The organism is Micromonospora sp. NPDC049645 (assembly GCF_040675155.1).
GTDB lineage: Bacteria > Actinomycetota > Actinomycetes > Mycobacteriales > Micromonosporaceae > Micromonospora.
This window is the reverse complement of the sequence record NZ_JBFAOI010000010.1, coordinates 1-229,099: the sequence shown is the minus strand read 5'-3', so window position 1 is coordinate 229,099 and position 229,099 is coordinate 1. Positions and strand designations below refer to the sequence as shown.

Here is a 229,099-nt window from a genome sequence, read left to right as displayed (position 1 = left end):
GCCGTGCCGGCGCCAGTGGTGTGCCACCGCTGTGGCAAACGCTGGCCGGCGGCACTGCCCGCCGGGCGGCGACCACAACCGACACGCCGGCGGACCTGACCACCAGGCTGGCCGCTATGGGAGTCGAGGAACGCCAGCGAACAGTCCTGGAACTGGTACGCGCGCAGGTCGCCGTCGTACTCGGCCACGCCGACCCAACGACGATCGACCAGGACAGCGCGTTCCGCGAACTGGGCTTCGACTCGTTGACCGCAGTGGAACTACGTAACCGTCTGGCCACCACGTTCGGGCTGTCATTGCCGGCCACGCTGGTCTTTGACCATCCCAACATCGGAGCCTTGGCCGATCATCTGGTAAACAAGCTGCCCACCTCCGTGATTGCCGGCAGTGACCGCAGCACCGGAGCAGAATCGGCCGGCTCGGAAGCCGTTCGAGTGTCGAACCTCGCGGAGATGTACATGCAGGCCGAGATCGACGGCAGACACGACGAGTTCTTCGACGTGCTCGGGCGATTGGCGAAGCTCCGCCAGACGTTCGGTGTGGACACGGCCGACGAGGCGGTCCGGCCTCCCACACGGATCGCCACCGGCGACGGCAAGCCCAAGTTGTACCTCTTCAACCCATACGTAGCCCCGGCCAAATTCCCATATGCGCGGCTGGCGTTGGCCTTCCAAGGCACCCGTGACGTGTCGGTGTTGCACTCGCCCGGCTTCCATGCTGGTGAGAAGCTGCCGGAGAACATCGAGGCGATGACTCTCGCGTACGTCGAGACAATTATCCGAGACAACGCGAACGGCGAAGAATTCGCACTGGGCGGCACCTCCAGTGGTGGGCTGATCGCCCACCGGGTTGCTGCCGAGCTGGCGCGGATGGGCATGGCTCCGGCCGGCGTCATTCTGCTCGACGCACCCTCGCAGAAGGACCTTCAAACCGTATCGGAGGACGGGCCGCTGTGGCAGAAGCAGATTTTTGAGGGACTCAGGCGGACTGGCGATGAAGGCGATGACAGTTGGGTCTTCGCGATGGTCCATTACCTCTCCTTCCAGTGGTGGCCTGCGGAGCAAATCGAGATACCGACGCTTCAGGTCCGTGCATCCGAACGGATCAGCGGACCGGCAGACAATGACGACTGGATGTTCACCTGGAGCTACGCCAACGCAGTCACGTTGGCGGATGTGCCAGGAGATCATCTACAAATAACCGACCAATACGCCTCGGTGAGCGCGTTGGCGGTCAATGACTGGCTCTCCCGCTCGCCCGAGGAGCGCCCAGCGTTCGTAGACTACCGAGGCCCGAAGGGTGGAGAATCCGCAGGTCGCAGAGATGATGTCGGTGAGCACCTCTCGCCGGGGTCCGATCCAGCAGGTGACTGACCTCGGGGTCCTTGCCACGATTTGTCGGCCTCCGCCGTTGGAGGTGCTTGCGCACCTACTGGACATGACGTGGTGATCCAACAGGAGCCTGGCCAGCTACTTCGACCTGAGAAGGTAGATCGATAGCAATCGGTGTGTTGGGCTGGTTGGCGTCCGTGTGTGCTCGAGAATGGTAGGAACCTTTGCCGGGAAGGGATCCAGGCATGCTTCGAACGAGGAACGTCGCGCTAGACCCTTAACTGTCAAAAGCTTGAAATTTCACCAAAGCCGCCGGCGGCCAAAGATCATCGTCCACGTGACACCAGGTGGACCTGATCGACGGAACCCACTCCTATTTGCCGGTACTCCCCGAGCCACCCCGTCGCGCGATGGTCGCCCCGCCAGGTGAACACGACGACGCCCAGGTCTCCGTCCCCGGGCGGGAAGGTAGTGCCCGCCGTGCCCCGGCGGATCGGCTCCGTGCGGTGGGTGCGGCCGGCCCAGACCGTCACCACCGCGCCGGAAGGACCGGTCGCGACGACGTCCCGGCCGGAGACGGCGATCGTGCATCTAGTGGCCCGCTCGTACAGCAGCTGCCGGTAGGCGCTCTCCGGCAACCGGCAGGCGCGAGGCGGCCTGCCGGGCGGCCAGTCCGGCGCGGTGTGGCCGTTGCCGACGGCCGCGTGCCAAAGCTCAGGCACCGCGTCGGCCAGATGCAAGGGCGTGGCCATCAGCTCGCAGATCCACAGAAGCCTGCCCGCTCCGCGTGGCGGCCGGCAGCGCCGCCACCTGACCCGACGGCCCAGGTCTCCGGCGACCACCGCGACCCACGGGTGGACCGTGCCGAGCAGGCCCTGGCTCGCGAGCCAGTGCAGGTACCGGGGAGCATCCTCGAGGATGGGATAGATCGCGGCGTACGGCATGCCCGCGATAGTGGTGACGCTCTCGCCGAACAGCTCCGGCGCGTTCGCTACCGCGAGCAGGGCAGCCTGGGCCAGGTCGCCGCGCTGAGGCTCGGGCAGGTTGGTCGCTGCCGCTGCGGGCTCCGCCGGCGGGCCGGTCGGCACGACCCCGGAGTTGATGATGCCGGCGACCGCGTTCCTGGCCTCCTCGGGCGCGGCGACCTGCGCGAGTTTGGGTACCAGCGTCGCGACAGTACGGATGAGCGCGCGCTCGGCCTCGGCGGCGCTGGCAGGTACCGGTAGGTCGTTCAACGTCCGGCGCAGGTGGTCGCATACCGTGGCCGGGACCATGAGCCGTGCGGTGAGCTGGCCGAGGTCGGTCGGGGCCAGGCGCGTTTCCTTGAGGTCACTCCCGGCGTCTGCCGGTGTGTCGGCGACCATGCCCGCGTCGGCGAGGAACTGGATGGCCTGGCGCAGCGGATCGAGGCTGCGGCGGCCCTGTTGGTGGGCCAGCGTCCGGACCCACCAGCGGTCAGCCGCTGTCCGCGAGGTCACCTCCTCCCGTACGACCTCACCGAGGACATGGTCGGGCAGGCTGGACTGGATCTGTGACCGCACCACGTATCCCTCGGTCAGCCGTGCCTGCCAGGCCGGCCGTTCGCCGTCGTCGACGATGAGGAACGCCCAACCTTGGTCCTCACCCGCGCCGACCCGTCCGGCGCGGCCGAACATCTGCTGGACGGTGGCCACGTCCAAGCCGTCCAGCCCGACCTGGGTGTCGCGGACGACGACAGCGCGCGCGGGCAGGTTGACCCCGGCGGCCACGGTCGGCGTGGCGACGAGGACGTCGATCTGCCGGGCGCGGAAGGCCGCCTCGGCGTCCCGCCGGTACGGCCAATCCTTGTAGTGCAGGCCCACGCCGGCCTGGCCGCACACCATCTGCACCTGCGCGGCATCGTCCGGCCTGACCCCGGTGGTGTCCACGCCCCGGCTGGCCGCGAGCAGCAGCGCGGTCCGGCGTACGTTGCGTTTGCTGCCACAGAACACCAGTACGCTGCCGCCGTCGGCGGTCACGAGGCGGCTGATCGCGGTCGCCAGCCGGCTTCGGGTGGCTTCCGTCACGTTCCAGTCGGCGTGCGCCGCGACCGCGGGCAACTGCCAGGTCAGCCGGCTGGACCGCCACGTCAGGTGCAGCAGCCGGGCCCGCAGCCAGACCGCGATCTCCTCCGCGTTGCCGACCGTGGCCGACAACCCGACCACTCGGATCGGCGGCTGGGCGTCCCGCATTCGGGCCAGCATTGCCTCCAGCGTGGGACCACGACCGGGATCGCCGAGCAGATGGATTTCGTCGACGATCAAGCAGTCGACCTCCGCCAGCGCCTCCCGCAGGGCCGAGCTGCGCGAGACGGCCTCGAACTTCTCAGTGGTCGCCAGCCACAGATCGGCCTCCCGCATCCGGTCCGCGTCGACGGCGTACTCGCCGGAGAGGCGCTCGACCCGCACCCCCTTCGCCTTCCATGCCTCCAGGTCGTGGTTGAGCTCATCGGTGAGCGAGCGTTGGGGTACCAGCCAGACCGCCTTCCGGCGCCGCAGGAGCACGCTCTTGAGCGCGGCGGCCATGCCCATCACCGTTTTGCCCGCTCCCGTGGGTGCGACAACGAGCAGGTTCTCGTCGCCGTCGAAGATGGCGGGAAGCACCTGTGCCTGGGCCGGGTTGAATGTCGGGTACCGGAAGAAAGGGGACAGGGTGGGCGGCAGCAGGCCGTTGGTGGCGACTTGGCCGGCATCCGGTGAGGGTGCGTCGTCGTATGCCTGCCACATCAGCGCGAAGGCGTCCCGCGCGGCTACCGCGGCGGCGCCGCTCGCCCGGCTCGGCCGTCGGGTGGGGCCACGCAGCAGCGCACACGGGTAGGTGACCGACTGGAGCGACCGCTCAGACGGATCGTCCGGGAAGCGGCGGATGGTCTCGTCCTCGACGAGGTGCGGGACTCTCCGCACCTCGGCGCCCTCGGCGGCGAGCTTGTCCGCCAGGACGGTGAACTGCGGATCAGCGGGGAGTAGGACGCGGACGTCGGTGTGGTCCGTGATGGGCGGCAGGGGCAGATCCGGGTCGGTGATCTTCATCCACAGCAACCCTCGGTCGCGAGGACCGGCCCGACTCGTCCCGTCCAACGTTGTTCGCCACGCCCTCACCGCCGTCGACTCCGGACCGTCGAACACCTTACCGATGGGCCCGCGGGCGGCCGGCCGGCGGGTGCTCGGCCGCCACTCTCGCCATGGCCGGTGCCCTGGGAACATCTCCTCCGATGACGGCCACCCCCGCACCTGGCAGCGCCCAACGGTCGTCGAGGCTTGCTCAAGCAGGTCGCCTACGTCAACGAGGAGACCGGCTACACGATCCGCGACGAGCCATACCGGCTGGCCGCCGATGTGTGAGGGATCCCTGCGAGCGGTGCACGGTTATGGCGTACGCATGCTGGAGTTCGTCCAGCTCGTCGAAGTCGTAGTCGAGGTCCTCGCGCCCGGTACGGCGCCAGGGCCTGCTGGAGCAGTTCTTCAGGTGGCTGCTGGTCGACGAGCAGGCCATCGACGGGGACGCGAGGGATGCTCGTCGGACGAGCAGCCACACGTCCACAACGGGCAGCAAAGCACGGATCGCCAACACCGGCCACTCCTTCATCGCCGAACAGTCGGCGGCTGTCGTCCAGCAGCTGACGGCATTCCTGGCTGATCTGCGAGAACAGCGGCCCCGCGTCCGCGCGGCTCCCGTTCGGCGATGGTCAGATCGAGCAATACAGAAGAAGATGGGGGTACGGGCCCGTATTATCTTCTCCCCAGTGAGCATTGATCAGCATAAAACGATGCCTTGTCGCGGCCCGCGTGCCGTGGCGAGCCCGGGGTGTCGGCGTACTGGGCCAGGAAGGCGAACCTGAACGCCTCGGCCAGTCGCTGGTGATCGCGCTTGCGTCGTACGGGATCGCGGTCTCCGCCGTGGCGCCCAGGTTCACGACGACGCCGAAGGCCAAGGAGTACCTCGATGCGCCGAGCGGTGACGCGATCCGGGCACAGCGCCCGTTCGGCCGGGTCGTCGATCCGGGCGAGATCACTGCGGTCGTACTCCACTGTCAGTCCGTCAGCTGGTCCAGCGGTGCGGTGCTCGACCGGCATGGCGCCTTCTATCTGCGCAGCCGATCAGCCGCCACCTTTTGAGTAACCCCGCAGGGGAGGAGAAGACCGGATGAGTGGTCCGCAGATCGTGTCCCGTGAGGACTGGCTGCGCGCGCGAATGGAGTTGCTCGCCAAGGAGAAGGAGCTTACCGACGCACGGGATGAAGTTTCGGCAGCTCGGCGGGCCCTGCCGATGACACCGGTCGAGAAGGACTATCGGTTTCGGTGCGCGTCGGGTGAGAAGAGCCTGCTCGACCTGTTCGAAGGGCGCCGGCAGCTCATCACGTACCACTTCATGTTCGACCCGAGCTGGGACGAGGGCTGCACGAGCTGTTCGTTTCTCGTCGACAACGTGGCGCACCTCGGGCATCTGAATTCCCGCGACACGTCGTTCGCGGCCGTCTCCCGGGCGCCGGTGGAGAAGATCGAGAAGTTCAAGGCGCGAATGGGCTGGACGATCCCGTGGGTGTCCTCCTTCGGAACCGACTTCAACTACGACTTCAAGGTCACCGTGGACGAGTCCATCGCTCCGATCGAGTACAACTACAAAGACAAGGCGACGCTGGAGCGCGAGGGCCTGACCCACCACATGAGCGGTGAGCAGCACGGGCTGAGCGTCTTCTTCCAGGACGACTCGAAGGTCTTCCACACCTATTCCACGTACGGGCGGGGGCCGGACATCGTGCTCGGCACGTACAACTACCTCGACTTCACCCCGCTGGGCCGACAGGAGGTCGGAACCGGAATCATGCTGTTCAAGCACCATGACACGTACGAGTCAGCGGCGGACGGGCCCAGCTGTCACTGACCGGCTCAGTCCCGAACGGTTCGCACGTGTGACAGCCCTGCTCCTTCGGATGTAAACCTAAACCAGCCGGATGGCGAGCAGCCTTCTGTCAGCTGCACAGCCCTCGGCCTTGTGAACAACAAGACGACGGTGCGGGCCGCCCCCAGGCGGCCCGCACCGTTACCGAACGCCGGGCGCGTTACGCCCTGCCGCAATGCTGGTGGGTGGGAGTTCCCGGCCTACAGGTCGGCCGTCGTCACGCGGGAGGATTCGTACGTCGTGGCGGCCTGGGGGAGGCCCGGCACGGTGGAGACGCCCTTGACCAGCATGCCGGTCTTGGCGTCGATGGTCAGCACCTCACTGCCCTCACCGCCGAACACCTCGGGGCCGGCGCTGATCGTCAGCGTGGCCTTGCCGTGGGTGGTCGAGTCCCTGACGCTGACCGCGGAGATCGTGGACAGCAGACGCAGCACGCCGGCGCGGACCTGCGTGTTGCCGTCGCCAGCGGACAGCGCTTGGGTGCTGTACGCCCACAGGGCGTTGTCGAAGTGCCGCTGCACGGCCTGAGGGCTGTACGGCTTCGGCTTGGCGTCGCCGCCCTTCTGCTTGATGATCACCTGGGCGGCCGCCTGCTGCTTGTCCCACACCACCTTCTGCGCCGCGGGGTCGAGACCCACCAGCGGATCCTTGGCTGCCTTGAGCATCTGGGTCCGGCCGTCGGCCGGGCTGCTGTCCGCCGCGGCGACGGCTGCCCTGAGGAGCGGAGCGTAGCCGCCGTCCGTCATCTGGTCCTGGTGACGGGCGATCGCACGCTTGATGTCCTTCACGCTGTTGCCCGTATAGATCGCGTGACCGTCGGTGTACAGCGTGTAGACGACCTGCATGGTCTTGGTGCCGTGGACCTGCGTCGCCTTCACCAGCCACGCGTCGCCCGCCGACGGGGTGACCGTCTTGATGGACCCGGCCAGGGTCATCAGCGGCGCGCGCTCGGCGGACCCGTCGACGGTGGTCGAGCCCGAGGTGGCGGGCGACGAATCCTTGCCGGCCTCCGTGCCCCCGGTCGCCGACGAGGTGAGCACCACGGCGACGACCGCCGCCACGGCGGCAACCCCCACCCCGGCGCCGATGCCCAATCGGCCCGCGATACCGATCCGGCGGCGGCGCTGAGTCGCCGGGCTGGATTCGTGGTCCCGCGTGGTTGTCGTCGTCTCCATGGTTGAAGTCGCCTCCATAGTCGTGTCCTCCGCTGATATCGCGCCCAGCAGCCGCACGGTTCCGGGGTCGGCCATAGCCGCCCGCAGCACCGCCCGCGCCCGCTGGTACGCCTCCGGGCGTAGTGGTTCTGCGCTGCCCAACGCACCGACCAGATCGAGCTCGTCGGTCATCGGTGTCTCTCCTTCGCGCTGTTGCGGTCCTTCAGAAGCGCGGACACCCCCGGCGCGTCGCGCAGTGCCGTCCTGGCCTGGCTCAGCAGCCGCCGCGCGGTGCCGGCCGGTATGCCGAGTGCCCGCGCGGCGTCGGCTGCGGTCAGGTCCTCCCAGGCGACGAGCCTCAGGACCTCCCGCTCGTCGGGTTTGAGCCGCATCAGGGCCGACCGGAGCACCGCCCGGGCGTCCACGCCGAGGTCCACCGCCGACCACGGATCCCATCCAGTAGCCACGTCCGGCACGTCCGCGACCAGGTCCTCCGCCGGCCGGGACCGCCAGTAGCGCCGCAAGCGATTCGATGCCACCCCGTACAGCCACGGCCGTGCATCGTTGTACGACCGGTCGTACGATCGCCGCGACTCGAACGCGGCAACCCAAACCTCGCCCAGGAGGTCCTCGGCCGCATCCCGCCCCGCCCGACGAACGAGGTACGAACCGACGGCGGCCTCATGACGCTCGACCACCTCCACGAAGGCGTCGACATCGCCATCGAGCGACCGGCCTATCAAATCCGCATCCGAAGCCATGGCCCTCCTCGGCAAAGTCCGCGCTTCAACCTGCCATTGCCGATCAGGCGGGGAAGTGTTCAGGTGCCGAGTCCGAGGGCGAGCGGTGTAGTCGCCGCACCTGCTCCACGGGATCGGGCGGAACTGCGCCGGCGTGGCATCCCGGCCACGATCCCATCAGGTCTGGACGGTGGGTCGCGGCTGTCGGCCCGGTCCCTGCCGTACTCGGACCGGCCATGTTGGAATCATCGTTGTGGAGATGGCATGCAGTTCCGGGTGCTAGGTCCGCCGGATATCATCCGGGACGGGCGGGTGGTGCCCGTCGGAGGGCCGAAGCAGCAGGCGCTGCTGGCCCTGTTCCTGCTACGACCCAACCGGTTCGTCGCCGCCGACTGGCTGGTCGAGGCACTGTGGGACGGGCGGCCGCCAGTCAGCGCCCACACGACGCTGCGCACGTACGTCGCCGGGTTGCGTCGGGTCGTGGAGCCCGAGCGGTCCCATCGCGAGCCGGCACGAATCCTGCGCAGCCGTCCGAGAGGGTACGAGCTGCGGGTGAACGCCGAGGCCATCGACGCGGTCCGGTTCGCCAGCCTCGTGGACCAGGCCGCGGATGCGCTCGCGGCCGGGGAGCCGGCGGCCGCCGAGGGGTGCTACGCCGAGGCGTTGGCGTTGTGGCGGGGCGAGCCGCTGGCGGGCGTCGCCGAGCTGGCCGCGCTGCGCCCGGAGGTGACCCGGCTGGCTGAGCTGCGGTTGAGCGCCGAGGAGGGGCGTTTGACCGCCGCCGTCGTGGCGGGCCGGCACGCGACGCACCTGGCGGAGCTGCGCCGGTTCGTGTCAGCGAACCCGCTGCGCGAGGGGGCTCGGGCACAGTTGATGTTGGCGCTGTACCGGTCTGGCCGGCAGACCGAGGCGCTGGCGGCCTTCGACGAGGGGCGCCGGATCCTGGCCAGCGAGTACGGGCTCGACCCCGGGGAGCAGATCCGGGCGGTGCACCGGCTGATCTTGGAGCATGCCGCACCGGCGGAGTCCGGCGGTCCGGCGCCGGTCGGTCCAGAGGGCGCGGCCAGACCGTCCGGGCGGGGTCCGGTTGTGGTCGGCGTGGCGCCGGACGCGGGCGCGGACCCGTTGGTGGGTCGTGGCGCGGAGCTGGAGCGGCTACGGGAATCGCTTGACGCGGCCACCCGGCACGGCGGGCGGGTGCTGGCGCTGGTGGGGGAGGCCGGCATCGGCAAGACCAGCCTGGCTGCGGCACTCGGCGCGCAGGCCGCCGCGAACGGCGTCCCCGTGGTCTGGGGCCGCTGTCCCGATGTCGGGCAGGCGCCACCGTTCTGGCTGTGGAGCCAGGTGGTACGGGCGCTCCTGGCGATGCCGGAGGCCAGCGCCACGGGCTCGGCGAGCCGGCTGGGCGGGTTCGCCGCGGGGTCGCTGCCGGGCCCGGCAGACGGTGGCGGGTCCGACCCGACGGCGCGGTTCCAGGTGTACGAGGCGGTGTCGGAAGTGGTGCACGTGGTGGCCCGGCGGCGCGGTCTTCTGGTCGTGGTGGACGATTTGCACGCCGCCGACCCGGACTCGCTGCTGTTGCTGCGGTTCCTCTCCGCCGATCTGTCGACGGCCCGGGCACTGGTGGTGGCCACCCTTCGGCCGTACGACCACGACCCGGCCCTGGTGGCGACGGTCGCCGAGCTGGCTCGCGGTCGGGGGTTCGGCCAGCTCCGCCTCGCCGGTCTGGACGCGTCCTCGGTCGCCGACCTCGTCCGGGATCGGACCGGGGTCGTACCGCCGGAGCCCGTCGTGGCTCGACTCGTCACCCGTACTGGCGGGAATCCGTTCTTCATCACCGAGCTGCTCCGGTCCCGAACGGACCCGGCGGCCGCCGCGGAGCTGCCGCCGAGCATTCGGGACACCGTACGGTTGCGGCTCGGCGGGTTGCCCGATCCCACCCGACGCTGCCTCGACCTGCTCAGCGTGGCCGGCCACGACCTGGACCTTCAGGTGATGGCGGCGGTGCTGGACACCACGGCCCCGGCGGTGGCCGAGGGACTCGCCCCGGCCTACACGGCCGCGCTGGTGACCGAGGCCGGACCGGGAGCTGTCACCTTCCGCCATCCGCTCATCGCCGAGGTCACCTACGCCGATCTGGTCCCGCCGCGCCGGGCCGCACTGCATGCCCGGCTGGCCGTGGTCTACGAGCGGGCCGCAGACGTCGCACCGGCCGAGTTGGCCCACCACTACGGTCAGGCGATCGGGCTCGGCCACGGTGCGGACCTCCTGCGGTGGTCGCTGCTCGCCGCCGACGACGCGACCCGGCGGGTCGCCTACGAGGACGCGCTCGGTCACCTCGAACGCGCCGCGCACCGGCTGGCCCCGACCGCGCAGGGCTCACCCGACGTGGCGGCGACCGAACTGGCCGTCCAGTTGCGCCGAGCATCGCTGTTGCAGATGACGGTCGGTGTCGGCAGCGACGCGGTCGACGAGATCTGCGCCCGAGCCCGGGAGCTGTTGACACTGGTGGGGTCGGACGCCGATATCCGGCACGCGCTCTGGGCACTGGGCGAGCTGGCCGCCAACCGGGCCGACTTCGCGGTCTGTGCCGACCTCGCGGAGAGGCTGGTGCGGGCCGAGGATGACGGCAGCCGGTTGATCGCCGTGGCCGGCGAGTACCTGCTCGGCGCGGTCGGCTACTTCACCGGCCGGCTGGCCGACGGCGAGCGCCGGCTCACCGTCGCGATCGACCGGTTGCGAACGGTGGATCGAGGGCTGCTGCGCCGGGAGGTCGGCCGGCGGCCGGTCCTGGGCTGCCACAACTTCCGGGCCCTGGTCCGCTCGGTACGCGGCAACCCCTCCGGCGCCTGGGCCGACATCGCCGATGCCGAGGCTCTTGCCGAGGAACTGGACGACCCGTACGGCCGGGCGAACGCGGCGCTCTACGCCGCCTGGCTGGCGATGCAGGAACACGACGTCGCCGCGGCCGACGTCGCGGGGCGGCGGTGCCTGGACATCGGCCGGGCCACCGGCCTGCCGCACCTGATGGCGACAGGCGCGTTCGTCGCCGAGTGGGCTTCCGCGCGCGGCGGGGAGCACGGCCGGCTCGACGCGATGCGCGCCGCCGGTGACGCGATCTACCGTCCCGGGCTGCGGTCCACCCGGACCATCACGCTCTGCGCGATGGCCGAGGCGTACCTGGCCGCCGGGCGCCCGGACACTGCGGCGACGCTGGCCGAGGAGGGGCTGGCCGTGGCCGACCGGGTGGGCGAGCAGGTGTTCGCCGCTGAACTGCACCGCATCCGCGGCGTCGCGCGCCGCGACCGCACGGAGTGGGAGGTTGGGGCCCGGATCGCCGCGGAACAGGGCGCCGGGCTGTTGTTGCCCCGGTTCGCCGCCGACGGCGCTTTCTGACCGGGTAGAGCCGGTCTCCACGTCCTCTCCACACCTTTCCTACGCCGAGCTGGTGCCCTGGTCAGCGTCGGGGAGGACGGCCGGAGCCGTCCCCACAGGAACGTGTTCCGAGAGGGCACCGCCATGCGTCCAGTTCAGCCGTCGGCTCACCACCCGGTCCAGGAGGTCGACGTGGCCGTCATCGGCTGCGGGCCGGTCGGTGCGCTCACCGCCAACCTGCTCGCCGCTCGCGGCGTCACCACACTGGTCGTGGAGCGGAGTCCGGCCCCGCACGGCCAGCCGCGGGCCTTCTCCTGCGACGACGAGGCGCTACGCATCTACCAGCAGGCCGACCTGCTCGACGAGGTACGGGATGAGACGATCGCCCCGCCGCTCGTCGAGTACGTCAACCGCGCGGGTCGGGTCTTCGCCCGGATGGCGTTGTCCGAGACGGATTTCGGGTACGGGCACGCCCCGCTGCGCTTCTTCGACCAGCCACGGCTGGAACGGACGCTGCGGGCCGGGCTGGACCGCTTCCCGCACGTCCAGCTCTCGCTCGGCACCGAACTGGTCGGCCTCCAGCAGGACCAGGACGGGGTGACCTTGCTCCTGTCCGACGTGGTCACCGGTCAACGGCGGGCAGTTCGCGCCCGGTACGTGCTCGGCTGCGACGGCGCCCGCAGCGCCACCCGATCCGCCGTCCGGATCCCGTTGGGCGGGGCGAGCTACGCCGAGCCGTGGCTGGCGGTCTCCGGCGACGTGCCGTCCGACGCGGTGCGGGTCAGGGACACCCGGTTCGTCTGCGACTGGCAACGCCCGGCGTTCGTGTCTCCCGGCGCGGCCGGCAGCTACCGCCTGGAGTTCATGCTGCGCCCGGGGGAGACCGAGGCCGAGATGCAGCGGCCGGAGACCATCGCGGCGCTCGTCTCGCCGTACGTCGACCCGACGCGGTTCACCGTCACCCGGGCGGTGGTCTACAGCTTCCACCACCTCATCGCCCAACGGTGGCGAGAAGGACGGGTGTTCCTGCTGGGCGACGCGGCCCACCAGATGCCGCCGTTTCTGGGTCAGGGTCTGTGCAGCGGTTTACGCGACGCGGCGAACCTGTCGTGGAAGCTGGCCCTGGTGCTGTCCGGCGCCGCCGACGCCGCCGTGCTGGACACGTACGAGACCGAGCGGCGTCCGCACACCCTGGAGATGGCGCAGACGAGCGTCCGGCTCGGGCGCGTCTTCCTGGCCCGCAACCGGTCCACCGCCTGGATGCGGGACACCGTGCTCCGGGCGGTCCAGACGATCCCCCGGGTACGGCGGTTCGTGGAGCGGTTCGAGTTCAAGCCGGTGCCGGCGTACCGGCGGGGCCTGATGGCCGGCGGTCGGCGCGACGGCGTGGTCGGGACGATGTTTCCCCAGCCGCGGATCCTCGTCCCGGGATCGTCCGGTGCGCGTCTGCTCGACGAGGCGCTCGGCGACGGCTTCGCCGTGCTCGGCTTCGCCGCGGCGGGCAATTCGCTCGGACCACAGTGGCGAGGGCTGCCGGTGCGGTTCGTCGCGGTCCACCCGCCCGGCACTCCGGTGGCTGGCTTGCCGGACCTGTCCGGGGACGGCCAACCGGACCGGGTCGATGTCGTTGACGTCGACGGTGTGCTCGGCGGTTGGCTCCGGCACCGCCGCGCCGACCTGGTGGTGCTGCGGCCGGACCGGTTCGTGTTCGCGCTGTCGGCGGCCGCCGGGATCGGCCGGGTCGGGCAAGATCTGTCGGCCGCCCTCGGCGTGCCGTCGGACCGACCGGGTCGATCCCTGCGCCCGGCCAGCGGGCAGGTCCCATGACCGGGCGCGACCACCTGCCCCCGAGGAGGCGCAGGTCAGGACCGGACCGTCACACCCATCTTGGGCCAGGTGCGCGGGCCGAACGCGCCGTCGGTCGTGAGGCCCTACATCTTCTGGTACCAGCGGACGCCGGTTTCGGCCCGGGTGCCGCTCGGAATCGCCAACTCCCTGATCGGCATCGAGGGGTTCGCCGTGGTCGCCACCATCGGCGTCGTCCTGCTGGCCGGTGGGCGATTGCCACCGCGTCCGGCTCGCCGCACGGCACCTACGGCGGTGATCGAAGAGTAACCTCCCGCGTCCGCAGGTTCCGCTCAGCGGGTGTCGGTGGTGCGGCACCCGTCGTCGCACCCGCTGGCGTCCTCGCCTGCGGCGGGGGAGCGTAGGGCAGCGCTGGGGACGCAGCAGCTGTCGCCGCGCCAGGCGTCGCGGCCTTCCTTCACCGCGACTGCGGCGATGATCAACGCGGCGGCGGGGTCGGCCCACCACCAGCCGAACAGCGAGTTCACCGCGAGCCCGACCAGCAGCACCGCCGAGAGGTACGTGCACAGCAGGGTCTGCTTGGAGTCCGCGACGGCCGAGGCTGACCCGAGTTCGCGCCCCGCGCGGCGTTGCGCGGCCGACAGGACCGGCATCACCGCCAGGGACACGACGGCCAGGACCAGACCGGTCGTGGAGTGCTCCGCGCGGTCCGCGCCGACGAGCGCGCGAACCGACTCGACGGATACGTACGCGGCCAGAGCGAAGAACGACAGCGCGATGACACGCAGCGCGGCGCGTTCCCGGCGTTCGTGGTCGGGGCCGGAGAACTGCCAGGCGACGGCGGCGGCGGAGGCCACCTCGATGACGGAGTCGAGCCCGAACCCGATCAGCGCGGTCGAGGAGGCCATCCTGCCGGCGGTGATCGCTACGGTCGCCTCGACGATGTTGTAGGTGATTGTCGCGGCGACGAACAGGCGTACCCGCCGGATCAGGATCGAGCGGCGGGCCGGTGACGGGCCGACTGACACCAGCGGAAGTGGCGCGTTCATCAGCAGCACCCTTCGGAAGCGGCGGCCGGGCAGGCGGCCGGATCGACGGCCAGGACCAGGCCGAGGAGGTCTCCGAGGGCGTGCGCGAGGCGCGCGTCGGCGAGTTCGTAGCGGCTGCGGCGACCCTCTGGCACGGCGATGACGAGGCCGCAGCCGCGCAGGCACGCCAGGTGGTTGGAGAGGTTCTGCCGGCTTGTGCCCAGCAGGTCGGCGAGGTCCGCCGGGTAGCCGGGCCCCTCGCGCAGAGTGAGAAGGAGCCGGGCGCGGACCGGGTCGGACAGGGCGTGACCGAAGCGGGCCAGGACCTGTCCATGCGTCAGGGTCTCCACTACGCAACAGTACATCACCTGGTGAATAAACAGAATGCTGAACTATTTGATCACGAGTCTTGGCGCGGCTCGAAGGAATCGTCGTGGTGTGCGCATATAGGCATGACTTCCGGTCTGATCGGCTAGCGCGACGGTGCCGGCGCGGCGAGGGAGAACCACTGATGGGCCACGACCATGGCCACAGCCACCACGTGACGGCGGCCGGGCAGCACCGCCGAGTGCGATGGCGACACTTCGACCGCGCCGCTCTTGAGACGCAACGGATCGCCGCCCTCGCCATCCCCGGCCGCCCGAAGCGCGGCATCGTCTCCTGGGCGCGACCGTGCCCGGACTGGCCCTGCGCATCACCAACGAAGCCGGCCGGGAAATTCGCGAAGGTCAAGTCGGTGCCATCCACGTAGCGGCACTCCGTCACGGTCGGCTACCTCGCACCTGACGGCCGAGTCGTGGGTATGCAGGTGATGTTCTCCTTGGCCGCTGAATAACCCACCGCCGTGCACCTCCACGCTGGCACCGGTCCCCGCGATCACGGCGGCGCTGTCGTCTCCTGCCGCGACGGCGCTACACATACCTCGACCTGTTCTCGGTGCGGTGGTGCGTACGCGACGGCTGCTGACCGGGCTCGGGGCGGGTCGCCTGACGGGGGGCGCCTCGACGTGTGGCCGGAGAACCGGTCGCCGTGCTCGGACCCGCGACCGAGTGACCGCAACGCAGCTCCTGCGGGTATTGGGATGGGCCGAAAGCCGGGTTGCGCAAGGGAGACAATCATCACATTCATCGAAACCTGTTTTACTCATTGACTTCGGCGGATGTGGATGCTTAACGAAGATCTTGTATCGGGCGGTTCGGACTTCCTATTGTCATTTGCCGTCGGGGCACGCGATGATTTTCTCCGGATCGGGTCGGACAGCCCCGGGCCGGCCGGAAGGGATGCGTTCGTGAAGCGAGAGAACGAGGCGCCCGCGCTGCCTGGCGAGGGTGACACCGACTATGCGCGTTACATGCGTACGGAGGCGTTGCTCGATCTGCAGAGGCGGCCTGGGGAGATGATTCACCGTGATGAACTGCTCTTTCAGGTGACGCACCAGTCCAGTGAACTGTGGCTCAAACTGGCAGCGGCCGAACTGAATGAGGCGATTGCCCGAATCGACGCGGGTGAGGCCGCGTCCGCCGAACTTCTGCTCGCTAGGGCAACGCTCGCCGTACGGCTCATCACCGATCAACTCGACATGTTGGGCCACCTGCGGCCGACGGATTTCCAGGCGATGCAGCCGGCACTCGGCAATGGGTCGGGCGCGGAATCGCCGGGCTGGCGGCGGACCCAGGCCGCGGGCCGCAAACTCGGCCGGGCCTTCGCCGCCTTCCTCGCCGACCGGGGGGTCGACCTGGTGACGCTCTACTCCCGGGAACCGTCCGACCCTGTCTACCGGTTCGCCGAGGCCATGGTGGAGTTCGACGATCGGATCTCGTCATGGCGGGTGCGGCACTACAAGCTCGCGATCCGGGTTGGCAGCCACGGTGTCATCGGGACCGCAGGGAGCCCATCGGGCATGCTCGCCAAACTGATTGACTACCGTTTCTTTCCCGACCTGTGGCGGGTACGCGCGAACCTTGCCCTGGGCAGCTCGGCGGGCGAGAGCTGCCTTGCGTGAGCTGACGAACTGGGTGTCGGCCGGCGCCGACGCCGGCGCCTTTCCTTACGCGACGGTCGTGGCTGAGTTCCACCGGACAGGCAAGCACTTCGTCGCCGACGACGTCCTCGATCTCCTCAACCGGGTTCGAGCGCTCACGCCGCAAACCGGGGAAACAAGACTCCTGCGGAACTTTCTCGACATCACGCTCGACAAACGCGACGGTCGATACGACTACCAAAGCTACCTGGCGTTGCACCTGCTGCGAATGCCGCGCGAAGAGTCCACCAACGAGCGGCGGGACGACCTGCGACGGCAACACGACCGCCTCTTCGTGCACCTCATCGCCGACGCCCTTGCGTTCGAGTTGGCAGCCCAAGCCGGTACGACGGACCTGCTTCCCCTGCAACGACCGGGACCGGAACGGGTGGCCAAGCGCTATCGGCTCGGGCTCCGGGTGATGTCGGCGGCGTTGGCCCGGCAGGGTCAGTCGACCACGGTCCATCCGACCGAGCCTGCCGACGCGGTGGCCGTGTTGCACGCTGCGGTGGTCGAGGACCAGAGCCCCGCAGAGCGGCGCGAACTGCTGACCGCAATGCTGCCGGTCTACGTGGTGCACGACGAGTACCTGTTCATCCGGGTACTTCAGGCATACGAGGCCACGTTCGCGATGCTCGCCGCCGAGATACGGGCGACGGTCGAGGCTCTGACGGACGGGCATGCCGGTGCGGCGGCCGACCGACTCGCATACGGCCGGCAACTACTCAATGCTGCCGCGCCACTGTTCTCGCTGATTGCCACCATTCAGCCGGAATCGTTCCGCGCCTTCCGCGTCTACACCGAGGGTGCCAGCGCCATCCAGTCCCGGTCCTACAAACTCGTCGAGTCGCTGTGCCACCCGCCGGAGGAGAAGCGCCTGTCCTCCACCGCCTACCTGTCCGTGCCTGAGGTGCGCGATCAGGTGCTGGCCGGCCAGCCCTCGGTCGCGCACGCCTACCACGAGGCGAGTCGACTCGGCCGCCTGCGCGAACCTGACCGACTCCTACTCGACAGGCGGATGGGCGAGTTCGCGGACGCACTGGCCCAGTGGCGGCAGACCCACTACCGAATTGCCACCCGGATGCTCGGCACTCGTACGGGCACCGGATACACCCAGGGCACTTCATACCTGGCGGCGGTCCGATCCGTACCAGTCTTCACCGCGGCAGACAACGCGAGGCGATCCTAGATGAACGCACTTCCTGAACCTTCCGCCCATACACAGGCGACGCTGCGCGAGCAGTTTCCGCTGCTAAGCACCTGTGTCTACCTCAACAACAACTCGACCGGTGCCGTACCGCAGGGCGCTGAACGCGTCCTGACGGACTACTGGGAAACACTACGTACCTGGCGCGACGGAGTCTGGGAAGACTGGCACGGCGGCCTCCAGAAATACACCGACGGATTGGCGGCGTTCATCAACGCCCAGCCGGGCAGCGTGGCCATCGACGCCAACCTGAGCACCTTACTGGCGCGGGTCGCCTCCTGTTTCGACTACCGGGCACCCCGCAACCGGGTGGTGACGACCGACCTGGAGTTCCCGACCATCCCATTCATCTGGAACGCGTTCCGGCGATACGGTGCCGAGTTGGACGTGGTCGGCTCGGGCGGGCCACACCTCGACGAGGATGAACTGCTGCGGCGGATCAATGAGCGGACGCTGCTCGTGTGCGTGCCACACGCCAGCTACTCGTCCGGGGCCACCATCGACCTGGACCGCCTGGTGAAACACGCGCACACCGTCGGTGCCCTGGTGATCGTCGACGCGTTCCAAAGCGTCGGCATCATGCCGCTCGACGTCACGGCACTCGACGTCGACTTTGTCCTCGGCGGTGCGCACAAGTGGATGTGTGGCGTCGGCAACGCCTTCCTGTACGTGCGCCCCGATTTGTTGCCCGGCCTCGAACCCGCAGCAACCGGCTGGCAGGCAGGCGACCGAGCGCTGACGTTCCAGCCGTCCACGGGCTGGGCGCCCGACGCCCGACGGTTCACCGCTGGGACACCGTTCCCGCTCACGTCGCTCATCTCCCAAGTCGGCCTGGATCTGCTCAGCGGTATCGGCATCGAGGCGATCCGAGCACATTCACTGATCTGCACAGACCGGATCATCAGGCGGGCCGAAGCCGCCAGCATCCCGGTGGTCAGCCCCGTGGAGCCGCAGCGCCGCGGCGGCGTCGTGTGCCTGGACATCCCGGACGGCGAGGCGATCAAGCACCGACTGGCCCAACGCGACATGATCTGCAGCTGGCGCGGTTACCTACGGATCGGCCCCCACATCTACAACACGTTGGACGAGATCGACGAGTTCATGGACGCGCTCGAGGACGTGGCACAAGGGGGTGGGCGATGACCACCACGTTCTCGCCGCGTGCGCTCATGAGCCTGCTCTTCAACGGTCCCAAAGCCGTCGACGTGGTGACGACCGCGCTCAGCGTCGGGTTGCTCGACGCGCTCGAAGCCGGGCCGGTGAGCCTTCGCGAGCTCGCGGAACGCTTCCAGATGCAACCCTTGCGGCTCTACAAGTTCCTGGATTGCCTGGAAAGTCTCGGGTTCGTCAGCCGAAACGAACCGAGCGACGACATCACCGAGACGACGTATCACGGCGTCACCGGGCTCCGCGAGGCTGCGGCGGCTGCCGTCGGACCCGGCGCAATCGAACACGACCGCGACACGTACCCATGGCAGCGGTTGCACGGCCGATTGGAGGAGAGCCTCCGCGGTGACGTGAGCATGACCGACGACGACTTCTCCTGGCCTCCCAAAACCGACGAACAGACGGAGGCGTTCGAGCGGAGCATGTCCCTGGGGCTCGGACCGGTCATCAAGACCTTCGACCAGCACGCGCACCGCTTGTGGCCAGGGCGACGGCGCTTCCTCGACGTCGGCGGTGGTGCCGGCACGCTTGCCGCTCACGTCCTCGACAACGCCCCGGACTTGCTGGCCGATGTCTACAATCTGCCGGCCGTCGCCCCGCTGGTCGAGGAGACCCGCAAGCGGTGCGCCCACCCGGAACGACTCGGGTTCGTCGCCGGTGACTTCTTCACCGAGCCCTTACCGGCCGGCTATGACGCGCTCGCGTTCGTCCGGGTACTGCACGACTGGCCCACCCCGGACTCCCGCCGACTCGTCAAGAAGGCATACGAGGCCCTGTCGCCGGGTGGGCTGCTGCTGATCTGCGAGGAGTTCCGCACTCCGGACCGGCTCGCAATGCAATTCTTCTGGTCCTACTTTCTCATCGGCGTCGACAGCGCCGTCAGCCGGCTTCGCGAGGTCAGCTTCTACACCAAGCTGCTCGGGGAGGTCGGATTCACCGACATCCAGGTCCTGCCCGGAAGCTGGGAACTCGTCGTGGCACACAAGCCGGGCTGACCGGACGAGCAGCGTAGAGCCTTGAGCCATGCGGGGCCTGTCGGTGCGAGCAACAAGACGCCATGCGGAACTGCGCCCGCGGCTGCCAGCCCGGCGAGCCGAGGCGGTCAACCGTCGAGAAGCGCGGCGACAGCGTCGGCGCCGCCGCCGTCCAGCCAGCCGGGGAAGTCCAGCAGGTCGGGGTGACGGCGGCGTAGGGCTGGGATGTCTGCGCGCCACAGTCCACGTTGGGCGGTGAAAGCTCGCAGGGTGTCCTCGGTCAGGTTCATCCCGTCGCCCGCCACCTGCTGATACGTGACTTGGCGCCCGAGGTGCCGGCTGATCAGGCGCACGGTGGCCTCGGGTGTGAGCTCGTCGCCTGCCAGCTCGATGGCCTGGCCGAGGTATGTGGCGGGGTCGGCGAAAGCGAGAGCGGCGAAAGCGCCGATGTCGGTCACTGCGATGAGCTGTACGGGGACGTCGGGGGCGAAGAGGTGGCGCAGGACGCCGTCGGTGGAGATGCCGCCCAGCCACGACCCGGGAATGGCGTGGTTCTCCATGAATCGCACCGGTCGCAGAACGGTGGCCGGCAGCCCGAGTGCGGCGATGTGCTGCTCGATGGCCCATTTGCTCTCCCAGTAGGAGATTCCGGTGCCCCGCTCGGCACCGCCGACGGAGGTGAAGACCAGGTGGGCGACACCGGCCGCTGCTGCGGCGTCTGCCAGGTGCTGGCCGCGCCGGATCTCGCGTTCGCTGTTCAGGTCGTCGGGGGTGACAGCGAAGACGCCATGGGCGCCGGCCATGGCCGCACTGAGGCTGCCAGGATCGTCCAGGTCACCCTGGAGTGGCTCGGCGCCCGCAGCGGCTAGCTCGCGGACGGCCGCGACGGCGGGGTCCCGGACCAGCACGCGGACCGGCCAGCCGTCGGCCAGCAGGCGGACGGCGGTGGCTGCGCCCTGTCGGCCGGTGGCGCCGATGACGAGGATGGGTTTGTCTGCCCTGCTCGAGGCAGTTGCGAATGAGAAGGAACGCGTCAGGGGCGTGGTCATGTGGTGGGATCTCCGAACGTTAAAGTGAGGCTGCCCCGAGAAGTATATTGAGACAGTCTCGACTTTTCCAGCGAGGTTCTGCCAATGGACATCGGCACACCGGTACCCCGGCGCCGCATGCGTGCGGATGCACGCCGTAACTACGAACGACTGTTGGCCGAGGCGGCGGCCGCGTTCGCCGAACACGGCGCGGACTTCTCACTGGAGGAGATCGCGCGCCGGTCCGGGGTGGCCAACGGCACGCTCTACGGCCATTTCCCCACCCGGCGCGCGCTGCTGGAGGCGCTCATGGGAGACCGGATGCGGGCCTTGGCCGCAATCGGCCAGGAATTACTCGCCCACCCCTCGCCTTTCGAGGGCCTAACCACCTGGGCGCACGCGGCGTTGAGCCACACCGCGACCTACCGAGGGCTGGGCACCGCGTTGATGCAGGCCGTCGAGGACGAAACCTCTGAGCTGCACATGGCATGCAAGACGGTGCTCGCCGCCGGGGAGGGCCTCGTGGCGCGGGGCCGGGCGACCGGTGAGGTGCGGCCGGACGCCACCGCCGCAGACCTGTACGCCCTCATCAACGCCGCGGCGTGGGCGGGCGAGCAGAGCTCCAAAAACCAGGGTGAACGGTTGCTGACCTTCGGACTGGACGGTTATCGGGCGTCGAACTTTCGGCACGGGTGATCGCGTGCCGAGCCTGCGCCAACGTTCAATCGACAGCAGGAATATCGCCGCAGAGACCCGCCGGACGATGGATCCACAGAGCAGGCGTGCGATCCGACCGCCGAGGGCAGGTGTTCGAGGTCCGGCCACCGGGGACCGCACCGTAGGGCGGGTGGGCTGCGCTGCCCGGAGTGGCAGTGCGGCCGACCGTCGGCAGAGGTCGAAGCGGGCGCTTCCATCTGTCTGTCGCGGCGAGAACGACCGGCACTGCGGCAGTGATAAGCACGCACGCTTGTGGCAATCGTGGAGGGTGCGGGTACGTGTCACCTGCCCTCCGTTCATCGTCTGATCGGCAACCGGAACCGGCGGGTGACGTCACCCGCCGCCGCGACGCTACGACCGGCGATCAGCCGGGGAAGGGCGCACAGTGCGCCCGCGCCGTGACAGCGGCACATCCGGATACTCGCGACTACGTGAAAGCCGGAGAGGTGCGGGTGGTGCCGTGCGGGGTGGGCGGCTCAGGACAGAAAGCGGTGCAGGGCTGCGGTCAGGTCGTCGGGGTTCTCCTCGGCGACGTGGTGGCCGGACTCGATCGAGTGGCCGCGTAGATCGGTGGCCCACGGGCGCCAGACGGCTAGCGGATCGCCGTACAGGTCTTCCATGTCGTCGCGGGTCGACCAGAGCAGGAGAGTTGGGCAGCGGACAGTGCGACCGTCACGCCGGTCGGCCTCCTCGTGCGCTCGGTCAACGCCGAGCCCGGCCCGGTAGTCCTCGAGCATGGCCCGTACGGTGGCCGCATCGTGGATGGCCTGCCGGAACTCCTGGTAGTTCTCGGCTCCCATGCTTTCGGGCCTGGCCTTACCGGCGTACCAGGCATCAGGGTCGGCGGCGATGGCTCGCTCCGGCTTGTCCGGCTGGGCGAAGAAGAACCAGTGGTACCAGTCATGGGCGAACTTCGCATCGCACCGGGCAAGGGCCTCGCTGATGGGCACACCGTCGATGGCCACCAGACGATTGACCGCGTCGGGATGGTCCAGCGCGAGGCGTAACGCCACGTACGACCCACGGTCGTGCCCGACCGTCGCGAACGTCGGGTGGCCCAGTTCAGCCATCAGCCGGACCATGTCCGTGGCGACCGCACGCTTGGACTGCTGGGAGTGATCAGCGAGGATCTGTGCCTTGCCGGATTGTCCGTAGCCGCGCATGTCGGGGCAGACGACGGTGAACCCGCGATCAACCAGCTGCGGCGCGACCCGATGCCACGTCGCTCCCGTCCGCGGATGGCCGTGAATGAGGAGAACCGCAGGCCCGTGCCCCGCATACCGGACTCGGAGTTCCACCTCCCCGACGTCGACCCGCTCGTCGTCGAAACCGTCGAACATGCGCGACAGGTATCCGGTCTCCCGCCGAACAAAACATCCACTCGTCGCCGTGACCGCACCGGGCCTAGGCTCGTACCAGGCCACCGTCACGATTGCCGCGCTACTCCAATGGTTGTGAACCTTTGCAGAGCACAGCTAGGCGGTCACCGGCGCGGCCTCCGGTTGCCCGTTGGATGGTGCCTGGTCGTATGCGTGGCGGCGGACGCCGCGCGTCAGTAGGTAGCCGATCATCCAGAACTCACCGATCGTCGCGGGAGCGACCAGAACGTCGGCGATGGCCTGTGCGTCAGGGGCGAGGTATCCGATGAATGCGCTGAGCAGGTATCCGATGCCGCCGCCGACGAGGATCCAGCCGAGCGGGCGGGGCATCCAGTTCGAGCGGAGCACGCAGCGTCCCATGGGGATGAGCCAGAGGCCGAAGAACAGCGCTCCGACGCCCCACAGGTTGCCGCTGGTGAGGTAGAGAAGTTGGACGGTGGCCGCCACGTCGCCGACCGGGTCGAGCGCGAGGTCGACAGCCGTGGCGAGCAGTGCCGCGCTGACGAGGACCACGACCGCGTTGATGAGGCCGAAGGCGGCGATGGCGCCGGCGGCGAGTCGGTCCGCGGTGCGGAACAGTCGATAGAACCATGCGGCGGCGAGGGCCTGGCTGATGACGATGAGCAGCTCGAAGGCGACTCCGACGCGCGCGAGTGATTCATGCTGGACCACGTTGGCGAGCGTCGCGTTGGGGTCCTCGGCACTGAAGAGTCGCGGTCGGATGAGCAGAAAGCCGAGTGCGCCGGCGAAGGCGAGGGCGAGGTAGAGCAGCCCGGTCACGCGGGCCGTACGGATCAGCGCGGGCATGGTGGCTCCTTTGGGGCCGTACCGGCGTGGTGGTGGTCGCGCTCCGAGCACCAACCTTACGATGTAAGGTAACCATACGATGTAAGGTGCTGGCAAGAGATGGGGGACAGGTGGCAGCGAAGGCAGCTCGGCAACCGCTCAGCCGCGAGCGCGTACTGGCAGCGGCGGTTGCCCTTGCGGACGCTGAGGGGGTCAAGGCGCTGACGATGCGGCGCCTCGCTGCCGATCTCGGTGTCGAGGCCATGTCGCTCTACCACCATCTGCCCGCCAAGGAGGCACTCCTCGACGGCGTCGTGGAGACCGTGGTCGCCGAGATCGGTGCGGCGGCTGGTGGCAAGGCCACGAACGGCGGGGATGAAGACTGGCGGACGCGGCTGCGCCGGCAGTTCCTCGCGGCGCGTCAGATCATGCTGCGTCACCCGTGGGTGCCCGGGCTGTTGGGCTCGCGCCGCACCATCCCCGTCGGTCTGTACGCGTACTACGACGGGATCGTGGGCACCCTGCTCGGTGCGGGGTTCTCGCACCGCCTCGCGCATCGGGCGATGCACGCGTTCGGCAGTCTGCCGCTCGGATTCGCGCAGGAGACCTTCAGCCCGTCGTCGGCTGGCGGGAGCATGGAGGACGACGTCGCGGAGGCGGACCTGGCCGCGATGGCCGAGGCGCTACCGCACCTGACGGCCATGGTGGCCACCGAGATCCACGACGTCACCGACCCCACCCTCGGTTGGTGCGACGGCCAGACCGAGTTCGAGTTCACCCTCGACCTGCTCCTGGACGGGCTGGAACGCCTCCGCGCCTGAGGGCGCACCACCGGCGGCCACGGCCCGCCCGCCCGCGTGGAAGGCGAACCCGCCGCTACGACCCGGCTGCTCGCGTATGCCGTTCCAGTACGCCGTGCCTGCCAGCGGGCGCCGTTACCGACATGGCGGCGATTCGGATAGCGATCTCGAGCACGTCCTGTGTACAGCCGCAGGGGGCCGGCGGACCGATGCGGCGGATCGGCGCGGCGTCAACCGGCACCGAGGCAGACGAACGCCGCCGCCGTGGCCCCGGCGGTGCCGTCGCCGGGGTTGGCGAAGGCCTGCTGGGCGTCGGCGAGGGCCTGGGCGGGGCGGACGCCGGCCCGCATCCGTCGGTGCAGGTCCAGCATGAGCGCGGTGGTGGGGTCGGACGGCACCGGCAGCACGGTGGCGATCAGGCACCGTGCGCCCAGGGCGAGCAGCACGGCGGTGAAGCCCATGACCTCGTCGCCGGGACGCACCCCGGTCAGCCCCGAGTCGCAGGCGGAGAGCACCACGCAGCCGGGCGGCCGGGAGACCCCTTCCCACTCGTACGCGAACAGCGGCCCGTCGGCCAGCTCCAGGGTGGAGAACTGGGGGTTGTCGGCGCGGAACGAGCCGTGGGCGGCGATGTGGACCAGGCCGGCCCCGTCCAGCGCCGCGGTCAACGCGTCGGCGGTGGCGTCCGCACCGGTGAGCAGGGTGGCCCCGGGCAGCACCTGCGCGAGTCGGCGTACCTCGGCCCGGCCGGCCGGCAGGCGCGGCCCGCAGGCCAGGACCGAGGGCCCGGCCGATGGTTGCCGGCCGTCCGCACTGAGCCAGGCGGTGGCCGACGGGGCAACCGTCACGGGACGTCCGGCGCAGGTCGGCAACCCCGACCACGGCACGGCGTGTAGAGCCCCGACCGGCACGATCACCAGGGGGCGGTCGCCGAGGTGCCGCCGCAACGGATCGAAGAGCTGGCGGTCCAGGGTGGCGGCGGCGTGCCTGGCCCCGGCCCGCGCGGTGGGCGTGTCGCCGGTGGTGACCAGTCGGCGCAGGGCGAACCGGTGCCACCGGACCAGGGGCACCGCCTCGGCGAGCGGGCCGAGGTCGTGCAGGCTGGCCCGGCCGTCGCGGACCAGCACCGCCCGGAGCCGGTCGCCGTGGGCGACCAGTTCGACCAGCACGCGGGCGCCGAGCCGCCCGGCGAGCACGCCCACGCCGGGCGGGGTCACCACGCCGCTCCCGCCGGGCACCCGGCGGGCCAGGTCCTGGATGCGCCGCTCCAGCCGGGCCTGCCGGCTGCGCAGGGCGTGGGCCGGCCGGCCAGCCAGGACGGTGTCCTCCAGCAGGCTACTGACGAGCCGGAGTTCGGTGAGCGCCGCGAACAGGTCCGGGTCGTCGGGGGGCAGGGCCGGCCGCATCCGCAGGGTGTTGGCCCGCCAGCGTTCGGCCCAGGCCAGGGTCCGGGCGGGCGAGCCGGCGCGGACCGCGATGTCGAGGCCCTCGGCGGCCAGCTCCTGCCCGTACGTCCCGCTGTGCGCCCGCAGCTCCGTGGCACCGAGCGACGTGCGGTGCCGGTCGAGGACGGCCAGCCCCCGGCGCAGGGCCCGGGCCGCACCGGAGTCGTCTCCGGTGAGCCGGCGCGACCGGGCCAAGGCGTACCACCCCTGGGCGCGGCGGGGGGCGGTGCCGCGACGGCGGGCCTGGGCTGCCACGTCGAGCAGGGCCACGGCCCGGTCGACGCGACCGGAGGCGGCGGCCAGCAGGCCGGCTTCGATGCGGGTGGTCAGCGCCGGTCCTGGCCACCCGGTGGCGTCGAGCTGGCCGGCGGTCCGCACCATCGCGGCGAGCAGGGCCGCCGTCCGGGTGCCGCGGCGGAACTCCGCGCGCAGTTCGACGTGCCGGGCGAAGGCGGCCCAGGTGCGGCGGCCCTGACGCCGGAACCTGACCCGGGCCTGGGCGGCAGCCGCGCTCGCGGTGTCCAGGTCGTCGGCGAGGAGCGCGGCCCGGGCCTGGGCGAGCAGCGCCTCGGCGAGGTCCGAGGCCATTCCTCGGCGGTGCAGTTCCCGTACGGCGGCGGCGGCGACCTCGACCGCCTCGTAGAGCAGCGGCACCGACAGCAGCAGCTCGAACCGGTCCAGCAGCAGCGCCGGACGGGGGACCGCGAGCCGCCGGTACTCCTCGTCGACGTCGGCGAAGCAGCGTAGCGCCACGGCGATCTCGCCCCGTTGCCCGGCGGCGATGCCACTGTTCCAGCGGGCGTCTGCCGCCGCGAGGTCGAGTCCGAGCCGGCGGAAGACCGCCGCCGCCCGGGAGAGGTCGTCGTCGGTGCCGCCGGGGGAGCCCCGGTGCGCGTTGAGTAGTCCACGATTGTTGCGGGCGCGGGCCTCCAGGAGTGGGTCGCCTTCGCGTTGGGCGATGTCGATGGCGATGCCGTAGTCGCGCACCGCCTCGGCATAGCGGCCGCGGTAGTGCAGCACCACCCCCCGCTGCATCCGGGCTCGGCCGGCGTCGGCACCGGTGAGCTGGGGCAGCGCGGCGGTCACGGCCCGCAGCGCCGCAGCGGTACGACCCGCGTTGGCCAGCACGTACCCGAGGCTCATCCGGGCCAGCGCCTGGGTACGGGGTGTGCCGGCGGCCCGTACCGCCCGGCGTAGGTGGCGCAGCGCGCCGGTCAGGTCGTTGAGCTCACGCAGGGCCAAGCCGATGGCCCGCTCGGCGGTGGAGCGCTCGTCGTCGTCGGCGCTCTGGCCGGCGAGCACCTGGTGGGCGATCATGATCGCCTCGGGTGGGTATCGCTGGACGGCGTCGAGTGCCGCCTGGGCCGCCGAGGCACCGGAACCGGTGCTGTCGGGCATGCCCTAGAGAGTCCACGACGGACAGCCGCGAGTCAACGTCGAGAATCCGTCACGGGAATGTCGTCAATGGATGTTCTACTTGATTGTTCAATTGACAACAAGCGATGGTCAGGAATAATTGGCGGTCGGGGAATTTGCCGCGCCCACCATCAGTGAGCGCGCTTCTCGCACGAGCATGGAGGTTCCGTGCCGCCGTCCGACCACCACAGGATGCCGGGTCCGGCCGGCCGGCTGTCCCGACGGCGGGTCCTGGCGCTGTCCGCGCTGGCCGTGGCGGCACCGTTCGGTCTCGTACCACGCCCCGCCCCGGCGGTCGCTGGCGATGCGGACGCCGATGCCTACCAAAAGGCGTTCGAAGCGGCGCTGGCAGCCGACCAGAACGTGCGCCGGTACACCGCGCCGGGGCGGGAGATCCTCTACCGGCCCCGGCAACTGCTCGCCGCCGACGTCGACGTCAAACGGGTGAGCACCTGGTTGCGCACCCACGATTATCCGGTGACTGTCGGAGCCGGCTTCGCCGGTGTCACCCGGCTGCTGTTCGATCGGGAGACCGACATCCCCGGCGTGGTGGGGAAACTGCGCGACCCCCGGCAGTGGCCCGGCCAACCGGTGCCGGCGGTGCAGCCGCACCATGTGCTGCTCGGCTTGGGCAACATCATGGGAAACCCGGGCACGCCACCCCGCCCGGCCGCGGCGCTGCCGCCGCCCGACCCGACCCGGCTCGGCGAGGGCGCAGACGTCACCGTCGGCATCTGCGACACCGGGATCTGGCAGCAGGCCGGCACCTGCCATCCACAGTGGCTCGGCGGCGCCTATCTGCCGCAGCTCGACGACGAGGACCCGCTCTACGTGCACACCGACGTGCTCGCCCCGCAGGGCGGGCACGGCACCTTCGTCGCGGGGGTGGTCCGGCAGGCCGCGCCGGGGGTACGCGTCGACCCGGAGCAGGCCCTGGACCCGACCGGGGTGGGGGACGAGGCCACGGTGGTGGCCGCCCTGAGCCGGCTCGCACCACAGGTTTCCGTGTTCAACCTCTCGCTGGGCGGATACACCCTGGACGATCAGCCGTCACTGCCACTGGCCAACGCGCTGGCGGCGCTGCCGAGGACGAGCGCCGTGGTCGCTGCGGCCGGCAACGCCGGCACCAGCCGTCCGCTCTGGCCCGCCGCCCTGGACCGGGTGCTGGCGGTCGCGGCGGTCAGCCAGACGGCCGGCGGTCCGGTGCCGGCGGTCGACAGCGGCTACGGGCGCTGGGTGGACGCCTGCGCGCTGGGCGAGCGACACAGCACCTACGTGGAGGGGCAGCTGCCGCTACCCGGGCGGCCGGTACGGCAGTTCCACGGGTTCGCCATCTGGGCGGGGACCTCGTTCGCCACCGCACACGTCTCCGGGCGGCTCGCCGCCCTGATGACCGCTGCGGGCCTCAGCGCGGACGCCGCGCGCACGACCCTGCTCGCCGCCCCCCGCTGGCATCCGGACTACGGGGTGCTCGTCGGATGAGCCGCGTCGACGGCCGGGCGGTGACCCGGTGACCGGTGCCAGCGCGACCAGCCTGCTGTCCGCCGCCGCCGGCGGCGACGAGTCGGCCTGGGCCGAGCTGGTACGCCGGTACACCCCGATCGTGTACTCGGTCATCCGGGCGTACGACCTCAGTCGGGCGGATGCGGCCGATGTCAACCAGACCGTCTGGCTTCGCCTGGTGGAGCAACTGGGCCGGGTACGCGAACCCGAGGCGTTGCCGGGCTGGCTGGCCACCACAGCCCGGCGCGAGTGCTACCGGTTGTCCCGTCTCAGCCGCCGCGCCCAACCCGTCGACCCGTACGACCAGTCGCTGGAGACCTACCAAGGGTTCTCCCGGGAGCTGGCCGCGATGGCTCCCGGCCCGGACGACGAGTTGCTGCGCGCGGAGCGGCGGCAGGCGTTGCGCGAGGGTTTCGTCCAGCTTCCGTCGCGCTGCCAGGCGTTGTTGGCGCTGCTGACGGCCGACCCGCCGGTGAGCTACCGGGAGGTCGCCGAGCGGTTGGGCGTTCCGGTGGGCAGCATCGGACCCACCCAGGCCCGTTGCCTGCGCAGGCTGCGGGCATGTCCGGCGATCGTCGAGTTTCTCGGCGCGTCCGCCATCGGTACGAACGGGGGTGAGCCGGATGGAGCCGTGGCCGCCGGTCGGTGACGATGCGCTGACGGCGGAGCTGGGTGCGGCGTTGTGGGACGCCGGGCCGGTCTCGGAGGCCTACCTGAGCGCGGCGTTGGCAGCGTTCACCTGGCGTACCGCAGACGCGGAACTGGCCGTCGCCGAGCTGACGTTCGACTCGGCGGTCGACGCCGAACTGGTGGGAATGACCCGCTCTGCCGCGTCCGCGCGAACGCTGTCGTTCCGCAGCGGGTCGGTGGTGGTGGAGATCGAGGTGAGCGACGCCGGCATCGTCGGACAGTGCTCCCCGTCCGGTGGCGGACGGGTGAGTGCCCGTACGGCCTCCGGCACCTACGACGAGGCGTCAGTGGACGCGGTGGGCTTCTTCTCGTTGGGCGTCCCACCGCCGGGCCCGGTCCAGTTGTGCGCGCGCACCCCCGGGTACGCGGTGTCCACCGCCTGGGTCTGTCTGCGCTGACCGCTGCTCGGCTCCCGGTGCGGCCGGCGATGCCCACCCGGTGTCCGGCCCCCGGCTCGACCGACGACGGTGGGGCGCGGGCCGGACGGCCCGCGCCCCACCCGGAGGTGGCGACGACCCGCGCTAGCCCCGCTGCTCACCTGCCAGCAGGTACTGCACCCCACCGAGGTCAGCGCGCTCAGTGCCGTCGGCGTCCGGCCCGAACTGGGTCACGTTGAGCGCGGTCTCCTTGGCGAGGGCGGTGTCGGCCGAGAAGGCCAGGGAGAATTCGAGGCGCTCACCGGGCTTCAACACCAGCCCGCTTATGCTGGCCTTCGTCGGTTCCACGATCTCCAACTCGGTCTTGCCGACCTGGCGGATGCCCGTACCGACCTTGCCGGTGGACTGCCAGCGCTCGAACAGGGTCGGGCCGAGGTCGACGAAGACCCGGGCACCCCGGGCCTGCTCCGCCGGCTGGGTGAAGACCAGGTCGTTCCTGGTCTCCGCGGCGGTCACGTTGCCGATGGCGAAGGGTCGGATGACCCGCGGCCCGCCCGGCGTGAGCCGGACCGAGTCGACATTGCGCCAGGCGACGTTGTTGTTGTACTGGGTGTTGACGCTGGTGCTCGGGCCCTCGAACGTCATCGGGTCGGTGGGGGACACCCAGCGCGCCAACAGGCAGAAGTGGCCCGGTCCGGGCACCCCGGTCCACGGGATCGTCACCGTGGTGACACCCGGGTAGACGGGCACGCTGACCGCGCCGATCTGGGTCCAGTGCGTCGGCCAGGTGGCCCCGCCGCCCGGGGTCGTCCGGTAGACCCGAAGCACCCCGTTGTCGATGCCCGAGCCGTACGGGCCGGCATTGCGCAACTTCAGGAAAAGGTAGTTGGTGACGCCGACGATCGGGTTCTGACTGACGGCACACTCCACGGCGGTCGGGCAGACCTTGATGTCGGGGCTGGCCCACAACGGGCTGTACGAGTGTGGTTGGACACCGGTGTCGGCGGCGACGTCCTTGAGGTAGACGTCGGTACGGGCCGCCGCGGCGGCCTTGCTCTGCGGTGCCTCGCCGGGTGCCTCGCCGGGTGCCGCGGCGGCGGCGGTGACCGCCAGCAGAGCGGCCAGCGCCGCGCCTGTGAGTACGGCCAGCGTCGAGCGGCGGACGCGCTTTCCTACCTTGCCCATGACAGGTTTTCTCCCATCGACGGGGGACGCCGAACCCGGCGTGTTTCGATGCCGTGTCGGCGCGATGACGTAGTTGAAGAGCCGTCATTGCGCCGGGAAATACCGTTGCGGGTCCTGCCGGCAGATGACGCCAGGACCGGCAAAAGCGACGGATGTCGATGCGGGTAGGTGTCGGAGCGGTCGGCACGCCGGTCCGATCCGTTTCAAGGAACCAAGGTGGTTGATTGATGTTGCTTAGGGTAGTGAGACGTCCTCGTGTCGGCCGCGCCGACGAGGTCGGTCAGGCCGATTTCGGCCAGAACGCTGAATGTCTCACTACCAGGTACCAGGTTGAAGTCACCGCAGACCACCACCAGGTCCCCGCGCAGGCGGTAGGACGGCGCTCAGTCACGCGACATCCACTGCCGTTTCCACCACGGCCACGCTCCCGACAGATGCGGAGCCGAGGACGTCCGTCAGGTCAACGGCTCGCTGGGCGGACGGGCGACCATACTGCTTCCAAGCCGTGATCGGTGGCGTAGTGCACGTACGGGCGCAACTCGGGAGCGTGCTCGAGTTCGCGACGCAGCGCGGGCAGACGAGCTGACCTCGCCGCCAGGAACGGTTGGGCGGAGAGCAGTTCCCTCAGGTTCCCGAACCGCCAACCCGCACCCAGCAGTTTCCTGACCCGTACCAGCAGCTGGACGGCATCGACTGGCATGTTGTCTACATAGACGTCGGCGGTTGTCGGCAGCTCCGGTTCCGGGTCGGGTGGCAGGGCGAAGCGGGAATGCAGCCACACCTCGAACACGGATGCAGCAACATCGAGGTCGGCTTCGCCGAGACCACCCAGGTCGGCGCGGAAGACTGGGCCGGCGCTACCGTCGCACCTGAGGAACAATCCCCGATCGCCCTCTTGGCCGATCATGAGATAGCCCGTGAGCCACTCGCCGATCCCGTAGGTCGTGTGGCGCTCCTGCAGGGAGTCCAGGCAGAACACGACTACCTCGTCGGCGACGACGTCATTGAAGATCGACGCCAACCACCTCTGATAGACGGCATCCGTCCGGGAAAGAAGCTGCTCGACCATCTCCACCGCCGGCTCCTACCCGTCGTCACTCGGCGAGGGAACGCCTGCTCCGGCTGGCCCCCCGGAAACGAACACTGTAGCCCGGCCCCCGCTGCACCCTGTCGTCGTGATCTTCGCTGTGCCAGCTCTGTTCCCGCGGGCTGCGCCACGGTTCTTCCCAGCAGTCGAGGACGCTCCAACCGCCACCCGAGAGCGAGGGGTCCGGGGCTACGTCCCGGACCCCTCGCGCCTGCTCCGTCGGTGTGGCACGGAGGAGGAGTCTCTCGGGTTACCCGCAGCGTTGACCGTTGAGGTTGAAGGCGGTCGGCGACGGATTGGTGCCGCTCCACGTGCCGTTGAAGCCAGTGCTGGTGGATGTGCCGGGGGCGAGTTTGGCGTTCCAACCCATGCTGTCTGCGGTGACGCTCGTTCCGTTCTGTTTCCAGGTGGCCGACCAGCCCTGGCCGACCTTCTGGCCGGCGGTGGGGAAGTCGAAGGCGAGTTTCCAGCCGTCGATCGCGGTGGCGCCGGTGTTCTTGATCGTCACGGTCGCGGTGAAACCGCCCGGCCAACTGTTCGCCGTGTAGCCGACCGTGCAGCCGACGGTCGGGGCGGTGGGCGCGGTCCGCACGGTCAGGCCGGGCGAGGCCGCCGAGACGTTGCCCGCCGCGTCACGGGCGGTCACCACGAAGGTGTACGACGTGTCCGGCGTCAACCCCGTCACCGTGTACGTGGTGCCGGTGGCGCTGCCCACCTTCACGGTGCCGGGGGTGTCGACCCGGTGCACGTCGTAGCCGGTGACGGCGGTGTCGTCGGTGGACGGGGTCCAGGACAGCGCGACGCTGTCGCCGGTGATCGTGCCGGCGGTCGGCTTGCTCGGGGCGGTCGGCGCCTGGGTGTCGCCGGGCGTGCTGCCGCGCGGCAGCACCAGGTGGGTGATCGAGTTGGCCGGGAAGGTGGCCGTGAGGCCGCCGGCGGTCACCGGCTGGTCGGCCTCCCGGACGACGCCGGCGAGGTCCGAGCCGCTGTAACGGTAGACCTGGGCGGTGCTGGCGGAGACGCCGGTGAGGGCGATCGGGCTGGTCAGGTCGTCGCCGGTCTTGTTGACCACGACCACTGTGAGCGCCTTGTCGGCGCTCCGTTCGGCGGCGTACACGGCCAGTCTGCCCTGGTCGGCGCTGGTCGCCCGGACGGAGGTCTCGCCGAACGCGCCGCCCTTGCCGTCGTAGTTGCGGTAGACGCGGAAGGCGTTGGCCACCGGCTGGTCGGCCGTCGGCGCGGTCCAGAGGGTGGCCAGGTCGAGCCCTTCGCGGCCGAAGATGCCGAGAACGTCAGCCTGGGCGAGCGCGCCGTTGAGCGACCCGAAGCCGCCCCAGTTGTATTCCGTCATCGCGATCTTCGTGCCCGGGTAGTGCTGGTCCACCAGCTCGCGCAGCCGCGGAATGTACCGGACCGGCTGGTTGATCCAGCTCTCGTCCACGTAGGTCGGGTCCCAGAGTTGGCGGGTGGAACGCAGTCGCAGCGCCTGGGTGGTGGCGTCGCCGGCCGCCTCGCCGAGCACGCCGGCCTGCTGCGGGTAGAGGTGGACGTCGAAGTAGTCGAGGATGCGTGTGCCGTGCTGCTGCTCGTACTCGCGCATCCGGTCCAGGTACCACGGGCCGAGGTCCTGGCCGCCGTGCGCGGCCTTGTCCGGCGGGTTCGACCAGCAGCCGGTGCGTGAGCAGGTGTCCTGGTCGAGGCCCGAATAGAAGATCGAGTTCAGGCCCCAGCCGACAGGACCGAGCGTCTGTGCGCCGGGGTCGGCAGCTTTGATCGCGGCGGCGTACCCGTAGGTGCGGTCGCGTAGCTCGTCGTAGCCCAGCCCGGTCGGGCGGACGTCGCGGTGGGTGGAGTGCCACAGGTCCGGCTCGTTGTCCAGGTTGTAGAACTGGACCCCGCCGTCGGCGGCGGCGCCGAACTGCCCCTTGAGGTGGTTGACGAAGTCGGTGGCGTACTCCGGACCGACGGCGACGCTGGTGTCCTTCGGGTCGTTGCCGGTGACCGGTGACCCGTCCGGCTTGATGCCGTTGCCGCAGTCCGGTGCCCACTGGTCGGTGGACTGCTGCGGGCCGTACTTGGCCACGCTGAAGCCACACGCCCGCGACCGGTCCTTGGCGATCCAGCCGAGCATCGGCATCGTCATGACCGTGGCGGCGCCGGTGGCCTTGTTCTGCCGCACGAACCGGTCGCTCTCCGAGCCCTCCGGAAGGTCTTCCGGACTGGGGTTGTCGTTGGGGATGTTCTCGAAGTACCAGTCCGATGCACGGTTGGTGGTGTCGGCACGGAAGTTGTAGCGGGTGGTGGCGTTGCCGCCGTAGCGGTGCACCGGCAGTCGCAGGTCGCGGGCGAGTGCCTCGTCGGCGAAGTTCATGCCGTAGATGTACGGGCTGATCTGGTGCCGGGCGGCCGTGGTGTCCACGGCCAGCGCCGGCCCGGCCGCGGCCAGGGCGGGTTCCGGCAGGGCCAGACCGCCGAGGGCCGTGGCGAGCACGACGGGGAGTAGAGCTGTGGTGGGTCGCACGAGCATTCCTCTCGAATAGGAGCTCGACGATGGGAGCGCTTCCACAGCGTTGCGCTTCCCTGGCTCCGAGTCAACGCCGGAAAACCTGTTGTGGTGCATATCGAATCGATCTAACTCGACCCGTGTCCGGCCGGGCGGAGCCGCTCGATCGGTGACCTTTCCGGCGCTCGCCGAAGAGTGGGCCACAGCGGGTGAAGGGGCGCGCCTCGTCGTGCTCGGCTACGCCGAGCGGTGGTCAGGGGCGGCGGAGGCACGGTCGGATTCGTGAGTCGCAGGCCGGCGTCAGGCCCGCGCATGGGTGCTTCGGTTCCTAAGCTCTCAGTCATGAGCGCCGAGGAAATCGGTGATGAGGGTAGCGAGCTCCGGCGGCCGTTCGGCGACCATCGCATGGCTGGCGCCGGCGAGATGCCGCACCCGCAGAGACGGGTTGTCCACAGCGGCAAGCCGTTCGGCGGTGGCCTTGCGGTACGCCTCGTACAGGTTGTGGAACGGCTGTTGTTCGGGCAGGTCCTCGGTGGCGAGAACGAGCAGCAGCGGGCAGCGGACGTCGCGGTAGGCGGGCATCAGGTCGAGGGAGTCCATGGCGTTCCGGAGTTGCCGGGTGAGGTCCGGGGCGGGCCGCAGACGGCCACGTCCGTCGTCGCCGGCCACGAGGTTGCGTTCGAAGGCCGCCACCCAATCGTCGGGTGCGGCGCCGTAGCGCTGGGCCATGGCCCGCTGCCCCGCCAGCATGGCGGCCACCTGTTCGGCGGCTAGCGGTTCGGCCAGCATCGCGGCCATCCCGTCGAAGACGGCCCGCAGCTTGGCCAGCTCGGTCTCGGCCTGCTCCGAATCCAGCCCGGCGAGCTGGTCCGGACGGTTCAACGGCGGATTGCCGTCGAGGCTGACGGCGCCGGGGCACTCCGGGTGACGCTGCGCCCAGAGGGTGGCGAGCATGCCGCCGAGGGAGACGCCGACCACCGCTGGGGAGGTGAGGCCGAGGTGGTCGGTGACGGCAGTCAGGTCGGCCAGTACGTCGTCCCAACGCCAGGGGCCGTCTCCGGACCGGCCGTGACCGCGCAGGTCGACGGTGACCACCTGGTGGGTCGGGCGCAGCTGCTCGGCGAGGGTGGTCATCTGGGCGAGGTTGCCGCCAGCGCCGTGGAGGAGCAGCAGCGGTTGTCCGGGTCCGCCGAAGTCGCGGATCGCGATAGGCACCGTTCCGGAGTCGACAATGGTCTCAGACACGTCGGGTTCCTTGTTTGAGCAGTCGGTCGCGTACGGAGGCGGAGCGCACGCCGCCTTCGGGGTGGCGGGCGAGCTTGTCGCGGGAGACCAGGTCGTGGACGCCCTGGCGGGTGATGCCGAGCATGGCGCCGGCCACCGCGTACGACACGGATTCGGCGGTCGGGTGGCCGACCCGTCGCGCGACGGCCCGGCCGAAAGGGCTGCGCCACCAGTCGATGGGTGGGTCGAACGGTCCGTCCCCCGGGTAGAGGGTGGCGATCGCGCGCATGACCACGCTGACGGCGGCCCGGTCGTCGCCGCTGATGATCGTGCTGGCCCAGGATTGGGCCCGCTCGCGAATGAGGGCGCGCAGCGGGTCGATGAGGTCGTGGCCGTCGACCAGGATTTCGAGGGGGTCGAGCAGGCGGATGTCGATCAACCGGATGAGATGCTCGGTCAGTTCCTCGTGGGTTGGCGACATGCTGCCTCCTCCGTTACTTGACACCCATCGTCAAGTACTTGACGATGGGTGTCAAGTGCGATGACGCGGTGGGCGGTACGGACGACCGGTGGCCGGGCAACAACGGCGTTACCGCTACGCGGAACCGCCGGAGAACGCGGCGCTGCGCGGCGGCGACTTTGCCGGAGCCCTGGGTGCCGTCCAGGAGGGGAGGGGCTACGGCTTCTCGGAGACGTAGACGCCGGACACACGGTGTCGAAGCGGGTCGGGCGGTATGGGTTCGGGTCCCGCGGCGATAGGTTGGTGGGTGATCTGATCGACCAGGGTGCGCGTACTGGTTGGCCCAGCCGGCACCACCAACCTCGGAGCCATCACCGGCAGCTGACCCTCGCCAATGGACGTAGGAGGAGGCAATGCAGGCGATCCAGAAGGTCCGCCATCGCCAGGCCGATGTCGGCGGCCTGGAGGTGTTCTTCCGCGAGGCCGGGCGCCCCGGCCGGTCGACCGTACTGCTGCTGCACGGGTTCCCGAGCTCGTCGCACACATTCCGGGAGGTGATGCCCACACTGGCCGACGTCGCGTACGTGGTCGCGCCTGATCTTCCCGGGTTCGGCATGTCCTCGTCGCCAACCGTCGACAAGTACGACTACACCTTCGAGAACCTCTCACGGACGATCGAGACTCTCCTCGACCAGCTTGGGGTCGAGCGCTTCTTCGTCTACCTGCACGACTTCGGCGCACCGGTCGGATACCACCTGGCCACCCGTGCCCCGAATCGCATCCGTGGCCTCATCGTTCAGAGTGGCAACACGCACGAGGACGGCCTCGGCGAGCAGTGGGACAGCGCCAGGGCGTACTGGGCCGACCCGACCGACGACAGGCGCGCCGAGCTGCCGAACTGGTTGAACTTCGCCGGCACCCGTGACCAGTACCTCGCGGGGCTGCCCGAGTACCTGCGTACGCTGCACCCTCCCGAGTCGTGGCACCTCGACTGGGAGCGGATGAGCCGACCCGGCAACGTCGACGCGCAGTTCGCGCTCTTCACCGACTACGCCAGCCACGTCGCCCGCTTCGATGAGATCGCCGAATACCACCGGGCTCATCAGCCGCCGGCGCTAGTGCTGTGGGGACGACGCGACGCGTACTTCGATGTTGACGAGGTCCTCGCCTACCACCGCGCCCTCGATCGCATGGACGCGCACATCTACGACGGCGGGCACTTCTTGTTGGAGACGCACGCGGCCGAGTGCGCCAAGCTCATGCGGGCGTTCGTGCTCGACAACGCTTGAGCTGGTTCGCCGCTTCATGCGGACGGCCTCGGATCAGATCTTGCTTTGGGCGCGGGTTCGGGTCAGCGGCGTGGCCGCACCAGCCCCGCGTCGAACGCCGCGATCACCAACTGTGCCCGATCTCGCACGGCCAGCTTCGCCAGCAGGTGCGTGATGTGCGTCTTCACCGTCTTCACCGAGATCGTTAGGGCGGTGGCGATCTCGTCGTTCGACAGGCCGCCGCCGATCAGTGTCAGCACCTCGACCTCGCGGCCGGTCAGCCGCCGCAGTGCCGGAGTCGGCCGGTCCGGTCGGGGGGCCGTGACGTAGTGCGCGACGAGCCGGGTGAGGATCGACGGCGCGAACAGCGATTCACCCCGGTGGGTACGGCGGATCGCCTCGATCAATTCCTCGGGGCGGGCGTCCTTGAGCAGGAAACCCGCCGCTCCCGCGTGCAACGCCTCGTAGACGTACTCGTCCAGCTCGAACATGCTCAGAACCAGGACCCGGGCCGTGGACAGTGCCGGGTCCGTGCAGATGCGCCGGGTGGCCTTGAGGCCGTCGAGGTGCGGCATCCGGACGTCCATCAGGATGACGTCGGGTCGGGTGGTACGGGCGCACGCCACGGCATGCGCGCCGTCGCCGGCCTCGCCGACGACAGCCAGGTCCGGCTCGTTGTTGATGATCATGGCGAGGCTGTGTCGAAGCAGTGCCTGGTCGTCCACCAGAAGCACCCGGATGCCGCTCACGCCGCCTCATCCCGGATCCGCGCGGTGAGCCGAAAACCCGTGTCGACGCGCTCCGCCGACAGCGTGCCACCGAGAAGGTCGATCCGCTCCCGTAACCCTGCCAGCCCGTGTCCGGCGCCTGGCGATGCCCGCCATCCGTCGACTGACGGGCCGGTGTCCACCGCCGTGACCACCACGTATGCGTTGTCCCGATATACCCGCACCCGCACGTCCGTCGGTCCCGCGTACCGCGCGGTGTTGCTGAGCGCCTCCCGCACGGTCTTGCAGACGGCGACTTGTACACCCTGCGATACCGGGCCGAGCGGCTCGATCGTCAGCCGTGTCCGGAGCCCTGCGAGCGATGCCGCGTGCGCGATGCCCGGCAGGTCGTCGAGGTTGTCCACCGGCGCACGGCGGCTGGCGGCCGACGGTTCACGCAGGACCGTGAGCATGCGGCGTAGCTCGGTTGTCGCGTGCCGGCTCGCGTCCTCGATGTCGGTGAGCGCCATCTCCACCTCGGCAGGCTTGGGTAGATGCCGGGTGGCCGCCGCGCGGACGGTGATCAGTCCCAAGCCATGCGAGACGATGTCGTGCAGGTCGCGGGCAATGCGCAACCGCTCGGCGAGCACCGCCTCGGATGCGGCCCAGGCGGTCAGCCGCGATTCGTACACGGCTCGATCGGCGCGAGACCGTCGTACCGCCCATACCGCAGCCGTCACCGCGCCGCCGACTATCAGCGGCGGCAAGACGACCGAGAAGGGGCCCTGCGCGCCGACCGTGCACATGGCCATCACCAGCACGCTGATCACCACGGTGACCACCGGCACCGCGCTGGACCGCGCGGTGGGGCGCGGATGGGCGTTCACCAGCCTGACTTTAGCTCTCAGACCAGGGTCTGACGGTCCGTGGACCGACTCGGTCGTCAGGATCCGAGAGCGGTCCGATGTGCGAGGGCCGAAACAACTGTTGACTCAGTTCATGATCACAATCGAGAACGTCAGCAAGATCAAGAGCAGGACTCAGATCCTGTACGACGTCAGCTTCGAGGCCCGCCCCGGACGGGTCACCGGCTTCCTCGGACCGAACGGAGCCGGCAAGACATCGGCGCTGCGTATCCTGCTCGGCCTGGACCGCCCCCAGAGCGGAACCGCGCTGATCCGCGGACGCCCGTATCGGAAACTGGACCGTCCGCTCACGACCGTCGGCGCGCTGCTCGACGGCAGCGGCGCGCACCGGGCCCGCACGGCCCGCGCTCACCTGCGCTGGGTAGCCGCCAGCAACGGCCTGCCGAACTCCCGCGCCGACGAGGTCCTTGAGGTCGTGGGCCTGACCGGAGACGCGCGCAAGCGAGCCGGCCGCTTCTCCCTCGGCATGAGCCGCCGGCTGGGACTCGCCACCGCGCTGCTCGGCGACCCTGCGGTGCTGGTCCTGGACGAGCCGGTCAACGGCCTCGACCCGGCCGGGATCCGCTGGATGCGCGAGTTCCTCAAAAACAGCGCCGCGCAGGGCCGCACGGTCCTGGTCTCCAGCCACCTGATGGGCGAACTGGCCGAGATCGCTGACGACGTCATCGTCATCAACAAGGGCAGGGTCGTGATCCACGGCCGACTCGCCGACGTCACCGGCGGCCATCGCACGCTCGAGGACGCCTTCTTCGCGCTGACCGCCGCCGAGGCCGGTAGCCCGTGGTGAGGCTGATCCGCGCCGAACTCCGCAAGCTGCTCGGCCTACCCACCGCCTGGATCGGCCTTGTGCTGGGCACGCTGACAGCACCGGTGATCGTCCTGCTGAACGCGCCGTACACCCGCCGCGCGATCGCCGCCGGCACCCTCACCGACCCATCCGACCTGGGCATGCGCGACCTGGGTGTCGGCCTGATCGGTCCGATAATCCTCGGCGTGATCGTGGTGAGCAGCGAATACACGTCCACCGGTCCGGACACCCCCGGTGCCCGCCAGCTCACCGCGACGCTCGTCGCAGTTCCCGACCGGCTCCGTCTGCTCGTGGCGAAAACCACCGCGCTCGTGCTCGTCGTCGCGGTACAGGCGACGGTCACCACAGCCGCCACCCTCACCCTCACCCAGGTCCTGCACGGCATCCACGCCCCAGCACCCGCCCCGGCCCGAGTCGCCGCCGCGATCCTCTACTGGACGCTGACCGCACTACTGGCGTATGCGATCACGCTGATCACTCGCAACGGCATCGTGCCGCTGACGCTACTGATCATCAACAGCTCCGTCGTCTCAGTGTCCTACCTGCTGACGAAGGTCACCGACCTCGCTTCCTATCTGCCGGACATCGCCGGAGCGCAGATGTTCATCGGCACCGCGGGCTTTCCCGTGGAGATCGCCCCGGTGACCGCCGGCATGGTGATGACGGCCTGGGTCGTCGCGTTGCTCGGCCTCGGCGCCGTCCTGTTTCAGCGGCGGGACGTATGAACACCGCCCGCGCTGAACTGCGCAAACTGCTGACCCTGCCGTCGCTGCGCCGGACCGCACTACTGACCTGTGCCGCCAACCTGCTGCTGGCGTACGCGTACGCGGCTGCCGAGTCCCGCGGTGAGCCGCTCGGCGACGACGCCGCGCTGGCCCCGCTCGGCTACACCCAGGCCGGCTTCCTGGTCCTCGGCGTGCTGGCGGCCGCGTCCGAGTACCAGGAGGGCGACCAGATCCGCACCACGCTGCTCGCGATGCCCCGGCGCCTGCCACTGCAGGCGGTGAAGGCTGCCGTGCTGGCTGTGGTGACACTTCCGGTGGCCGCGGTGACGGTGGCCACCAGCACTCCTGCGGGCGGTGCGGGCACGTGGATGCCGGCCGCGACGGCCTACCTGACGCTCACCACGCTGCTGGGGGCGGCAGTCGCCAGTGTCGTTCGCCGCTCAGTGCCCGCCGTGGTTCTGCTGCTCGGTCTGTACTTCATCGCCGGCCCGCTGCTGCGTGCCCGGACCGCCACCAGCGCCGCCTACCTGCCGGACACGGCCGCCCTCGACCCGTCCCGCGGCGCCGCCGCCACGATCACCTGGACTCTCGCCGCACTGACGCTCGCCGCTGTCACTCTCCACCGCCGCGACGCCTAATACCGCACCTCAGCGACGCGCGCCCTCCCGCGCGTGCAGCAGCGGTAGGCCCGTTGCGTACCGCCGGAAGAAGCCGGCGGTCGGGGTGTCGGCGGCAGCGACGGCGTCCGGGGGGCCCTGCGCGACCACCGCGCCCCCGTCCGGACCGGCTCCCGGTCCCAGGTCGATCACCCAGTCCGCCGACGCGGCGACGGGGATGTCGTGTTCGGCCACGACGACGGTGTTGCCCGAGTCGAGCAACACGTCGAGGGCGTCCACCACACGCTGGATGTCAGACGGGTGCAGGCCCGAGACGGGCTCGTCGAGAACGACGAGCCCGGCTTTGCGGCTCGCCGCACCGCGCTGGATCGCGGACGCCAGTTTCAGCCGTTGCGCCTCGCCGCCGGACAACTCTGTGGCGCTCTGCCCGAGTTGGAGATAGCCAAGCCCCACCTGGTTGAGGGCCCGGAGCGTTTCCGCGAGCTGCCGGGGCTCAGGGAAGTGCTCCGTGGCCTCGGCGACGGTGAGTTCCAGCACCTGATCGATGGCCAGCCCCAGGAAGGTGATTTCCAAGGCCTCCGGCTGGTAGCGCCTCCCCTCGCACGCGTCGCAGACCACCCACACATCTGGCAGGAAGTGCATGTCGACCAGCTTGCGGCCATACCCGGTGCAGGTTTCGCAGCGCCCGCCACCCGCGGTGTTGAAGCTGAACCAGGAGGCGTTGACCCCGCGCTCGCGCGCCACGTCGGTCTCGGCGAACAGCTTGCGGACGATGTCGAAAACCTTGCTGTAGGTGGCCGGGTTGGACCGCGGCGTCCGCCCGAGCGGTTCCTGATCGACGACGGCCACCCAGCTGAACCCCTCGATGCCGGTCACCTCCCGCACCGTGTCGGTGGCCGTCCCGGTCAGGGCGGCCTCCACGCTCGCCCCGAGCGCGGCGAGGAGGCTGCTCTTACCGCTGCCGCTCACCCCGGTCAGGCAGGTGAGCCGACCGGCGGGGAACCTCACCAGATCCGCGTTCACGTTGTGCGCGCGCAGGCCGTGCAGTTCCACCCAGCCGGTGTCATTCCCGACCGGGCGGCGGGCCCGTTGCAGCCGCGGCCCCCTACCGGCCAGGTAGCGCCCAGTCAGCGACGTCGGGTGCGCTTGCACGTCAGCGGGAGGCCCCGACACCAGGACCTCCCCGCCGAAGCGACCCGCGCCGGGTCCCATATCGATCACCCAGTCGGCTCGGGCGATCAGCTCAGGGTCGTGCTCGACGAGGAGAACGCTGTTGCCGGCCTCGCGCAGCTCCAGAGCGATGTCGAGCAGGTGCGCCTTGTCCGCCGGATGCAGCCCGGTCCCGGGCTCGTCCAGGACGAAGATGATGCCGCTCAGTTCGGTGCTGAGCTGCGCGGCGAGCCGGGTCCGCTGCAACTCACCCCCGGACAGTGTCGCCGCGCTGCGGGACAGCTGGAGATGGGCCAGGCCGAGCCGGTCAAGGATTCCGAGCCTGCGGCCCAGGTCCTGCAGCAGCGGCTCACCGACCTCCCGCTGCCGGGCGCCCAGGTCGTCCGCCACGCGCCTCGCCCAGCTACGCACCTCCCGTACTTCCACTTCGAGCAGGTCGGGGTAGGTCAGTCCACCGAGCCGCACGGACCGGGCCACCTGGTCGTACCCGCTGCCGTCGCAGGTGCCGCAGGGCTGTTTGCGCATGTACGGCAGGTAGCGCTGCTTGGCGCTGGACGTCTGGGCGTTCATGAACACCCGTTCCACCTCGGCGAGCGCGCCCCGCAGCGGCTCACTCGAGGTGTAGGTCACCAGGGCCGTCTCATTCTTGTTCGTCATGTCGACGGTCGCCTCGATCTTCTCGTCGCCCGTGCCGTGGAGCACGCAGTGACGGAACTCCTCCGGCAGCGACCGCCACGACCGGCCGAGGTCCACGCCCCGCTTCTCGGCAAGCGCCGGTATGAACGCGTGTTCCCCTGATCGCCATTTCGCGTACCAGGGCGAAGCCCCCTCGAAGAGCGGACGCTCCGGGTGGGTGATGACCAGGTCTTCCTGCGCCTGCCAGCGCCCACCCACCCCGTGGCAGTCCGCACAGCTCCCTTCCGGGCTGTTGCGATCGAAATGAGCGGTTGTCAGATGCCCATCCCCGATCGTCACCGCCGGGTCTGGGCCGATCCCCGGGAGGCGCGAATACAGCAGCCCCAGGTGCCCGTCGATGCCGGTGATTGTCGCGACCGTGGAACGGGGGTTGCGGTTCAGACGGCGCTGGTCGACCGCGAGCGTCGCGCCGAGACCCAGGATGCGGTCGACCTTCGGCCGGTTGCGCTGGGTGATGTACTGCCGGACGAACGGCGAAAGCCCCTCCAGATACCGCAGCTGGGCTTCGTTGTGCAGGGTGTCGATGGCCAGCGAGGTCTTGCCGCTGCCACTCACGCCGGTGAAGGCGACGAGCCGCCCCTTGGGGATGCTCACGGACACGTTCCGCAGATTGTTGGTGCGAGCCCCCACCACCTCGATGGTCTCGCGCCCCATACCCGCGACGTCCCCTACGAATACGGTCAACCTTCGTCCACCCTCTCGCGATGCAGCAGGACATGGGCGCGGAGTCCCCACGCCGAAAGAGCGGTCACGTCACCACGCGGCAGGTCGTCATTAACGGCGCGGAGCGGCCGCCGCACAGATTTCTCAGCACGTGGCCGGTCCCGATGCGACCCCGCGCTGCGGATCAGGACCGGGATGCCGCGGTGACCTTTGCGATGTCGGGGGCATAAGCGGTCATCCAGCGCGGATGCAGCCGGTAGTAGACCACGTCGTTGTCCCAGTCGAAGAGGCTCTCGCCGTAGAAGTTTTTGAGGTACCCGAGCAGGTCCGGCCAGTCCGCGGCCGGCTCGCCGTGCTGGGGGTTGAGGACCTCCACCGTCCCGTGCGTGAACACGCCCAGGTCCTCACCGCGCAGGTGCGCGGCGCTCACGGCGGGCCGCGCCGCGAGATGACGCGCCTTGGCCGCGCCGCGCGACGTGCCGAAGAGCCACTTGCCGCGCAGGAAGTGCCCATCCACACCGCTGATCCGCGGCTCGCCCTTCGCCGTCACGGTGGACACGGCGAGAGTGCACATGCCGGTGAGGACCTGAGTGAGCTGCTCCGCGGTCAACGTTCGCTCAGTGCTGATGATCGAGCGGAGGTGCGAGGTGGAACGGGAGAGGGAGGTATCAAGCAGCGCCTGAAGCTCTTCCAGATCTTCTGAAGTTTCGCGCACGAAAATCCCTGTCTGTCGTATCTATCCGGCGTCATGGCTCACGCCCTCATCGGCGCCAGCAACAAACCCATCCTCGACCCAAAACCTGACACCTTGTGTCATGTTTGTTCATCGGTCTGGCAGGCACCACCCGGGTGGCACGGCAGGCTGACGACGCTCGCGGAGCATCGGCGGACGAGTGTCACGGCGGCGGCCCACCTGTGCTAGTGGTCGTCGTCGTGGGCTGCCTGGCGGTCGAGAAGTTCCCGCACGGCGGCCTGGTACTGCGGCTGGGTGTTGTACGGCCAGTGACGTTCGATTGGTGGTGGCACGGTGTCCGCCGGATCGATGGTCACGGCGCGGGGGTCGCGCAGCCGGAGGTCGACGGTGTCGGTGGCCTCGTTACCGCACGGGAACGGCGCGTCGCGGTGGCGGCCGAAGAGAGGTCCTCCGATCGGGTCGGTATCTCGCCACAGGTTGCGCCACCGCCAGTCGAGTCGATCACCGAGCTCGCAGAGTGTCTGCTGGCCGAGGTAGGCGGGGTAGAGGCGGGCGTAGATGCGCCGCAGCGGGCAGCCGTGTGTCAACAGGGAAACCTGGGGCAAGAGCGCCGGTGGCAACTGCAGGATGGTGGCTGCGGCCAAGGCCGAGCCGTGACTGTGCCCGGAGATGACCACCGGGCCTTGTTCGGCGAGCGCGGACACCCGCTTGGCCAGCTCGGGCACGGCGCGGGCGGCGTAGCACGGGGGCGCGAACGGGTGCACGGTGCGCGGCCAGAAGGTGCCCAGGTCCCACAGGACCGCGACGAGCCGTCGGGTCTCGGGTGACCGGTAGGCGCGGAAGCCCAGAATCAGCAGCCCGATAACAAGCAGGCTGGTGATCCAGATCCCGGCGTCGGTGACATACGCGGCGAGCACAGCTTTCCCGTCGTGCTCCCCGCTGATCCTGGCCGCGAGCTGGGTGGGACCGATTCCGACCAGATCGAGCACGACGGTGGCCAAGCCGACCGATGAGATGACGAAGAAGGCGATCAACACAGGTCCGAATTCTTCGGCGATGTGGGATCTAGCGATGATGTCGCGGACCACACCAAGTCGAGGGGCCACGGCGGTGGGGGCGTCCGGATAGTCCTCGTCGACGACACGTTGAGCACGGGCTCGTCGTGCTCGGCGGCTGGCCAGCAGTGTGATGGCGGCGGCCACCGTGACGATCAGGAGGGCGATGAGCCCGGCCAGGGCAGCCCACCAATATGCGACTGGCGGCTCCAGCGGCCCGAGTGCTGGCGGGTTCGGTCGGATCGGATCGGGGATATGACCGCGGTCGAGCTGGTCGGCGACCCGAAAGACCAGAGCGGCCGTGAAGGCGGAGGCGACGCTGACCGACATCGCCGCCACGAGCGGCGTGCCGAATCCGCGCAGGACCGGGCGCGCCCCGTCCGGGGGTGTTCGACGCCGTGTGACCGTGAGCACGCCGATCATGATGAGCAGAACTCCCTGCACCGCCACCAGGCCGGTGATGGTGCCCTCGTAGCCCGGCAACTGCCCGGCCACAACCGGAACCTCGTACGTGAACGCGGCGTAGCCGAAGCTCAGGACGGTCACGACAACGACGATCACCCACAGCAGACGCAGGAAGCTCCGATCTCGGCCATGCCCCTTCGGCGCTGGCAGACACAGCAACGCCACGCAGAACGCGACCAGACCGAGGGCGGCGTCCAGCAGCAGCGAGCCGACCGGACTCTGCCCACCCGCGGACAGAGCGAGGAGCAAGCCGACGTCGACCGTGCCGGCGCCGAGCCCGACGTGAATGTGCCGCAACCATGACGCGACCCGCTCGTCGTCCCAGAACCCCGGCGCGCTCAACTTGTCGGTCATCTGCATTGGCTGCTGCCGCGTAGACGCGCCGAAACCTTCGAAGGCGCGCGCCGATCGGGCGCCGATCGCCCAGAACAGGCGTAACAGTGCGAGCGGAACCAACGCCAGCACGGCCAGGCGAGGACCCATCGGCAGCGCCGCGAGCCAGGACAGGTAGGAGCGGTCGGCACGGCACTCGACGTATGGCACGCACTGCCAGCCCACCAGGTTCATCGTGGCACCGACGACCGCGAGCGTGAACGCCACCGTGAGGGAACCCGCGAGCAGGCGACACAACGCACCCAGTAGACCGAACCGGTCGGGCGCTGTCGGGCGTAACCAGATCGCGACGTTGCCCAGCATGAACGGCAACAGCAACAGCATCGAGGCCGTGCGCACCGCCGCGCCAGCAGTCAACGCCCCCCAGCGATAGGCCTCGACGACCACCCCCGCACTCGCACCGCCGGGATCGCCGGCGCCCGGTCGGACCCGGTAGAACCCGGCATGCCGGTCCCCTGCCACCCGCACGGTCAGCGGATTACCGAGGATCTTTTCCGCCGACGCGCCCGACACTCCATGCACACGCAACTCGACAGCCTCGGCGCCATCCGCTGTTCCCACACCGACAGAGTCACAAACGACCACCGTCAGGCGATGCCAAACCGTCGAACTGGCTGGACAGGACGCCACGGTCGTGGCAGGTGTTGCTCAGACATGCCAACACCGTCGGCGAGCTCGTCGTACCGCCGCAGAACTCTCGGATCCGCCGGCGCCCGTCATCGACGACGTCGATGACCTGCTGGTGCTGCGTGGCGGGCAGCCCGCGCTCCACGTAAAGATCATCTTCTGCCCGTTCCAGTCCGTAGCAGCTCGGACAGGTGGTCGCTGCGGGCCCGCTGCTCGGCCACCCGCGCCGCGTGGCCGCGCTGCTGCCGGGCGGCGTTGCCGAGCATCCACGACACCCCGATGAGCAGCCAGCCGACGATGATCAGCCCGGGGCCGCCCAGCCACCAGTACGACTGACCTGCGGCCGGGGTGGTCGACACGAGACCGGCGACCGCGAGCGCCACCGCCACGACCACCGGCACCCACAGCCGCCGAGGCATGGCCAGGGAGACCGGATGGAGGGCGTAGGCCGGGGCCAGGAACGGATCATTCAGCACGTTGAGCGGCAGCTGTCGGATGAGTTTCCTGCTTTGCGCAAGCTGGTGGCCCAGGGGTTCCACGTCGAGCCGTCGGTCGACCGGAACCAGGTCGTCCGTCGCGAGGACCAGCCCTGGTCCCGGCCGATCGGCCGATCAGCAGTTCTCGGTGGTGTACTGGACCCACGGGTTGAGGTACGCCCCGCTGATGAAGCCGGAACCACCGGTGCTGAAGCGCGCGTGCCACCAGACGGCGATGCCGTTGACCGTGTCGCCGCGCGTGGCGCAGTCCAGGTACGCCGTCACGCCGCGATTCACCTGGCCATAGGCGGTGCAGGAGGTGTGTGGCCCGGTGCGGTAACGGACACCGTCGGCCGTCACCACGGCTGCACGGCTGCTCCGGTCCGACCAACCCTGCCCACAGGCCGCCGACGCCGGCGTCGCGGGCACAACGTAGGTCACCGCCGCCGCGAGCAGCGCGATCCCTGCCAGCCGGGCACTCATTCGACGCGTAGTCATCGGCTTCCCTCCACAAAGGTGACTTGCAGCTCAGCATATATCGATAGATGTCCTCGAAGCTCTCGCTTCGCAGTAGGCGTCGGGCCGCTACGGACGGCGCCGGCTCCACCATCATCAACTCGAGATCTGCGCGCCGGTTGGACCGGCGGCAGCCGCACGGGCGTCCGAGACGACGGACTCGACCCACAATGCTCGACACAAGACAAAAATGGGTGGCCTCGCAAGTGCGTCCCGCCCTATCTTGCAACGGAATTCTCCTTCTCCGAACCACTCACGAGAGGACTTCACCCCGCGTGACGCCGCCTGCTCTGTAGACCTGACACCTTCCCGCATCGGTCGCCGACGTCGCCGTCGGCTCATTTCCCATGCCTTCCGTCAGGTCTTCAGAGGGATCATGTCTACGCAATCTCATATCGTTCCGTCCTGGACTCTCCGCCGCGCCCACCTTCCGCTGCTTGCGTTTCCCTGCGTCCACCGCCATTCCGGCCTCGGTAGCACTGGCAAGTTCCTCGACAGCCTGGTCCTGGTCACCGGCGTCTCCTGCGACCGCACCAGCGCAATTGCGGTTCACGAACGGGTCCCGGTCCGGTACCTGGATCCGATCCTCTTGAGGGGCCACTCCGGCAATTCCTCCCGCCGTGGGCCTGCGCTGGGGCGAGGGGCAAGGTGGCCCTGCCCCGGACTGCCCCATGCGGCGGTCCGCGCGCGGTCGCTCATGTTCGGGCGCGAACGACGATCAGGGGCGGCCCGATACCGGCGACGAAGCTGACCAGGCTGTACGGCCCGGACAGTCCCGCCGGACAACGGCGGTGCTCCAGGGCGAAGCTCAGCAGGTGCCGTTCTGCACCGGGTGGTGGATGACGACAGCGCCGCCGGTGGCGTAATTGGCGACATCGGTGGCCACCTGCTGGCCCTGCGTCGATGCCCGGTCCAGACGGATCCCTCGTCGCTCCTTCGTAACGTGGAGTCCCGCGGGCCGACACGCCGCCGGTTCTACCAGTGGCACGACCGGCGGCGTGCCTCTTCTCGCTTGTCAGTCGGCGTCGGGCGCCCGCCAGATGCGGCTCAGCAGATCGGTGCCGCGGATGACCTGCACGCGCCACGGGGTCAGCCGCAGCACGTGCAGCTTCGGGTCGGCCGGGCTGCGCCAGAAGTTGCCGAGAGGGTATCCGACTCCGGTCGGGCTGGTCCGGGCATAGAGCTGCCACACGTACCGCTTGGTTTCGAGGTCGCTCACCCACTCGGTGACCGTGTCGATCGCCACCGCGTTCTGCCGGTGACTCCAGTACGAGAACGTGGCGTGTGGGTTGTTGGCCAGGTGTGCCGCCTTGACCGGCGTCTTGTACGTCGCCAGCCAGCCCAGCGGCTGCCCGTCGACTCGTTCCCACACCGCGATCAGCACCCGGGACCGGGGGCGGCCCTTGACGTCGACAGTGGTCATGGTGGCGTAGCCGATTTCCCGCAGGTACGCGTCGAACTGGTCCTCGATCACCGAGAACGTGGAAACCCTGGTCGCCATCGTTGCTCCTGCTGGTCAGACCGCGGTGTGGACGGCGGCCGGCGTCGGCGCCTGGGGCGTCGTGGTCTTGCGACGTAGGCCGGACGCGGTGATGAGCGCGGCGAGGATGGCCGCGGTCGCGGGCAGCAGCAGGCCGTTGCGGATCGCCTCCAGGCTGAGTTCCTCCCCGCCTCGGGTGCTGATGGTGGCCATGCTCACCGCGGTCACCGCGGAGATGCCCAGCGCCGTGCCGAACTGCATCGAGGTGTAGAGCAGGCCGCCGGCCAAGCCGTACTCCTGCTCGTCGACACCGTCGGTGGCCGCCATCGTCAACGGACCGTAGGCCAGCGAGAAGGACAGGCCCAGCAGCACCATGCTCGGCAGCATCGCGGCGTAGGTCCAGTCCGGCGCTACGGGCAGGAACAGCGCGTAGGCCAGCGCGGCGAGGATGACGCCGCCGAGGAGCACCCGCACGTTGCCGAACCGGTTGACCAGCCACGGCGTCAGGGTCGGAGCGAGGATGGTGTCGATCCCGACCACCAGCATGGCCAGTCCGGTCTGCAGCGGGGTCCAGCCCCGCAACTCTTGCAGGTAGAGGGTCACCATGAACTGGAACCCGGCGAACGAGATCATGAACAGCAGCGCAGCCAGGTTTGTCCGCACCAGCGGGGCCGACCGCAGGATTCCCAACCGGACCAGCGGGTTGGCTGTGCGTCGCTCGATCAGGACGAAGATCCCCAGAAGAATCACGCCCGCGGCGAGTACGGCCAGGGCTGATCCGAGACCCTCCATGCCGTGTTCCAGTCGCACCACACCGTAGGCGAGCAGCAGCAGGGCGGCCGTGGCGCTCACCGCGCCGGCCAGATCGAAGCTGTGCGCCTTGGGGATTTCCTGCCCGTTGTCCTTCAGCAGGGCTACGGCGGCGAGCAGGACCACCGCGGCGAGGATGACCGGGGCGAAGAACACCCACCGCCAGCCCGCCGAAACCAGCAGGCCGCCGGCGACCAGGCCGAGGGAGAAGCCACCGGCGGCCGTGCCGGCGTACACCCCCAGTGCCTTGTTGCGCTGCGGACCCTCTGGGAAGTTGCTGGTGACCAGGGCCAGCCCGGCGGGGGTCATGAACGCGGCAGCCACCCCGGTGACGAAGCGCGCCACCAGCAGCATCCAGCCCTCGGTGGCGAAGCCACCCAGCCCAGAGAAGATCAGGAAGACCAACAGCCACAGCAGGAACATCCGGCGCCGGCCGAGCAAGTCGGCTGCCCGCCCGCCCAGCAGCATGAACCCGCCGTACCCGAGCACGTACGCGCTCACCACCCCGCTGAGCGTCCCGGTCGACAGCCCGAGATCCTGCCTGATCGCGGGCAGCGCCACGTTCAGCATTGCGACGTCGATCCCCTCCAAGAAGATCGCCCCACACAACACGAACAACACGCCCCACGCCCGCCCGTCCATGCGGGTGTTCGACGTAGACATTTCGACTCCTCTCGGAAGGCGCAACGCCCTCCGGTTCTCCCGGCGCATCCCGGTTCCCTCTTGTAACCGACAGCATCATCAGGGCACCATTACGAGCCATGGAAGACGGAACTTCTGGGCCCCTCGGTTATTGCGGGGATACCGACGCCGACTACGACGTCCTGCAGTGGGACACCCGCGAGGACTGCGAGGTTCGCCAGATCCTCGACCGAATCGCCGACAAATGGTCACTGCTCGTCATCGCGCTACTGGACCGACGCAGCCTGCGCTTCACCGAACTGCGGCGCCTGATCGACGGCATCAGCCAACGCATGCTCGCCCGCACCCTCCGGCATCTGGAACGCGACGGGCTGGTCAAGCGGACGGTGCACCCGACCGTGCCGCCCCGCGTCGACTACGAACTCACCCGGCTCGGCGGCACCCTTCACGCGACAATCCGGACGCTGGTGACGTGGACCGAAGCGCACCAGAACGAGATCGCCACCGCCCGCGCGGCCTACGACAGGCGCGTCGCCGCGGAACAGGCCCAGGCCGAACGCGAGGCAGCAGAACGAGACGCCATCGCCCGGGACGTCCTCGCAGGCCGCCGCTGACACGCCACCGCTTCAGGTGCGCACGAGCAGGGCAACCAGTGGCTTTCCCGGGATGCTGTCCAACCGGCTGGCCACGTTACGTCGGCGGCCCGGAACCACGGCGCACCGTGACACCCGGTCTCCCAAAACGCGGACAGGAGCTGCGGCCACCGTCGGCAGCTCATGGCCGTCAGCGGCGCCTCGGGCACCGAAGGGCGACTCAGCGCCAGCTGCTCCACACGATACGTGACATGATTCACACCGAGTCGGTTCGAAGTGGCCCGCAGGGCCGCCGCAGACGGGCCATGGGGCCCTGGCCGCACCACGCTGTGTAGTTCCTCCGAAGCAATTGCCGCGCGACGCAAATTGCGGTGATGCCTTGGTGGCGTCGGACCTTGGCGAGGTCTCGCAGGGCTCAAGGTGACGTGAACATCACCTTGTGTTACGGGTCCGGGGTGGCTGATCGGGGCGCGAACTCGGCGTTCATCGACGTATGCGCCTTGATTGACCCCGCCGAGGCGGTGTGTGACCATCCCTCTTGGCTGACGACGGGGGAGGCCGAGTGGGTGAACCACATCTGAAAATTTCCGGCTATGTGCTGGAAGAGCTTGAGCGAATAATTGTCAAAGATGCCGCAGGACCGATTGCCGCCACTGCGGTGGATGAGATCCAAGCCGTTTTCGGGGTCGAGCTGACCGGATCGGAATTCGCTACCGCACATTCCTTGGCCGATCTCGCCATCCTGGTGCAGACGAAACTCAACAGACGCCGCGCCGCCGGAGCCGCGGACGGCGACGCGACCCGGCCCGGTCCCTCGACCGATGAGCGGGTGCCACTGTCCGGGGCCCAGCAGCGCATCTGGTTCATGCAACAGTTCTCTCCGGCCTCGATCCTCTACAACGTGCCGACCCGGCTGGAGCTGACCGGCCCGCTCGTCGTCGAGGCTCTGCACGCGGCGCTGACCGATCTGCTGGCCCGGCACGACATCCTGCGGACCTGCTACCCGGCCCGTTCGGGGGTGCCGTCGGTCGAGGTCCGGCCGGCCGAGCCGGCTGAGCTTCCGATCGTCGAGGTGTCAGCGGATGCCGACGTGGACCGGCTGGCCGAGGCGCAGGCGCGGATCCCGTTCCGGCTGGAACAGGATCTGCCGGTCCGGTTCCTGCTGCTCCGCCGTTCGCCGGAGCGGCACGTCCTGATCAGCACGTTCCAACACATCGCGGTGGACGGTCTGACGCTGGAACTGCTCGCCCGGGAACTCGGCGAGCGGTACGGCGCGCACGCTCGCTCCGGTTCGGCGCCGAGCCTGCCAGCCGCCCGGCAGTACGCGGAGTTCGCCCGTGCCGATGCGGCGGCGGCCACCTCGGCGGCCCGGCGGCGGGCCGTCGCCGAACGCGCGGCGGAGCTGAGCGGGATGCCGTTTCCGCTGGACTTGCCGACCGATTTCCCGCGGCCGCGGTTTCCCGGATACCAGGGCGACGCGGTCACCGTCACGGTCGACGAGGCGCTGGCGGCAGGGGTTCGGCAACTGGCCCGGCAGCAACGGGTGACGCCGTTCGCGGTGCTGCTCGCGAGCCTCTCGGTGGTGCTGCGGCGGGCCACCGGCCGTACCGAGGTCGTGGTGGGGACGCCGGCCGCCGGTCGTCTCCGGCCGGAGTGGCACGACGTGGCCGGCTGCTTCATCAACATGGTGCCGGTGGCCGTCACGGTGGTGGAGGGGGCCACCGCCGCCGCAGTGATCTCCGGTGCGGCGGCGTCGGCCTGGCAGGCCCTCGAGCGGCAGGACGTTCCGTTCGAGGACCTGATTCGTACGCTCGCCCGCCGCACCGTCTCGCCGCTGACCGTCATGTTCTCGTACCAGGCCGGCGGCCGGCCGATCCGGTTCGCGGGACTGGCGGACACCACGCTCGCGGTCAGCCGGCCACCGGGCACGGCCAAGTACGACCTGAGCCTGTACGCCGTCACCTCCGGCCCGACGCTGCGGCTCGAGCTGGAGTACGACACCGGCCGGTACACCGCGGAGACGGCCGCCGCGATCCTGCGAGGTTTCCGCGCTCAGCTCGCGGCGTTCGTGGCGGACCCGGAGGCGGTCCCGGACCTCGACGGGCCAAGTGAATTCACCAGACCCGAACAGGTGGAGCTTTGTTGACGCGACTGGAGCCGGGTCCACAGGCCAGCATCCATCAGCTTTTTACCCGCCAGGCCCACGCGCGGCCGGAAGCCGTCGCGATCACCTTCGACGGCCGGGACACGACCTACCGGGAGCTGGAGCGGCGGGCCAACGGCCTGGCCCACCGGCTTCGCCAGCTCGGCGTCGGACCGGACGTGCCGGTCGCCGTCTGTGCCGAACGGTCGGCCGAGGCGGTCGTCGCGATGCTGGGCGTGCTCAAGGCGGGCGGGGCGTACGTGCCGCTCGACCCGGAGCACCCGGCCGAACGGCTGGCCTTCATCTGCCGTGACTCGGGCGCCACCCTGCTCGTCACCGACGCGCCGGATCGGGACTTCGGGATCGCGCGGACGATCCTTTTCACCGGTGACGACGAGGCCACCGACGAGGACGGGCAGGCGCCGCCGCCGGTCGAGGTACGGCCCGATCATCTGGCGTACATCATCTACACCAGCGGCTCGACCGGCACGCCGAAGGGCGTCATGGTCGAGCACCGCAACCTGGTATCGCTGCTGGGAAGCACGAGTGCCCGGTTCGGGTTCGGCCCGGACGACGTATGGACCCTGTTCGCGTCGCTCGCCTTCGACGTCTCGGTGTGGGAGATGTGGGGCGCGCTGCTGCACGGCGCCCGGCTCGTGATCGTGCCCAACGAGGTGCGGCGCTCGCCCGCGGCCTTCCACGCGCTGCTCGCCCAAGAGGAAGCCACGGTGGTCAACCTGACACCTGCGGCGTTCCGTCAGCTGTCCCGCTACGAGGAGGACACCGCGCCGGCGCCGGTCCGTACCCTGCGCTGGCTGATCTTCGCCGGTGAGTCGCTCACCCCGGGCATGCTCGGTCCCTGGATCCGACGCCACGGTGACGAGCAGCCCGGGCTCGTCAACATGTACGGCATCACCGAGACCACCGTGCACAGCACGTGGCGGCGGATCGTCACCGCCGACCTCGCCGAGGCCGAGGCCAGCCTGATCGGCCTGCCGCTGGAGAGCTGGACGACCGTCGTCCTCGACCCGCACGGGCGGGCCGTCGTGCCGGGCGAGCCGGGCGAGCTCTACGTCGGCGGCGCCGGGGTGGCCCGCGGCTACGTGGGGCGTCCCGACCTGACCGCGGCCCGGTTCGTCACCGGGCCCGATGACACGCGGCTCTACCGCTCGGGTGACGGCTGCCTGGTGCGGCCGGACGGTGAACTGCAATACCTGGGCCGGCTCGACCACCAGGTGAAGCTGCGGGGCTACCGGATCGAGCTGGGTGAGATCGAGGCCGCGCTGTGCGCGCATCCCGCGGTGCACGAGGCCGTGGTGGTCCTCGACCCGGACGGGGCCGCCGAACCGCGGCTGGTCGCCTATCTGGTCCCGCGTGCCCCCGAAGCGCCCGCGGCGCACGACCTGCGGCTCCACCTGGGCCGCACTCTTCCCGAATACATGCTTCCGGCGGCGTACGTCGTACTGGACCGGCTGCCGCTGACCCCGAACGGCAAGGTGAACCACTCCGCCCTCCCGGCCGCCGGCGCCGCACGTCCGGAGCTGTCCACGCCGTTGGTCGCGCCGTCGTCGCCGGCGCAGCAGCGGCTCGCCGAGATCTTCGCCGAAGTGCTGGGACTGGACCAGGTGGGCCTGGACGACGACTTCTTCGAATTGGGAGGACATTCCATGCTTGCCGTACAGGTGGCCGCCTTGGCGTGCGAACGCTGGGAGATGAGCGTCTCGCTGCGGTCGATCTTCGACGCGCCGACGGTCCGGCTGCTGGCCGCGGAAGCGGACGCCGCTCCGGTTCTGGAGGCGCACGCGTGATCCCGGACAACGCGGTCGCCGTCATCGGCATGAGTGGCCGCTTCCCCGGAGCGCCGGACGTCGAGTCGTTCTGGCAGCTGATCGTCGACGGCGGTGTCGCCGCGACCCGGTTCACCCGGGACGAGCTGCTCGCCGCGGGTGTGCCCGCCGAGCAGATCAACGCCGACGGACACGTCCCGGTCGGCTATCCGCTGGACGGATGGGGTGAGTTCGACGCCTCGTTCTTCGGCTACTCGCCCGCCGAGGCGACCACGATGGACCCGCAGCACCGGCTCGCGCTGCAAACCTGCTGGCAGGCACTGGAACGGGCCGGATACCCGCCACGCGACGGTGCCGCGCCGATCGGTGTGTTCCTGAGCGCCTCCACCAGCGCCTACCTGGAGCAACGGATCCTGCCGCAGGCCGCGGGGGAGCGGGGTACCGACGAGTTGCAGCGTGTGATCGGCACCGATGCGGGGATGCTGGCGCTGCGGGTGTCGTACAAGCTGAATCTCACCGGTCCCAGCCTGACCGTGCAGACGGCCTGTTCGTCGTCGCTGGTCGCCGTGCACCTCGCGGTGCAGAGCCTGCTCACCCGCGAGTGCGACACCGCCCTCGCCGGTGGTGCGGCGATCCGGTTGCTGGACCCACGCGGCTACCAGTACGAGGAAGGTTCGATCCTGTCCCCGGACGGGATGTGCCGCCCGTTCGACGCCGCGGCCGGTGGCACGGTCTCCGGTGACGGCGTCGGTGTCGTGGTGCTCAAGCGGCTCGATGACGCGCTCGCCGACGGGGACCACATCGACGCGCTGATCATCGGCTCCGCCGTGAACAACGACGGCAACACGAAGATCGGCTTCACCGCGCCGTCCAGCTCCGGGCAGGCCGCCGCGATCGACGAGGCCCTGGCCGTCGCCGCGGTGACCCCGGCCGACGTGCAGTACGTCGAGGCGCACGGCACGGGCACCCTGCTCGGCGACCCGATCGAGGTGCGCGCGCTGACCACGGTGTTCGCCCGTACGCCGCGCCCCGAACCGTGCCTGCTCGGCAGCGTCAAGTCGAACATCGGCCACCTGGACGCCGCCGCTGGCGTCGCCGGCCTGATCAAGACCGTGCTCGCCCTGCGGCACGGCGTCGTTCCGGGCACGGCTCACTTCCGTACCGCCAGCCCGCACCTGAGTCTGGAGCCGACGCTGTTCCGGGTGGCCGGCGACAGTGTCGCGTGGCCGACCCCGCCGGCGGGCGCGCCGCGCCGCGCCGGGGTCAGCGCCTTCGGGGTCGGCGGGACCAATGCCCACGTGGTGCTCCAGGCCGCGCCGGCCCGCGCGGAGACCACCGGCGACGGTGCCGAGCGCCGGGTGCTGCCACTGTCCGGCCGTACCGCCGAGGGTGTGCTCTCCACCGCCCGCAAGCTGGCAGCCGTACTCGCCGGCCCGGACCCGGTGTCGCTCGCCGACGTGGCCTACACGCTCCAGCGGCGGCGCCGCCCGCTGACGGCCCGTACGTCCGTGGTGGCCCGGGACCGCGACGAGGCGATCCGTGCCCTGACCGCGCTCACCCCGACCGACGTGGCCGTCGTCGGCGCCGACGACGAGGACCAGCCGCCCGGTGTGATCCTGATGTTCCCGGGACAGGGCAGCCAGTTCGCCGGGATGGGCGCCGACCTCTACCGCGACGAGCCGGCGTTCCGGCAGGCGATGGACGACTGCGCCGAAGCCTTCCGCCCGCACCTGCGGTTCGACGTCCGGGACGTCGCCTTCGGCGACGACGACGAGCGGCTCCGGCAGACCGAGTACACGCAGCCCGTGGTGTTCAGCGTGGGGTACGCGATCGGCCGGCTACTGCTGGACGCCGGGATCGAGCCGACCGCGATGATCGGCCACAGCCTCGGCGAATACGTCGCGGCCTGCCTGGCCGGGGTGTTCAGCCTTCCCGACGCCGCCCGGATCGTCGCCGCCCGGGGCGCCCTGGTGCAGCAGGCCGTGCCCGGCCGGATGATCTCGGTGGCGCTCGGCCCGGACGAACTCACCTCGATGGTGCGGGGCCACGGCGTGATCGCCGCCGTGAACGGTCCCGAGCTGTGCGTACTCGCCGGCACCGACGACGAGATCGCCGCCGCCGAACGACTGCTCGCCGAACAGCACGTACCGGTCCGGCCGCTCGCGACGTCGCACGCTTTCCACACCGCTCTGATGGACCCGATCCTGGACGAGTTCGCCGCCGTCGTCGCCGGGATCTCCCGCAACGCGCCGCGACGTCCCTTCGCCTCCAACGTCACCGGTCGCCTCATCACCGCCGAGCAGGCCACGTCGGCGGACTACTGGGTCACGCATCTGCGCCAGCCGGTCCGGTTCGCGGACGGCCTGTCCGGGCTGCTCGGCGCCGCCGACGGGCCGCAGGTGCTGGTGGAGGCCGGCCCCGGGTCGGCGCTGACCGCCATGGCCCAGCTGACCGGAACGAGCGCGCCCCGGGTGCCGCTGCTTCCGCGACGCGACCGGCCGCCGTCGCCGCTGGCCGCGCTGTGGCGTGCCGGCGTGGCGATCGACTGGGCCGCGCAGGGCACCGTGGGCCGGGTGGTTCCGCTGCCCGCGGTGGAGTTCGACGGCCAGGAACACACGCTGCCGCGCCCGCAGGCCACCGCCGGACGTACGGACGAGCCGGACGAGCCGGTGCGGTGGACGTACGCGCCGGTGTGGCACCGCGGCGGGCGGGTGACCGCCGACCCGGCCGGGACCCCGCTGACCTGGCTCGTGATCGAGGACGAGGCTGGGCTCGCCCACCGGATCGGTGCGCTGCTGCGGGCCGCCGGGCACGAGGTCGAGACCGTCGCGGCGTCCGGGCTGGACGGCGTCGAGGAGTCCCGGGCACTGGTGCGGGGACTGGCCACGGCGGGCCGGCTGCCGAACCGCGTGTTGCATGCGGGGACGATCCTCGGCACGGACGGCACGGACAGTCCGTCCGACGGTTTCGACCTCGCGCAGCGACGCGGGCTGCTCGGCCTGGTCGCTCTGACGCAGGCGCTGCACGAACTGGGCGGTACGGACGGGCTCGGCATCATCGTGCTGACCGACCGGTTGCAGGATGTCGCCGGATCCGTTCCGGTACGCCCCGAGCGCGCCACCGTCCACGGCGCGGTGACGGTCCTGCCGCAGGAGTTCACCGGCCTGCACTGCCGCGGCGTCGACGTGGAACTGCCGGTACCCGGCGCCGACGAGCGGTGGTCCGGCCTGGCCACCACGCTGACCGCCGAGCTCCTCGCCGCGGTGCCCACCGACGAGCTGTTCGTCGCCTACCGCGGCGGTGTCCGGTGGCGTCGTGCGTTCGCTCCCGTCGAGCTGGCCGGCGGCGCGCCGGTGTGGCGCCCGGACGGCGGCTACCTACTGGTCGGAGTCGGCACCGAGACCGGGCTGATGATGGCCGAGGAGCTGGTCGCCCGCGGGGCCCGGGTGATCGGCGTGACCGGGCCGGTCGAACTCCCGGCGGACCAACGGGCGCGGCTCACCGCCCTGCTGGACCGGGCCGGGACGCAGCTGACGTTGCTCACCGCCGACCTGCTGGACGCCGTACAGGTCACCGCGGTGGTTCAGGAGGCGCAGGTCCGGCTGGGCCGGCTGGACGGCGTGTTCCACCTGGTCGACGATCGGGCCACCGGCATGGTCGCCATGAAGTCCGCAGCCGACGTCATGATCACCCTGGGTGCCCGGGTACGCAGCACGTTGCTGCTGGGCGCGGCACTGGACCGGGTGACCGGGGACGGCTCGTACGGCTTCCTGCTGCTCGGCTCCTCCATCACCGGTGTGGTCGGCGGATTCGGCCAGCTGGAGAACTGCGCGGTGGCCACGTTCCTGGACACCTACGCCCACACGTACAACGAGCCCGGGCGCACCGTCACCGCCCTGCACTGGGGACAGTGGCGCTGGGACGACTGGCTGGAACGGCAGGTGGCCGGCCTGCCGGAGATCCGCGCCGACTACCAGCGGCAGCGCGAGCGGTACGGCATCCCGGTCGCCGAAGGTCTGGAGCGCACCTCGGCCGCGCTGGCCGGTGGGCTGCCGTCCGTACTGGTCTCCACCTGTGACCTACGGGACGTGCTGACCGAGCAACTGCGGATGACCGCCGCCGGGTTCGCCTCGGCGATCACCGCACCGGCCGAGGCGGGCGACCCGGGCTGGAACCCAGCCCGACTGTGGCCCGACGACGAGGTGGCCCAACAGGTGGCGAGCATCTGGCGGGAGGTGCTCGGTGTCACCTTCGACGAGCCGGACACCGACTTCTACGCCCTCGGCGGCAACTCGCTCTTCGCCATTCAGGTGGTCGCGCGGCTGCGGCAGGTGTTCGGGCAGCTGCCGATGAGTGTGATCTTCGAGGCACCGTCGGTGGCCGGTCTGGCCGCGGCCATCCGTCAACAACAAGCCCACGCGCTCGCCGATGAGGAGATAGCGAGAATGCTGGACGAGGTCGAGGCCCTGTCCCCAGAGGATCTCGAGGCGCTGCTGGCAGGCGACCATGGCTGAGAATCTGTCGCCCGACGAGGCGCTCCAGCGGCGGCTGGCCACCCTGACACCGCAACAGCGTGAGGTGTTCGAGCGCCGCCGCCGCGAGCGGGAGGCCGCCGCCACGGCACCGGCCGCCCGGCAGGGCGGCGGTGCGGCCACCGCCACCGCCACCGCCCGCCGTCGGCGCCGTCCGGGCAGCACGATGGACTTCAGCGTGTTCTTCTTCTCCGGGGACGGCTCCAGCGTCGAGGAGAACCGGTACGACCTGCTGCTGGAGTGCGCGCGGATAGCGGACCGGGAAGGATTCGCCGGCATCTGGGTGCCGGAGCGGCACTTCGTCGACTTCGGTGGCCTCTACCCGAACCCGTCGGTGATCGCGGCGGCGCTGGCGGTCGCCACCGAGCGGATCCAGATCCGTGCCGGTAGCGTCGCGCTGCCGCTGCACCACCCAGCCCGGATCGCCGAGGAGTGGTCGGTCGTGGACAACCTGTCCCACGGCCGGGTGGCGATCTCGGCCGCCTCGGGATGGCACCCGGACGACTTCGTCCTCGCGCCCGGCGACGGCACGCAGGTCTACCAGGACCGGAAGAACGTGATGTTCGACCGGCTGGAGACGGTGCAGCGGCTGTGGGCCGGCGAGACCGTCGAGATGCCGGGGGTCACCGGGACGCCGACCGCGGTCCGTACCCTGCCCCGCCCGATCCAGCCCCGGCTGCCGGTGTGGGTCTCCTCGCAGGGCAGCCTGGACACGTTCGTGCAGGCCGGACGGGCCGGCGCGAACCTGCTCACCGGCCTGGTCGCGCAGCAACCGGAACAGGTCAAGGCGAAGATCGCCGCCTATCGGAAGGCACGCGCCGACGCCGGGTACGACCCGACGGCCGGCGTGGTCACCGCGATGGTGCACACCTTCCTCGGCTCGGATCTGAACGAGGTCCGCGAGATCGTCCGCCGTCCACTGATCGACTACCTCGGTACGTTCCTGCGCCAGCAGGACAGCACCGGCAGCGGGTACGGGGTGCTGTCCGAAACCGAGCGCGCGGTGATGCTGTCCGCCACCTTCGACCGGTACTTCGACCACCTGGCGCTGCTCGGCACACCAGACACCGGGGAGAGCTTCGTCGAGGACCTCATCGACCTCGACGTCGACGAGGTCGCCTGCCTCGTGGACTTCGGTGTCGCCCCCGATCTGGTGATCGAGGGACTCACCCACCTGACCGAGTTGAAGAACCGCTACCAGCAGACCCGGGGTGCCGCATGACCGACCTCACGCAACGGCTGGCCAAGCTGACACCGGCGCAGCGGGCGGTGCTCGACCGCCGGCTCCGGGCGAAGAACGCGCAGGTCGACCAGGTGCCGCCGATCACCCGCCGCGCCGACGTCGGCAGCCACGCGCTCACCGTGGACCAGGAGCGCATCTGGCTCATCCACCAGTTCGACCCGGGCGACCCGGCGTACAACATCTTCTTCGCGGCCCGGCTCAGCGGAGAGTTGGACCTCGACGCGCTGCGCCGGGCGGCCGGGGACTTCGTCGCCCGGCACGAGCCGCTGCGGACCACGTTCGTGGCGGTGGACGGGCGTCCCCGCGCGATCGTGCACGAGACCGTCCCGGTCGACGTGGTCGTGACCGACCTGCGGGAGGTGCCGGAGGCCGAGCGGGAGGCGGCGACGCGGCGACTGGCGCTCGAGGAGATCCGTACCCCGTTCGACCTGACTGTGTGCCCGCTGATGCGGCTGCGGCTGCTGCGGACCGCCGACGACGAGCACATGCTGGTCGGCACCGTCGACCACCTGATCTGGGACCGGGCCTCGCTCACGGTGTTCAACGCCGAGTTCCCGGAGCTGTACAACGCGCACGTCACGGGGCGCCCGCACACGCTGCCGCCGGTCGAGCTGCACTACGGCGACTACGCCGAGTGGCAGCCGGGCTGGCTGAGTCGGGAGGTGGCGACCAGGCACCTGCCGTACTGGAAAGAGCACCTCGCCGGGGCGGTGCCGGCCCTGGAGCTGCCCACCGACCGGCCGCGCCCGCCGGTGCAGACCTTCCACGGCGCCCGTCACCAGTTCCGGCTCACGCCCGCGCTCACGACCGCGATCCGGGCGCTGGCCCGCACCGAGAACGTGACCGTGAACGTCGCCCTGCTGGCCGCCTGGCAACTGCTGCTGCACCGGCTGTCCGGCCAGGAGGACATCGTGGTCGGCACCACCTCGTCGACCCGGGGGCGGCCGGAAACCGAGTCGATGATCGGCTACTTCCTCACCATGCTGCCGCTGCGCGTGCGGGTGCGGCCGGAGATGACGTTCCGGGAGCTGCTCTTCGAGGCCCGGACCGCCGTGCTCGGCGGCTTCGACCATCACGACGTGCCGTTCGGGGTCCTGCTCGACGCGCTCGACGTGGCACGCGACCCCAGCCGGAACCCGATCTACCAGTCGACGTTCATCTACGTCGACTTCCTGCACGAGGACCGGGTGCCGCTGCACGGGCTGAGCGGCGAGACCGTCATGCTCGACAACTTCACCGCCAAGGACGACATCACCCTCGGGTTCTTCGACGACCGTTCCCTCGGCGACGACCACTTCTACGGCCTGCTGGAATACAACACCGACCTGTTCGACCCCGAGACCGTGGAGCGGATCGGCGAGCAGGTGGTGCAGCTGCTGGAGCAGCTGGTCGCCGACCCGGGGCGTACGGTCGCCGACTACCGGCTGATGCGGGACGAACAGGTGCACCAGGTCGTGGTGGAGTGGAACGCGACCACAGTGGACCGGGACCCCACCGCCACGGTCGAGTGCCTCGTCCGGGAGCAGGCGCTGCGGACCCCCGACGCGATCGCCGTCCGGTGCGGTACCGAGCAGTGGACGTACGCGCGGCTGACCGACCGTGCGGCGGTGATCGCACGGCGGCTGCGGGCGCTCGGGGTGGGGCCCGAGGTCGTGGTCGGCGTCGGGCTGGAACGCTCGTGCGACCTCGTCGCGGCGCTTCTCGGCGTGCTCTGGTCGGGTGGCGCGTACCTGCCGCTGGACCCCTCGCACCCGCGGGATCGGCTGGCCGGCATCGTCGAGCGCTCCGACGCCCGCGTCGTGATCACCAGTGCCGAGCTCAGCGACGGTATCCCGGCGCCGGAGCTGCTCGTCCTGGACGAGCTGCCGCCGCAGGAGCCGCAGGAGGTCCCGCCCGCGCCGGGTGACGGGCGGCGGCTGGCATACGTGATGTACACCTCCGGCTCGACCGGCACGCCGAAGGGTGTGCAGATCACCCACAGCAACCTGATCAACCTGCTGTTGGACCTGAACGACCGGGTCGGTGTGCGGGCCGGTGAGGTGTTGGCCGCGGTCACCCCGGTCACCTTCGACATCGCCGGGTTCGAGCTGTTCGGACCGCTGCTGGCCGGGGCCACCGTCACGGTGGTGCGGCGGGAGGACAGCCGCGAGGGCGGCGGGCTGGCGCGGGCACTGGCGGAGTGCGGCGCCACCGTGATGCAGGCGACCCCGACCACGTGGCGGCTGCTGCTCGACGCCGGCTGGCAGAACCCCGCCGGCCTGCGGATGCTGATCGGCGGTGAGGCCCTGCCGCCCACCCTGGCCGCCGAGATGGGCGCGCTGCCCGGCCGCGCCTGGAACGTGTACGGCCCCACCGAGACCACGATCTGGTCCACCATCTGGCCCATCCCGGCAGACGGCGGCCCGGTGTCGATCGGCCGACCGCTCGCGAACACCCAGATGTACGTGCTGGACGCGGATCGCCGGCCGGTTCCGGTGGGCGTACCCGGTGATCTCTACATCGGCGGCGCCGGCGTGGCCCGGGGCTACCGCGGCGCGCCCGACCTGACCGCGCAGCGGTTCCTGCCCGACCCGTTCGGCTCGCACGGCATGCTCTACCGCACCGGCGATCGGGCCCGCTGGCAGCGCGACGGCACACTGATCTTCCTGGGCCGCGACGACAACCAGGTGAAACTGCGCGGCCACCGGATCGAACTGGGCGAGATCGAGTCGGCGCTCGAACGCCATCCCGGCGTACGGCGCGGCGTGGCGATCGTGCGTGAGGACCGGGCCGGCGACGCGCGGCTGGTCGGTTACGTCGAGCCGGCCGGCGAGGACCTGACCACCCCGCCCGAGCTGATCGCGTTCCTACGCGAGAGCCTGCCCGACTACATGATCCCCGCCGCCGTCGTCGTGCTGGACGCGCTGCCGATGACCGCCAACGGCAAACTGGATCGCAAGTCGCTGCCCGCCCCGTCGATCGACCGGGCCGCGGGCAGCTACGCCGCCCCTCGTAACCCGCTGGAGCTGCGCATCGCCCGGATCTGGGAGGACGTGCTGGACGTCCGGCCGATCGGCGTCCACGACCGGTTCTTCGACCTGGGCGGGCACTCGCTCCTGGTGCTGCGGCTGATGGCCGAGCTGGAAGCGGCGTTCGGCGTGACCCTGCCGATGGCGGCGATCTTCCAGGGTGCGACCGTCGAGCAGTTCGCCCGGATGGTGCGCGACGGCTTCCGCCCCGAGGGCGACGTACACACGATCCGGCTGCGGGCCGGAGCGGACACGGAGACGCCGATCTTCTTCGTCCACCCGGCGGGCAGCGAGGTGGTCTGCTACATGCCGTTCACCGAGCTGGTCGAGCCGGCGGAGCGGCCGCTGTACGCCCTGGCGTCGCCCGAGCCGGTCGACGGCCGGTTCCCGCACGCGACGTTCGAGGAGCGGGCGGCGGCGTTCGCCGGGTTGATCCGCGACATCCAGCCGACCGGGCCGTACGAGCTGGTGGGTTGGTGTTACGGCGGCTCGAACGCGTACGCCGTGGCAGCCGAGCTGGAACGCGTTGGTGAGACCGCGTCCGTGGTGCTGATCGACGCCCACCCGCCGGCCCCGGTGGACGTGGAGCCGGACCGCGCGGAGATCGTCGCGGCGATCGCCGCCAACCTGCGCTGGGACCACCACCAGGACGACACGGCCGTCGACGACCTGCGCGCCATGAGCGACGACGAGCACATCGACCATCTACTGCGCATCGCCCGGGCGGCGAACTACCTGCCGGCCGACAGCGGGCAGGCGCAGATGGCGTCGGTGCTGGAGATGTGGATGGCGAACCTCCGCCTGTTGTGGAGGTACGACCCGCCCCCGCTGCGCGGTCCGGTGACCGTGGTTCGGGCGGAGGCCGAGCCACCCGAGCCGTTCCGGGCTTGGGAGACGCTGGCGACGGGGCAGGTCCGCAAGTTCGAAGCGCCCGGCAACCACTACACGGTGGTGCGGTGGCCTAACGTCGCAGCGGTGGCACAGATCGTGAGCGATGCCCGTGGTCGGGCGCAGGGAGCGCAATCGTGAGGGAACTACTGCGGGACAAGGTCTACCTTCGCTACTGGCTGGCGGTGGTCATCTCCTTCCTCGGCGACGGCATCGCCAAGGTCACCGTGATCTATGTGGCGGCCGATCTGACCGACTCGCCGGCCCTGTTCATCGCCGCGATCGTCATCGCGCAGTTGCTGCCATCCGGGGTGCTCGGCGCGTTCATCGGTCCGCTGGTGGACCGGATGTCGCCCCGTGTGCTGCTGGTCGGCGCGGACGTCGCCCGCGTGGTGATCGTCCTGGCGATGATTTTCGCGGTGGACTCGGCCTGGCTGCTGTTGCTGCTGATCTTCCTGGAAGGGCTGGGCAAGGCGGTGTTCGAGACCGCCCGGATGGCCGCCATCCCCAAGGTGGTCGGCGGGCACAGCATCCCGGTCGCCATCGCCCTGTTCCAGAGCACCGTACAGGCGCTGAACCTGGCCGGACCGCTGCTCGGCGGCCTACTGATCCTGGTGGCCGGGGTCAAGTTGTCGTTCGTGGTCAACGCCGCGACCTTCGTGGTGTCGGCGCTTCTGCTGGGCAGCATCGCGGTGCTCAAGGAGGCCACCGTGGCGGCGTCCGGGCCGGGGCAGTACTGGAGCTCACTGCGTACCGGGATCACCGGCGTGCTGAGCATCGGGTCGCTGCGCCTGGTGGCATGGGCCATGGTCCCGGTGATGCTGGCTATCGGTCTGTTCACCACGAACGTGAACACGCAGCTGCTGACCGGGTTCGATCTGCCCGCGTTCGAGTTCGGTCTCGCCCAGGCGATGCTCGGCGGCGGTGCGATCATCGGGGCGTTCCTTGGGCCGGCCCTGGTCCGGCGGCTCTCGCTGACCGGATTGCTGGCCGGCGCCGTGGCCCTGTTCGGCGTGTCCCTGCTGGTGCTGTGGCCGATCGACGAACGCTGGCCGGCCAGTGGCCTGGTCCTGGTCTGCGCGTGGTGTGCGCTGGCCGGCCTGGGCATGAGCCTGGTGCAGGTGCCGGTGGCGAACATCCTGCTCCGCGACCTTCCCGAGGATCTCCGCGGGCGGGGAGTCGCCCTGCTCAACGCCCTCATGATCAATTTCTCGATCGTCGGCGTGCTGCTCGGCGGCGTGGTGGCGGACGCCATCGGCGCGGCCGCGTCGATCGTTCTCACCGGGTTCGTCCTGCTGCCGCCGACCGTGCTGCTGCTGCTCAAGTCTCGAAAGAAGAACCCCGATGCGGCGACCAGAATCGAGGTAGGAACCCCACGATGACCCCAGACACTCTGGCCACGCCTCTCGACGCGGGCCCGGGGCTGCCGGACGCGGAGCTGCTGGCGGCCTGGGCGATCGTCCGCGCCGCCACGCTCCGGCAGCAGTCCCTCACCCTCGTCCTGGACCTGCGCGGGCGGTCGGCCGACGTGGACGTCGACCTGGCCGCCACCCCGACGGCCGGTGACCTGATCGCGCACTGCGAGTCCGCGCTCACGTCGCCGCCGCCGAGCCGCCCCGGCCCGGGCGCCGACCCGATAACCCTGGCCGTCACCGGGGCCGGGGAGGCCGAACTGCGGCACCGGTCCGGTGCCGCCGACCCGGTGCAGGTCGCGCTGCTGGCCGGACTGGTGGGCCGGACCGCGCGGGAGATCAGCCGCTCGCGGCAGTGCCAAGTGTCCACATTGGATCTATTGCGTGCCGGTGACCGGCGGCAGTCCGAGCGGTGGCGGCAGGCCGCCCACCGGGACGTCGACGGCGCGGCACCCGAGCGGCACCGGGCCGTCCGCGACCAGGCGCGCCGCGACCCCACCCGGACCGCCGTGATCTGCGGGGAACAGCGGATCACCTACGGTGAGCTCGACGCCCGGGCGAACCGGCTCGCACACCTGCTCATCCACCGGGGGGTCCGCGCCGACGTACGGGTGGCCCTCTGCCTGCCCCCGGGCATCGACCTGGTGGTGAGCATGCTGGCCGTGCTCAAAGCCGGCGGCTGCTACCTGCCGATCGACCCCGGCCACCCGGTCGCCCGTATCGCGTTCGTGTTGGACGACGCCGAGGTCGCGGTCGTGCTCGGCGACGACACGACGCCCCCCGACGCGACCCTCGGCCGGCCGGTCGACCGCCTCGGCACGGACGCGACGCACCAGCTACTGGCGGCCTGGCCCGAGACGCCGCCGGCGGACCCGTCCGACGACGCCCGCCTGGGCTACGTCCTCTACACCTCCGGCTCCACCGGCGAACCCAAGGGTGTCGCGGTGCCCGAACGGGCGGTCGGCAACCTGCTGCGATCGGTCGCCCGGCAGGTGACCCTGCGACCCGGCGACACCGCCCTGGCCAGCTCGGCGCCGGTCTTCGACATCTCCACCGTCGAGATCTTCCTGCCTCTGATGAGCGGCGCCCAGGTCGTCGTCGCGACCCGGGACCAGAGCCGCAACCCGACCGAGATGGCCCGGCTCATCGACGCGTACGACGTCCGGTTCGTCCAGGCCACCCCGACCGCGTGGCGCCCGCTCACGGACGCCCTGACGGCCGGCGGCCGACGGACACGTCTCCAGGCGCTCACCGCCGGCGAGCCGCTGACGCCCGACCTGGCCACCCGGATGACCGCGGTGGCCGGGGAGGTCCTCAACGGGTACGGCCCGACGGAGACCACCATCTACTCGACGATCGCGCGGATCACCGACCCCGCCGACGTGACGATCGGGGAACCGGTCGACGGCACCACCCTCTACGTGGTCGACGCCGAGGACCGGCCGGTCCCCGCCGGCGTCCCGGGCGAGCTGCTGATCGGCGGCCGCGGCGTGGCCCGTGGCTACCTCAACCGCCCGGAGCTGACCGCGCGGCGGTTCGTTCCCGACACCTGGGGACCGGCCGTACCCGGCGAGACGGTGTACCGGACCGGCGACCTGGTGTGGTGGGCACCGGACGGCCGGCTGCGGGCCGTCGGACGCCTCGACTCCCAGGTGAAGGTCCGTGGGCACCGGATCGAACCCGGCGAGGTGGAGGCCCGGATCACCGCGCATCCGGACGTCACCGCGTGCGCGGTACGGGCACGCGAGTTCGGGCCCGACGACACCCGGCTGGTCGCGTTCCTGGTCACCGTGGCGGGCCGCTCGCTCTCCCTGGCCGACGTACGGGCCTGGTGCGCCGACGCGCTGCCGAACTACCTCATCCCGACGGTGTGCGTGCCCCTTCCCGAGTTGCCCCTGACCAGCAGCGGCAAGCTCGACGAGCGGGCACTGCCGGACGCCGGGCAGCTGCGGGCGGGCATCGCACCAGAAGCGGGCGAGGACCGGGAGCGGGACCGGGCGGAGCCGCGGACCGCGGCGGAACGGGCGGTGGCCCGGATCTGGCGGGAGGCCCTGTGGGCCGACGAGCTGGGCGTGCACGACAACTTCTTCGAGCTGGGCGGCGACTCGCTGGTGGCCACCCAGGTCACCCTGCGCCTGCAACAGGAGTTCGTGCTCGACGTGCCGATGCGCGCGATCTTCGAGAACCCGACGGTGGCCGAACTCGCCGCCACGCTGGTCCAGGCGCGTGCCGCCGGCGGATTCGGCGTGCAGGCGCCCGCCACGGCCGGGAAGGGCGCCCGATGAGCGACCGCGAGACCCTGCTGGTCGTCTACGACCGGGGCAGCCTGGCACCGACCCGGCTGGCGCAGGCCGCCGAGGCCAACGACGTCGAGCTGGTGTTCCTGGTGGGCGCGCAGACCCTGGCCGGCGGCGCGCCGGACCCGCTGGCCGAGGCGCACACCGAGCAGATGCTGCCGACACTGCGGATGCTCGGCGGCACGATCGACGCCTCCGGCACCAGCGAGGTCGAGCTGCTCTCCCTGATCGGCGCGCACCGGCCGGCCGGCATCGTGACGTTCAGCGAATTCCAGCTGGAGTCCACCGCCCGGCTCGCCGACCGGCTCGGGCTCGCCCACCACCGGCTCGCCGAGGTGCCCGTGATCACCAGGAAGGACGTACAGCGGCGCCGCTTCGCCGAGCGGGGTGTCGACGCCCTCCGGGTCGCCACGGTCACCGGCGCGGACCAGGTCGACGCGGCACTCGAACACGTCGGGCTGCCCGCCGTGGTCAAGCCGGTGCGCGGCGCCTCCAGCCGGAACACCGTCGCCGTACACACCGCCGCGCAGGCACACACGTTCGTCACCCGGGCACTGGCCGGTGACGGGCCGGGCCCCCGCGAGTCGGCCCTGATGCTGGAGGAGCTGCTCGTCGGCCGGCCGACGCCCGCACCGTGGGGCGACTACATCGCGGTGGACTGCGCGGTGTCCGCCGGTCGCGCCGAGGCGATGTTCGTGACCAGCAAGTTCGCGCTCGCCGAACCGCTGCGGGAGCGCGGCGGATACGGCGGCCGGTCCTTTGTGGAGGACAGCCTGGTCGCCGAGGTGGAGGCGCTCGCCTGTCGGGCCGTGGAGGCGGTCGGCGTCACCACCGGCATAGCCGACGTCGAGATCAAGCTGACCGCCGCCGGCCCGCGGGTGATCGAGGTTAACGGCCGCCTGGGCGCCTGGGTCGACGACCTCGCCGTGCGGTCCGGTTTCGCCGACCCGGCCGACGTCGCGGTCCGGGCCGCGCTGGGCCGCCCGTTCCACACCCGTCGGCAGCCCGCCCCGAACAGCCCGATCGCGTTCCACTACCTGCTGGTGCCGCCGGTGCACGCCCGCCGGGTACGCGGCATCCAGCAGGTGTCCGCACTGCGTCGGGTGCCGCACGTCGACCGGGTCACGGTGCTTACCGCACCGGGCGAGCCGGCCGACTGGCGGCTCGGTGCGGCCGCCAACGCGGCGGCCGTGACCGGCGTCGCCGGATCCCACGCCGAGCTGGCCGACGTGGTGGCCGATCTTGAGGAGGTTCCGTGGATCACCTACGACTGAACGGCGGCGACAACCCGGCGATCGAGCTGCCGCGGTCGCGGTGGCTGCGGCCGGACCTCCCGGCCGTACCGTCCGGACCGTTGCGCGCGGTGCTGGTCCTGCTGCCCCACGCGGGCGGTACCGCACACACGTACACGGCGTGGGCGCGCGCCCTGCCGGAGGGTGTCACCGTCCTGGCGGTCGAGTACCCGGGCCGCGGGGCGCGGATGGCCGAGCCGCCCAGCGCCGACCTGGACGCTGTGGTGGCCGACCTGACCGAGGTGCTGGTCACGGTGCAGGACGCGCTGGACGGCCGACCGCTCATCCTCGGCGGGCACAGCCTCGGCGCCCTGCTCGCCCACGAGATCGCCGGTGAGTTCCAGAGCCGTGGCCGCTCCGTACCGAGGTTGTTCCTCTCCGCGGCCGTGGCGCCGCACCGCCGGGCCGGGCTGCCGGACATGAGCGGGTGGGACGACGAGTCGTTGGCCGAGGCGCTCGGCGCCAGCGGCGACATACCGCGGGAGATCCTCGCCGACGCCGACGCCCGCGACATGTACCTGCCGATGATTCGGAACGACCTGATGCTCGCGCGCCGGTACGGCCCGGACACCCGCGCCGCCACCACGGTGGTGCGTACCCGGGCCGTGGTCGTCGGCGGCGCGGACGACCCCCGGTGCCCGGCCGGCGAACTCGCCGCCTGGGCCGACCTGATCGACGGCCCGATGCAGCTCACCGTGCTGCCCGGCGGCCACTTCTACTACCGCGACCAGCTCGTCGCGGTCGGCCGGCTCATCGACGGACTGGTGACCACGCCGCAACCCGGCACACCACGCCAGTAAAGGAGAGATCCCGATGTCCACGAGGCAACTTCACTTCACCCCCGCTACCGGTACGACGACCGAGCTCATCCCCGGATACCAGGGCCGGTTCGTCCACGGCGACCACCTGACCGTGGCGCTCTGGGACGTCAAGGCCGGCAGCGAGGTGCCCAGTCACAGCCACCCGCACGAGCAGATCGTCAACTGCCTGGAAGGCACCTTCGAGATGCGGGTGGGCGGTGAGGTCTTCCTGATGGGGCCAGGCGACAGTGTCGTGGTGCCGGGCGGGGTGGAGCACTCGGCCGTGGCCAGAACCGACGCGCGCTGCCTCGACGTGTTCCACCCCGTACGCGACGACTACCGGATCTGAGCGACGGTGACGCTGATGCAATCCCAGGTTCACGTCCACACCCTCGGACCGTCCGGCACGAACTGTGAGGCCGCGGCTCACCACTGGCTCGACCAGCAGAGGATCGACGACCACCAGGTCACCCTGTACGGCACCCTGGAGGAGGCCGTACAGGTGGTCACCACGGCGCCCGGCGCGCACGTGCTGCTCGGCTGCGTGGTGTACCCGGACCTGCACCACATCGTCTTCCGCAACCTCGGCTCGCTGGCCCTGGTCGAGTGCTTCGTGATGCCGACCCACCACATGGTGGTGGCCGGGGACATGTCCAAGCCGGTGCCGACGGTCGCCTCGCACCCCGCGCCGGTCAACCTGCTCGACGCGTGGACGCCGGAGATCACATTCGTCGACAGCAACGTACGGGCCGCGATGGCCGTTGCCGGCGGCGACGCCGACGCATGTGTCACCACCTCGATCGCCGCGGCCAAGGCGGGACTGCCCGTGGTGGAGGACTTCGGCCCGGTGCCGATGGGTTTCAGCATCCACGCCAATCACACCTACCGGCAGCAGCATGCCTGAGCCGGCGGTCTGGTTCGACGGCCGGGTCCGTACCGGGGTCACCGCCGAACCCACTCTGAGCACCTTCGGCCTGCACTACGGGTACTCCGTCTTCGAGGGACTGCGATCCTTCGACATCGGGGGCTCCGCCGCCATCTTCGCCCTGCAGCCGCACATCGACCGGCTGCTCGCGTCCGCGGCCACCCTGGACATCCCGATCCGCTACGACAACGACACCCTCGTGGCCGCGCACTACGACGTGCTCGCGGCGAACGGGCTGACCGAGGCGTACATCCGCCCGATCGCCTTCTTCGGCGACGGTCTCGCCGGGCTCGGCACCCAGCACCACGAGGCGCATCTCGCGATCCTGGCCTGGCCGTGGGCCAACCCGGCACCGGGCGGAGGCGGTGTCCGGTTGGCGATCGCGCGGCGCCGGCGCCCGTCCCCGGACAGCTACCCCCCGCACGCCAAGGCCGCCGGCAGCTACCTGATCGCCAAACTGGCCCACAACGAGGCGGTGGCGCGCGGCTTCGCCGACGCGATCATGCTGGACGACCGGGGCCACGTCGCCGAGGCCACCAGCATGAACGTCTTCCTGGTACGCGACGGCGCCCTGTTCACCCCGACCACCCGGGCCTGCCTCCCCGGCATCACCCGTCGGACCGTCATCGACCTGGCCCGTGCCCTGGACCTTCCGGTACGGGAGACCGACCTCACCGTGACCGACGTGCTCGGCGCCGACGAGGTGTTCCTGACCAGCACCGCGGCCGGGGTACGGCCGGTGCTCGCCGTCGAGGACCACGTGTACGGCGACGGCCGCCCCGGCGCGCTCACCACCCGCCTGCTCAGGCAGTACGACGAGCACGTGGACGCCCACTCCATCCCGTCGGCCGCGTACACCGGTCCCGCACCACGCGGAACATCCGGCCCGGCCGCCGTCCTGACTCCGGGAGGCCGCCCATGACAGAGCCCCGCGAGATCGTCGCCAAGACGATCGGAGACGTGGAGCTGAGCACCTGCGCGCTGGTCGACGTCCTGGACGGGATGGGCGTCACCTCCGCGGTCCTGCCCAGCACGCTGCGACACCACAGCGGCCGGCACACCCTGACCTACGGGACGGCGTACACGGTGTCCTGGGTGGAGGTCCGCAAGCAGGTCTCCATCCACCAGCCGTCGCCGAGCACCTGGCAGCAGGTACGCGACTTCCTGGTCCCGGAGATCACCGACGGCGTCGGGCGGGTCTACGTCGGCGGAGCCGGTGAGCTGCTCACCCATGCCGCACTGGCGGGCGGGATGTCGGTCACGTACCTGCTGGAGCAGATCGGCTTCGAGGCGATCGTGCTGGGTGGCGCGGTACGCGACCGTGCCGTGGTGGAGCAGGCCAGCCGTCCGGTGGTTGCCAGCAACTTCATCCCGACCGACACCCAGGGCGCCTACCGGGTCGCCACCACGGGCACCGAATGCCGGATCGGTGACGTACGGATCGTCACCGGCGACTGGGTGTTCATCGACGGCAACGGCACCGTCGTCATCAAGGACGAGATAGTGCTGGAGGTGCTGACCAAGGCGGTCGCCATGGAGAACGCCGAGGCCCGGATCCTGGCACAGGTACGAGCCGGGCGCCCGCTGCACGAGATCGTGGACGAGGGCGGGCAGATCTGAATGGACAGCACCGTCGCACCGCTGTCACCGGCGCAGGAGCGGCTCTGGACCTCGACCGAGATCCGCTCCGGTGACCCGTTCTTCCACATTCCCTTCGTCATCGACTTCGACGGCCCGCTCGACGAGGCGCTGCTGCACGCCTGCCTCAACCAGCTGACCCGTCGGCACGTCGCCCTGCGGGCCCGCGTCGCCTGGCAGGACGGCCGGCTGTGCCTGGTCAGCCCGCCCGCCGACGAGTTCGTCCTGGACTGGTTCCGGGGCGCGGTGCTCGACCTGCCGGACGAGGTGGCCGCCGACCGGGAGATCGAGGCCGTCGGGCAGGCGCCGTTCGACCTGGCGACCGGCCCGCCCCTGCGGGCGCAGCTGATCCGGGTCGGCGAGCGGCGGCACCGACTCGCCGTCACCGTGCACCACCTGGTCTTCGACGGCTGGTCGATGGACCTGTTCGTCGCCGAGCTGGCCGCGCTGTACCGGGCCGGCGGCGACCCGGAGCAGGCGTTCACCGGGCCGCCGCCGGACTACGCCGAGTTCCTGGCCAGGCGCGACAGCGGCCGGTCACCCGACGCGGACGTGGAGTTCTGGTCCGCCCGGCTGGCCGGCGCCCCGGCCGCGTTCCCGCTGCCCAGCGGCCGGGTCCGCCCGGTGACTACCGACCACGCCGCCGGCCGGTACACCAGGATGGTGCCGGCCGACGCCGTCGAGCCGCTGCGGCAGCTCGCCAAGTCCCGCCGGGCGACGATGTTCATCCTGCTCAAGGCCGCCAGCGACGTCGTGCTCGGCCACTACGGCACGGACGACGTACTGACCGGGGTGGCCCTTGCCGGCCGCGATCAGACCGAGAGCCACGGCCTGATCGGATATCTGGCCCGGCCGGTCGTGCTGCGCGGTGACCTGCGCGGAGACCCGTCGTTCCTGTCCCTGCTGGGTGCGGTACGCGGCGACCTGCTCGACGTCCACGAGCGCCCCGAGCTGCCGTTCGACGCGGTGGTACGAGCCCTCGGTGTGCCCCGTGATGCCAGTTACAACCAGCTCTACCAGGTCATGTTCGCCTACTCGGCGCAACGGGCCGCGCACCGGGCCGGCGACGTGCGGTTCACCGTCACCGAGTTGGTGCCGGCGACCATGAAGGTCGACCTGGGGGTGTTCTGGACCGACACTCCCGGCGGCCTCCGGCTGGACCTCGACTACCGGTGTGACCTGTTCGACGAGGCCGACCTGGTCCGGGTCGCCGACCGGATGGAGACCGTGCTCGCCCGGATCGCCGCCGACCCGGCCGCGACCGTGTCCCAGCTACGGCAGCCCGGCGAGAACGAGCTGCGCGCGGCGGTCGACGAGCCGAACCGTAGGGCCCCACTGCCGGACTCCGACCCGGTAGCGCTGCACGACCTGGTCGAGCGCGTCTTCGCCCAGGCGCGCACCGACCCCGACGCGATCGCCGTGGCCGCGGCCGGAACCGGGCCGGCACTGACCTATCGGGACCTGGCCGGTGCCGTCGACGCGACCGTCGCCCGACTGGCGGCGGCCGGGGTCCGGCCCGGTGACCCGGTCGGCCTCTGCGGTGGGCCGTCCGGCGCCCTGGTGACGGCCGTGCTCGCGGTGATCCGGATGGGTGTGCGCGGGGTGCTGCTCGACCCTGGCTGGCACGCCTTCACGCTGCGCAACGCCCAGTCCGAGGCGGGATTCCGCGTGGTGCTGGCCGATCCGCAGGTGTCGCGGCTGTTCGACCGGTCGGGGGTCGACACGCTGGAACTGGACGCCGCCGCTCCCACCACCATTGACCACGGGACCGTACCGGATGCGGTCGCGTGTCCCGGTGCCACATTCGTCGCGTACGACCAGGACGCCGAACAGCAGGCCGTCGTCCTCTCCGGTGACCTCGTCTCGGTGGTGGTACGGACCCTCCGGCAGGAGATCGGACCGCTGCCGGCGGTGGTCCTTCCGCTGCTCAGCTCGACCGCGTCGATCCGGGCCGTGATCGAGGTGCTGCTGGGCACGACGGCCGGCGGCACGCTCGTACCGCAACCGCCAGCCGGGGCCGGCGGCACGCTGGTCCTCGCCCCGGCCGACGGCATCCACCGGCTGACCGGATCGCTGCCGGCCGGCGCCGTCCTGATCGCCGACCACACCGACCCGCTGCCGGCCGGGGCGCTGCGGCGGCTGCTCGACGAGCGCGGGCTTCGGGCGGTGCACCGGGTGTTCGGCCCGCTCGCCGCGGGTGGGCTGGCGCTGCTCGACGGCCGGCCCCGGCCCGGGGTCCGCGCCTACGTGCTCGGCCCGGACGGCGTGCCGGTGCCGCCCGGCGCCCCCGGCGAGCTGTTCGTCGGCGGTGACGTGATCGCCGACGGGTACCTGGACGAGCAGGCCACCACGGACACGTTCCAGCCGGACCCGCTGGCCGGTCTGCCGGGTGCGCGCCGGTTCGCCACCGGACGGCTCGCCCGCCTCACCGTGGACGGCCGCTTCGAGATCCTCGGCGACGCCCGCGAGCCGCTGCTGCGCCAGCGGGTCCGGGTGGACCCGGCACCGGTCGAGGAGGCGCTGCTGGAGCATCCCGGGGTGGCCGCGGCCAGAGTGCTGCCCTGGCGCCCGGAACAGGGCGAGCCGCAGCTTCTCGCGCTGGTCGCCGGCACCGCCGAAGCCGGCGCGCTCGGCAGCCACCTGGCCGCCCGGCTGCCCGGCTACCTGCTGCCGGACCGGATCCTGACCGGGCCCACGCTGCCCGACGGCGACGACGAGATCGAGCGGGCCCTGATGGCCGTGGAGACCACCGTGGAGACGGCGGAACCCCTGGCCGCCGGCGGGCCGGCCGTCGCGGCGGCCTGGGAGAAGGTGCTCGGTCGCTCGGTGCCGGTGAACGTCAACTTCTTCGAGGCCGGCGGCAACTCCCTGTTGCTGATCCGGTTACGCGACGAACTGCGGACCGCCCTGGGCGTCGAGGTCTCGCTGACCGACCTGTTCAGCCACCCGACGATCCGCGCGATGACGCAGGCGCTCGGCCAGCCGGCGGCAGCGCCGCCGCCGGCGGCCAATCGTGGCGAGGCCCGGCGGTACGCCCACGCGCGCCGTGGCCGCTGACCCCTGGTCGGGACGGACCGCCGCATGATCACGAAACTTGGAGACCCCATGCTGAAACGGACGCTGTACCACTGGTTCGAGGAGTCGACCCGCCGTCTCCCCGAGGCCACCGCGCTCGAGGTGGGCGGGATCAGGCTCAGCTACGCCCGGTTGGAGCGGCGGGCGCTGGCCGTCGCGGCCGCCATCATGGCCGGTCGGGACCGTCCGCCGGCGCGGGTCGCGCTGGTCGCGCCGCGCACCGCGCCGTCCGCGTACGCGGGCATCCTCGCCGTCCAACGGCTCGGTGCCACGGTGGTGCCGTTGAACCCGGATCACCCCGCTTCCCGCAACATCGACATCGCGCAGCGGGCGGGCGCCGAGGTCGTTCTGGTGGACCGTGGCGTCCGCGACCCGTTCCAGGACCTGCCGCGGCGGTTCCGGCCGCCGACGCTTGTGGTCGGCGACTCGGACCCGCAGGCGGATGCCGCGGTGGACGGGTTGCCGCCGGTGGGCGAGGACGTGGAAGCGGAGGCGTACCTGCTGTTCACGTCCGGCACCGCCGGAATGCCGAAGGGGGTGCCGTACAAGCACCGGCACATCTCGTCGTACATCGCGCACAGCTCGGCCCGGTTCGAGGTCGGGCCGGACTGTCGGTTGTCGCAGACGTTCGGGCTGACCTTCGACGCGTCGGTCGGCGCGACGTTCATGGCGTGGGCGGGGGGCGCCACCCTCGTCGTGCCCACCCGGGAGGAACTGTTACAGCCGGTCGACTTCATCGTGCGCAACCGGTTGACGCACTGGTTCTCCGTGCCGTCGGCGGTCCGGGTGGCGCAGCACCTCGGCAACCTGCCGCTGGGCGTCGCGACGACGTTGCGGCACAGCCTTTTCGGCGCCGAGCCGGTGACGCTCAAGCACGCCCGGCTGTGGCGTTCGGTGGCGCCCAACACCGACATCTACAACCTGTACGGCCCCACCGAAGCCGTCGTGAACTGCACCGAGTTCCGGCTGACCGGTGATCCGGCGCACTGGACGGCGGCCAACAACGACACCCTGCCGATCGGTGTCCTGTACCCGGGCATGGAGTCCCTGGTCATCGACCCGGACGGCAACCCGGTCGACGACGGCGAACTGTGCCTGCGGGGGTGGCAGAGGTTCGACGGCTATCTCGACCCGCGGGAGAACGACGGCCGGTTCGTGTCGTACGACGGCGCCGGCCCCGCCGTAGCGCTCCCGACCGGACGGGCGCCGTCCTCCGAGCACTGGTACCGCACCGGCGACCGGGTCACCCGCGAGGGCGTGAACCTGGTCCACCGGGGCCGCCTCGATCACCAGGTCAAGGTGATGGGACACCGGATCGAACTCGGTGAGGTGGAGGCCGCGATTCACCGCCACCCGGGCGTCACCGACGCCGCGGTGATCGCGATCCGCGTCGACGACGACACCCGCCTGGTCGGCGTGCACACCGGCACCGGTGTGCCGGCCGCCGAACTCGACCGGTGGCTGCGCCGGGAACTGCCCATCCACATGGTGCCGACCCGACTGGAGCACCTGCCGGCGATGCCGCTGAACGACAACGGCAAGATCGACCGGCGGGCGCTGACCGCCCGTTTCGGCGGGCAGGCGACGCCGGACGCGGCGGCGCTGGGAGCGCAGCGGTGACGGCCCCGGAGCTGGTGATCTTCGACCTGGACGGGGTCCTCGTCGACACCCAGTTCGCCGAGACCGGAGCGCTCAACTACCTGGCCGGGTTGATGGGCGTGACGCTGTCGGCCGACGAGGCCGCCGCGTTGTTCGCCGGCAAACGGATGGCCGACTGCATCGACGCGATCTCCGGGCTGGCCGGCGCCCCGCCGCCGCTGGGCGCTGTGGAGCTGGTCCGGGCCCGCTGCGAGCAACTGATCGGCGACCATCTCGAGCCGATCGACGGCGTGAACCAGGTAATCTCCACAGTGGACCGGCTGATGTGCGTGGCCTCCAACAGTCCGGGCGATCTGATCCGTAAGCGGGTCGAGGCGGCCGGCATCGCCTCGGCGTTCGGTGGGCGGATCTTCTCGGCGTACGACATCGACAGCTGGAAACCCGCCCCGGACCTGTTCCTCTGGGCGGCCCGGGAGTGCGGCGTACCGCCTGCCTCCTGCGTGGTGATCGAGGACAGCCCGGTCGGGGTGGCCGCCGCGATCGCAGCCGGTATGCCGGTGCTGCGCTACGCCCCGGACGGCACCCCGGCGCACCATGCCGCGATCGTCGCCCACCTGCCGTCCGGCACAGCCGTGGCCGGTCTGACCTCCTTCGCGAAGATGGCCGACCTGCCGGCGCTGATCTCGCACCACCCCAACCCTCTGGCACGAACCCGGTTTGGAGACGTACGCGATGGTTGATTCCCGCAAAGCAATGGTGATCGGTGCCGGAGACCTCGGCAGCCGCGTCCTGCAGGGCCTGGCCTCCGGAGGTTCCGGGCGCGAGCTGCGGCTGGTCGGACGCAACGCCGAGGCGACGCTGCGGGCGGCGAACCTGGCCGCCCTGAGCTCCCTGCAGACCGGACACCGCAACGTGGTGTCGGAGGCGGTGAGCGACCTGTTCGACGTCGACCGGACCGCCGAGACGATCAGCGAGTTCCAGCCGGACGTCATCTTCCTCACGGCCAGCCTCCAGTCGTGGTGGGTCATCTCGACCCTGCCGCAGCCCGCCTTCCAGCGGCTCTACCGGGCAAACTTCGGTCCCTGGCTACCGATGCACCTGATCCCGGTGATGTACGCGATGCGTGCCGTCCGGGCCGCCGGCAGCGACGCCGTGGTGGTCAACGCGGCGTTTCCCGACGCGGTCCACCCCGCTCTGGCCGCCGCCGGTCTGTCGCCGCACGTCGGCATCGGCAACGTCGCGAACAACGTGCCGGGCATCCAGAGTTCCGCCGCGGACCTGCTGGGAGTCGACGTCCACCGAATCGACGTGCGGTTCATCGCCCACCACTACGTCTCGCACCGGCTGTCCCGCACCGGCGACAGCGGCGCCGCCGACATGATCCTGCGGTTGCTGCTCGACGGCGCGGACGTCACCGACCGGCTGGACCTGGCCGAGCTGCTGGGCGCGCTGCCCGGCCGCTACCGGCGGACCGGCGGCCGGGACGGGCAGGTGATGACCGCGGCGTCCGCGCTCAGCGTGCTCGCGCCGCTGCTGGACAACCTGGAGGCGGTAGTGCACGCGCCGGGGCCACTGGGCCGGATTGGCGGCTATCCGGTGTCGCTGTCGCCGTCCGGCATCAAGGTGGTGCTGCCCGACGGCGTCACCGAGGCGCAGGCCGACGCGGCGAACCGCAGCGGGCAGCGCTGCGACGGCATCACCGAGATCACCGCGGACGGCACGGTCCGGTTCGAGCCGGAGCCGGCCGGCGTGCTCGCCGAGGAACTCGGCTACCACTGCACCCAGATGCGGCTGGACGAGGCGGAGGACTGTGCCCGGGAGATCGGGGAACGGTTCGCCGCCTACCGCGAGCGGGTGCTGACCGACCCGGGTTACCAGACCCGACCACGACTGGCGGTGACCGTTTGACCACGTTGCTGGTGCTCGGCGGGACGCAGTTCCTCGGCCGCGCGGTGGCCGAGGAGGCGGTCCGCCAGGGCGTACGTGTCGTGGTCGTGCACCGTGGCGAGCACGAGCCGCCGGTCGGTGTGACGGCGATCCGCGGCGACCGCACCGATCCGGGTTCCTGGACCGAGGTCGAGAACCTCCTGGCCCGTGAGCGCTGGGACCTGGTGGTGGACACCTGGTCCGGTGAGCCGTCCGCGGTACGCCGCTCCGCCGCGGGTCTACGCGACCGGGCCGACCGGTACGCCTACGTGTCCAGCCGGTCGGTGTACGCCTGGCCGCCCCCGGACGGCGCGGAGGAGGACGCGCCGGTGGTCGACCTGCCGGACGGCGACGATCCGGACGACCTCGGCTACGCGGAGAGCAAACTGCTCGCCGAACGCGCCGTGGAGGAGCACTTCGGTGCACGCGCTCTGATCCTGCGTGCCGGCCTGCTGGTCGGGCCACGGGAGAACACCGGTCGGCTGCCCCGTTGGCTGGCCCGGCTGGCCGCCGGCGGTCCGGTCCCGGTGCCCGGCCCGCCCGACCTGGACTGGCAGTACGTCGACGCCCGGGACCTCGCGGCATGGACGCTACGGGCCGCGGCGGACGGGCTCGGCGGGGTGTTCGACGCCGTCGGTCCACCCGGTGGGACGACGACGGCCGAACTGCTCGGGCTGGGCGCGGAGATCACCGGGGGCGGGAGCACGTTGCACTGGCGAGCGCCGGCGGCCTTCGTCGACGCCGAGGTGCAGCCGTGGACCGACCTGCCCGGCTGGTTCCCGCCTGGTCCGGAACACGCCGCGGTGCATCGCGGCGCGGCGGCCAAGGCGGCACGGTACGGGCTGGTGCAACGCCCGCTGCGGGACACCGTTGCCGACACCTGGGCCTGGATGTGCACCGCCGAGGGCCGCGCGGCCGTCGGGGACCTGGATCCGCTGTGGTCCGCGGAGGTGGAGCGGCGACTGCTCGACGCGGGCGGGGCAATCCCTGCCCAGCCCTCCGTCAGGAGTCCGGCCACCAACAACTGATCCGGCGACCGTAGCGGTCCGCTTTCCGCGCGAGCGGATCGCTACGGTGACAGGAAGGTGACCTGTTGTCCCCCCGAGCTTTCCCCGGATCCCCTCCGCCCGCACGCGCCGCCGCGACTCCGCAGACCGGCGTGCCGGCGCCGCTGCGCGAGGTCATGGCCCGCTTCGCCACCGGTGTCATCGTGCTGACCGTGGGGGGTTCCCGGGTGCACGGCATGACGGCGAACGCGTTCAGCGCCGTGTCGCTCGACCCGCCGCGGGTTCTCTGCTGCGTCGCGCACACGGCTGTGATGCACCGGGCGCTCACCACGGAGGGCCGGTTCGGCGTCTCCATCCTGTCCGGCGGGCAGGAGGAAACCGCCCGCTACTTCGCGGACAAGAGCCGGCCGCTGGGGCCCGCGCAGTTCGACGCCGTCGACTGCCGTCCCGGCCCGGCCACCCGCGCCCCGCTGCTCGACGGCGCGCTTGCCTGGTTGGAATGCGACGTGGTCGACGCGTACGTCAGCGGCGACCACTCCATCTTCGTCGGCGAGGTGGTGTCCTCCGTACGGGGAGACGCCGACGTCGCGCTGCTCTTCTTCGACGGCGCCTTCCAGCTCGCGAACAGCACCCGGCAGCCCCCGTCCCGGTGACGTCTCAACGCGGTGCACGCAGCGCCGCGTCCCGCAGCGCGGGAGCCCGTTCGTGTTGTTAACCGGCATTCTGACAGCTCGCCCTGGTCGCATGACATTGACGCTCTTGACACGCTTCAGATAGCACCGTTAACATCAGCGCAACATTGTTAGCGCTAACAGTCGCTGGTCGCGGATCTGGCTTGGACGAGACCGAGCCGATGGACGTGTGCGCTGGAAGCTCAACTGGTCGGGCGGGCAGGCTTCTTCCGCTCAAGTACACCTTCGCCGGATGCCTCACATCCACAATCAGCCACGCTCGGCCGGTTATCCGGAAGTCGGACGCTTCTGCCCGTTGTTAGCGCTAATACGCCTAGACGGAAGGTAGGACCTGATGGTTGTGGAGTGGGCTGCCGGCAAGCGACGTCGAGGTTTAGCGGCGATTGGCCTTGCTCTCGCGGTAGGAGTGGGGGTGGGGCAACTGACACCGATCGTGCCGGCCGCCGCGGAGAAGCCCGTGCCGCCGCAGGCACCCGGCGTCGGCCCCCAAACCCCGTCCGCCAAGGTGCCACTGGCCGGTGTGGACATGGCCCAGACCTATGTGAACCCGATCAATCTGCCCGGGATGGCCGTGCGCAACATCGTAGGGACGATGCCGCCCACGGACGAGAATGTCGCGAACACTTCGCAGATCCCGGCCAGCTTGAACCTGGAGACGTGGACGGCGGCGTCCGGGCGGACGCTCGCGGGCCGGTCCACCGTCGGTTTCAGCAGGATTTCGGAGAACTCCGCACGGACCGGGGCGGACTGGTCCGCGCTGAACGTCGACGGGACCATCTATCTCTACGCATCAGGTGCCATGCAGAACGCACCGAACAACAATCGCACTGTCTGGTCCACCACCGACTACCTCACGTGGACGCCCCACCAGATGAACCTGGGCCTGGTCGCGCCAACCGTCGTGCAACTCGGCGACAAGTTCTACATGGCCGGCAACAACACGCCGGTCTATCAAGCGGACTCTCCCACCGGGCCGTGGACCAGCATGGGGAGTTTCCTGCGCCCGACCGGCCAGACCCTGAGCGTTGGCGACGTGCAGTTCTTCCTGGACACGGATGGTCGGCTGTACCTGACGTACAACATCGGCTCGCCGATCATGGGCGCCGAACTCGACCCGAACAATCCTCGGCAGCTCATCAGCGACCCGGTCGTGCTCTGGACTTTCGACCCGCGCCAGGAATGGCAGCACATCGGTGACAACAAGGCGACCTACACCCACGGGTACGTGGAGGGTTCGCAGCTGTTCAAGGTGGGGGACACCTACTACCTCTCGGTCGCGTCCGGTGGCACGGAGTTCACCACGTACGCGACCGGCGTGATGACGTCGGACAAACCACTGTCCGGCTTCAAGGTCACTCAGCAGAACCCGATCGGATACGGAAACAACCACCCGAGCGCGGTGTATCCGAACGCCGGGCACGGCAGTTTCGTGCTCGACAAGTCCGGCAACCTGGTGTTCTTCTACACCTACGTCATCGCGTACGAGGAGTTCTTCGAGCGGCGACTGGGGATGGACATCTGCAACGTGGTTCCCGCCGGCCCGAAACGGGGAGCAATCGATTGCGAGTTGTCAAACACACCGCAACTGGCCCCCGGGAAGAAGGTCTCGGGCAGGGACGACGTCGGACTCTACAATGTGGCCACCAACAGCCAGGCGTACTGGGCGAGCAGCTATGCCCCCGGGCGCAACCCGTACTACGGAGGTGACCGCTCCCTCTCCACCTGGTGGGAGCCGGCTGACAGCGATACCGCGCCCACGTACATCAGGGGTTTCGGGACCGTGTTCCACATCTCCGCCGCGCAGATCCAGTGGAAGGAGCTGGGGCGCACGTTCACCAAGGACAACGCGGTGCAGTACACGCTGGAGTACAAGGACATCCCCACCAACACGTGGCGGCCCCTGGTCGACAGGAGCACGAACACCACCGCGTACACGGCTGAGTACGTCACCTTCGACCGGGTGCTGACGAACGCCGTCAGGCTGAAGGTCCTGGGTACGACCGAGACCGTCAAGGTCGGAATCCACGAACTCAACGTGTTCGGGGAGAACTACAACCTGGCGGTCGAGAAGGGCATGATCACTCGATAGTCCGGTTGCTGGGCGGGCAGTAGGGGAGCGGGCGAGATCACGTGATCTCGCCCGCTCCCTGTGGCGCCTTTTCGCCCGCCGTCCCTGGGCTGGCTACCGCACCCTCAACGTCTGGTAGGTGGCGGCGTGGGGCCGGTAGGTCGGGTTGCCGGAGTAGGCGACGTGGACCCGGTAGCTCCCGGGCCGCAACTCGGCGGTCGGCAGGTCGACGACGGCCCTACCGTCCGCCAGTGGTACGACCCGCGCAGTGCCGCCGAAGGTGACGGTGACCTCACCGGTCGGGGTCGGAGCGTGATGCTTCGGCCCGGCCGCCGGCCCCACCGTCACGTTCAGCTTGAACGTGCCCCCGCGGACCACCGACGCCGGCGCGGCCTTCGCGTGGACCTTGACGGCGGCCGGGCCGGACGGCACCTCGAACGAGGCCGTACCCTCCGACGCCTTCAGGTAGTCGAAGCCGAGGTACTCGGCCTTGACCGCCCGGGCGCCCGCCGGCAGACCCGTCGGCAGCGTGACCGTGGCCACGCCGTCGGTCAGCTGGGCGAGCGTCGACCACGAGCCGATGCTGAACCGCACCTGACCGCCGGTCTCGAATCCGTCAGCCGCCCTGACCCGGGCGGTGGCCGTGGTCCTCTGGGCGCCGCTCGCGTACGGCTCGACAGCCACCTCGGTGGTGGTCGTGACGTCGCTGTTCGGGTTCCCGCGGATGTCGTTCCACTCGCGGACGGTCAACGGGATCACGGTGCCGTGACGCGGACGGACGACCCCCGCGTTGGTCATCGTGATCGCCTTGGCGTTCCAGGTCGGAGCCTCGACGTTCTCGTGGCACGCGGCCTGGTACCCGCCACCGTTCGTGTACCGGTCACCCCAGAGGTAGAACTGGCCGGGGCAGGAGGTGTCACCGGGGTTGGCCTTGAAGATGACCGGTCCCTCGTACCCCTGGTTGGCGACCCACGTCGTGCGCCCCAGAGCCGGCGCGACCAACGTCCAGTTGTCGATGTCGCTGTCAAGGAAGTCGGTGTGCTTCTCCGAGAAGATGTCCGAGCCCTGGTTGCCGGCCTCGTTTTTGGTCACCCGGTAGTAATGGTCACCGACCCGGATCGCGGTCGTGTCGATCCGCGACAGCGGGGCCGGATCCTGCCAGACCTGCGGAGCGGAGAACGTCCGGAAGTCTCGCGTCGTGGCGTACCACATCTGCGCGTTCCCCTGACCGGTGCGGTTCACCGGGTTGCTCCACAACGACTGGGCCCAGAACACGACGTACGCGCCGATCTCCTCGACCCACAACGACTCCGGTGCGAAGGCGTTGCCCGCGTTGTCGGGCGCGACCTTCACGTGCCGCTGAGGGGTCCAGTGCACCAGATCGTGCGACTCGAACACCTCGATGTACTGGGTGTCGTTGATGGCGTATCCACCCTGGTCGTACCAGTTCAGGTCGGTGGCGATCATGTAGAACGTGTCGCCGTCGGGTGAGCGGACGATGTGCGGGTCACGAAGCCCCTGGTCGCCCAACTGGGAGATGAGTGACGGCCGACCCCCGGTCAGACCGGTCCAGTCCAGAGCGGTGTTCCCGTTGGATGTCGCGAACATGATCTGCTCGCCGTCGGCAATTCCCTCGCCCTTGAAGTACCCCATGAAGTACCGCTCGTACTCCTCGGAACGCGGCATGGCGGCGATGGTCACCGGGAACGACTTCTGCTGCGAGGCCGTTCCCTTGGTGATGGTCGCCGTCAAAGTGGCGGCAACATCCGCATGGCCGAAGGCCGGGCGGGTGACCGCACCCGTCGGGGTGACGAGGCCGGTGGTCGACTTCCAGGTGATCGTGGAGCCGAACTCACCCTTGGCCGCGAGGTCGAGGTTTCCGCGTACCTCGTCGGTGGTGTTCAGGGCCAGGTCGAAGGTGTCACGATCGACCGCCCGCGCATCGTCGAACTCGGCCTTCACCACGACGGGGATCTCCCGGGTGGTGACCTCCTGGGCGCCCTTGCGGACAGTCGCCGTGAGCGTGGCTGTCGCGTCGGGCTGCCCCTGCGCGGGCCGGGTGATCCTGCCGGTCACCGCAACCTTTCGCGCGCTGGCGAGGGCCGGCGGGGTGTAGACCTCGACGACCGACGGGTCCGAACTCGTCCAGGTGATGGCCGAGCCCGCCACGGAGCCCACCTTGGGCAGGACGATGTCGCGTACGACCGCACTGGTCAGGCCGAGGTCGATGGCGGCGGCGTCGGCGCGGACGCCAGCGGAGACGGTCCTGCCCGCCAGGACGAGGGTCTCGTCCAGACTCACGGCCCGGTCGTACACCCGGAAGTCCCGGATCGATCCGCGGAACGAGTAGTGGCCGGACGTCTGCGAGCGACCGAGGAAGTTGCAGTTGGTCCCCGCGGCGTTCACCGACGGCGCCGTGGTCAGGTCCGTCGACGTCGCGTGCAGCACGCCGTCGAGGTAGAGCCTGCCGGTCCAGCTTGTTCCGTTCGAATTCAGTGACTGGGTGTAGGTGACATGCGTCCACGCTCCCTCCAGCATGCGGACCCGGTTCTGTTGCAGGTTCGCCGGCCCGACCGCGACGCGGAACCGCTGGGTGTTCGACGCGAAGATGGAACCCTCGGCGCCGGTGTCGACGTCGCACGAGCCGGACTTGCGGCCAAACCCCCACATCTGGTGCTCGCCGACGTTTGCCGGGTCGATCCACACGTCGTAGTCGACGGTGAGGTTGGACATTCCGGCGGTGATGTCCTTCGGCAGCGCCACGTACGCGCCGTCGAGGGCGCTCTCGTAGGAGTCGGGGTTGAACCTGACTCCCTCGCCGGTCAAGGTCGCCTTCTCGGGATTCACGAGCGTGGCGTTCGCCGCCGAGCCCGCGCTACCCGAGTTGACCAACGTGGTCCCACTGGTCTCGTCGAGGGCGAAGTGGTGCACCAGACCCTCGCTGAGCTGCTCCTCGGCAGCCTGCGAGGGCGTCGCCGCGAACGAGACCGAAAGAAGCGCACCCAGCGCCAGGACCGCGACACCTCTACCCTTCCGACTCCGCCCGAGACGTGGCCTTCGCTGTCGCAGTCTCAATTGATCCTCCTTGACCGGGTGGGGCTCCATCTAAAGTGGAGGGAAGTGTTAACGCTAACTACGGGTTGCGGCCAGGTCAACGCGGTGCGTTGCGGCCCGAGACCACAGGATCAGGCACAGTGCGGCCTGAGCCGGTCCGCGCCGCCCGCGTCTCACCGGCCGATGTGCACGTGCCCGGCCCACAACAGGGGGTTGTCCGGATAGTTGGCGCGGAGTCGGATCATCACCGCGTGCAGCGCGTACGCGGGGGACATGCCGGTGTGTAGTCCCTGGTAGAACCACTCGGCGATCTCGTACGCAATCCGATCGCCGATCAGCCACAGCGTGCCGACCACGTGCCGGAAGCCGGCGAGTTGGAACGCCGAGCAGATGTGCAGTGCCTCGTCGGCCAGGTGTTCGCCGGGCAAGGCCGTGGAGCAGGCGGACAGGAAGGCCAACTCTCGGCGGGTCGAGGCTCCTGCCAGCACCATGCGTACCGGCAGTGGCTGGTCCTGCAACAGCAGTGCGCTGCTCAACGGGTCGTCCGGGTCGGTGACCGCATGACAGGCGAAGTGTGCACTGCCGGCCGTGTCCAGCCTGTCTGTCACCGCGGCCCAGGTGGCGTCGTCGTTGAGTAGCGGCGGAGTGGTCACGTCCAAGGCGCGGCTGACGAGCTCCGCCTCGGCTGCGGCCCGGACCAGCGGCCGGCCACTGCCGTTGTCGGTCACCCCTACCACGAGTGCGGGCCCAACCGACCCGGTCGGGGCCGGCGCGGTGTGCGTGAGCACCCGAATCGTCGGAGTGTACGAGGAAACCATCGAGTCCAGCAGGCTCTGCTCCGCGTTCCCGGCGGCGTGCAATGGCAACAGCCCTAGCTGCCCGGTAACCAGCCAGTACAGCCGGGGGAGCGGGCCGGCGGCAGCTGCCGGCTCGGCGGTGAGTGCGTCCAACACCGGAGCGGCGATGGTCCGCCACAGCCAATCGAGGAGGCGGTGCAGCAGCGCGCTGGTGGTCCAGTCGGGAGCAGCGGTGGCGGTCAGGAACTCGTTGACCCGGGCGGTGACGTCGCCGTGACGCAGCGCGGGTAGTGGTATCACGGCGACTCCGTGTGGCCGTACCAGCAGCGCGGCGCTGCCGTACGGCGAGCTGTTCACCACCGCGATCGGCGCGTCGATGGCGGCCCTCAGCAGGTCGTCCGCATCCGGGGCGGTGAGGAAGCGTGCGTGCTCGGGGATCGCTCGGATGGTGCGAAGGAGTTCCTCGAACTGGGCCACCGCCGCCCGTCGGCCGGCCGTCGGATCCGTCATGAACCCCAGATCCGCGTCGGTCTCGCTGCTGGCGCCGGTGTCGGCGTTCAGTACGGCGCGCAGTCGGTCCAGCCGCTCGGCGAGGTCGGGTCGGTCCGCGCGCAGCATGCCGAGGTCACCTCGGATGTCCAGCGCCTGCCCGAGCAGCACCCCGCGGGCCTGTTCCAGCACAACCAGGGCGCGGACTTGGTCGCCCTGCCGCAGCGCCACCGCGGCCGCATCGCTGCCGAGCTCGCCGAGACGGGCGAGCTGGCGCAGGCGGCTGTCCCAGCCGGTGCGCCAATCGCTGATCAGCGGTAGCAGATCGAGTGCGGTGGCGTAGGCCCGGTCGGCGTCGGCCCACTGCTCGGCGTCGGCGTACAGACGGGCCTCGTTGATAGCAGCGGTGGCGCGGACAAGCGGGGCGGCACCGGTAGCGGCGGCGCAGGAGGCGAAGGCGGCCAACGCGCTGAGCCGGTCTGTCTCGGTGCCCCGGCCACGATGGCGTGTCTGCAGGGCGATGCCGAGATTGAACTGGAATCCGCCGAGGTCGTGGGCCGTCGCCGCGGGGTGAGCGACGGCCGTTGCGGCGATCTCCACCGCCAGGTCCAGCAGGGGGTCGTCGTCGCCTGCTCGGGCTGCCGCGGCGAGCAGCGGACTGACCAGGTTCGACAGATAACCACCTCGGTGCGGGTGGTCGTCCGGCGTCGCCGCGACCGCTGCCTGGCCGTCGGTGATCGCGGCGGCCAGGTCGGCCGGGTCGCCCCGCCGCTCGTAGCGCCGGAACCGGGACAGGGCCAGGTTGGACAGGTACATCGGTCGGTCCCGATGGTCATCCGGCGTGGCGGTTACGGCGGCGGCACCGGCCTCCACCGCCTGGTCGATGTCGTTGAGGTCGGCGCTGCTCTCGAACCGCCGCAGCAACGCGGCGCCGAGGTTCGCCAGCCGTCGTGGGCGTAGCGCGTCGCCGGTGGGGCTGGTGTCCACCGCCTGCCGGGCGGCGGCGATCGCCTCGTTGAGGTCGCTCAGGTCGCCGCTGCGCTCGTAGCGGGCCCGTAGGGCGTTGGCGAGGTTGCCGAGCAGCCGGGGGCGGAGCCGGTGTTCGGCCGGGGTGCCGGCGACGGCGTCCCGGCCGACCGTGATTGCCTCGTCGATCGCGCCGCGGTCGCCGTCCTGACCGTAGCGGCGTAGCAGGGCCAGGCCCAGGGTGGAGAGCCGGCGGGGCCGGGCCGGGTCGTCGTCGCCGGTGACCGCGACCGACTGTCGAGCGGTGCGCTCTGCGTGGTCGAGGTCGGTCCGATCGCCGGTCCGTTCGAATCGAGTACGGTGCGCCGCGCTGAGATTGGCCAGGTAGCGGCCACGTGCCGCAGCGTGTGGCCCGACCGTGTCGACCGCGGCCTGCCCGGCCCTGGTGGCGGCGTCAAGGTCGGCGAGGTCGCCGCTGCGTTCGTAGCGGGCCCGCCAGGCGGTGGCGAGGCTGGAGTGCAGGGCCGGAAGTTGCCGGTCGTGCGGCCGGGCGGCCAGCGCCTGCTGGCGTAGGTCGATCGCGGCGGTGAGGTCGGACAACTGCCCGTCGTGCTCGTACCGGGCCTGGTGGGTAGAGGCCATGTTGACCAGTGCCGCCACCCTTACCGGTCCGGTCGCCGGGGCGGCGGTCACGGCTTGTGTGCCGGCGAGCAGGGCGGCGTCGAGGTCGGCCCGGTCACCGGTGGTGTCGAATCGGGCCCGCAGGGCCCCGGCGAGGTTTGCGGCGAACTCGGCCCGGGTGACGTCACCGGCGGGAGTGGCGTCGATCGCGCCCGACGTCGCCTCGATCGCCGCGTCGATGTCCGCCGGGTCGCCGTAACGTTCGTAGCGGGCGAACAGCGCGGCACCCAGTGCGGCGGCCAGCCGCCCGTAGCCGGGCATGGTCTGCTGCATCCCGTCGATTGCGGCTCGGGCGAGCACCACGCACCGGTCGAGGTCGGCCCGGTCCTGGCTGTGATCGAATCGCAGCCGGTGCAGAGCCGCCGCGGCGGCCAGGGTGGGCCGCTGCCGAGGAGCCCGGTCGAGCACCCTCCGGGCAAGGTCGATGCCCTCGTCCACCGGCCCTGTCGTGGCGGTGTGCTCGGCCAGCAGGCGGAGCAGGCCGACCAGGGTGCCGGCGATGGCCGGCCACTGCGGATGACCGGCGGCGGTGGCGGTCACCCCTTCGCGGGCGAGCCGGACTGCGGTGTGCAGGTCGGCGCGCTCCCCATTGTTCTCGTAGCGCAGCCGGACCAGCATTGCCTGGTTGACCAGGAGCGCACCCCGATCCGGGTCGGTCGCCGGCAGAGCCGCGTAGCCCTTCTCCAACTCGGTGATCGCCTCATCGATCAGCGCTGCCCCGCCGCCGGTCTGGTAACGCAGTCGTAGCACGACCGCAAGGTTGGATCGGTAGCCGCCCAGTTCGGCGGCGTCGGGTGGGCATGTCTGCACCACCAGCCGCATGACTTTCTCGGCCCGCAGCAGGTCGTCCGGGTCACCGTGCCGCTCGTACCGGGTCAGCAGGCCGCGGCCGTACTCGGTGAGTGCGGAGAACGGGAGCACCTGGCGCACCCTACCCGGTCCTACCATGGATAGATGGCCTTCAGCGGCACGGTGCGGCACGGCGGCGGCACGATTGCGTACGGGTGTGCCGGTGCCGGAGCCCCGGTGGTGTTCATACACGGGTTCGGACTCGACCGACGGATGTGGACACCGCAGGTCGCCGACCTGGCTGCTACTCACCGCGTGGTGCGCTACGACTGCCGGGGCTTCGGCCGTTCGTCGTGCCCGGTCGGTCCGTACAACCACGCCGACGACCTGCGCGTCCTGCTCGACCGTCTGGGTGTGGTCCAACCACACCTGGTCGGATCATCCATGGGCGGACGCGTCGCACTGGCCTACGCGGCCCGATGGCCCACAGAGGTCGCCTCGCTCGTGCTGCTCGGTACCGACGTCGGCGGCTACCGGTTCCGGATCGGTTGGGACGTCCGGCTCGGCCCTGGCGGACTGGACGGAGCACGGGCCGACTGGCTACGCCACCCGATCTTCGCCACCGCCCGGACCGACCCGGTGGTCTGGGCCCTGATCCGTCAGATGGTTGCCGCCTACTCCGGATGGCACTGGCAGCACGAGGACGTGCGTGAGCCGACCGACGCCGACACGGTGAACCGGCTGGCCGACATCCGCACTCCGACCACGGTGGTGGTCGGCGAACGCGACCTGCCGGACTTCCACCGCATCGCCCGGCTGCTCGTCCGCCGCCTGCCGAGGGCTCGGGCGGTCACCGTGCCGAGGGCGGGGCACCTGGTCAACCTGGAAGCAGCCGATGCCTGCGCCGGGATCGTCCGACGGCATCTGGAGACGCTGAGCAGCACGGGATAGCACCACGATCAGACCGGGCCCCTCATACCGCGCGTCACCCGCACGGCGGTCAGGTCCACCGGGGACCCGACACCTCAGCCCAACCGCGCCGCTCGTACCAGGCGCGGTCGAAGGTGGTCACCACCGGCGCCACCACTCCGTCCGCCGCGCAGCGCACCACGGTTCGCCACAGCGCGTCGACCAGGCCGCTGTACCGGATGGCGGTCGCCAGGTCGGCGCGGTCGAACGGGCGCCCGTGCATGCGTACCGCCCGGATGTCGAAACAGCCGCGGAACTCGTTGCCGCCCACCGAGAGCGGCTCGCGCCAGAGCGGGGCGCCCGGAGCGCGGATCGCGTAGCGCACCCGGGCGGCTACGTGCCCGCCGTGCCACAGGTCGCTGAACTCGGCCAGGTCGGGCAGGGTCGGGGGGAAGAAGTAGTGCCGCTGTCGGGGGACATCGGTGCGATCGAAGTTGCCGGGGGCGAAGTGCCAACGGTTGTACTGCATGCGTTGCGCCACCAACCACAGCATCCGACCCAGGTCGTGCTCCGCGAGCCGGGGGTGGGGCAGGACGCAACAGAAGAAGTCCGGTTTGCGCAGCCGGAGCACCTCGCGGAGGGGGTCCTGCGGGGCCGGGGCCAGCCGGTTCGGGTCACGGACCGCACTGGACATGGCGTAGTCGGCGTCCAACTCGACCACCGCCGAGTGCACGATGACGGCCAGCAGGTGGGCCAACCCGGCCCCGGCGTCGCCCGGTTGCCGCAGGATCGCCTCGGTCGTCCGGGCCACACCCTTCTCGCCGGGTAACCCGGCGTCGAGGGCCACACCGAGGGCCCGGTGTGCGAAACGGCGTACCTGCTCCGGCAGGAACTGTTGGGTTCGGTCGGGCCGGTGCAGCTCGGCCAGCGCCTCGTGCTTGCTGAAAGCGGTCGCCCGGATCCGGCGGAACCGGATCCAGTCGGAGCGATCGACCTCTCGGGCGAGGGCGGCGACCTCCTCGGCGAGGGTCGGCGCGGGCCGGGCCACCAAGTCGTCGGGGAGGGGGGTACCGGTCGCGTGCGCGTACCGCCGCCAACGGTCGAGCAGCCAGTCACGCAGCCCGGTGGCGCTGAGCTGGCGACCGTTGAACTCCTCGAACCGGATCGAACGGCCGGCGGTGAACAGCAGGTGCGCAGCGGCGACGAAGAGGCGTTCGGCGCTGTTCCAGGCGTCCAGCGGCGTGTTCGCCAACCGGTCGAGGAGCCCGTCCCGTAGCAGCGTGTTGGTTTTGGCGTCGGAACGGGAGAAGACCTGGTCGCCGATGTAGATCAGCACGGTTTCCACCCGGTCCACCCAGTCGGCGACCTGGCGAACCCGTTCCGGCAGCACTCCCGCCGCCTGCCATCGGCCCAGCAGCGCGTCCAGCCTGGCCTGTTCGGCGCATTCGGCTAGCTGCCAGCCGAGGACCTCCTCGGTGATCTCCTCGGCGACGGCGTCGGGCAGGGGCAGGACGGCGAGCGCCGCCGGCCCACTCGTATCCGGGTGCCGCAGCGTGAGCCGGCCCTGCGCCGACTGGCCGATCAGCAGATCGGTGGGGGCGCTCGGGCTGCTGTCCGGTCGCCGCAGTCGTAGCGTCTCGTCGCCCAGGGTGCGGTGCAGCACCGCACGCTCGAACTCGGTCAGCGCGGCGACGGCGTGGCGGAACTGGACGCGTCCGTCGAGGGTGAGCAACCGGGTCAGCTCCACGTACGCCGGCTGGTCGAAGCTGATCCGGGTGTGCAGGTCGGCGAGGAGGTCGGCCATGCCGGACCCGGTGGTGTCGGTGGTCATGCCGGCTCCCGCGGGCCGTGGATGTCGCCGCTGAGCACGGTGGTTTCCTGTGGCACCAGGTGGGCCAGTTCCAGTGCGGCGTCCAGTCGGGCCGACCACTGCGCGAGCAGTTGGGCCGGAGGGTCTCCGGTGGTCGCGGTGACGGTCCCGACACAGTCGGCTGTTCCGCAGCGGCAGGTGAACTGCCACGCGTCCTCGTACCGGAAGCTCCGGTAGTCGCAGGTGACCTCGGTGCCACGGCGGAGGTCGCGGACCGTCACCGCGACCGACAGGCCGGTGTCCAGGACCGCCGCATCGCAGGAGTGGTTCAGCAGGAAGGCGCCCTGACACGGGGTGATGAGGTCGCCGTCGGCCCGACGATAGCCGTATTCGGCCACCCAGTTCAGCACCGGGGCCGGGGTGGTGGGCTGCTGCGCCAGCGGGATGCGTCGACAGCGGGGACAGGGCCACCACACGGCGGTGCCGCACGGTACGTCGCGTAGCGCGATGACGCCGGAGCCGTGGATTCGGCTGAACCCGGGATGCAGCGCGGAGTGCAACATCAGGTCAACTCCAGGAGGTGAGTCAGTTCGTGTTCGGTCGCGGCTACCGCGTCGGCGCTGCGGCCGATCACCAGGTAACGCCACAGCCCGTCCAGCTCCAGGGTGTCGACCAGCAGCAGGGCCCGCGCCGGTGCCTTCGGGTCGGCGAGACCGGCGTGGTCCAGGGCGCGCACGGCCCGGGCGAAGTCCAGCCGGGTGGTGCCGCGCCGGGCGTCGGCGCGCCACCGGGTCGGACCGTCGGGCATCAGCCGGCGGGCGAGTTCCTCCAGGTAGGTGCCCCCGGTGCGGCGTACGTTCGCCTCGGTCACCACGAAGGTGTCCCCGACCAGGCCGGCGTCCACGTCGAAGTAGCCCCGGTAGCCGCGCGCGGCGAGCCAGTCGCCGATTTGAGCTGCGGCGGCGCGTACCGGGGCCGGAACCGTCCGGGCCGGTGGCGTCTCCATCCCGGTCCAGGCGTTGTCCCGGGTGCGTTGGTCGCAGAGATAGAACTCGTGCGGCCCGGTGACGTCAACTGTCAGCTCGACGCTTGGTGCCGCCGTGAACGGCAGGAACTGCTCGTACACCCAGCCGCACGCGCGGGCGGGCTGGTCGGCCACGGCGGCGCGGACCTGGGTGGCGACCGGCTCGAGCCGCTGGGCGTCGACCACGAAGGTCCCGTATCCGTTGGAGGAACGGTTCACCTTCACGATCGCCCGTCCGTGCCGGTGGACGAACGGTTCGAGTCGGGCGACCAGCTCCGGTTCGGTGCTGGCGTGTCCGCCGGCCGCGACCGGCAGTCCGAGCTCCTCCGCGACCGCGCGGAACCCGGCCTTCGTGTTGATCAGGTCGATCGCGGCCAGGGTGCGTGGGCCGGGCAACACGTGGTACGGGTGCAATCGCATGTTGGTGCGGCGGGCGAACGCCACCGCCCGCCGATCGGCGACGAACGGGACCAGAGTGGTGCGGGACGCCACGCGGCCCTGGGCGCCGAGGTCACGGATCACGTCGCAGGCATGCCCGAGAGCGAGCCGGTCCGGGGCCACCAGATCGACCGATCCGACCGCTACGCCGGTGATCCGCTCCACGTACTCGCGGAAGTCAGGCGCGCACGGGGCCAGGGTGACCACGCAGTCGCCGGGCCTGGCCTGCCACAGCTTGCGCGGGGTCACCGCGGCCATCTTCCGGGCGTACGCCGGTGGCGCCGACTCGATCATGACGTCGTTGATCAGGTTGGCGAGGAAGGTGCGGGGCGGCCGGATCGTCATCAGGGCACCGCCGGCCCGGGTCGGGTGGCAGTCAGCACCGCGTGCCCGACCAGCGCCCACGCCACGTCGACGCCGGCGAATCCGGCCTCGGTCAGCCACCGCAGCTGGTCGGCGAGCGGAACGATCTGGTCGACCGGGTCGGGGTGGTGGAACGTGTTCCACCGGGCCGAATGGAACGCGTCGTAGGCCCGGGCGTCGCCGTACTCGGCCTGCGACTGCGCCTCGACCAGGGCATCCCACTGCCCCGCGGCGACGGCGACCGTGGCCGCGGTGGCCGGCAGGAACATGTCCGCCTGCACGAACAATCCCCCCGGCACGAGAAGGTCGTACACGGCCCTGAAGAGGTCCTGTTTCTTGGCGTCGTCGAGGTGGTGTACGGCCAGGGACGTGACCACCGCGCCCCAGGTGCCGCTGCGCCAGTCCTGGTCGGTGAGGTCGGCGACGTCGACCGTGACCCGGTCACCGAAGGTGCCGAGTCGGGCGCGGGCCAGCGCGACCATCTCGGCCGAGGCGTCGACCGCGGTGACCGTCACCGTCGGCATCCGGTTCAGCAGGACGGCGGTGAGCAGCCCGGCACCGCAACCGAGTTCCAGCACCCGTGGGTATGGCAGCGGATCGAGCAGCGCGCAGATGGTGGCGAACTGCTCGGCCCGGCGGGGCACGAACGCATCCCCGTAGCGCAGGAACAGTTCGGTGTCCGTCACCTGCCACCCGGTTGGATCGGTCACTGTTCCTCCCTGGTATCGACGGGTTCGAGGACGCCCTGCCCGCACAGCCAGGCCGCGGTCTCCTCGGCGCCCGGCGGTACGACCAGCCGGGTCTCCGGTGCGGGTCGTTCAGCCAGCCAGTCCAACGGGGTGTGCGCCGGCAGACGGATGGCGGCACCGAGCGCGCCCAGCAGCACCGCGTCGCCGGTGCCGGTGCCGGTGCCGGTCCAGAGCACCGGAACGGACAGCCGTGTCTGTACCCGGTGGACCGGACGGCGCCGACGTGCCACCGGTGCTGGTCGCATGCCGAGTGCGGACAGACGGGCCAGGGTCTGCGCCGCCGTCCCCTGCCCGCCGGTGTGCGTCCAGTACTGGTGGAACCAATCGGTCGGCACCGGGCCGTGCAGCGGTCCATCCCAGGGCAACAGGTTGTCCTCACCGGACAGATTCCGGTGGTACGCGGCGACGTTGACCGCGGTTGCCTCACCGGTGGTCTCTGCCACGTGCCAGGTGCCGGCCGGCCAGCTGAAGCCGCCGCCGGCGGACTGGGTGAGCGAGCGTGCCCGGGCCACCGCGTCGGCCGGATCCAGATCGGGCAGGTACTGCTCCGGGGTGTCGGTGCCGGCGGCGACCTCGTCGCGGCGCGATGTTCCGGCCGGTGGCCAGTCGCCGGACCAGAAGTGCATGGCTTTGGTGCCGTTCAGCACCAGGTGCAGGTTCGAGCAGGACTCGCGGTGGATCCCGCCGGGGGTGTGCCGGTAGTCGCCGGTGAAAACCTCCACCTCGACCGGCCCACCGGGCAGCCCACGCCGGCTGAACTCAGGCGCCAGCGCCTCGACCAGGGACTCGAACACGTTGCGGTCGACCGCCTGCACCTGTCGACCCCAGGCGAAGTACGGCGCCGCCGGTCGGGATCCGTCGGCAGGCCAGAACTCGTCCGGCGTCGCCGGTCGCCCGCCGACGAACATCTTGCCGCTGCGCGGGTCAGCGCACACGTGGCGCAGTACCCGGCGGGCGGTGCGCGACGTCAACGCGGATATCCGCCAGTGCAGAGTCGAGACGTCGGAGCCGGCTCCGTCGATGGTGATCGCGCCGACCGTCATGACCGCGGCTCGGGAGTGGAGGAGGTCGCCGGGGCGTACCGGTGGGTCACCCCATGGGGATCGGTGACCAGGTAGTCCGTGCCGTCGCGGTGGAGGTACCCGCCGCCGATCGGCACCTTGCCGTATCCGTCGGGGATGTCCAGCACGTACGTCGGCTGGCACAGCCCGGATACCGGTCCGCGTAGCTGCCGGACCAGTTCCAGCCCGGTCTCGATGGTGGTACGGAAATGAGCGGTCCCCGGTGCCAGGTCGGCCTGGTGCAGGTAATACGGCTTGACCCGGAGCCGGACCAGAGCGCGGAACAGCTCCTCCAAGCTGGTGGCGCTGTCGTTGACGCCCTTGAGTAGCACAGTCTGGGCCAACAGCGGGAAGCCCGCGTCGACAAGGCGGCCCAGCGCCGCGGCAGCCTCCGGGCCCAGCTCCTGGCGGTGGTTGCAGTGCAGTACCAACCACACCGGAGTGTCCGCGGTCAGCGCGGCGGTCAGCTCGTCGGTGACCCGGGCCGGGGCAACCACCGGCACCCGGGTGTGGATCCGCACCACCCCGACGTGTTCGATGGCGTCCAGCTCGGCGACGATGCGATGCAGCCGGGCCGGGGAGAGCAGCAGGGGATCGCCGCCGGTGAGGATCACCTCCCAGATCTGCGGGTGGGAGCGCACGTAATCGAGTGCGACGGTGAGTTCCCCCTCACCGAGCACCCCCTGGTCCGGCCCGACCGCCTCCCGCCGGAAGCAGAACCTGCAGTAGACCGGGCAGATCTGCAACGGCTTGAGCAGAACCCGGTCCCGGTAGCGGTGGGTGATGCCGGGAACCGGGGTGAAACGGGCGTCACCGATCGGGTCGGCACGTTCGTCGACTGACACGGTCAGCTCATCGGCCCGGGGTACGAATTGGCGACCGACCGGGTCGTCCGGTGCGTCGATCCGTTGCTGGACCGTCGGGGTGATCCTGATCGCGTACCGCCGCGCGACCTCGTCGATCTCAGCCAGGTCGTCGATGTCGACCAGGCCGGCGGCGACCAGGCCGGCGGCGGTGCGGATGGGGCGGGCAGAGGCGTCCTTGTCGGCTGTTGCCATGGGGGCCATGCAAACAGCAGGGCCATCCGCGGAGAAGACGGTGACGAGGACGCCGTACAACTTCGTACACCCGCCGATCACGCTTCGCTATGGTGGTCGGGTCATGACGACACGCACCCCGGCCGGCCGCCATGAGCCGGACCCACGGCGGATCGCCACCCGCCGCGACTTCGGCGTGGAACTGACTCTGGCCCGCCGGGCGTCCGGACTCAGCGTCCGGCGGGTAGCCCGGCAGGTTGACGTGCCGGCGAGCACGCTCGGCGGCTACTTCGCCGGCACCCACCTGCCCGCGTTGCGACCGGCTGACCTGTTGGAACGGCTGTTACGGGTGCTCGGGGTGGCCAACGACGCCGACCTCGCTGCCTGGAGCGAGGCGTACTGGCGGGTCCGCGGGCCCGGCGCCACCACCACCGCTGCGGAGTCCGGTACCGGTGTGCTCGGCACCACCCCGCCAGCCGCGGTCTCCACCCGGCCACCGCTGGACCGCCTGCTGGTAGAGCCGCGCCTGCGGGGCCGGCGGGACATCCTCGCCGCACTCGACGCGGTGATCGCCGCCGCGGGGCTCCTGCACGACTCACCCCGTGTCCACGTGCTCTACGGTCTCGGCGGCAGCGGCAAGAGCATGGTGGCACTGACCGTGGCCCAGCGAGCCGCGGCGGCCGGCGTACGGACCTTCTGGATCACCGCCAACGACGCCGCTGCCACCCTCGCCGGGATGCACGCGCTCGCGATCGAGCTCGGCGCCCCAGCCGACCGGCTGCGAGGCGGAAGCCTGCCGGACATCGTCTGGCGGTTGTTGTGCGACCTGGACCAGCGTTGGCTGCTCGTCTTCGACAACGCCAACGACCCGCCCCTTTCGCTGACCCTGCCCGGGCAGCTCATCACCGACGGCACCGGATGGTTACGCCCACCGGACCGCAGTCTCGGCGCCGTGCTGGTGACCACCCGCGACGGTCATCCTGCCCACTGGGGCGACCCGGCACCCCCATGGCTACAGATCCACCGGCTGATCGGGCTGGCCCGAGCCGACGGCGCCGAGGTGTTGATGGAGCTCGCCGGCCCGGCCGCCGGCGACGTCGGCAAGGCCGGTGACCTCGCCGACCGGCTCGGCGGGCTGCCACTGGCGCTGATGCTCGCCGGTCGATTCCTGCGGGAGTCCCAGGACGTGCCCGCCGCACTCGGCGGTGACCTGCCCCGCGATTTCGTCGGCTACCTGGCCGCGCTGGGGCGGGGCGACCAAACCGAACTATTCGCACCCGGCACGATGGCGGGCGATTCGCGCACCCGGGCCAGCGTGGGCCGTAGCTGGGACCTGTCAGTCGAGTTGCTGACCGACCGCGGCCTGCGCTCCGCCCGACCGCTGCTGCACACCCTGGCCTGCTTCGGTGTGACCCCGATCCCGTACGGGCTGCTGCTGCGCGCGGAGGTGCTCGCCGCCTCACCGTTGTTCCCCGGGGCGACCCCGCACGAGATCTGGAACACCCTGCGTGGCCTGGACGGGGTCGGTCTGCTCACCCTGACCGGTGCGGACGACACCGCGGTGCTGCGCATCCATCCACTGGTCCGCGACGTCGCCCGCGCCGACGACGGCCTCCGCGCCCACCTGAGCCGGTACCTGTCGCTGACCACTGCGCTGCTCAACCCGGTGATCCGGGACGCGGAGCCGAAGTCGCCGTCGTCGTGGGCCCGGTGGCGGCTGATCGCCGACCACTGCACCGCCCCGTTGGCACTGCTCGACATGCGCGCGGTGGCGCCGGACACGGTACGGGCCGCGGTGCTGCTGGCCGGCCGGGCGTCGAGCTACCTGCGTGCCGCCGGGCTGCTCGACCAGGCAGAGTCAGCGTTCGAGCAGACGTTGCCCGTCGCCACCGACCGGTTGGGCCAACGCGACCCGGTCACCCTGGTGATTGCGCACGACTTCGCCCGGCTCCGCTACGACCAGGGGCGGCTGCCGGAGGCCGAACAGGCATACAGGGCGGTGCTGGCGGCCCGCCAGCGGGTGCTCGGTGAACAGCACCCGGACACCTTGATGACTCAGCACTACCTGGCCCGGACCCTGCGCGCGCGGGGGCGGCTCGACGTGGCGGAGCGGTTGTTCTCCGACACCTACGCGGTCCGGCTACGGCTACTCGGCGACCGGCACCCGGACACCCTGACCAGCCGGCATGGTATCGCCGATGTGTTGCGGGACCGGGGTGAGTCGACACCAGCGCTGGCCACCTATCTCGAGGTGCTGGCGTTGCGGACGCAACTGCTCGGCGAGCGGCATCCGGCGACCCTCGTCACCCGGCAGTACGCTGCCGAGATGCAGCACGCCCTCGGTGACCTGGAAAGCGCCGAGGTGGAGCTGCGCGCCGTGTGGGAAATCAGCCAGGAGGTCCGTGGCCCGCACCATCCGCGTACGCTCGCCGGCGGACAGTCCCTGGTGGAGTTGCTGCACGACCGGGGGCGGTTGGCCGAGGCGGAAGGGCTGGCCGTAGCGGTGGTCGCGGCCCGCCGGCGGCTGCTGGGCGACACCCATCCGGCCACGCTGGCCAGCCGGCACCGGCTCGGCCTGATCCGCTTGGACCGGGGGGAAGTCGGGGCAGCGCGTCGCGACCTACAGGCGGTGCTGGTTGACCGGCGGCAGGTGCTCGGACCCGATCATCCGCACACCGAACTGTCCCGCCGGTTGCTCGACGCGGTCGCCCGCCGTGCCGCGCTGCCCCAGCAGCCGACCGCCCGCACCCGACGCCCGCCCGGCACCGCCACCCACGGGCCCGACCGGGGCGATCCCGCGGCCCCGATCCGCGCCGAACCCGCTGCCAGGAAACGGAGCCGAGATGACTGAAAACGTCGCCCCAGACCTCGCTGCCGGGCTCGGCACGCAGGTGGCGGCGGTGCTCAACGACTGGGCCGAGCTGCACGATCGCTACTACGAGCTGGACCACTGGCTGGTCAACGGTCGCAGCCGGGCGCCGGTGGCGGTGGTGACCGAGACCGATCTGAGCGCCAACAGCACGGTTCTGCTGGTGTTGAAGGTGCTCACCGTGGACAGCGGCGGTCTGCGCGGCCTCGAGTACCGCCGACACCGGCAGGCGGTCGCCGAGGCCGGCAGGTTCGCCCGGCACCTGAGCCGGATCGTGCACGAGGCGGTTCCGGTCGGGACCGACCGGTGGATCACCTTCCAGAGCGTCGCCGGTGACACCCTCGGCAACTCCGAGGTGCTGACCGTGCTGCTGCGCCGGATGTTGAACATCCCGGCCGAGCCGGAGTCGGTCCAGACCGCCGGGGTCGAGTGCGATCCGCCGACCTTCGCCGCCGCCTGCGCCGCCCTGGTGCGCGGGGTGCTGCACGACTGGGCCGGGCCGCCGTTCTCTCCGCCCCACGAGAGCTGGGACCTGCCGACCTTCTTCCGCCGGCACATCTTCGACCAGCTGGCGCCGGGTGGGCGGTTGCACCCGTGGGCGCTGCGGCACCAAGGTCGGTACCTGCAACTTCCGGAGGAGCGGCACCCGCTGCCGAGTCCGTTTGCGGTGGCCCGAGGCGAGTTCTTCGACCCTGAGTTGGTGATCCGCCCACTGGTCGGGCGTACCCACGGCGACCTGCACACCGACAACGCGCTGATCCAGGTCCGGCCGTCGATCGCACCGGACGCCTTCTACCTGATCGACATCGCGCTCTACGAGAACCGCGGCCCCGTAACCCGGGATCCGGCCCACCTGGTGCTGTACATCCTGGCCCGATTCCTGGAGCAGTCGGTGGTCCCGGCCCATCACGGCCTGCTGATCGAACTGCTGCTCGACCCGGTCGGCACTCAGGCCGACCAGTTGCCGAGATGGCTGACCATGCTGATCCGCCAGATCGACGACGAGGCGGTCGCCTGGATCCGGCGCAGCGGACTGGAGAAGCGGTGGCGGGCCCAGAGCCTGCTCTCACTCGCGGCCTGCGCCTTGCTGTTCCTCGGCCGCTCATCGACACCAGAGGCGAGCAAACCGTTCTTTCTCCGGCTGGCCGCGCGGGCCGTGGCCCGCTATGCCGAGGTCGAGCCCGATGCGGTTCCGGCCCGCGACCCGGTGCCCACGGTCGGTGCGTCACCAACGGGCGACCAGCTCGGCTGGATCGATTGGCTCTGCCGTGAATGGCCGCAGGTGCGCGCCGCCGCGCTGGCCCGGGACCGGGTTGCCGAAGCCGAGGCGTTTCGCGCCGACGCGCTGGGCAAGTTGGACCGGGCCGACGACTTCGTCGAGTTCGTCCGGGAACTGGGCGGCCCGGAGCCGGACGTACGTTGGGGCACCCGGGGGCGGGAGGGCCAGCCCGAAGAGGAGGCGTACCTGTGCCCGATCGACCTGTGCCCGCGCCGGGAACGACGGGCGCCCGGCGGTGCGGTGCCGGTCTGCCATCTGACCCGCGACGACCAGCGGCGCCTGCGGTCGAGTCTCGGGTAGCCGCATGCTCTTCGACACCTCGACCCGGCCCCAGTGGTGGCGGTGGCTGCCGGCGTCACTGCTGTGGGCCGCGGTCGCGCTGGTGGCGGTGAGGGTCGGCCAACCCGCCTGGTGGAGTTCGTTGACCGGGGCGGACGTGCCCGCGGCGGTTGTTGCCGCGACCGGCGCCGCCGCGTTCTTGGCCAAGGTACTCACCCCGGCGGTACGCCGGCTGTGGCTGGGCGGGCTGATCCCCGGCCCGGTGGCCGGCTGGCTGCTCGACCAACGGCGTGCCCGCTGGCAGGCGGCCGGGCCACAGGAGCGGGTACGCATCGCGCTCGCCGAGCCGGCGCAACCGACCTGGATCGGTGACCGTTGGTCCGGGTGGGTGACCCGGGTCCGGCATGAGTACGGCTTGGATCTGCCGTCGGTGTGGCCCCGGCTGTGGCTGGTGCTGCCCGAGACGGTCCGGGTCGAGCTGCGCCGGGCGGACGAGGCTTTCCACGGGGCGAGCCGGTGGGGCGCCTGGTCGCTGGTCTTCGCGTTGACCGGGCTGCTGTGGTGGCCGGTGATCGGCCTTGCGGTGCTGATCCTGGTCCGGGCGGTGCAGTCCGGGCGGGCCACCGCGGCAACCGTGAGCGACCTCGGTGAGGCCGCCGTCGACCTGTACGCGTTGCGCGTGGCCCGTCAGCTCGGCTTGGCGGTGTCCGGGCCGGTGCTGGCGCCGGACGTCGCCGCCCAGGTCAACGCCCGCTGCCGCAAGGGTGCCTGAGACGCCGCGGTACCGGTCACCGTGGCCCCCGTTAGACGTCGCTGACCCGTCTCCTCCAGCCTCGGCCCCGGATCCGTCCGCATCAGACAGTCGGTGTGCCGAAATACTCCCGGGCCCGATCGACGTAGCGTTGCTTTCCCGCCTCCAAGCCCAAGATCCCCAGAGCCAGCGGGGCGAAGGCGATCGCCTCGGTCACGTGGCCGCGCAGTCCGGGCCAGGCCGGGCCGTCGTGCCGACCGTACGCGGCGACGAGCCGGTCCAGGACCACCGGTGGGAACTTGCGAGCCGCCTCGACGAACTCCTGCCCGGGGTCGCCGACCTCGGCGTCGGTCCAGTCCAGCACCCCGGTCAGCGCCCCGGCCGGGTCGACCAGGGTGTGGCCGGGGTGCAGGTCGCCGTGGATCAGCACGGTCCGGTCCGCCCACAGGTCGTCGCGCTGCAGCCAGCGGGAGGCCCGGTCGCGCCAGCTCGGGTGCATGCCGAACTCCTGCCCGCCCCGATCGATCTGGACGGCGAAGCGGCCCCGTACCCCGTCCGCGTCGCGGACCGGGATGCCGGTGGCTGCCGCCGCGTCGACCGGGGTGGCGTGTAGTTCAGCCATGAAGGCGCCGAGCCGGTCCACGTACGCGGCCGGCGGGTCCACCCGGTCGATCCGCCAGACCAGTTCGTAACTCGTGATGTCCTCACTCGCCGCTGGTTCTCCGGCCAGCCGTGGATAGGCGATCAGCTCCGAGTCCGCGATGGACCAGTCCGGGATGGCGACCGCGAACCGCCCCCGCAGCAGTGCGAGCAGCCGCTGCTCGGCGCGGGCCGCCGTGGCGACCTCGGCGCGCCGCGGCACCCGGAGAATCCACTCCCGACCCGCCCCGGTTGCCGCCCGGAGAACCTGGAAGTCCCACCCGGTGTCGTCAAGTACCGCGGTCTCCGGTCGTAGCGTGAGTCCCCGGTCGGCGGCCAGCCGGAGTAGTTCCCAGGTGCGTTCTGAGGTGTCGGGCATGGAACGGATGCTAGGCCCGCAGACCCGGTAGAAGCCGCAGCCGGGGGTGTACGACGTGCAGGTCGTACACCCCCGTGCGGTCGAGGCGTTGCCGGGGTCGGGGCGCCGCCGGACCATGAAGGACATGCTGCCTGCCGACAGTCACGTACATTCGCAATGGTCCTGGGACGCGCGGTCCGGTTCGATGGAGGAGAGCTGCCGTCGCGCGGTCGCACTCGGCGTACCGGGGGTGGCGTTCACCGAGCACGTGGACCTCACGCCCTGGACGATCCCGGCCGAGGGCATCGCAACCATGCCGGCCGAGTTCCGGGCCATGATCGGCGCTGACGGGCGGTTCCACGCACCCGCGTTCGACGTCGCCGGTTACGCCGAGGCGATCGACCGCTGCCGGGTCCGCTACCCGCAGCTGACGATCAGGTCCGGCGTGGAGTTGGGCGAGCCACACTGGCACCGGCCGCAGGTACGGGACCTGCTGGCTGGCTACCCGTTCGACCGGATCATCGGATCGCTGCACAGCCTGGTGGACGGTACCGCCTTCCTGGTGGTGGACCGCGCCTTCGACAGCCAAGATGCGGACCAGGTGATGCGAGGCTATCTGGAGGAGGCGCGGCGGATGGTCGAGTCGTCCGACGTGTTCGAAGTTCTGGGCCACCTGGACTACCCGCTGCGGGCCTGGCCGGCACAGGCCGGTCCGGTGCTACCCGAGCGGTTCGAGGAGCAGTTCCGGGCGGTACTGAAGGCACTCGCCGACACCGGCCGTACTTTGGAGATCAACACCAGAGGGCCGGCCGGGCCGATGCTGCTCACCTGGTGGCGCGACTGCGGCGGGCAGAGTGTCTCGTTCGGAAGCGACGCGCACGATCCGGCGCAGGTGGCCAGCGACTTCGCGGCCGCGGCCGAGCAGGCCGAGACGGCGGGGTTCCGACCGACGCGCGGTGCCGAACTGTGGACCCGTGGCTGAGCCGGGCGCAGGCGGGCCGGTGCCGACCGGATCGGCACAGCAACGCCGATCCCGGCTCCTGGCGGAGCTCGACGCGCGGCTGGACCGGTTCGGCGCCGGTGACCACGACGCGCTGGCCGGCGCCGAACCGTTCGCGCTGATCCGGGCCCTGGCCACCGAGACGGAGGTGGACGTCGCGATGGTCTACTCGATGGGGTTGTTCCACCATTACCGGCTCATCGCCGAGCTCCCGGCCGTCGACGGGGTGGACGACGCCGCCGCCGCGCTCGCCCACTTCCGCGTGCTGTACCGGGCCGCTCCTGACCTCGTGCCCGAGCCGGTACGCGAGCTGGTGAGCGCCGATTGGAGCCCGTCCGCCAACGAGGTCGAGCGGTGGCGGGCCCGAGCGACGGACCTGCAGCGTCACCCGCGGCGGTTCGAGCTGCCCGAGTTGTTCTCCGATGCCATCTACCTGCTCACCCTGGTCGTCGACAGCGGTCAGTTGGCGGCCGAACAGCTCGCGCCGACGCTGAGCCAGCTCACCCTGGCCTACATCGGCGGCTTCGAGGCCACCGGAGACCTGGCGCTGCTCGACGACGCGGTGGCGGCCGCGACCGCGTGTCTGGAGGCGACCAGGCCGGACGACCCGCACCTGGCTGGCCGATGCTCCAACCTTGCCGCGACGCTCGCCACCAGGTACGACAACACCGGGGCGAGCGGCGATCTGGAGCGGGCGGTGGAGCAGTTCTGGGCGGCGGTCGACATCGCAGAAGGGCCAGAGCGGTCGGGATACCTGAGCAATCTGGGCGGGGCGCTTCTGCTGCGCCATCGCCGGACCGGTGACTCGGTCAGCCTGAACCAGGCAGTCCAGTGTGGGCGGCAGGCATTATCCGAGATGGACCCGGGCGATCCGGCCCGCCCCCGGATGCTGGCCGGACTCGCCCTCGCGTCCCGGACGCGGTTCACCCGCAGCGGCCAGCTCTCGGACATCGACGAGGCGGTGCGGTTGCTGCGCGAGGCGGTGGCGGCGTGCCCGGCCGGTCATCCGGACCGGGCCGGCGTGCTGTCGGGGTTGAGTACCGCGCTGCGGGTGCGGTTCGGCACCACCGGGCAGCGGGCTGATCTGGACGCGGCGGTCGAGGCCGCAACCGCCGCGACCGAGGCCGCGACCGGCTCATCCGGCACCCGGTCCCGCTGCCTGTCCAACCTGGGCGCGGCCCGATCGGCCCGGTTCCGGGTGACTGGTGACCGGGCCGATCTCGACGCGGCGGTGGCGGCTCAACGCGCGGCTGCCGACCTCGCCGACATCGCTGACCCGGTTCGGGCCACCGTGTTGGCCAACCTCGGCCTGTCGTTGCGCCAGCGGGCCGAACTCGATCTGCCCGCAACCCGCGCGATGCCGGAACCGGCCGGCGACACGGCGCGGGACCTGCGAATGGCGGCCACGGCGTACGCCGACTCCGCCGCTGTGGCGTCGGCTGCGCCCCTCATCCGGGCGGTGAGCAGCTACGACGCCGGACTGTTGACCGCTCGAAGCGCCGACTGGCCGGCGGCCCGGGCGCACCTCGAACGGGCGGTGGCGCTGTTGGACGCCGCCATTGACCATGACCTCGGGCAGGACGACCAACAGTACGGCCTGGGCCAGCTCATGGGGTTGGGGCCGGAGGCCGCGGCGGTCGCGCTGCGGGCTGGAACCCGGGCTGAGGACGCGCTCGGCCTGCTCGAACGATCGCGTGGGGTGCTGCTCAGCCAAGCGCTCGCCCGGCAAGGTGACCTGGCGGTTCTGGGTCGCGAGCACCCGGACCTGGCGGACCGGTGGGAACACCTGCGGCGGGCGTTGGCCGAGGCCGGTGACGGGAGCGGTGATCTCGTCGACGCCCGGCTGCGGCGCAGCCAGGAGCTGCGCCGGGCACTGCTGCTCGCCGAGATCCGCGAGCTGCCGGGGCACGCGGACTTCTTTCGGCCGATGGCCCCGGCGCCCCCGCTGGCGCCGACCGGATTGGCGGTCGTGGTGAACGTCGCGCGTGCAGGTTGCGATGCGTTGGTGGTGGCCGCCGGCCGGGTCACCCGGCTGCCGTTGGAACGGCTGAGCTACGACGAGGCTCGGGTTCGGGCGAACGAGTTGCTGATGGCCATCGGGGCGGACGATTGGACCACCAACGGGCGACTGCGTGCCGTGCTGCGCTGGGCCTGGGATGCGGTCATGCAGCCGATCATGGCTTACCTGGACCGGTCCGGGCTGTTGGTGGGAGCCCACCCGCAGGTGTGGTGGATACCGACCGGTCCGTTGACGGTGCTGCCGCTGCACGCCGCCGAGGGCCCGGATGGCGCGGTGGTGGACCGGGTGGTGTCGTCGTATGCGGCGACTTTGAGGACGCTAGCTCGCGCCGCGGCGCCAGCCGGCCCATCAGGTGCGTTGGTGGTCGCGGTGCCCGATACGCCAGGGCACCGGGCGTTGGCCGCGGCAGAGCCGGAGGCGCGACAGGTGGCGGCCCGATTGGTCGAGTTCGGGCTGCCGCCCTGGCCACCGCTGGTCGGCGCGGCGGCGACCCGGGCGGAGGTGCTGGCCCGTCTGCCGGAGGCGGCCTGGGCGCACTTCGCCTGCCATGCGGCGGCAGCGGACAACCCTGCCGACAGCCACCTGGTCCTGTACGACGGAGTGTTGACCGTACGTGAGCTGCTCTCGTTGCGCGCGGAAGGGGGGTATCTGGCCTACCTGTCCGCGTGTACCACCGCGTTCAGCGGCACCGACCTGGTGGACGAGGCGCTCCACGTCTCGTCGGTGTTCCAGTTGATCGGCTACCGGAACGTGATCGGCACCCTCTGGCCGGTCGTCGACAAGACTGCCCAGCGGGTCGCCGGCGAGGTGTACGCGCAGCTCGGGACGGTGCCACCGGCGCTGGCGCTGCACCGGGCGGTGCTGGCGCTGCGCGAGCGGTACCCGGACAATCCCCGTTCGTGGGCCGCGTACCTGCACGTGGGTGGGGACAAAAGGTGATGTCGGCGGACCAGTTCACAACGCTGTTGGTGGCGGCGATTCGCGCGGTACCCGGAGCGGACGAGAGCCCGGTGTCGGCTGCCGAGTTGTGCCGGGGGGTCGGCTTCGACGCGACGGCGGCTGAGGTGGCGGGTCCGCTGCTGATGCGGTTGCTGAACGGTTTCGGTGTACTGCGGACGGCTACCGGCGTGGACGGCGGACCGTCGGTGAAGGCGGAGAGCCAAACAGCGCTGCTCTTCTTGCACAGCTTGGCCGAATACCTTGGTGCGGGCCGCATGATGCTGGACAACTGGGGCCGGATGGGCACCGTGGAACCGCCCTACACCGAGCACGAGGTGCTGTCCGGCCCGCAGTTCCTGCATCTGGTCGAGCGGCGGCGGTTGCGAGACGACCCGGAAGCCCGGCCACTGCGGCGTACCGAGGTGGCTCAGGTGGTGATCGGTCGGCGCTGCCGCGGTCGCGGGTCGGAATACCTGGTGCTGCACGACCCGACGGCGAGGCAATACCAACTACCCGGCGGGCACCGGCGGCGTGGTGATCTCGACCCGCACGATGTCGCCGTGCGTGAGCTGCAGGAGGAGTTGCCGGGTTTCGCGTTCGACCCCGCTCGGGATCGGCTGGTCGAGTTGGGGTTGGAGCGGATCGTCCAGGTGTCCCGGACATACGGGGTGGCCACGGAGTACCGCATCACCTTCTTCCACCTACGCTCGACCCGTCGGGCACTGGCAGTCGGTCCGTCCGCGCGGTGGGTCCGCCAGGCCGAGTTGCTCGACCCGGGCGGTGACATCGGCAGCCAGGCGCTCAACATGGCGGGGCTGCGTCGGCTGCACCACCGGCTACCAGGCGGCGTGCCGGGGCTGGGCACGAGCCTGGACATCCGGCCACGGGGATGGCTGCCGCCCGCCGTCCAGGTCGACTCACTGGAATTTTGGGGCCTGGTGGTCGCCGTTCTGGGTCTGGTCAGTTCGTTCGTCTTCTTCGTACTTGCGCCATAGCCGACCATCGCGCCGGGGCTCGTACCCGGTGCAGACCTATGGTGAGGAGAGGCTGCCGGCCGGCGCGGACACGCCAATCGGAGACGTTCGGTCGTTACGGCGCGTCTGCGTCGAGCGACACTGCCATGAGCGCCACGTCGTCGTCGAGCCGTTCGAAGGTGGCGAGGAGTTCGGTCAGCGCATTGACCGCCGCCGGGGCGGTGGTGGGTGCCAGCCGGGCCAGGAATGCCTGCAGCGACTCTTCGCCGAAGTGTTCCGCGCCGAGACCGGAGCGGGCTTCGAGAAGGCCGTCGCTGTAGAGGATCAGCGTGTCGCCGGGTTCCAGGGGAAAGGTTCGGGTCGCGATGCGTGGCGTGTGGAGGCCGCCGATGATGGTGCCGCCGGTGGTGGGCTGCGGCTCGACGGTGCCGTCGGCACGCAGCAGCATGGGGGCGGGGTGTCCACCACCGGCGAGGGTGATCGAGCCCCCGGTTGGCGTCGGGGTGAGGATGCCGAGGATGACCGTGCAGTGGCGGTGGGACCGGCTGCGGTGATCCTGGTAGAGAACGGCGTTGAGGTGGGCCAGCGCGGCGGCGGGATCCGGGTCGTAGGCAGTCGCGGTGCGTAGGGTGTGCCGGGCGGCTGCGGTTGTGGCGGCAGCGGCGAGGCCCTTGCCGCACACGTCGCCGAGAAAGAACCCCCACCGGCCCGCGGCGAGCGGGTACAGGTCGTAGAAGTCTCCGCCGATCCGGTCGGCGGAGGCCATGTGGTAGTAGGTGCTGGTCTGCATGTGCGGTGGAGCCGGCAACGTGTCCGGCAGCAGGCTGCGTTGCAGTCCGGCTATCAGTCCCCGCAGGCGTTCCCGTTCGGCGTCGGCTTCCCGGCGGGCATGTAGGAGCTCTTGTTCGTAGGCGCGACGTTCGCGGGCGTCGAAGATGGTCGTACGGATCAGCAGGGGTTGGCCGTCACTGCCTGTCTTGACCAGGGAGGTGACCAGCACCGGCAGTCGAGATCCGTCCGCCCGCCTGAGTTCGAGGGCGACACCGTTGATCTCGCCCTGCATCTGCAACGTCGGGGCGAAGTGTGTCTCGTGATACAGCTTTCCGCCTACGGTGAGCAGGTCACTGAAGCGTTTGCGCCCGATGACGTCCTCTCGGGTGTAACCGAGCCAGCCGAGCAACGTCGCATTGATCTTGGCAATGGTGCCGTCCAACAAGGTGGACACGTTCCCGCACGGCGCGCCGTCGTAGAGGTCGTCGATGTTGTCCTCCAGCATGGCGGGAAACGCCGCCGCGTCCCACGGCCCGCACTGCGGCCCCGTGCGCGGTAGCGGATCACTCACCGGCGCTCGGCCACGAACGCCGCGATGGCCTGCGCCGTGGCCTGCGGTGCGCTCAGCTGTGGGCAGTGCCCGGTGGCGTCGAGTGTGACCAGGCGACTGCCCGCTATCTGATCCTTGACGTAGGCGCCCACCTCGGGGGGCGCGATCGCGTCGATCGCCGACTGGATCACCAGCGTGGGCACCCGCACCCTGCCCAGGTCAGCACGGTGGTCGGACAGGAAGGTGACCCTCGCGAACGCCTTCGCGATGGTCGGGTCGCTACGGCAGAAACTGGCCGTCAGTTCGTCGCCCAGTTCGGGCCGGTCGGCATTTCCCATGATCATCGGTGCCATGCTGGCCGACCAACCGAGGTAGTTACTGTCCAGCGAATCCAGCAGCTCGTCGATGTCTTCACGGGTGAACCCGCCCCGATAGCCCTCCTCGTCGATGTAGCAGGGCGAGGGAGTCAGCAGGACCAGGCCGGCGAAACGGTCGGGCTGCTCGGTGACGGCCAACACGCCGATCATGGCGCTCACGGAGTGCCCCACGAAGATCACGTCGCGAAGGTCCAGGTCACGGCAGATATCCAGGACGTCGCGGGCGTAGCCGTCGAGAGTCGCGTACCGGTCCGAGTCCCACGCCGTCAGATCGGAGCGCCCGGCACCGACGTGGTCGAAGAGCAGCACACGAGACTGCTCGCCGAGCGTCGTCGTGATATGCCGCCACATGTTCTGATCGCAACCGAATCCGTGGGCGAGCATCACCACCGGGCCGCCGTCGCGACCTGTGACGGTGACGTTACTGCGCACCCGAACGTCCATGCCCGCATTGTTGCATCCCGGCGAGCCGATCTGGAACGACCGGTGATCCGCTCCGTGCCCGTCCGGCAGGAAAGAGCCGGCCGGTCGCTGCCGTCGGCAGCGTCGCCGCCCGCACCGCGCTCATGTCGCTTTGGCGAGTTGGGCCTCCCCGTTCCCGAAGGACCAGTTCTCCGCGCCGGTCTCCACCACCGAAATCAGCACGTCCTCGGGACGCACCCCTGGCTCGCGGCCGAGCCGCTCAACGATCGCGCGATACATGGCCAGCTTGGCCTCGGAGGACTTGCCAGATGTCCAGAAGACCTGGATCTGCACCAGGTCGGCTGATCGTTGGATGCCGAGGAAATCCCCGTAGGCGAAAGTGCTCTCGTCGTGCTCGGTGATGGCCATGAAGCGGTCGCCCTCCTTGATCTGGACGGTTTCCCGCATGGCCTCGTAGATTTGGTCGAGGAGTGCCTTCTTGTACGATTCGGGCTTACCGTCGCGGATAGCGATACGCGTGATGGGCATTGCCTTCCCCTTCTGATACGACACGGCTGAGTCAGCACCACTGTCGGTGCTCTGCTATCTGAGGAAGTCCAGGAGTTGACGGGTGGTCTCGTCCGGGGCCTCCTCCGGAATGAAGTGCCCGACCGGGACCGGTTCGCCGCGTACGTCGTCGGCCCACTCCCGCCAGATCGCGAGCGGGTCGTCGTAGAGCTTCGCGACCTGGCCCTGCTGGCTCCAGAGGAACAGCACCGGGCAGGCGATCTTCCGTTTTCCCCGGTCCGCCTCGTCCTGTTGGTAGTCAAGCGTCGCCGCGGCGCGGAACTCCTCGCAGATCGCGTGCACCGTGGCGGGATCGCTGAACTGCTTGACGTACGCCGCCCGCACCTCGGGTGGGAAGGCGTCCTTCACCGTGGGCCAGGTGCCGAGCATGAAGTCGACGAGCACCGTGGGCGCGGCGCCGATGAACTGCTCCGGCACCGGCGCCGGCGCCCCCAGGAAGGACCAGACCCAGTAGGAGAGGCTGAACGCCCTGTCGGCGCGGTCGTAGACGTCCCCGACGGGAACGACGTCCATGACGGCCAGCCGGGTGACGGCATCCGGTTCGTCCAGCGCGAGACGGTACGCGCAGCGGGCCCCACGATCGTGGCCGACGAGCCCGAATCGCTCGTAGCCCAGGCTCCGCATCACCTCGACCTGGTCGCGGGCGATGGCGCGCATGCTGTACGGCTCGTGGTCCGCGGTACTCGGCGGTTTGCCGCTGTCGCCCCAGCCCCGCAGGTCGGTGGCGACGACGGTGTAGTGCTCGGCGAGCCGGGGCGCGACCTGGTGCCACATGAGATGCGTCTCGGGGATGCCGTGCAGCAGCAGCACCGGCGGACCGCTTCCGCCCCGGCGACCGTGGATCGTCGCGCCGGGTGTGTCGATGTCGAACTCCTCGAAGCCGCCAAACATGCCTCAACCTCTCAGAAAAAACACGTTCGTTCCGTCCCGAAGAGTCCGCCCGCGGTATGCCGCTGGGCGCCCCTCGCCGGACCTGACGCACTGATCCGCCTCAAGACCCCGGACCGGTGCTGCTCCACTGGGTGTGACCGTGACCGGAGCAAGGCCCCGCCGGCCTACCCGGACCTGAACGGTGGAAACCAATCCGATCCGCGCGTCGGTCGAGGCGGATGCAGCACCCGGGCGGCGAGCCGGTGGACGCGGCCCGCGCCGCCGCGCACGACCGTGGCCGGCCGGCAGTTCCCTGCGCGGTGGGGGAGAATCCCATCATGTTTGTCATCAGGGAGCGGTTCTTCGCGATCGGCGACGACTTCGACGTGCTCGACGAGCACGGCACCAAGGTCTTCCACGTCGACGGCAAGGTGCTCAGCGTCCGCAACAAGGTCGTCATCGAGGACGCCTCCGGCCACGAGGTCGCCACGCTGCACCGGCACCTGGTGGCGCTGCGCCCGACGTACGAGATCCGGATCGGCGGTGAGAAGGCCGCAGAGGTCCGCAAGAAGCTGCTCACGCCGTTCCGCGACAAGTTCACCATTGACGTGCCCGGGCCCGACGACCTGGAGATGAAGGGTGACCTGCTCGACCACGAGTACGTGATCGAACGCGACGGCACCGAGGTGGCCGCGGTGTCCAAACGGTGGCTGACCGTCCGGGACACCTACGCCGTGCAGGTCAGCGCAGGCGTCGACCCGCTGCTCATCATCGGCAGCGTCCTCGCGCTCGACCTGGCCCTGAACCGCGACAAGAAGAAGCGCGACGAGGACTGACCGCCCGCGGCGGCGGCCGTGTGTCGCCGGGAGCTGTCGAAGCCGCAGGTCTCGGTGATGGCATCACCGGCCGAGTGCGTCGGCCAGACGCCGCGCCTCGGTGACCAGCCGGCTCGACCCGCCGCGTGCGGCGACCTCGGCCAGCCCGGGCACGTCGATCCGGGCGCCGGTGGCGCCGGCCGTCTCCGCCGCCAGGGTCAACAGGTCCGGGGTGCCGCGCGGGGCCTTCGCCGCCGCGAGCAGCGCGGGCAACGCCGCGGCGACCAGACGCCAGGTGCTGAGCGGGGCACCGGCGGCGGCCACGTCCCGCAGCGGCTGCAAGGTGCGGGTCAGCGTGAGGTCACCGACGGCGGCGAGGGTGCCGAGGTGTGCACCGACCTCAGGAGCGTCCAGGTCGCCGGCGGCGGCCAGCATCAGCAGGGCGTCAACGGCGGCGACCCGGTCGGACTCGTGCCGGGCACCGAGGCCGTACGCGAGGGCGAGGTCGACGGCGGGACCGCCGTCGCCCCCGCATTCGGCGAGCAGCGGCAGGATCGCGGCGCCGCCGGACAGGTCCTGGTCGGCGCTGCTGGCGATCTCGGGCAGCGCGTACGCCGCGACCAGCCCTCGGTAGCCGGGCAGCACGGCCGGCCAGAGCAGGGCCGCGCTGCCGACGTAGCTGTCGACTGACCCGGCAGGAACGGTGAGCAGGCCGAAAGAGTCGTCGACGCCCTCCGGTGGGCTGACCCGCACGTGGGTCCGCTGCCGGGGTAGCTCGTCGTACGCCCAGTCGTAGCCGGGTCGGCGCTTCCTGCGGGGCAGCGTGACCACCTGCTGGTCCGGGGCCGGCAGGCCCCCGGCGCGCAGCCATCCGGCGAGCCGGTCACCGGCGGGCGTGCCGAGCGCCGCCGCCCTGGCCGCGAGGGGCTCGTCGACCCGCGCGGGCAGCCGTAGCAGGGCCTGGGTCAGGTCCATCTCCCACGCGCCGTGCTCACCGAGCCGGGCCAGGCGGTCGTAGAGCGCCTCCGGGTCGATGCCGCCGTTCGCCGTGGTGGGGGCCGCGAGCAGACCGGAGCGCCGGGGCGGGCCGACCCGGTCACCGATCTCGGCCAGCCGGGCGCGTAGCAGCCGGTGCGGCGGGGGTACCCGTGGATCGAGGGATGGTCCGCCCGCCGTGCGGCGGCGCAACGCCGCCAGCATCGCGGCCCACCGTCCCCGCCGTGTGCCCGCCTCGACCGGGTCGGCCGCCGCGTGCAGCACTCCGCCGAGCAGACCGCACAGGCAGCACCGATCCCACGGGTGTTCCTCCGCGCCGGCGCGATGCCGCCTCAGCACCGGAACCAGGGCGTCTTTCAGTCGGGCGCGCTCGCTACCGGCGAGCCGGACCACCGCGTCGAGGACACGTTCCAGACCGGACGCCGTCGTGGGACCGCCGAGCAGGGAGGCGACCTCCTCGGCCAGCTCGTCCGGGTCGGTGATGGCCGGAGGCGCGGGCAGCGGACCGGCCGGTGGAGGAAGGTCGTCGCCCGCCGCGCCGACGACGACCCGCGGGGCGACCAGGTGCCCGTGCCGCGCGGCCAGCGTGCCGGCCCGGTCGCGGACGTCCGCCGCCGGGTGGTCGGCCGCTGTCGCGATGACCTCGGCGATCTCCGCCGCCCGGTCCGGATGCCGGCGGGCGAGCTGGTCCAGCCAGCCGAGCTGGGCGCGGACCAACGCCTTGTCGGGCCGGACGAGGACAGCCCGCGACGCGTCGAGCAGCCCGTCGACCTCCATGCCGTCGAGAGCCCGCAGCGTCTTCTGCGCCATCGACGCCACGGACCCGGGGGCGTCGGCGAGCAGGCGCAGGTAGTCTCCGCGATGCCGATCGACCTCGCCGGCGCTGGGCTCCAGCAGGGCGTGCAGGGCGACGAACACGCGCAACGCGGACGGCCGGTCGCCGCGCAACAGCCGACTCACGCAGCCGTCGAGCAGCATCGTCCGGTCCAGCCGGCCCTCGCCGGCCAGTCGCGCCAGTGCACGTGGCAAAGCGAGTTTCTCGTCGGTCATGAACTCGTCGAACGACATCCGCGTCCCGGCGCCGTCCACCTCGAACAGGCGCGGCACCAGGGCGTCGAGGAACATGTCCGCCCGGAGCCGATCCACCAGCGGGACCGGTCGCTGCGACTCCGGTGGCCAGGCCATCAGGGCGAGCCACCCCTGCACGAACTGGTCACCGGTGGGTGCGGCCGCCTTCTCGGCGATGAGCAGCCCGGCGACGAATTCCCAGCCGTCCACCGGGTCGTCCCGGCGGAGCCGGTCCGCCAGCCGGTATGCCAGCTCGACCAGCCACGGCACCCCGCGCGTCCGCGCGACCTGGACCACCACCTCGGCGTCGGCGCCCCGCAGCGACACGTTCCGCCGACCGAGCACCTCGGCCGCCGCGGCGGCGGTGGGCAGGCACCCGACCGTGGCCACCGCGAGGGCCGTCGCCTCGTCCTTCCACCACCAGTTGTCGCGCCGCCGACGCACGTGGGCCACCAGCGCGTCGGCGAACGAGCGCCGCCCCTGCTCGTCGAGGCCGGTGACCGCGTCGACGGCCGCACCGATGTCGCCACGGACCAGGAACTCCAACGGATCGGTCACGCCCCGACCTCCACCACGGCGCCCACCATCGTCGTGGCGAGCGCGTGCTTGCAGGGCCCGCGCTGCCCGCGGTGCCGCGCCCACCAGGGGCAGGAGCAGGTGTACGCGCCGTCCGTCCGACGGCGGACCCGGTAGACCTCGTCGCCGTGGCGTACGGTCGCCGTCTCGCCGTCGAGGGTGACCGCGCCCGCCTCGACCAGCGCCCGCGCCCCGACCAGGCGGGGATTGTCCCGCTCGGCCCGGCCGGCGTCGTACGGCAGCACCCGGTGGAAGTAACCCGCCTCGGCCACGTCGAAGCCGACCCGGCCGGCGGTGCCCAACTGGGCCAACGCGGCCCGGACCCGGTCCGCCGAGATCCTCGCCGAGGCGGCCAGTTCGTGAACATCGATCGTCGGGTCCCAGGACAGCAGCGCGGCGACCAGCGCGGCGTCGTCGGCGACGTCGTCCGAGGCGAGCGCGGTCAGCGCGCCGCCCTCGCCGGAGAAACCCCGGTAAGGCTCCGGCGACAGGGTCAGCGACAGCCGCAGCGCGCCGGTGTCTAGCTCCCACACGCTCGGCAGCGGCGGCGACCCGGCCGCCGCCGAAGGCCCGTACACCCGCAGAGTCGTCGCGTACCGCAGCAGCCCACGCAGCGTGGCGAGCCTTCCGGCGCCGGCCAGACACACCGCGCCGGGCACCGGACGCGAGGTCAGCCGCAGCGAGCGCCCAGCCGGCACCACCCAGAGCACAGACCGGTCGCCGCCCGCCGGCAGCCGGCGCAGGAAGGTGGCCGCCTCCGCGGCCGGGACCTCCGCCCGCGGCTCCATGGCCGCGGCAATCAGATGGACCTCGGCAAACCCCCGCAGCCAACGCCCGGGTAACGGCACCTTCTTCTCCACCACCGGACCATCGAGAGTGGACACGGTCAGGTCGTCCGGCCCCACCGACAGGTGCAGCGGATCCATGCCGCCCACCCGGGCCAGCGCCTCCCGCAGCGGCGCGTTCACGTCGACGTTGGTGGTCCCGTGCTCGACGATGTCGCCGTCGAACCCGGCCGGCACGACGTCGAGCCGCGCGTACACCCCGCAGCAGCCGGAGAACGACTCGAAGCGCATCCGGTCCCGGCCGCCGGTGACCACAGGATCCAGGCTCGCCGGGCTGATCGGCTGGTGATACCGGGTCCGGGCGACCTCGGCGACAGCCAGCAGCCCGGCGGCCGCCGCCTGCGGGGTCGTCAGAAAACCGGAGAAGAACCGCGGGTTGGTCGCGGGGCCGCCACTCGTCTGCAGCGCCAGGTCACCCCGGTGCAGGGTGGACGGCTGAAGATAGCGGTAGGTCTGTTGGGCGCTCACGGCTGCAGAACATACGACCAACCCCCGACAGCAGGGCCCGCAACGACGTACCGGCGTCCGGGGTGAATGCCGTCACCAGTCAAGGCCCGCCTCGATGGACACGTCGCTCGCAGACCGATATCCGTGGAAGCCACCGACGGCGGCGCCCAGCGTCAGACCGACGAGTCCTCCAATCCACCCGTCCGGCCACCCGAGCAGCCAGACGATCAACAGGACAGTCGGATAGGTGGGCAGCGCTATGAACACCAGCCACACCACTGGAACGATCATGAAAGCGCCTTTGCCCACACCCTCGAACGCGAAGCCCAGGACCGCCAACCCGATGACCGTCTTGACCAGCAGTCCGACGATGGCGACACTGACCGCCACGAGGATCCCCTGGATCAGACCGTCCGTCGCGTTTGGAAATCGTTCCAGCAGCCACTCGCCCGCCGGTGTGACCAGGACAGCCGCCAGCGGCGAGGCGACGATCATCAAGAGGAGCGCCAACACCGCCACCCCGGCGACAGACCAGGCGACGCGTAAGACAGCGACGCCCAGTCCGCGTAGAACGCCCCGCTCGTGCTCGATCGCGACAACGAGGGGCCCAAGTCCCAGAAAGTACGCGGCGAGCGTGGCGCCGATCCAGCCGACGTAACCCGCGCCGCCGCCGAACACCCACCCGGCCACGCCACCAACCGCCGAGCCCAGCACGGCGCCAACCAACTCCGTCAGTTCGTAATGACGGTCGATCATCGCTGTCGCTACTCGGCGCATCCGGGTCATCATGAACCGAGTTGTCAACCGCACGAATCATTCGTGACGAGCATTGCCGCCCTGTCGTCATCGCCGCGGCGAGTGGCTGCTCGCCGAGGGTGCGCAGGTGGTGCGTCAGGACGACCCGCTAGTGCCTGCCGCCTGCATGGCGATCATCGACGACTCCCGCTACGATCCGATACCGGTATATCACTGAGCGTTGATGCGTGCTGTTCGCGAGCCCTGGACGCGGGCAATCCGGTGCCGCCAGAACGTGGTGCCGGCCCGAGGATCACGCCGTCTCGACGAAGGGAATCCGGATGACGGAGAGCGCCCAGACCACCGAGAGCCGAGCCGTTCCGCCCGCGCGACCGTACCCGTTCAGTGTGCCCGACCGCCTCGTCGTCGATCCGACCTATGGCGAGCTGCGCGAGAACGAGCCGATGACCCGGGTGAAGCTCCCCTACGGCGAGGAGGCGTGGCTGGCCACCCGGTACGAGGACGTGCGTACGGTGCTCGGCGACGTGCGGTTCGGCCGCGCCCCGGCCGTGGAGCGCGACGAGCCCCGGCTCACCGCGCGGCAGCAGTACAGCGGCATGCTGACCATGGACCCGCCCGATCACACCCGGCTGCGCCGGCTGGTGGCGAAGGCGTTCACGGCACGTCGGGTGGAGGCGTTGCGCCCCCGGACCCAGGAGATCGCCGACGCACTGGTCGACGACATGGTCCGGCTCGGGCCCCCGGCCGACCTGGTGGAGCACGTCGCCACGCCGCTGCCGATCCAGGTGATCTGCGAGCTGCTCGGCGTCCCGTACGCCGACCGCGACCGCTTCCACATCTGGTCCGAGGCGATCGTCTCGACCACCTCGCTGCCGGTGGAGACGATCCAGGAGTACCTCAACAATCTGTGGGGCTACATCGGTGATCTGGTGGCCGAGCGCCGCCGAGAGCCGGGGATCGACGACCTGCTCGGCGCGTTGGTGCGGGCCCGCGACGAGAATCAGGATCGGCTCAGTGAGACCGAGCTGGTGGAGCTGGCCGCAGGGCTGCTGGCGGCCGGGCACGAGACCACGGTGACCCAGATCCCCAACTTCGTCTACGTCCTGCTGCAGAATCCGGACCAGTTCGCCCGGCTGCGGGCCGACCCGTCGCTGGTGCCGGCCGCGGTCGAGGAACTGTTGCGGTATGTACCGCTCGGCGTCGGGTCCTCCTTCGCCCGGTACGCCAAGGAGGACGTCGAGGTCGGCGGGGTGCTGGTTCGGGCAGGTGAGCCGGTTCTCGGGTCACTGTCGTCGGCGAATCGGGACGGTAGCGTCTTCGCCGACCCGGACCGGCTGGATTTCGACCGCGAGCAGAATCCGCACCTGGGCTTCGGGCATGGCGTACACCACTGCGTCGGCGCGCAGCTGGCCCGCATGGAGTTGCAGGTCGCCGTCGCCACCCTCGTGACCCGCCTGCCCGGGTTGCGCCTCGCCGTACCGGAAGCCGAGCTGGAGTGGAAGCGCGGCATGTTGGTGCGGGGCCTGCTCGGCATGCCGGTGGCGTGGTGAGTGCCACGTGGCGGATCGGGGTGGACTCGCGCCGCTGCATTGGCACGAGCATCTGCGCCGGTACCGCGCCCGAGCACTTCCACCTGGTTGGTGGCCTGTCCGTGCCGCTGGCCGACGTCGTCGCCCCGGCCGAGGTCGTCCTCGACGCCGCCGACTCGTGCCCCGTGGAAGCGATCACGGTGCGCGACGCCACCGACGATCGGCTGATCGCGCCGCAGGAGTGACCCCGTCCCAGCGAGTGGCCAGCGGCGGTCAACGGGTCCGGAAATCTCTGGTCCCCACGGCATGCTGAAAGTGATCATGTCAGCGTGAAGCAGTACCAGGACGTTGGTGATCCGCTCGACGGTGCCGATGTCGTACTCGTCGGCCTGTTCTCGGCCAAGGAAAAGAAGTATGACGTCCGGCTAGACGAGCTTGCCGCCCTGGCCAAGGCCCGCGGTAGCCGGGTGGTGGGCCGGTACGTCCAACGCCGGGGTGCCTCCGATCGGTGGAAGCAGCGCCCCGGCGGGGCTGCCCGGATGTCGATGCCCTTCTCGCGGCGGACCCTGCTGACACACGGCAAGATCCGCGAGATCGCCGAGGCGTGCCGCAACGCGGACATCGATGCCGCGATCTTCGTGAACACCCTGTCACACGTTCAGCGAACCGTCTTGGCCGACGTCCTCGGCTGCCTCGTATTCAGCGGCGATGACCTCACGGCCCACGGCAGGGCCGGGTAGCGGCACGCTCCGGTCGGGGGCGCCGAGCGCGCCTACAGCAGCTCGTCAGGACGGATGGCTGCCGTCCTCCTGTGCGGCGACGCGTCGATGCCGGGTACGTCAGCGCCCTTACCGGCCCGCCCCACCCAGGCCGTCCAGGAATCACCCGCGCGGCAGGCGCGACCTGACGAGGATGGGTGCGCTGCGAGGCATTCGCTCGGATTTCGAGCGGTTAGAGGTATAGGGCCGACTAGTGTTATTTCATGCAGGTATGAGGTGATCTAGTTCGTCGTGGCGCCGCCAGCGACCACGACGGCCGGGCCACCGTAATCCGCAGCGTGCTGCGCGATGCCCGCCGCCGGACGCCTCAGGCCGCGGCGGCGCATCCGCAGCCGGCGATCCATTCGATCGCCGCCGCCGCGTTCGCATCACCCGGACGGAGAGATGATGTTCCTGCTCGGCAGTGTCAAGCAGCCCACCGATCTCCAGTGGCTGAACGGCGGCCGGTTTCGGCTGCTCGCCGGTGAGATCCGGGTGTTCCTGAGGGCGCCGTCCTGTCGACGTGGCGGCCACCTCACGCCTGGCCTCGACATGATCACCCTGGTGCCGATCGGGCCGGGAACGCCGGCTCGGACGCGCCGAGCAGGTGCGGGATGTCGGACCAGGCGACCTCCGACTCGGCGACGCCGCACCCGTTCGTACCGACGCGCCCCGGCCGGGCCGCCGCTCGCCGGGCGCGGACCGGCCCGCGTACGCGGTTGACCCCACTGCCTGGATGACCCACCACCGTCGGCCCTACGCCCCGAAGGAAGGCAACCCCGGATGAGTCCACCCGCCGTCGCCCTGGCGGCCCGCCGGATCGAGCAGGCGCGGGCACAGGAGAACTTCCCCGTCGCGCTGCGGGTGCTGCCCAGCCGGCACCGCCGTGATCTGCTCGCCGTCTACCGGTACGCGCGCCACGTCGACGACCTGGGCGACGAGCCGCTCGCACCCGGGGTCGACCGGCTCGTCGCCCTCGACCGGCTGGAGACCGAGCTACGGGCCCTGTATGCCGGCCAGCCGGTGACCGACCGGGTGGTGCGCGCCCTCGCGCCCGCGGTGGCTGAGTGCCGGCTGCCGCTCGACCCAATGCTCCGCCTGATCGAGGCCAACCGGGTCGACCAGCACGTCACTCGGTACGCGACGTTCACGCAACTGGTCGATTACTGCACCCTGTCGGCCAACCCGGTCGGGGAACTGGTCCTGCACGTCTTCGGGCAGGTCGGGCCGGCGCGGCTCGCGCTCTCCGATCGGATCTGCACCGCGCTGCAACTCGTCGAACACCTCCAGGACGTCGCCGAGGACTATCGCCGGGGCAGGGTCTACCTGCCCGCCGAGGATCTCGACCGCTTCGGCGTCACCGAGGCCGATCTCTCCGGCCCCACCGCCGACCGGCGGCTGCGGGAGCTCATCGGCTTCGAGGCGGAACGGGCCCGGGCCTGGATCGACGCCGGTGCCCCGCTGGTGTCGGCCCTGCACGGGTGGGCCCGGCTGGCGGTGGGCGGCTACGTCGCCGGCGGCCGGGCCACCCTCGACGCGCTGGCCGGCGCCGACCACGACCCGCTGCGGGCGACCGTGCGTCCCCGGAACCGCCGGGTCTTCCGTCGCTGGCTGGGCGCGATGGTGCGGAGCGCCGGATGACCGCGACCATGGACGTGGCGGCCGCCTACCGCCGCTGCGAGCACATCACCCGCAGTCAGGCCGCCAACTTCGCGTACGGGATCCGGCTGCTGCCGCCGGCGAAACGCCGCGTCCTCTCGGCCATCTACGCCGCCGCCCGCCGCATCGACGATATCGGCGACGGCCACCTGCCGCCGGAGGAGAAGCTGGAGCGACTGGGGGAGATCCGGGCGGCGCTACGGCGGTTGCCCGGTGACGCCGGCGGCGATCCGGTCCTCACCGCGCTGGGTCACGCCGCGACCCGGATGCCGATACCGCTGGAGGCGTTCGACGAGCTGATCGACGGCTGTGCGGCCGACGTGACCGGCCGGCGGTACGCCACCTTCGAGGAACTGCACTGGTACTGCCGGTGCGTGGCGGGTTCCATCGGCCGGCTCTCTCTCGGCGTGTTCGGCACCGGCGACCCGCGCCGCGCCGCGCCGCTGGCCGACGCGCTCGGAGTGGCGTTGCAGCTGACCAACATCCTGCGTGACCTGGTCGAGGACCGGGCCGACGGGCGCGTCTACCTGCCCGCCGAGGACCTGGAACGGTTTGGCTGCACGCTGAACCTGAACGACGGCGGGTTCACCGACCCGCCCGCGCGGCTCATCGAGCTGGTGCGTTTCGAGGCTGACCGGGCCGCCCACTGGTACGACATCGGGCTGCGGCTCCTGCCGATGCTGGACCGGCGCAGCGCGGCGTGCACCGCCGCGATGGCCGGCATCTACCGGCGGCTGCTCGCGCGCATCGCGGCCGACCCGCTGGCCGTCACCCACCGTCGGGTGTCGCTCCCCGGGCACGAGAAAGCCTGGGTGGCGGCCCGCGCGCTCGTCGGGCGGCCGGCATGACCGGGTCGCTGGAAACCCCGCTGACGGGTACGGGCGGGGTCTGTGTGATCGGCGGCGGGCTGGCGGGCATCACGGCGGCCATCCGGCTTGCCGACCTCGGCCTGCCGGTGACGCTGCTCGAAAGCCGGACCGAGTTGGGCGGGGCCACCTACTCCTTCCGCCGTAACGGTCTGACCGTCGACACCGGGCAGCACGTCTTCCTGCGCTGCTACCACGCGTACCGGGGCCTGCTGGAAAGGCTCGGGACCTCCGCCGGCACCGACCTGCAACCGCGGTTCGCGGTGCCGGTGCTGCTCCCGGGACGGGCACCGCACCTGCTGGCCCGCAGCCGGCTGCCGGCACCGGCGCACCTGCTGCCCGCGCTCGCCGGTTACCGGCTGCTCAGCCCCGGTGAGCGGCTCGCCGCGGCGCGCGCCTGCGCGGCGCTGCGGCACGTCGACCCCGAGCGACCCGCCACCGACGCGCGCAGCTTCGGCGACTGGCTGGTCGAACACGGCCAGAGCGAACGCAGCCGCCGGCGGCTCTGGGATCTGATCTGCGTGGCGGCGCTGAACCTGCCGTGCGGCGAGGCGTCGCTGGCACTCGCCGCCCAGGTGTTCCGCACCGGGCTGCTGGACGACGCGGACGCCGGCGACATCGGCCGGGCCCTGGTCCCCCTGGCCGACCTGCACGCGGTCGCGGCCCGGCGGCTGCTCGCCCGGCTCGGCGTCACGGTGCACACCCGGTCCCGGGTGCGCTGGATCCACCCGGAACCCGCGGGTTTCCGCATCGGTCTGAACGACGGCGAGCTGAGCGCGGACGGGGTCGTGTTGGCCGTGCCGCACCAGGTCGCCGCGTCGCTGGTGCCGCCGGCCGCCGCGCCCACCGCCGGCGACTGGCACCGGCTGGGAGCGGTGCCCATCGTCAACGTGCATCTGCGCTACGAACGGCCGGTCACCGCGCTGACGATGGCCGCCGCCGTCGAGTCCCCGGCGCAGTGGATCTTCGACCGGTCGGAGGCGGGTGCCGACGACCAGCACCTGGTGGTCTCCCTGTCGGCCGCCGACGCCCTTGTCGACCGTCCCGCTGCCGAGCTGGTGGCGACGCAGCGGGCGGCCCTTGCCGAGCTGTTCCCGGCGGCCCGGCGTACCCCCGTGCGCGACGCGTTCGTGACCCGGGAGCCGAGGGCCACCTTCCGACAGACCCCTGGCACCCGGGCGTACCGGCCGGTGCCGACCACGCGCCTGCCCGGGCTGGTCCTGGCCGGCGCATGGACCGACACCGGATGGCCGGACACGATGGAGGGCGCGGTGCGCAGCGGCCGGGAGGCCGCCGACGTCGTCGCCCGCCAACTCGTGCCCCGGCCCCGACACCAGACGGAGGCCGCACGATGACTGTTGTAGGCAGTAGCAGCACCGACCAGCTCCAGAGCCACGTGGAGCCGGCGATCCGCGCGCTGCTCGACCGCCTGGACCCCGGCAATCGTCTGGTGGCGGGCTACCAGCTCGGGTACTGGGACGCCGACGGCTCACCCGCCGCCCGGCAGGGCAAGGGGCTGCGCCCCATGCTGGCGGTGCTCTCGGCCCGGGCCACCGGCGCCGAGCCCGAGGCCGGTGTCCCGGCCGCCGCCGCGGTCGAGCTGGCGCACAACTTCTCGCTGCTGCACGACGACGTGATGGACGGTGACACCGAACGCCGCCACCGCCCGACGGCGTGGACGGTGTTCGGGGTCGGCCCGGCCATCCTCGCCGGCGACGCCCTCATCGGGCTGGCGTACGAGGCGCTCATCGAGGTGCCCGGCGGGTGGCCCGCGGCCCGGCGGCTCGCCCTGGACGTCCGGGCGCTCCTGGCCGGGCAGGCGTCCGACCTGGGCTTCGAACGGCGCGACGACGTCACCCTCGACGAGTGCCTGACGATGGCGAGGAACAAGACCGCCGCGCTGCTCGCCAGCTCGTGCGCGCTCGGGGCACTGCTCTGCGGCGGTCCGCAGACCCTGGTCGACGGGCTGTCCCGGTTCGGACTGCACCTCGGTACGGCCTTCCAGCTCATCGACGACCTCCTGGGGATCTGGGGCGATCCGCGGCGCACCGGCAAACCCGTCGGATCGGACCTGCGTTCCCGCAAGCGCAGCATCCCGGTCGTGCGTGCGGTGACCAGCGGGGACAGCGCGGGTCGCGCCCTGGCCGAGCTGTACCGGTCGCCGGCGCCACTGACCGGCGAGGACGTGACGCGGGCGAGCGACCTGATCGAGGCGACCGGCGCGCGCGAGTGGACCAGGGAGCGGGCCCGGCAGGAGACCGAGCGGGCCCGGGAGGAACTGGCCGCCCTGGACCTGCCCGAGGACGTACGCGGCGAGCTGACCCACATCGCCGCCTTCATCACCGGGCGGGATCACTGATGACCGAGCTGCTGTCCCCAGAACCCACCGCGTCCGTCTCGCTCGGCCCTCCGAGCGGCGCGCACCCGCCCGGCGCCGCCCGGGAGGCCCTGCGTCGCGCCCGGGAACACCTGCTCGGCCTGCAGGACGAGGCCGGCTGGTGGAAGGGCGAGCTCGCCACGAACGTCACGATGGACGCCGAGGACCTGCTGCTCCGGCAGTTCCTCGGCATCCGCACGGCGGAGCGGACCAGCGAGTCGGCCCGGTGGATCCGGTCCCAGCAGCGGCCGGACGGGTCCTGGGCGACGTTCCACGGTGGTCCGGGAGACCTCTCCACCACCATCGAGGCATACGTGGCGCTGCGACTGGCCGACGACTCGCCGGACGCGCCGCACATGGCAGCCGCCGCCCGCTTCGTCCGCGGACAGGGCGGGATCGCGGCCAGCCGGGTGTTCACCCGGTTCTGGCTGGCCCTGTTCGGGCACTGGCCGTGGTCCCAGCTGCCCGCCGTTCCGCCCGAGCTGGTGCTGCTGCCGTCGTGGATGCCGTTCAACATCTACGACTTCGCCTGCTGGGCGCGGCAGACCATCGTTCCGCTGTCGATCGTCCGCGCGCTGCGCCCGGTACGGGACCTCGGCTTCGCCGTCGACGAGCTGCACACCTCGGCGGTGGCGGCGCGACCGCCCCGGCTCACCTCGCGGCCCGGACTGCTGCACCGGCTCGACCGGATCGCCAACGCCTACGAGCGGATCGCCCGGGGACCGGTCCGCCGGCACGCCCTGCGACGCGCCGCCGAGTGGGTGGTGGCCCGCCAGGAGGCCGACGGCTCGTGGGGCGGTATCCAACCACCCTGGGTCTACTCGCTGATGGCACTGCACCTGCTCGGCTACCCACTGGACCACCCGGTGCTGCGGGCCGGCCTGACCGGGCTGGACCGGTTCACCGTGCGGGAGCAGACCCCACAGGGCCCGGTCCGCCGGTTGGAGGCGTGCCAGTCGCCGGTGTGGGACACCGCGCTCGCCGTCATCGCGCTCTCCGACGCCGGCCTACCGGCCGGGCACCCCGCGTTGGTCCGGGCGGGCGAATGGCTGCTCGACGAGGAGATCCGGGTCCGCGGCGACTGGGCCGTCCGCCGGCCGCACACCCCGGTCGGCGGCTGGGCCTTCGAATTCGACAACGACGGGTACGCCGACACCGACGACACCGCAGAGGTCATCATGGCGTTGCGGCGGACCGGCGTACCGGCCGAGCCGGCTGTGCTGCGCGCGACGCGGTGGATGTTGGGCATGCAGTGCCGCGACGGCGGTTGGGCCGCGTTCGACGCGGACAACACCCGAGCGGTCGTCGGCGACCTGCCGTTCTGCGACTTCGGCGAGGTCATCGACCCGCCCAGCGCCGACGTGACCGCCCACATCGTGGAGGCGCTCGCGGCGGAGAGTCTCGCCGACACCGTGCCGCTGCGACGCGCCGTGCACTGGCTGCTGCGGGCCCAGGAGCCGGACGGCTCCTGGTTCGGCCGCTGGGGCGCCAACCACGTGTACGGCACCGGGGCGGCGGTGCCGGCCCTGGTAGCGGCCGGCCTGCCGTCCGGTCACCCGGCGCTGCGCAAGGCCGTCGACTGGCTGGTCGCGCACCAGAACCCGGACGGTGGGTGGGGCGAGGACCTGCGCTCCTACCGGGACCCGGCCTGGATCGGCCGCGGCGAGTCGACCGCGTCGCAGACCGCCTGGGCTCTGCTCGCGCTGCACGCCGCGGGCCACGGCGCGGGGGAGCCGGCGAGTCGCGGCGTGGGCTGGCTGGTCGACACCCAACGCCCGGACGGCGGCTGGGACGAGCCGCAGTACACCGGCACCGGTTTCCCGGGCGACTTCTACATCAACTACGGGTTGTACCGGCTGGTTTTCCCGGTCAGCGCGCTCGGTCGGATCCTGGGCGCGCGGGACACCGGTGTCGAGGCCACGGTGACCCGGTGACCGGCCCGGACGGGATGCTCTTCGCGCCCATGCGCCTGGAGGCCGCCGCGTTGCGGCGCGGCCTGCCCGACCGACCGGGTCTGGCGCTGAGCCGTACCGGTGTCGGATGGCGGCGCGCCCGCTCGACCGCCACCAGCCGGCGTACCGGATCGGGCCCGGTCGCCGTCGCCGGCATCGGCGGGGGACTGGCCCACGGCCTGGCTCCCGGCGATGTCGTGGTGGCCAGCGAGGTACGCGCCGATCCGCTGACTCCGCACCGCCCGCCGGGTGTGCTGCGCATGCCGGACGCGGCCCTGCTCGCCGCGGCGCTGCGCCGACGTGGCCTGCGGGTGCACGTCGGCCCGGTGGTCAGCACCCACCGGCTGGTCGACGGCGCGACCCGGGCCCGACTCGCGGCGACCGGCGCACTGGTCGCCGACCTCGAATCGGCGTGGCTGCTGGCCGGCGTCTCGGCGCCGGCGGCCTGCGTCCGGGTGGTCGCCGACACCGCGGCCGGGCCGCTGTACCGGCCGTCCACCGTGCGTCGGGTCCGCACCGCGCTGCGCGTGCTGCCGGCGGTGGCGGCGGCGCTGGACGAGTGGTCGGCGGCGCACAGTGTCCAGCGGGTCGTACTGGCCTCGCCCCGGTCCTTCTGCGCCGGGGTCGAGCGGGCGATCGCGGTGGTGGAGCAGGCGCTGCGCCGGCACGGCCCACCGGTCTACGTGCGCAAGCAGATCGTGCACAACGCCCGGGTGGTGGACGACCTGCGGGCGCTGGGCGCGGTCTTCGTCGACGAACTGGACGAGGTCCCCGACGGGGCGCTCACCGTCTTCTCCGCGCACGGGGTCGCGCCGACCGTACGCCAGGAGGCCGCCGACCGGCGGCTGCCGGTGATCGATGCCACCTGCCCCCTCGTCACGAAGGTGCACGCCGAGGCCCGCCGGTTCGTGGGCCGGGGCGACACGGTGCTGCTGGTCGGGCACCCCGGACACGAGGAGACCGACGGCACGCTCGGCGAGGCGCCCGAGCAGATCCGCCTGGTGCCCGACCCGGCGGCGGCCGAGACGGTACGGGTGGACGACCCGAGCCGGGTGTCGTACCTGGTGCAGACCACGCTGGCGACCGACGAGGCGGCGGAGATCATCGATGCGCTGCGGCGGCGGTTCCCGGCGTTGGCCGGTCCCGGCTCGGACGACATCTGCTACGCCACCACCAACCGGCAACGAGCCGTCACCGCCGTCGCCGGGCAGGCCGACCTGGTCCTCGTGATCGGCTCGGCCAACTCCTCGAACTCCCGCCGCCTGGTGGAGGTGGCAGAGCGCGCCGGGTCCCGGGCGTATCTGGTGGACGACGTGGGTGACGTGGACCTGCGCTGGCTGCACGGGGCGGCGACGGTTGGCGTCAGCGCGGGCGCTTCGGCGCCCCCGGGGCTGGTCGACGAACTCGTCGCCGCACTCACCGCCCTCGGGGCGGGGGAGGTGAGTGAGCACACCGCTGCTGTGGAGGACGTGCGTTTCACCCTGCCGAAGGAGGTACGTCAGCCGTGAGTATGCCGTTGCGTCAGAGCCTGCGGGTCGCGCAATACCTGGTCGGGCAGAAGCTGCGCCGGCGGGAGAGATTTCCGCTGCTGCTGGAACTTGAGCCGCTGTTCGCCTGCAACCTGAAGTGCGCGGGCTGTGGCAAGATCCAGCAGCCGGCGAGCCTGCTCAAGCGCCGGATGCCGGTGGAGCAGGCGCTGGCCGCCGTGGAGGAGTGCGGCGCACCGATGATCTCCATCGCGGGTGGCGAGCCGCTCATGCACCCGGAGATCCACACCCTCGTCGCCGAACTCGTGCGGCGCAAGAAGTTCGTGTTCCTCTGCACCAACGCGGTGCTGCTGCCCAAGAAGATCGAGAAGTTCCGTCCATCGCCGTACTTCGCCTTCACCGTGCACATCGACGGGCTGCGGGAGCGGCACGACGCTTCGGTCTGCAAGGACGGCGTCTTCGACGAGGCGGTGGCGGCCGTGCGGGACGCGCAGCGGCGCGGCTTCCGGGTCACCACCAACACCACGTTCTTCAACACGGACACCCCGCAGACCGTGATCGAGGTGCTCAACTACCTCAACGACGACCTGCGCGTGGACGAGATGATGCTCTCGCCGGCGTACGCCTACGAGAAGGCCCCGGATCAGGAGCACTTCCTGGGCGTCACGGAGACCCGGGAGTTGTTCCGTAAGGCATTCGCCGGTGGCCGGCGGGCGCGCTGGCGGCTCAACCACTCGCCGCTGTTCCTGGACTTCCTCGAGGGGCGGGTCGACTTCCCGTGCACCGCGTGGGCGATCCCGTCGTACTCGTTGCTGGGCTGGCAGCGTCCCTGTTACCTGATGGCCGACGGCTACGCCGGCAGCTACCGGGAGCTGCTCGACTCGACCGACTGGGACAGCTACGGCAGGGGGCGCGATCCCCGCTGCGCGAACTGCATGGCGCACTGCGGCTACGAGCCGACGGCGGTGCTGGCCACCATGTCCTCGCTGCGCCAGTCGCTGCGGGCGGCCCGGATGAACTGACCGCCGGCCGCGGCACATCGGACGGGTCAGCCGAACCGGCTGGCCAGGCGGCGGTACACCGCCGGCAGCAGGCCCTGCACCGCCACCGGCACCCGCAGCCAGGCCGGCAGGTAGACCTCCGCCCGGTTGCGGGCGATGGCGTCGGTCACCGCCTCGGCCACCCGGTCCGCCGGTATCGGGCGGGGCCGGTCCCGGTGGTACGGCCGGCCCCGACGGGCGAAGAACGCTGTCTGCACCACCCCCGGCACCACCACGGTCACGCCGACCCGGGGACAGGCGGATTCCAGGTGGAGGCTGCGCGCGAAGGCGTCCAGGCCAGCCTTGCTGGCCGCGTAGACGGCCTCCTCGGCCACTCCCAGCCGGCCCGCGATCGAGCCGACGAAGACCAGGTGTCCGCCGTGGTGGCACATGCCGGGCAGCAGCGCCCGGGTCAACTCGACCGGGGCCCGCAGGTTCACCGCGAGCATCTCCTCGGCGCGCTCGGTCGGCATCGAGCCGAACGGTCCCGCCCAGCCGACGCCGGCGTTGTTGACCAACACGTCCACCCGGCCGTGCCGGTCCATGGCCCGCTCGGCCAGCTTGCGGGCGGCCCCGGGCAGGGCCAGGTCGGCCCGCAGCGGGATCGCGCCGGTCTCGGTGGCGAGCCGGTCGAGGCGGTCCGGGTCCCGGCCGGCCGCGAGGACGTGGCTGCCCGCCCGGGTGAGCCGCCGTACCAGCGCGGCCCCGATACCGGACGACGCGCCGGTGACCAGGACCACCGACCCGGTCAGGCGCATCGGCGTATCCCCGGCGGCGTCGGCCCGGTGGACACCGCGACGTCAGCCCCCGGCTCACCGACGTCCACGGCTGCGTCGCCCTCGTCCCCGCCCGAGACCACGGCGTTCCCACCCGGGCCCGCGTCGATGTCGGCGAGCAACTCGGCCAGGTCCGCGCGGAGCGCGGCCACGAAGGCGGTGCCTCTGTCGGCGAGCGACTCGTCCAGCAGCACGCCGATCTCGAAGGCGACGCCGCACCGCAGCACGCCGATGCCCACCGGCACCCCGCCGGCCAGGGCGACCACCGGGGTGGCCGTCCGCACCGACGCGCCGGCCAGCCGTTGCGTCCGAAACGGCGCCGGCAGGTAGGAGACGATGACGTTGAGGTTCCGGCTGGTGTAGACGCGCCGGGCCGCCGCCGCGTGCAGCGGCGCGGGAAGCGCACCCATCGCCCGCATCACCAGACCGGCGGCCTCCGCCTCGCCGTTGGCGAGCGCGGCGCGCAGCGACTCGCGTACGGCGATGACCCGGTCACGGGTCGCCACCCGCTCCAGCGGGAGGTCGAGGCTGACGGCGCCGGTCCAGTTGCCGTGGGTGGCCGACCGTCGTCGCGGGCTGACGGAGACCGCGAACATCGCCCGCAGCCGTCGGGGCGCCGGCGCCGGGTGGACCCGGCCCAGCGCTCCGGCGGTGAGGGCCACCATCAGTTCGCTGCTGTGGGCGCCGCAGGCGCGGGCCGCGCGAAGAACGTCGGCGGCGGGCAGGCTCGCGGTGACCAGCCGCCGACGCGGCGAGCTGAGAGGCCGGTTGAGCGGGCTGCCCGGCGCGGGCCCCTGCCTGGCGAGACGGATCAGCCCCCGCGCGGTGAGCCGGGCCTGCCGGGCCACCTCCCGGACCCGACCGCCCGGACGTCCCCGCCGGACCGGTGCACGGCCCGCGTCCGCAGCCGTGTCGCCCCGGTCGTCGGCCGCGGCCCGTGTCGGGGCGTCGGTGTCGGGCGTCGGGCTCCGCGGTGGGGTCCGGTCGCCGGCCGCGTCCATCAGGCGGTGCATGACGCCGATCGCGGAGAGCCCGTCACCGAGGCAGTGATGCAGCTTGACCGCGACCCGGGTACGGCCGTCGGGGAGGCCGCTGACCAGCAGCATCCGCCAGGGCGGGCGGTCGAGGGTCAGCGGCTGTGACCAGAACCGATCCACCACTTCGGCAGCGTCGTCGTCGGGTCCGACCCGGACCTCGTCGAGGTGCGCGGCGGCGTCGGCGTGGCGGTCGACGACCCAACCGGGCCGGCGCCAACGACCCCGGGGCACCAGACGACGCCGCAGGGTCGCGATCGCGGGCAGCCGCCGGGCCAGCAACGCGGTCAGGTCTGCCCGGGTGAGCGGCCGGCCGTCCGGGTGAGGGTCCAGATCCAGCACGGTGCCGATCTGCTGGGCCACCGTGGGCGACTGCACGTGCAGGAAGAACGCGTCCTGGGCGCGCAGCGGCCAGCTCGGCGGCCGGCCGTCCGGCGCCCGCGCACCGGGTCGCGAACCGTCCGCCGCCTCCTCCTCCGCCTCCGCGGGCGGTCGCCGGTCGGCCAACGCCGGCAGCCCGAGGTACGGCAGGAACGGCCCGGGTGGGAACTCGACCAGGCGGGCCGGCGGTCGATCGACCAGCCGGGTACGGACGCACGCGACGAGGGCGGCCGGATCCTGGGCGGTCTCGGCGAGCCCCGCGGCGGTCATCAGCGCCGCGTTGGCAGCGCCGTGCGCGGCGATGGGCCGGTACATCACGACCGGCGTGCCGGTGGCCCACGCCTCCAGGGCGGTCGCCCCGCCGGCGTTGGTGACCAGCAGTCGGGCGGCCCGCAGCAGGGTCGGCATGTCGTCGACCCACCGGCGGACCACCAGCCGGCCCGGGGGACTGTGCAACGCCTCCAGCCGATCGGCGAGCCCCTCGTTGCGCCCGCAGACGGCGACGACCTGCACCGCATCCCCGATACCGACAAGCGCGCCGATGGCCTCCTCCACCGCGCCGAAGCCGTACGAGCCGCAGGCGACCACCACCGGTGGCCGTTGCGGGTCGAGACCGCAGTGCCGGGCTGCTTCGACCTGGTCGCCGGGATGGAACCGATCGAGTACCGGTGGGGCGCAGACGCCGAGCGGTGTCCCGGGCGCGGCGACCGCCGCCACCGGCAGCGCCGACGGGTGCACCACGACGTTCAGGTCGAGCTGCGGGTACACCCAGAAGGGGTGCGGGGCGAAGTCGGAGATCCACGCGCCGATCGGCACGTCGAGCCCGCGACGCCGGCGGAGCCAGGCCAGACCGGCACTGCCCAGCGGATAGGTCGAGACGATCAGGTCGGGGTCGAACGCCTCGATGGTCCCCGCGAGCCGGCGGCCGGCCCAGGCGCCGGTGAACCACTTGGAGGCCGTGGCGAACCAGCGGTGCCGCCAGAGCGAGGCCCAGAAGAACTCGTACAACCAGGGTGTCATCGCGACATTGGTGACGTAGGTGCGCCGGAAGCCGGGGCCCACGCCCGGCCCCATGACGTCGAGGGTGTCCACCCACCCGACTCGGCTCCCCGGCCAGAGCGCGTGGACGCGCTCCTCCAGCGCCCGACCGGTGGCGTCGTGGCCGCCCCCGATGTTGGCCGAGACGACCAGCACCCGCCGGGCTGTCCGCTGGTCCGGCTCGGACCCGGCGGGCGGGGCCGGCCGATCCGTCGCCTTCACCGGCCGCTCGCACGGCGGGGGCGATACCCGGCCGAAGACGGGTATGCGCAGGTGCCCCGGGCGGTCCCGTCCGGCGTCCAGACCCACGGGAATCCGTCATGGCCTTCGGTTTCGTGCTCGCGATCATCGCCGCGGCGTGCAGCGCCACCGCGGCGATCGTGCAGTCGGTCGGCGCCCGCCGAGTGGCGGCCACCGAGCACCTCGACCCGCGCCTTCTGCTGCGGTTGGTGCGCAACGGCCTCTACGCGACGGGTCTGGCGCTCGACGGCGCGTCCTCGCTGCTCACCTTCACCGCGCTGCGGACCACGCCGCTCTTCGCCGTGCAGGCGGTGCAGGCGGCCAACCTCGGGATGGTCGCGGTCATCGCCCTGCTCGTACTGCGCATCCGGCTCGGCGCCCGGGACTGGGTGGCGATCGGTGCGGTGGTGGTCGGCCTGGTGCTCCTGGTGATCACGGCGGCCAGCCGGCCGCCGGGCGAGGCGCCAGGGTCGGCCGGGTGGTGGCTGCTCGCGGCGGTGCTCGCCCTGGCCGTCGTGGCGTACCTGGGTAGTCCGCGGATGTCCGGGCCGGCCGTGCCGGGTCTCCTCGCCGGGGTGTCGTTCGGTTGCGCGGCGCTCGGCGCCCGGCTCATCGGCGCGGCCGGCACGGTCGGTGACGTGCTGACCAGCCCGGCCACGTACGCCGTGGTGGTCGCGGGGCTCACCGGCGTGCTGCTCTACGCCACGGCCCTGCAACGTGGCACGGTCACCGTGGCCTCCGCGTCGACCACTCTCGGGCAGACCGTGGCTCCGGCGGCGGCCGGCTGGCTGCTGCTCGGCGACGGGGTGCGGCCCGGGTCCGTGCCCGTGGCGGCGGTGGGGTTCGCGCTGGCCGTCGGCGGGGCGGTCGCGCTCGCCCGACACGCCGAGCCGCACCCTCCGCAGCGCGAAGAGGCGACCCACAGCCGGTGCTGAGTCGGGACGCGCGGACGCGGTCGCTGACATGTGGGCGCTCCCAGGCGGTACGCGGCGAAGGGGCACCGCCCCTTTCGAGACGATCGTCAGCTTAACGAGCCAATTGAGGGTTACTAGGATAATTCCGACTCTCGGCGTCGGCCGCAGGGCGGAAGGTAGAAGGGAGCGAAGCCATCGCCGCTGCGAAGAGACCGTCGCCGGAGGGCACGCGGCCGCCGCGGCCACTCGGCGTGCCTGCGCTGACACCGGTGCCCCGCGGTTGGTGGCTAGACGGGCTCCTGGTCGTCGCGCTGGGCGTGCTGACCGCCGCGCTGATCTACTGGTCGCCGCTGCTGCGGCTGGACATCGCCGTTCGCAACTGGTGCGACGCGCACCGTCCCCCGCCGCTGTCCAAGGTGATGCTGGTCTTCGACACTCTCGGGCAGGGCGGCGCGCTCACCCTGCTGACCGTGCTGGTCTCTTTCTGGCTCGCCTGGCGACACCGGTCGGTGCGCCCGGTCATTCCCGCCGGGCTGGCACCGATCATCAGCACCCTGCTGATCGTGGGGCTGAAGAAGTGGACCTCGCGAGGCGCCCCGCACCACGGCTCGGTCCGGCTGTTCAGCGGCGGCCCGGAGGAGTTCTACCCCTCGGGGCACGTCAGCAACAGCATCGTCTACTACGGGGTGCTGGCGATGCTGCTCGCGCCGTACCTGCCCGTGGCCGCCCGCCGACTGTTGCAGTGGCTGCCCGGCGTGCTCACCTTCGTCGGCACCACCTACCTGGGCTACCACTGGTTCACCGACAGCATCGGCGGCTACCTTCTCGGGCTGCTCATCCTGCGACTGCTCCTACGGGTGCCGTGGCGGACCGTACCCCTGCCGCGATGGCTGGACCGCCCGCCCCGACAAGCGGGCACCGAACGACCCGTTTGACCCGGTCCGAACAGGGAAACCGCGAGCCACCGGAAACGCGGACGAGCGGCCGGGCCGGCACTCCCGACCCGGGTCGCGTCGCTGCTGCGTCAGCGCGGACCGACAGGTGACGACCCGTGGTGAAGGAGGCAGCCCAGGTGAGCGGCCCGGCTGGCACACGATGAACGCGACGTGGGAGATGGCGGCCGGGATACCGATCGCTCTCGGCGCCGCGGCAGCGTTCGCCGGGTCGTCGGTCCTGCAGTTCCGCGCCTCCCACCAGGTGCCCGAGGCGCCGGCCGGCCGGCCCAGCCTGCTGTTGGCCCTCTTCCACCTGCGGGGCTGGCGATGGTCCGTGGTGCTCGCGGCGGCGGCGTTCGCCCTGCAGGTCGTGGCGTTGAGCCTGATCCCACTGATCCTGGTGCAGCCACTGCTGGTGACCGGGCTGGTGTGGTACATCCTGCTGTTCGCCGCGGCCGGGCACGTCCGCGTCGACCGTACGTTGCTCCTGGAGTCGATGCTCTGCCTGCTCGGGCTCGCCGCCTTCCTGGTGATCGCCCGGCCGACCCGGGGTCAGGGGCGCGGACTCGAATCGTTCTCGTCGGCGTTCCTGCTCTGCGTCGCCGTCGCCGTCGGCGTGGGACTGAGCGTGCTGGCCGCGCTGAGGTTGGATCGGCGCTGGCGGCCGCTGCCCCTGGCCATCGCGTCCGGCATCTGTTACGGCGTGACGGCCGGCCTGATCAGCAGCCTGGCGTTCCACCTCGAGGAGAGCCCGGCGCTGATCTTCGCCCAGTGGCAGGTGTACGCCATCGCCGTGCTCGGCCCGTTCGGGGTGCTGCTCAGCCAGAACGCCTACCAGGCCGGCCCGATGGGGGCACCGGCGTTGGCCGCCATCACGGTCACCGACCCGTTGGTGGCCATCCTGGTCGGGCTGCTCTGGTTGGACGAGTCGATCCGCACCGGCCCGTTGCCCCTACTCGGTCAGGCGCTCGCCCTGGCTCTCGTGGTGGTCGCGGTCTTCCTGCTCGCCAGGCGCGCGCCAAACGTCAAGGGCGCCTAGTCGCGGACTGCCTCGACGGACCGTCGCTGGCCTTGGCCCCGGGAGGAAACAGTGAGCACCCCCAGCACCGACCTCATCTTCGCGCCGGGCTCGACGATCTCACCCTCGATGGCCCGACCGCCGGCCGCCGGCGGCGTCGCCCTCAACGGTCGAGTTCCGCGTCTGCCGCGCCCGGCTGTTGCTGGCCGGCTGGTGCCCCCGGCTGTCCCTGGCCTGCCCTGGTGACCAGCGCGTCCAGCAGTGCGGATGTCACAGGTTCACCCGTCACGAGCACCCGGAAGTGGATCGCCCCGACCGCCTGGTCGACGAGGAGGTCGACGTCGGCCTCGGCGGGCAGCTCGCCCCGTGTCACGGCCCGGTCGAACGGCACTCGGTCGCGGGCGCGCAGCTGCGGCAGAACCTCCGCGCGCAGCCGGGCGGCCAGCTCCGGATCGTGCTGGGCCTGACCGAGCAGGGCCCGGAACACCGCGCCCGAGTCGGACACCTCGAGGAAGCGGACCAGCTCGTCGAGGTGGGCGCGCAGGTCGGTACGGAAGGCGCCGGTGTCGGGCAGCGTGAGCTCCTGGGCGCTGTCGGCGGTGAACGCGTCGACCAGGATGTCGGTCTTGGAACGCCACCACCGGTAGATCGTCTGCTTGGCGACGCCGGCCCGGGATGCGATGCCCTCGATGGTGACCTTGGCGTAGCCGATCTCGGCGACGAGGTCGTCCGCCGCCTGGAGCACGGCCTCGCGGGCCGCCTCGCTCCGGCCGTGCCGGTTGCCGCGATGCATCAGGCGCTCCTTCCCGTGAGACGTCTTTCCCTGAGGAGTCCGAGTCTTCCGAGACGTTACAAGATCCGGGTCTGTACTAGACGCAACGTTGCGTCTAGCCTATCCGTCATGACGACGACACTGCACGACCCCGCCGTCCGCGACCTGATCGCGCGGCTGTTCACCGAGGCCGAGCGCGACGATGAGCGCTCGCCGGGCCGACCCGCACCCGCGGTCACCCCCCAGGAACGCTCCGACCTGCTCGAAGACGTCTACATGCCGATCTCGGCTCGCGGCGGCGACCTGCTCTACGCCCTGGTCCGCGCGGCCCGACCGCGGACGGTGGTCGAGTTCGGCACCTCGTACGGAATCTCGACGCTCTACCTCGCCGCAGCCGTACGCGACAACGGGATCGGGCACGTCACCACGACCGAGCTCAGCGCGACCAAGGTCAAGGCGGCCCGCGCCAATTTCGAGGCGGCCGGGTTCAGCGACCTCGTGACAGTGCTCGAGGGAGACGCGCTGACCACCCTCGGCACGGTCGGCGGCCCGATCGGCCTGGCGCTGCTCGACGGCTGGAAGGAGATGTGCCTACCCGTCCTGCGCCTGATCGAGGACCGGCTCGCCCCGGGCGCCCTGGTCGTCGGCGACGACTCCACGTTCGGGTCGATGAGCGACTACGTGACCTACGTCCGAGACCCGGGCAACGGCTACGTCAGCATCGACTTCCCGGTCGAGGATGGCATGGAGCTCAGCTGTTGGACGGGCCGCTGATCGACGAGGTCAGACTGGGCGCGTTGCCGCCGGGGTCGTCAGCGGGCCGGGGTGGGGTGCTTCGCCGCAACTCCGCGACTCTCAGCACCGGTCACGCCTGATGATCCCCCCGGGTTACGGCTCGGTGAGGGGTTGCCGGGTGTGGTGGCTGGTCATGGCTCCGTAGGGGCGGAGGCAAGGTGTCAGCCCTTGATCCCGACCGAGGCGATTCCGCCAATGAGTTTCTCCTGTGCCACGAAGTACAGCACGATCGGCGGGACCATCATGATCAGGTTTGCGGCCATCAGCAGATTCAGTTTCGGGTTCGCCCGCGACACCATGTTCGCCATCCCGATCGCGACGGTGTAGTCCTCGTTGCGCAGCAGGTAGATGAGCGGCCCCAGTAGGTCGTTCCACGAGGTGAGGAACGCGAAGACCACGCATACGGCGAGCACCGGCCGGCACAGCGGCAGGATGATGTGCCAGAACACCTGCAAGCGGTTGCAGCCGTCCACGGTGGCCGCGAGTTCGAACTCACGCGGCAGCGTTCGAATGTACTGCCGGATCAGGAAGATGAAGAAGGCGTTCCCGAAGAAGGCGGGCACGACCAGCGGCAGGATGGAGCCGTACCAGCCGAGTTTGAAGTACATGAGGAACTGTGGGATGAGCAGCACGTGCCAGGGGATCAGCAGGGTCACGATGAGGACGCCGAACAGGAACTCCCGGCCAGGAAACTTCAGCCGCGCGAACGCGTATCCGACCAGTGAGCAGGAGATGACGGTCCCGACGATGTTGAGCCCGACGATCACCAGCGTGTTGAGGGTGTAGCGCAGGAACGGCCGTGCGGGGTCGCTGAGGGCTCGACCGAAGTTCTCCCAGTGCCAGTCGCTGGTGGGGAACCACTGAGTGGGGGTGGTGAAGACCGGGGCGAAGTCCGGTTTCAGGGCTACCGTGACCATCCAGCCGAGGGGCAGCAGGATCGTGAAGCTGAGCGCCAGCAACAGCAGGTAGGCCAGCGATTTCGACATCACCCGGCTGGCCAGTGGTCTCTTCGTCATCGCTGATCTCCAGACTCTTCGTAGACCCACCGGTTCGAGGTTTTCAGGATCGCGATGATGAGTACGCCCGCCACCACCACGAACACCCACGCCAGTGCCGAGGCGTAGCCGAACCGACCGTTCCGGAAGCCCTCGTTCCACAGGTAGAGCAGGTAGAACGAGAGCGAACCGCCGCTGCCGCCCCGGCTGCCGCCGAGCACGTAGGCGATGTCGAACATCTGAAACGCGCCGATGATCCCGTTGAGCAGCGTGAACAGCAGAGTCGGCGTGATCATCGGAAGAGTGATCTTGAAGAAGGCCCGTACCGGTCCGGCGCCGTCGATTCGGGCGACCTCGTAGAGTTCGGGCGGCACGTTCTGGAGACCGGCGAGATAGATGATGGCGCCGGTGCCGGTGCTCCAGAGCCCGATCAGCACGACCGCGGGCACCGACCAACGTGGGCTCGACAGCCATCCGGGTGGGTCACTGACACCGAGCAGCCGCAGCGCCTCGTTCACCGGACCGTCGGGGTTCAGCAACTGCGACCAGAGGACGGCGACCGCCACCCCGCTGAGCACGGCGGGCAGGAACAGGATCGTGCGGAAGATCCGCATCCCCGGCAGCCTGAGGTTGAGCAGCAGGGCGAGCGCGAGCCCGGCGACCTGGAACAGCGGCACCCCGATGAGCACGTAGGTCAGCGTCACCGTGACCGAGTTCCGGAAGTCGCGACTCTGGAACATGTCGGAGTAGTTCTCGGTGCCGACGAAGTTCGGCGACGAGGCGAGACTCCAGTCGGTCAGGCTGATGACGATAGACGCGACGATCGGCCCGACGGTGAAGACCAGCATGCCGATGAGCCATGGGCTGGCGAACAGGATCCCGGCCCTCGCCTCCCGCCGCTCCGACGTCGTACGGCGACGCCGCGCGGAACGCCCCTGTCCCGCCCGGTCGGGTGGCGGCGAAGCTGGCGGTACGTTCACCGCCACCCCGGCCGTCATTTGATGTTCTCCCAGGTCTCCCACTCGCGGTCGAGTTTTGCCTGCAGTTCGGGGGCCTCCTTCGTGATGGAGCCGCGCGGATCGGCCTCGCCGGTGGCCATCTGGTCGTACAGGTCACCGAGCGTCGCGACGACCTCCCAGTACCCGGGGACGAACAGCCCCGGGCGCTTGCTGGTGGACAGGACGTCGACGACCTCCTTCCGGGAGGTGTTGTCGCCGGCCCAGGTCGCGAGCATGGTGGCGTCCAGCGGAGGCTGGTCGGTCTTCTCCATCCGGATCCGGTTGCCCTCCGTCGCGATGTAGGCGACAAGTGCCTTCGCCGTCGCCGGGTTCTTGGCGGCGGTGAACGCGCCGTACTTGTCCGTGCCGACGAACACGAACGACTCGTCGCCGGCCTTCTCCACCGGGGGCGGCGCCGCACCCCAGCGGAACTTGCCCTGCTCGAGGGTCTTCGCGGCGAACTCCATGTCCGTGATGGCCATCGCCAGCCGGCCGCTGCCGAGCATGTCGCCCGGAGAGACGAGTTCGGCTTCGGCGGGCGACGGCGACACCTTGTCGCGGCCGAGACCGGCCAGCACCTCGTACAGGTGGACCGTCGAGTCGTCGTCGACGAGCCCGGCGATCTTCCTGCCGTCGTCGCTGAAGTGGGTGCGCCGGTCGGACCAGGTGAACGGCGATCCGGCGGAGGCGCCGAACACGTCGCCGAGCCCGGCCTTGAGCGCCCGCGCCATCGTCGCGTACTCGTCGATGGTCATCGGCTTGTCGGCCGGCGGGTAGGCCACCTTGGCCTTGTCGAAGAGGTCCTTGTTGTAGACGAGCACCACCGAGCCGGTCAACGAGCCGAGGCAGTACAGGTGTCCGTCGTAGTCGCACTCGCTGAGCGCCACCTGGTTCATGTTCTCGGTCTTGATGCCCTCGGTCTTGATGACGTCGTCGAGTGGCATCATGCTCCCCGCCTTCATCCAGCGCGGTTCGTAGACGAAGCCCACGTCCGGTGGCTGCTGGGCGAGGATCGCCGTGTCGATCTTGGTGACGTAACCGTCCTCCGGCACCTCGGTCAGCTCAACTGTGGTCCCTGGGTACTTCGCCTCGAACCCGGCCTTTACCGACTCCAGGAACTCCGGAACGGGGTCTTCGAGGTACCACAGCGACACGGTCCCGCCGATCTTCGTGGGGTCCGTCGGTGGGCCGCCGTCCTGGCACCCGCCCAGGGCGACCGCCGCGACGACCACCAGGGCCCCCTTGCCCATGAATCCCATCTCTGTCTCCTTTCGATGGAGCTGTTGCGGGAAGCAGGGTCGGTCCTCGCGAAAGCCCCAGGTATCAGTCGGTCACGTTCTGCAATGCGGGAAGTCGTTGGTCATGATTTGGTGGTGGCGAGCCCGATCCGCCGGAAGGTCGCCTCGGCCGAGGTCGAGTCCAGCCAGATGCCGCCCGAGCAGTCCAGTTCCGGGTAGACGCGGCAGGTCAACGCAGAGCCGTCGGCCGTGAAGATTTCGACGACCGAGTGGTCGACGTAGACGGTGATGGCTGTCGGGTCGCTCCCGCCGGAGGGCAGCTCGACCGAGTGGCGCTCGGCGAGGTCGTCACCGTGCAGGACGCCGGTCACCAGCCGCCCGGCGCTCACCCCGACCCAGAACTCGTCCCCGTCCCCGTTGCGGCCGAGCCGAGCGCCGGCGCGTCCCGCCCCCGGCTCCGACTCGAACCGCAACCGGTACGCGGGCGCGATGCCCTCGGCGAGCCGTACCGGGCGGTCCGGCGTGACGCCGAGCGTCTCCGCCTCGTACAGCGGCGGACCCCACAGAGCATCCAGTTCGGCGGCCGGGCGCATGAGCAGTCGCCCCTCCGCGACGGCCAGCTCCCGGGGCAGGCTGAGCGCACCGGCGAACCCGTCCGCCGGCCCGCCCTCTCCCTCTTGGATCCATCCCCACACCAGGGTCCTTCCTGGCACGCCCTCGGCGACCGCGGGTGCGTAGAACACGTCCCCGGCGTCCATGAGTCCCATCGAGGTCGGCTCGAACCGCTCCCCGTCGAACTCTCCGATGAACCAGGCGGCGTACGGGCAGCCAACGCCCACGTTCAGCGGCAACTGGGCGGAGACGATCAGAACCCACGCGCCGTCGACGCGGATGAGCTGCGGGCACTCCCAGACCGGTCCGGTGTCGACGTCGGCGAAAGGGTCCTCGCCGGGCCGGGGACGACCTCCGGCCCGGGAGTAGACAACCCCCCGGTAGGACCAGGTCAGGGTGTCGCTCGACTCCCAGGCGACCACCGCGCCACGGCCACCCGGCTCGGTGGTCCGCAGGCCGGTACCGAGCAGCATGATCCAGCGGTCCTCGTACCGGATCAGGAACGGGTCACGCTGGTGGCGGGTGCCGAGCAGCTCGCCGGCCGCGGGAACGATCGGTGTCGCGGGCTCGGCCCGGAGGTGGTCGAGGCTCTCGTCACCGACGGCTCGGAGAACCGCCTGTGCCTGCCCCGCGCCGGTGCCGGTCACGCCGGTGTAGAAGAACACCGGCTGCCCGTCGATGATCCGGGCGCAGCCGGACCAGCAACCGTCCACGTCGGCTCCGTCGGGCGTCGGGCGCATCGCCACTCCCCGATCGACCCAGTGCACGAGGTCATCGGAGACCGTGTGCCCCCACCGCATCAGTCCCCAGCGGGGGGCGTCGGGGTTGTACTGGTAGTACATGTGGTACTGGCCGTTCCAGTACAGCGGACCGCAGGGGTCGTTCAGCCAGTTCTCCGGTGCCGTGATGTGGTAACGCGGACGCCCCCGCATCGCGACCGCGTCCTTCGCCAGGTGGGCGTCGGCCGGGTCCCGGTTCTGGGTTGCCGGATGCGCGGCCGGTGCGCCCGCGGTCGCGAGGGCCACCGTGCGGCGGGCCAGCTCGGAGATCACCGAGTTGTCGTAGCCGAAGAGCGCCGACCGGGTACGGTCCTCCAGTGGTGCGATGAAGTGCTCCGGTAGCCGGGCCGCCCCGAGTACCACCCCGACCACCGAGCCTGCGGTCGCCCCGTTCGAGTCGGTGTCCCAGCCGCCCTGCACGGTCAGCCCCACCGTGGTCGCGTAGTCGTCGTCGCCCCAGAGCAGACCGGCGGCGATCAACGCGGCGTTGTTGACGGTGTGGACCCAGCTGTAGAAGCCCCAGCGCTGCTGGATCGTGGCCAGCGCCGTCTCCCAGCTCACGCCGGAGTCCCGGAGGTCCCGGACGGCGGTCAGCGTCTCGTACAGCCGCGAGCCGGGCGGGACGGAGCGCAGCGAGCGGTCGAACGCCTCCCGCACCGTGCTGGCGGTGAACGCACTCGCCACGATCGCCGCCGCCCACAACTCGCCGTAGATGCCGTTGGCCGTGTGCGACAGGGAAGCGTCCTGGTAGGCGAGCCGGATCGCCTCCCGGGGCCGGCCCGGATGGGTCCATCCGAAGGCGTCGCCGCGGATCAACGCCCCGATCCACTCGCGGTAGGGGTTGCGGGTCGACCCGGCGGCCTCGACCGGTACGCCGTTGAGCAGGCTGCGGTACGTGGCTCGCTCCGCGGTATAGGTCTGCAGGTAGGGCAACAGCCCCAACCAGGCGTCGGCGACGTGCTGCGGGGTGAGCCGGTCGCCGTGCTGTTCCAACAGGTGCAGGCCGAGAATCGCGTAGTCGATGTCGTCGTCGCGGGCGGAGCCGCGGACGCGTCCGCGGGTCGTGTCGACCCAGTTGTCCCGCAGGACGAAGCCGTCGGGCATCGGGTCGAGGGCGGGAATGTACCCGCGTAGCGGCCATGCCCCGGCCCGCTCCAGGTAGTCGCGTAGGTGTGCGGAGGTCCAGTGGTCCCCGGCCTCGACCGGCTTGCCGAGGTTGCATCCCGCGATCCGCCCGAGCCAACCTCCGCGTATCTTGTTCTCCAGTTCGGCCCCCAGGGGCGCGGGTTGCGGCGGGTCGGGTGGCAGGCTCGCGAGGATGGCGTCGAAGCCGTCGGGTTCCTCGTAGCCCCAGTCCGCTGAACGCGGCGCACTGAGCACCCGTTGGTAGAGCGCCTCAAGCGCGATGGCGTCGCCGGGATCGAGGGCTGCCAGCTCGGCCGAAAGTTCGTCGACCAGGTGCCCGGTTTCCCGTGCCTGGTCGATCTCGTCGTGGACCAGGTCATGGGGATTCAGTGGGTCGTGCACGTTTCCTCAGTTCCGTCCCGCCGGTTCGCGGGACAAGGGGCGCGGTACGGATTGCGAGGTTCCCGACTCCTCGCGAGACGGAACCCGGTGCTCGGCGTCGCCGATCGCCCGGACGGGCGTATCTGGAGGTGCCGGCGGCACCGGCACGGTGGAAGGCGCCGCCGGTCGGAACCCGCCGCCCGGCCGAGGAGCGCGCCATGCACGCGTTCGCGCAGGTCAGTCATGGCTTCCACCCTTCGACGTAGGGAGGCTGGTGCCGAACGCGAATACGATAACCCGCAAACGGATTTGCGCTAGGGGGTGCGCGACGCTGTTGCCCTGTTCCAGACAGAGAAAGTCAGTAAATCCTGAAGGTCGGAAGACTAACGATTGACAAGCGAGAACCTCTACAGCAGACTGCTCAACACCCCCGAGCAGTGGCTTTGAGTTTCCAAACCGGTTTGCGTAGCTCCGGGCCGCGAGGAGTTGTTGATGCCCCGACCCCGCATCGCCGACGTCGCAGAGATCGCCGGCGTGAGCCCGACGACCGTCTCGCACGCACTGAGCGGTCGACGGCCGGTGTCCCCCGAGGCGAAGGCGAAGGTCCACGCCGCGGTCAAGGAACTCAACTACCGGGCCAACCAACTCGCGGTGAGCCTGCGGACCAACCGCACCCAGACCATCGCGTTCGTGATGCCCGACATCACCAACCCGTTCTACCCGATGGTCGCCCGGGGCGTGCAGGACGCGATCAGCGACGCCGGCTACCAGGTGGTCATCTGCAGCACCGACGGGAACGCCGCCCGCGAGGCCGCCTTCATCACCGACATGCTGAGCAGGGCCGTCGATGGCCTGATCATCGACCTGTTCCGCACACCCTTCGAGGCCGTCGAACGACTGGTGGACCGGCATACGCCCCTGGTCATGCTCGGCCCGATGAAAGCGCCGACGATCAGTGACCGGGTACGCGGCGACGACCGGGTCAGCGTGGCCGAGGCGACCCGGCACCTGTTGCGGCAGGGCCGCACCCGGATCGCTTTCGTCGGAGCGACGCGGATCGGCCCGGCAGCCGGCCGGCTCGGCGGTTACGAGGACGCGCTGCTCGGTGCCGGGCTCGCCATCGACCCGAAGCTCGTCATCAGATCCGATTACAGCAGACGCGGCGCGCACACCGCCGTCACGGCCGCCCTCGTCGAGGGGGTTCCCATCGACGCGATCGTGTGCGTCAACGACCTGGCAGCCATTGGCGCGATCGACGCGCTCCGGGACGCCGGACGCGTCGTACCGGACGACGTGGCCGTGATCGGTTTCGACGACATCGACGCCGCCGCCCTCGTCCGCCCCGCACTGACAACGATAGACAACCGTGCCTACGAGAAGGGGACGGTCTGCGGCCGACTGCTTCTCCAGCGCATAACCGGGGAACTCGACGGGCCGTTCCGGGAGATCGTCGTGCCCGGCCCCCTCATCATCCGGGAGTCCGCGTGACCACTGTCGGCGTTCGCTCCGGCCCTAGCAATCAGCCGCCCGGTGCGCACGCGCCTCAACCGGGAGAGGGCCGGAGCAGGCCACCTCGGTAAGGCGATGACCACCAATCAGGTGCGATCCCAGACGGGCGGGTTGGTCATCGCGTTGGCGTGGGTGCGGACCGTCAGTGGGCTGCGGAGCCCGGCACGCGGTTACCCGCGGGCGGCTACCCGGTGCTGCCGGGGGCTCACCCCGCGGCGGCGTTTGAAGGCGGTGCTCAGGGCGAAGGGGCTGCCATAGCCGACCTGGTGGGCGACCGCACCGACGGTGGCGTCCCGTTCGCGGAGCAGGTCGGCGGCGAGGGCGAGCCGCCACTCGGTGAGGTATGCCATGGGCGGTTCGCCGACCAGCGCCGTGAACCGTCGGGCCAGCGTGGCCCGGGAGACCCCGGTCTGGGCAGCCAGTGATGCCACGGTCCAGGGTTTCGCGGGGTTGTTGTGGAGGATCCGCAGCGCCCGGCCGACCACCGGGTCGCTGTGTGCCTGGTACCAGGCGGGGGCACTGGCCCCTGGTCGGGCGAACCATTCACGCAGCGTGGCGATCAGCAGCAGGTCGAGGAGACGGTCGAGGACGGCTTCCTGGCCGGGGTCGTCCTTCACGATCTCGGTGGCGAGGAGCGGGACCAGCGGGGTGTCCCAGGATTCGCGCGCGACGACCACCAGCGCCGGCAGCGCGCCCAGCAGCCGCTGACCAACCGCGCCGTGCATGGTGTACGTGCCGGTGAGCAGGATCGTCGGACCGTCCAGCCCGTTGCCCCACGTCCGTACGCCCAGCTGGGTCATCTCGAACAGTTCCTGGCCGTCCGGGGTGGTGCACCGCTGACCCTCATGGATGATCACCTGCGGCGACGTGGCCGGGTGGTCGGCGACGGTGTACGGGTCGGGGCCACGGATGATCGCCACGTCTCCGGTGCCGAGCCGTACGGCCGTGCCCTCGGCGGGCACGATCCAGGCGTCGCCCCGGACGTTGGCCACCAGGGTGAGTGGCGCCTCGTCCCTGATGGCTATCGACCAGGGTGGCGTCAGGATCGAGCGGAGCAGGAACGCACCGTGCGCCCGGGGTCCGTCGAGCAGGCCGGAGACAGCATCCACGTAGACGATTGAACATGAAGGTGCGTGTCTCGGCTATGTGCAGTCTCATAGATTCGCACTTCAATAGCCGTATGACGAACAAGCAAGAGCGGAAGACGATCCTGGTCCTGGGCGGCACGGGCAAGACCGGCCGTCGTGTCGTGCAGCGGCTGCGCGACGGGGGAGTGCCGGTCCGGGTGGGTTCCCGGTCCGCCGAGCAGCCCTTCGACTGGACGGACCGGACGACCTGGGCACCGGTGCTCCGGGGCGTCGACGCCGGGTACGTGTCCTTCTACCCGGACCTCGCGGTGCCGGGCGCCCCCGAGGCGGTCGGCGCGTTCGCCGATTTCGCGGTGGCCTCCGGGGTTTCCCGGCTGGTGCTGTTGTCCGGGCGGGGTGAGGAGGAGGCGGAGACCGCCGAGAAGCTGATCCGATCCGCCGGCGTCGAGTGGACGATCCTGCGGTCGAGTTGGTTCAGCCAGAACTTCAGCGAGGACTACCTGCGGGAGCCGGTCATGAGCGGCGAGGTGGCCCTCCCGGTGTCAACCGTGCCCGAGCCGTTCGTGGATGCCGACGACATCGCCGAGGTGGCCGTGGCGGCGCTGACCGGGAGCGGACACGCGGGGCAGCTCTACGAGTTGACCGGGCCACGGCCGTTGACCTTCGCCGAGGCGGTCGGCGAGATCGCTCGCGCGGCGGGCCGGCGCATCGACTTCGTGCCGGTCTCCATCGGGGAGTACGCCCAAGCGTTGGCCGCCGAGGGTGTGCCGGCGGAGGTCATCGAGTTGCTGACGTACCTGTTCACGACCGTGTTGGACGGCCGTAACGCCCAGGTCGCCGATGGGGTGCAGCGGGCCCTGGGCCGTCCGCCACGGGACTTCGCCGACTACGCCAGGGACGCCGCCGCGGCCGGCGCCTGGGACAGGGGGTAGGCGCAGGGTTCGCCGATCGCCAGCAGGTCTCCGCCGCGTCGTCGGGCCGGCGTCAACCGATCCGGTCGATGACGATGTCGCGTCCCGGGCCCTCAAGTTGATCGAGGTACGCACGTCGGCCGGCCATCGTCATCACCAGGGCCAGTGTCGGGCCGGCGACCTCCGGACCCGCACCGGTGGTGAACGGACCATCCGTCGCCACCATTCGTAGCCCCGACGCGAGGGACTTGCTGGCGACGGTGAAGTTGCGCCGGGCGTAGAACTCCGCCACCGCCGTCAGCGCTTCGACGTCCGGCTCGGTGCTGATGCCCAGCGGAAATCGGATGTCCTGGCCGTGAACCAGCACCTCACCGAGGTAGGCGGCGGTGTCCCCGGAGGGTGCCGTGGTGGCGTCGATGACGGCCTCGAAGCTGCTGAGCGTCTCAGCCGGGGTGGCGCCGAGATGCTCGCGCAGACGACGCTCGTTGTGCACCCCCGGGCGGAACCCGGCGCTCACGATGCTCCGGATCCACCGCCACCGGCCCGTGGTGGCGGCGGCGGTGAGATGGGCGACGACGTGTTCCACGTCCCAGCCGGTGCACAACGTCGGTCGACGCCACTGGTCCTGGGTGAGCACGGACAGATCGTCGGCCAGGCTTCGACGTGCTGCACGGGTGAGAGCCCAGAGCCGGGCGTCGGTGCCGCCTGTCATGGCGTTGGCCTTTCGGTTGTGGTTCGTTGGCGGGTGCGATCGACACCGTCGGCCAACCTACTCCTGCATCAGGACATCTCAGCCAACTCCCTGTTCCGCTCGGTCCCCACCCGCGCTCATCTCGTCGCCAGCCTTCCCCGCACCCCGCTCAGGACGAAGCGGCGGAGTGCCGGCCAGAGCACCACCACCAGAATCGTGGCGTAGATGGCCCAGGAGACCCGGCCGCCGATCAGGCCGTGCAGCTCGCCACCGGAGAGCTGCAACGCCCGCCGGCCCTGCAACTCGGCACGTGGACCGAGGACCACCCCGACGATCAGCGGCAGGATCGGCAGCCCGAAGCGGCGCATACCGAACCCGAGCAGGCCGAGGGTGAGCAGCAGGAACAGGTCGAACGGCTGGGCGTTCACCGCGTACGCGCCCATCGAGGCGAAGAAGAGGATCCCGGCGTAGAGGTACGGACGCGGGATCCGCAGCAGCCGTGCCCACGCGGGCGCGAGCGGCAGGTTCAGCACCAGCAGCAGCAGGTTGCCCACGAAGAGGCTGGCGATCAGCGTCCAGACCAGGGCGGACTCCCGTTCGAAGAGCAGGGGCCCGGGTTGGATGCCGTACTGCTGGAAGGCGGCCAGCATCACCGCGGCGGTCGCGTTCGTCGGCAGGCCGATCGCCAGCATCGGCACCAGCGTGCCGGCCGCCGAGGCGTTGTTCGCCGCCTCCGGGCCAGCCACACCCTCGATCGCGCCCCTGCCGAACTCCTCCGGGTGCTTCGTCAGCTTCTTCTCCGTGGCGTACGACAGGAAGGTCGGGATCTCCGCGCCACCCGCCGGGAGCGCCCCGAACGGGAATCCGAACGCGGTTCCGCGTAGCCACGGCTTCCAGGACCGTCTCCAGTCCTGCCGCCCCATCCACGGCCGTCCGACCGGGATCACCTCGGTGGCGCGTCGGCGCAGGTGCGCGGCGATCCAGAGCGCCTCGCCCACGGCGAAGATGCCGACCGCGACCACGACCACGTCGATGCCGTCGGCGAGCTGCGGGATGCCCAGGGTGAGTCGCTGCTGGCCGCTCACCGCGTCGATGCCGATGGTGCCGATGACCAGGCCGAGCAGCAGCGAGGCGAAGCCGCGTACCCGGGAGGCACCGAGTACCGCGGTGACCGCCACGAACGACAGCAGCATCAGCGCGAGGTAGTCCGGCGCGCCGAGGCTGATCGCGAACGTCACCATCGGTGGGGTGACCAGCACCAGCAGCAGGGTGGCGATGGTGCCGGCGACGAACGAGCCGATCGCGGCGGTGGCCAACGCCTGCGCGGCGCGACCAGCCTTCGCCATCTTGTTGCCCTCGATGGCGGTGACCACCGAGGAGGACTCGCCCGGGGTGTTCAACAGGATTGAGGTGGTGGAGCCGCCGTACATGCCGCCGTAGAAGATGCCGGCGAACATGATGAACGCCTGGGTGGGTTCCATCCCGTAGGTGACCGGTAGCAGCAGCGCCACCGTCATCGCCGTGCCGATCCCGGGCAACACGCCCACGGCGGTGCCGATGGTCACTCCGAGCAGCGCGATCAGGAGGTTCATCGGGGTCAGCACGTTGCCGAACCCGTCGAGCAGGTTTCCGAGGTTGTCCATCAGAGGATTCCTTGCAGCACGCCGGCGGGAAGGCTCACGCCCAGCCCGATGGCGAACGTGTAGAAGGTGATCAGCGACAGGGCGACGGCGATCAGCAGGTTGCGCACGTGGTGCCGGTTGCCCAGCGCGAACGCCGAGCCCCAGAAGAGCAGCGTCCCGCTGATCACCCAGCCGAGCGGGTCGATGAGCACCGCGTTGACCAGGAACGCGCCGATGAGCAGCAGCACGGTCCGCCAGTCGATCGGGGTCGTGAGGTCGACGTCCTCGCCGGCCTCCGGCTCGCCGCTGCCGCCACGGGCGACGTCCACCGCGTAGATCGCGGCGACGACCAGCAGCAGCGCGCCGAGCAGGATCGGCAGCGGCTTCGGGCCGATGGGGTCGGCGGTGCTGATCGCGTGCCCGGTCCGCAGCCCGTCGACGATGACCAGCCCGCCGACCAGGACGAGGAACGCGCACACCGCGTACTGGGCGCGGTCCGGCCGGGAAGCCGGTTCCGCGACGATGTCAGAGTCGGGTTCGGCCGACGAATCGGTGGTCGGGGGGATTGCCGTCGGGCCCGTGGGCTGCGCCGGCACCGCTGGCACGGCCACCGGGACGTTGGCGGCCGAGCGGGGCGGCCGGTGCTCGCCCCGGTCCGCTCCGTTCGTCGTGCCGCTCACGCCAGCCCAAGCTGCTTGAGCAGGTCCGCCACCAACTTGTCCTGTTCGGTGAGGAAGGCGGCGAACGCCTCGCCGGTGACGAAGGCGTCGGTCCAACCCCGCTTGGCCAGCTCGGCCTTCCATTCGGCGGACTCGTGCATCTTCGTCAGAGCGTCGATCCAGACCTGCTTGTCGGTGTCGCTGATGCCGGGCGGCGCGACGATGCCCCGCCAGTTCGTGAAGACCAGGTCGATTCCGGCGGACTTCAGCGTCGGCACGTCCTTGAGCGCGTCGATCGGTGCCTCGCTGGTGACCGCGAGGACCCGGAGCTGGCCGGCCTGGACCTGGTCGAGGAATTCGCCGAAGCCGCTCGCGCCGAAGGCCACCTTGCCGCCGAGCACGGCCGGCAGCAGCTCGCCGCCCCCATCGTAGGAGATGAAGTTGACCTGGCGAGGGTCGATGCCGACGGCCTTGGCCAGCTGCATCGGCAGCAGATGGTCCGGGCCGCCGGGCGACGAACCGCCGCCGACCGCGATGGCCTTGGGGTCGGCCTTCCAGGCCGTGACCAGGTCACCGATGCTCTGGTACGGCGAAGCTTTCGGCACCACGATGGCGCCGCCCTCCTCGATCATCTTTGCCAGGGCGGTGGTCTGGGTGAGCGTCGCCGATGACTTGGACGTGTACGAGGCGCCCACCACGCCCAGCCCCATCTGCATGGCGAGCTTGCCGTTGCCCTTCTCATTCACCATGCGTTGAAGGCCGACGGTGCCGCCCGCGCCAGGCAGGTTGAAGACCTGCACCCCGGTAGCGATCTTGGCGTCCTCCATGGCCTTGGCCGCGGTGCGGGCAGTGGTGTCGTACCCGCCGCCGGGAGTGTTCGGCACCATGATCCGTAGTCCGGTGGCTGGCTTACCGTCGCCGCCGGACCCGCCGCCGTCCTTCTCCGCAGTGGCGCCGCAGGCGCTCAGCGCCAAAGCTGTCGTGGCGGCCACGCCCATCACCAGCAGGTTTCTCCGAGTTGCCATCATGTTTCTCTTCCGTTTCGAAGGAGTCCGGCGGCAAGATGATGGCCCCCGGGCAGGCGCCACGTCTGCCTTGCGTCACCAGCGGAAGTTGAGGTCTTTGTGGTCGCGGTCACGCCCCGTCGAACGTTGGCCGGGCAACTGCTTGTGCTCCAGCTCGCGATCATCGTGGTCGTGCTGGTGGCGGTGGCGGCCGTCTCGCTGGCCCAGTCCGCAGCGACCTTCAACCGAGTGGAGGGGCGGCGGGTGGCGGCCCTCAGCGAGCAGCTCGCCGGCAGCCCGTTGCTACGCGAGCAGCTCAACTCGCCGGCACCGGCGGAACTCGTCGCGCCGCTGGTGCAGAACGTGCTGACCCAGGCCCGGGTGACCTCGGTGACCGTGGCCGATGCCCGCGGCCGGGTGGTCAGCTCCACCGACCCGACCCTGGTCGGCAGTCCGCTGGTGCTGGGGGACGGTGGGGTGGCACAAGGCCGGAGCTGGTCCGGCGAGTTGGCCGTCGGCGACTCTCGGGAGCTGGTCGCCCAGGTTCCGGTGCTCGGCGACCGGGAGTGGAACCTGGGCCGGCAGCTCGGCGTCGTGATGATCGGTGAAGCCTCGCCGACCTGGTCGGAGCGGTCGGTCGGCGCCTCGTCGTACCTCTTCACCTACCTCGGCATCGCCAGCGTGCTCGGCCTGGTGGGATCATGGCTGCTGGCCCGCCGGATCAAACGCCAGACCCTCGGCCTCGAACCACGAGAGATCGCCGGCCTGGCCGAACACCGGGAGGCGCTGCTGCACGGCATCGCCGAGGGGGTCATCGCGCTAGATCCACAGCTGCGGATCACTCTGGTCAACGCGGTGGGGCGGAGACTGCTCGACCTGCCCGCGCACTGCCTCGGCCGCAGCCTCAACGAGCTGGGGATCTCCGGTCGGCTGCGGGACGTGCTGGCCGGTGCCGACGACGACCCCGAGGCTCGGGACGAGGTGGTGGTACGCGCCGGGCGGGTACTGGTGATGAACCGGATGACGGTCCGCAAGGACGCCCGCCGGCTGGGCTCGGTGACCACCTTGCGCGACCGCACCGAGCTGGCCCGGCTGGAGCAGGAGATCGGCTCGTTCAGGAGCACCACCGAGCTGCTGCGCGCCCAGACCCACGAGTTCGCCAACCAGCTGCACACCATCTCCGGGCTGATCCAACTCGGCGAGCACGACGAGGTCGTCGGGTACATCGACGCGCTGAGCCGGCACCGGGCCTCGCTCGATCTCACCGTCACCAGCCGGATCCAGGACACGGCGCTTGCTGCCCTGCTGATGGCGAAGTCGGCGCTGGCGGCCGAGCGCCGGGTGGAGCTGCGGATCTCCGAACGGACCGGGCTGGATCGCCTGGAGCCGGCCGTCGCCGCGGACGTCGCGACGGTGTTGGGGAATCTGGTTGACAACGCCCTTGAAGCGGTGGCCGGCGGCCGCGAGAGCCGGACCGCGCCACCCGGTGGTTCGGCCGGTACCGGTCAGGACGGCGACGATCTCACGGACCGACCGGCCTGGGTGGAGGTCGAGCTGCGCCGGGACGCCTCCTCGGTGGAGATCGTGGTCCGCGACTCGGGGCCCGGGGTGGCCCCGCAACTGGCGCACGAGGTCTTCACCCACGGATTCACGACCAAGGCGGCACGAGGTGGCGAACGGGGCATCGGACTCGCGCTCACCCGGCTGGTCTGTCACCGTCGCGGCGGTGAGGTCGCGGTGACGAACACGGAGGAGGGTGCGATGTTCACGGCCCGGATGTCGCTGACCGGTGCGCTGGAGGCGAGCCGGTGATCGACGTACTGGTGGTCGACGACGACTTCATGGTGGCCCGAATCCACCGTGGCTTCGTCGAGCGGATCGACGGCTTCCAGGTGGTCGGCACGGCCAGCACCGGTGAGGAGGCGGTCACCGCCGTTCATGAACTCCGCCCGGACCTGGTGCTGCTCGACCTCTACCTGCCGGACATGTTCGGCCTCGACGTGGTGACCCGGCTGCGGGCCGCCCGACACGACTGCGACGTGCTGGTGATCAGCGCGGCCCGCGAGGCCGAAGCGGTGCGGCGGGCGGTCCGTTACGGGGCGGTCAACTACCTGCTCAAGCCATTCGGTTTCGACGAGTTGCGGACCCGCCTGGAGCAGTACGCGGCACGGCGCAACTCCCCGCGCGCCACCCTGCTGACCGACCAGTCCGACGTGGACCGGGTGCTGTCCCGCAGCGGCTCGCACATCGCCAGCTCGGCGCTGCCCCGTGGCCTCAGCGCGGAGACCGCCGAGCTGGTGAAGCGGGCCCTGCAGGAGCACGCCGGCACCTTCTCCGCGGCCGAGTGCGCCAACGCCGTCGGGATCTCCCGGGTCAGTGCCCGGCGATACCTGGAACACTTCGCTGACATTGGTCAGGCGCACGTCGGTCTCCGCTACGGCTCCGCCGGGCGACCGGAGCGGCGCTACCGGTGGCTCTCCTGATGGTTGACGGGGGTAGTTGACAGGTGCCCGGCGAGGGCGCGCCGGCCGGGCCGTGCTGCCCGTGTCCTGTCGTCGTTGCCTGAGGCGGGCTGGTGCGTCTTATCGGTGGGCGGCGTGGCGACGTGGTACGACTGCTTCAGCGACAAAGCCGACGAAGCGGGCGGGCCGGGTGACGGGGAACAGAGTGGCCAATCTGCTGCGTAGACGTGAGAGTCCGCAGCGGCCCACCTTTCTGGAACTGTTCTTCGATCTCGTGTACGTCTTCGCGCTCACCCGGATCGTGCACGAGTTGGTCTTGGACTACACCAGAGGTCACGTCGCGGAGAGGCTGACGACCTCCCTCGCGGAAAACGGCGAGACCCTGCTGCTGCTTCTGGCCCTCTGGTGGATCTGGACCCAGACGTCATGGGTGACCAGCAGATTCGACCCGTTCCAACCGCCGATCCAGTTCGTTGTCCTCACGACGATGTACGGGAGCCTGCTCCTGGCGGTCGCGATCTCGGGGGCTCTCGCCGAGACCGGCCTGCTCTTCGCGAGCACCTATGTCGCGATTCAGTTGGGCCGCACTCTCTTCTTCGTGGGTATCGTGCGGGGCCACAATCTGCGCCGCGTCAACATGCTGGCGCTCATCTGGTTCAGCGCGTCGGCCGTGCCGTGGCTCGCCGGAGCGTTCGCACCCGAGCTGACCCGCAACTTGCTGTGGACGCTGGCCCTGGCGATCGACTACCTGGGGGCCAGACTCGGCTGGCCGGTACCGGGGCTGGGCCGCTCCCGGGTGTCCCCGTGGGCCGTCGCCGGTGAACACCTGGCCGAACGGTACTGGCAGCTTGTCATTGTCGCGCTTGGTGAGACGATCCTGACCTCCGGGTCGAGTCTTATCCGCGGTGCGATCGTGGCCGAACGAACGATGGCCCTGACATTGTCGTTTCTCACCACGGTGTTGCTGTGGCGAATCTACTTCTACCGAGCCGGCCAAATCCTGGGTGAGGCCATCGCGGCATCCGCGGACCCCGGCCGGCTCGGTCGGTTGGCCGAGCTCTCCCACCTGCTCATGGTCTCCGGCATCCTCGCCACCTCGGCCGGCTCCGAACTCGTCCTCATGGATCCCTCGGGGGAGGCCAAACCCGCCTGGGTCGGGGCCATCCTCGGTGGTCCTGCGCTCTACCTGGCCGGGCGCTCGGTATTCGAGTACGTGGCCTTCGCCCGGGTGTCCCGGCCGCGGCCGATCGGGATCGTCGTCCTCGCCGCCCTGGCGCCGATCATGGTCGGCCGACCGCCCCTCTGGGTCGCCGCGGCAGCTGTCACGGTCCTGCTCGGCGTCGCCGTATCCGACACGACCCGAGCCCACGGGCGTCCACTGGAGCAGGCCTCGCCGCCACGCTGACGCCTACCCTCTTCAGGCCCGGCCGATGGAGGAAGGCCGCGTCACTGCATAGCGGTGGCCGGGGGGTGATCGAATGATTCGGGGCAGCGGAAGGTGTACAGCGAGTAGCCGCGCCCGATCTGCACGCCGACGGTGTCCGGGGACGCGTTCGGGTTCTCCTCGGACGGGCGCCAGCTGCATTTCATGCCGTTCCAGTCGCCCGAGTCCACGGTGAAAATCAAGGTCATCGTGGCGCCGCAGACGACACAATCCATCGGGTACGGGTCGGTCAGCGACCAGTTCGCGTACCCGCCGACCTTCCATCCCGGCGCCAGCGACAGGTCGGTCTGATAGTGGGGACGGCTGTCGTCTTCGTCGTCATCCCATGCGTCGAGCCGCTCGCGCAGGTCGTCGGGTAGCAGGTCGGCGTACTGGTACTCGCGTACCTGCTCGGGGTGCACCACGCACGGAACCGGCAGGTACATGTCGCTGATCACCGGCGGTTCGGGAGGTGTTTCGAGCAGCGGGCCGACGGCGGAACTGTCGCGCCAGTAGAGGAAGACGCGAGGGCTGTAGTGCCGGTTCGAGTGGTCCACCGGGCACCACAGCACCTGGAGCAGGTCGGTGCCGTCCGGGCCGGCGTAGTCCGGGATGTCCCGTCGGTACAGCTGGGCGACCGGGACCAACGGGATCGGTTCCTCGATCAGGTCGTCCAGTTCCAGAGCGTCGGACGCATCGAGCTCGGCCCGCTCCTCCGCACTCAAGAAGTCCCCGCCCGGCAGCGACTCCCGGGCCTCTGCGGTCGCGAGGATCTCCCGCCTGCGGCGCAGGGCGGACGGGGTGGTCAGGTTGTATGGCTCGTGCGCCCCGGCGTCGTCGCAGACCGGCCACACGTCGTCGGCCGGCCACAGCAGCGGCCCGCCGACCGAGCTGTCCCTGACGGTCGGAGCACCGGGCCGGGGATGCAGACGGGTAGCGGTGCGGGAATGTTCCCGCAGTTCAGGGAAGAGCGCGGTGATGTCCAGGGGGCGCGGAGGTGTGGTGCGGACCATGGCAGCGGATCTTATGGCACACGTACTGGTCCTGAGTCCCTCGCAACGACACGCCGATGATGACTGTCGATATTGCCCGAACGGTCGCGGGTGTGCTGGAATGGCGACCATCGCTGCAGCGCGGGGGCAACCGCGCTGGGAACGGTCAGCGCGGGAGCATCGCAGTGCCGGCAGGGCGCCGCTTCGGCGGACGTGCGCCGCACCATCTTCACGGCGACGGACCGGCCACGCGTTTCCACGACATCGAGACGTTCGACCTCTGCACGCCGGAGGTCTCCGATGCGCCACGTCGACGTACCTGAACCGGCGGCGAGGTGTGCAGCGATCGCGACCGAAGAGCACTGTTCCGGCCCCTGCCCCCGCGGTAGGGACCCCACGCCATGAAGGATGACCATGCGCCGTTCCCTCGCGGTGTTCACCGCCGCCCTGATCCTCGGCACCACAGCCGGCAGCGTCCCGGCCAGCGCGTCGGGTGCCTCCCCCCGCTCGTGCACCCGCGACCTGCTCTTCTGCGAAGACTTCGAGCGTCTGCCGCGTGGTGGCGCCAGCACGTTGAACTGGGGTGTCGACACCCGCAACGGCACACTCACCGTCGAGCGTGCCCGCCACGGCAACCAGGTGTTGCACGTGCACACGGTGGACAATGGGCGGGCCTTCCTGCGCGTCGACGATTTCGCCGCGCCGGGTAACCGCTTCTACGGCCGGATGAGGCTGCGCGTCGATGCGTTCCCCACCGCACCCGACTGGGCGCACTTCACGCTGGTGGAGGCGACCGGCACCGGCAGCTCGGAGGTCGTCCGTCCGGTCGGCGGCCAGTACGCGCCCACGGTTCCCGGAGTCTTCTGGGGCGTCGGCGCCGACGGTGGCCCGACCGGCGACTGGACCAACTGGCGGGAGTCCGCCCCGGTCGCCGAAGACACCTGGCAGTGCTTCGAATGGAAACTCGACCCGACGGACAACCGCGTCACGGTGTGGATCGACGACGAGGCGATTCCGGGACTGACCGCATCGACGACCGAACACGGCGGCAACGACGTGCCCTTCGTCCTGCCGGCGGTGAACACGGTGAAGGTCGGCTGGCAGCTCTATCAGGGCGGCACCACGCCTGGCGAATTCGACCTCTGGATCGACGACGTCGCTCTCTCCACCAGGCGGCTCGGCTGCTGACGTCGGTAGGGGGCCCGTTCGTGTCACCCGCACGCCTGTCGGTGGGCGTCGGGTGCGACGGCAGCTCCGGTGGCCCGTGGTGGGTGGTAGATGTCAAGGTCTGCGATCCGCGAGCACTGTCGGATTTTGGCTGACTGTCAGGAATTAATCGGCCTTGCCGGCCTTTGTGACGTCACCGTACCGTCAGTGAGGCGGATCGATTCCCAGCCCTCGGTGATCGACCCGCGCCACGGAGCCCGGCCTCGCCCCGGCCGGTGCCTACCCCGGAAGGACGAGCATGGCAACGAAGCGTCCGCGCACCCATCGCACGGCAATCGGAACGGCGTTGGCGGTGGGGCTGTCCGCCCTACTGGCCGCCGTCACGGCGAGCCCGGCCGCGGCGGCCCCCGTCTTCGCCGACGGCTTTGAGAGCCCCGCCATCACCGGCGACTTCACGGAGTTTGCCGCGGGCCAGCAGTTCGGCGTGTGGACCGTCACCGCCGGCACCGTCGGCCTGACCCGCGACTGGCAGGCTGCGGAAGGTAACCAGTCACTCGACCTCAACGGGTTCAACCCGGGTGCGGTCGCCCGTACCCTGCCGACAAAGCTGCTCACCACCTATCGAGTGAGCTACGCCCTCGCCGGCAACCCCGACAACGGCCCCCTCATCGTGACGGGCAAGGTCACGGCCAACGGCCAGATCATCGACAGTTTCTCCTTCGACACCACCGGCCACACGCCGTCCGCCATGGGGTACGTGTATCGGACGGTCTATTTCACCAACCTCCTGTCCGCCACCACGGTCCTCCAGTTCGCCAGCACCACCGGGGACGCCTTCGGTCCGGTCATCGACGACGTACGGGTCGAGAGTTGCCTGCTCGTCATCTGCCCCGCCGGCACGGCCACCGCCGTCCGGGTCGCCTAGTACGTACGCCGTCTCAGTTGGCGGGCGTTCGGCGCTCCTGACGGCGTGCGCTCCTCCGCCGCGTGACGCCTGGTCGGACGCCGCCAAGGCGACCGCTCGGGCTTACTCCCAGCGCTCGGCGTCGGCTCCCCACCCGGACGGCGCTGCCTGACGGACGTCGTCTCGGCTGACCAGGTGTACATCGGAGGCTCGGACCTTCATGACCGGGACGTCGAATGCGAACTCCACGTTCGCCCCGTCCGCGAACGAGACCGTCACGTGGGTGTCGGGCCCGGCCGGGTGGTTGTCCATCCACTGCACGTGCACGACCTCGGCCGTCAGGGATCCGTCCGGGCGCACCAGGGCGAACCCCTCGAGGTCACCCTGGGCGACGTCGGAATGGAGCGGTCCGCGCAGCTCGGCAAGCTGCTGCTCGCGCCAGCGCCGTCGCGCGTCGGTGTTCGCCATGGAGTGCATTCTCCCCGGCTACGGCCCTTGAGAACGGGACGACTCGAGCGGCGGCATGTCAGGCCGGGATCCTCTGGTCGAGTTCGTGATAGCGGGCGCCGAGATGATGTGGCGATGGTCGGCGTTGGGAAGCCCGTTGCTTGAATTGCGCCAGGCCGTCATCTCTGCCCCCGTTGACCGCCGGAGTCGGCTGGCGTGCCTCAGCTGCTGCGGCCGTGGCGCCCCCGCTCCCGTCAGGGTCGCGGTATCCGTCCCGTCACGGGCCTGGCGATCGTTGCGGGAGTATCAGCTGTCCGAGTTCCTGGGTGCATCGGGTGAGCGCGACGTAGAGGCCGTTCCAGCCGCGCGGCTCGGCGGCGATGCCCTGGGGGTCGATGAGCAGCGTTGCGTCCCATTCCAATCCCTTGGACTGGGTCGCGGTGAGCACTGGCACATCGCTCAGCACGGCTAGGAGTTCGGCGATGCGGTCGGCGGGAGCGATGACGCCGACCGTGCCGCCATGCCAACGTTGCTGCAGCTGTCGCACCGCCTGGGCGGCGGCGTCGGCAAGGTCGGCAGGTGTGATCGTCAGCTCCCAGGGGGAGATGCCGGAGGAGCGTACCGCCCGTGGCGGCGCGTTGTGGCTGCCAGCTTTCTTCAAGACCGGTTCGGTGAGGTCCATGACCTCGCGCGGCGTCCGGTAGCAGATGGTGAGTTCCGCGGCGGTCCAGCGGTTTCCGAAAGCGGCTTGCACCGCTTGTGCCCAGCTGGTGTGCCGGTGCGCTGCCTCGGCCTGGTCGATGTCGCCGACGGCGGTGATGGAGCGACTGGGACAGCGGCGCAGAACCATTTGCCACTGCATCTCGGACAGCTCTTGCGCCTCGTCGATGACGACGTGGCCGTACACCCAGCCGCGCTGCCGCCGAGCGCGTTCGGCGAGGAACTCGCCCTGTGGTTGCGGGGCGCCGACCTCACCGAGTAGGTCGGCGAGTGCGTCGAGCAGAGGGATGTCGCTCGATGCCCATGAGGCGGGCTCGGCCGAGACCGCGGTGATCTCCTCGGGGGACAGCTGTGGGGCGAAACGGGCCAGCAGGGTGCGGTCAGTCAGGAGATCACCCAGCAGGGTCTCGGGGGTGAGGGTTGGCCACCATGCCTCGATGAACCGGGCGATGGTGGCGTTCTCGGCGATACGACAACGCAGGTGTTCGACTTCCTCCTCGGAGAGCAATCCGTCGATCTCGCTTCCGGTGGACGGCCGGGTGGAGTGGTGGTCATTCCCCATACTCCGGTCGACGCGGGCGAGGATGTCCTCGAAGCCCTCCTCCATCTCGTTCATCAGCGCCTCGCGCTGCTCGGCGACGACATCGGCAAGGAGATGGTGCAGTTGCTCGGCGAACGCCGCGCGGGCGCGGTGGTACGGGCGTCCCTGCACCGCCGAGGCGAGCGCCTGCGCCACCGTTGCGGCTGCGATGACGTAGTACTCGCCCTCCCACCGCAGCTTCAACTCGCGCGGCTGGGGGAGCAGCGACGCGACGTAGCGTTCGAGCGTGGGCTGCCAGAGGGCTCGGCCCTTGATTTCGGCGAGAAGTCGGGTCTCGTCGCGGCCCACCTGGACGTCACTCAGCAGGGTGTCGCAGGTCGCCGAGACGACTGCGGTCTCACCGAGCGCGGGAAGCACCTGCCCGATGTACTGGAGGAAGCGCGTCGAGGGGCCGAGGACCAGGACCGCCTGATCGGCCATCTTTCGGTGAGCGAACAGCAGGTACGCGACACGGTGCAGAGCAACCACGGTCTTGCCGGTGCCGGGCCCGCCCTGAACGATCAGCGGGCCGGTCGCCTCAGCACGGATGATGTCGTCCTGTTCGCGTTGCAGCGTGGAAATCGCCGTCGACATACGACCGGTGCGCCGCTGGTCGAGGGCGGCAAGTAGTGCGCCTTCGCCGACGAGGTCCGCCGTCATGGTCCCGTCCAGCGGCTCGTCGTCCACGCCGACGACGGTCGATCCCGTCGTGCGTATGTGCCGGCGCCGTGCCTGACCTTGTGGGTCGCCCGCCGTCGCGGTGTAGAAGGGCCGAGCCGCGGGAGCGCGCCAGTCCACCAGCAGAGGCTCACTGTCCTCGCCCTCGTTGCGGAGACCGACACGGCCTACGTGTCGCACGGTGCCATCAAGGCTGTCGAGGCGGCCGAAGACCAGACCTTCCCGTGCTTGCCGTAGCTCATCGTGCTGCTGGCGGAGCATGCGCTGCCGGGCCCGCTCCATCGCGTCCAGCGCCTCTGCCGATAGCTCGGCCTGCAGGTGGTCGGCGAGCCTGTCGCGTCGGGCCGTGGCCAAATCCAGAAACGCCTGTTCCTCGGCGACCGCGGATCGGCGCGCGATGCCCCCTGCGGTAGGGGTCGGCGGTTCGCCGTCCGGTGTTACTCCGCTGACGCCGGCAGTATCGTTGTTGAGAGCAGACTTCCGACGCATTCGCAAATCCTTGTATTGGTGTCCCCCTCGGCCCGGATGAGCCGCAGCGCATTCGGCGGCAAGCATAGAGTTCGTTTCCCGCCTCGGCTAGGAAGTCCGCCGGCAGAGATGGGAGTCTCAATGCCTTGCAGTTCCGGTTGGCTTGTGGTCTTACCCAATCGTGATTGACAATTCGGTCCTAATCTGATCTGCGGGTGCTTTGGCCAGTCGTACGCTGCGCCCATGGCGCCACGCCTCCCGGTCTCACCGGACCCATCCGGCTACCGATCCATGGGGTTGGGACGGCCGGCCGTGAGGCAACAATTCGTGCGGACTGCGCCTGACGCGGGAATTGCTCGATGATGGGCAGTAACGAGCCCGGTAGCGGAGGGGATCACACCGGGCGACTGAGGCGGTGAGCGCCCGAAGATCAGGTGCTGTGCAACCTTTCGCACGGTTCCGGCGGTGGCGGCCGTCGACGTCGAACAGGTGCAGGTAGGAGTGCCAGCGAATCCGCTCGCGGGTCCGGATGCGACTCGCGGCCGTCGTCGCGATGCAGGCGTATATCCCGCATAGACGTGTCCGTCGGCGTATCGCCGTACCACGGTTCCCCGAATTATCGACACAGATCAGGCAGCGACGTGTCGGCGAGCAAATATCCTTGGAGAGCTTACGGTTTGCGGGCGAGGAGCCCGACGAACGTGTGATAGGTGTCGGTCTGCGCCGCAGCCGGCGCGTCAGCCTCGGGGCGCCACTCGGCCAGCGGAACCAGCCCCGGCTCCAGCACTGTCAGCCCTTCGGCGAACGAGAGGATCTCCTCGTCGGTACGCCAGCGGCCGGTGCCCAGCGACTCGTTGAAGATCCGCTCGACCTCGCGGGCCTTGCGGGAGCCCTCGGGGTCTCGCTCGCCCGGGTCGCGGAAGTGCGAGATCGCGACATAGCTGCCGGAGGGCAGTTCGTCGATCAACGCGGCCACCACCGCCTGTGGATCCTCGTCGTCAGCGAGGTGATGCAGGATCGCGAAGAGCAGCAACCCGATCGGGCGGTCGAAGTCGAGGAACCGACGTACGTCCGGATGGTTGAGGATTTCCTGCGGCTCCCGAATGTCTGCCTGGATCACCGTCGCGGTGCCCTCCGCGGCGAGCAGGGCCCGCCCGTGCGTCAGGACGATGGGGTCGTTGTCCACATAGACAACCTGGGCCTTCGGGTTCTGCTCGGTGGCGACCTCGTGCACGTTGCCCTGGGTGGGCAGCCCCGACCCGATGTCGAGGAACTGGTCGATGCCCGCCTCGCTGACGAGGAAGCGAATCACCCGACGCAGGAACGCCCGGTTCGCCTGGCCCGCTGCCGGCCCATCCGGTGTGATCCGCAGGGCGTGCTCGGCGACCTTGCGGTCGACCTCGAAGTTGTCCTTGCCGCCCAGGAAGAAGTCATAGACCCGGGCCACGCTGGGAATGCTGGGGTCGATGCCGGGGGGTGCCGCCTTGTCGCGGGTCACAGGCGTCTCCATTCGAAGGGGGTTCGGCGCAGGCTGAGGTCTGCGGGCGGTGCCCGGCGTTGCGGCGAGTGTAACGATCGGGAGGGTGGATTTTTGCCCCGCTGGTACCGCTCCCAACGGCCTACCCGACGTGCAGGTCGCTGAAGATGGAGGCGAGCCGGGCCGAGAGAGCCGCATCGGCGAGCGCGAGTTCCGCGATCAGCGCAGCCATCGTCGCGTAGAGAGCGCGGGTGAGCTCGACTTCGTCGAGCGCACGGACCAGGGTGGCGTTCAGCGGCGCGGTCACCTCCGCGGGAAGCAGGTGGGCGCCCTTCGCGTAGCTGGTGGGATGACCGAGGCGTAAGCAGGCCAAGGCGAGAACCTGGCCCCGTAGGGCGCCGATCCACTGCTCTGCCTGCCACCAGCGGTGTCGTTGGATGCATATCCACGCGTGCAGGGCATGGTGCCAGCCCAGCCCGACCAGGGTCCGCCGAGAAGGGGACGGATCGTCCTGCGTCGGCGGTACGGGATGCCCGAAGACGGTACGCCACGCCGGGCCGTCCGGCCCGAAACTCGCAGCCGGAGCGAACCCGATGTCCACTTCGAGCATGTCGGGAAGCAGGAACACCCGGTACACCGCCGAGCCGGACGGCAGGTCCCAGTGATGCACGGCGGCGAAGTCACGGTAGAGCAGTTCGGTCCAGCGGTGCATCGCCGAATCCAGCGAACCTTCGATACCGAACACCACGTCGATGTCTGACCATCGGTCGCCCTGGTCGACGGCGTGCGATCCGGTGATGGCGGCCCCGACGACACTGGGGTCACCCTCGGCTAAGGCGAGCAACTGCTCCCGGATCGAGTCACGCTTGGCGACGCAGAACACCGCGCCACCCTAGCGCCTCGATCCCGGCTTCCTTCGCGTTGTTTGACGGCGACGAGGCGTCCGCCGCCGGAGGTGGAGCGAGCTTGTCCCATCCCTGTGCTCTACTCCCGTCATGCATGTCGTCGTCTGCGGCGCACTCGTGAAGAACGGCGCGGTCCTGCTGGTACACCGCAGCCCGGCCCGCCGGGCGTACCCGGATCTCTGGGACCTGCCCGGAGGGCACGTCGAAGCGGGTGAGTCCGAGCTACCGGCCCTCGCGCGTGAGATGCACGAGGAGCTGGGGGTTCACATCGTGGCGGAGTCCTCGTCACGGCTGGGTGACCTGCGTGCCGGCGGCGGCGAGGACGCCGTCCACGTGAGCGTCTGGCACATCGCGGACTGGGTCGGCTCTCCCACCAACCGTGCACCCGAGGAGCACGACGACATCGCCTGGGTCGAGATCAGCGAACTGGGCGGCCTTCCCCTCGTGTTCGACGCCCTGCCGGCCCTTCTTCGTTCTCCACCCGAGCCCGACCGGCGGCGTCACCCCGTGCGGTAATGGCCGCTGAGCCGCCCGAGCTTCATGGCCAGGTGCAGGCACAGCCGTTCGTTGCCGTCCTTGAGGTCGGTCCCGGCGAGCTGTTCCACCCGTTGCAGCCGGTAGTAGAGGGTGGTCCGGTGCAGTCGCAGCTTCTCGGCGGTGGCGTGCGCGTTACCCGCGAGGTCGAGGTAGGCCTCCAGGGTCTCCAGCAGCACCTGGTGGGCGTCGTCACGCAGCAGCCGCTCCAGCCCGGGATGCACGCCCGCGACGTCGAGGTGCTGGCTGTCGAGCTGGGACAGCACCCGGTAGATGCCCAGGCCGGCCCAGGAGACCACCCGGCCCAGCGCGGGCAGTTGCGTGCCGACCCGGGCGGCCTGCGCGGCCTCCTGGTATGACTCGACCGCGCTGGACAGCCCGGCGCGGGGCTGGCCGATCCCGGTCACGGTCCGGTCCACCGAGGCCAGGCCCCGGGTCGCGGTGCTCAACGCCTCGTCGAGGTGCCCGGCGGAGGCCTCCGGCGAGGGGCGGCCGGCGACCCGGTCGCCGCAGACCAGCAGCACCCCGTGATCGTGCCAGACAAGGTGCAGCGTCTCCCGCACGCCGATCCAGCGGCGGGTGGTGACCAGGGCCTGTTCCAGGGCGATCCGGGCCACCTCGTCGGGTTGCCGCCCGCCGGCCGGCACGAGCTGGGCGACGAGCGCGAAGGTCGACCCGTCGGCGGCCACCACGCCCTCCTCCAGCAGCGCCCGCGCCGCGTGCTCGCGCGCCTGCCGGCTCTCCACCAGCAGGGTGCGGGTCGCCTCGGTCTCCCGCTGTGAGGCGAGCTCACCGAGCAGGTTCTCCCGGTACAGTGCCAGCGACAGGTCGGTGAAGGGACCGGTCGCGGTGGCGATGTCGGCGTCGGTCATCGAGCCGTCGGCGTCGATGAACCAGACGAACCCGAGCAGCAGGTCGTCGTGCCGGATCGGCACGCAGACCCGCGCCAGCAGATCCAGCTCGGGGCACGCCGGGGTGCGGACCGGCTCGTGCGCCGTGAGCACGCCCATGCCCCGGAACCAGGCGATCACCTCCGGCGTCGTCTGCCGGCGCAGGATCGACGACCGGCGGACGTCGTCCATCGGGCCGTCGTGCTCGCTGTAGGCGACCACCCGCTGTCGCCGGTCCTCGATGAGAGCGGGTCGCCCCACCCGGGCGGCGACGGCGTCGACGATTCGCTGGAGCTCACCGTGCATGTAACTCCAATGCTTGCGCGCGACCGCCAGTCCTTACCCTCCGGTGCGGGTGGGGCATCGCGCAAGGTCCACTGTCGAAGTCACGACAAAAAGACGGGCGACGACGCGTCTGTTCCGGCATCTGTCCGAAGACCGGGACGACAGACGTTCCTAGGGTTCCGGTACGAACCGCACCGACGCCGCTGCGCACGGTGTGGGTGGAAGGACAGACGGTGCCGCCGGGGAGGGGGTTTCCGAGTGGGAACTGGTAGGCCCTGGCGGGGTGTGCTGGTCGCCGTCACCACTCCGTTTCGCGCCGACCTGTCGGTCGACTTCGACAAGCTCCAGGAACACGTCCGTTGGCTCGCCGCCGAGGGGTGCCACGGGGTTGCCCCGTGCGCGTCGGTGGGGGAGTACCGGGCCCTCTCCGACGACGAGCGGGCCGCCGTGGTGACGGCGACGGTGCAGGCCGCGCCGCCCGGCTGCGCGGTGGTGCCCGGCGTCGGTGGCTACGGCAGCAGGCAGGCCAGCCGCTGGGCGCAACAGGCGGCCGAGGCCGGCGCCCACGGCGTGCTCGCGCGGCCACCCGACGGACCCGCCGCCCGAGCCGCGGACGTGGTCGCCCACTACCGGGAGGTGGCGGCGGTCGGCCTGCCGGTGGTCGCGCACAACGACCCGTACGACACCCGGTTGGACCTCACCCCGGATCTGCTGGCGACCGTCGCCGAGATCGACGGGATCGTCGCGGTCAAGGAGGTCACCGGCGACGTCCGCAGGTTGCATCGGCTGCGGGATCTCTGCCCGCACGTCGATGTGCTGGTCGGCGCCGACGACGTGGTGCTCGAACTGGTGCTGTGCGGCGCTGCCGGATGGGTCGCCACCCTGCCCAACGCGCTTCCCCGCCAGGCGGTGCGCCTGTACGAGTTGTGCGTCGCCCGCGATCTGGGCCGGGCGCTGCCGCTCTACGCCGAGCTGCATCCGATTCTCGGCTGGGCCTCCCGCCCGGAAGCCGTGCAGGCCGTGAAGCTCGCCATGGAGTGCGCCGGGCGGTTCGGCGGGCGGTGCCGCCCACCGCGCGGACCACTGCCCGGGCCCGCCGTCGACCGGGTGCGCCGGGACGTGCTGCGGGCCCTGGCGGCGACGGCCGAACCGGCTTCCGGAGCCGGCCCTGGCTGATCCGCCGGTGGGCGCCGGTCCTTCAGGTGTCGGAAGTCGCCGGCCCACCTGCCGACATCTGCACGGTGACCGGCACCGGCCGACCCTCCTAGATTCGCTGCGCGGCCTGCTGACAGGTGTTCCGCGTTACCCCCACCGGGACGCCGGCGCCGCGTTTTCCTCCGACGAGAGGTGGTTCCGTGCACCGTGCTACCCCCCACCGAACCCGGCTGAGGCGGGCCGTGCTGGCCGCAGCCGTGGTGACCACGCTCGTGGCGACCGGGGCGGCGCAGGCCGCCGCGGCCCCGGCCAACCCGGCCGGCGGTACCGCGCCGTTCCAGGTCCTCGATCCGCAGGCCTGGCAGAACCCGGACACGATGACCTGGAACGACTTCAAGGCCGTGCCCGGAAAGAACTGGGCCGACCCGAGCGTGTCGGGTTCGGTCCGCAACTTCAAGATCGCCCTGGTGGCGCTGGACTATCCTGACGAGACGTTCGCCGTCTCCCAGCGGGCCCGCTCGACGGTCTTCGGCAACCCCCAGTCCGTCGCGACCAACATTCCCCGGGCGGACGTGCCGAAGTTCTATCAGGACTTCCTGAACACCCCGAACACGCTCAACAAGGGCCACACCCTGCACGAGTACTGGATGCAGGACTCCAACGGCCGCTACGGTGTCGACCTCACCGGGTTCGGGCCGTACCAGATGCCGGCCAAGTCGTACCAGTACGGGCTGGACAACGGGTTCAACCCGGGCGCCTGTCCGAGCGGGGACGTGTGCGGCAAGAACATCCGCACCGACGGTCTGGGCGCCTGGCGGGCGGCCGTCGGCGAGGAGGTCGCCAACCAGTACGAGCTGGTGTTCATCCTCAGCGCCGGGCAGGACGAGTCGTCGACCTGGCAGGAGTTCGGGCAGATGATCTTCCAGAACAAGGAGGACGTGCCGGACGCCTGGGGCCCGCCCGACCCCGCCCTGCCGAACTGGGCGAAGACCCGGTACGTGGACTGGACCTCGTGGAAGGCCGCGGCGACGCTGTGGCCGAACGCCGGCGGCGGCTCCTCGACGCAGGGCGAGAGTTCCGGCATGGGCGTCTACGCCCACGAGTTGACCCACCTGCTGGGCATCGGCGACAACTACAACAACCCGTACGGCGAGCCGCTGCGCAGGGCGTACACCGGGATCTGGAGCATGATGTCGCGCGGGTCGTTCAACGGCCCGGGCGGCCCGCACACCCGCTGGCAGATCCCACCGACCAACGGCGGCTCGATGGGTTCGCTGCACACCGTGCGGGACAAGCTCAAGATCGGTCTGCTCGGTGAGGAACACGTGCTGCGGCTGTCGCGGGAGTCGCTGGCCTCCTCGGGCCTGGTCGTCGCGCAGGTCACGGCCCGGGCGGTCGACGCCGGCCCGAAGGGCCTGACCGGTGTGAACATCGCGCTGAACAAGGACCTGTCGCCGACGTGCGGGGTCAGCACCGACCCGCTGTGCGACGGCGGCAACTACAACAACTACACCGTCGAGGTCGTCGACCGGATGGGCGCGGACTCCTTCACCCCGGACAGCGGCGTGCTGCTGAGCAAGACCAAGAACGCCGACAGCGCGCCGTTCCAGTGGGTCGTGGACGCCAACCCGCAGGACATCGACATGATCGACTTCTACCGGCCGGACGGCACCCCGCAGAAGATCACCATGGGTGACTACCGGCAGCTCTCCGACGCGCTGTTCCACGCCGGCGCGGACACCGGCAGCCAGTACGAGTACGTCGACGAGGCCAACCGGCTGCACTTCTACATCATCGACCTCAAGCGGGACTCCGCCGGTTCGCTGTCCTACACCGTGGCGGTGCGTTCGCTGGACGGCACCGGCGGGCCGAGCAGTCACGGCGTGCTGCTGGGCAAGGGCGAGGTGACCGGCGGCGGCAAGCCGACCAACCGCGGGGTGACCTGCTCGTTCGAGCTGACCAACACCGGTTCGTACTCGGCCGGCGGGCAGCAGCACCCGGAGAACGTCAGCGCGTACCTGAAGTCGGACGTCTACCGCCTGTCGGCGGAGGTGGCCGGCAAGGGCTGGCGGACCTGGCTGCCCAACCAGCTCGCCACCGCCCAGTTCGGCAAGGCCACCACGGTCACGGTGTCGGTGGGTGCCACCGCCGCCGCCGCGAACACCGGTTTCGTCAAGCTCACCGCGACCTCGGAGAGCGACCCGACGAAGACGGTGACCAAGCAGTGCCGGGTCGAGAAGTCCTGACCGACGCCCGAGGTTGACCCCGTTCCTGTCGGTCCGCGGTGGTGCCTACCGCCGCGGACCGACAGGCCGGCGAGAGGAGGACGACGTGCGGCGAAGCATCATGACGCTGCTGCCCCTGCTGCTGGCCGGCGCGACCGGCTGCGGCGCCGTCGGCGCCACCCGGGAGGCGGTCTCCCCGACGACCGTCCGGGTCCTGGTCCGCGACATCAACATCCGGGCCGCGGGCGTGGACTGCGCCGGCACCGGCCCGTACCAGCACTTCCACAACCGGGCGCCGTTCCGCGTGCTCGACCCGGACGGGGCGGCGCTGGCCAGTGGACAGCTGCCGGCGGGGACCGCGGTGGCCGCCTTCGCCGAGGACCTCGGGGTCGAGCGGCTGCCCACCTACTGCGAGTTCGCCGTCGGTGTGGACGTGCCACAGCGGGCCTCCTATCGGCTGGAGGTGGACGGTCGGCCGGCGCTCGACCTGACGCCGGACAGCAGCGAGGGCCCGGCGCTGGTGGCGGTGGTCCCGTCATGAGGCGGGCACTCCTGCCGCTGTTGCTGGCGGCGGCGCTGCTGGGCGGATGCAGCACGCCCGAGCCCGCGCCCGCGCCGGCACCTGCCGGAGGGGCGGCGACACTGCCCGGGCCGGTCCCCGCCGACCTGGCGCTGCGCCCGGCACCCGGCACCGCCCCGGCCGCCCCGGCGTTCACCGGCGCGCTCACCGACGGCACACCGTTCGACGCCGCCGAGCTGTGGGCGCAGCGTCCCGTCGTGCTCCTCTTCTTCAGCTCCTGGTGCACCACCTGCGCCGACCGCCAGGCCGCCCTCGGCGAGCTTGCCCGCAGCTACCGCGACCGGGTGGTCTTCGTCGGCGTGGCCGGCACGGACCAGGCCGACGAGGTCCAGGACTACCTCCGCGCGCACCGGGTGGAGTATCCGGTCGTCCTGGACGACCAGCAGACGGTCTGGCGTTCGTACGCCGTGCGGGAACCGCCGGCCGTCGTGCTGGTGGCCAAGGGCGGCGCACTGCTGCGCGGCTGGCCGGGTGGCCTGGACGCCCCGACGCTCGACCAGCGGCTGCGGGAGTTGGTGCTGGCCGGCCAGCCGTAACACCGCCGCCCCGGCACCTCGACACGGCGTCGGGCGAGGGTCGCACCCGTCGAACCACACCCGGCGAACTTCCTACACGTGCAGGTGGTGGCAGCGGCCACCGGCTCGTAGCGTACGCAGCCTCGGACATATCAAGGAGAGTGCATGGCTACAGTGGGAACGCGCTGGCGCACAGGCGTGGCCGTACTGTCCGCGGCAATGCTCGCCGCCCTCGGCGCGGCGCCGCAGGCGCAGGCGGCGGACGGCCCGCCGTCGATCGTCGTCCAGGACGGTGTCACCCAGCCGGTGTTCGGCTACGCCGACGCCATCCGGGAACGCCTCTTCATCGACTCGACCTTCGACAGTGACAACGACGGTCTGCGCGACATCATCGCGTTCGACCTGATGCGGCCGGCGGCCACCGCCCAGGGTTTCAAGGCCCCGGTGGTGATGGACGCCAGCCCCTACTACTCGACGGTCTGCCGGGGCAACGAGTCCGAGTGCAAGGCGGACCTCGACGGCGACGGGCTGCTGGACAAGTGGCCGCTGTTCTACGACAACTACTTCGTTCCGCGCGGCTACGCGGTCATCCTGCTGGACATGGTCGGCACCAACAACTCCACCGGCTGCCCGACCACCAACGCCAATCAGGACAATCTGAGCGCCAAGCAGGCCATCAACTGGCTCAACGGCCGGGCCACCGCCCGTAACGCCGCCGGCGAGGTCGTCAAGGCGGACTGGCACAACGGCAAGACCGGAATGATCGGCAAGTCGTACGACGGCTCGCTGGCGATGGCCACGGCGGTGACCGGCGTGAAGGGCCTGACCACGGTCGTGCCCATCAGCGGACCGACCGAGTACTACGACTACGTGCGCAGCAACGGCGTCGTCACCCGGGGCAACAGCTACGTGTCGTCGCTGGCCAACACGGTCACCAACCCCGAACGCCGGGACTACTGCAAGCCGGTGCGCGACGCGATCGGCGCCGCCGACGGCGACGAGCACGGCGACTACACGTCCTTCTGGAACGAGCGCAGCTACGTCAAGAAGGTCCCCAACGTCACCGCCAGCGTGCTGCTCTACCACGGCCTCAACGACGACAACGTCCGGCCGGACCACTTCAGCAAGTTCTGGTACGCCCTGGCCGAGAACAACGTGCCGCGCAAGCTGTGGTTGTCGCAGGAGGGTCACGTCGACCCGTTCGACTCACGTCGGGCGGTGTGGGTGTCGACGCTGCACCGGTGGTTCGACTTCTGGCTGCAGGGCGTCGCCAACGGCATCATGGACGAGCCGCGGGTGGACCTTGAGCGGTCCGCCGACGTGTGGGAGACCCACGCCGACTGGCCGATCCCCGGCAAGGCCGACACCGAGGTGTTCCTCCAGCCCGGCACCACCGGTGCGGGCGGTCTCGGGCTGGTGCCCACCACGAAGCCGGTGACCGGGGCGTTCCAGGACAGCCGGACGCAGAGCCAGAACACGATGATCCTCGACCCGGACGTGGTGCAGCCCAACCGGCTGGCCTTCCTCTCCGCGCCACTCTCCGCGCCGTTGCACATCTCGGGGGCCCCGACCGTGCAACTGCGGGCCTCCGCCGACCAGACCGACACCAACCTCGGGGCGATCCTGGTCGACTACGGCACCGACGAGCGGGTCGCGCACCGGGCCTCCGGCGAGGGAATCATCACCCTGACCACGCAGGACTGCTGGGGCGAGAGCAGCCCGACGGACGACGGTTGCTACAAGCAGACGGCCAAGCGAGTGGCCACGGCGGACTACGAGCTGGTTACCAAGGGCATCATGGATGCCCAGAACCGGCAGTCGGTCCGCGTCGCGGTGCCGCTGGTGCCGGGGGAGTCGTACAACTTCAGCTTCCCGCTGTTGCCGGAGGACTACGTCTTCAAGCCCGGCCACCGGGTCGGTGTGATCATCGTGGCCAGCTACCCGCAGTATTCCAGCCAGGCGGACACCACCGCCGCGAACCTGCAGGTCGCTCTGAAGAGCAGCAACATCGTCCTGCCGGTGGTGGGCGGCACCGCCGCCGCGCACGCCGCCGGCCTCTGACCAACCGATCGGGGACGGCCGCCCGGAAGCGGCCGTCCCCACCGGTGTTGCGGATGGCTCCGAGGTTCAGCGGTTCGCCGCGCCGCTGGAGGCTGGCGGGACGCGCTCGAACCGCACCTTGCTCAGCCAGCCCGGGAGGTCGCTGAGCACGTACAGCTCACCGTTCACGTCGGCGCCGAACGCCGTGGGCTGGGTGGGGAAGGTGCCGATCTCAGCGGACTCGTAGCCGCCGGTGGACGTGGGACGCACGGCGAACGCCCGGGTCGAGCAGTAGTCGCTCGCGATGTAGGTCCCCCGCGCGTCCGGGGTGACGGACCCCCGGTACACCAGGCCGCCGATGATGGAGCAGTTCTCCGTCATGTAGTGGTCGTACTCGACGACCGGGTCGGTGAGCCGCGCGCCCGGCCGGCACTGCGTCTGGTCGAAGACCGGCGTGCCCTCCTTGCAGGACCAGCCGAGGTTCGCGCCCCGCTGGGACGGGCGGATGTGGTTGATCTCCTCGATCAGACCCTGGCCGACGTCACCGATCCAGAGCGAGTTGTCGACCGGGTCGATGGAGAACTTCCACGGGTTGCGCAGCCCGTACACCCAGATCTCCGGCCGCGCGCCCGCGGTGCGGACGAACGGGTTGTCGTAGGGCACGCAGTAGGGCTTCCCCCCGCAGCTGCGGTTGACGTCGATCCGCACGATCTTGCCGAGCAGGGTGCCGAGGTTCTGGCCGCTCTTGAACGGGTCGTTCGCGTAGCCGCCGTCGCCGAGGGACCAGTAGAGGTAGCCGTCACGGCCGAACGCCACCTGTCCGCCGTTGTGGTTGCCGTACTCCGCGTGCTCCTGGGTGAGGAGCACCTGCAACCGCCCGGGAGCGCCGATGGGCACTCGTGCCAGGGTCAACGCACCGGCCGGGAGGCTCGTGTAGGCCACGTAGAGCATCCCGGTCCGGGCGAAGTTCGGCGCCGGCGTGATCCCGAGGAGACCGCGCTCGTTGTCCGACGTGTCGATCCGGGCGGTCAGGTCGAGCACCGGCTCGGCCGCCAGGCCGGTGGCGGGGTGGTAGGCGCGGACGGTGCCGTTCTTCTCCGCGATCAGCATCCGGCCGTCGGGTAGCCCGGTGATCGCGATCGGGCGTTGCAGACCGTAGGCCACCTGTTCGGATACCACGGTCAGCTCGGCGAGTGGCGCCGCGCGGGTGTGCGGAGTTGCGGCCATGGCGGTGCTGGCCGCCGATGCCGGTGGCAACAGGGACGCGGAAAGGGCCAGAACGAGCAGTCCGGCCAGCATGGTGCCGGGGCGACGACGCCGTCGCGACATGTTCAGCTCCTCGGGTAAGGGGGTGGTGGACGCGGTCTGGGAGCGTTCCCACCGTACATCGACTCATGCCGATGGCAAACCCCGGCGGCGGCGGAGGGTGGTCGAATCACATCCATCCATGTTGAGAGCCGTCGATGTTGCCAGAATGGTTCCAACCATGTTGGAATGGCCTACATCGCCGCAGCGCGGGGGCAAACGCGCTGAGAACGGCCAGCACGGGAGCAATGGCAGTGCCGAGAGCGTGCCGCTTTGGCAGACGCTTGCATGCCGCATCGCCGGGCCAGTTCCACCACGACGGGCTCGTTGCCGGCCAGGCATCCCCGCCCGCCGTACGTCATCCCCGGCGCGTGTCCCCGACGGCCGACGCGCTCGACGTCTGACACGCCGGGGCGTCCGATTCGGTCTGCCAGCGCCAGAACCGGCGACGAGGTGAGAAGCAATCATGATTTCCCGAAGGAGTTTCGCGGGTTGGTACCGAAACCGCTTCGTGTGGGTGGCGGTGATCCTGTTGGCGGTGGCGGTCGGCACGACCGTACTGGTCAACCGGGTTGGCCCGAAGGCCGAGCCGGAGGATCTGCGAGGGCAGATCATCAGCCGGATGCGTACCACGCTCGAGAAGGCGGACCCGGGGGAGCACAACCACGCCGGACGCGGTGTCCAGCAGGCGGGCACCCAGCAGCAGAAACCGGCGGTGATCTGCGGGGTCCACGTCTACGGGTACGAGCCGGCCGAGGTCACCACGCTCGCCGAGGTGCGGACGGTCTACGGCTACCACTTCTGCGGGGTCGCCGAACAGAAGCGCCCCTGGGACGTGGCGGTCAAGCTGGTCGGCCCGCTGATCATGGACATGTCGACCGATCCTCCGGGCATCCAGGTGGTCGAGGCGACCGCCGACGTCAGGTACGTCGACCGGCTGCGGCAGATGTTCCCGGCCAAGTACGCGGAGTTGGCGCTCAAGGAGGCGCTGTCCGAGTCCGAAATGGCCGACCAGCGCCGCCGGTACGACGCCGCGGCCGGGCTTTGAGCCGTGCGGGGGGCGTACCCACCCGGCCCGGGGATTCGAGCCTACGCATCCACATCCGACTATAAGTAGATCAGCATTGATATTTACGTTCATAGATGTAACAGTTGGTTTGGGAGCGTTCCCATACTGATCCTTAGTACCGAAGAGCGGAGGATGAACAGTGCGTTCACACACGTCCGATCAATCCGGCGGACGATCCCGGTCAACCGTCCGTCGGTCCCTCCGAGTGATCGTTCTGCTGTTCGCCATGGTGGTCGGCACGCTGCCCTTCACCGGGGCAGCCCAGGCGCACGGCACCATCATCAACCCGATGAGTCGCGCCTATCAGTGCTGGAAGACCTGGGGCAACCAGCACATGAACCCGGCCATGCAGCAGCAGGACCCCATGTGTTGGCAGGCGTTCCAGGCCAACCCCGACACCATGTGGAACTGGATGAGCCAGCTGCGTGACGGCCTCGCCGGCCAGTACCAGGCTCGGACCCCGGACGGGCAGCTGTGCAGCAACGCCCTGTCCAGGAACGACAGCGTGAACCAGCCCGGGGCGTGGAAGACGACCACCGTCAGCCGCAACCTCACGGTCCAGCTGTACGACCAGGCCAGCCACGGCGCTGACTACTTCCAGGTCTACGTCACCAAGCAGGGGTTCAACCCATCCACCCAGCGGCTCGGGTGGGGCAACCTCGACCTGATCACGACGACCGGGCGGTACGCGCCGGCGCAGAACATCTCGTTCAACGTCTCGCTCCCGTCCCGCAGCGGGAACCACATCCTGTTCGTGCTCTGGAGGGCGTCGCACCTGGACCAGACCTACATGTGGTGCAGCGACATCAACGTCACCTGATCGGTAAGACCGGCAGCTGTGACACCATTCCGGCCCAGGGCGTTGGCGCGCCCTGGGCCGGACCCCTGTTCCGCAGGTGCCCCACCTCTGGGCCCGAACAACACCGGCGCGCGGCGGCAACTGGCCGACCGGCTGCGCCACCCGGGGTGTCACCCGGTGGCGATGCGGACCACGCCACGTCGCACGGCTGCCCCCGCCGCGCCGCGCTCACCACGCTGCGCTGGAACGGAAACGCTGCGCGGCCTCGGCCAGGAGGGTCTCGATCTCCTCGGCGTCACGGTTGTCGCCGGTCGCTTCGCAACGAACGATCAGGCTGTAGGCCAGGGCCAGGGCGAACCCCCGCTCGCGCAGAATGTCAGCCGACTCCAGGGCCAGCCGCGCCGCGCCTGCCCGGTCGCCGGCGGCGGCGGCGATCGCGGCCCGGACGCCGAGAGCCATCCCCTCGAAGCCCTGATAACCAGCCTCGCGGGTCAGCTCCAGCGCCTGCGTCGCCCGTGCACCGGCCAGGTCGAGTTCGCCGCGGCGCAGGTGGCCGTGGGCCAGGCCGATGAGCGCCTCCGCGTACGGCTGCGCCGAGGTGGCCACCAGCGACAGCCGCAAGGCGCGGTGCAGGTAGGTCATCGACAGCCCGTGCTGCCCCGTCGCTCGGCGGACGGTGGCCAGACCGCACAGCAGCAACGCCTGCGCGTGCGGATCGGTCAGGCCGCGCAGGGCCCGCAGACCGCTCACCGCCATCCGCCGGGCGATGGTCGCCTCACCCTGGAAGAGGCGCACGACCGCCAGGTACCCGGACGCGGCGGCCTGTCCCTCCACATCACCGAGCCGCTGGTAGAGGTCGATGGCCCCGGTCAGCCGCTCCCCGGCCGAGCCGAGCCGGCCCCGTTCGAGTTCGAGATGGCCGAGATTGATCAACACCGAGGCCGTGCCGCGGCGGGCGTTGTTGGCGATCTGCAGCGCCAGTGCCCGTTCCAGGTCGGCTTCGGCCAGGTCGAGCCGGCCGGTCAGGATCCGCACGGCGCCAAGGTTGTTGAGCGCGATCCCGGCCCCGGACCTGTCGCCGGCCGCCCGCTGCCGGTTGCGTACGTGCATCAGTTGCCGCTCGGCGGCCCGGACGTGCCCGATGCGGGAGTGCTGCACGGCGAGGATCGACTGGGCCCCCGTTTCGCACCGCAGCCACCCGGCCTGCCGGCTGGACCTCACCCCCCACCGAGCGTTGGCCATCGCCTCGGCCGGCTCACCGAGGAACAGGTGGGCCAGGGCGAGACTCGTGCGCAGCAAAGCCCGGACCCGCGGGACGTTACCGGTTCGAACGCGGTGGGCGCGCAGGGCGGCGAGCCCGGACCGGGTGACGACGAACCACCCGTCCATGTCCCGATGGGACATGAACCGGATCCGCAGCGCGGCGGCCAGCCGCCATGCCATGTCGGGCACGCCCCGGTCGGCGGCAAGGAGCGCAGCGGACCGTAGGTGCTCGTACTCCTGGTCGAGCCAGGCGACCGCGTCACCAGGATCGCCGAACACCTCACCGCCGGGGTTCTCCAGTTGGATCAGCTGCGGGGCGAGGAGCCGCCCAGCGGCGAGAAGCCGGTTCAGGTAGTGGCCGTAGGCGCGGCGCAACGCGGCCTCGCGCTGGGCCCGGGGAACCGTTCGGATCACCAGGTCTGCCGCGTACTCGTGCACGAGGTCGTGCACGAATACGCGACAGCCGACGACGGTGAGCAGGTGTGCGTCCGCCAGCCCCAGCACGATCGGCTCGGCCGCGCCGACCGGGACGCCGAGCAGCGCCGCCGCCACCGACCTGTCGAACTCGGTCATGGGTAGCAGCCCGATCAGCGCGAACAGCCGCTGTGCCACGGGTTCGAGCCGGCCGTGGGAGTGATGGAACGCGGTGGCCAGCGCGCTGCCGGGGTCGCCGCGCGTTTCGAGGTGGCTCAGGCGGCGGCCGGCGGTCAACTGGCGGGCTCGGGTCGCGACCGGGTCGGCGAGGCCGCTCGGTAGGTCGGCGGCGGCGATGCGGACCGCCAGCGGGAGGTAGCCCACGATCCGGGCCAGATCGCGGGCCGCGGCGGGCTCGGCCGCGAGCACCTCGGTGCCGGCGATCCGACCGATCAGGTCCACCGCGTCGGCCTCCGGCAGCACGTCGACGTCGACGGTGCCCGCCCCGTCGCGCACCACCAGTCCGAGCAGGCGGTCCCTGCTGGTGACGACCACCCGCGCGTGTCGGCCACCCGGCAGCAGCGGCCGCACCTGGTCGGCGTCACGGGCGTCGTCGAGCACCACGAGCAGCCGCAGGTCAGCGGTCACCGACCGGAACAGCGCCGCCGCCTGTTCCTCGTCCGATGGCACCTGGTCGGCCGGAATGCCGAGGCTGGTCAGCAGGTGCACGAGGGCCGCCATCACCGTCAGCGCCGGCTGCGGCCCGAACCCCCGCAGGTTGACGAACACCTGACCGTCCGGGAACGCCGATGCGGCGGCGTGGGCCCACCGCACGGCGAGCACCGTCTTGCCGGCGCCCGCCATTCCCGACACGACGACGACGCGGCAGTCCTCGGCCAGCAGGGCCTTGTCGAGCAGGGCCAGTTCGGACCGCCGACCCACGAAGTGTCGCGCCACCGTCGGAAGCTGCCTCGGGAGCGGCGCGGTTCGCGTGCCCGGCGAGAGCACCGGCGCCTCCCGGCTCGCCTGGACCGCGACGTCGGTCGCGACCGAGGGCCGCGCGGCCCGTGGCCCGTAACCATTCGCGGCGACGTGGCGGTCGAACCCCCGTAGCCAGCGTTCGGCGTCGGTCGGATTGAGGCAGGCACGCAGATAGGCGGCGACGACCTCGCGGCGGGGCAGACCCGGCCCGCGCAGGGCAGTCGCGAGGGTGCTGCGCGGCAGGACGTCACCGACCGCGGCGGCACGCCTCTCCAACTCGCGGTAGGTCAGCCGGGACTCCTGCTTGAGTCGACGCAACTGCAGGAGCATCTGTTCGACGCCCGTCATGTCGATAGCGACGTCATCGTCGGACATGTGCCGCCCCCGTGTTTGGCGTGCGGGCGTGAGCGCCCGCGAGAGCCGGCGGGACGACACTGTCCTGTCCGGACTTGTGTCCGAGACTACCGAAGCGCAACTGTTGCCACGCCCCGGTTTCCGCCGACAGGGCCGGCGGTCGCACGTGTCCTCGCCACTTGTCCGTGGCCGACATGACGGGCTGGTGCGGTGGGGACCTGATCCCCGAACAGTGACAGCAGGGTCAGAGACGCCGTCGTGACCACCGATGTCGACGGCTACGACGGCGTCTATCCGCACGGACGTGACACGACCAGTCAGTCGGTCCGGTTGAAGCGGCGCGCCGCGACGACGAGTGCGAGCAGGCCCAGCAGCAACATGACGGCGAGTTCGAGGGCGACAGGTGGTTGCCAGCCACCCCACGTCGGGCCGCTCGCCGCGGGACCGACGCTCTCCACGGAGGCCGTCCGGCGGATCGCGTCGACCGCGTAGGTCAGCGGATTGGCCAGGATGACCGGCGTCAGCCAGCCGGGCAGGGCACCCACCGGAAACATCGCGCCGGAGAGCATCACCAGCGGCAGAGTCACCATGCCGAGCATCGCCTGAAATGTCTCGACCCGGCGGATGAGCACGGCGGCGAGCGCGCCGAGCATCGTCAGGGAGATGGCGACCAGCCACAACCCGCCGAAGAGCTGCAGAAGCAGGCCGGGGTCGGCGGGGAGTCCCACCAGCGGTCCGAGCATCAGCAGCAGCGCGGCTTGGAACGCCGCGGCGCTCGCACCGCCCATGCACCGCCCGACGAGCAGTGTGTCGCGGCGCACGGGCGCGACGAGGGTCGCGCGCAGCAGCCCGGCCTCCCGGTCGCGGACGATGGCGCCGCCGGCACGTAGCGCCGGCATCTGCACGGCCATGATCAGGATTCCGGGGAAGAGGTACTGCACGTAGCTGCCCTGGCCCGCGCCTGCGGCATTCGTGGCCTGGGTGTCGAGCAGGGTGTCGAGCCCGGGACCGAGCAGGAGGAGGAACAGCAGTGGGCTCAGCAGGGCCATCGCCACCTGTGCCCGGCTGCGGGCGAGGCGCAGCATCTCCCGCTGCCACAGGGCCCAGACCGCCCGGAGTTCGCGGGTGAGCGACCCACCCACGGTCACGGCGTCGTCGACCGGTGGGGCGGTGCCGCCTCTCGTGACGGTCTGCTGTGTCATGGCAGGTACGCACCTTCCTGGACCGCGCGACCGGTGTGGTGGAGGAAGACGTCGTCGAGCGTCGGTGGTGAGACATGTACCGCGTTGATGGGCGTGTCGAGCGCCGCGCACAGCCGGGGTACGAGGGCCGCGCCGTTCTCGGTGACCACCCGGACGCCCTGCGCGTCAACCGTCGCGTCGCACGCGAAGTCCCGCCGGATCCGCATCGCCGCGCGGGCGTCGTCCGCGGTGTTCAGCCGCACGACGTCGGCGCGTACCGTCGCCTTGAGCTGCGCGGGTGTGCCCCGCACCACCGCGCGGCCCCGGTCGAGCACCAGGATCCGGTCGCAGCGTTCGGCTTCCTCCAGATGATGCGTGGTCAGGAAGACGGTGAGCGGGCGATCACGGCGCAACGAGTGGATGTGGTCCCACACGCCGGCCCGGCTGTGCGGGTCGAGGCCGGCGGTCGGTTCGTCGAGGAACAGCACCGCCGGCTCGTGCAGCAGACTCCGGGCGATCTCGAGACGCCGACGCATGCCACCGGAGAGGGTCCTGGCGAGCCGGTCGCGCCGTTCGTCCAGACCGAACAGGTTGAGGAGATGTCGGGCCCGGGCGGGAAACGTACGACGAGGCAGGCCGTAGAGGTGCGCGTGGAGCCGCAGGTTCTCCATCAGGGTGAGATCGCCGTCGGTGGTGCTCTCCTGCAGGATCAGGCCGATGCGCCGACGTACGTCTGCGGACGATCGCACGACGTCGAACCCGGCGACGGTGGCGCGTCCGCCGTCCGGCCGAGTCAGGGTGCACAGCATCCCGATCGTGGTGGACTTGCCGGCGCCGTTGGGACCGAGGAAACCGAACATTTCGCCCGTCGCGACCGTGAGGTCGAGGCCGTCGACCGCCGCGACGCCGCCATAGACCTTGCGTAGCGACTCCACGACGATGGCGCTCACGCCGGCACCTCCCGCCGGTCGACCCGAGTCACCGGCCGCTGCCGGACGAAACCAGGCATCGGACCGTCGGCGTTGCGCCCCTTCTCCAACACCGCGACGTTGTGGTAAAAGTGCGCGCCGACCAGTGTGGTGTCGTACCGGGTGGGCCTGGAGCTCTGCCCGGCGTCGTGCTCCTGGTGGTTGAGGCCGTCGAGCAACTGCTTGAGGAAGCCCATGCTCGTGCTGGTGTCGTGGAGGTTCGTCGCGTTGCCGCCGTAGGAGGGCCAGTAGGAGGTCTGAAGGTCCTCGATCACGTAGAGGCCGCCGTCACGGAGGGCCGGGAACAGCGCGTGGAAGGCGAGGATCACGTCGGCGCAGGCGTGGCTACCGTCGTCGATGACGATGTCGAGGGGACCGAGCCTCCCCGCCAGGGCGCCGACGAAGTCGGGATCGGACAGGTCACCCTGGATGGGGAACACGCGTTGTTCGGCGGCGGCGCTCTTGTCGAACACGTCGACGCCGTAGACCAGCGCCCGCGGGAAGTGCCGCTTCCACATCCGCAGCGAGCCACCGCCGCTGCCCGGGTTGGCGTAACCGCCGATGCCCAACTCGACGATCGTCAGTTCCTGCTGGCGAAGGGGCGCGAAGTGTCGTTCGTAGATCGGCGTGTAGAAGTGCGGCCCCCACTTGTCGGAGCCGTTGACCAGGGCGAGCTCGTCGAGCCGTGCGGGTTCGCCGGCCGCGCCGCGCAGCAGCCGCTGTACCACGGGAGCGGCGGCAACGCCGATCATGAACTCCCGTGGGTCATCGACGTCACCCCAGTCGATCCTTCGGCCCACCGTGTGGGGAGCCGTCGGCCCGCCGAAAACCGCCCTGGCCAACGCGACGAGCTCCAGCTCGACAAGCACCGGCCTGGTGCCGTCGCGGCCCGCGTCACCGTGCCGGACACGTCCTTCCTGAAAGGACACCGAGTGCGCCACGGTGCGACCGTCGAAGTCCAGATCGAACCTGACCGTCACCGGTCCCGGCAGCGGGCCGACCCCGTCGAGGTCGGCCCGGCTGACCAACTCGTCGACCAGGGTCGCCGCCACCCGGGTGGGGCCCAGCTGGCAGATGGCCTCCGCCACCGCGTCGTCGCCGGCAGCCGCGGCGCGGATCAGCACGCGAAGGTCTGTTGGCTCGCGGAGCGTACTCATGCTGCCTCTCCTGCTCTTCGAAGACGCGGACCGTAGGTGGCTTCCAGGACCTCGACCGCGGCGGCGGCCCCGCCCTCCCCGCGCAGGTTCCGGCCCAACGCCTGGGCGGCGCGGGTGAGGGCGGGATCGGTGAGGCAGGCTTGGACGGCGGTGCTGAGCGCGGTCGTGCTGAGGTCGCGCTGCCAGATCGGCGGTGGCGCGACCCCCCGGGCGTGCAGGTGCGTCGCCCAGCTCATCTGCTCGACGTGGAACGGCAGCGCGACCTGCGGCAGGCCCGCGGCGAGTGCGTGGTGCGTGGTGCCGAGACCACCCGCGTGGACGGCGGCACGGACCCGGGGGAACAACCAGTCGTACGGCACGTCGTCGACGACCAGGACATCCTCGGTCGCACCGGGATTCTCGATCACGATGCCGCCGGCGCCGGCGACGACCACCGCGCGAACCCCGGCCCGGCGGGCGGCCTCGACGACCATCCGGCCGGTCCGTCGCGGGTCGGTCCCCACCAGGCTGCCCAGACCGAAGAAGACCGGCGCCGCACCCTGGTCCAGGAACCGCACCAGACTCGGCGCAGGCTCCGCCCGGTCGGACGGCAGGAACCAGTATCCGGTGGTGTGGACCCAGGGCGGCCAGTCGGGCGCCGGTTCGACCAGGTGCCGGCTGAACGCGTGCAGGACCGGGACCGGACGGTTGTCGACCTGATGGAACCGGTCATGCATGCCCGCCCTGGCCGGCAACCCCAACTCCCGCTCCCGCCACCGCTCGACGCACTCCCGCGTGGGCGCGGGCTCGCCCCGCAGCCGCGCCCGCATATGGGTGCGCAGGTTCGCACGGCTGGGCCCGTCATCGCCCGAGCGGGGTGACGCGGTGCCCAGCGCCTCCACGGTCGGGTAGTAGGCCGAGGTCACCCCGTGCGGGTTGAGCAGTCCGAGGACGCTCGGCACCCCGATCTTCTCGGCGATGTGGTGCCCCTGGTCGGCGCGGTGCACGATCAGATCGGCGCCCGCAGCGGCCTCCCGGAGACCGGTGAGGTGGGCGGGGAACAGCCGATCGCGGATCTCCCGGGCCAGGGCGGGGTTGGGCCCCGTCGCCTTGCCATCCTCGATCTGCCGGCGCAGGCGGGGGTCGTAGATGAGGTTGAGCAGCCCGGCGTCACGGGCCGCGAACTCCACGCCGTGCCGGGCGGCCAGACCCGCGTAGGTCGAGGGCGCGGCGAGGATCGCGTCGTGGCCGGCGGCATTGAGCGCACAGGCGAGAGCGACGTAGGGCTCGGTATCGCCTCTGCTTCCGTAGGTGCACAACATGACCCTCATGACGCGTCCCGCCCGACCGGCGGCACCATCATCATCACTCGGAAATAGTCGATGTCGGAGCCGAGCTCCCCGACCGACCGGCCGTCGACGGCGACCCAGGCGTGCGCCCGGAACGGATCCGTCCGGACGCCGGTGCACCACTGCGGCCAGGTGCCGCCCGCCCGGCACAGCAGCGCGGTGGCGATGGCGCGTTGCAGGCACCACTGGCCCCGGCAGCGAGGGCTGACCGCGACGATCGCGTTGCGGGCGCGGGCGGCCTCCGCCTCGGTCGCCGGGCGGGCCCCGCGGCGGGCGAACTCCAGCACCTTGCGCAACCGGTGTGGTGTGATCCGCGCCAGCACCCGGCCCACACCGGCGGCGGCGACCGCGCCCGGCACGAGCGACAGCGGAGGCTTCGTGGGACGCTCCAGCATCACTCCGGCCGGCATGATTCCACCAGCCTCGCGTCGAGCAGTGCGCCCACAAGCGATTTCACGTCTGCTTCCACGCTCTGACCGCAGTCGGGAAACCGTTCGCGCAGGGCGGCCGCCACGCCGTCGGGCGTTCGGCCGTCGAGCAGCATCCGCACCGTCACCGCTCCGGTGCCGTTGAGCTGCCAGTAGCGGCCGGACCGCTGGTCGAGCAGCACAAGACCGTTGCTCGTCTCGGCTGTGGTCACCTCTGGTGCCAGCGCGAGAATCATCTGTTCTCCTCCTTCAGGCGGCCCGGGCCACGTCGCGCAGCCAGGTCTCGCAGGACAGGGTCCGTTCGAACGGAATCAGCGGCTTTGAGCTCGGCAGGACACCGAAGACGTCGGCGCGCAGCCGGTCGGTGTCGATGAGGCCCATCCGGGCCAGCTCGGCGTCCTCGAAGAGCGCGAGCAGGTCGCGGCGGTGACGACGCAGCCCAGCGAACTGTTCCGCGCTGTAGTCACCCTTGGTCCGCCGGTCGAGCAACTCGTCGGGAATCATGCCCCGCATCGCCTCGCCGAGCACCGGCTTGAACCGGCCGCCGACCATCCGGTCGGCGAAGCGCACCGACAGCGCCGCGTTCAGCACCTGGTCATCGAGGTACGGGTTCTCGAGCGTGACGCTGTCGCGCTCCGCGACCCGGGAGCTGCGCCGTGCGGCGGCTCCGTTGAACTGGGTGATCCGGATCATCTCGTGCTGCGCGGGTGGGGTCGCCTCCGGCCGAGGTCGGCTCGCTGCCGCCTGCCGGTAGAGGCTTCGTGCCACCTCCGCGGCGTCCGCGCTGATCCACGGTGGAAGGGCCGTGGCGATTTCCCAGTGCGCGTGTGTCCGCTCACCGGCCGGCGCGGTCAGCAGTCGGCCGCTGCGCGCCAACCACCGGTGGTAGGGCACGCCGGAAAGCAGGAACCGCGTTGTCGTGGCGACCGACCAGCGGCGCATCGCCTTGGTGGTGAGGATCTGTCGGCCCGCGGCGGCGGGGTGGCGTCGGGCCAGGTCGTGCAGGGTCAACGTGCTGGCGGAGAAGAGTTCGTCGCCGCCGATCCCCTGAAGGTGCCGCCGGGAGCCGTGGGCGCTGACATGTGCGGCGATGAAGCTGGCCAGTGCCCGGGTGCGGACGAACGGAAACGGTCCTTCGACGTCGTCGTCCTCGGCGACCTCGTACCAGGAGGGCGCCTCGTCGCTCGGGACCACCAGGTGCTTGCCCGGCAGCCGATCCTCGCACCACCCCGCCCACCGCTCATCCTCGTTCGACTCGTCCATCGGCGCGAAGCGGAACGTCGTCGGGTCGGCCCCGGCCGCGGCGGCGATGAAGCAGAGGCTGGTCGAGTCCAGACCGCCGGAGAGATCAGCGCTGAAGGAGACGCCGCCGCGCGGGGTGCGCGCGGCTACGGCAGAGACCAGTGCCGCCCGTACGGCTTGCGCGCCGTCGGTCAGTGACAGCTCCGGCTGCGGCGGTGTCCACCAGCGGCGTACCCGGGCAACCGGATCATCACCGTTCAGGATGAGGAAACGTCCGCCCGGCAACTGCTCGACACCCCGCCAGACACATCGCTCGCGCAACGGCCACGGCGGTCCGAACGGCGCGACGAGTTGAAGCACGACAGCTTCCTCGTCGATTCCGGCGCCGACCAGGGCGGCGATCGTGTCGGCACGGTCCGCCGCGACCGCGATCCTGTCGACGGAACCGCTGAAGAGCTGGTAGCGATTGGACAGGCTGCCCTGTGCCCGGGTGACGCCGCCGATCGACGCGATGAGGTGGTAACAGCCGGCCACACTCCTGGCGACGGCGTCCAGGTCGGCCACGGTCCGGACAGCTTCGAGCCGCCGAGTGAGGCTCTCGCTGGTTTCGGCGGTCCGGCCGAGGAGCACCAGGGCCCGGTCACCGGCACGCGCCACGACAACCTCGTCGTGCTCCCAATGACCGACGATCCACGGCCGTCCGGACGGATGCCGGATCGTGTGCCCGCCGCCGTGGCGTCGGGCCAGGGCCTCCGATGCCTCGTGGTCGGAGAGGATGATGAACCGCATGCCCGCTCCCTTCGGCATGTTCACCTGAAACGCATGGCGCCGGGGTGGCCAGCCCTGGTGCGGCTGGCCGACCACCCCGGCGCGTTGATGCGGTGTTCGACGTGCGTCAGATGTCACGCGACAGTCGTCCACCAGTAGGTGGGTCGCGGCGACTTACAGGTCGAACCAGCCGCCCCACAGGTCGGACCATTCGCCAGCGTTGGTGATGCGAGTGAGGTCGGTGAAGTCGCCGACTTCGACCAGCGCGGGGGGCTCGTAGCCCATCGTCTTCTCGTTCATGCTGTTCACCTCTTAATCGGTGAATTGAGGCGATCCTTGTGACTGCCTCGCTGACACCCATCAGATATCCGTGGGTGGAGGCCGGCAATCGCCTCATCCTGTCCAGGACAGCGCCGCAGCGGGTCACCAGCGGCGTGGCGGCCGTCCCGGACAGAGGCCCGGACAGGACGCCCCACGACAAGTCGTCCGGCCGGCAACCAGCTCCCGTGATCCTGGCGGTTTCGGTTCCGGTCGCGGTCGACACGTCGCCCGCTGGTCCGTCGACGAGTCGACGGCGTTCCGTTCACCTCGGTAGGGCGGCGTAGCTTGTCGGCACTCGACTCAACGCATTCACAAGCATCTTTCCCGGTTGTTCCCGGCAAGCCGGTCGCGGTCGGTGAACGAGCGGGGCGATGACCGGGGGACCGGGCGTCCGCAGCGTCCGCCGGTCAAGGTGCTGAGGCTGGGCGAGTCGCGCCAGTCACCTCAGGGGATGAGTCGGTCGAGCAGTTCGAACCGCTCGTACGGCTGGTCGTAGTCACCGAAGTGCCCATCGTCGCGCACGATCTGGGTGCCGCCGAGCCGCTCGAACATGGCGCGTCCCTGGCGGTCGTCGCAGCCGTACGGATCCTCGCGCGAGTTGATGAAGTAGATGTCCCGCACGTGCGACCGGATCGCGGCCCAGTCGTAGCTCTGCTGTAGGACCGGTTCCTCCGCCTCGTTGGGCGGGGTGCAGTAGCCGGCGACCAGGATTGCCTGAGCGACGGGCACCTCGACGTGTTCCAGGAGCGCCAGGAGGAGAGCCGCGCCGCCGGAATGGCCCACCAGGACTGTCTCCTGATCGAAGCGGTGCCCGGTCAGCACCTTCGGTAGGAACGTGGCGATCGGTTCGATGTTGATGCCGGGATGGTGCGGCACCTCCACCTCGTAACCCCGGGCCTCGAGCCGCTCCGCCAGCCAGGGATACCAGCACACGTCCGGGTTGGCGCCGGTGCCGTGAAAGATGATCGCTCTGCGTGCCACCACGCCCCCTTCGGATCGAGGCCTTGATCAAACCATGTGATCCGGACGGCGGTGGGGCTTCGAACAGACCCCACCGCGGTCCCTGGTGCGGTGCCCGGGCGGTCAGTGACCGGTCAGCAACGTCTCACGTCCACCCGGATGGTGCGGGTGGTGGGGATGAAGTGCTTGCCGGGGGCCACGCTGTCGTCGGTCAGGAGCCACCCGCCACCGCTGAGGGTCCAGACCCATCCGCAGTAGCCGGTACCGATGTAGTAGCCGGCGGCGTTCGCCCAGAAGTCGGTCGTCGGTCGGCCCGCGGGCAGGATCGTGTCGTAGTTGCCGTGCGTTAGTTGCCGTCCTGGACGTGGATGACCCCCAGGCCGAGGTTGCTGGCGTTGAGGATGTAGTTCGACGCGGCGCCGGCCGGGGCGGCCACGGCGAGTGTGGCCGCCGTGCCCAGGGCCGCTCCCACCGCGGCGGCCTTCTTCGACAGAGACAAGATTCGGGTCCCTTCGTCTTCGCGGCACCGCAGCGGCGCCGGTGACTGCGTGCCAGCTCGGAACGAGCGGCATCGATCGGGGCCGATCGTGCCAAACGAATGTTGGAATCTGGTTGGCGACGACAGCTGCGCTCGGTCCGGCGGGTGGCGCCGCTGATGTGCCCGTTCGGCGGCCCATCATGGAGCTTCAGCGCGGTGTACGGTCGCCGCATGACGGTGCTGCAGGACTTTGTCGCCGCTCTCTCCAGCGGCCGGATCCAGGTTGTCGACCTCACCGCTCCGCTCTCGGACCAGACCCCGATCCTGGGTCTGCCCGAGCAGTTCGGCCAGACCTGGCCGTTCCGGCTCAGCGAGATCAGCCGGTACGACGACCGTGGTCCGGCCTGGTACTGGAACAACTTCTCCACCGGCGAGCACACCGGCACCCACTTCGATGCCCCGGTGCACTGGGTCAGCGGTCAACAGGGCGCGGACGTGTCGCAGGTGCCGGTGAGCCAGTTGATCGCGCCGGCGGTGGTGATCGACCACGCCGCCGACGCCGCCGACGACCCTGACTTCCTGCTTGAGGTCGAGCACGTCAAGGCGTGGGAGGCGGAACACGGCGCCCTGCCCACGGCTGGCTGGCTGCTCTACCGCACCGGCTGGGACGCGTACGGCGACGACCCGCAGCGCTACGCCAACTCGGGGCGTACCCCGGGCATCTCCGTCGAGTGCGCCCGCTGGCTGGCCGAGGAGTCGCCGATCCAGGGTGTCGGGGTGGAGACGGTCGGGACCGACGCGGGCGCCGCCCATTCGTTCGACCCGCCGTTCCCGTGCCACTCGTTCCTGCTCGGCCAGGACAAGTACGGCCTGACCCAACTCCGCAACCTGGCGCAGTTGCCGCCGACCGGCGCGGTGGTGATCGCCGGACCGCTGCCGATCGTCTCCGGGTCCGGCAGCCCGTGCCGCGTCCTCGCGCTTGTCGAACGGTAGGCCAGGTCGCCGATGCGGGTAGCCGAGGTGGTCGGGCGGGTGTTGCACGGCCACGGCGCACGGTACGTCTTCGGTGTCGTCGGCAGCGGCAACTTCCATGTCACGAACGCGCTGGTGGCGGCCGGCGCCCGGTTCGTCGCGGCAGCCCACGAGGGCGGTGCGGCGAGCATGGCCGACGGGTACGCCCGCACCTCCGGGACGGTGGGGCTGCTGTCGGTGCACCAGGGTCCGGGCGTCACCAACGCGCTGACCGGCCTCACCGAGGCCGCGAAGAGTCGTACCCCGATGCTGCTCCTGGCCCCGGAGGCGACCGCGCCGCGGTCGAACTTCTTCATCGACCTGCCGGCGCTCGCCGCGTCGGTCGGGGCCGACTTCCATCGGGTACGCGCGACGCACGCGGCCGAGGACGCTGACGCGGCGTACCGGGCCGCCGCCCGGGGCGCGACGGTGGTGCTGGGCCTGCCGCTGGAGGTGCAGCACGCCGTGACCGAAGCATGGTCCGGCCCGGCCCTCCCGGTCGCGCCGCCCCCGGAGGTCGCCCCGCAGGTCGAGCCGTTGCTGGCCGCGCTTGGGGCGGCACGGCGACCGGTCTTCATCGCGGGTCGGGGTGCCCGCGCGGCCCGGGAACCGTTGACCCGGCTCGCCGACGCGTGCGGCGCGCTGCTCGCGGTCTCGGCCGCGGCGAAGGGACTGTTCGCCGGGAATCCGTGGAACCTCGATGTGGCCGGCGGCTTTGCCACCCCCCTCGCGGCCGAGTTGATCGGCGCGGCGGACCTGGTCGTCGCGTGGGGCAGCACGCTGAACATGTGGACCACCCGGCACGGGGAACTGATTGCGCCCTCGGCCGTCGTCGTCCAGGTGGACCGCGACCCGGCCGCGTTCGGGGTGAACCGCCCGGTGGACGTGGCGGTGACCGGCGAGGTGGCGGCGGTCGCCGAGGAGGTGCTCGCGCGACTGGGCGCCGCCGCCCGCAGGGGGCCCGCGGGCGGCGGGGCCGGCGGCTGGCGTACGCCGGAGCTGGCGCAACGGATCCGCGACCACGGCCGGTGGCGGACGGTCCCGTACCGGGACGAGAGCGCCCCGGCGCGGGCCGACGCCCCGGCGAGAATCGACCCGAGGACGCTCTCCGCCGCATTGGACGACCTGCTGCCGCCCGACCGGACGGTGGCGGTCGACTCCGGCAACTTCATGGGCTACCCGTCGATGTGGCTCGACGTGCCGGACGTGGCCGGATTCTGCTTCACGCAGGCGTTCCAGTCGGTCGGGCTCGGCCTGGCCAGTGCGCTCGGCGCGGCGGTGGCCCGGCCGGACCGGCTCACCGTCGCCGCGCTCGGCGACGGTGGCTTCGTCATGTCCGCGACCGAGCTGGTCACCGCCGTCCGCCTGGCGCTACCCCTGCTCGTGGTGATCTACGACGACGCGGCGTACGGCGCCGAGGTGCACCACTTCGGCCCGGACGGGCACCCGTTGGAGACGGTCACCTTCCCCGAGACCGACCTGGCCGCCATCGCCCGTGGTTACGGCTGCGACGGGGTGACCGTGCGGACCGTGGACGATCTCGGACCGCTACGCACGTGGCTCGCGGGACCCCGGACGCGGCCGATGGTGGTCGACGCCAAGGTGTCCGCCGCGCGCGGCTCGTGGTGGCTTGAGGAGGCGTTCCGTGGCCACTGAACTCCGCCGACGGGTACGGTCCGCCGGCTGCGCCGCGCCAGTCACCCGGTCACCCGGTCACCCGGTTGTCCACCGATCGTGGTGGATCACCGACGACAGCGGGCGTCGCTGGCGCCAGCCGTGCCGTTCCAGGTCCGGCGTCTGCTCCAGATGGGTGACCGGGCCGACGCAGAGCCACGCCACGGGGCGGATGCTGGCCGGGATGGCGAGCAGGTCGCGTAGGAACGGCTCCCGGTAGAACGAGACCCAACCAACGCCGAGCTGCTCGGCGGTCGCGGCCAGCCACAGGTTCTGGATCGCCAGACAGACCGAGTAGAGGCCGGCGTCGGCGATCGCGTGACGGCCGAGCACGGCCGGTCCGCCCCGCTCGGGGTCGTAGGTGACCACGACCGACACCGTCGACTCGCGTACACCATCGATCTTGATCCGGGCGAAGCGCTCCGCCGCCGCGGCGTCGAGGGTGGCCGCGAAGGTGTCTCTCTCCTGTTCCACGTGCCGGTGGAACTCCTGCCGCAGCTGCGGATCGCGGACCAGGATGAAGTCCCAGGGCTGGGAGAGACCGACGCTCGGCGCGGCGTGCGCCGCCGTGAGGATCCTCTGCAACGTCTCGTCGGGGATCGGCGCCCCGGTGAACTGGGCCCGTACGTCCCGGCGGCGGTGGATGGTCTCGTAGAGTCCGGTGTTCAAGGCAGGCTCCCGCTGCGCTCGTGCCCCTCACGGGGCCCATGACGCGAGGCCGGTCTTCGGACTCCCGGATCTACGCTGGTCACCCGCCTTCCCAGCCCCTCAGGGCCAGTGGCTGCGTCTGGTACGCGTGGGTGGCAGCTCCCCGGTCACCGCGGCGGGCCCGTGCCGGATTCACACCGGCTTCCCGATTCTCCCCACTCGCGCGGGGCACCTCGCAACGTTTGTGCCACCGCAGACCATAGCGGCCCCGGACGAACCCGGGACGACGTGGCGACCGGCAGCAGCAGGGTAGACGTTGTCTACTCACCTCTGGTAGACAGCGTCTGTGCACGCTGACGAGGGTCTCCGCGAACGCCTCATCCGGGTCGGTGGCGAACTGCTCGACAACGAGGGTCCGTCCCGGGTGTCGCTGCGAGAGATCGCCCGACACGCCGGCGTCTCGCACGGCGCGCCGCGCCGCTACTTTCCCACCCACCTGGAGTTGCTGTCGGCGATCGCCCGCGACGGCTTCACCGACCTCGCCGCCCGGGCGAACTCCACCCTGACCGGGACGACTGGCGACCACCCACGCGCCCGGCTTGCCGCGCTCGCCCGGGTTTACCTCGACTTCGCCGCCACCCGCCGCGGCCGATACGAGCTGATGTTTCGCCACGACCTGCTGGAGAGCGGCCACCTGGGACTGCGCGAGCTCAGCCTGCCGCTGTTCCGCCTCCTCACCGACCTGGTCGCGCAGGCCCGGCCCGAGCCCGAGCCACCAGCCGAGGTCGTCGCCGCAGCACTCTGGGCCAACCTGCACGGCCTCGCCCAACTGTGGAACTGGGGCAGTCTCACCCTCGCAACCGGCGCCACCGATCCCGACGTCCTCCTCGACGCCACCCTCACCGCCCACCTTGGACCCGCCGCATGACCGAGACCCCACCCCTGTACGCAGTGGCCCAGCGCACCATCGGCCGATACCTCCGCCACTCCTGGCGTCCCACCGTCACCGGCCTCGGTCACCTCCCCGAATCCGGAGGCGCGATCCTGGCCGCCAACCACCTGTCGATCGCCGACCAGTTGTTCCTCGGAATCCTGACCCCCCGACACGTCGCCTTCTGGGCCAAGGCCGAGTACTTCCGCTCTCCGGGGCCCCTCGGTCACCTCACCCGGCGGGCGGTCACCGGCCTGGGCGCCATTCCGGTCGAGCGGGGCGGCGGCCGCGCGGTCCTCTCGGCGTTCGACGCCGCCATCCCCGTACTCCGCTCCGGCGGCCTGGTCGCCATCTTCCCCGAGGGCACGCGTTCTCCCGACGGCCGCCTCTACCGTGGTCGCACCGGCACGGTCCGCCTCGCCCACCAGGCCGGCGTCCCGATCATTCCGGTCGGCATCCGCGGCACCGACCGCGTACGTCCGCCCGGTGCCCGCCTTCCCCGACGCCACCCGATCAGCATCACCTTCGGGCCGGCGATCCCGGTGCGGATCGACGCGCCCGCGGACGTCCGCCGCCTCACCGACACCCTGATGGCCACCATCCAGTCCCTCAGCGGCCAGGAGTACGTGCCGCGCTACGCCCGGACCTGACCGCGACACGTCTGCCGGCCGAGGCAGGCGAGCCGCCACCGACCTGCGTCGCTGGAGGTTGGACGCAGTCGTTCGACAGCTGACGGACCCGTCAACTCAACGTGTGGGTCACGTCGTCGACGTCGAAGGCCGTGACGCCGTTGCCGGCCGTCTCGCTGGCCAAGAAGCTGATCGTGGCGGTGCGCTCGGTCGTCGCCGTCCCCGTCGACATGGCGTACTGCCGCCACTGCGACCCACCGTCGAAGGCCAGCGAGAACCTCGTCTTCGGGGGGATCCCGGTGACCGCCAGCCCGACGTTCAGGTAGTCGCCACGGCTGGTCTCGCTGGTGGTCGTCCGGACCCAGAAGCGGACCGTCAGGTCGCAGTTGGCGGGCACGGTGACGGTGGTGCGCAGCAGGTCGCTACGCGTCACGTCCAGCCCGGCGAAGGTGGCGTACGCACGGCCGGTGTGTGCGGGCCGGGTCGTGTCGCCCAACACGACGATGCGGGGGCCGGCGGTCCAGCCGGTGGTGCCGCGCTCGAACCCGGGGTTGGGGTGGATCTGCCCGGAGCAGGGTGCGTCGGCGGCCGGCCGGGCGTGGGACGCGCTGCCCGTGGCCAGGAGTAGCAGGGCGGCTGCCGAGGCGGCGGTGACGAGGGCCTTCATCAGTTCTCCCCGTGTCGATACATTCGGATCAGTCGATTGATTCGACCTTCCGTGATGGGCCTCGGCACGTCAAGCCCTTCCCAGCGTCGGCATCGCACGGCCGGCCGACGCTGGTCGCCGACGAAGCGGCGCGGGCCGGTCCGAACCGGGGACGGGCCCGCGCGACGACGGTGGTCGGTGGGTGCCCGCGCTAGCGGCGGCGGCGGGAGTCGGCCTCGGCGTCGAGCAGGTCGTTGAGCGTCAACGCAGAGTTGATCAACGACAGGTGGCTGAACGCCTGGGGGTAGTTGCCGATCTGCTCCCCGGTCGCCGCGATCTCCTCGGCGTAGAGGCCGAGATGGTTGCTGAAGGTGAACATCTTCTCGAACGTGAGTCGGGCGTCGTCGAGGCGGCCGGAACGGGCCAGCGCCTCGACGTACCAGAAGGTGCACATGTTGAAGGTGCCCTCGTGGCCGGGGAGGCCGTCGGGGGAGTGGACCGGGTCGTACCGGTGGACGAGGCTGTCGGAGACCAGTTCACGTTCGATGGCGGCCAGGGTCGACTGCCACAGGGGGTCGCTCGGCGTGACGAAACCGACCGACGGCATGGCGAGCAACGCCGCGTCCAGCACACTCTCGTCGTACGCCTGCACGAAACTGCCGCGGACCTGGCTGTATCCGCGGGCCATGACCTGGTCGTAGATGCGGTTGCGCTGCTCCGTCCAGCAGGACAGGTCACCGGGGCGGCCGGTGCGGGTGGCCAGCCGGATCGCGCGGTCCAGCGCGACCCAGGACATCACCCGGCCGAAGGTGTAGTTACGGGGGTGGTGGCGGCTCTCCCAGATGCCGGCGTCGGCCCGGTCCCAGTGGTGGCAGAGCCAGTCGACCAGCCGGACGGTGCTCTTCCACACCTGGTGCGAAACACGGATGCCCTGCTCGTCGGCGAGGTGCATGGCGTACAGCGCCTCGCCGTGGATGTCGAGCTGGAGCTGGTCGGCGGCGCCGTTGCCGATCCGCACCGGCCGCGAGCCCCGGTAGCCCTCCAGGTGGTCGAGGACCTCCTCGTGCAGGTCGGAGGAGCCGTCCACCCGGTACATGATCTTCAGTGGGTCCTGGAGGTCGCCGGCCTCGCGGATCCGCTCGTCCAGCCAGTCCATGTACCGGCTGACCTCCTCGGTGAAACCGAGGCCGAGCAGGGCGTGCACCGAGAACGAGGTGTCCCGTACCCAGGTGTAGCGGTAGTCCCAGTTCCGGGTTCCGCCCACCAGTTCGGGCAGCGCCGCGGTGGGCGCGGCGATCATCGCACCGGTCGGCGCGTACGTCATGAGTTTCAGGGTGATCGCGGAGCGTTCGACCATCTCCCGCCAGCGGCCGGTGTAGCGCGAGCGTTCGACCCACCGCCGCCAGTAGTCGCGGGTCCACTCGAACATGCCCTGGATCTCTTCCGGGGCGATGATGCGCGGCTCGGTGCCGTTCGTCTCCAGGACCACCCCGCCGGTGTCGCCCTCGTTCAGGGTGCCGTACGCCACCAGGTCGCCGCCCTCGAGACGGATGTCGCCACGTTCTGAGATCAACTTCCGGACCGGGTCCACCGGGTTGAACGTCAGCGTCGCCGACCGGCCGCGGAAGACGTAGCCGTTGCGGTGGGGCTCCAGCCGATGCTCCTCGCGGGCGTAGTCGAACCGCGGCCGGCACTCCACCCGGAAGCGCATGCTGCCCCGGACCATGGTGACGATGCGGACCAGGCGGTGCGCGTCGGTGGCCCGTTCGCCGGTGACCGGCATGAAGTCCATCACCTCGGCCACACCGTCGGCGCTGATGAACCGGGTGATCAGGATGGGTGTGCCGGGAAGGTAGAGCTGTTTGGTCACGTACCGCACATCGTGCGGCGCGATGCGGAAGTAACCGCCCTTCTCCTTGTCCAGCAGCGCGGCGAAGATGCTCGGCGAGTCGAACCGCGGCGCGCAGAACCAGTCGACCGTCCCGTCGCACGTCACCAGCGCGGCGGTCTGCAGGTCGCCGATGAGTCCGTGGTCCTCGATCGCCGGATAGGTGTCCACGTCTCTCCCCGGTTCGGCTGCGTCCTGCGCATCGAACTCGAACCTAGGGGGAGAAGTGTCGATTTGGGGGAGATTCACGTTCCGCCACACTGTCGCGTGCCGCACGGTTCGAAGCCCCGGGTGGGGCCTGCCCTACCGGCGATCTTCCCGCTCACTGGCTGTCACCTGGACAGGTCGCTTCGTACGGTCACAGGAGGCATCGAACACGACTCCTGTCCGTTCCGGAGGTTGTCACGTGAAAAATCCTTCCATCGAAAACCCGCCAGTCGAGAATCAGGCACCGCCCGGGACGCTCGCCCGGATCGCCGACGTCGACGCGTTACGCGCCGTGGCACTGCTGCTCATCCTGGTCGTCAACATCGCCTTCTTCGCCTCCGGCTACCCGTTCCACCTGGTTGTGGATCCCGCGCACGACTCGTGGGGCGACCAGGCGGTTCGGTGGCTGGTCGAACTGCTCTTCACGATGAAGGCGTACCTGCTGTTTGCCTTCCTGTTCGGCTACAGCTTCACGCTCCAGATAGATTCCGCCGCGCGGCGCGGCGTCGACTTCGTCCCACGGTTCCGGCGACGGCTGGCCGGGCTCTTCGTGCTCGGCATCCTGCACGCGGTGTTGCTGTTCCAGGGAGACATCCTGACCACGTACGCATCGCTCGGTCTGATCCTGCTCGCCATGCGGAGAGTCGCTGTCGGGACCGCGCTGCGCGTCGCCGTACTGCTGACCGGCGGGATCGGCTTCGTCCTCGCGCTCGCCGCCACGGGCGGCACCCAGCTGGTCGCCGATCCGGCGACCGCACTCGCGGCGGCGCAGCGGTCCACCGAGGCACTACAGGGCGGGATCGGCTCGCTGATCGCCGAGCACGTACGGCAACTGCCGGCGATGTTCGGCACGCTTCTCGTGCAGGGGCCGCTCGCCCTCTCGGCCTTCCTCTTCGGCTACGCGGCCGGGCGGCGGCGGCTGCTCACCGACGTCGCCGCGAACCGGCTGCTGCTGCGCCGGGTGCAACAGCTGGGCTACCCGATCGGCCTGGCCGGTGCGGTGATCTTCGCATCGGGCGGCGGCACCGCCAACCTGACCGGGCTGACGGCGGGCGTGCTCACCGCGCCGCTGCTCGCGGCCGCGTACGCCGCCACCCTGCTCCAGTTCTTCCAGACCGACCAGGGGCGGCGAGCCGTGGCCGTACTCGCGCCGGCCGGCCGGATGTCCCTGTCGAACTACCTGGGTCAGTCACTGCTCTGCGTGCTGGTCTTCACCGGCGTCGGGCTGGGCCTCGCCGGTGCCGTCGCACCTCCGGTCGTCGTACTCATCGCCGTCGCGATCTATGGTGTGCAGCTCGCCGCCAGCGCCGTGTGGATGGCCCGGTTCCGGTACGGGCCGGTGGAGTGGCTGTTGCGGGCCTGGACCGAGCAGCGGTGGCCACGACTGCGGGCCGCGGACCCGACCTGACCGGTTCCGCCGCGGCGACACCTCGACAGGCCACCGCACCAACCCCGGCGTGGCTTCAGCAAACTTCTCCGATCTTGCACCCATCCGTCCGTCGGTCAGGCGCGAATGCCCCATGACAACAGCATTCGAGTACGGACATCTGAGGAGTTCGAATGAAGCGACGCCTGTTCGCCACGGTCGGCGTGGTCGCCGTGCTGGCCCTGTCCGCCTGCGGCGGCTCCGACACCGACGACACCGCCAGCGGCGCGAGCGCCGCGCCGAGCATGTCGGCCAGCCCACCGATGGTCTCGGCGTCACCGTCGATGATGACCGGACAGTTCGGCTCGGGGTGTGCGGCGGTGCCGACCGATCCGGCCAACCCGGGCAGTTTCGAGGCGATGGCGAAGGTGCCGGTGGCCACCGCCGCGTCCGGTAACCCGCTGCTGTCGACCCTGGTGACGGCCGTGCAGAAGGCCGACCTGGTGGACTCGCTCAACGGCGCGCAGGGTGTGACGGTGTTCGCGCCGACCAACGACGCGTTCGCCAAGATCCCGAAGGCCGACCTGGACAAGGTCCTGGCCGACGACGCCATGTTGAAGAAGATCCTGACCTACCACGTGGTGAAGACGCAGTTGTCCCCGGACACCCTGGCCGGCACCCACGAGACGCTGCAGGGCGGCGACGTCACGGTGACCGGCAGTGGCACGTCGTTCACCGTCGACGGCGCCTCGATGGTGGTGTGCGGCAACGTGTCGACGGCCAACGCCACCGTGTACATCGTCGACAGCGTTCTGATGCCCAAGAGCTGATGGTGTCGACCGCCACCGATCCCCGGCCGGCGACCCGCCGGCCGGGGCGATCCCGGAGTAGCATCGCCGCGCGCTGCCTGGTCGTCGGAGTGCTGACCGCCGGGGTCGCCCTCGGCGTGGCGCATCTCGTCGCGGCCCTGGTCAATCCGGCCGCCGACCCCGTGCTGGCAGTCGGCAGCGTCGCCGTCGACCTGGCGCCGCAACCGGTCAAGGCATTCGCCATCCGCGCGTTCGGCACCAATGACAAGATCGCCCTCCTCGCCGGCGTCTACACCCTCCTGGCCCTGACCGCCGTGCTGCTCGGCGCGGCGGCGTTGCGGCGGCGTCGCTACGGCGCGGCCGGCCTCGCCGCGTTCGCCGCGCTCGGCGTCGCCGCCGTCCTGTCCCGCCCGGTCGCGACGCCGGTGGACACCCTGCCGGTACTGGCGGGCGTCGGCATCGGGATGGCCGCGATGCTGGTGTTGACGCACGCCGCCCGGACGGTCCCGGTCAGCGCGTCGAGCCGGCCGCGACTGCTCAACCGCCGTCAGTTCCTGACCACGGCAGCAGGAACGGCGCTCACCGCCGGCGCCGCGGCCGCCATCGGTCAGGCCGCCGGACGCCGCAGCGCCGTGGGCGCCCGGTCCCGCGCCGCCGTTCGTCTTCCACCGCCCGCGCGTCCCGCGCTCCCACTACCCGCCGGTGTGTCCGCCGGAGTGGACGGGGTCCCGGCGTTCCTCACCCCCAACCGCGACTTCTACCGGGTCGACACCGCCCTCGCCGTCCCGCAGGTCGACCTGGACACCTGGCGGCTGACCCTGGACGGGACGGTCGACCGGCCCCGCACCTGGACCTTCGAGGATCTCCTCGCCCGTGGTCTCGTGGAGCGCGACATCACCCTCAACTGCGTCTCCAACGAGGTTGGCGGCCCCTACATCGGCACCGCCCGCTGGACCGGGATTCCCCTGGCCCCGCTGCTACGCGAGGCGGGCATCCGCGCCGGGCAGAACCAGCTCGTGAGCCGTTCGGTGGAGGGCATGACCATCGGCACCCCACTCGGGGCGATCCTCGACGGCCGCGACGCGCTCCTGGCCGTGGCCATGAACGGTGAACCCCTGCCGCTGGAACACGGCTTCCCCGTCCGCATGCTCGTCCCCGGCCTCTACGGCTACGTGGGCGCCTGCAAGTGGCTCACCTCCATGACGGTGACCACCTTCGACGCCTTCGACCCCTACTGGGTACGACGCGGGTGGGCCGCCGACGCACCCGTCAAGACCGCATCCCGGATCGACACCCCGAAACCCTTCGCCCGACGCCGCGCCGGACCCGTCATGATCGCCGGCGTCGCCTGGGCACAACGCCGCGGGATCACCGCTGTCGAGGTGCAGATCGACGACGAACCGTGGCAGCGGGCCCGCCTCGCCGACGGCCCGTCACCGGATCTGTGGCGGCAGTGGGTCTACCGCTGGGATGCGACCGTCGGCACCCACACCCTGCGCGTCCGGGCTACCGACGGCACCAACGCCACCCAGACCGGCCAACGGGCCACCCCCTTCCCCGACGGCGCGACCGGCTGGCACAGCACCACCGTCACGATCACCTGATCCGGAGCTTGCGCCTTCGACGGGAGCCTGACGCGACGAACGCGTCAGCGGCTCGCCACCCGGGTCCGCGAAGATTCCGGTCCGGCACCAATCCGGCGGACGCCCCGCCACGAATCCCTCTCGACAGCACCCGATTGCCGACGCCGTTCCGGCGGAGACGGAGATTTGTTGTGAGAATGTCCCGAGCCCTGCTCGCCCTGCCCGCGGCCGCGTTGTTCCTCGCCTTCCCGGGCGTCGCCCACGCGGACGAGAGCGTGCAGGTCCAGTTGCAGGATCTCAACGAGACCGGCGCCAGTGGGACCGCGACGCTGACCGCGACGAGCGGCGGTGACCTGAAGGTCATGATCCGGTCGAGAGGCATGACGCCGAACTCGCCGCACGCCCAGCACGTGCACGGCGCGGCCAACGGCATGGACTTCCACTGCCCCGACAAGTCCGCCGACACCAACGGCAACGGCTACGTCAGCACCGAAGAGGGCCTGCCGATGTACGGCGACATCTTCATCTCCCTGACCACCACCGGGGACACCACCAAGGCAAGCGGCCTGGCGGTGGACCGGATGCCGAAGGCCGACGCCCGGGGCAACCTCAGCTACGAGCGCACCATCCCCGCCTCGGACCTGCCCAAGGGCACGATCGAGCACCTGAAGGACCTGCACCTCGTGCAGCACGGCATCGACGCCAACAAGAACGGTAAGTACGACATGGAAGCTCTCGGGGAGTCGACGTTCGCCAAGTCGATCGGCGTCAACGGCATCCCCGCCGAGGCCACCGACCCCGCGACGTGCGGCATGGTCAGCGGTGCGGCCGCCGGGTCCGTACCCGCCGGGGGAGTCGCCACCGGCGACGGCAGCACCTCCGGTGGATCGCCGACGATGATCTACACCATGGGTGGCCTCGCGCTGCTCGGTGCCGCCGGCGCGGTCGTCGCGCGACGCCGGTTCGCCGGCGAACGCTGAGCCGGAGGCGATCGTGATGGACACCGGTGACCCACAAGTGCCGGCCGGCCGCCGCCCGGGGCGCTACGCGCTCCTGGCGGCGGCCGGCATCCTCACCGTCACGGCGGTCCTGACGATCGGTGTGGCGGTCGCCAACCGGGGCGGCAACCCGACCCGACCCGACGCGTCCGCTGCCGCACCAGCCGCGAACGCGCCGCCCGTCCCGGTGACCCGGCCGGGTGAGTTGACCTCGGGACCGCTGATGGCCAACTCGCCGCCGACGCGGGTGTCGATCCCGTCGTTGAGGGCCAGCGCCGCGATCGTCGCCCTCGGCCTGCGGGCGGACGGCGCGATGCAGGTGCCCGACAGCGCCGCCGACGTGGGCTGGTTCACCAGGGCACCGACGCCCGGGGCGCTCGGCCCGGCCGTGCTGGCCGGCCACGTCGACTGGAAGGGGCACCGGGGAACATTCTTCGACCTGGGCAAGCTGACCGTCGGCGCCGGGATCACCGTCGAGCGTCAGGACGGCGGCACCGCGATGTTCACCGTCACCAAGGTCGAGCAGTATCCCAAGGACCGATTCCCCACCGACGAGGTGTACGGGGCGACCGACCACGCGGCGTTGCGCCTGATCACCTGCGGCGGCGAGTTCGACGACACCACGCGGCACTACCGCGACAATGTCATCGTCTACGCCCGCCTCGCTCACGCTCATCCCGCCTGAAACGCCGAGTACGCGTCGGCGACGCACCCGAACGTCGCCAGCACAGGAGAGGACATGTCGAGAATGAGCGGTGAGCCCGAACAGGGGCGCCGGCTGCGTGCAGTGCCCCCCGACACCGCGACCCCGCCGACCGCCGACGAGCTGTTGCCGCGGGTGGCGCGGGGTGACGAGGCGGCGTTCGCGACGCTGTACGACGCCGTGGCGGGCAGGGTCCTCGGGCTGGCCCGCCGGGTGGTGCGAGACCCGGCGCAGGCGGAGGAGGTGACGCAGGAGGTGATGGTCGAGGTGTGGCGCACCGCCGGACGCTTCGACGCCGCTCGCGGCTCGGCCTCCGCGTGGATCCTCACCATGGCCCACCGCCGGGCGGTGGATCGGGTGCGCTCCGAGCAGGCCCACACCAAACGCGCCTCGCGGGTCGCCGCGAGCGAGGCGCACGTTCCCTATGACGAGGTGGTCGAGGACGTGACCGCTCGACTGGAGCGCGAGCAGGTCCGCCGGTGCCTGGGCCGGTTGACGCCGGTCCAGCGGGAGGCGGTGACCCTGGCCTACTACGGCGGCCACACCTACCGCGAGGTCGCCGAGAAGTTGCAGACGCCGCTGCCGACGGTGAAGACCCGGATGCGTGACGGGCTGATCCGGATGCGCGACTGCCTGGGCATCGAGATGGAGGGACGGGCATGAACGCCGATGTTCACACCCTCGCGGGTGCGTACGTCCTCGACGCGGTCGACGACCTCGAGCGGACGGCGTTCGAGCGGCACCTGGCCGAGTGCGAGTCGTGTCGTGTCGAGGTGGCCGAGTTGGGGGAGACCGTCGCCCGACTTGCCGACGACACCGTCGTCGAGGCCACACCGCCGGGGTTGCGGGAGCGGACCCTCGCCCAGGCGGCCCGGACCCCGCAGCTGCGCGTCAGCGCCGCGGGTGCCAGCGACACACGGCGAACGGGCAGGTGGCGTCAGCTCACCGTGGCCGCCGCCGCTGTCGTCCTCGTGGCCGGTGGGGCGAGTGCGGTCACCTGGAGCGTCAGCAACGATCGGATCAGCAACGAACAGGCCAGCAGCGACCAGGCCCGGCAGCTCGCCGCCGTACTCGACGCCCCGGACGCCCGGGTGTTCGAGCGGCCGTTACAGCCCGGCGGCGCCGCGACCGTGGTGGTGTCCCGCGACCGCGACCGCGGGGTGGTGCTGTTGCGCGACCTGCCCGATGCCGGCCCCGGTCGGATCTACCAGCTGTGGCTCATCCGGGGCGCCGAGCCGGCCCGCTCGGTGGGCCGTCTCCCCGAAGGGGCCAGGGCGACGACCACGGTCATCGGCCCGGTGGCGCGGGCGGGCACGTTCGGGGTGTCCAACGAGCCGGTAGGCGGCTCCGTCGCCCCCACGCGAATCCTGGGTACGGTCGAGCTGAGCTGAGCCCGGGTGGGCCTCCCCTCAAACGACCCATCCGGGCGGCGTTCCGCGCCGAGTCACCCAGGAACCGAGGCCGGCCAACGGCTGCCCTCGCCAGCTCCCGCCTGGACTGACGCGGAGGTGGACGGCCAGGCGCTTCGCCGTCGGCAGGGGTGACCGCAGGGGTGTCGGGTCGGCAAGGGCGGCAAAACTCCCCGGCCGGGGCCGGGTCAGGGGCAGGATGAGATGAATTCGCCCGATGACGGTGAGCGGGGGCCGGCCGTGAACGACGGTTTGATGACCAGGCGAAGCGCGCACAACGTCGCAGAGACGGTCTCGGCGCTGCGCGCTGAGGCCGAACGCCTGGGCGCTGCGGTGGCGGCGGTGGTGGACCACGCAGCGGCCGCTCGCAAGCCGGGCTGAGTATGCCCGACACCCAGGTGATCATCTTTGGGAACCCGCAGGCGGGCACCCCGCTGATGCAGGCCCGACCCGAGATCGCCATCGACCTGCCCATGCGACTCATGGTGCGGGACGACGGCCAGCCCGGCTCGTTGGTCACCTGGCAGGACCCCGCGTATCTCGCCCAGCGCTACGGACTGGGCGAGGACCAGCTCGCGCCTCTGCACGCCCCAGCCACGATCGCCGCCGCGGTCGAGGGCCGCTGAGCGTGGCCGGCGAGGACCGTCGGCGGCGCGGGGTCCGCGGCTGGCGTCAGTCGCGCAGGTACGCGGTCAGGCGCTCGGCGAGCTGCCGGGGGTGGCTGAGGGCCACGGCGTGACCTCCGGCGATCTCGTCCGGAGCGGCGCCGAGCCGGTCGACGGCGACCCGGCGTTGGAAGTCCGCCGGGAAGAACTGGTCCTCGCGGGCGATGAGCGCCTTCGTCGGCACGTCCGGCCAGGCAGCCATGGGCCACGGCTCCTGCCACTCCGCGCTGACCTGGTTGCGACTGTGTGCCGCCGCCTGGGCGACGATCGCGGCCGGCACGCCGTTGAAGAACTGCTGCTCCTCGCTGAGCCCCTCGACGCCGCGGTAGCCGGTGTTGGCCCACCAGTCACCGGGTTTCTCACCGGGCCTCGGGACCATCGGTGTGAGCAGGATGATCAGTCGCACCGGCAGCCGGTCGGCGATCAGCGGCGCGGTGAACGCGCCGTACGACTGCCCGACCACGACAAGGTCGCGCCGCTCACCGATCGCGTCGACGACCGTCTCGCGGAACTCGGCGAACCCTGCCGAGCTGTCCTCGATCGGCAACTCCGGCACCACCACGTCGTGGCCGCGGCTGGTCAACTCAGGGGCCAGGAGGTGCCAGTCCCATGCGCTGCCTCCACCGCCGTGGATCAGAACGAACGTCGCCATGCCCAGAGCCTCGCAGTGGGGTACGACAACCGCCGTCGCGGGGTCGCGGTGTCGGCAGCCGCGGGTGCTACTCGGGCACGCGGTCCTGGTGCGGGCCGAGTTGGCTGATCTCGTACCCGTCGGGGTAGCTCCTGGTCCTGATCCCATCGGCGAACAGCGCCGTCGTCCGTGGCGCGCCGAACCACCGCTGCAGCCGCGAACGTGTCTTCAACGCCAGGTGCAACCCCACCCGGATCGGCCAGGCCGGCGTGTCGACCCGCGTCGCGCGCCGTAGCGGGGCGTCGTACATGGCGCTGACCAGTGCGTTTCCGAGTGGCGCGAGCATCCGGGGGATCCGGCTGAGCATCAGGCTGCGGGTCGCTCGTTCGATGGCCGCCGCGTCGTCGTTGGGTTGCAGCTCAGCTGCGTCGTGCGCGTCGAACCACGTCTCGAACTCCTGGTACGACCCGGGGATGTCCGTGATACCCATCCGCCGGCCGAGTTCCCGGTAGAACAGGTAGGTGGCCTGACGCTCATGGCAACAGGGTGGGCGCCAGCCGTACTCCTGCAACCACCGCGTTGGAATCACCACCAGGCAGCCGAGGACGTAGCGGAAGTCGTCGTTGCTGATGTCGTACCGGCGGTGGATCTGGTTGACGCGTCGCAGCGCGTCGCGGCCACGAGGCTGCTCGAAGCCGTTGAGCACCATCTCGTACATCAGCAGGCCGGTGTCGTCGATCCGCTTCTGGGTGCGCTCGGTCAGCTCGCCGGTGGCGGTGTGCACCGTGGCGATGGCGGGGATCGAGAAGGACCGGTTGAAGGCGAGGTTGAGCCCGAGCTTCATGTCCCACGGAAACTCGTGGCGCAGCATGGTCTGGTAGATGTCCAGGTAGTCGCGCTCGGGGTCGAGAGCACGGGTACGGGTGAGGTTCTCGTAGCGGCCTCTCATCGGCGGGCGTCTCCAGTGGTGAGTTCTCGGGTCGCGGCGATCGTCTGCGCCACCACCGGCGAGTGGGCGTAGACGTCGGTGACGAGCGTCAGCCAGGCGACCTCCCCGGCGTAGCCGCCGTCCGGGCGGTGCAACTCGTCGGCTGGCTGCGGGGCGGTGGCCACCAGGGCGGCAGCGCGGCGACGCAGCGCGCAGGCCAGTTGGGCGGCCTCGACGGCCGCCTGCCGCTGCTCGGCGGTCAGCCCGGCCCGGTCGGCGAACTGCTCGGCCAGCGTCGTCACACTGATGTCCATGTACGGGCGGAGCGCCAGCCGGCCATCGCGGATCTCGGCCACCCGGCGGGTCAACGCGTAGTCGGTGTCGCGCACGGCCGCCAGGCGTCGGCGCAGGGCGGGGTCGAGTTCCAGCTCGGGAAGGGCCGTGATGAGGTCGCGCCACAGCGGTTCGAGTCGTCGGTAGGAGTGGTAGTCCTCCCACCGTCGCGTGATCTTGAGGGTGGGCCCCCACGCGGGCATGGTGAGGCCGATCGTGATGAGCAACGCGCCGATGGTCACCAGGACCGCCGCGATCTGGCGCTCACCGGCCGGTTGGTAGCCAGCCCAGTAGGCGACGAGATACCCGATCTTGTTGGTGCTGTAGAGCAGTGCGACGGCGGCACCGACCGCGGTGATGCGCAGGCCACGGCGTAGCCAGGGGCGCCCGCAGATCTTCGCGAAGCTCCAGCACAGCCGGGTGATGTCGAGGCAGTAGGCGAAGAAGCCGAGCAACAGGAAGATCAGCAGGTAGGCGGTCACCACGGGATCGGTCGCGTACTCGACCGTGAGGAGCACGGGCTGGTCGTACGTGAGGGTGTGGGCGAACAGGCCGACCATGACGAGGAACGCGGCCCCGGTGACCCAGATCCACTTGCGGGCGCGGGCGGTGGCCGTCGCCGGCGGAAGCGCGAAGTGCAGGAGCATGATCTCGGCGTTCACCGAGATGGTCAGCGCGCCGGCGTGGGCCATGACCTTGGCCAGGTTGGGTAGCCCTGACGCCTGGTCGATCGTGGTCGCGACGGGCGGGATGGCGACCGTGATCCCGGCCGCGAACGCGGCGAGCCCGACGCAGATCGCGCGGCGGGCGTGGCTGGGGTGCCGGCGCTGGAGTCGCACCATGTACCCGAGGGCGATCCAGCCGGCGGCGGCGCACACGGCGTAGAGGATGGTGTCCATCTCGGCGGCTACCGGTGGGGGTGTTCGAGGGAGTGCCGCAGCCGACCGTACAGCTCGACGTCCGGGCCGTCGACCGGCTCGTCGTCCACCTCGCCGCGGTGGCCGCGGACCCGCCGCAGGAGCAGTGAGCCGATCATCTCCGCCTCACGCTCCTCGGCTGCGGCGTAGTTGCTGCGACCGAGAGTGCGCTGGACCAACCGCGGGTCGAGGTCCGGCAGCAGCAGCCGGGAGGCGTCCGCGTCCAGCACCTCGGTCGCCCGGTGGCCGGCGAGCAGGTGACCCAACTCGTGACCGATGATCAACATCTGGTGCAGGGGCGAGGTGTCCTGCTCGAAGAAGATGGCGTCGAAGTCGCCGGTCGGCACGCACATCCCGCAGACGGTCTGTGCGGGCAACTTGATCGGCACCAGGTGGATGGGCCGGCCCCGCCGTTCGGCGAGGACGTCGCACAGCTTCCGGATGTCGAACGGCTCGGGCACCTCGAGCTCGGCGACGATCTGCTCGCAGCGCCTGCGTAGTCGGTGTAACTTCACGTCGGCGTACCCCCGCTCGTCGGTGTACTGCCACCGAAGGATCTGCATGGCTATCCGCGATCGACCGGTGCGGAACTGGTCGTATTCGGGGCGACGCCCGCCGCCACGGCGCGCAGTCGCGCGACCATCTGCTCGATGAGCCGCGTGTCCGTCGCGGAGAGCCCGTTGTCGGCCAGCACCTGGCGCAGCGCCACCTGCTTGACATCCATCCGGCGCAGCTCGTTGAGCAGGGTGATCTGGTCCGCGATACGTCGTGCCGCCGCATCGTCGACGAAGTAGCCCGAGTTGACCCCGAAGGCGGCGGCCAGGGCGCGGACGTGTGAGGTGCGGGGATCGCTGGCCACGCCCCGGCGTAACTCTCCGATGTAGGCGGCGCTGATCGTCACGCCCGTCTCGGCCGCCACTTCGTTGATCTTGTCGGCGATCTCTCTGTTGGTGTACCGGCGCCCAGGCTCGTCGGAGTCGTTGAGCTCGTCGGGCGTCGGGCGGATCTTGTCGAAGAGGTACTCCAACCTGGCGGCCAGCGTGTCGAGGGGCGGCATCTCCTGCTGCGCGTGCCGATCGTCAACCATGGTTCTTCACCCTCCAGCGGCCGAAACGACAGTGTCGCAGATGCGGTGCACGGCAAAACAGCTGTTGACACCCGTACGGAAAGTGAGCGTATGCTCGCTCCTGCTTGGAGCAACGTGCGTTGAGGGTGAACTCATTCGGCTCAACGCCCGTTGCGCGGCGGGTGAGGGTGTGCTCCGGCTGGCCGAACCCGGGGGAGCCATCGGTGGGAGGGGTCAGCTCCGCAGGGAGCGCAAACGGGGGACTCCTCCCGCGGCGTTGGCTGGCGCGTAGGGCAGTCACCTCTGCCCGGCCGCCGCTTGTTGGTGGGGGGTCGCTGGGCCGCTCCGGCAGAGGGTCATCGTCTGCCAGCGGTCCAGCGACAGTGGCACCACCGCGATTGGGCATGGGCGGCCGGCCTCGACACGGCCGGGCGGGTCAGGTCGGTCCCGCCGGGCTCGGTAGCACCGCGATCAGGTCGAGCACCTCGACGGCCTGGGCCGGGCCGAAGGCGTTTGTGAGAATCGCCTGGAACGCCTCGTCGCCGAGCCTGGCCCGCAGTTCGCGAAGCGCGTTGAGGTCGAGCGCCGCGTTCGTCGACCCGATCCGCCGGTCGATGCGCAGTGCCTCGACGATCAGCGGGATGCCCTCCGCGGGGTGGCCCTGCTCGACCCGGAGCTGCCCGATCGCCGCCTGGTCCAACGCCACCTCCTCCCAGTTGCCCAGCTCGCGGTCGATGCGCAGGCAGGTCCGGTAGCACCGCTCGGCCAGGGCCCGGTCGCCGCGCAGGCCGGCCACCCGGCCGAGGTGGAACGTGCTGTTGGACACGCCCGACCGGTTTCCCAACTGTTCCTTGATCGCGATGGAGCGACGGTAGAACCGGTCCGCGCCGGTGAGGTCCTCCTGCTCCTCACAGACCCGGCCGAGCTGGTGCAGGACGATGGCCTGGTTGGGCTCGTGGCGCAGCGCCCGGTAGACCTCCAGCGCCTGCTCGTAGCGGGACCGGGCCTCGGCCAGCCGGCGGGTCTCCAGCGCCACCTGGCCGAGGTCCTCGTGACACTTGGCAACGCCGGCCTGGTAGCCGACGGCGGCACAGATCGGCAACGCCCGCAGAAGGCACATCCGAGCGGTGCCGAACTCGCCCGCCTGGGCGGCGGCGATGGCGAGCAGGACGTACCCGCTGCCCCGCGGGGTCGGATGGGAATCCGGAAACCGGAACCGCAGGTACGCCTCGACCCACTCGGCCCGTTGCGCCGCCTGGTCCGGGTCGAGGTGCCGGGCCAGCAGGTCGGAGAAGGGCGACGCGCCCAGTTCCAGGCGCTGCATCGTCAGCCAGTCCAGGGCTGGCTGGTGCGGCGGCTCATCGGCTCCACCGATCGCGTTCAGGGTGTGCGGCACCGCCTCGGCGGCCCGCCCGAGGATGGTCCGGACGCCGCCGAGCAGCTCGTCGCAGCGGCGCAACAGCCGGTCCTCACCGAGGGCCGCGACGATCACCCGGGCGCGGGCGAAACAGCTCTCGGCGAATTCCAGGTCGCCGAGGTCGCGGGAGAGGTGACCGAGCAGCAGCGTGCACTCCGCGATGTGACCGTTGCTGCCGATCTCCTCGAATATCGTCAGCGCGGCCCGAACCCGGGACTCGGCGAGGTCGTAGGCGAAGCGGGCGAGGGCGATCCGCCCGAGCATCACCAGCCCGCTGCCCTGCTGGACCCGGACGCCCAACCGCCCGTACGCGGCGATCGCCACCTGGACGCACTGCTCCGCCTTCACGAGATCCCGGGCCTCGAAGGCGAGTACGCCAATCTGGTGGTGGCTCGCCGCGATCCCCTCCAGGTCGTCGAGCTCCCGGGCGATCGCCAGCTCTTCCAGATATCGCGACATGGCCAACTCGGCGTCGCCGTTGCCGCGCGCGACGCCGGCGAGCTGGTGCAGGGTCTTGGCGATCGCCGTGCGGTCGTCGAGGCGGCTCAGGATCCGCAACGCCTCCTGGTACAGCCGCTCCGCCGTCGCCCGGTCGCCCCGGGTGCCGGCCACCAGGCCCAGCTGATGCAGGAGCTTGCCGACTCCGTCGTCGTCGCCGAGGTCCCGGTAGACGGCGAGCGCCGCCTCGTAGCGCTCCGTCGCCTGCCGGTACTCACCGCGATCGAGGTGCACGTCGCCCAGCCCCTTGAGGAAGCTCGCCGCGCGCGCCGAGCCGGGCGGAGCCATCGGCAGCAACTCCCGCCAGATCTTCTCCTCCCAGGCCCAGTGCCCGGCCGCGTGCAACTCCTGGCAGGCCAGCTCGGAGTAGGCGACGACCTCCTCGGTGTCACCCGCCGACAGGTGGTGGTACCGCGCCTCGACGGCCTGCCGGATGAAGGTGTGCTGGTCGGTGGTGGACCGGGCCCGCCAGCCCCAGTACCGGCCGGCCCGGCGGTGCGACTCGGCCACCGCGTCGCGGCCGGCGATCCTCAGCAGACTGGCCGCCGTCCACCGGTGCACCAGGTGACCCCCGGTCACCGGGGCGAGCAGCCCCAGCCGCGACAGGGTTTCGACCGCCTCGTCCAGCCCCGTCGGCTCTGGCGGCGGGTCGCCGCCGTCCGCCGGGTCGGCGAGCTGCCAGGAGAGTCCACTTCGATCCACCGGGGTGCGGTACACCGCCGCGCCGAGTAACAACCGCCGGGCCGTCGGAACGGCCTCCAGGCGGGCGAGCAGCCGAGGCAACAGCACGTCCTCGGCGGCCAGCGCGCCGGCCTCGGCCAGCGGTACGCCGACCTGAGCCGACTCCGCGTCCCGTCCACGGCCGGTCGCCGCCAGTCGGGCGGCCACCTCGTCGGATCGGACGCCGCCGTCGCGCAGCAGGCCGTCGAGGTACTCCAACGCGCGCGGGTGGCCGCCCAGCCGGTGCCACATCCGCTGCTGTTCCGCCGGAGCCAGCCGCCCGACGCCGGGCAGCCGCCAGAGCAGCTTGCGGGTCTCCTGCCAGGACAGCGGACCGAGGTGGCAGGTCTCGACACCGGCCACCGGAAACGGGTGCCGACTGGTCACAACCAACTCGTGCCGGGCCGCCCAGTCGGCCAGGAACGCGGCCAGGTCCGCGTCGGCCAACCGGTGCTCGGCGTCCAGGGCGTCCTCGGCGTTGTCGAGGACGAGCAGCAGCGGCGGGCCAGCGGCGGCGCTGGCGGCCAGCCGTCGTCGCCAGTCGTGGCCCGGCTCGGCAAGGGCGACGAGGCACTGCCGCAGCGGGTCGTCCGGGGCCGTCGCGGACTGGCCGCACCGGATCTCCACCTGGCGTCGCAGCTCGTCGAGGATCCCGTCGACGGTGGCGTCGCCGCCGCTGGCCACGACGATGCCGCCCGCGTCGCGGAACCGCTGCGCGAGTTCGGCGGCGAGACTCGTCTTGCCGATCCCGCCGATGCCGTGCACCAGGACCCGAAGCCTGTTCCGGGACAGCCGGCGCAGGATCTCCCGGCGGCCCACGAAGTCCGTGGGGGCGCGTAGCACGCCGTCACCGACGACCGACTGGCCGGGCCGCGCGGCGACGGGCGGGCCGCCCCGTCCACCGGCCAGCCGCAGCGTCGGGTCGGCCAGGAACAGCGTGGGCATCCACCACTCGGCGGCGGTCGACGCCAGCTCGCGGCGTACGGCGGAGACCTCGGCCAGCAGTTCCGGCTCGGGCTGGGCGGCCAACCGCTCGTAGAGCCGGGCGCAGAACTCGATGGCGTACGCGTCGCTGACCGTTCCGTTCATCGCCAGCACCGCCGGCGCGCCGTGGGCCAGCAGCGCGCCGGCCAGGCCGGGCAGCTCCCGTTGATCCTGCCGGGCGGTGGAGCAGCCGGCGAGCACGATCAACGGTACGGTCCGGCCCGGCGGCAGCACCTCGGCCAGGAACCGCGCCGCGTCCACCCGATCCTCCGCGCCGGCGGGGGTCTCCAGCAGCAACGCGCCGGGCCGCGCGTGACTGGAGACGTGCAGGACGTGGAACGGTTCCTCGGTGAGGGCGGCCCGGATCGCGGTGGTGCTGCCCCACTCCAGGACGCGCACCCGCACCCCGTGCCGGTGCCCGGGTTCGACCGCGCCGAGGATTCGTCCGAGCTCCCGCTCGTGGTCCAGCAACGGCTGGGTGGAGTCGTCCGGGCTGGCGATCGCCGCGAGCATGCGCAGCGGTCCGTCCACCCGGACCGTGGGCACCGGTGCGTCCGGGCCGGTCCGGCAGACGTCGACGTCGGGGCGCAACGCCAGCGGCACGTCCTCGCCGGGCGGCACCAGGGTCTCCCATGGCAGGTCGGCCAGCGCCGGATCGCTGACCTCGATGCCGATCCGATGGCGACCGGGCCGGGCCAGCTCCGCGCCCAGGGCCGCGCCGGCGGCGTCGAGGAAGCGGCGGCCGAGTGCCGCGCCGACCTGGAACGACAACTCCATCGAGGGGTCGGCACGCAACCGCCAGAGCAGGTCGGCGGTGCGTTGATCGGCCGGGCCCACCGGGTGCCGCTGCTGCTGGCCCCGAACGGCCAGCACCACGTCGGTCGCGCTGACGGTCAACCGGATCACAGCGGCCCCCTGCGGTCGCCCGGCGGACGACCCGACGCCGGGGCGGATTGCCGGACTGACCGATACTGTATCCATGGCTGACGATCCTGAGGAGTTCGTGCAGGTCAACGCCGTGCGGATCAACGACAGCGGCGAGCTGGAGTTCTTCGACGGCCAGCGCTGGGTGCCGTACACCGATCTGCCCGACGACGAGACCGGCCCGCTGGGTGTGGTCTTTCGCGGCGACGACAGCCGATGACCGGGGAGCCGCCGAGCAGCGGCGGAGGGCTGGACGCGCTGCCCTCGCCGTTGGACTCGGTCGCGGACAGCCGGGCGGCCGCTCGGTGGATCATCTCCTCGGCCGGTGCGGTGGGTGCGCTGCTGCTCGGCGGTGGCCCGCTGATCGCCGCCGGCAAGGTCACCGACTGGGCCCACGCGACCTGGGCGGGCGGCGGACTGTTGGTGGCGCTGCTCGGCGTGGCCTGGGCGATCTGGCGGACCAGCGAGGTGCTCGTGCCGCCGATGACCACGCCGGCCTCGCTCACCGGGCCGGAGCTGCGCGGGCTGCGCGAGCGGTTGGAGGCCGAGCCCTGGTACCACTTCGGCGGGTACGCCGATGACGTCGAGGGCCTGCTGCGGCATCGCCGGATTGCCGCCGTGATCACCGGCCGTCTGCGGACGGCCCCGCCGCAGGAGCGGGCCGCCCTCCGCGAGGGGCTCGCCACCGCGCGTCGCAACATCGTCCGGACCGACCCGTACCTGCGGTGGCTGCTCGCCAGCGCGCACGCCTGGCAGGTCCGCGAGACGTTGCGCCGGGCCCGTCGGCAGACCTTCCTGGCCGCCGCGCTGGTGGTGGTCGGGGCGGTGGTGTTCATCGCCGCGACCACCGGATAGCTCGGCGGCAGGGCGCCTGTCCCGACCGCTTCCGACGCCGGCCGCCGAGTGGCCAGGCTTGTGGTACCTGGCCACTCGGCGGCTCCGCCGGCCGACGAGGTCGCGTGGAACGCCTCGATCAGTACGGGTATCCCGGGACGTTGAGCCGAACGCTGTACAGGCCGGAGTCGTTTCTCGGGCCCGACGTGACGAAGAGGGTCTGCCGGTCGGTGCCGCCGAAGGCGACGTTCGTCGTACCGGAGTTGCCGGACCGGATCGTGCCGAGTTGGGTGCCCGCGGGGGAGTAGACGTGGACGAGGGCGTCCGAGCCCGACGTCCAGTAGACGTTGCCGGCGCAGTCGATGGTGCCGCCGTCCGGACCGCCGATGTAGTTCACGAAGACGCTGCGGGTGCCGATGCTGCCGTCGGGCTGGACCGCGTACCGGTAGATCTTGTTCTCGGAGTAGGCGCCCACGTAGAGCGCGGTCCCGTCCGGCGAGAGCGAGATGCCGTTGGGTTGCCGGAGCTGGTCGTCCACCAGCGACACCTGACCACCCGAGGCGCGGAAGACGCTGGTGCGTCCGCTCATCTGGTCCGAGCGGTTACCGCGCTGGAAGTTGGGGTCGGTGAAGTAGACAACGCCGTCCGAGCGGACCGCGACGTCGTTGGGCGAGTTGAACGCCCGGCCCTGGTAGTTACCCGCGACGGTGCTTCGGGTCCGGTCACTCAACCGGTACGCGGACACGCTGCGCTGGTCGTGCGTGGCCGCGACGATCTGCTGGGCGTCGGCGCTGAGCGCCAGGCCGTTGCTGCCGGCGTTGGCGATGAACGTGTCGAAGGTGGCCGGCGGGGTGAACCGGCGGATCGTGGACGGCTGGACGTTGTACGGCCCGGTGCCGGCGGCCATGTCGGAGAAGAGCAGGTAGCTGCCGTCGGCGACCCAGACCGGCCCTTCGAGGAAGGAGAATCCACCCCGGATCTTCGTGGCCGACACGGATGTGGTCGGCAGGGGCGGGCCGTAACTGGTCCCGGTCGGGCAGACCCCGGGCGGTGCGCCGGGCGGGCCGGCGAGCGCGGCGTGAGCGCTAACAAGCGCAGCGTTCAGAACTCCCGGGGGCTTTGCGGCGGCACCGCTGGGGACGGTCGCGGTGCCGACCGCGAGGCACAGACCGGCCAGCGCGGCGATGGTTGGACGCCAGGTCATCGAATACTCCAATCGGCGTCGATGATTGCGTAAACGGGGTGGTCGACGGCGTGGTGGCCGGGGATGACCCGGTGTGGGACGCGGGCCGTCGAGCGGGCATGAGGCAGCATAGGTGACGAACTAGCAGGTCGCATCGTTTCCGTAACAGCTATTTCGTTGAAGGCCGCAATGGGCGGCAAAGATGCTGGTCAATGCGTATGAATTCTTGCGAGTTCGGCTGAGGCGTTTATCGCCGCAGAGAACCACCGTCGACGCAGGTCCACTCCTGCGATGGCGCAACGTTTCTTCGCCCCGGTGGTAACGAGCGGGCGACCGGTGCTACTCGTTGTCGGGGACCGTCGACGCGGCACCCGGCGGTGTCGATCCGGCTGCGCCGCGTCCGCGCCGGGGCAGCAGACCGGCGGCGGTGACACCGAGCAGCATCAGCAGGTAGGTCGCGCCGCACGCCACGCTGGCGGGCACGACGAGTTGCACCGCCTCGTCGACCAGGTTCGCCTCACCGAGACTCTGCAGGACGGCGAACACGCCGCAGGCCAGCAGGATGAACTGCGCCACGACAATGTGGATCAACGCGCGCCGGATCGGCTCCCGGTCTACCAGCGCGGTGTACACGACCGCGCAGACCGCGGTGGCGACGCCCCACGCCGTACCGGTCACCAACCGTGCCGCCGTGGTCTCGGGCAGATCCATCAGCCCGGCGACGAGCAGTGCCAGCGGCATCCGGAACGACAGCCCGGCCAGCAGCGATTCCTCCAGGTCGGCCAACGGTCGGCTGGCCGGCGACTCCAAGGCCCGCTTGAACGCGCCGACGAGCGAGAGCCCGACGCTGATCCCCGTGCCGGCCAGCGCGCTCCACAGGCTGGACAGCAGGACGTCACGCGTGCCCAGGTCGGCGAGGCCGAACGCCAGGACGAGCAGTTTGACCGCGACGACCACGACGTACACGATCGGCAGACCGACCACGAACGCGAGGAGCGCCATGGACGTGGCCTTGCCGGTGTGCTCGTCGAGCAGCGCCCACAGCAGCACCCCGACGCCGTACACGACGGCCAGGCCGACCTCCCCGTGGCCGCCCAGCGCCTCGCCGACGAACCAGCCGAGCGCACCGGGCGCGGCGACGGCGAGCACGCCCAACACGACCAGCATGGCCTCAGTGTGCGGCCGGTTGTCGAGCCGCCACGTCAGCCGGCGTCCAGCACCTCCCGCAGCCGTGCGGCGAACTCCGCGGGCTTGCCCGCGTAGCCGAACTCACCGCCGAGGAACCCGCCGTGGTGGCTCGGAAAGACCACCGCCTCCTGGCCGAGCAGCGCCGCGAGGCCCAGGGCGGTGCGCGCCGTGTACGTGCCGGCCGACTCCTCGCCGACCGCGACCACGATCCGGGTGGGCGCGGCGGTGAGCCGGCCCGCGTCGGGACGGTAGTCGGTGACCGCCCAGGAGTTCCGCGACAGCAACGGGTCGTCGCGGCTGCCGTCGTCCTCGGCGGACATGCCGAACATCGCCGGGTCGGGAGCGGGTTGGGCGAAGTAGGCGTCGGTGAACTCGCCCTGCCAGGACGTCATGGCGATGAACGCGGCCATGCCCGTGCCCCGGCCCTTGGCCTGGTACGCCTCGTAGAAGCCGGCGCGGGCGCGCTCGGCGGCCGTGGCGTCGGGAAGCACGGCGTTGATCGGCGGTTCGTGCGCCACCAGCGTGGCGACGTCACCGGGGTGGGTGACGACCAGTTCGAGTGCGGTCACCGCACCGCCGCTGCTGGCGAACACGTCGACCGGGCCGGCGTCGAGCGCCTCGATGAGCGCGTGCAGGTCGGCCGCCTGCTGCTGCGGCGTGTGGTCGGACCGACCGTCGTCACGGACGCTGCGGCCCAGACCGCGCGGGTCGTAGGTGACGACCGTGCGATCGGTGAAGTGCGGGGCGAGCGCGGTGAAGCCCTCGGCCGGCATCGGCTGGCCGATCATGAGCAACACACGGTGGCCCGCGGCGGGAGGTAGCGGACCGCGGACGTCGTAGACCAGGTCGACGCCGGGTATGACGAGGGTGTGGGTCCGGATGTCCGTCATGTCGACGAGACTACGGCCGGACCGCCGGAATCGGCGGCGGCTGCCGTAGCGCGTCGTCGATGATGTCGGGCATCCGCCGGGCCACTCCGGCGAGCAGATCCGCGACCTGGACCCGCGGATCGTCGCGGGAGTCGACCACCACCAGCCCCGCCAGGGCTGACACCCCGGTCGGCAGTCCTTCCCCAGCCCGGTCGGCGTCGGCCGCCGAGACGTTGGCCAGCACCCGCTGGAGGCGGGTCAGTCGGTCGGCCGTCAGGGCGCTCTGCTCGTCGTGGGTCACCAGCACCTGCCGCTGGCCGCCGCTCCAGGACAGCACCGTCTCCGCCAGCGCCGGCAGCAGTGGTTCCAGCGGTGGGGGGACCGAACGGTCGTCGTTGTCGAGCCGGGTCACCACGGCCCGCACGTGGCTCGGGTCGAGCCCGTCGAGGACGGCGTCGGCCGTCGCGTCGAGCCGGTGTCGTCGCAGCGCGTCGCGGGCCTGGAAGAACCGCCGCAACGTCTGGTCGACCGGCTGCCGCCGCTTCATCCGGACCAGATCGACGAACGCCGCCAGGAAGGCGCCCCAGTCGCCGCCGGCCGAGCGTCCGGCCTCGTGCAGGGCCCGAGCGGCCGGACGGTGCTCGCGTGCGAGGCGGGTGCCGGCCGCGTACGAGGGCTCGGTGAGCAGGAAGTCGACGATTCGGGTGACGAGGAAGAACTCCTTGTCGATGAGGTGGACGTGCGCGCGGCCGGCCAGCGCCGCCAGGAACCACTCCAGGGCCTCGGTCGCACCCGGGCCGCGCAGGAATCGCCCGGACTTGAGCTCGTGCGGTGCGAACCGGAACCCGGACCGCAGGGCGGCGATGAGCGTGACGGCCTCGTCGACGACCAGGTCGACGCTGGCGTGCGTGATCACCGGGGCGGTCGAGTGCAGCAGGTTCGTGCCGGAGAATCCCGACTCGTCGCAGGCGATCTCCACGACGGCACCGAGCACCGCCGCGTCGCTCGGCGGTAGTCCACCCTGAAGCGGCGATCTCACCGCCGAACTCCCGCCATGGCGCCCATGGTCACCCGGGTTCGCGCCGGGAACAACCCGATTGTGTACGGACGCCGCTGTGATCGAGGCGCGCGTTGCCCGATGATCGACGCATGAGCGCGGCGACCTGGCGGTTGGTGGGGCGGTCCTCTGCCGGGCCGGTGGTCTTGGCGGTGTGGCTGCTGGTGACGGTGCCGGCCCCGCTGGTGTTCTTCGAGTGGACGCACCGGTGGGAGGAGGACCTCACGGTCGCGCCGGCGCTGTGGTGGACCGTGGCCGCGGCGCCCGTGCTCGCCGCCGTGCTCGCCGCGCGGCGCACCGGTCGGCGGCGCGCCACCCCCGCCCTGGTCGCGGCCGCGCTGACCAGCGCGGTGTTCGTCGGTACGTCGTTGGCCGTCTACCGGTGGGTCATCCCGCTCAGCGGCGCGGCTCCGTGGCGGAGCGTGCTTCTCGGCTGCGTTCTCCTGATTGCCTGCGGCGCGTCGATCGGTCAGCTGCTCGCCCGGGGTCGTGCGCGGCGGGACGACCCGCCGGGCCGACGTGGCTATGTCGTCGGGACCGTCGTCGCGCTGGTGGGCGCGCTGCTCTGGCAGACGACGGTGCGGCTCGGGGCCGAGGGCTCCACGGTGCGGTACGACCCGGTCGAGTACGGGGCGGTGGGACCGTACGCCGCCCCGGCCAGCCGGTCGGGTGAACTGCGGCTGCCGGCGGCCGGTGAGTACGCGATCTTCGCCGTGGGTTCCGCGCCCCGCAGCCCGGACTGCCGGGTCACCGGCGTCGACCGGGTGGTCGTGCCGGCGACGGTGGTCACCATCGCGCCCGGCGACTACGGTGGCGATTTCGCCTCCTACGCCTGGGTCGCCTCCTTCGACGCTCCCACGAGCGGGATCTATGCGCTGTCCTGTCGTGGTACCGACCAGCAGGCGTCGTACACCGTCGGGGAGATCCCGCGAATCCGCGGTGCGGTGGGCGCGTTGATCCACTGGCCGCTGCTCGCGCTCTGGTTGCTCGGCGCCACGCCTGGTCTGCTGGTCGTCGCGGACACCGGCCGCAGACGTGCCAGGCGATGGTCAAGCCAGCCGCATGGCGGCCCGATGGCGCAAGCGCGAGGTCTCTGACGGCCAACGGGCTGCTCTCGTACATCTGATGTATGTCCACCCAGGTGGGTGGTTGTCGGCGTCATCCTGCCGGATCGTCGTGCGGTGCGGCGTCGATCCACCGCTGCTCACCCGTCCACACATCTTGCTGACCGGCTAGAGAGTGCGGCTTCCGCCTATCGATCGACCGTTGCCTATTCTGTGCCCTCGGAGTAACCTTCGCGAAACACATCAGATGTCTGGCTCGTCAGGGCTCGGCGTCGGCCTGCTCAGCGGTCCCGATTGGCCCCACCAGGCGGATCCCCATCTCGGGTCCCACAGTTGTCACGCTTCGGGGTGGCCGGACTGGTCACCGTTTGGAGGATCGATGTCAGACCTGACCCGACGGCAAGCCCTCAAGATCGGCGCAGCCGGTGCGGGCGGCACGCTGCTGCCACTGCCGTGGACGGCCGTGGCCCGAGCCGACTCGGTGGCCCCGCCGCAGGTGTTGGCCGCCGGGAACCTCGCGCTCTGGTACGACGAAGGAGCCGGCACCGACTGGCTGCGGGCGTTGCCGATCGGTAACGGCCGGCTCGGCGCCATGGTCTTCGGCAACGTCGACACCGAGCGGCTACAGCTCAACGAGGACACCGTCTGGGCCGGCGGCCCCCACGACCCCAGCAACCCCAGGGGCGCGGCGGCGCTGCCGGAGATCCGGCGGCTGGTCAACGCGAACCAGTGGACCCAGGCCCAGGATCTGATCAACCAGACCATGATGGGCAACCCGGGCGGGCAGTTGGCCTACCAGACCGTGGGCAACCTACGGCTCGCCTTCGGATCCGCCAGTGGGGCGTCCCAGTACGACCGGACGCTCGACCTCACCACCGCCACCGTCACCACGTCGTACGTGCTGAACGGCATCCGGTACCAGCGGGAGGTTTTCGCCAGCGCGCCGGACCAGGTCATCGCGATGCGACTGACCGCCGACCGCAGCGGCTCGATCAGCTTCACCGCCACCTTCGACAGCCCGCAGCGCACCACCGTGTCCAGCCCGGACGGCAGCACGATCGGCCTCGACGGCATCTCCGGGAGCATGGAGGGCGTCACCGGCGCGGTCCGCTTCCTCGCGCTGGCCAACGCGACCGTCAGCGGCGGCAGCGTGTCCAGCTCCGGCGGCACCCTGCGGGTCACCAACGCCACAAGCGTGGTCCTGCTGATCTCCATCGGCTCCAGCTACGTCAACTACCGCAACGTCGGCGGCGACTACCAGGGCATCGCCCGACAGCGTCTCACCGCCGCCCGAGCCAGCAGCTACGACCAGCTGCGCAGCCGACACGTGGCCGACTACCAGGCGCTGTTCGGCCGGGTCACCCTCGATCTGGGGCGCACGTCCGCCGCCGACCAGACGACGGATGTCCGGATCGCCCAGCACAACAGCGTCAACGACCCGCAGTTCTCCACACTGCTGTTCCAGTACGGCCGGTACCTGCTGATCTCGTCCTCCCGCCCCGGCACCCAGCCGGCCAACCTCCAGGGCATCTGGAACGACTCTCTGGCCCCGGCGTGGGACTCGAAGTACACGATCAACGCCAACCTGCCGATGAACTACTGGCCGGCCAACACGACAAACCTCGCCGAGTGCCACAACCCGGTGTTCGACATGGTCCGGGACCTCGCGGTCACCGGCACCCGCACCGCGCAGGTGCAGTACGGCGCGGCGAGTGGGTGGGTCACCCACCACAACACCGACGCGTGGCGGGCCACCGCCGTGGTGGACGGCGCGTTCTGGGGCATGTGGCAGACCGGCGGGGCCTGGCTGTCCACGTTGATCTGGGACCACTACCTGTTCAACGGCGACATCGAGTTCCTGCGGACGAACTACCCGGCCATGAAGGGCGCGGCGCAGTTCTTCCTCAACACCCTCGTCACCGAGCCGACCCTCGGCTACCTGGTGACCAACCCGTCGAACTCGCCGGAGCTCAGCCACCACTCGAACGCCAGCGTCTGCGCCGGCCCCACGATGGACAACCAGATCCTGCGGGACCTCTTCGACGCCTGCGCCCGCGCGAGCGAGATCCTCAACGTGGACAGCACCTTCCGGGCGCAGGTCCGCGCCACCCGGGATCGGCTCCCACCGATGAAGATCGGCTCGCGCGGCAACATCATGGAGTGGCTCTACGACTGGGTGGAGACCGAGCCCAACCACCGGCACATCTCCCACCTGTACGGGCTGGCTCCCAGCAACCAGATCACCAAGCGCGGCACCCCGCAGCTCTTCGAGGCGGCCCGACAGACGCTGGCGTTGCGCGGCGACGACGGCACGGGCTGGTCACTGGCCTGGAAAATCAACTTCTGGGCCCGGATGGAGGAGGGCAAGCGGGCCCACGACCTGATCCGCTACCTCGCCACCACCGCGCGACTCGCGCCGAACATGTTCGACCTGCACCCGCCCTTCCAGATCGACGGCAACTTCGGCGCCACCGCCGGCATCGCCGAGATGCTGCTGCAGAGCCACACCGGCGAGCTGCACGTCCTGCCCGCCTTGCCGCCGGCCTGGCCGAGCGGGCGGGTGACCGGCCTGCGCGCTCGGGGCGGGCACACGGTCGGCATCACCTGGGCGAGCGGTTCGGCCACCGAGATCCTCGTCCGACCGGACCGGGCCGGCACCGTCCGCCTGCGCTCCCGGATCCTGACCGGCACCGTCACGGTGGTCGACACCGCCGACGGTTCGGCGCCCCGGGTCACCCGGATCGAGTCCGACCTGGTCGAGGTCACCGTGCAGGCCGGGCGCACCTACCGGGTCACCAGCACGGGCGCGACCACGCCGACGCTGGAGCAGAGCTTCACCAACGCCGGCATCACCAACGACAGCAACACCAACGTCGGGAATTTCGACGGCAACGGGGCGTCACTCTCCGCGCAGGCGCTGGCGCAGGCCGGTGCCAGCCCGGGCAGCACGATCAGCCGCAACGGGATCAACTTCCGCTGGCCCAACGTCAGCCCCGGCACCGCCGACAACGCCGTCGCCTCCGGCCAGACCATCGGCATCAGCGGCACCGGCAGCACGCTCGGCTTCCTGGTGACCGGGACCTACGGCGCGGTGTCGGGCACCGGCACGGTGGTCTACGCCGACGGCACCCGCCAGACGTTCACGCTCAGCTCGCCCGACTGGTATGGCGGGCCGCAATCCGGTGCGACCGCGGCCGTCGTGTCCGCGTACCAGAACCGGCCCAACAACGCCCGCCAGGCGACCGCGGCCTGCATCTACTACGTGGGTGTCGGGTTGCAGAGCAAGGCGGTGGCCTCGGTCGTGTTGCCCAACATCAGTGCCCGGCCCGCGGCCAACGTGCCGACCATGCACATCTTCGCCATGGCGATCGGGGGCTGACGGCAACGGATCCTGCTTGGGGGAGCGTGACCGGGCCCGTCCCACCGGGGGACGGGCCCCGGTCACGGCTTTCGGGGCGGTGGGCGCAGCCGGCGGTCGCCGGTGATCGGTCACCGCTCACCGGCACGACGACATGGCGGGCCAGCCGGAGTGCGCGTCCAGCGTTTCAGATCAGGAACTCCTCGCGCATCCGCGCGCCCAGGTTGATCCCGCCGACCGCCCGGGGGCCGGCCGGGTCGTGCACGGCGACGGTGTTGTTGCGACGCATCAGCTCACGGACCGCGGGCGGCAGTCGGGGCGGGTCCTCCATCGCCACGAGGACCTGCCCGGCACTGGAGATCAGCCGATCGGCCAGCGCCGCGGCGTCGGTGTCCACCCGCACCCGGCCGTACTCCCAGCCGGAGGTGGTGAGGTCGAGCACCTCGAACACGCGGGTCAGCAGCGGGTGCGGGTCGGTCACCCGGTCGAGCCGGCGAGCCCGGCTGCCGACCACCGCGACCGCGGCGGCCACCTGCGCGTACGGGTGGAAACCACACGGCAACGCGAACAGCGGCCAGCGCAGGGCCGGACCGGCCTCCTTCCACAGCGGCCGGTAGTTCCGGCGGTGCACCAGCAGCCGCCGGCCCGTTCGCCGGTGGATCTCCTGAGCCTGGGCCTGGAGGTCCACATGGGCCTCGTCGGCGACCTGGCTGACGATCCGGGCCGCCACCACCAGGCCGTCGTCGCTGTCGAGCGAGCCGGTGAGCGCCTCGACCTGGTCGTCGAACCGGATGCGCGCGTGGGTGCCGTAGCGGGACCGGACGTCGTGCAGCAGCGCCTGCTGGCGTCCCGGGTCGAGCTGGACCCGCCTACCGCCCAGCAACCGACGGAGCCAACGCATGTCGCCTCGTTTCAGCAGAGCCGTCGCGGACGGCGGCAATGCTAGTGCGTGCCGCCTCCGTCGTGTCCCAAGGGGGCGCATCGACACCGCCCTCGCCGCCGGGGATCACCGGCGGCGCGGTGTGATCAACCCCGACTCGTACGCCCACACCACCAGCTGGGCGCGGTCGCGGCAGTGCAGTTTGGTCATCGCCCGGTTGACGTGTGTCTTGGCCGTCAACGGACTGATCACCATGCGTGCGGCGATCTCGTCGTTGGTCAGCCCCCGGGCGACCAACTCGACGATCTCCTGCTCCCGGGCGGTCAACACGTCCCGTCCGGCCGACGGCTCGGCCGGCGGTGGACCGGCCACGAACTCACTGATCAGCGTGCGGGTGACGGTCGGCGCGAGCAGCGCGTCTCCGCGCGCGACGACGGTGACGGCGTGCAGCAGGTCGGCGGGGTCGGCGTCCTTGAGGAGAAAACCACTGGCGCCCGCGCGCAGGGCGGCGAAGACGTACGAGTCGAGCCCGTAGTTGGTGAGGATGAGCACGCGGATCGCGGCAAGCTCGGGGTCGGCGGCGATGCGCCGGGTGGCCTCGATGCCGTCGAGGCCCGGCATCTGCACGTCCATGAGGACGACGTCCGGGCGCAGACATCGTGACAGGTCGACGGCCGAGGTGCCGTCGGTCGCCTCGCCGACGACCTCCAGGTGGTCCTCGGCATCGAGCAGAGCCCGGAAACCGGCTCGCATCAGCGCCTGGTCGTCGGCGAGCAGCACCCGGATCATCGCGGCTCCCGCCGCCGGCCGGTCATCGTGGACCGTCCAGCGGGAACGTGGCCCGGACGGTGAAACCGTGGTCGTCGTGCGCGGCGGCGTGCAGGGTGCCGCCCAACGCGGTGACCCGTTCCCGCATGCCGCGCAGCCCCACACCCGGGGTCACCGGCTCAGCCGGCGACGCCCGCCCGTCGTCGGTGACCGCGACGGTCAGCCCGGCCGGGGCGTACCGCACCTGGATGCGCGCGGCCGCGGGGCCGGCGTGGCGGGCCACGTTGGTGAGGGCCTCCTGGATGACCCGGTACCCGGCCTGGTCGACCTCGTCGGGCAGGTCCCGGCGTTGACCGGTGACGGTCACCTGCACCGGTACGCCGGCCGCCCGGGTCCGCTCCGCCAGCTCGTCCACCCGGGCCAGCCCGAGCCGGTCGTCGTCGCCCGGTGCGCGCAGGACGCCGAGGGTCGTGCGTAGCTCCCGCATCGCGGCACCGCTGGCCTCCTGGATCGCCAGCAGGGTCGCCGACGGTTCCTCGCCGTGTTTGCGGGCCAGATGCACGGCGATGCCCGCCTGCACCTTGATCACCGAGATGCTGTGGGTCAGGGAGTCGTGCAGGTCGCGGGCGATGCGCAGGCGCTCCTCCCCGGCGCGCCGCAGGGCCATCTCCTCGCGGGTGCGTTCGGCCTCCACCGCCCGCTGCTCGACCTGCTCCAGGTACGCCCGGCGTTGCCCGCCGACCAGCCCGGCGACGTTGGCCGCCACGAACCAGCCGAGCAGCAGGGCCGTCCGCTCGACGATCAACTGGCCGGGCCGGCCGGGCGGCGCCACCGAGATGTCGTGGGCGAGGAAGCCACCCAGGAAGACGAGGCTGGCCACGGCAGCCGCCGACCGGCGCCCCTGCCAGGCGGCGACGTAGACCGCGCCGAGCACGGGGAACGCGGCGGACACCCCGGGGTGCACCCGGATGTGCAGGGCCAGCATGGCGACGGTGACCACGCCCAGCGCCACCACCGGGTGCCGTCGGCACGCCGCCACGGCCACCGCCATGGCCAGGACCAGGACGACGTCGAGCGCCCCCACCGTCGCGGCGTCCGGAGTGAGCGCGGCGTTGCCGAGCAGCAGGGCGCCGAGGGCGAGACCGCTGACGGCGTACGGAAGATCGCGGCGCATGGTCGCACTGTAGGGCGGTCGTCGTCGGTGCGGCATCCCGCGCACGTGGTAGCTGTGGCGTACCACGGGCGCGGTATCGGTGGCGCGGCAAGTGTCTGCGGCGGAACGACGCTTTCCCAGCCCGCCACGGCAAGCATCTAGCTCATGACATACCGCTTCTTCACCCCCACGCCCGCGAGGTCGGTCACCGGCCGCAGCGCGGCCGTCTACCAGCAATTACGTGCCGAGTTTCTCGGGCCCCTGCCCACCTTCCAGGCGCTCTCGGCCGTGCCGGAGGTGCTGGCCGGGACCTGGGCGCTGATGCGTGAGACGCTGCTCGCCGGGGACGCCTCCCGGGTCGAGCGCGAACTCGTCGCCGCCGCGGTGTCCCGGGCCAACCGCTGCCAGTTCTGCGTCGACGCCCACGTGCTGCTGCTGCACGCACTGGGCGAGCCGAAGCTGGCCGAGGCCGTCGCCCGGGGTGTGACGCCGCTGGAGCCGAGGCACGCCGAGTTGGTCCGCTGGGCGCAGGCCAGCCGCAGCCCGAGATCCGCCGACTGGACCAGCCCGTACCGGCCCGAGATCACCGGAACCCTGCTCGCCTTCCACTTCATCAACCGGGTCGTCTCGGCGTTGCTCGACCCCGATCTGCTCCCCGGCGGTCTGCAACGCTCCTCGCTGGTGCGTTCGGTGGGGGGCCGGCTCTACGCCCGGGCGGCCCGGGAGCCGAAGGAACCCGGCGGAAGCCTCTCCCTCCTCGACACCGGCGCGACGGCGGTACCGGCCTGGGCGGGGGACAGCCCGGTCGGCGTCGCCTACGCGTCGTTGCGCGACGCCGCCACCCGGGGTGCGGACCTGCTGGGCGACGTGGCGCGCCGGACCGTCGAGGCCACCGTGCGCTGGGAGGACGGGCGGTTCCCCGCTCGGCCCACGGACTGGGCCGTCGACCTGGTCCGCGACGTACCGGGCGCGGACCGCATCGGAACGCGGATCGCGTTGCTGTCGGCGTTCGCGCCGAGCGCGGTCAGTCCGGGCGACGTCGCCCTCTGGCGGCTCTCCCACCCGGCCGACGCCGACCTCGTGCGGTTGGTCGCGTACGGGGCGATCACGGCAACCGATCATGTGGCCCGGGCCCTGAGCTCGGCGCACCTCGAGGAGGTCACCGATGCGTAGGGCACTCGTCGTCATCAGCGCTCTCCTGCTCGGGGCGTTCGTCCTGCAGTTCGTCTTCGCCGCGGTGGGCGGGTTCACGAAACCCGCCGGGGACGGCGCGTACACCCTGCACAGCGTCAACGGCATGGTGGTCATTCCGTTGCTGACCCTGCTCACCGCCCTGGTCGCCGCGCTGGCGAAGGCGCCGGGTCGACTCATCGGCCTCGCGATCCTGCCGATCGGCCTGGTCGTCCTGCAGGCGCTCATCGCCATGCTCGCCGACGGGTTCACCGACGCGTCGGGGGTCAGCACTCCGCTCAGCCTGACCATCGGCGGGCTGCACGCGCTCAACGGAATCATCGTGGTGCACGTGGTGGTCGGTGTCCATCGGGCAGCGCGAAGGCTGGCCGGCCCGGTGCCGGCCGACGACGGGGTGGCCGCCCGGGAAGTGGAGCCGGCATGAGCACCGGGTCACTGCTCGCGGCCGACCTCGTGATCGCGGTCCTCGCGGCCGCCTGCTGGTTGGGTGGCGGCGCCGCGTCGACCGCCCGGCGCCGTCCGCTCGCGCTGGGACTGGCGGCCCTCGCGCTGGTCGCCACCCTCGCCCGCGCGATCACGATCACCGCGCTCGCCCGCGCCGGCTGGTGGTTCGCCGCGGAGAAGGTCCTCATCGCCGCGCCCCTGTCGCTCGCCGCGGTGGGCGTCGCCGGGCCGCGGTTGCTGCAGGCCCCGCGCGACATCCGGGCCGTCGCGGTGCCGCTGCTCTTCGCCGGGTACGCCACGAGCAGCGCCCTGCTGGTGACGGTCCTGCACGGTTACCCGGCGTCGGCCGGAGCCGGGCTGCTCGCGGTCGCCGGGGTCGTGGCGGCGACGGTGATCACGGGCCGTGCTCTCGGCGCGCGCCCGCGCCGGACGGTCTCCCGGGTGGCCGTCGTTGTGGCGGGCGCGGCGCTGGTGACCGGAACCGGGCTGACCGTCGCCGCCGGCGCCACGTCGGTCGTACCCCATGATCACGGCTATCCGGTGGCCCGGATCGCCGCCGAACCCACCAGGCGGTTCACCCTGACGGCCGGGACCACCACGGTGAACGCGGGCGGCCGGAACGTCGCGGCGTGGGCGTTCAACGCCCAGGTACCCGGACCGGAGTTGACCGCCACCGTCGGCGACGTCCTGGACGTGACGCTGCGCAACCGCGACATCGAGCGCGGCGTCACCCTGCACTGGCACGGGTACGACGTGCCGAACGATCAGGACGGGGTGCCCGGGGTGACGCAGGCAGCGGTGCGGCCCGGGCAGGAGTTCGTCTACCGGTTCCGCGCCGACCAGGCCGGGACGTACTGGTACCACACGCATTCGGCCTCCGACGTCGGCGTACGGATGGGCCTCTACGGGGTGCTGGTGGTGCGACCCAGGCCGGTGACCGGCGTCGACGTCACCGTGCCGGTGCACACCCTGGCGGGCCGTTCGTTGCCCGCGCCGAGAGTGGAGCGGGTCGAGGCCGGCGCACCGGTGCGGTTGCGGCTGATCAACACCGACAGCACGACGCACCGCTACGCCCTGGCCGGGACCGCGTTCCGGGTCGCCGCCATCGACGGCGTCGACCTGCGGGGCCCGACCCCGCTGGCGGACACCGCCGTGCTGATCCCGGCCGGGGGCCGCTACGACCTCGTCTTCAACGCGCCAACGACCCCGGTGGCGCTGTTCGTCGACGGACGGGCGGTCTACTCGACCGGCCCGGTGTCGACGGCGACCGGCACCTGGCCGGTGCTCGATCCGCTCGACTACGGGGCGAGGGCTCCGGTGCCCTGGTCCCGGGTCGACAAGACGTTCACCCTCGTGCTCGATCGCGGCCTCGACCTGCGCGGGTTGCTGCCCCGGTACGCCCACACCGTCAACGGCGCGGCCGACCCGGACATCCCACCGCAGGTGGTACGCCTGGGCGACGTCGTGCTGTTCACGATCGTCAACCGGTCGCAGGTCGTGCACCCGTGGCACCTGCACGGCCACCACGTCCTGGTGCTGGCCCGTGACGGGGAGCCGGCGGCCGGCAGCCCGCTGTGGCTGGACTCGTTCGACGTCCGTCCGGGCGAGGTGTGGAAGGTGGCGTTCCGGGCCGACAACCCGGGGATGTGGGCCAACCACTGCCACAATCTGGCGCACGCCGATGCCGGGATGACGCTGCATCTGATGTACTCCTGATCGCGGGAGCGACCGATCGCTCCCGCCTGTGTGCCAGGGTGGTTCATGCCCTTGAGCCAGTACCACCTCAGAACGTCGGTCGCGGTGTCGGACATCGCGGCGGCGGTCGCGTTCTACGAAGGCAAGCTGGGCCTACCGGTGTTGCGGTCCGGGCCGAGCGCGACCGTCGTCGACGGCAGCCGTGTCTATGGTTCCGGTGGCGGGCCGGCACTCAACGTGTACCAGTCGGTCACCGCCGGGAAGACCCCGGCGACGCTGGCGACGTGGTATGTCGACGACATCGACCAGACAGTCGACGAACTCGCGTCGGCGGGGGTCGCGCTGGTCCGCTACCCGGGGTTGGCACACGATGCCAAGGGGATCACCGCGCGGGCCGGCGGCGGGCGCGTCGCCTGGTTTCAGGACCCCGATGGGAACACCTTCGCCATCGAGGCCGACGTCTGATCCGTGATGCCGGTAGTTTTCTGGCATGACTGAGGACACCTTCCGCTCGGTGGCGATCGAGCGCACCAGCCTGGGCAATTACGTCGTGCGGAACGTCCGGGGCGGGTCGGTGTCGTTGGGCACGGGCGAGGACGGCAGTTTCACGCCGGTGGAGCTGCTGCTGGCCGCCATCGGCGGCTGCACCGCGGTGGACGTGGATCACATCACCAGCCGTCGCGCCGAGCCGACCGGGTTCACCGTCGCCGTGACCGGTGACAAGATCCGCGACGACGCCGGCGGGAACCGGATGCAGAACCTGCGGGTCGAGTTCACCGTGACGTTCCCGGAGGGCGCGGACGGCGACCAGGCCCGCGCGGCGCTGCCCCGGTCGCTGCGGCAGTCGCACGATCGGTTGTGCACGGTCTCCCGCACCGTCGAGCTCGGCACTCCCGTCTCGATCACCGGGGCCGACGGGCCGACCGGAGACTGATCGTCGTTGAGCACCGCTACTCAGGTCCGGTGCGCTCGGTTCGTGTGAGGGTGGCGGCATGCGTCGACTACTGGTGCCACTGCTGATCGTCCTCGCCGCGGCGGTGGGGTGCGCCGACCTGGACGCCCAACCGGGTCGTCCGGGCCCGACGGTCGCGGAGCCGGCGCCCACTGCACTGCTCGCCGACGGCAGCGTTCCCTGGGCCGACCTGAGGATCACGGACGAGGACCTCAACGGCCGCCCTGCCGGGCCGAGGGTTCCGGCCGCCGGCAGTGAGCCGTGCCGGGCGGAGCAGCTGATCGGTCGACTCAGCACGTGGACGCGGCCTGGCGCCGGTGGTGAGACGCCCCGGGGCTTCGACGCCGCCATCGGCACGCTCATCGGCGAGGTGGACGTGCGGAACTCGTCGACGGTGGAGTGCACCCTGCAGGGCGAGGTGCCCACCACCATGCACGCCGGTGGCCGCGAGATCCCGATGCTCTACACCCACGGCATCAACGAGGAGGGGCGCGCCCGGGTGGTCGCCGTGCCGGCCGGTGGCCACGCCAGCCTGCGCCTGGACTGGTCCGGGCCGTTCTGTCAGCCGACCGTCGGGCCGGTGGAGCTCGCCATCGAGCTGCCGCACGACGGCGGCACGTTGCGCGCACCGGTCACCGCCGATGAGCGGCCGGGCTGTCCGCAGGGCGAGGGGGTCCACCCCCGCGCTCGGGGGACGCTCTCCGCGAGCGGGTTCACCGAGCCGGTGGCGGTGTCGAAGCCCCCGTCGTCGCCGCTGGACAAGCTCACCGTGGCTGTCCAGGGGCCGGCCACCGCCGCCGCCGGGTCGCGGCTCACCTTCCGGGTGACGCTCGGCAACCCGACCGGCGGCCCCCTCGCGCTGGACCCTTGCCCGGGCTACCTGATGGAACGGTTCTCGCTCGGCGACGCGACGAACGACGCGGTCAACACCTCCCAGCTGTACCGGCTGAACTGCCGTCCGCTTCCGCAGATCCCCGCCGGCGGCAGCGCGGTGTTCGAAATGGCCGCCGAGGTGCCGGCCTCGATGCGCGCCGGGCGGACGTTGACGGTGACCTGGAAGTTCTACCTGCCGCACTACGTGCAGGGCGCCGACCAGTTCGGGGTGCTCACCCTGACCGTCGTCTGAGGAGCGTCGCTCCGGGCGGGCCGCGCCGGAGAGTCGACCGTGAGCGCGAACCAGGGGATAGATGTTGTTGAGGGTATGGGAGCGCTCCCGTAACATACCTGACGCGGCCTGTTAACGCTCACAATCGGTCATCGAGAAATGACCACCACCAATGTGTAGGCCGCCATCCCGCGAGGAGGGTGCTATATGACCAGATCCAGAGCCACCAATGTCGGTCTGGTTGCGGCCGGCGTCGGTCTACTGGTGTCGTCGACAGTGGTCGCGGCGCTGCCCGCCGGCGCGGCGGCTGAGGGTTGTTCGGTGAACTACGCCGTGTCGTCGCAGTGGCAGGGCGGCTTTGGCGCCAACGTGGCGATCACGAACCTGGGTGACCCACTGAGCAGTTGGACGCTGACCTGGTCGTACGGCGCCGGGCAGACGGTCACGCAGGCCTGGAACACGTCGCTGACCCAGAGCGGGTCGGCGGTGACGGCGAGGAACGTGAGCTACAACGGTGCGATCCCGACCAGCGGCACGGTGTCGTTCGGGTTCAACGGGTCCTGGACGAGCAGCAATCCGGCACCGACGAGCTTCGCCCTGAACGGCGTCACCTGCACCGGTGGCACGACGCCGACGACTCCGCCCCCGACGGATCCGCCCCCGACGACTCCGCCTCCGACGACTCCGCCGCCGACCACGCCGCCGCCCACCCAGACCTGCGATCTTCCGTCGACGTACCGCTGGTCGTCGACGGGCCAGTTGGCGACGCCGAGGTCGGGTTGGGTGTCGTTGAAGGACTTCACCGTCGC

187 protein-coding genes, 1 pseudogene and 1 riboswitch are annotated in these 229,099 nt (G+C 70.9%); of the genes and pseudogenes, 102 read left to right on the top strand and 86 right to left on the bottom strand.

All coding sequences use genetic code 11. From position 1 onward, the window contains the following. Nucleotides 1-1,373 (top strand): phosphopantetheine-binding protein (locus AB0J33_RS22780; protein ID WP_363616029.1); only part of this gene is annotated, 1,373 nt, incomplete at its 5' end. A gap of 284 nt (nucleotides 1,374-1,657) precedes the next feature. Here AB0J33_RS22780 and AB0J33_RS22775 read toward each other — a convergent pair. Beyond that, the gene (locus AB0J33_RS22775; RefSeq protein WP_363616028.1) at nucleotides 1,658-4,378 is read right to left on the bottom strand and encodes a DEAD/DEAH box helicase; all 2,721 of its coding nucleotides are present in this window, start codon (nucleotides 4,376-4,378) and stop codon (nucleotides 1,658-1,660) included. A gap of 720 nt (nucleotides 4,379-5,098) precedes the next feature. Between AB0J33_RS22775 and AB0J33_RS22770 the strand changes: the two genes are divergently transcribed. Then, entirely contained in the window at nucleotides 5,099-5,464 is a 366-nt protein-coding gene (locus AB0J33_RS22770; RefSeq protein WP_363616027.1) for a hypothetical protein, read from the top strand. Nucleotides 5,465-5,492: 28 nt separating this feature from the next. After that, a complete protein-coding gene (locus tag AB0J33_RS22765; RefSeq protein WP_363616026.1) occupies nucleotides 5,493-6,230 on the top strand; it encodes a DUF899 domain-containing protein in 738 nt (245 codons plus the stop codon). A 218-nt stretch (nucleotides 6,231-6,448) separates the two neighbouring features. Here AB0J33_RS22765 and AB0J33_RS22760 read toward each other — a convergent pair whose 3' ends face one another. Both AB0J33_RS22760 and AB0J33_RS22755 read right to left on the bottom strand, forming a co-directional pair. Next, a complete protein-coding gene (locus AB0J33_RS22760) occupies nucleotides 6,449-7,594 on the bottom strand; it encodes a hypothetical protein (protein ID WP_363616025.1) in 1,146 nt (381 codons plus the stop codon). Next, nucleotides 7,591-8,163 (bottom strand): sigma-70 family RNA polymerase sigma factor, encoded by a 573-nt coding sequence (locus tag AB0J33_RS22755; RefSeq protein ID WP_363616024.1) that lies wholly within the window; start codon nucleotides 8,161-8,163, stop codon nucleotides 7,591-7,593. The genes AB0J33_RS22760 and AB0J33_RS22755 overlap by 4 nt, the downstream gene beginning before the upstream one ends. A gap of 291 nt (nucleotides 8,164-8,454) precedes the next feature. Between AB0J33_RS22755 and AB0J33_RS22750 the strand changes: the two genes are divergently transcribed. The 3 genes from AB0J33_RS22750 to AB0J33_RS22740 all read left to right on the top strand — a co-directional run bounded on the left by AB0J33_RS22750 (nucleotide 8,455) and on the right by AB0J33_RS22740 (nucleotide 13,632). Further along, nucleotides 8,455-11,538 carry a BTAD domain-containing putative transcriptional regulator gene (locus AB0J33_RS22750; protein ID WP_363616023.1) on the top strand — a complete coding sequence of 1,028 codons (3,084 nt, stop codon included), beginning with the start codon at nucleotides 8,455-8,457 and terminating at the stop codon, nucleotides 11,536-11,538. Between the two features lie 123 nt (nucleotides 11,539-11,661). Next, nucleotides 11,662-13,344, top strand: a complete 1,683-nt coding sequence (locus AB0J33_RS22745; RefSeq protein ID WP_363616022.1) for a bifunctional 3-(3-hydroxy-phenyl)propionate/3-hydroxycinnamic acid hydroxylase — start codon at nucleotides 11,662-11,664, stop codon at nucleotides 13,342-13,344. Between the two features lie 69 nt (nucleotides 13,345-13,413). After that, nucleotides 13,414-13,632, top strand: coding sequence for a hypothetical protein (locus AB0J33_RS22740; protein ID WP_363616021.1), 219 nt, complete (start codon nucleotides 13,414-13,416; stop codon nucleotides 13,630-13,632). Nucleotides 13,633-13,655: 23 nt separating this feature from the next. Here AB0J33_RS22740 and AB0J33_RS22735 read toward each other — a convergent pair whose 3' ends face one another. Then, nucleotides 13,656-14,372, bottom strand: a complete 717-nt coding sequence (locus AB0J33_RS22735; RefSeq protein ID WP_363616020.1) for a cation transporter — start codon at nucleotides 14,370-14,372, stop codon at nucleotides 13,656-13,658. Continuing rightward, a complete protein-coding gene (locus AB0J33_RS22730) occupies nucleotides 14,372-14,716 on the bottom strand; it encodes a metalloregulator ArsR/SmtB family transcription factor (protein ID WP_363616019.1) in 345 nt (114 codons plus the stop codon). The genes AB0J33_RS22735 and AB0J33_RS22730 overlap by 1 nt, the downstream gene beginning before the upstream one ends. Nucleotides 14,717-15,510: 794 nt before the next feature. On the opposite strand from AB0J33_RS22730, the gene AB0J33_RS22725 reads away from it, so the two are divergent. The 4 genes from AB0J33_RS22725 to AB0J33_RS22710 are packed head-to-tail and all read left to right on the top strand — an operon-like array spanning nucleotide 15,511 to nucleotide 19,740. Then, on the top strand, nucleotides 15,511-16,353 hold the full coding sequence (locus tag AB0J33_RS22725) for a tryptophan 2,3-dioxygenase family protein (protein WP_363616018.1): 843 nt from the start codon (nucleotides 15,511-15,513) through the stop codon (nucleotides 16,351-16,353). A 13-nt stretch (nucleotides 16,354-16,366) separates the two neighbouring features. After that, nucleotides 16,367-17,560 (top strand): tryptophan 2,3-dioxygenase family protein, encoded by a 1,194-nt coding sequence (locus AB0J33_RS22720; RefSeq protein WP_363616017.1) that lies wholly within the window; start codon nucleotides 16,367-16,369, stop codon nucleotides 17,558-17,560. Beyond that, nucleotides 17,561-18,721, top strand: coding sequence for an aminotransferase class V-fold PLP-dependent enzyme (locus tag AB0J33_RS22715; protein WP_363616016.1), 1,161 nt, complete (start codon nucleotides 17,561-17,563; stop codon nucleotides 18,719-18,721). After that, nucleotides 18,718-19,740 carry a methyltransferase gene (locus tag AB0J33_RS22710; RefSeq protein WP_363616015.1) on the top strand — a complete coding sequence of 341 codons (1,023 nt, stop codon included), beginning with the start codon at nucleotides 18,718-18,720 and terminating at the stop codon, nucleotides 19,738-19,740. Before AB0J33_RS22715 ends, AB0J33_RS22710 begins: the two co-directional genes overlap by 4 nt. Nucleotides 19,741-19,847: 107 nt before the next feature. Here the strand turns inward: AB0J33_RS22710 and AB0J33_RS22705 are convergent, their stop codons facing one another. Then, complete coding sequence (locus tag AB0J33_RS22705) at nucleotides 19,848-20,768, bottom strand: NmrA/HSCARG family protein (RefSeq protein WP_363616014.1); 921 nt, start codon at nucleotides 20,766-20,768, stop codon at nucleotides 19,848-19,850. Nucleotides 20,769-20,852: 84 nt separating this feature from the next. On the opposite strand from AB0J33_RS22705, the gene AB0J33_RS22700 reads away from it, so the two are divergent. After that, nucleotides 20,853-21,443: a TetR/AcrR family transcriptional regulator gene (locus AB0J33_RS22700; RefSeq protein ID WP_363616013.1), complete on the top strand. Its 591-nt coding sequence runs from the start codon at nucleotides 20,853-20,855 to the stop codon at nucleotides 21,441-21,443. A 497-nt stretch (nucleotides 21,444-21,940) separates the two neighbouring features. On the opposite strand, the gene AB0J33_RS22695 is transcribed toward AB0J33_RS22700, so the two are convergent. Both AB0J33_RS22695 and AB0J33_RS22690 read right to left on the bottom strand, forming a co-directional pair. Then, on the bottom strand, nucleotides 21,941-22,804 hold the full coding sequence (locus AB0J33_RS22695) for an alpha/beta hydrolase (protein ID WP_363616012.1): 864 nt from the start codon (nucleotides 22,802-22,804) through the stop codon (nucleotides 21,941-21,943). Nucleotides 22,805-22,939: 135 nt separating this feature from the next. Next, on the bottom strand, nucleotides 22,940-23,650 hold the full coding sequence (locus AB0J33_RS22690) for a DUF4386 domain-containing protein (protein WP_363616011.1): 711 nt from the start codon (nucleotides 23,648-23,650) through the stop codon (nucleotides 22,940-22,942). Nucleotides 23,651-23,760: 110 nt separating this feature from the next. Here AB0J33_RS22690 and AB0J33_RS22685 point away from each other — a divergent pair, with 110 nt between their 5' ends. Continuing rightward, nucleotides 23,761-24,450, top strand: a complete 690-nt coding sequence (locus AB0J33_RS22685) for a TetR/AcrR family transcriptional regulator (RefSeq protein WP_363616010.1) — start codon at nucleotides 23,761-23,763, stop codon at nucleotides 24,448-24,450. Nucleotides 24,451-24,659: 209 nt separating this feature from the next. On the opposite strand, the gene AB0J33_RS22680 is transcribed toward AB0J33_RS22685, so the two are convergent. After that, entirely contained in the window at nucleotides 24,660-27,272 is a 2,613-nt protein-coding gene (locus tag AB0J33_RS22680; RefSeq protein WP_363616009.1) for a CHAT domain-containing protein, read from the bottom strand. 210 nt (nucleotides 27,273-27,482) lie between these two features. On the opposite strand from AB0J33_RS22680, the gene AB0J33_RS22675 reads away from it, so the two are divergent. The 3 genes from AB0J33_RS22675 to AB0J33_RS22665 are packed head-to-tail and all read left to right on the top strand — an operon-like array spanning nucleotide 27,483 to nucleotide 29,881. Next, entirely contained in the window at nucleotides 27,483-28,772 is a 1,290-nt protein-coding gene (locus AB0J33_RS22675; protein WP_363616008.1) for a S8/S53 family peptidase, read from the top strand. Nucleotides 28,773-28,800: 28 nt separating this feature from the next. Then, nucleotides 28,801-29,442, top strand: coding sequence for a sigma-70 family RNA polymerase sigma factor (locus AB0J33_RS22670; RefSeq protein ID WP_363616007.1), 642 nt, complete (start codon nucleotides 28,801-28,803; stop codon nucleotides 29,440-29,442). Continuing rightward, nucleotides 29,417-29,881 (top strand): hypothetical protein, encoded by a 465-nt coding sequence (locus tag AB0J33_RS22665; protein WP_363616006.1) that lies wholly within the window; start codon nucleotides 29,417-29,419, stop codon nucleotides 29,879-29,881. Before AB0J33_RS22670 ends, AB0J33_RS22665 begins: the two co-directional genes overlap by 26 nt. A gap of 123 nt (nucleotides 29,882-30,004) precedes the next feature. On the opposite strand, the gene AB0J33_RS22660 is transcribed toward AB0J33_RS22665, so the two are convergent. The 5 genes from AB0J33_RS22660 to AB0J33_RS22640 form a co-directional block, all read right to left on the bottom strand. Further along, nucleotides 30,005-31,045 (bottom strand): hypothetical protein, encoded by a 1,041-nt coding sequence (locus AB0J33_RS22660; RefSeq protein ID WP_363616005.1) that lies wholly within the window; start codon nucleotides 31,043-31,045, stop codon nucleotides 30,005-30,007. A gap of 460 nt (nucleotides 31,046-31,505) precedes the next feature. Then, nucleotides 31,506-32,120 carry a hypothetical protein gene (locus AB0J33_RS22655; RefSeq protein WP_363616004.1) on the bottom strand — a complete coding sequence of 205 codons (615 nt, stop codon included), beginning with the start codon at nucleotides 32,118-32,120 and terminating at the stop codon, nucleotides 31,506-31,508. 262 nt (nucleotides 32,121-32,382) lie between these two features. Next, entirely contained in the window at nucleotides 32,383-34,659 is a 2,277-nt protein-coding gene (locus AB0J33_RS22650; RefSeq protein ID WP_363616003.1) for a glycoside hydrolase family 44 protein, read from the bottom strand. 312 nt (nucleotides 34,660-34,971) lie between these two features. Continuing rightward, nucleotides 34,972-35,880: an alpha/beta hydrolase gene (locus AB0J33_RS22645; protein WP_363616002.1), complete on the bottom strand. Its 909-nt coding sequence runs from the start codon at nucleotides 35,878-35,880 to the stop codon at nucleotides 34,972-34,974. Further along, complete coding sequence (locus AB0J33_RS22640; RefSeq protein ID WP_363616001.1) at nucleotides 35,873-36,340, bottom strand: hypothetical protein; 468 nt, start codon at nucleotides 36,338-36,340, stop codon at nucleotides 35,873-35,875. Before AB0J33_RS22640 ends, AB0J33_RS22645 begins: the two co-directional genes overlap by 8 nt. A gap of 88 nt (nucleotides 36,341-36,428) precedes the next feature. On the opposite strand from AB0J33_RS22640, the gene AB0J33_RS22635 reads away from it, so the two are divergent. Both AB0J33_RS22635 and AB0J33_RS22630 read left to right on the top strand, forming a co-directional pair. Next, complete coding sequence (locus AB0J33_RS22635; protein WP_363616000.1) at nucleotides 36,429-36,557, top strand: hypothetical protein; 129 nt, start codon at nucleotides 36,429-36,431, stop codon at nucleotides 36,555-36,557. Nucleotides 36,558-36,732: 175 nt separating this feature from the next. Then, entirely contained in the window at nucleotides 36,733-37,608 is an 876-nt protein-coding gene (locus AB0J33_RS22630) for an alpha/beta hydrolase (RefSeq protein ID WP_363615999.1), read from the top strand. A 62-nt stretch (nucleotides 37,609-37,670) separates the two neighbouring features. Here the strand turns inward: AB0J33_RS22630 and AB0J33_RS22625 are convergent, their stop codons facing one another. Both AB0J33_RS22625 and AB0J33_RS22620 read right to left on the bottom strand, forming a co-directional pair. After that, nucleotides 37,671-38,336, bottom strand: a complete 666-nt coding sequence (locus tag AB0J33_RS22625) for a response regulator transcription factor (RefSeq protein ID WP_363615998.1) — start codon at nucleotides 38,334-38,336, stop codon at nucleotides 37,671-37,673. Continuing rightward, entirely contained in the window at nucleotides 38,333-39,136 is an 804-nt protein-coding gene (locus AB0J33_RS22620) for a histidine kinase (RefSeq protein WP_363615997.1), read from the bottom strand. Before AB0J33_RS22620 ends, AB0J33_RS22625 begins: the two co-directional genes overlap by 4 nt. On the opposite strand from AB0J33_RS22620, the gene AB0J33_RS22615 reads away from it, so the two are divergent. From AB0J33_RS22615 to AB0J33_RS22605, 3 genes are read left to right on the top strand one after another with little or no spacing between them, the layout of a single operon-like run. Beyond that, entirely contained in the window at nucleotides 39,129-40,007 is an 879-nt protein-coding gene (locus tag AB0J33_RS22615; RefSeq protein WP_363615996.1) for an ATP-binding cassette domain-containing protein, read from the top strand. The genes AB0J33_RS22620 and AB0J33_RS22615 overlap by 8 nt on opposite strands. Continuing rightward, nucleotides 40,001-40,753 carry a hypothetical protein gene (locus AB0J33_RS22610; RefSeq protein ID WP_363615995.1) on the top strand — a complete coding sequence of 251 codons (753 nt, stop codon included), beginning with the start codon at nucleotides 40,001-40,003 and terminating at the stop codon, nucleotides 40,751-40,753. The genes AB0J33_RS22615 and AB0J33_RS22610 overlap by 7 nt, the downstream gene beginning before the upstream one ends. Continuing rightward, a complete protein-coding gene (locus AB0J33_RS22605) occupies nucleotides 40,750-41,391 on the top strand; it encodes a hypothetical protein (protein WP_363615994.1) in 642 nt (213 codons plus the stop codon). The genes AB0J33_RS22610 and AB0J33_RS22605 overlap by 4 nt, the downstream gene beginning before the upstream one ends. A 9-nt stretch (nucleotides 41,392-41,400) precedes the next feature. Here AB0J33_RS22605 and AB0J33_RS22600 read toward each other — a convergent pair whose 3' ends face one another. From AB0J33_RS22600 to AB0J33_RS22565, 8 genes are all read right to left on the bottom strand, one after another. Continuing rightward, nucleotides 41,401-43,890, bottom strand: a complete 2,490-nt coding sequence (locus AB0J33_RS22600) for an excinuclease ABC subunit UvrA (protein ID WP_363616034.1) — start codon at nucleotides 43,888-43,890, stop codon at nucleotides 41,401-41,403. A gap of 193 nt (nucleotides 43,891-44,083) precedes the next feature. Further along, entirely contained in the window at nucleotides 44,084-44,614 is a 531-nt protein-coding gene (locus tag AB0J33_RS22595) for a pyridoxamine 5'-phosphate oxidase family protein (RefSeq protein ID WP_363615993.1), read from the bottom strand. A gap of 203 nt (nucleotides 44,615-44,817) precedes the next feature. Beyond that, the gene (locus tag AB0J33_RS22590; RefSeq protein ID WP_363616033.1) at nucleotides 44,818-47,028 is read right to left on the bottom strand and encodes a hypothetical protein; all 2,211 of its coding nucleotides are present in this window, start codon (nucleotides 47,026-47,028) and stop codon (nucleotides 44,818-44,820) included. A gap of 49 nt (nucleotides 47,029-47,077) precedes the next feature. Beyond that, nucleotides 47,078-47,278 carry a hypothetical protein gene (locus tag AB0J33_RS22585; RefSeq protein WP_363615992.1) on the bottom strand — a complete coding sequence of 67 codons (201 nt, stop codon included), beginning with the start codon at nucleotides 47,276-47,278 and terminating at the stop codon, nucleotides 47,078-47,080. A gap of 7 nt (nucleotides 47,279-47,285) precedes the next feature. Next, a complete protein-coding gene (locus tag AB0J33_RS22580) occupies nucleotides 47,286-47,609 on the bottom strand; it encodes a hypothetical protein (RefSeq protein ID WP_363615991.1) in 324 nt (107 codons plus the stop codon). A 135-nt stretch (nucleotides 47,610-47,744) separates the two neighbouring features. After that, the gene (locus AB0J33_RS22575; protein WP_363615990.1) at nucleotides 47,745-48,107 is read right to left on the bottom strand and encodes a hypothetical protein; all 363 of its coding nucleotides are present in this window, start codon (nucleotides 48,105-48,107) and stop codon (nucleotides 47,745-47,747) included. Nucleotides 48,108-49,140: 1,033 nt separating this feature from the next. Next, entirely contained in the window at nucleotides 49,141-49,626 is a 486-nt protein-coding gene (locus AB0J33_RS22570) for a pyridoxamine 5'-phosphate oxidase family protein (protein ID WP_363615989.1), read from the bottom strand. 15 nt (nucleotides 49,627-49,641) lie between these two features. Further along, nucleotides 49,642-51,078, bottom strand: a complete 1,437-nt coding sequence (locus tag AB0J33_RS22565; RefSeq protein ID WP_363615988.1) for an MFS transporter — start codon at nucleotides 51,076-51,078, stop codon at nucleotides 49,642-49,644. 98 nt (nucleotides 51,079-51,176) lie between these two features. Here AB0J33_RS22565 and AB0J33_RS22560 point away from each other — a divergent pair, with 98 nt between their 5' ends. The 21 genes from AB0J33_RS22560 (at nucleotide 51,177) to AB0J33_RS22460 (ending at nucleotide 84,003) form a co-directional block, all read left to right on the top strand. Then, nucleotides 51,177-51,671, top strand: a complete 495-nt coding sequence (locus AB0J33_RS22560; RefSeq protein ID WP_363615987.1) for a helix-turn-helix domain-containing protein — start codon at nucleotides 51,177-51,179, stop codon at nucleotides 51,669-51,671. A gap of 703 nt (nucleotides 51,672-52,374) precedes the next feature. Continuing rightward, complete coding sequence (locus AB0J33_RS22555) at nucleotides 52,375-53,796, top strand: condensation domain-containing protein (RefSeq protein ID WP_363615986.1); 1,422 nt, start codon at nucleotides 52,375-52,377, stop codon at nucleotides 53,794-53,796. Further along, nucleotides 53,793-55,601, top strand: coding sequence for an amino acid adenylation domain-containing protein (locus AB0J33_RS22550; RefSeq protein ID WP_363615985.1), 1,809 nt, complete (start codon nucleotides 53,793-53,795; stop codon nucleotides 55,599-55,601). The genes AB0J33_RS22555 and AB0J33_RS22550 overlap by 4 nt, the downstream gene beginning before the upstream one ends. Continuing rightward, nucleotides 55,598-60,094, top strand: a complete 4,497-nt coding sequence (locus AB0J33_RS22545; protein ID WP_363615984.1) for a beta-ketoacyl synthase N-terminal-like domain-containing protein — start codon at nucleotides 55,598-55,600, stop codon at nucleotides 60,092-60,094. The genes AB0J33_RS22550 and AB0J33_RS22545 overlap by 4 nt, the downstream gene beginning before the upstream one ends. After that, nucleotides 60,087-61,334 carry a MupA/Atu3671 family FMN-dependent luciferase-like monooxygenase gene (locus tag AB0J33_RS22540; RefSeq protein WP_363615983.1) on the top strand — a complete coding sequence of 416 codons (1,248 nt, stop codon included), beginning with the start codon at nucleotides 60,087-60,089 and terminating at the stop codon, nucleotides 61,332-61,334. Before AB0J33_RS22545 ends, AB0J33_RS22540 begins: the two co-directional genes overlap by 8 nt. Then, nucleotides 61,331-65,392, top strand: coding sequence for an amino acid adenylation domain-containing protein (locus tag AB0J33_RS22535; protein WP_363615982.1), 4,062 nt, complete (start codon nucleotides 61,331-61,333; stop codon nucleotides 65,390-65,392). Before AB0J33_RS22540 ends, AB0J33_RS22535 begins: the two co-directional genes overlap by 4 nt. Continuing rightward, on the top strand, nucleotides 65,389-66,633 hold the full coding sequence (locus AB0J33_RS22530; protein WP_363615981.1) for an MFS transporter: 1,245 nt from the start codon (nucleotides 65,389-65,391) through the stop codon (nucleotides 66,631-66,633). Before AB0J33_RS22535 ends, AB0J33_RS22530 begins: the two co-directional genes overlap by 4 nt. Next, nucleotides 66,630-68,948 (top strand): non-ribosomal peptide synthetase, encoded by a 2,319-nt coding sequence (locus AB0J33_RS22525; RefSeq protein ID WP_363615980.1) that lies wholly within the window; start codon nucleotides 66,630-66,632, stop codon nucleotides 68,946-68,948. The genes AB0J33_RS22530 and AB0J33_RS22525 overlap by 4 nt, the downstream gene beginning before the upstream one ends. After that, nucleotides 68,945-70,234, top strand: a complete 1,290-nt coding sequence (locus tag AB0J33_RS22520) for a hypothetical protein (RefSeq protein ID WP_363615979.1) — start codon at nucleotides 68,945-68,947, stop codon at nucleotides 70,232-70,234. Before AB0J33_RS22525 ends, AB0J33_RS22520 begins: the two co-directional genes overlap by 4 nt. After that, the gene (locus AB0J33_RS22515) at nucleotides 70,216-71,052 is read left to right on the top strand and encodes an alpha/beta fold hydrolase (RefSeq protein ID WP_363615978.1); all 837 of its coding nucleotides are present in this window, start codon (nucleotides 70,216-70,218) and stop codon (nucleotides 71,050-71,052) included. Before AB0J33_RS22520 ends, AB0J33_RS22515 begins: the two co-directional genes overlap by 19 nt. Before the next feature lie 13 nt (nucleotides 71,053-71,065). Further along, nucleotides 71,066-71,401 carry a cupin domain-containing protein gene (locus AB0J33_RS22510; protein ID WP_363615977.1) on the top strand — a complete coding sequence of 112 codons (336 nt, stop codon included), beginning with the start codon at nucleotides 71,066-71,068 and terminating at the stop codon, nucleotides 71,399-71,401. Between the two features lie 15 nt (nucleotides 71,402-71,416). Next, on the top strand, nucleotides 71,417-71,956 hold the full coding sequence (locus AB0J33_RS22505; RefSeq protein ID WP_363615976.1) for a hypothetical protein: 540 nt from the start codon (nucleotides 71,417-71,419) through the stop codon (nucleotides 71,954-71,956). Further along, nucleotides 71,949-72,899, top strand: a complete 951-nt coding sequence (locus AB0J33_RS22500) for an aminotransferase class IV (protein WP_363615975.1) — start codon at nucleotides 71,949-71,951, stop codon at nucleotides 72,897-72,899. Before AB0J33_RS22505 ends, AB0J33_RS22500 begins: the two co-directional genes overlap by 8 nt. Next, nucleotides 72,896-73,597 carry a hypothetical protein gene (locus AB0J33_RS22495; RefSeq protein WP_363615974.1) on the top strand — a complete coding sequence of 234 codons (702 nt, stop codon included), beginning with the start codon at nucleotides 72,896-72,898 and terminating at the stop codon, nucleotides 73,595-73,597. The genes AB0J33_RS22500 and AB0J33_RS22495 overlap by 4 nt, the downstream gene beginning before the upstream one ends. Further along, a complete protein-coding gene (locus AB0J33_RS22490; RefSeq protein WP_363615973.1) occupies nucleotides 73,598-76,672 on the top strand; it encodes a condensation domain-containing protein in 3,075 nt (1,024 codons plus the stop codon). A gap of 48 nt (nucleotides 76,673-76,720) precedes the next feature. Beyond that, nucleotides 76,721-78,310 carry an AMP-binding protein gene (locus AB0J33_RS22485; RefSeq protein ID WP_363615972.1) on the top strand — a complete coding sequence of 530 codons (1,590 nt, stop codon included), beginning with the start codon at nucleotides 76,721-76,723 and terminating at the stop codon, nucleotides 78,308-78,310. After that, a complete protein-coding gene (locus AB0J33_RS22480) occupies nucleotides 78,307-79,029 on the top strand; it encodes an HAD-IA family hydrolase (RefSeq protein ID WP_363615971.1) in 723 nt (240 codons plus the stop codon). The genes AB0J33_RS22485 and AB0J33_RS22480 overlap by 4 nt, the downstream gene beginning before the upstream one ends. Then, a complete protein-coding gene (locus AB0J33_RS22475) occupies nucleotides 79,022-80,197 on the top strand; it encodes a hypothetical protein (protein ID WP_363615970.1) in 1,176 nt (391 codons plus the stop codon). Before AB0J33_RS22480 ends, AB0J33_RS22475 begins: the two co-directional genes overlap by 8 nt. Further along, nucleotides 80,194-81,243, top strand: coding sequence for an NAD-dependent epimerase/dehydratase family protein (locus tag AB0J33_RS22470; RefSeq protein WP_363615969.1), 1,050 nt, complete (start codon nucleotides 80,194-80,196; stop codon nucleotides 81,241-81,243). Before AB0J33_RS22475 ends, AB0J33_RS22470 begins: the two co-directional genes overlap by 4 nt. 65 nt (nucleotides 81,244-81,308) lie before the next feature. After that, a complete protein-coding gene (locus tag AB0J33_RS22465) occupies nucleotides 81,309-81,875 on the top strand; it encodes a flavin reductase family protein (RefSeq protein WP_363615968.1) in 567 nt (188 codons plus the stop codon). Between the two features lie 451 nt (nucleotides 81,876-82,326). Then, entirely contained in the window at nucleotides 82,327-84,003 is a 1,677-nt protein-coding gene (locus tag AB0J33_RS22460) for a family 43 glycosylhydrolase (RefSeq protein WP_363615967.1), read from the top strand. 93 nt (nucleotides 84,004-84,096) lie between these two features. Here the strand turns inward: AB0J33_RS22460 and AB0J33_RS22455 are convergent, their stop codons facing one another. Together AB0J33_RS22455 and AB0J33_RS22450 are read right to left on the bottom strand one after the other, a co-directional pair. Then, a complete protein-coding gene (locus AB0J33_RS22455) occupies nucleotides 84,097-87,057 on the bottom strand; it encodes an immunoglobulin-like domain-containing protein (RefSeq protein ID WP_363615966.1) in 2,961 nt (986 codons plus the stop codon). 152 nt (nucleotides 87,058-87,209) lie between these two features. Beyond that, nucleotides 87,210-90,890, bottom strand: a complete 3,681-nt coding sequence (locus tag AB0J33_RS22450) for a CHAT domain-containing protein (protein WP_363615965.1) — start codon at nucleotides 90,888-90,890, stop codon at nucleotides 87,210-87,212. Nucleotides 90,891-90,923: 33 nt separating this feature from the next. Between AB0J33_RS22450 and AB0J33_RS22445 the strand changes: the two genes are divergently transcribed. Then, a complete protein-coding gene (locus AB0J33_RS22445; RefSeq protein WP_363615964.1) occupies nucleotides 90,924-91,709 on the top strand; it encodes an alpha/beta fold hydrolase in 786 nt (261 codons plus the stop codon). A 49-nt stretch (nucleotides 91,710-91,758) separates the two neighbouring features. Here AB0J33_RS22445 and AB0J33_RS22440 read toward each other — a convergent pair whose 3' ends face one another. From AB0J33_RS22440 to AB0J33_RS22415, 6 genes are read right to left on the bottom strand one after another with little or no spacing between them, the layout of a single operon-like run. Beyond that, on the bottom strand, nucleotides 91,759-93,498 hold the full coding sequence (locus AB0J33_RS22440) for a hypothetical protein (RefSeq protein ID WP_363615963.1): 1,740 nt from the start codon (nucleotides 93,496-93,498) through the stop codon (nucleotides 91,759-91,761). Next, complete coding sequence (locus AB0J33_RS22435; RefSeq protein WP_363615962.1) at nucleotides 93,495-94,040, bottom strand: hypothetical protein; 546 nt, start codon at nucleotides 94,038-94,040, stop codon at nucleotides 93,495-93,497. Before AB0J33_RS22435 ends, AB0J33_RS22440 begins: the two co-directional genes overlap by 4 nt. Further along, the gene (locus AB0J33_RS22430) at nucleotides 94,040-95,284 is read right to left on the bottom strand and encodes a hypothetical protein (RefSeq protein WP_363615961.1); all 1,245 of its coding nucleotides are present in this window, start codon (nucleotides 95,282-95,284) and stop codon (nucleotides 94,040-94,042) included. The genes AB0J33_RS22435 and AB0J33_RS22430 overlap by 1 nt, the downstream gene beginning before the upstream one ends. Further along, nucleotides 95,284-96,012 (bottom strand): class I SAM-dependent methyltransferase, encoded by a 729-nt coding sequence (locus AB0J33_RS22425; protein ID WP_363615960.1) that lies wholly within the window; start codon nucleotides 96,010-96,012, stop codon nucleotides 95,284-95,286. Before AB0J33_RS22425 ends, AB0J33_RS22430 begins: the two co-directional genes overlap by 1 nt. Next, nucleotides 96,009-97,094, bottom strand: a complete 1,086-nt coding sequence (locus AB0J33_RS22420) for a hypothetical protein (protein ID WP_363615959.1) — start codon at nucleotides 97,092-97,094, stop codon at nucleotides 96,009-96,011. The genes AB0J33_RS22425 and AB0J33_RS22420 overlap by 4 nt, the downstream gene beginning before the upstream one ends. Continuing rightward, nucleotides 97,091-98,170, bottom strand: coding sequence for a lysine-2,3-aminomutase-like protein (locus AB0J33_RS22415; protein ID WP_363615958.1), 1,080 nt, complete (start codon nucleotides 98,168-98,170; stop codon nucleotides 97,091-97,093). The genes AB0J33_RS22420 and AB0J33_RS22415 overlap by 4 nt, the downstream gene beginning before the upstream one ends. 103 nt (nucleotides 98,171-98,273) lie before the next feature. Between AB0J33_RS22415 and AB0J33_RS22410 the strand changes: the two genes are divergently transcribed. Genes AB0J33_RS22410 through AB0J33_RS22400 form a run of 3 tightly spaced genes read left to right on the top strand, consistent with a single transcriptional unit; the run spans nucleotide 98,274 to nucleotide 103,348 of the window. Further along, nucleotides 98,274-101,000, top strand: coding sequence for a tetratricopeptide repeat protein (locus AB0J33_RS22410; protein WP_363615957.1), 2,727 nt, complete (start codon nucleotides 98,274-98,276; stop codon nucleotides 100,998-101,000). Then, nucleotides 100,993-102,597, top strand: a complete 1,605-nt coding sequence (locus AB0J33_RS22405) for a hypothetical protein (RefSeq protein ID WP_363615956.1) — start codon at nucleotides 100,993-100,995, stop codon at nucleotides 102,595-102,597. Before AB0J33_RS22410 ends, AB0J33_RS22405 begins: the two co-directional genes overlap by 8 nt. 4 nt (nucleotides 102,598-102,601) lie before the next feature. Further along, nucleotides 102,602-103,348: a hypothetical protein gene (locus tag AB0J33_RS22400; protein WP_363615955.1), complete on the top strand. Its 747-nt coding sequence runs from the start codon at nucleotides 102,602-102,604 to the stop codon at nucleotides 103,346-103,348. Nucleotides 103,349-103,430: 82 nt separating this feature from the next. Here AB0J33_RS22400 and AB0J33_RS22395 read toward each other — a convergent pair whose 3' ends face one another. After that, on the bottom strand, nucleotides 103,431-104,345 hold the full coding sequence (locus AB0J33_RS22395) for a macrolide 2'-phosphotransferase (protein WP_363615954.1): 915 nt from the start codon (nucleotides 104,343-104,345) through the stop codon (nucleotides 103,431-103,433). A gap of 115 nt (nucleotides 104,346-104,460) precedes the next feature. Between AB0J33_RS22395 and AB0J33_RS22390 the strand changes: the two genes are divergently transcribed. The 3 genes from AB0J33_RS22390 to AB0J33_RS22380 are packed head-to-tail and all read left to right on the top strand — an operon-like array spanning nucleotide 104,461 to nucleotide 109,278. Continuing rightward, nucleotides 104,461-105,306: a PHP domain-containing protein gene (locus AB0J33_RS22390; RefSeq protein WP_363616032.1), complete on the top strand. Its 846-nt coding sequence runs from the start codon at nucleotides 104,461-104,463 to the stop codon at nucleotides 105,304-105,306. Continuing rightward, complete coding sequence (locus tag AB0J33_RS22385; protein ID WP_363615953.1) at nucleotides 105,299-108,283, top strand: CHAT domain-containing protein; 2,985 nt, start codon at nucleotides 105,299-105,301, stop codon at nucleotides 108,281-108,283. The genes AB0J33_RS22390 and AB0J33_RS22385 overlap by 8 nt, the downstream gene beginning before the upstream one ends. Continuing rightward, nucleotides 108,283-109,278: an NUDIX hydrolase gene (locus tag AB0J33_RS22380; protein ID WP_363615952.1), complete on the top strand. Its 996-nt coding sequence runs from the start codon at nucleotides 108,283-108,285 to the stop codon at nucleotides 109,276-109,278. The genes AB0J33_RS22385 and AB0J33_RS22380 overlap by 1 nt, the downstream gene beginning before the upstream one ends. A 94-nt stretch (nucleotides 109,279-109,372) precedes the next feature. On the opposite strand, the gene AB0J33_RS22375 is transcribed toward AB0J33_RS22380, so the two are convergent. From AB0J33_RS22375 to AB0J33_RS22360, 4 genes are all read right to left on the bottom strand, one after another. Then, a complete protein-coding gene (locus tag AB0J33_RS22375) occupies nucleotides 109,373-110,599 on the bottom strand; it encodes a SpoIIE family protein phosphatase (protein ID WP_363615951.1) in 1,227 nt (408 codons plus the stop codon). Continuing rightward, nucleotides 110,596-111,399: an alpha/beta hydrolase gene (locus AB0J33_RS22370; protein WP_363615950.1), complete on the bottom strand. Its 804-nt coding sequence runs from the start codon at nucleotides 111,397-111,399 to the stop codon at nucleotides 110,596-110,598. The genes AB0J33_RS22375 and AB0J33_RS22370 overlap by 4 nt, the downstream gene beginning before the upstream one ends. Before the next feature lie 120 nt (nucleotides 111,400-111,519). Next, nucleotides 111,520-111,906, bottom strand: a complete 387-nt coding sequence (locus AB0J33_RS22365) for a tautomerase family protein (protein WP_363615949.1) — start codon at nucleotides 111,904-111,906, stop codon at nucleotides 111,520-111,522. A 54-nt stretch (nucleotides 111,907-111,960) separates the two neighbouring features. Beyond that, complete coding sequence (locus AB0J33_RS22360) at nucleotides 111,961-112,836, bottom strand: alpha/beta hydrolase (RefSeq protein WP_363615948.1); 876 nt, start codon at nucleotides 112,834-112,836, stop codon at nucleotides 111,961-111,963. Nucleotides 112,837-113,153: 317 nt separating this feature from the next. Here AB0J33_RS22360 and AB0J33_RS22355 point away from each other — a divergent pair, with 317 nt between their 5' ends. Continuing rightward, nucleotides 113,154-113,651 (top strand): LURP-one-related family protein, encoded by a 498-nt coding sequence (locus AB0J33_RS22355; protein WP_363615947.1) that lies wholly within the window; start codon nucleotides 113,154-113,156, stop codon nucleotides 113,649-113,651. A gap of 63 nt (nucleotides 113,652-113,714) precedes the next feature. Here AB0J33_RS22355 and AB0J33_RS22350 read toward each other — a convergent pair whose 3' ends face one another. From AB0J33_RS22350 to AB0J33_RS22340, 3 genes are all read right to left on the bottom strand, one after another. After that, nucleotides 113,715-116,252: a DUF6493 family protein gene (locus AB0J33_RS22350; protein WP_363615946.1), complete on the bottom strand. Its 2,538-nt coding sequence runs from the start codon at nucleotides 116,250-116,252 to the stop codon at nucleotides 113,715-113,717. Beyond that, the gene (locus AB0J33_RS22345) at nucleotides 116,249-117,583 is read right to left on the bottom strand and encodes an SWIM zinc finger family protein (RefSeq protein ID WP_363615945.1); all 1,335 of its coding nucleotides are present in this window, start codon (nucleotides 117,581-117,583) and stop codon (nucleotides 116,249-116,251) included. The genes AB0J33_RS22350 and AB0J33_RS22345 overlap by 4 nt, the downstream gene beginning before the upstream one ends. A 72-nt stretch (nucleotides 117,584-117,655) precedes the next feature. Next, nucleotides 117,656-118,318, bottom strand: a complete 663-nt coding sequence (locus tag AB0J33_RS22340) for a hypothetical protein (protein ID WP_363615944.1) — start codon at nucleotides 118,316-118,318, stop codon at nucleotides 117,656-117,658. Nucleotides 118,319-118,638: 320 nt separating this feature from the next. On the opposite strand from AB0J33_RS22340, the gene AB0J33_RS22335 reads away from it, so the two are divergent. The 10 genes from AB0J33_RS22335 to hpnH all read left to right on the top strand — a co-directional run bounded on the left by AB0J33_RS22335 (nucleotide 118,639) and on the right by hpnH (nucleotide 129,968). Further along, on the top strand, nucleotides 118,639-119,868 hold the full coding sequence (locus AB0J33_RS22335; RefSeq protein ID WP_363615943.1) for a cytochrome P450: 1,230 nt from the start codon (nucleotides 118,639-118,641) through the stop codon (nucleotides 119,866-119,868). Further along, a complete protein-coding gene (locus AB0J33_RS22330) occupies nucleotides 119,865-120,092 on the top strand; it encodes a ferredoxin (RefSeq protein ID WP_363615942.1) in 228 nt (75 codons plus the stop codon). The genes AB0J33_RS22335 and AB0J33_RS22330 overlap by 4 nt, the downstream gene beginning before the upstream one ends. A gap of 84 nt (nucleotides 120,093-120,176) precedes the next feature. After that, complete coding sequence (locus AB0J33_RS22325) at nucleotides 120,177-120,587, top strand: hypothetical protein (protein WP_363615941.1); 411 nt, start codon at nucleotides 120,177-120,179, stop codon at nucleotides 120,585-120,587. An 801-nt stretch (nucleotides 120,588-121,388) separates the two neighbouring features. Beyond that, nucleotides 121,389-122,246, top strand: a complete 858-nt coding sequence (gene hpnC, locus AB0J33_RS22320) for a squalene synthase HpnC (protein ID WP_363615940.1) — start codon at nucleotides 121,389-121,391, stop codon at nucleotides 122,244-122,246. Further along, entirely contained in the window at nucleotides 122,243-123,112 is an 870-nt protein-coding gene (gene hpnD, locus AB0J33_RS22315; RefSeq protein WP_363615939.1) for a presqualene diphosphate synthase HpnD, read from the top strand. Before hpnC ends, hpnD begins: the two co-directional genes overlap by 4 nt. Next, nucleotides 123,109-124,485: a hydroxysqualene dehydroxylase HpnE gene (gene hpnE, locus AB0J33_RS22310; RefSeq protein ID WP_363615938.1), complete on the top strand. Its 1,377-nt coding sequence runs from the start codon at nucleotides 123,109-123,111 to the stop codon at nucleotides 124,483-124,485. The genes hpnD and hpnE overlap by 4 nt, the downstream gene beginning before the upstream one ends. Beyond that, nucleotides 124,482-125,489 (top strand): polyprenyl synthetase family protein, encoded by a 1,008-nt coding sequence (locus AB0J33_RS22305; RefSeq protein ID WP_363615937.1) that lies wholly within the window; start codon nucleotides 124,482-124,484, stop codon nucleotides 125,487-125,489. The genes hpnE and AB0J33_RS22305 overlap by 4 nt, the downstream gene beginning before the upstream one ends. Next, on the top strand, nucleotides 125,489-127,441 hold the full coding sequence (gene shc / locus AB0J33_RS22300; protein ID WP_363615936.1) for a squalene--hopene cyclase: 1,953 nt from the start codon (nucleotides 125,489-125,491) through the stop codon (nucleotides 127,439-127,441). The genes AB0J33_RS22305 and shc overlap by 1 nt, the downstream gene beginning before the upstream one ends. Continuing rightward, complete coding sequence (gene ispH, locus AB0J33_RS22295) at nucleotides 127,438-128,967, top strand: 4-hydroxy-3-methylbut-2-enyl diphosphate reductase (RefSeq protein WP_363615935.1); 1,530 nt, start codon at nucleotides 127,438-127,440, stop codon at nucleotides 128,965-128,967. The genes shc and ispH overlap by 4 nt, the downstream gene beginning before the upstream one ends. Nucleotides 128,968-128,969: 2 nt before the next feature. After that, on the top strand, nucleotides 128,970-129,968 hold the full coding sequence (hpnH, locus tag AB0J33_RS22290; RefSeq protein ID WP_363616031.1) for an adenosyl-hopene transferase HpnH: 999 nt from the start codon (nucleotides 128,970-128,972) through the stop codon (nucleotides 129,966-129,968). 26 nt (nucleotides 129,969-129,994) lie between these two features. Here hpnH and AB0J33_RS22285 read toward each other — a convergent pair whose 3' ends face one another. Together AB0J33_RS22285 and AB0J33_RS22280 are read right to left on the bottom strand one after the other, a co-directional pair. Continuing rightward, nucleotides 129,995-130,744 (bottom strand): SDR family oxidoreductase, encoded by a 750-nt coding sequence (locus tag AB0J33_RS22285; protein WP_363615934.1) that lies wholly within the window; start codon nucleotides 130,742-130,744, stop codon nucleotides 129,995-129,997. Further along, complete coding sequence (locus AB0J33_RS22280) at nucleotides 130,735-133,437, bottom strand: wax ester/triacylglycerol synthase domain-containing protein (RefSeq protein ID WP_363615933.1); 2,703 nt, start codon at nucleotides 133,435-133,437, stop codon at nucleotides 130,735-130,737. Before AB0J33_RS22280 ends, AB0J33_RS22285 begins: the two co-directional genes overlap by 10 nt. Nucleotides 133,438-133,535: 98 nt before the next feature. Between AB0J33_RS22280 and AB0J33_RS22275 the strand changes: the two genes are divergently transcribed. From AB0J33_RS22275 to AB0J33_RS22265, 3 genes are all read left to right on the top strand, one after another. Beyond that, nucleotides 133,536-134,390, top strand: a complete 855-nt coding sequence (locus AB0J33_RS22275; RefSeq protein ID WP_363615932.1) for a hypothetical protein — start codon at nucleotides 133,536-133,538, stop codon at nucleotides 134,388-134,390. 248 nt (nucleotides 134,391-134,638) lie between these two features. Continuing rightward, entirely contained in the window at nucleotides 134,639-135,304 is a 666-nt protein-coding gene (locus tag AB0J33_RS22270) for a phosphatase PAP2 family protein (RefSeq protein WP_363615931.1), read from the top strand. Nucleotides 135,305-135,464: 160 nt separating this feature from the next. Next, complete coding sequence (locus tag AB0J33_RS22265) at nucleotides 135,465-136,343, top strand: DMT family transporter (protein ID WP_363615930.1); 879 nt, start codon at nucleotides 135,465-135,467, stop codon at nucleotides 136,341-136,343. Nucleotides 136,344-136,485: 142 nt separating this feature from the next. Here the strand turns inward: AB0J33_RS22265 and AB0J33_RS22260 are convergent, their stop codons facing one another. After that, a complete protein-coding gene (locus tag AB0J33_RS22260; protein WP_363615929.1) occupies nucleotides 136,486-137,115 on the bottom strand; it encodes a TetR/AcrR family transcriptional regulator in 630 nt (209 codons plus the stop codon). A 108-nt stretch (nucleotides 137,116-137,223) separates the two neighbouring features. Here AB0J33_RS22260 and AB0J33_RS22255 point away from each other — a divergent pair, with 108 nt between their 5' ends. Continuing rightward, the gene (locus AB0J33_RS22255; protein WP_363615928.1) at nucleotides 137,224-137,868 is read left to right on the top strand and encodes a class I SAM-dependent methyltransferase; all 645 of its coding nucleotides are present in this window, start codon (nucleotides 137,224-137,226) and stop codon (nucleotides 137,866-137,868) included. A gap of 182 nt (nucleotides 137,869-138,050) precedes the next feature. Here the strand turns inward: AB0J33_RS22255 and AB0J33_RS22250 are convergent, their stop codons facing one another. The 4 genes from AB0J33_RS22250 to AB0J33_RS22235 form a co-directional block, all read right to left on the bottom strand. Beyond that, a complete protein-coding gene (locus tag AB0J33_RS22250; protein ID WP_363615927.1) occupies nucleotides 138,051-138,905 on the bottom strand; it encodes a carbohydrate ABC transporter permease in 855 nt (284 codons plus the stop codon). After that, entirely contained in the window at nucleotides 138,902-139,882 is a 981-nt protein-coding gene (locus AB0J33_RS22245) for a sugar ABC transporter permease (RefSeq protein WP_363615926.1), read from the bottom strand. The genes AB0J33_RS22250 and AB0J33_RS22245 overlap by 4 nt, the downstream gene beginning before the upstream one ends. After that, nucleotides 139,879-141,141: an extracellular solute-binding protein gene (locus AB0J33_RS22240; RefSeq protein ID WP_363615925.1), complete on the bottom strand. Its 1,263-nt coding sequence runs from the start codon at nucleotides 141,139-141,141 to the stop codon at nucleotides 139,879-139,881. The genes AB0J33_RS22245 and AB0J33_RS22240 overlap by 4 nt, the downstream gene beginning before the upstream one ends. Nucleotides 141,142-141,242: 101 nt before the next feature. After that, nucleotides 141,243-144,038 (bottom strand): ADP-ribosylglycohydrolase family protein, encoded by a 2,796-nt coding sequence (locus AB0J33_RS22235; protein ID WP_363615924.1) that lies wholly within the window; start codon nucleotides 144,036-144,038, stop codon nucleotides 141,243-141,245. Nucleotides 144,039-144,509: 471 nt separating this feature from the next. Here AB0J33_RS22235 and AB0J33_RS22230 point away from each other — a divergent pair, with 471 nt between their 5' ends. Next, nucleotides 144,510-145,505: a LacI family DNA-binding transcriptional regulator gene (locus AB0J33_RS22230; protein WP_363615923.1), complete on the top strand. Its 996-nt coding sequence runs from the start codon at nucleotides 144,510-144,512 to the stop codon at nucleotides 145,503-145,505. Between the two features lie 191 nt (nucleotides 145,506-145,696). On the opposite strand, the gene AB0J33_RS22225 is transcribed toward AB0J33_RS22230, so the two are convergent. Further along, nucleotides 145,697-146,635, bottom strand: coding sequence for an AraC family transcriptional regulator (locus AB0J33_RS22225; RefSeq protein ID WP_363615922.1), 939 nt, complete (start codon nucleotides 146,633-146,635; stop codon nucleotides 145,697-145,699). Nucleotides 146,636-146,706: 71 nt separating this feature from the next. Between AB0J33_RS22225 and AB0J33_RS22220 the strand changes: the two genes are divergently transcribed. Further along, on the top strand, nucleotides 146,707-147,546 hold the full coding sequence (locus AB0J33_RS22220; protein ID WP_363615921.1) for an NAD(P)H-binding protein: 840 nt from the start codon (nucleotides 146,707-146,709) through the stop codon (nucleotides 147,544-147,546). A gap of 52 nt (nucleotides 147,547-147,598) precedes the next feature. On the opposite strand, the gene AB0J33_RS22215 is transcribed toward AB0J33_RS22220, so the two are convergent. From AB0J33_RS22215 to AB0J33_RS22200, 4 genes are all read right to left on the bottom strand, one after another. Then, complete coding sequence (locus AB0J33_RS22215; protein WP_363615920.1) at nucleotides 147,599-148,237, bottom strand: maleylpyruvate isomerase family mycothiol-dependent enzyme; 639 nt, start codon at nucleotides 148,235-148,237, stop codon at nucleotides 147,599-147,601. A 116-nt stretch (nucleotides 148,238-148,353) separates the two neighbouring features. Continuing rightward, nucleotides 148,354-149,859, bottom strand: a complete 1,506-nt coding sequence (locus AB0J33_RS22210; protein ID WP_363615919.1) for a tripartite tricarboxylate transporter permease — start codon at nucleotides 149,857-149,859, stop codon at nucleotides 148,354-148,356. Continuing rightward, complete coding sequence (locus AB0J33_RS22205; RefSeq protein ID WP_363615918.1) at nucleotides 149,859-150,518, bottom strand: tripartite tricarboxylate transporter TctB family protein; 660 nt, start codon at nucleotides 150,516-150,518, stop codon at nucleotides 149,859-149,861. Before AB0J33_RS22205 ends, AB0J33_RS22210 begins: the two co-directional genes overlap by 1 nt. Beyond that, nucleotides 150,515-151,522, bottom strand: coding sequence for a tripartite tricarboxylate transporter substrate binding protein (locus tag AB0J33_RS22200; protein ID WP_363615917.1), 1,008 nt, complete (start codon nucleotides 151,520-151,522; stop codon nucleotides 150,515-150,517). Before AB0J33_RS22200 ends, AB0J33_RS22205 begins: the two co-directional genes overlap by 4 nt. A 126-nt stretch (nucleotides 151,523-151,648) precedes the next feature. On the opposite strand from AB0J33_RS22200, the gene AB0J33_RS22195 reads away from it, so the two are divergent. From AB0J33_RS22195 to AB0J33_RS22185, 3 genes are all read left to right on the top strand, one after another. After that, on the top strand, nucleotides 151,649-153,313 hold the full coding sequence (locus AB0J33_RS22195) for an ATP-binding protein (RefSeq protein ID WP_363615916.1): 1,665 nt from the start codon (nucleotides 151,649-151,651) through the stop codon (nucleotides 153,311-153,313). After that, nucleotides 153,310-153,984, top strand: a complete 675-nt coding sequence (locus AB0J33_RS22190) for a response regulator (protein ID WP_363615915.1) — start codon at nucleotides 153,310-153,312, stop codon at nucleotides 153,982-153,984. Before AB0J33_RS22195 ends, AB0J33_RS22190 begins: the two co-directional genes overlap by 4 nt. 169 nt (nucleotides 153,985-154,153) lie before the next feature. Then, entirely contained in the window at nucleotides 154,154-155,368 is a 1,215-nt protein-coding gene (locus tag AB0J33_RS22185) for a low temperature requirement protein A (protein ID WP_363615914.1), read from the top strand. A gap of 41 nt (nucleotides 155,369-155,409) precedes the next feature. Here AB0J33_RS22185 and AB0J33_RS22180 read toward each other — a convergent pair whose 3' ends face one another. Further along, nucleotides 155,410-156,399: a hypothetical protein gene (locus AB0J33_RS22180; protein ID WP_363615913.1), complete on the bottom strand. Its 990-nt coding sequence runs from the start codon at nucleotides 156,397-156,399 to the stop codon at nucleotides 155,410-155,412. 393 nt (nucleotides 156,400-156,792) lie between these two features. Between AB0J33_RS22180 and AB0J33_RS22175 the strand changes: the two genes are divergently transcribed. Next, nucleotides 156,793-157,566, top strand: a complete 774-nt coding sequence (locus AB0J33_RS22175) for a hypothetical protein (RefSeq protein WP_363615912.1) — start codon at nucleotides 156,793-156,795, stop codon at nucleotides 157,564-157,566. 277 nt (nucleotides 157,567-157,843) lie between these two features. Next, nucleotides 157,844-158,470 (top strand): DUF642 domain-containing protein, encoded by a 627-nt coding sequence (locus AB0J33_RS22170; RefSeq protein WP_363615911.1) that lies wholly within the window; start codon nucleotides 157,844-157,846, stop codon nucleotides 158,468-158,470. A 102-nt stretch (nucleotides 158,471-158,572) separates the two neighbouring features. Here the strand turns inward: AB0J33_RS22170 and AB0J33_RS22165 are convergent, their stop codons facing one another. From AB0J33_RS22165 to AB0J33_RS22150, 4 genes are all read right to left on the bottom strand, one after another. Continuing rightward, nucleotides 158,573-158,917 (bottom strand): hypothetical protein, encoded by a 345-nt coding sequence (locus AB0J33_RS22165; RefSeq protein ID WP_363615910.1) that lies wholly within the window; start codon nucleotides 158,915-158,917, stop codon nucleotides 158,573-158,575. Nucleotides 158,918-159,173: 256 nt separating this feature from the next. Then, the gene (locus tag AB0J33_RS22160) at nucleotides 159,174-161,363 is read right to left on the bottom strand and encodes a UvrD-helicase domain-containing protein (protein ID WP_363615909.1); all 2,190 of its coding nucleotides are present in this window, start codon (nucleotides 161,361-161,363) and stop codon (nucleotides 159,174-159,176) included. Between the two features lie 649 nt (nucleotides 161,364-162,012). Then, nucleotides 162,013-162,840: an SAM-dependent methyltransferase gene (locus AB0J33_RS22155; RefSeq protein ID WP_363615908.1), complete on the bottom strand. Its 828-nt coding sequence runs from the start codon at nucleotides 162,838-162,840 to the stop codon at nucleotides 162,013-162,015. Nucleotides 162,841-162,961: 121 nt separating this feature from the next. Then, entirely contained in the window at nucleotides 162,962-163,702 is a 741-nt protein-coding gene (locus tag AB0J33_RS22150; protein ID WP_363615907.1) for a hypothetical protein, read from the bottom strand. A gap of 112 nt (nucleotides 163,703-163,814) precedes the next feature. Between AB0J33_RS22150 and AB0J33_RS22145 the strand changes: the two genes are divergently transcribed. Then, complete coding sequence (locus tag AB0J33_RS22145; RefSeq protein ID WP_363615906.1) at nucleotides 163,815-164,240, top strand: NUDIX domain-containing protein; 426 nt, start codon at nucleotides 163,815-163,817, stop codon at nucleotides 164,238-164,240. Here the strand turns inward: AB0J33_RS22145 and AB0J33_RS22140 are convergent. Then, on the bottom strand, nucleotides 164,225-165,454 hold the full coding sequence (locus AB0J33_RS22140; protein WP_363615905.1) for a helix-turn-helix domain-containing protein: 1,230 nt from the start codon (nucleotides 165,452-165,454) through the stop codon (nucleotides 164,225-164,227). The genes AB0J33_RS22145 and AB0J33_RS22140 overlap by 16 nt on opposite strands. A gap of 237 nt (nucleotides 165,455-165,691) precedes the next feature. Here AB0J33_RS22140 and AB0J33_RS22135 point away from each other — a divergent pair, with 237 nt between their 5' ends. The 5 genes from AB0J33_RS22135 to AB0J33_RS22115 all read left to right on the top strand — a co-directional run bounded on the left by AB0J33_RS22135 (nucleotide 165,692) and on the right by AB0J33_RS22115 (nucleotide 171,969). Further along, complete coding sequence (locus AB0J33_RS22135; protein WP_363615904.1) at nucleotides 165,692-166,609, top strand: dihydrodipicolinate synthase family protein; 918 nt, start codon at nucleotides 165,692-165,694, stop codon at nucleotides 166,607-166,609. Between the two features lie 221 nt (nucleotides 166,610-166,830). Continuing rightward, nucleotides 166,831-168,834: a M6 family metalloprotease domain-containing protein gene (locus AB0J33_RS22130; protein ID WP_363615903.1), complete on the top strand. Its 2,004-nt coding sequence runs from the start codon at nucleotides 166,831-166,833 to the stop codon at nucleotides 168,832-168,834. An 85-nt stretch (nucleotides 168,835-168,919) separates the two neighbouring features. Next, nucleotides 168,920-169,354, top strand: coding sequence for a hypothetical protein (locus AB0J33_RS22125; protein WP_363615902.1), 435 nt, complete (start codon nucleotides 168,920-168,922; stop codon nucleotides 169,352-169,354). Further along, the gene (locus AB0J33_RS22120; RefSeq protein ID WP_363615901.1) at nucleotides 169,351-169,929 is read left to right on the top strand and encodes a redoxin domain-containing protein; all 579 of its coding nucleotides are present in this window, start codon (nucleotides 169,351-169,353) and stop codon (nucleotides 169,927-169,929) included. Before AB0J33_RS22125 ends, AB0J33_RS22120 begins: the two co-directional genes overlap by 4 nt. Nucleotides 169,930-170,073: 144 nt before the next feature. Continuing rightward, nucleotides 170,074-171,969 carry a CocE/NonD family hydrolase gene (locus tag AB0J33_RS22115; RefSeq protein ID WP_363615900.1) on the top strand — a complete coding sequence of 632 codons (1,896 nt, stop codon included), beginning with the start codon at nucleotides 170,074-170,076 and terminating at the stop codon, nucleotides 171,967-171,969. 66 nt (nucleotides 171,970-172,035) lie between these two features. Here the strand turns inward: AB0J33_RS22115 and AB0J33_RS22110 are convergent, their stop codons facing one another. Beyond that, nucleotides 172,036-173,277, bottom strand: coding sequence for a PQQ-dependent sugar dehydrogenase (locus AB0J33_RS22110; protein ID WP_363615899.1), 1,242 nt, complete (start codon nucleotides 173,275-173,277; stop codon nucleotides 172,036-172,038). A gap of 442 nt (nucleotides 173,278-173,719) precedes the next feature. Here AB0J33_RS22110 and AB0J33_RS22105 point away from each other — a divergent pair, with 442 nt between their 5' ends. Further along, on the top strand, nucleotides 173,720-174,301 hold the full coding sequence (locus AB0J33_RS22105; RefSeq protein WP_363615898.1) for a hypothetical protein: 582 nt from the start codon (nucleotides 173,720-173,722) through the stop codon (nucleotides 174,299-174,301). A 226-nt stretch (nucleotides 174,302-174,527) separates the two neighbouring features. Continuing rightward, on the top strand, nucleotides 174,528-175,142 hold the full coding sequence (locus AB0J33_RS22100) for a lytic polysaccharide monooxygenase (protein ID WP_363615897.1): 615 nt from the start codon (nucleotides 174,528-174,530) through the stop codon (nucleotides 175,140-175,142). Nucleotides 175,143-175,349: 207 nt separating this feature from the next. Here AB0J33_RS22100 and AB0J33_RS22095 read toward each other — a convergent pair whose 3' ends face one another. From AB0J33_RS22095 to AB0J33_RS22045, 11 genes are all read right to left on the bottom strand, one after another. Then, nucleotides 175,350-178,154, bottom strand: coding sequence for a tetratricopeptide repeat protein (locus AB0J33_RS22095; RefSeq protein WP_363615896.1), 2,805 nt, complete (start codon nucleotides 178,152-178,154; stop codon nucleotides 175,350-175,352). A 296-nt stretch (nucleotides 178,155-178,450) separates the two neighbouring features. Beyond that, nucleotides 178,451-179,335 carry an ABC transporter permease gene (locus AB0J33_RS22090; RefSeq protein WP_363615895.1) on the bottom strand — a complete coding sequence of 295 codons (885 nt, stop codon included), beginning with the start codon at nucleotides 179,333-179,335 and terminating at the stop codon, nucleotides 178,451-178,453. Next, nucleotides 179,332-180,264 carry an ATP-binding cassette domain-containing protein gene (locus AB0J33_RS22085; RefSeq protein ID WP_363615894.1) on the bottom strand — a complete coding sequence of 311 codons (933 nt, stop codon included), beginning with the start codon at nucleotides 180,262-180,264 and terminating at the stop codon, nucleotides 179,332-179,334. The genes AB0J33_RS22090 and AB0J33_RS22085 overlap by 4 nt, the downstream gene beginning before the upstream one ends. Beyond that, on the bottom strand, nucleotides 180,261-181,439 hold the full coding sequence (locus AB0J33_RS22080) for a hypothetical protein (protein ID WP_363615893.1): 1,179 nt from the start codon (nucleotides 181,437-181,439) through the stop codon (nucleotides 180,261-180,263). Before AB0J33_RS22080 ends, AB0J33_RS22085 begins: the two co-directional genes overlap by 4 nt. Further along, nucleotides 181,436-182,749, bottom strand: coding sequence for a glycosyltransferase (locus AB0J33_RS22075; protein WP_363615892.1), 1,314 nt, complete (start codon nucleotides 182,747-182,749; stop codon nucleotides 181,436-181,438). Before AB0J33_RS22075 ends, AB0J33_RS22080 begins: the two co-directional genes overlap by 4 nt. Continuing rightward, nucleotides 182,746-183,177 carry a lasso peptide biosynthesis B2 protein gene (locus AB0J33_RS22070; protein ID WP_363615891.1) on the bottom strand — a complete coding sequence of 144 codons (432 nt, stop codon included), beginning with the start codon at nucleotides 183,175-183,177 and terminating at the stop codon, nucleotides 182,746-182,748. The genes AB0J33_RS22075 and AB0J33_RS22070 overlap by 4 nt, the downstream gene beginning before the upstream one ends. Next, nucleotides 183,162-183,431 carry a lasso peptide biosynthesis PqqD family chaperone gene (locus AB0J33_RS22065; protein WP_363615890.1) on the bottom strand — a complete coding sequence of 90 codons (270 nt, stop codon included), beginning with the start codon at nucleotides 183,429-183,431 and terminating at the stop codon, nucleotides 183,162-183,164. Before AB0J33_RS22065 ends, AB0J33_RS22070 begins: the two co-directional genes overlap by 16 nt. 13 nt (nucleotides 183,432-183,444) lie before the next feature. Further along, nucleotides 183,445-185,226, bottom strand: coding sequence for an asparagine synthase-related protein (locus AB0J33_RS22060; RefSeq protein WP_363615889.1), 1,782 nt, complete (start codon nucleotides 185,224-185,226; stop codon nucleotides 183,445-183,447). 153 nt (nucleotides 185,227-185,379) lie between these two features. Continuing rightward, nucleotides 185,380-185,505, bottom strand: coding sequence for a lasso RiPP family leader peptide-containing protein (locus AB0J33_RS22055; RefSeq protein WP_363615888.1), 126 nt, complete (start codon nucleotides 185,503-185,505; stop codon nucleotides 185,380-185,382). A gap of 465 nt (nucleotides 185,506-185,970) precedes the next feature. Continuing rightward, entirely contained in the window at nucleotides 185,971-186,507 is a 537-nt protein-coding gene (locus AB0J33_RS22050) for an alpha/beta hydrolase (RefSeq protein WP_363615887.1), read from the bottom strand. Nucleotides 186,508-186,832: 325 nt separating this feature from the next. After that, complete coding sequence (locus AB0J33_RS22045) at nucleotides 186,833-186,985, bottom strand: hypothetical protein (RefSeq protein WP_363615886.1); 153 nt, start codon at nucleotides 186,983-186,985, stop codon at nucleotides 186,833-186,835. A 210-nt stretch (nucleotides 186,986-187,195) separates the two neighbouring features. Here AB0J33_RS22045 and AB0J33_RS22040 point away from each other — a divergent pair, with 210 nt between their 5' ends. Together AB0J33_RS22040 and AB0J33_RS22035 are read left to right on the top strand one after the other, a co-directional pair. Continuing rightward, a complete protein-coding gene (locus AB0J33_RS22040) occupies nucleotides 187,196-187,957 on the top strand; it encodes a cyclase family protein (protein ID WP_363615885.1) in 762 nt (253 codons plus the stop codon). 12 nt (nucleotides 187,958-187,969) lie between these two features. Beyond that, nucleotides 187,970-189,631, top strand: coding sequence for a thiamine pyrophosphate-binding protein (locus AB0J33_RS22035; RefSeq protein ID WP_363615884.1), 1,662 nt, complete (start codon nucleotides 187,970-187,972; stop codon nucleotides 189,629-189,631). Nucleotides 189,632-189,688: 57 nt separating this feature from the next. Here the strand turns inward: AB0J33_RS22035 and bluB are convergent, their stop codons facing one another. Beyond that, nucleotides 189,689-190,318 carry a 5,6-dimethylbenzimidazole synthase gene (bluB, locus tag AB0J33_RS22030; RefSeq protein WP_363615883.1) on the bottom strand — a complete coding sequence of 210 codons (630 nt, stop codon included), beginning with the start codon at nucleotides 190,316-190,318 and terminating at the stop codon, nucleotides 189,689-189,691. Between the two features lie 29 nt (nucleotides 190,319-190,347). Beyond that, nucleotides 190,348-190,548: riboswitch (cobalamin riboswitch) on the bottom strand. 95 nt (nucleotides 190,549-190,643) lie between these two features. Between bluB and AB0J33_RS22025 the strand changes: the two genes are divergently transcribed. Together AB0J33_RS22025 and AB0J33_RS22020 are read left to right on the top strand one after the other, a co-directional pair. Beyond that, nucleotides 190,644-191,225 carry a TetR/AcrR family transcriptional regulator gene (locus tag AB0J33_RS22025; protein WP_363615882.1) on the top strand — a complete coding sequence of 194 codons (582 nt, stop codon included), beginning with the start codon at nucleotides 190,644-190,646 and terminating at the stop codon, nucleotides 191,223-191,225. Beyond that, nucleotides 191,222-191,878 carry a lysophospholipid acyltransferase family protein gene (locus AB0J33_RS22020; RefSeq protein WP_363615881.1) on the top strand — a complete coding sequence of 219 codons (657 nt, stop codon included), beginning with the start codon at nucleotides 191,222-191,224 and terminating at the stop codon, nucleotides 191,876-191,878. The genes AB0J33_RS22025 and AB0J33_RS22020 overlap by 4 nt, the downstream gene beginning before the upstream one ends. Before the next feature lie 91 nt (nucleotides 191,879-191,969). Here the strand turns inward: AB0J33_RS22020 and AB0J33_RS22015 are convergent, their stop codons facing one another. Then, nucleotides 191,970-192,524 (bottom strand): hypothetical protein, encoded by a 555-nt coding sequence (locus tag AB0J33_RS22015; RefSeq protein ID WP_363615880.1) that lies wholly within the window; start codon nucleotides 192,522-192,524, stop codon nucleotides 191,970-191,972. 190 nt (nucleotides 192,525-192,714) lie between these two features. Next, nucleotides 192,715-194,562 (bottom strand): glycoside hydrolase family 15 protein, encoded by a 1,848-nt coding sequence (locus AB0J33_RS22010; protein ID WP_363615879.1) that lies wholly within the window; start codon nucleotides 194,560-194,562, stop codon nucleotides 192,715-192,717. Nucleotides 194,563-194,797: 235 nt separating this feature from the next. On the opposite strand from AB0J33_RS22010, the gene AB0J33_RS22005 reads away from it, so the two are divergent. From AB0J33_RS22005 to AB0J33_RS21965, 9 genes are all read left to right on the top strand, one after another. Beyond that, nucleotides 194,798-196,006 (top strand): DUF418 domain-containing protein, encoded by a 1,209-nt coding sequence (locus AB0J33_RS22005; protein ID WP_363615878.1) that lies wholly within the window; start codon nucleotides 194,798-194,800, stop codon nucleotides 196,004-196,006. Nucleotides 196,007-196,158: 152 nt separating this feature from the next. After that, nucleotides 196,159-196,794 carry a fasciclin domain-containing protein gene (locus tag AB0J33_RS22000; RefSeq protein WP_363615877.1) on the top strand — a complete coding sequence of 212 codons (636 nt, stop codon included), beginning with the start codon at nucleotides 196,159-196,161 and terminating at the stop codon, nucleotides 196,792-196,794. A 77-nt stretch (nucleotides 196,795-196,871) separates the two neighbouring features. After that, a complete protein-coding gene (locus tag AB0J33_RS21995) occupies nucleotides 196,872-198,377 on the top strand; it encodes a molybdopterin-dependent oxidoreductase (protein ID WP_363616030.1) in 1,506 nt (501 codons plus the stop codon). Nucleotides 198,378-198,547: 170 nt separating this feature from the next. Further along, nucleotides 198,548-199,336 (top strand): hypothetical protein, encoded by a 789-nt coding sequence (locus AB0J33_RS21990; protein WP_363615876.1) that lies wholly within the window; start codon nucleotides 198,548-198,550, stop codon nucleotides 199,334-199,336. 16 nt (nucleotides 199,337-199,352) lie between these two features. After that, nucleotides 199,353-200,039, top strand: a complete 687-nt coding sequence (locus AB0J33_RS21985; RefSeq protein ID WP_363615875.1) for a class F sortase — start codon at nucleotides 199,353-199,355, stop codon at nucleotides 200,037-200,039. Between the two features lie 54 nt (nucleotides 200,040-200,093). Next, a complete protein-coding gene (locus AB0J33_RS21980) occupies nucleotides 200,094-200,720 on the top strand; it encodes a sigma-70 family RNA polymerase sigma factor (RefSeq protein ID WP_363615874.1) in 627 nt (208 codons plus the stop codon). Further along, the gene (locus AB0J33_RS21975; protein ID WP_363615873.1) at nucleotides 200,717-201,448 is read left to right on the top strand and encodes an anti-sigma factor; all 732 of its coding nucleotides are present in this window, start codon (nucleotides 200,717-200,719) and stop codon (nucleotides 201,446-201,448) included. Before AB0J33_RS21980 ends, AB0J33_RS21975 begins: the two co-directional genes overlap by 4 nt. 273 nt (nucleotides 201,449-201,721) lie before the next feature. Continuing rightward, nucleotides 201,722-201,847, top strand: a complete 126-nt coding sequence (locus AB0J33_RS21970) for a hypothetical protein (protein ID WP_363615872.1) — start codon at nucleotides 201,722-201,724, stop codon at nucleotides 201,845-201,847. Between the two features lie 17 nt (nucleotides 201,848-201,864). Then, nucleotides 201,865-202,092, top strand: coding sequence for a DUF302 domain-containing protein (locus AB0J33_RS21965; RefSeq protein WP_363615871.1), 228 nt, complete (start codon nucleotides 201,865-201,867; stop codon nucleotides 202,090-202,092). 46 nt (nucleotides 202,093-202,138) lie between these two features. Here the strand turns inward: AB0J33_RS21965 and AB0J33_RS21960 are convergent, their stop codons facing one another. From AB0J33_RS21960 to AB0J33_RS21935, 6 genes and pseudogenes are all read right to left on the bottom strand, one after another. Continuing rightward, nucleotides 202,139-202,783, bottom strand: coding sequence for an alpha/beta hydrolase (locus AB0J33_RS21960; protein ID WP_363615870.1), 645 nt, complete (start codon nucleotides 202,781-202,783; stop codon nucleotides 202,139-202,141). Between the two features lie 67 nt (nucleotides 202,784-202,850). Next, on the bottom strand, nucleotides 202,851-203,711 hold the full coding sequence (locus AB0J33_RS21955; RefSeq protein ID WP_363615869.1) for an oxygenase MpaB family protein: 861 nt from the start codon (nucleotides 203,709-203,711) through the stop codon (nucleotides 202,851-202,853). Between the two features lie 17 nt (nucleotides 203,712-203,728). Then, nucleotides 203,729-204,922: pseudogene (locus AB0J33_RS21950) on the bottom strand (MAB_1171c family putative transporter); the annotation flags it as partial. Between the two features lie 8 nt (nucleotides 204,923-204,930). Next, nucleotides 204,931-205,503, bottom strand: a complete 573-nt coding sequence (locus AB0J33_RS21945) for a hypothetical protein (RefSeq protein ID WP_363615868.1) — start codon at nucleotides 205,501-205,503, stop codon at nucleotides 204,931-204,933. A gap of 2 nt (nucleotides 205,504-205,505) precedes the next feature. Then, the gene (locus tag AB0J33_RS21940) at nucleotides 205,506-206,027 is read right to left on the bottom strand and encodes a hypothetical protein (RefSeq protein WP_363615867.1); all 522 of its coding nucleotides are present in this window, start codon (nucleotides 206,025-206,027) and stop codon (nucleotides 205,506-205,508) included. A gap of 415 nt (nucleotides 206,028-206,442) precedes the next feature. Continuing rightward, nucleotides 206,443-210,531 (bottom strand): tetratricopeptide repeat protein, encoded by a 4,089-nt coding sequence (locus tag AB0J33_RS21935; RefSeq protein WP_363615866.1) that lies wholly within the window; start codon nucleotides 210,529-210,531, stop codon nucleotides 206,443-206,445. Between the two features lie 73 nt (nucleotides 210,532-210,604). Between AB0J33_RS21935 and AB0J33_RS21930 the strand changes: the two genes are divergently transcribed. Together AB0J33_RS21930 and AB0J33_RS21925 are read left to right on the top strand one after the other, a co-directional pair. Next, nucleotides 210,605-210,769: a hypothetical protein gene (locus AB0J33_RS21930; RefSeq protein ID WP_363615865.1), complete on the top strand. Its 165-nt coding sequence runs from the start codon at nucleotides 210,605-210,607 to the stop codon at nucleotides 210,767-210,769. After that, on the top strand, nucleotides 210,766-211,404 hold the full coding sequence (locus tag AB0J33_RS21925) for a hypothetical protein (RefSeq protein WP_363615864.1): 639 nt from the start codon (nucleotides 210,766-210,768) through the stop codon (nucleotides 211,402-211,404). The genes AB0J33_RS21930 and AB0J33_RS21925 overlap by 4 nt, the downstream gene beginning before the upstream one ends. A 118-nt stretch (nucleotides 211,405-211,522) precedes the next feature. Here the strand turns inward: AB0J33_RS21925 and AB0J33_RS21920 are convergent, their stop codons facing one another. The 4 genes from AB0J33_RS21920 to AB0J33_RS21905 all read right to left on the bottom strand — a co-directional run bounded on the left by AB0J33_RS21920 (nucleotide 211,523) and on the right by AB0J33_RS21905 (nucleotide 215,662). Further along, nucleotides 211,523-212,587, bottom strand: coding sequence for an SMP-30/gluconolactonase/LRE family protein (locus AB0J33_RS21920; protein WP_363615863.1), 1,065 nt, complete (start codon nucleotides 212,585-212,587; stop codon nucleotides 211,523-211,525). 318 nt (nucleotides 212,588-212,905) lie between these two features. Then, on the bottom strand, nucleotides 212,906-213,733 hold the full coding sequence (locus AB0J33_RS21915) for a hypothetical protein (RefSeq protein ID WP_363615862.1): 828 nt from the start codon (nucleotides 213,731-213,733) through the stop codon (nucleotides 212,906-212,908). Between the two features lie 35 nt (nucleotides 213,734-213,768). Continuing rightward, entirely contained in the window at nucleotides 213,769-214,644 is an 876-nt protein-coding gene (locus AB0J33_RS21910; RefSeq protein ID WP_363615861.1) for an alpha/beta hydrolase, read from the bottom strand. 10 nt (nucleotides 214,645-214,654) lie between these two features. Then, nucleotides 214,655-215,662: a hypothetical protein gene (locus AB0J33_RS21905; protein WP_363615860.1), complete on the bottom strand. Its 1,008-nt coding sequence runs from the start codon at nucleotides 215,660-215,662 to the stop codon at nucleotides 214,655-214,657. A gap of 110 nt (nucleotides 215,663-215,772) precedes the next feature. Here AB0J33_RS21905 and AB0J33_RS21900 point away from each other — a divergent pair, with 110 nt between their 5' ends. Beyond that, on the top strand, nucleotides 215,773-216,777 hold the full coding sequence (locus AB0J33_RS21900) for a hypothetical protein (protein WP_363615859.1): 1,005 nt from the start codon (nucleotides 215,773-215,775) through the stop codon (nucleotides 216,775-216,777). 346 nt (nucleotides 216,778-217,123) lie between these two features. Beyond that, complete coding sequence (locus tag AB0J33_RS21895) at nucleotides 217,124-220,123, top strand: glycoside hydrolase family 95 protein (protein ID WP_363615858.1); 3,000 nt, start codon at nucleotides 217,124-217,126, stop codon at nucleotides 220,121-220,123. A gap of 166 nt (nucleotides 220,124-220,289) precedes the next feature. Here AB0J33_RS21895 and AB0J33_RS21890 read toward each other — a convergent pair whose 3' ends face one another. The 3 genes from AB0J33_RS21890 to AB0J33_RS21880 all read right to left on the bottom strand — a co-directional run bounded on the left by AB0J33_RS21890 (nucleotide 220,290) and on the right by AB0J33_RS21880 (nucleotide 222,924). Then, entirely contained in the window at nucleotides 220,290-221,003 is a 714-nt protein-coding gene (locus tag AB0J33_RS21890) for a hypothetical protein (RefSeq protein WP_363615857.1), read from the bottom strand. Between the two features lie 105 nt (nucleotides 221,004-221,108). Further along, nucleotides 221,109-221,771, bottom strand: a complete 663-nt coding sequence (locus AB0J33_RS21885; protein WP_363615856.1) for a response regulator transcription factor — start codon at nucleotides 221,769-221,771, stop codon at nucleotides 221,109-221,111. A 22-nt stretch (nucleotides 221,772-221,793) separates the two neighbouring features. Next, nucleotides 221,794-222,924 carry a sensor histidine kinase gene (locus tag AB0J33_RS21880; RefSeq protein WP_363615855.1) on the bottom strand — a complete coding sequence of 377 codons (1,131 nt, stop codon included), beginning with the start codon at nucleotides 222,922-222,924 and terminating at the stop codon, nucleotides 221,794-221,796. Nucleotides 222,925-223,068: 144 nt separating this feature from the next. On the opposite strand from AB0J33_RS21880, the gene AB0J33_RS21875 reads away from it, so the two are divergent. The 7 genes from AB0J33_RS21875 to AB0J33_RS21845 all read left to right on the top strand — a co-directional run. Beyond that, nucleotides 223,069-224,076 (top strand): carboxymuconolactone decarboxylase family protein, encoded by a 1,008-nt coding sequence (locus AB0J33_RS21875; protein WP_363615854.1) that lies wholly within the window; start codon nucleotides 223,069-223,071, stop codon nucleotides 224,074-224,076. Next, on the top strand, nucleotides 224,069-224,518 hold the full coding sequence (locus AB0J33_RS21870) for a DUF6220 domain-containing protein (RefSeq protein ID WP_363615853.1): 450 nt from the start codon (nucleotides 224,069-224,071) through the stop codon (nucleotides 224,516-224,518). The genes AB0J33_RS21875 and AB0J33_RS21870 overlap by 8 nt, the downstream gene beginning before the upstream one ends. Continuing rightward, the gene (locus AB0J33_RS21865) at nucleotides 224,515-226,254 is read left to right on the top strand and encodes a multicopper oxidase family protein (protein ID WP_363615852.1); all 1,740 of its coding nucleotides are present in this window, start codon (nucleotides 224,515-224,517) and stop codon (nucleotides 226,252-226,254) included. The genes AB0J33_RS21870 and AB0J33_RS21865 overlap by 4 nt, the downstream gene beginning before the upstream one ends. Before the next feature lie 45 nt (nucleotides 226,255-226,299). After that, entirely contained in the window at nucleotides 226,300-226,698 is a 399-nt protein-coding gene (locus tag AB0J33_RS21860; protein WP_363615851.1) for a VOC family protein, read from the top strand. 25 nt (nucleotides 226,699-226,723) lie between these two features. Continuing rightward, nucleotides 226,724-227,167 (top strand): OsmC family protein, encoded by a 444-nt coding sequence (locus AB0J33_RS21855; protein WP_363615850.1) that lies wholly within the window; start codon nucleotides 226,724-226,726, stop codon nucleotides 227,165-227,167. Nucleotides 227,168-227,225: 58 nt separating this feature from the next. Further along, nucleotides 227,226-228,311, top strand: a complete 1,086-nt coding sequence (locus AB0J33_RS21850) for a hypothetical protein (RefSeq protein WP_363615849.1) — start codon at nucleotides 227,226-227,228, stop codon at nucleotides 228,309-228,311. A gap of 186 nt (nucleotides 228,312-228,497) precedes the next feature. After that, a partial coding sequence (locus AB0J33_RS21845) for a non-reducing end alpha-L-arabinofuranosidase family hydrolase (RefSeq protein ID WP_363615848.1) occupies nucleotides 228,498-229,099 on the top strand: 602 nt, incomplete at its 3' end.

Bases quoted from the DNA above. Each gene is read 5' to 3' on its own strand.
- AB0J33_RS22775 (WP_363616028.1), bottom strand. From the start codon at position 4,378: ATGAAGATCACCGACCCGGATCTGCCCCTGCCGCCCATCACGGACCAC.
- AB0J33_RS22765 (WP_363616026.1), top strand. From the start codon at position 5,493: ATGAGTGGTCCGCAGATCGTGTCCCGTGAGGACTGGCTGCGCGCGCGA.
- AB0J33_RS22760 (WP_363616025.1), bottom strand. From the start codon at position 7,594: ATGACCGACGAGCTCGATCTGGTCGGTGCGTTGGGCAGCGCAGAACCA.
- AB0J33_RS22755 (WP_363616024.1), bottom strand. From the start codon at position 8,163: ATGGCTTCGGATGCGGATTTGATAGGCCGGTCGCTCGATGGCGATGTC.
- AB0J33_RS22745 (WP_363616022.1), top strand. From the start codon at position 11,662: ATGCGTCCAGTTCAGCCGTCGGCTCACCACCCGGTCCAGGAGGTCGAC.
- AB0J33_RS22735 (WP_363616020.1), bottom strand. From the start codon at position 14,372: ATGAACGCGCCACTTCCGCTGGTGTCAGTCGGCCCGTCACCGGCCCGC.
- AB0J33_RS22730 (WP_363616019.1), bottom strand. From the start codon at position 14,716: ATGTACTGTTGCGTAGTGGAGACCCTGACGCATGGACAGGTCCTGGCC.
- AB0J33_RS22725 (WP_363616018.1), top strand. From the start codon at position 15,511: ATGTGGATGCTTAACGAAGATCTTGTATCGGGCGGTTCGGACTTCCTA.
- AB0J33_RS22715 (WP_363616016.1), top strand. From the start codon at position 17,561: ATGAACGCACTTCCTGAACCTTCCGCCCATACACAGGCGACGCTGCGC.
- AB0J33_RS22710 (WP_363616015.1), top strand. From the start codon at position 18,718: ATGACCACCACGTTCTCGCCGCGTGCGCTCATGAGCCTGCTCTTCAAC.
- AB0J33_RS22705 (WP_363616014.1), bottom strand. From the start codon at position 20,768: ATGACCACGCCCCTGACGCGTTCCTTCTCATTCGCAACTGCCTCGAGC.
- AB0J33_RS22700 (WP_363616013.1), top strand. From the start codon at position 20,853: ATGGACATCGGCACACCGGTACCCCGGCGCCGCATGCGTGCGGATGCA.
- AB0J33_RS22695 (WP_363616012.1), bottom strand. From the start codon at position 22,804: ATGTTCGACGGTTTCGACGACGAGCGGGTCGACGTCGGGGAGGTGGAA.
- AB0J33_RS22690 (WP_363616011.1), bottom strand. From the start codon at position 23,650: ATGCCCGCGCTGATCCGTACGGCCCGCGTGACCGGGCTGCTCTACCTC.
- AB0J33_RS22680 (WP_363616009.1), bottom strand. From the start codon at position 27,272: ATGCCCGACAGCACCGGTTCCGGTGCCTCGGCGGCCCAGGCGGCACTC.
- AB0J33_RS22675 (WP_363616008.1), top strand. From the start codon at position 27,483: ATGCCGGGTCCGGCCGGCCGGCTGTCCCGACGGCGGGTCCTGGCGCTG.
- AB0J33_RS22665 (WP_363616006.1), top strand. From the start codon at position 29,417: ATGGAGCCGTGGCCGCCGGTCGGTGACGATGCGCTGACGGCGGAGCTG.
- AB0J33_RS22660 (WP_363616005.1), bottom strand. From the start codon at position 31,045: ATGGGCAAGGTAGGAAAGCGCGTCCGCCGCTCGACGCTGGCCGTACTC.
- AB0J33_RS22650 (WP_363616003.1), bottom strand. From the start codon at position 34,659: ATGCTCGTGCGACCCACCACAGCTCTACTCCCCGTCGTGCTCGCCACG.
- AB0J33_RS22640 (WP_363616001.1), bottom strand. From the start codon at position 36,340: ATGTCGCCAACCCACGAGGAACTGACCGAGCATCTCATCCGGTTGATC.
- AB0J33_RS22630 (WP_363615999.1), top strand. From the start codon at position 36,733: ATGCAGGCGATCCAGAAGGTCCGCCATCGCCAGGCCGATGTCGGCGGC.
- AB0J33_RS22605 (WP_363615994.1), top strand. From the start codon at position 40,750: ATGAACACCGCCCGCGCTGAACTGCGCAAACTGCTGACCCTGCCGTCG.
- AB0J33_RS22600 (WP_363616034.1), bottom strand. From the start codon at position 43,890: ATGGGGCGCGAGACCATCGAGGTGGTGGGGGCTCGCACCAACAATCTG.
- AB0J33_RS22575 (WP_363615990.1), bottom strand. From the start codon at position 48,107: ATGACTACGCGTCGAATGAGTGCCCGGCTGGCAGGGATCGCGCTGCTC.
- AB0J33_RS22570 (WP_363615989.1), bottom strand. From the start codon at position 49,626: ATGGCGACCAGGGTTTCCACGTTCTCGGTGATCGAGGACCAGTTCGAC.
- AB0J33_RS22565 (WP_363615988.1), bottom strand. From the start codon at position 51,078: ATGTCTACGTCGAACACCCGCATGGACGGGCGGGCGTGGGGCGTGTTG.
- AB0J33_RS22560 (WP_363615987.1), top strand. From the start codon at position 51,177: ATGGAAGACGGAACTTCTGGGCCCCTCGGTTATTGCGGGGATACCGAC.
- AB0J33_RS22540 (WP_363615983.1), top strand. From the start codon at position 60,087: ATGGCTGAGAATCTGTCGCCCGACGAGGCGCTCCAGCGGCGGCTGGCC.
- AB0J33_RS22535 (WP_363615982.1), top strand. From the start codon at position 61,331: ATGACCGACCTCACGCAACGGCTGGCCAAGCTGACACCGGCGCAGCGG.
- AB0J33_RS22525 (WP_363615980.1), top strand. From the start codon at position 66,630: ATGACCCCAGACACTCTGGCCACGCCTCTCGACGCGGGCCCGGGGCTG.
- AB0J33_RS22520 (WP_363615979.1), top strand. From the start codon at position 68,945: ATGAGCGACCGCGAGACCCTGCTGGTCGTCTACGACCGGGGCAGCCTG.
- AB0J33_RS22510 (WP_363615977.1), top strand. From the start codon at position 71,066: ATGTCCACGAGGCAACTTCACTTCACCCCCGCTACCGGTACGACGACC.
- AB0J33_RS22505 (WP_363615976.1), top strand. From the start codon at position 71,417: ATGCAATCCCAGGTTCACGTCCACACCCTCGGACCGTCCGGCACGAAC.
- AB0J33_RS22500 (WP_363615975.1), top strand. From the start codon at position 71,949: ATGCCTGAGCCGGCGGTCTGGTTCGACGGCCGGGTCCGTACCGGGGTC.
- AB0J33_RS22495 (WP_363615974.1), top strand. From the start codon at position 72,896: ATGACAGAGCCCCGCGAGATCGTCGCCAAGACGATCGGAGACGTGGAG.
- AB0J33_RS22490 (WP_363615973.1), top strand. From the start codon at position 73,598: ATGGACAGCACCGTCGCACCGCTGTCACCGGCGCAGGAGCGGCTCTGG.
- AB0J33_RS22485 (WP_363615972.1), top strand. From the start codon at position 76,721: ATGCTGAAACGGACGCTGTACCACTGGTTCGAGGAGTCGACCCGCCGT.
- AB0J33_RS22475 (WP_363615970.1), top strand. From the start codon at position 79,022: ATGGTTGATTCCCGCAAAGCAATGGTGATCGGTGCCGGAGACCTCGGC.
- AB0J33_RS22445 (WP_363615964.1), top strand. From the start codon at position 90,924: ATGGCCTTCAGCGGCACGGTGCGGCACGGCGGCGGCACGATTGCGTAC.
- AB0J33_RS22440 (WP_363615963.1), bottom strand. From the start codon at position 93,498: ATGACCACCGACACCACCGGGTCCGGCATGGCCGACCTCCTCGCCGAC.
- AB0J33_RS22435 (WP_363615962.1), bottom strand. From the start codon at position 94,040: ATGTTGCACTCCGCGCTGCATCCCGGGTTCAGCCGAATCCACGGCTCC.
- AB0J33_RS22430 (WP_363615961.1), bottom strand. From the start codon at position 95,284: ATGACGATCCGGCCGCCCCGCACCTTCCTCGCCAACCTGATCAACGAC.
- AB0J33_RS22420 (WP_363615959.1), bottom strand. From the start codon at position 97,094: ATGACGGTCGGCGCGATCACCATCGACGGAGCCGGCTCCGACGTCTCG.
- AB0J33_RS22415 (WP_363615958.1), bottom strand. From the start codon at position 98,170: ATGGCAACAGCCGACAAGGACGCCTCTGCCCGCCCCATCCGCACCGCC.
- AB0J33_RS22410 (WP_363615957.1), top strand. From the start codon at position 98,274: ATGACGACACGCACCCCGGCCGGCCGCCATGAGCCGGACCCACGGCGG.
- AB0J33_RS22405 (WP_363615956.1), top strand. From the start codon at position 100,993: ATGACTGAAAACGTCGCCCCAGACCTCGCTGCCGGGCTCGGCACGCAG.
- AB0J33_RS22400 (WP_363615955.1), top strand. From the start codon at position 102,602: ATGCTCTTCGACACCTCGACCCGGCCCCAGTGGTGGCGGTGGCTGCCG.
- AB0J33_RS22395 (WP_363615954.1), bottom strand. From the start codon at position 104,345: ATGCCCGACACCTCAGAACGCACCTGGGAACTACTCCGGCTGGCCGCC.
- AB0J33_RS22390 (WP_363616032.1), top strand. From the start codon at position 104,461: ATGAAGGACATGCTGCCTGCCGACAGTCACGTACATTCGCAATGGTCC.
- AB0J33_RS22380 (WP_363615952.1), top strand. From the start codon at position 108,283: ATGTCGGCGGACCAGTTCACAACGCTGTTGGTGGCGGCGATTCGCGCG.
- AB0J33_RS22370 (WP_363615950.1), bottom strand. From the start codon at position 111,399: ATGGACGTTCGGGTGCGCAGTAACGTCACCGTCACAGGTCGCGACGGC.
- AB0J33_RS22365 (WP_363615949.1), bottom strand. From the start codon at position 111,906: ATGCCCATCACGCGTATCGCTATCCGCGACGGTAAGCCCGAATCGTAC.
- AB0J33_RS22360 (WP_363615948.1), bottom strand. From the start codon at position 112,836: ATGTTTGGCGGCTTCGAGGAGTTCGACATCGACACACCCGGCGCGACG.
- AB0J33_RS22355 (WP_363615947.1), top strand. From the start codon at position 113,154: ATGTTTGTCATCAGGGAGCGGTTCTTCGCGATCGGCGACGACTTCGAC.
- AB0J33_RS22340 (WP_363615944.1), bottom strand. From the start codon at position 118,318: ATGATCGACCGTCATTACGAACTGACGGAGTTGGTTGGCGCCGTGCTG.
- AB0J33_RS22335 (WP_363615943.1), top strand. From the start codon at position 118,639: ATGACGGAGAGCGCCCAGACCACCGAGAGCCGAGCCGTTCCGCCCGCG.
- hpnC (WP_363615940.1), top strand. From the start codon at position 121,389: ATGAGTCCACCCGCCGTCGCCCTGGCGGCCCGCCGGATCGAGCAGGCG.
- hpnD (WP_363615939.1), top strand. From the start codon at position 122,243: ATGACCGCGACCATGGACGTGGCGGCCGCCTACCGCCGCTGCGAGCAC.
- hpnE (WP_363615938.1), top strand. From the start codon at position 123,109: ATGACCGGGTCGCTGGAAACCCCGCTGACGGGTACGGGCGGGGTCTGT.
- AB0J33_RS22305 (WP_363615937.1), top strand. From the start codon at position 124,482: ATGACTGTTGTAGGCAGTAGCAGCACCGACCAGCTCCAGAGCCACGTG.
- shc (WP_363615936.1), top strand. From the start codon at position 125,489: ATGACCGAGCTGCTGTCCCCAGAACCCACCGCGTCCGTCTCGCTCGGC.
- hpnH (WP_363616031.1), top strand. From the start codon at position 128,970: ATGCCGTTGCGTCAGAGCCTGCGGGTCGCGCAATACCTGGTCGGGCAG.
- AB0J33_RS22285 (WP_363615934.1), bottom strand. From the start codon at position 130,744: ATGCGCCTGACCGGGTCGGTGGTCCTGGTCACCGGCGCGTCGTCCGGT.
- AB0J33_RS22275 (WP_363615932.1), top strand. From the start codon at position 133,536: ATGGCCTTCGGTTTCGTGCTCGCGATCATCGCCGCGGCGTGCAGCGCC.
- AB0J33_RS22265 (WP_363615930.1), top strand. From the start codon at position 135,465: ATGAACGCGACGTGGGAGATGGCGGCCGGGATACCGATCGCTCTCGGC.
- AB0J33_RS22260 (WP_363615929.1), bottom strand. From the start codon at position 137,115: ATGCATCGCGGCAACCGGCACGGCCGGAGCGAGGCGGCCCGCGAGGCC.
- AB0J33_RS22255 (WP_363615928.1), top strand. From the start codon at position 137,224: ATGACGACGACACTGCACGACCCCGCCGTCCGCGACCTGATCGCGCGG.
- AB0J33_RS22250 (WP_363615927.1), bottom strand. From the start codon at position 138,905: ATGACGAAGAGACCACTGGCCAGCCGGGTGATGTCGAAATCGCTGGCC.
- AB0J33_RS22245 (WP_363615926.1), bottom strand. From the start codon at position 139,882: ATGACGGCCGGGGTGGCGGTGAACGTACCGCCAGCTTCGCCGCCACCC.
- AB0J33_RS22240 (WP_363615925.1), bottom strand. From the start codon at position 141,141: ATGGGATTCATGGGCAAGGGGGCCCTGGTGGTCGTCGCGGCGGTCGCC.
- AB0J33_RS22230 (WP_363615923.1), top strand. From the start codon at position 144,510: ATGCCCCGACCCCGCATCGCCGACGTCGCAGAGATCGCCGGCGTGAGC.
- AB0J33_RS22220 (WP_363615921.1), top strand. From the start codon at position 146,707: ATGACGAACAAGCAAGAGCGGAAGACGATCCTGGTCCTGGGCGGCACG.
- AB0J33_RS22215 (WP_363615920.1), bottom strand. From the start codon at position 148,237: ATGACAGGCGGCACCGACGCCCGGCTCTGGGCTCTCACCCGTGCAGCA.
- AB0J33_RS22210 (WP_363615919.1), bottom strand. From the start codon at position 149,859: ATGGACAACCTCGGAAACCTGCTCGACGGGTTCGGCAACGTGCTGACC.
- AB0J33_RS22200 (WP_363615917.1), bottom strand. From the start codon at position 151,522: ATGGCAACTCGGAGAAACCTGCTGGTGATGGGCGTGGCCGCCACGACA.
- AB0J33_RS22180 (WP_363615913.1), bottom strand. From the start codon at position 156,399: ATGGTCCGCACCACACCTCCGCGCCCCCTGGACATCACCGCGCTCTTC.
- AB0J33_RS22175 (WP_363615912.1), top strand. From the start codon at position 156,793: ATGCGCCGTTCCCTCGCGGTGTTCACCGCCGCCCTGATCCTCGGCACC.
- AB0J33_RS22170 (WP_363615911.1), top strand. From the start codon at position 157,844: ATGGCAACGAAGCGTCCGCGCACCCATCGCACGGCAATCGGAACGGCG.
- AB0J33_RS22165 (WP_363615910.1), bottom strand. From the start codon at position 158,917: ATGGCGAACACCGACGCGCGACGGCGCTGGCGCGAGCAGCAGCTTGCC.
- AB0J33_RS22160 (WP_363615909.1), bottom strand. From the start codon at position 161,363: ATGCGTCGGAAGTCTGCTCTCAACAACGATACTGCCGGCGTCAGCGGA.
- AB0J33_RS22145 (WP_363615906.1), top strand. From the start codon at position 163,815: ATGCATGTCGTCGTCTGCGGCGCACTCGTGAAGAACGGCGCGGTCCTG.
- AB0J33_RS22140 (WP_363615905.1), bottom strand. From the start codon at position 165,454: ATGCACGGTGAGCTCCAGCGAATCGTCGACGCCGTCGCCGCCCGGGTG.
- AB0J33_RS22120 (WP_363615901.1), top strand. From the start codon at position 169,351: ATGAGGCGGGCACTCCTGCCGCTGTTGCTGGCGGCGGCGCTGCTGGGC.
- AB0J33_RS22115 (WP_363615900.1), top strand. From the start codon at position 170,074: ATGGCTACAGTGGGAACGCGCTGGCGCACAGGCGTGGCCGTACTGTCC.
- AB0J33_RS22110 (WP_363615899.1), bottom strand. From the start codon at position 173,277: ATGTCGCGACGGCGTCGTCGCCCCGGCACCATGCTGGCCGGACTGCTC.
- AB0J33_RS22105 (WP_363615898.1), top strand. From the start codon at position 173,720: ATGATTTCCCGAAGGAGTTTCGCGGGTTGGTACCGAAACCGCTTCGTG.
- AB0J33_RS22095 (WP_363615896.1), bottom strand. From the start codon at position 178,154: ATGTCCGACGATGACGTCGCTATCGACATGACGGGCGTCGAACAGATG.
- AB0J33_RS22090 (WP_363615895.1), bottom strand. From the start codon at position 179,335: ATGACACAGCAGACCGTCACGAGAGGCGGCACCGCCCCACCGGTCGAC.
- AB0J33_RS22080 (WP_363615893.1), bottom strand. From the start codon at position 181,439: ATGAGTACGCTCCGCGAGCCAACAGACCTTCGCGTGCTGATCCGCGCC.
- AB0J33_RS22075 (WP_363615892.1), bottom strand. From the start codon at position 182,749: ATGAGGGTCATGTTGTGCACCTACGGAAGCAGAGGCGATACCGAGCCC.
- AB0J33_RS22070 (WP_363615891.1), bottom strand. From the start codon at position 183,177: ATGCCGGCCGGAGTGATGCTGGAGCGTCCCACGAAGCCTCCGCTGTCG.
- AB0J33_RS22065 (WP_363615890.1), bottom strand. From the start codon at position 183,431: ATGATTCTCGCGCTGGCACCAGAGGTGACCACAGCCGAGACGAGCAAC.
- AB0J33_RS22060 (WP_363615889.1), bottom strand. From the start codon at position 185,226: ATGCGGTTCATCATCCTCTCCGACCACGAGGCATCGGAGGCCCTGGCC.
- AB0J33_RS22055 (WP_363615888.1), bottom strand. From the start codon at position 185,505: ATGAACGAGAAGACGATGGGCTACGAGCCCCCCGCGCTGGTCGAAGTC.
- AB0J33_RS22040 (WP_363615885.1), top strand. From the start codon at position 187,196: ATGACGGTGCTGCAGGACTTTGTCGCCGCTCTCTCCAGCGGCCGGATC.
- AB0J33_RS22035 (WP_363615884.1), top strand. From the start codon at position 187,970: ATGCGGGTAGCCGAGGTGGTCGGGCGGGTGTTGCACGGCCACGGCGCA.
- AB0J33_RS22020 (WP_363615881.1), top strand. From the start codon at position 191,222: ATGACCGAGACCCCACCCCTGTACGCAGTGGCCCAGCGCACCATCGGC.
- AB0J33_RS22015 (WP_363615880.1), bottom strand. From the start codon at position 192,524: ATGAAGGCCCTCGTCACCGCCGCCTCGGCAGCCGCCCTGCTACTCCTG.
- AB0J33_RS22000 (WP_363615877.1), top strand. From the start codon at position 196,159: ATGAAGCGACGCCTGTTCGCCACGGTCGGCGTGGTCGCCGTGCTGGCC.
- AB0J33_RS21985 (WP_363615875.1), top strand. From the start codon at position 199,353: ATGGACACCGGTGACCCACAAGTGCCGGCCGGCCGCCGCCCGGGGCGC.
- AB0J33_RS21980 (WP_363615874.1), top strand. From the start codon at position 200,094: ATGTCGAGAATGAGCGGTGAGCCCGAACAGGGGCGCCGGCTGCGTGCA.
- AB0J33_RS21975 (WP_363615873.1), top strand. From the start codon at position 200,717: ATGAACGCCGATGTTCACACCCTCGCGGGTGCGTACGTCCTCGACGCG.
- AB0J33_RS21970 (WP_363615872.1), top strand. From the start codon at position 201,722: ATGACCAGGCGAAGCGCGCACAACGTCGCAGAGACGGTCTCGGCGCTG.
- AB0J33_RS21960 (WP_363615870.1), bottom strand. From the start codon at position 202,783: ATGGCGACGTTCGTTCTGATCCACGGCGGTGGAGGCAGCGCATGGGAC.
- AB0J33_RS21955 (WP_363615869.1), bottom strand. From the start codon at position 203,711: ATGAGAGGCCGCTACGAGAACCTCACCCGTACCCGTGCTCTCGACCCC.
- AB0J33_RS21945 (WP_363615868.1), bottom strand. From the start codon at position 205,503: ATGCAGATCCTTCGGTGGCAGTACACCGACGAGCGGGGGTACGCCGAC.
- AB0J33_RS21940 (WP_363615867.1), bottom strand. From the start codon at position 206,027: ATGGTTGACGATCGGCACGCGCAGCAGGAGATGCCGCCCCTCGACACG.
- AB0J33_RS21930 (WP_363615865.1), top strand. From the start codon at position 210,605: ATGGCTGACGATCCTGAGGAGTTCGTGCAGGTCAACGCCGTGCGGATC.
- AB0J33_RS21925 (WP_363615864.1), top strand. From the start codon at position 210,766: ATGACCGGGGAGCCGCCGAGCAGCGGCGGAGGGCTGGACGCGCTGCCC.
- AB0J33_RS21920 (WP_363615863.1), bottom strand. From the start codon at position 212,587: ATGACCTGGCGTCCAACCATCGCCGCGCTGGCCGGTCTGTGCCTCGCG.
- AB0J33_RS21915 (WP_363615862.1), bottom strand. From the start codon at position 213,733: ATGCTGGTCGTGTTGGGCGTGCTCGCCGTCGCCGCGCCCGGTGCGCTC.
- AB0J33_RS21910 (WP_363615861.1), bottom strand. From the start codon at position 214,644: ATGACGGACATCCGGACCCACACCCTCGTCATACCCGGCGTCGACCTG.
- AB0J33_RS21900 (WP_363615859.1), top strand. From the start codon at position 215,773: ATGAGCGCGGCGACCTGGCGGTTGGTGGGGCGGTCCTCTGCCGGGCCG.
- AB0J33_RS21895 (WP_363615858.1), top strand. From the start codon at position 217,124: ATGTCAGACCTGACCCGACGGCAAGCCCTCAAGATCGGCGCAGCCGGT.
- AB0J33_RS21890 (WP_363615857.1), bottom strand. From the start codon at position 221,003: ATGCGTTGGCTCCGTCGGTTGCTGGGCGGTAGGCGGGTCCAGCTCGAC.
- AB0J33_RS21885 (WP_363615856.1), bottom strand. From the start codon at position 221,771: ATGATCCGGGTGCTGCTCGCCGACGACCAGGCGCTGATGCGAGCCGGT.
- AB0J33_RS21880 (WP_363615855.1), bottom strand. From the start codon at position 222,924: ATGCGCCGCGATCTTCCGTACGCCGTCAGCGGTCTCGCCCTCGGCGCC.
- AB0J33_RS21875 (WP_363615854.1), top strand. From the start codon at position 223,069: ATGACATACCGCTTCTTCACCCCCACGCCCGCGAGGTCGGTCACCGGC.
- AB0J33_RS21870 (WP_363615853.1), top strand. From the start codon at position 224,069: ATGCGTAGGGCACTCGTCGTCATCAGCGCTCTCCTGCTCGGGGCGTTC.
- AB0J33_RS21865 (WP_363615852.1), top strand. From the start codon at position 224,515: ATGAGCACCGGGTCACTGCTCGCGGCCGACCTCGTGATCGCGGTCCTC.
- AB0J33_RS21860 (WP_363615851.1), top strand. From the start codon at position 226,300: ATGCCCTTGAGCCAGTACCACCTCAGAACGTCGGTCGCGGTGTCGGAC.
- AB0J33_RS21855 (WP_363615850.1), top strand. From the start codon at position 226,724: ATGACTGAGGACACCTTCCGCTCGGTGGCGATCGAGCGCACCAGCCTG.
- AB0J33_RS21850 (WP_363615849.1), top strand. From the start codon at position 227,226: ATGCGTCGACTACTGGTGCCACTGCTGATCGTCCTCGCCGCGGCGGTG.